Here is a 230,686-nt window from a genome sequence, read left to right as displayed (position 1 = left end):
CTTGCACACTGGCAAAGCAGATATCATGCTAGCGGGTGCAGTATCAGGCGCCGATCCTTTCTTTATCAACATGGGTTTCTCGATTTTTCACGCCTACCCAGACCACGGCATTTCAGCGCCGTTTGATAGTAACAGCAAAGGTTTATTTGCCGGTGAAGGTGCGGGTGTATTAGTACTCAAACGGCTTGACGATGCTCAGCGTGATGGCGACCATATTTATGCCCTCGTTAGCGGTATTGGCTTGTCAAACGATGGAAAAGGTCAGTTTGTACTAAGCCCAAATAGCAAAGGTCAGGTGTTGTCATTTGAGCGCGCTTATCGTGAAGCTGACATAGCGCCTGCCAGCATTGAAGTGATTGAATGCCACGCAACGGGTACGCCTTTGGGTGACAAGGTCGAGCTGACCTCCATGGAGCGCTTTTTTGAAGATAAGCTTAATGGCAGCGCAACCCCATTAATTGGTTCAGCTAAATCTAATCTAGGCCACTTGCTTACCGCAGCAGGTATGCCAGGGATCATGAAAATGATTTTCGCCATGCGCCAAGGTGTGTTGCCGCCAAGTATCAATATCAGCAGCCCTATCGCCTCGCCGAATCAATTGTTTGGTCAGCAAACCTTGCCTAATGAAGTGTTACCTTGGCCAGACAAAGCAGGCAATACAGCGCGTCATGCTGGGGTGTCGGTATTTGGCTTTGGTGGTTGTAACGCGCATTTATTGATTGAATCTTATGATAACAATGCGATTAATCATGATTTAACACATACACCGGCTACCAAACAAGACACGTTAAACGCTGCTAACACGCCGCTTAACATTACCGGTATGGCTGCCCATTTTGGCCAAGCCAGCAACATTAATGCACTGGCAGACAAGATAGCTCAGCAACAACCTTTGATGACAGACTTACCTGCTAAACGCTGGAAAGGGTTAAATAATCATCCCGAGTTATTAGCAAAACACGGCCTGCACTCTGTTCCCCAAGGCGCTTATATTGAACAGTTTGACTTTGATTTTTTGCGCTTTAAAGTGCCGCCAAATGAAGATGACAGATTAATATCACAGCAACTGTTATTAATGAAAGTGGCCGATGAAGCCATTATTGACGCCAAACTAAAACCGGGCAGTAAAGTCGCGGTATTGGTGGCGATGGAAACAGAGCTTGAATTGCATCAGTTCCGTGGCCGCGTTAATTTGCACAGCCAAATTAGCCAGAGCCTTAAAGCCCAAGGTGTTGTGCTAACAGTTGATGAATATCAAGCCCTTGAAACTATCGCCATGGACAGTGTTTTAGATGCCGCTAAGCTAAATCAATATACCAGTTTTATTGGCAATATTATGGCGTCGCGAATTTCATCATTGTGGGACTTTAATGGTCCTGCTTTCACCATTTCAGCAGGCGAGCAATCGGTGAGTCGCTGTATTGATGTGGCACAAAATCTGTTTGCCTTAGGCTCAATTCAAGAGCCACTAGACGCTGTGATCATCGCTGCAGTAGATTTGTCGGGCAGTATTGAAAATATGCTACTTAAAAATGGCTGCTTATCCGCATCAGGTATCCAGAAGGGTGATATGAATGCGCGCCCTTGGGCTATCGGCGAAGGTGCCGGTGCGATTGTCTTGCAGACAAAAACGGCCAATACCAGCTTAACAGACAACAGTTACGCCAGTATCGACAGTTTGCAATTTAGTAGCCACTATTGCGCCAATAATATCAGTGCTAACGTGTTTGCTAAGCCGACTAATTTGATTGAACTTAATCAATCTCCTGAAAGCCGTTTCGATGTTGCTGGCCAAGCATTGTTTAGCCAATTAGCATCAGGCACAACAATGCTAACCCAAGCGCAAGATTTAATGGGACACAGCTTTGCGGCATCCGGCATGGCCAGTATGCTGCACGCTTTGATTAAGATGAGTCAATTTAATGTCAGTGATGGCGTTAATGCGGCTAATACAAGTGCACACCATGCTAGTGCTAAAATCGTCACGGTAAGTGAAAACCAGTGTTCAAACATTGATTTATCTGTATCTCAGACACAGCAACAAGCGCTAACACATCGTTTGACTTCGCCCCTTGCACAGCAGCTATCGCACACAATCGCGACTGGCAGTAAATTAAGTTTAATTAAGCAAGTCAGCCTTGGCGGACGAGATATTTACCAACACATTATCGATACACCAATAGCATCAATTGACAGCATTAAAGCTAAATGTGCCCATATTGCTCCGCAAGCAAAGGCAGCGACATCCGTCACAGTAGTTCCTATGACAAACACGCTATCGACAACAAAAAATGCGCCCTCAACAGAGACGACACACACTATTATGCCTAATCTAAAACCGGCTTCTCCAGCACTAAATTCAGCAAACTCTGCAGACTCTTCAAACGCTGCGCTTACCCAGAGTGTGCCACCAGCCCATTTAAATGCTTTTCAACAAAATCAGTGGCTAGCGCAACAAGCACATTTGGCGTTTTTAAAAAGCCGTGATGCGGGCCTTAAAGTGGCCGATACCTTACTAAAGCAGCAGTTAGCTCAGGCTAATGGCCAGCAAAATGTTTACCCATCAAACCCTGTACTTACTCAACCTTTACAACAGCAAGCTCAAGCGGTTAACGTATTAGCCCAACCTGTGCCACAAACGGCATTAACACCCAATCATGCTAAGGTTCCCGCCTACACAGCCCCAATTCCAGCGGATAAACCGTGCATTTGGAATTACGCAGATTTAGTGGAATATGCCGAAGGGGATATCGCCAAGGTATTTGGTCAAGATTACGCCATTATTGACGGCTATAAACGTCGCGTACGTCTGCCTACCACGGACTATTTATTGGTATCACGCGTCACCAAGCTTAATGCGACCATGAACCAATATAAGCCCTGTTCAATGACCACTGAATATGACATCCCAGTGGATGCCCCTTATTTAGTTGATGGTCAAATCCCTTGGGCGGTTGCGGTGGAATCTGGTCAATGTGACTTGATGCTGATCAGCTATTTAGGCATCGACTTTGAAAATAAAGGCGAGCGTGTTTATCGCTTATTAGATTGCACTCTGACCTTCTTGGCTGATTTACCTCGCGGCGGCGACACTCTGCGTTACGATATTAAAATCAATAACTTTGCTAGCAATGGCGACACGCTACTGTTCTTCTTCTCTTACGAATGTTTCGTTGGCGATAAGATGATCCTCAAAATGGATGGCGGCTGTGCTGGCTTCTTTACTGATAAAGAACTCGCAGACGGAAAAGGCGTAATTCACACTGAAGATGAAATCAAAAACCGTCTTAGCGTGATGAACAATCCTAATAAGCCGCGTTTTGAACCACTGCTACATTGTGCTCAAACAGCGTTTAACTATGGTCAAATTCATCATTTACTCAATGGCGATATCGGTAGCTGTTTTGGCGGCGCCCATGTTAGCCACCAGCTAGAAAATGGATTACAGCCATCGTTATGTTTCGCCTCTGAAAAATTCTTAATGATTGAGCAAGTGAGCAAGTTAGATGTCCGTGGCGGCGCTTGGGGCTTAGGCTTAATTGAAGGCCATAAACAACTGGCACCGGACCACTGGTATTTCCCATGCCACTTCCAAGGCGATCAGGTCATGGCTGGATCATTAATGGCCGAAGGCTGTGGTCAGTTATTACAGTTCTTTATGTTGCATATCGGCATGCACACACAAGTGAGTAATGGTCGTTTCCAACCACTTGAAAATGCTTCACAAAAAGTACGTTGTCGCGGACAAGTATTACCGCAACATGGCGAATTAACTTATCGCATGGAAGTCACTGAAATTGGCACAAGCCCTCGCCCATATGCAAAGGCGAACATTGATATTTTGCTTAATGGCAAAGTAGTGGTCGATTTCCAAAACTTAGGCGTAATGATTAAAGAAGAAAGCGAATGTACTCTTTACCCTCTTTTATCTTCAGCGGCCACGAGTGCGAATATCCTCGTAAATAAAGCGCCATTGATGGCACAAGTGCCGGATTTAAGTGCGCCAACCAATAAAGGGGTTATTCCGCTTAAGCACGTTGAAGCACCTACAGTGGCAGCTGATTCTAAATATGCCAACCGCGTACCTGATACAGTGCCATTTACGCCTTATCATATGTTTGAATTTGCCACCGGTAACATTGAAAAATGTTTCGGCCCAGATTTCAGCATTTACCGCGGCTTAATTCCACCACGTACTCCCTGTGGTGATTTACAGCTAACCACTCGCGTCGTTGAAATTAACGGTAAACGCGGTGAGCTGAAAAAACCTTCTTCTTGTATTGCTGAATATGAAGTGCCTGCAGATGCTTGGTATTTTGCCAAAAACAGTCATCAAGCAGTTATGCCGTATTCGGTACTTATGGAAATTTCATTACAACCAAACGGCTTTATTTCCGGTTATATGGGCACCACCCTTGGATTCCCAGGGCAAGAGCTGTTTTTCCGTAACCTAGATGGCGGCGGCAAATTACTGCGCCATGTGGATTTACGCGGTAAAACTATCGTCAACGATTCAAAGTTGTTATCAACGGTTATTGCTGGTAGCAATATTATTCAAAGCTTTACCTTTGAACTCAGCGTTGATAAAGAGCCGTTTTATACTGGTAGCGCGGTTTTTGGTTACTTTAAAGGTGATGCGCTTAAAAACCAGCTTGGTATCGATAACGGTAGAATTACTCAGCCTTGGCATATCGACAATAATGTTGCTGCTGACATTAGCGTCAATTTACTCGATAAAACTTCACGGGTATTTAATGCGCCAGCCAGTCAGCCGCATTATCGACTAGCGGGCGGCCAACTTAACTTTATCGACAAAGCGGAAATCGTCGAGACGGGCGGCAAGTACGGTAACGGTTATCTTGCAGCGTCACGCACTATTGACCCAAGTGATTGGTTCTTCCAATTCCACTTCCATCAAGATCCGGTAATGCCGGGTTCATTAGGTGTTGAAGCCGTGATTGAGTTAATGCAAACTTACGCCATCAGCACAGACTTAGGTAAAGGTTTCACTAACCCGAAATTTGGCCAAATTCTGTCGGACATTAAATGGAAATATCGTGGTCAAATTAACCCATTAAACAAACAAATGTCACTCGATGTGCATATCAGCGCAGTAAAAGATGAAGACGGCAAACGCATCATCATAGGCGATGCAAATCTTAGCAAAGATGGTCTGCGCATTTATGAAGTCAAAGACATCGCAATCTGTATTGAAGAAGCTTAGGCCAAAAAGGAATAATAATAATGACAACACAAGTGCATAACGAAAAGCTTTCACCATGGCCTTGGATAGTAGATTCAAACGATGCCAATTTTGACCTTGCTACTATTGGCAAAAAACTAAAAGATTTGTCACAGGCATGCTATTTAATTAATCACCCTGAGAAAGGGTTGGGCGTGGCCCAACATGCTCAGGTGATTACTGAGCAAAATGATGCGTTAACGGCAAACAACCAAAACTTACCGGTGAGTGCGTTTGCCCCAGCCCTTGGCACTCAAAGTTTAGGTGACAGTAATTTCCGCCGAGTTCATGGGGTTAAATACGCCTATTATGCTGGTGCTATGGCCAATGGTATTGCCTCTGAAGAGTTAGTCATCGCCTTAGGCCAGGCAGGTATTTTATGCTCATTTGGCGCAGCGGGTCTTATTCCGTCACGGGTAGAGCAAGCTATTAGCCGCATTCAAGCGGCGCTGCCAAACGGCCCGTATATGTTTAACTTAATCCACAGCCCAAGCGAGCCCGCATTAGAGCGCGGCAGTGTGGAGTTATTTTTAAAGCACAAGGTGCGTACCGTTGAGGCATCAGCCTTTTTAGGCTTAACGCCACAAATTGTGTATTACCGCGCCGCCGGATTAAGCCGTGATGCAAATGGTGAGATTAATATCGCCAATAAAGTGATAGCCAAAATTAGCCGCACCGAAGTGGCGATTAAATTTATGCAGCCAGCACCTGAAAAAATACTCCAAAAGCTGGTTGATGAAGGCTTAATTACCCCAGAACAAATGGCACTCGCGCTGCTTGTGCCGATGGCTGATGACATTACTGCAGAAGCCGATTCTGGCGGCCATACCGACAATCGTCCTTTAGTGACCTTATTGCCGACTATTTTGGCACTTAAAGACAAGGTCCAAGCGCAATATCAATATAAAACACCAATTCGTGTCGGTTGTGGTGGCGGTGTGGGTACACCCGATGCTGCGCTTGCTACATTTAACATGGGTGCAGCCTTTATTGTGACCGGTTCAATCAACCAGGCTTGTGTTGAAGCTGGCGCGAGTGAATATACCCGTAAACTTTTAGCTACCACCGAAATGGCCGATGTGACCATGGCGCCAGCGGCAGATATGTTTGAGATGGGCGTTAAGCTGCAAGTGGTAAAACGCGGGACTTTGTTTCCGATGCGTGCCAACAAATTATATGAACTTTATACGCGTTATGATTCTATCGAAGCGATCCCTGTTGATGAGCGTGAAAAGCTTGAAAAACAAGTGTTCCGCTCAAGTTTAGAAGATATTTGGGCCGGTACAGTCGCACATTTTAATGAACGTGACCCTAAGCAAATTGAGCGCGCTAAAGATAATCCAAAACGAAAAATGGCATTGATTTTCCGCTGGTATTTAGGGCTATCTAGCCGCTGGTCTAACACTGGTGAAGTGGGCCGTGAAATGGACTACCAAATTTGGGCAGGTCCTTCACTAGGCGCGTTCAATGAATGGGCGAAAGGCAGTTATTTAGATGATTATACTAAGCGAAATGCGGTAGACTTAGCTAAACACATGATGCATGGCGCCGCATACCAAGCCCGAGTTAACTTACTTACCGCCCAAGGTGTGGCAGTTCCCGTTGAATTACAACGCTGGCGCCCACAGGATCAGGTGAAATAGTTAACCACTTGGATAGCAAGCTGGTATCAATAAAAGTATCAGTAATGTCAGTCTCTTTTAAAAGGAAGCGACTGACAATTAAATTAGGTAATGGCTATGAGTGAAACGCAAAAACTAGATTTCTCAGCGGTAAATGGCACAACATTAGCGTCTTTTAATCAGCATAAAAATTTGATTAAGCGTATGTTAAAGGGCAATAGTGCAACTTGCAGTGAGTGTAATAAACCACTGACATTATTGTTACCGCCAAACACTCATAAAGCTAAGCCCAGCGAAAAAGCACCAGGTATTTATTGCGCGAAAGGTTGCACAGATATCGAACTTGATATGGAAGCGGTATCCTTGATGTAATATGAGTAAAGTGCATTTTTTTAATGATTAAAGGCGCCTTTAGCGCCTTTTTTATTGCCTGAATTGGCACAAGCTTGAGTTACCGTGTTTTAGAATAAATAACATTCATTAAACAATGGTTGAAATAAAATATATCTACCCTCGGTCTACATTTTTAATAACAAACACTATAATATTAAAAGTACATAAACGTTTTGCATATTAATATGCCTTACATAATAAAAACAGAAACTCAAGGTTATCAATGAAGTATCGTTTTATGTTAGCCCTTGCTGCGATAGTTTTTTGCGGCGTAAGTTTTGCTCAAACTGAAGATTATCAGTTTGCCTCTATAGACTCCTTATTTGAACAACAGGTCGGCGCAAAAGTATTGCCGGTCATTTATTCAAAACTGGGATTAACCATTAGCATAGTGCCGATGCCGGGGAAGCGCGCCCAACGTGAAGCAGCGTCAGGCCATAAAGACGGCGAAATAATGCGAATATGGAGTTATGGTAAAGAAAATCCCAACTTGATCCGTATACCCACTCCTTACTATCAATTAGAGACTATGGCATTTGTGCACAAAGATAATCACATTGTATTAACATCTCAGGCTGATTTATCTAAGTATAGTTTACTAAAAGTAAGGGGCGTTAAGCACACTAATATCATTACCGCTGATTTAAGAAACGTATTTGATTACAATAATACTCAAACTATGATGCTTGCTCTGCATGATAGCCCTTCTAGCATTGCACTCACCAATACATCTGACGGTTTATACGCGATTAAGAAATTAAACATCGATTACGTCAAGGCATTACCACCAGCTTTAGCCACACTGGACTTATATCATTACGTTAATCAAAAGCATGCTGCATTAGTGCCCAGGCTCGATGCCGTAATCAAAACCATGAAACAGAGTGGTGAACTTGATAAGTTACTTCGTAATGCAGAAGCTGAGGTGTTAGCAAGTTTAGGTGATTAGAAATATAGTTATTGAGTTAACTTAGACTGTTTTACCTTAAACCATAACTTACGCTGCTATTTAAAATTTACCCTTAGGGTTTAATTTCATCACAATCGCCCAATATCTTAGTTATAACACTTGCGCTATTTCATATACCGAATTGACACTATTTAAGGATTTATCATGACAAATGAATATACCCCTCCAAAAGTATGGACAATGGACAGTGAGAATGGAGGCCAATGGGCTAGTATCAATCGCCCTGATTCCGGTGCCCGTCATGAGCAAGCTTTATCGGTTGGTGAACATGCGTTACAACTTTATTCATTAGCAACGCCTAACGGCCAGAAAGTCACTATTATGCTTGAAGAGTTGCTTGCTGCAGGGATAAATGCGGCTGAGTATGATGCACATATTATTAATATAGGTGAAGGTAATCAGTTTTCTTCTGGATTTGTTAATGTTAACCCCAACTCAAAAATTCCAGCGTTAGTTGATAACTCAGGCACTGAAGCCATAAACGTATTTGAATCAGGTGGAATTTTATTATATTTGGCCGACAAATTTAGTTATCTTATTCCGACCGACATAGCAGCACGCACTAAAGTCATGAACTGGCTATTTTGGTTACAAGGAGCAGCGCCTTATCTTGGCGGTGGTTTTGGACATTTTTATGCTTACGCCCCAGAAAAGTTTGAGTATCCTATTAATCGTTTTTCAATGGAAGTAAAACGCCAATTAGACCTATTAGATAAACAACTTGCCAAGGGTTCATTTATTGCTGGCGAGGAATACTCTATTGCTGACATAGCGATTTGGCCATGGTACGGTAATTTAGTACTAGGGAATATTTATAATGCGGCAGAGTTTTTAGACGTAAACAGCTATAAAAATGTGATGCGTTGGGCAAAAGCTGTTGAGCAACGTCCGGCCGTTCAACGTGGAAGAATAGTTAACCGCAGTTGGGGAGAAGCGTGGGAACAACTTCCTAATCGCCACAGTGCCGCAGATATTGATAAGGTTTTAGCCCTAAAACCATAAAAGATGAACCTTTATAGGCTGAAAGCCTTATAATATTTACCTTGTACATGAGTAATTTTCCAATAATAAATCAGTTAATCAATAATAAATGATATTGTGGTTTAACTGACTTCTTAGTCTATCACATGGGGGCCACAATGGATTTTGACACGTTAAGAGCATACTTGCTTGCCAAACCCGAAGCGGTTGAAACATTTCCCTTTGGGCCAGGCACACATGTATTTAAAGTCAAAAATAAAATGTTTGCCTTAATTGGCTGGAACAACGATGCTTTAATGATAAACCTTAAGTGTGATCCTGATGAAGCCATTGCATTATGTGATATTTTCTCGTCTATCACCCCCGGTTATCATATGGATAAAAAGCATTGGGTGTCGGTTTATTTTAATCAATCAACTGAACAACATATTCCAAATGGTGAAATAAAACGACTGATGGATAACTCATTCATGCTTGTTGTTGATAAGCTACTCAAACACGAACAAACATCCATTTTATTGCACATGTAAATATTCGATACATTTTGAAATTATAAGCATTTACTGATACTTATTTTACATTCAAACTTCATGCTAGCTCATGCTGCATTATGAATTTCAGTTGCATCTCACCTAATCCTTGATATTGAAATTTAACCAAGGTGTCCATAGGGACTTTGATCACGCCACAGTACGACCCTGTAATAATGGCTTGGCCTTTTTTAAGGCTAATGCCCTTAGATGTTAAATAATTAACTAACCAATAAACTGGATTTTGCGGCAGTTCACACGGATGAATCCCGTTAAACGACCGTACTTCATCTTGATGGCTAACGGTGATGTTAACCTTACTAGCTTGATAGGCTAATGCTTTGTCAATTTCAGGCCCTAAATACAGCCCTTGATTACTTAAGCCATCAGCCAGCTTTTCGAAGTAACTTGCTGAGTAGTCGGCACTAAACCGTCCTTGAATTAATTCCAATGCCATATGAGTCGCACGTATGCCACTATCAATTTTTTCAATGCTGTATTCTTGATTGGCATCGAAGTCTTGACCTAAAACAAATGCGATTTCCGGTTCAATTAACCCAACGGCTTCATCACCTTTTTGGCTAGCAATGATTGCACAACAAGCTTGTTGATTAACTGCTGTTGCAATAATAGGGGCAAATATAAGTTGTCCGTTATCTAACGGTACTAAACACTTCCACCCAGTTACAGTATTGCCGGACAATTCAATCATCTGCTGCTGGACAGCAAAAGCGTCATCGATACTTTCTGGTTTAAAAAGCTCAAACTCAGAGGCGGGATCCCTTATCGTACGTTGCGCGAAAAGGTGCTGTGTTAATTGATAGATTTGCTCAAACTTTGACATTGTTGTCCTTAATCACTAATCACTAAATAGCCAGCCACTGCTGGGTTATAAGTGGTACGGAATGACTAATATCATATAATAACTGCTGATCTGAGTGGTACTCAATTCCCTGCCACAGCGTTAACTTAAACACGGTTCCAGCAATTACCTGCCCCACGCCTTTTGGCGTACCTGTCATGACAACATCCCCATCTTCTAAGGTAATAAATGAAGCCAGCTCATTAAAGATTTGTGCGGGTGAATACATCATTAACTGACTATGCCCCAACTGGGCGAGTTGATCATTTATCGTCAAACTAAAACACCATTCTTGGTTACTCGCACTTATCGGCATAAAGTCACTCAATATCGCCGATCCATTAAATGCTTTAGCGCGCTCCCATGGCAACCCTTTGGACTTTAACTGGCTCTGTAATTGACGTTTGGTTAAATCCAGCCCAATGCCTACCGCGCTAAAACGTCCATTTTCGACTAAAAAGCATAACTCAGCTTCATAGTGAATAGTTTCTTGATGAAAACTAATTAACTCAGCACTTATTGCGCTATTGGGTTTTAAAAACACCACCATATCATCGGGGATATCATTGCCTAACTCATAAATATGTTCGACATAATTTCGCCCAATACAGACGATTTTTGAGGGAGTGACAGCGCCTTGCTGCCTAATCAGTATTTGCTGCATATTAATTTGCTAAATAGTGGAAAACATGAAGAATTATCCCGTATACAAAATAAAAGCACTACACTTAATTTAACCTTTGCCGATATAAGTTATCTTCACCGTTCAATATGACCTAAAAGGCTGCTATTAAATCACTTATTTATTTGCCATAAAATGTATTAACCATTGATTATATTGACTACACTGAAACGGATTAATCTTATTTAAAAGCATATAATTATAATGAAAAATTGCTATTGCCATTATTCAGAAAGGGATTCAAATGAACCTGCTTGATCTAACAATCAAACAAAAAATTGCCTTAGGCTTTGCGACAATTGGTGTGTTGCTTCTTGCAGGAAGTAGCTTCTTTTATCGTTCGCTAACACAAATCCAAACAGCTAACACTAACATCGAAATCTTAGCGGTTCCGGTTCAAACCCAAAGTAATGCACTTCAATTAAGCTTACTCAAAATGGCCAAAACAGGTAGTTTAGCCTTTTCACAGACGGGAAATGACAATATTAGTAGCAGCTTTGCTCGATTTAAGCTGTTACAAAATGAATACTCAATAACCTTTAAGGACTTATCAAATAAAGTCACTGATCAACCCAAAATGAAACAGGCTCTAGATAATGTGACGCAACAATACTCACAATACATCAAGCAAAGTGAAACTATGTTCAATGCAAAATTAACCATTGAACAGGCGCGTGCAGATTATAAAAAACAGTATCAAAGGTTTCAAAAAATAAAAGATACCGCCAGTAATAGTATGATCGATTTAGAGATAATAGATGCAGGCGATCAAGACAGTTTATTGGCAGAGGTTATAGGGACAGGCACTCGATTAGACGATACCATTTATAATATGGGCAATATCTTAGGTGAAGTTGCTCGATTTACAGATTTACAGAATGTGAATAATCACCAGCAAGATATCTTAATGATGGTTAATAGTATTGAGACTAATTTTCAATTTTTAAAACAGCAAACTGCAACCCTGCCAGCAGATGATTTGTTAGCTATTTTTGCTGAACAATTCGAGCAAATGAAAGCCTTACTCGATACACCGGGCACGCTATATGAAAGTCAGCGTAAAGTGGTTGAAGTAATCCAACAGGCTGATATGGCATATAGTCAATCAAATCAATATTTCGACTCAAGCTTTGCCGAGCTAAGCAAGTTAATGATTTTAGCAGATCAGCGTTTTAACGACTTTAAAAACGCCGCATCCGATGAAATAAACACGGCGCAAACCTTAGCGATTGCATTAGCGTTAATATTCATCGTACTTGCTATTATCATTTACTATTTTACCTCTAAAGCCATGCTAGGCCCACTTAGAGCGGTTAATCATGCTTTGTCTCGTATTGCTAGTGGAGATTTATCTAAACGTCTCACAAAGCGTAACGATGATGAGTTTGGCGAGTTGATGGACAATATCAACAAGCTATCAGATGATTTAACGTCACTATTACAAGATATTAGCCGCGATGCACATCTATTAGATGAATCGGCAATTAACTCACAAAATCAGGGTCAGAAAATTGCTGATGCAGCCAATAGTCAAATTCATCAAATCAATCAAGCGAAACAACTCGCAGAACACATTCATCAAAGTTCGAATTTAGTGAATAAACAGACTAATGAGTCGGCTAGCCAGATAAGCCTAGCGTCGGAACAAGGCAAGCATGTCAAAGGTATTGCTGATGATAACCGTGATCGAATTGAACGATTATCAACTGGGTTAATTGACTCGGTTAACATCATGAATAGCCTAAGTAAAAACAGCGATAACATTGGTGGAATATTAGTTACTATCAGCGCTATTGCAGACCAAACTAATCTATTGGCCTTAAATGCGGCAATTGAAGCGGCACGAGCGGGAGAACACGGCAGAGGCTTTGCCGTAGTCGCCGATGAAGTAAGATCCCTTGCCTCAAGAACGCAATCATCTACCGCTGAAATTCAAACCATGATAGATGCTCTGCAGCATGAAACCACAAATGCGGTGAAAGCGATTACCCAAGGACAAACCCAAGCTAACCAATGTGTTGAACAAAGCCAGGCACTTCATGATGCCATCGAACATATTGAGTCGGCGCTGTTAACCATAGATAAAATGAGTCAAAGTATTAATCATGCGGCACATGAACAGGTCAGTTTTAGTGAGCAAATTGAGCATACTATGGCTGAAACAGCAGAGTCTGCGGAACATAATGCAGAAGAGTCCTCAGCAATGGCGAAGCGAAGCCAGGAATTAAATCAATTAGCCCATTCATTAACCGCATCTGTTGAACGATTTAAGTTATAGTTTTTTGAAAATTAAAACATTTGAGTGTTATTAAGTGCGCTGGGTTTTTATGCTTAGAGATAGAAGTGAATGCTCAAAGAGATAAGTGAAATGATATTGTGGTAATAATTAGTAGAGACTGTAACTAATTTTGTGTAACTGCTAATCAAAATGTCACTTTAATATTAGATTTTTAAAGTGACATTTTTATTATACTAGCTTAGCTGGGTTAATCCCATAAAAACTCTCTAAAGTGCCTACGGCAAACCGATTCATAGGTTTCATTGCCGCCTATCGCCACTTGCTCACCTTCTTTCATTGGTTTGCCATCACCGTCTAAACGTACCACCATATTAGCTTTGCGACCACAATGGCAAATCGTCTTTAGCTCAACTAATTTGTCAGCCCAAGCTAATAAATATTGGCTACCAGTAAATAGCTCGCCTTGGAAGTCACTTCGCAGCCCATAACACAATACAGGGATATTTAAATTATCCACCACATGAGTCAGCTGCTTAACCTGTGCTTTTGACAAAAATTGGCTCTCATCGACAAGAACACAATGGATATGTTTTTGTTGATGTGATTGACCAATAATATCACTTAAATCATCGCCACTGGCGAACACTTGCGCATCAGTTTGTATACCAATTCGTGATGCAACAATACCAACGCCATAGCGATCGTCAATTGATGCTGTCATAACTAACGTGTGCATGCCGCGCTCGCGATAATTATAAGAAGATTGTAATAATGAGGTCGATTTACCCGCGTTCATCGACGAATAATAAAAATACAGTTGCGCCAAAATAATGTCCAATATTGTTGCTTTACTAAATTCTACTTTGATATGGCCATTAACCACAAATAATAATGCCGCTTAATCTTCATTGAGCGGCATTATTATTCATTTATGAGTAACGGCTAGCGACGTGCATAAAAAGCTAACGCTAACACGCTGATCACAAACACAAGACTACAAGCTAATAATCCACTGATTAATGAGCCAGTAAAGCCAAGCACTGTATAGCCAATAATACTGATAAACGCCACAATTAAGGCATAAGGTAACTGAGTAATCACATGGTCTATATGATGACAACTGGCCCCTGTCGATGACAAAATAGTGGTGTCGGATATAGGTGAACAATGATCACCAAAAACAGCACCTGCAAGCACAGCTGACAGCATAGGTAACATCATATTTGAGTCGCTTCCCATTGCCATATCGGCAGCAATTGGCAACATAATGCCGAAAGTGCCCCAGCTTGTGCCGGTTGAAAAAGCGGTAATACCTGCAAGAATAAATAACACCACAGGTAATAGCTCAAAAGGAATTGAACCTGTGACTAAACTTGCCATATATTTACCGGTTTCTAGCTGACCAATAACTCCAGCAATAGACCAAGCAAACATTAAAATATAGATAGCGGGTAACATTGAACGCGCACCAGCAACCACGCCTTTGACAATTAAATCTATTTCTAACTTTTGAATAAAAACTAAAATTAACGTAATACTAAAACCAATGATTGAGCCATAAAATAATGATTGGCTCACTTGAGTATTTTCAAAAGCGCCTAAAATAGTAAAGGCTTTGCCATCGGCTGCAAGCACATCTGCACCGCTAGTTATCATAAAGTAAACTGTGGCAACGATTAATGTCAAAATGGGTAAAAATAAACCTATTACTTTCCCCGTATCAGCTTCAGGCAGGTCAGCGTTTGCACCAGGGGGAAGGCCTTTAGATTCATCATAAAGCTCACCTTTTTTGGCATTTAATTCATGTTGGCGCATAGGGCCGACATCAAGACCGAACAAGGCAACACATAATAATAATAGTAACGCGAATATGGCATAAAAATTCATCGGGATCATTTGGACAAACACACTCAAATGACCTGACTCAGCAAAACCATGCGCGGTTAAGATGCCCCCTATTAAGGCGATAATATAGGCTCCCCAACTTGAAATAGGTGAAATAACACAAATAGGTGCGGCTGTAGAATCTAATAAATAAGCTAATTTTGCACGCGAGATATGGTATCTGTCGGTAATGGGTTTTGAAATTGAGCCTACCACTAAACTGTTAAAATAATCATCAATAAACACCACACAGCCTAAAAAGATGGTCATTAACTTGGCATCACGTTTACTGCGAATATGCCCTTTAGCCCAATCAGCAAACGCCCTTGCTGCACCACTAACGGTTATTAAAGCGGTTATCATGCCTAGCATGACTAAGAAACCTAAGATTTGTAAATTCCAGCTATTTAGCGCGCCATCACTCCAAACCAACCCTTGAACTGTGTTGAGCAAAAATAGACTACTGTCCCCTAAAGAGAACTGGGTAAGTAATAATGCGCCGACCACAATACCCACGCCAAGGGACAGTAATACTTTACGGGTGATAATAGCCAGAACAATGGCAACAAGAGGTGGAAGTAAAGATAGTGCCGAATCGGCATGACTAAGTACGTTCATTATTTATTCATCGAGTATGTATGAATGGAGGCGACTGAACCGGTGTAAGGCAATGTTATACCTTAGAGACACCTGTCCTATCAGTAGCGCTCCATAGTAATTTATCTTTGTCATCCCGACAAAAAATACTATGGCAGTGCAGCACCTATTTGGCGACAACACCAGCTGTATTGACCGATATCAATAGCAACTTCGGCACTAAATCCTTTCAAGATAAATCACAGGCATCACCCTACTTACCTCTACTATTATTTAATGCACCTCTACTTAAAGGGTAAAAATGCGAGCACATAAAAACATAGCGGCCGTAAGGTTACCACCCTACGGCCGCATATTGTGACACAAATCACATTTACAGCAAATTATTCAATGCTGGAATAGCCACAAATAAGTCAGCTTCTAATCCATAATCCGCTACTTGAAAAATTGGCGCTTCCGGATCTTTGTTGATAGCAACGATCACTTTAGAATCTTTCATGCCCGCAAGGTGTTGAATTGCACCAGAAATACCGACGGCAATATACAGATCAGGCGCAACAATTTTACCTGTTTGGCCAACCTGTAAATCGTTAGGTACAAAACCCGCATCAACTGCGGCGCGTGAAGCCCCAACAGCAGCACCTAACTTGTCTGCAAGTTGCTCAAGAATAGCGAAGTTTTCTCCGCTACCCATTCCACGACCACCGGACACAATAATACCGGCATTACCTAATTCAGGACGAGCTGACTCAGTTAAGCTTTGTGATACAAACTCGGTACGGGCATCAATAGCATCGCCAATACTAGCTAATTCAGCGCTACCAGTTGAAGCAACCGCATCAAATGCACTTGAACGAACCGTCATAACTTTTTTATCATCTAAGCTTTTCACTGTCGCTAATGCATTACCAGCATATATTGGACGAATGAATGTATCTGCACTTTCAACGCCGATCACTTCAGAGATTTGCGCAACATCTAATAACGCGGCAACACGCGGTAAGGTGTCTTTTCCGACGCTAGAAGCTGCAGCAAGAATGTGCGAATAATCTGCAGATAAGCTTAAAACTAACTTAGCTAGGTTTTCAGCTAATTGGTTAGCATATACCACGGAGTCAGCCACAATGACTTTAGTCACTCCAGCCAATGTTTGCGCTACTTTGGCCGCTTCACTACATTGAGATCCAGCGACCAAAATGTGAACATCACCACCAATTGCAGAAGCCGCTGCAACCACTTTGGCTGTGTCGGCTTTTAAATGCACATTATCGTGTTCAGCTAAAACTAAAATGGTCATATTAGATCACCTTCGCTTCGTTTTTTAATTTTTCGACAAGTTCTTCAACAGAAGACACCATGATGCCAGCTTTACGTTCTGCTGGAGGCGTAACTTTCAATACGGTTTGATGTGCTTTCAACGTTACACCTAAGTCGGAAATAGATAATATTTCCAGAGGCTTACGCTTGGCTTTCATAATATTTGGTAATGAAGCATAACGAGGTTCATTTAAACGCAAATCAACTGTCACAACCGCTGGCAATGGCATTTTCAACGTTTGTAAACCGCCATCGACTTCACGGGTTACCACAATAGTCTCGCCATCAATTTTAACTTCTGATGCAAAAGTGGCTTGTGGCATGTCAGCAAGTGCTGCCAACATTTGGCCAGTTTGATTGTTGTCACCATCAATAGATTGCTTACCAAATATCACCAGTTGAGCCTGTTCTTTTAGCTGAACGGCATGCAGTAACTTAGCAATTGAGAGTGATACTAACTCTTCTTCGGTTTCAACATGGACGGCACGATCTGCACCTAAAGCCATTGCCGTTCTTAATTGTTCTTGCACCGTTTTCGGACCAACGCTAACAACAACAACTTCAGTCGCAATTCCAGCTTCTTTGAGGCGAACCGCTTCTTCAACTGCAATTTCACAAAATGGGTTTAATGCCATTTTTAGATTGGCGGTATCAACATTTGAATTATCAGCTTTTACTCTGACCTTTACATTGGCATCAACGACGCGCTTTACAGGCACCAATATTTTCATAGGGTTTCCTTCCTACACCTTGTCTATAGACAACACATTGGCCAATGCCAATGCAAGATAGCTCAACTTTACGACCTGTTAACGTTAACGTCAACCTAAGTTAAACGCTTGTTTGAAAAAATATAGCATACAAATTGGCAAGCTAAAGTAACATTTTTCACTTATATGTACCCTTCATGTCGTTTTTAACAGCCTTTTTAGGCTAATTAATAAAATAAGCTTATTTTTGATAAATTAAATTGATCAAGACTCAATATCTTTCTATTATTACGGTTATTGATAAATACTATTTTATTAATTTGTTATTAACTTATTTGAATGTATTGCTCAAAAATAAAGCTTGATGTTAAAAGTTAACCTCGAAGGAATTTATTTCTAAGGAATGAGATATTTTTGATTATGCTTTTAGTACTGACATGTATCAATCAAGATTAATGGGCATAATATGCGGCATTTATTCATTCAACGTCAGAACTAACAAATAAAAACTATGTAAATTCCAATTCATTAGGACGTTTAATATTATGAGTGATTTTTTAAATATTTTAACCCATGGTCGTCGTTTTAAAGCTGCTGTAAAAGAACTCAGTATTGAAGATCTTACCGATCTTGCTGCTAAACTTGATAAAATTATCGTTGAACGTGAAGAAGAAGCCAAAGCAGATGAAGCGGCAAATGCTGAAAGAAATGCTCTTATTGCTGGTATTTTAGCTCAAATCGAAAACAGTGGTTTATCGATTGAAGATCTTGGCGAAGTCACAGCAAGCAAATCAGCACCTAAAAAACGCGCTCCTCGTCCAGCAAAATATCAAATCACCTTAGACGGTGAGTTAATTCAATGGACTGGCCAAGGCCGTATGCCAACGGTATTTAAAAAAGAAGTTGATGCTGGTAAATCCATGAGTGCCTTTTTAATTCCTGGCATGGAATAATAGTTCAAGCATTAATAATAAACGCTTACTTCGGTAGGCGTTTTTTTTAAACAAATTAAAGTTTGCCTTTACCTCTAATAAAGAGAGAGTAAACTATAATTAAATTGAATTAAGTGAGCACATCTATGTTTTCGCCTATCCTTAAAGTGTTAACCCTTTCATCTTTATCTTTATTATTAACAGCTTGTGCAGGTGACTATGCCTTTAACAGTAATCTTGATCCCAAAGCGATTAATGAATACTTTAAAGTGGGTGATGTCACTGTTTATGAAGAAAACAACCTACCAAAAGGCAATTATGCCATTATTGGTTTAGCTGAGGGTGAGGTTTGTCAGGAGCAATCAAATGATGCACCTGCATCGATTCAAGATGCAAGAACTGAAGCCCGTAAAAAAGCTGCAGATATGGGTGCCAATGGCATTATTATCAAACAATGCTTGATCATTGAAGAACAGGATAAAGCCTGTGTTAGTCGCAGTTTGTGTATTGGACAAGCCATTAAACACGAGCAAGAAAAATAATATTTTATTTTAGTCATTTTATCGCTGCAATATCAGACTTTATTATATTGCAGCTCCTTTTTATACCTAGTTGATAAGCCATCATGTTTACATCTCAAATTAGTGCAGTCGCAATTTGCCGAACCCCTTATAAACAAAAATTTGGTATTCCTCGCCAGCCAGGATTAGTCGATGTAAAAGGTTATATTGAACTTGCTCCAGCGTTAAATACTGTTGATGCAATTAGAGGAATTGAACAATATTCTCATCTATGGCTGTTATTTTGTTTTCATGAAAATTTAGCTCAAGGCTGGAAAACAACCGTTCGTCCACCTCGTTTAGGTGGCAACGAAAAACTGGGTGTATTTGCGACACGTTCAACTTTTAGGCCAAACGGTATTGGACAGTCTGTGGTTAAATTGCACGGCATTGTGAAACGAAAAGGCAAAGTGTGTCTTGAAATATCCGGCATGGATTTATTAGATGGCACGCCTATTATCGATATAAAACCTTATATTCCCTTTTCAGATGCCATTACAGACGCCAAGGGCGGTATAGCACAGGAGGCGCCTGAGTTAATAAAGGTTGTTTTTTCTGATAATGCGAGTATTCAGTTGTCAACACTTGCAGAAATTGAAAAATATGCTCAATTACAGCCGCTAATTAGTGCAGTATTAGCCCAAGACCCCAGGCCTGCTTACAAAAAAGCAAAAGAGGATCCCAAAGTCTATCAAGTCGCCCTATATGACCTTGATGTTTTGTGGCAGGTGATTGATAACCAAATTATCGTATTAATGTTAAAACCCACGTCTGTGGTTTTGCTTGATGAGTAAATGAGGACAGAACGTTGGCATTACTCGATTACCAAGAGCAGCAGAAAAAAAGACTGTCCTGGATGCCCTGGCTTTACTTCACTCTAAAACCCAAATTATTAGAGTGGGTAACGCCCTGGCAGCTGGATATTCAAACTAAATTAACTCAGCTTGAAACCATTAGCATTGGTCAGCAATGTTTTATTGCGCCTGAAGCAGAGTTATTTGCAGAGCCTGGTCGAAATATTACTATCGGCGATAAATGCATGATCGCGGCGGATGTCTTTATGCACGGGCCTATAACGTTAGGCGATGAAGTGGCTATTAATCATAGTTGCAGTTTAGATGGTGGTCAGGCAGGTATTCATATTGGCTCACAAACTCGCATTGCAAATAATGTCACTGTGTATGCTTTTAACCATGGTATGTCACCAGACTCGCCTATTTATCAACAACCAACCTCATCAAAAGGTATCATAATTGGTCAAGATGTGTGGATAGGCGCTCAAGCGGGTTTGGTCGATGGCATCACCATTGGTGACAAAGCCGTTATCGGCATGGGCTGCATTGTGACTAAAGACGCCGCAGCATACGCTATTGTGGCTGGCAATCCGGCTAAAGTAATTGGTGATAGACGTGATAAATAACCCTTATCTACCGCAAAACAATAATTCAATGTCTATATCCCAAGTTGTTAAAGTAACTTTACTCAATGACTAATAATCAGGTGACATAAACGCTTCAAGTGCTAAAATGACCTCCATTGATTTTTACTCATAATGGATACTGGAATGCGAGTTAGTAAGTACCTGCTTTCAACACAAAAAGAAACCCCTGCAAATGCAGAAGTCATTAGCCATCAGTTAATGCTACGTGCGGGTATGATCCGTCGTAATGCGTCAGGTTTATACAGCTGGTTGCCGTCAGGTTTACGAGTTCTTCGTAAAGTCGAAGGTATCGTGCGTGAAGAAATGAACAATGCAGGTGCTATAGAAATTCTTATGCCGTTAGTCCAACCTGCTGACTTATGGATGGAAACTGGACGTTGGGAAAAATTTGGCCCGGAACTACTTCGCTTCCAAGACCGTCATAACCGTGATTTCGTATTAGGCCCAACTCACGAAGAAGTGATTACTGACTTAGTACGTAAAGAATTAAGTTCGTACAAACAGTTACCGATAAACCTTTATCAAATTCAAACCAAATTCCGTGATGAAGTTCGTCCACGCTTTGGTGTTATGCGTGCTCGTGAATTTTTAATGAAAGACGCTTACTCATTCCATTTAGATCAGCAAACCATGGATGAAACTTATCAGTCCATGTATACCGCTTATAGCAATATTTTAAGCCGTATGGGATTAGAGTTCCGCCCTGTTCTTGCTGATACAGGCTCAATTGGTGGCAGTGTTTCGCATGAGTTTCATGTATTAGCGAACAGTGGCGAAGACTTAATCGCTTATTCTACTGGCAGTGATTATGCAGCGAACATAGAGAAAGCTGAATCGCCAATGCCGACGCTAACCCGTCAAGATCCGACTCAAGAGCTAAAGCCAGTCGATACACCTAATGCAAAAACTATTGCTGAGTTAGTTGAACAGTTTACCCTTGATATCACTAAAACGATTAAAACATTAATCGTTAAAGGCGCATCAGAAGACGCACCTTTAGTGGCATTAATTGTTCGAGGCGATCACGAACTCAATGAAATCAAAGCCGATAAACTTGAAGCTGTTGCATCACCTTTAGAGTTTGCCACTGAAGCTGAAATTCGAGCGGCTGTAGGTGCAGGACCAGGTTCTCTTGGCCCTGTAGGATTGAACATGCCAATTATTATCGATCACAGTGTGGCGGTATTAAGCGACTTTGCTGCTGGTGCAAACCAAGATGATAAGCATCTCTTTGGTATCAACTGGGAGCGTGACTTACCTTTAGCGGTAGCTGCCGATATTCGTAATGTGGTCGAAGGTGAAGCAACACCAGATGGTCTGGGCACCTATGCAATGGCACGTGGTATTGAAGTGGGTCATATTTTCCAATTAGGCACTAACTATTCAAAATCAATGAACGCGACTGTACTTGATGAAAACGGTAAAGCCCAAGTATTATTAATGGGATGTTATGGTGTAGGAGTTAGCCGTATAGTGGCTGCCGCTATTGAACAAAACCATGATGACCGCGGGATTATTTGGCCTGAATCAATTGCTCCATTCCAGGTAGGTATTCTACCGATGAATATGCATAAGTCTCATCGTGTTGCAGACATGGCTGAGAAGCTTTACGCTGACTTACAAGCTGCTGGCATAGAAGTTCTGATGGATGACCGTAAAGAGCGCCCTGGGGTTATGTTTGCCGACATGGAGCTTATTGGGTTACCTCATGTTATCGTTATTGGTGATCGTAATATCGATGAAGGGGTATTTGAATATAAAAATCGCCGCACAGGTGAGAAACAAAACATTCCATTCGATCAAATTATGACTTTTTTATCCGCTGTGAAATAGTATTGAACCAACTGATTTAAATAACTTAATATATAAAAACGCACTTTAGAGTGCGTTTTTTATTTTGCCTTGATAAATATTTCAATTTCGAGGCCTTTATTTAACTCTGACACAATATTTATTCGCCCACCTAATTTTTGAGTCACTAAATTATACACAATAGACATGCCTAATCCGGTTCCCCCCAAATGCCTAGCAGTCGTAAAAAAAGGCTCAAACATTCTATCCTTAACTTCTTGACTTAATCCTTTTCCATTATCTTTATAAAACATTTTAATTTCGTCACCGTAAACCTCTGCCCCTAAAATAATGGTTTTGTCACCGATAAAATCATCTGGGTAAGCATGGCGAAAACAATTCGATACTAGATTTGTAAATATTTGAGCAATTGCACCAGGATAAGACTCAACCATGATTTCCTCCGCTAATTGAATATCCAAATTAATATTCTGCTTGCGGGTTAGTGGTCTTAATGGCGTAGAAATTTGCCCTAAATATTCGGTTAAATTAAAGTATTCTTTCTCTAAAGTCAGTTGATCCGCTGCTGTTCGCTTAAAATTATGGACCAATTCTGCTGCACGGGATAAATTACGTTCGATAAGCAATAAACCATCACTCATAGTACTGATAAAATATTCAAACTCTTTCTCATCTAACTCACCAGCAGAAAATAATTTTTTAAGCTTATTCAGCTCATCAATACAATGACTGGTTGAAGTGACTGAAATCCCTAAAGGTGTATTGACCTCATGCGCCACACCGGCAACCAAATTACCAAGTGCTGCCAGTTTTTCACTTTCTATCAAACTGGCTTGAGTCGCTTTTAAGTGTGTTAAGGTTTGCTGCAATTCTTGGGTACGAGACGCGACTATAGTTTCTAATTTTGCGTTAAGTTCTTCTAGCTGCATTTGCTGGCTACGTACTGCATTTGCATTTACTGCCCGACCATATAAATCAGCTAATGCCGCAACAAAAACCTCTTCATCACGGCTCCATGACCTCATTTGGCCACGATGCTCACAGCATATAATCCCAATCATTTTACCTGCGTGGCGAATTGGACAATCTAACATTGACACAATCCCCTGAGGAATTAGATAAATATCGGTAAATTCAGATGTAGCAGAATGCTGAAAAGCATCATCAGCAGCAATCGTTCTTTCAGAATCTAACGCATGGAAGTAGCGAGGCAGTTGAGCGCGAGTTAACGTAATATTCTGTTGCTGTGATTCATTGTCTAATAACAAAAAACACGCGATGGATTGCTTATCTTCCGATAGTAACCAAATACCCGCTCTTTCGACTTTAAGTCCTTGACAAACTGACGAAATAATAAGCTGAGAAGCACTGTTTAAGTCGCCTTTATCAATCAACTCTGATTGGCTTACAGTAAATAACACCTTCTCAAGGGACGCATTCATGTCTTAATCTACTGCTTTTGCGCAATCAGGCATGTCACGCTGAATTGCAATAAACCTATCCATCAACTCAAGGCTTGCATCACACATTTTAGGATCAAACTGCTTACCTGATTGCTCATTTAAATACCCGATAACCTTTTCAACTGGCCAAGCATCCTTATAGCTTCGTTTTGATAACAGTGCATCAATAACATCTACTATAGCCATGATACGTCCCTCTATCGGTGTTTGCTCGCCAACTAACCCTCTTGGATAACCTTGACCATCCCAACGCTCATGGTGAGTGTAAGCAATTCTAGCGCCCATTTTGGCAATAATGCGATTAGAAGCCGCTAATAAGTCATAACCCTTTTCTGCATGGGTTTTCATTATTTGCCATTCTTCGTCAGTTAATTTACCCGGTTTATGTAGAATGCTTTCCGGTATGCCGATTTTACCTACATCGTGCAAAGGTGCTGCGTAGCGAATTGTCTCGATAAAATCATTACTAAGTTTTAAGTGCTCGGCAAGTATTTCACTCATCAATGCGACTCTTCGAACGTGTGCCCCGGTCTCTTTACTGCGCTGTTCGATCGCATCACCAATAATTAAAATAAGCTCTTTTTGAGTTTGTTGTACGTTTTCTTTACCAGCAAGGTTCTCAAAGGTGAGACTAACGTTGGCGGCAAATAACTCTAAAATTCTTACCTGCAAAGGTGACAATGCAGCATTATGCTCTAGATATAATATACTGGTTACATCATTACCAAACTCGTAAAAACCAACATAAATATTATCGTGCACAACCGACGTTTTTAATGCGATAGCCTCAATGATATATTCTTTAACATCACCAGGTAATGACTCAACACTGTCTATTTCACTGTAACTCACCAAACCACCGGTAGCTGCAAGTAAGTTCATTTGAGTGTCTTGATATAAGTCTTGATGATAACTGGTTAAATATAGTGCTGAACTGTCTAAACTAAGTAACTGTAAGGTTTGTTCTAATACCGCGCTACCAAAGTGATGCAGTGTACTACTACGGAGCACTGAGGAGGATGCTGAGATGACTTTCTCCATTCCACGCTGACTTTGCTCAATGGTTTTAATATCACGATATGAACGTAATGAGGTATAAACACACGATTTTAATTTTGCAGCTGTTAACTCGGTTTTCGCTTTATAATCATTAATATCAAAATCTCGAATCACTCTTTCTTCTGGAGCACTTCCTGGTTGGCCGGTTCTTAAAATAATACGGGTTGAATGATTATTTAGTTCACCGCGAATACGCTGAATTAGATCAAGCCCTGCATGGTCGTTTTCCATCACCACATCGACAAACGCTAATGCGATATCATGTTCATCACGAAATAAATTAAACCCTTCTTCACCGCTAAAACAGGAATAAAAAGCCAAGCCACGCCCATCAAGATTAAACTGACTTAACGCAAACTTTGTCACATCGTGTATACCGGGTTCGTCATCAATGATAACGACTTTCCATGGCGGCAATTGGACTTTCGGCTTTAAAGTCGTATCCTCGCCTTTTGGCATATCTGCAGATTTTTTAAACAAAGCCAATGGTGTCTCCTTTAACTTTTTTCTAACTGTGTGTCACAAACACCAGAAAAATGCGTTTTTATTTTTATTATCTATTAAGTTACCTACTAAGGTAATAGCCGATATAACGCCCTCTTGTCAAAGAAAAGTTACTAAAAGGTTAAGTTTTGTTTTGCCAAGGTGAATTTGAAATCAGCCAAAAAAACTTATCCGACTAGTGCAAGAAGTTAAAACAAGACATACTCTTAGTTAATCTTTTCTAACCTAGGTGTAGTGATAAATTGTCAATTGGACTTGTACTTGGTGGTGGCGGTGCCCGCGCGGCATATCAAATTGGTGTATTAAAGGCTTTGGTGCAATTTTATCCTAGAAATAGTCATATCCCCTTTGATGTCATTTGTGGCACGTCTGCAGGTGCTATTAATGCAACATCTTTAGCGACTCACGCCGCGTGCTTTCATTTAGGGGTAAAGAAATTAGATTGGGTATGGCGTCACTTTAAAACACAACAAGTTTATGAGTCTTCAGTAGGTGGCGTTGCTAAGCACTTATTAAAGATGGCAATTAAAGGTTTACAGCACGAAAAAGTGAATACCGATGCAGCAAGCTTGTTAAACAATCAACCATTGCGTGAGTTATTGAATAAACTAATAGACTTTGATCGTATTGAGAGAAATATACATTTAGGTGCATTGAAAGCGATCAGTGTCGATGCTTCTTGCTATAACAATTCGCTGTCATATAGTTTTTACCATGGCCATCATTCAATAGAGAACTGGAAGCGTGCCCGAAGGCAAGGGAAACGGAGCCAGTTAAACACTGATCATCTGCTTGCTAGCTCAGCCATTCCAATGGTGTTTCCTTCTATAAAATTAAACAGAGCTTTTTTCGGTGACGGTTCTGTTCATCAACTTTCGCCCTTGTCGAGCCCCATCCATTTAGGGGCACAGAAATTATTCGTGATTAATTTGGATAGTCCTCATAAACACAAAGATGTCCTACCAAGTCATCACCCAAAAACAGCGACAATTGCAGGACATTTATTAGATACTATATTTTCAGATACGTTAAATAGCGATCTTGAACGTCTACAAAGGGTAAATCACACTCTAGCTCTTATTTCTGATGAAGATAAAAATAAGCTAAATTTACGAAAAATAGACACATTAGTGATTAAACCAAGTGAAGACCTAGGTATGATAGCTGCAAAGTATTACCTAGAAATACCTATCGCAATCCGTTATTTACTCAAACTGTTTGGCATACATCAGCAATCAGATTCAAGTATTGTTTCTTACCTATTATTTGAAAAAGCTTATACAAGCGCACTTATTGATTTAGGTTACCAAGATGCTATGACTCAAATAGATGACATAAAAGCCTTTTTTGACATACCGGGATAATAAATAATACCAAAGGTAAACTTTCACATTGATATGTCTAATTTGATATACCTGGTGTTGTCATATTTTATTCATCTTAATCTGATAATATTTTTTTAGGTTAGATTTATAACCTTAATATAGTCATACAAAATATTTCACCGGGTTGAACTAAAGATTTCGCTTTAGCTTTTAACAGACTTTAGGTAAAAGGGAGACTGTACTAATAGTAGTATAGTTTTATTGGATAGTTGAAAATGGCACACACATTTGAATTTGATGAAGATGATGCACCATGGGGTGACAACATCAAGGGAAAACAGAAATCTAAAAAGGTAAAGCAACGACGAAGAGATAATAAGCGTAGCTACTTTGATGATACTGCAATGGAGTTTGCACCTGCTAAATTAAAGTAATTTAATAAAAATTTAACAGTAATTAACCATCAAGTTTAAAAAGCAAGTTGCTATCAACTTGCTTTTTTATTTACTAGATAGCGTGATATAGATATGCATCAGTAAATCCACCATCTTAGAAATCTGAATGCTTTGTATTTTACCTCTAAATTCAATTTAGAAACCTTGGGGTTTAATCTAACAGGCATAAAAAAGGAGCCGGCGGCTCCTTTAAGTAACTTTTTGTAGACAAATATTAACAGATACTTTACAGATACAAGATTGTCGCTAAACCTAAAAAAGTAAAAAAACCTACAACGTCTGTCACTGTGGTTAAAATGACTGAGCCTGACAATGCCGCATCCTGGTTAAATCGTTGTAAAATCATTGGAACCATAACTCCGGCGATTGCAGCCATAGCCATATTGATTAAAATAGCACAACCTATAATAACGCCCATCATGGGGTCATCAAACCACCACCCAGCAATCAAGCCAATAACAATGGCCCATAAAATACCATTCAAAGCACCAATACCTAGCTCATTCTTGAGCAGTGACACTACGTTACCTGCAGATATTTGCCCCATTGCCATACCACGGATCATTAACGTTAATGACTGGCTACCTGCTATGCCGCCCATAGACGCAACAATAGGCATTAACACAGCTAAAGCAACCACTTGTGATAGTACATTCTCAAACAGGCCAATTGTTGCAGAGGCTAAAAACGCCGTTAATAAATTAATGCCAAGCCATACAGCACGGCGTCTAGCCCCTACAGTAATAGGTGCAAACAAATCGTCATCATCGTCCATACCTGCTGTAGCCATTAACTGTGACTCGTAATGTTCACGTACTAAGGCTGTTGCCGTTCTCAATGTCATACGACCAATTAAAATACCTTCATCATCAACCACAGGCAATTCTAACTCTCGGCTATGCTCAATGGTCTCAGCGGCTTCTAGTAAGGAAGAATCTGCTGATATCACCCGACTATCTTGCCAAATCAAACTAGAAAGTAAAACATCTACATCAGTTTTAAACACGTCATAGCGTCGAACTGTGCCAAGGTACTTATCATTTATATCAACTAGAAATAGATGATCATTACAATCTAAATCAATACGACGGAAAAATCGCTGGCCTTGCGCCACTGTTGAATCAAGATTTAGTACCAACATTTGGTGATCAGCATAACGGCCAATCTCATTTTCATCATACTGGTCATAAAGTTCAAAGTGCTTTCGCTGACGCTCACCCATTTGCGCTAATGCGCGATCTGTAATGCTGTCAGGTAATGAGTCACTCCAATCAATCAGATCTTCTGGGCTTAGCTGCGAAAATATCAAATCCAGCTCTTCGTCTGGCATTTTCTTTAAAATGCCCAGACGAGGATCTGCACGCATTAAGTTTAAAACATCAACACGTTCTTCTGGCTCGACCTGTTGCCAACGGTCATAACGTTCATCTAACGGTAAAGATTCAAGTAAAATAGCGATAGTACCTGCTTCAGCACCATTGAGTATTTCACTAAAAACTTCAGCTTGTTCTTCACCTTCAGCTTCTGTCAGTTGCTGCACAGCTTGACTGACTTCTATTTGTGACTGTGTTGTAATCTCTTGCTCTGCTTCAGATATAAGTTCGTTCTTTACTTCATCCATAAGTCCGCCCCTTATCTTGTTCAGCGAATAATGCGCCGACTATATTCATATTTTTAGTGATAAGCAAATAGATAAATTGAATTGCGCGCAACTAAATTGACCGCTTCAAAATAAATCATTATAGTACAAATTAAACGACAAGGTTTTGAGGTCACTTATTTCAGTTTAACACGTATAACAACCTCATTATTCTCGTTATATTTGGAAAATTATTAACTGGAGCACGATATGAGTAAGGCAATTTATCAGTTTAATATCAAAGATATTCAAGGAACTGACATCAGTATGGACACTTTTAAAAATAAAGTGCTATTGATTGTTAATACAGCGAGTAAATGTGGTTTTACCCCTCAATATAAAGCGTTAGAGCAACTATACCAACAATATAAAGATCAGGGTTTGGTGGTGATGGGGTTTCCGTGTAATCAATTTGGTAAGCAAGAGCAAGGAACTGAGACTGAAATAAGCCAATTTTGTGAGCTTAATTTTGGTGTGACATTTCCATTATTTAGTAAAATAGACGTAAATGGTGATGATGCTGCTCCGCTATACCAACACTTGAAGCAAGCTGCGAAAGGGCTTTTGGGGAGTCAGTCTATTAAATGGAATTTTACCAAGTTTTTAGTTGATACACAGGGTAATGTCATTGAGCGTTATGCACCAACAACAAAACCGGAAGATTTGTCACCAGTAATAGAAAAACTTTTAAAATAACTTTTCAATAACACTATAAATTTCAAATAAATAAATAAATAGTTTGTGATAAAAACTTATATTTTTTAAAAAAATTATACGTATTTTTGAACTTTTACATAAATGATGACTCATACTTAATAACAGTGATATTTACTTTATTGTTCATCATCTCCCTGGGACTTCTAGCGCGGTCCCCTTGATCTCTAAGTAGATCGATAGGCAATCATTTGATTGCCTTTTTTTATGGCTCAAATTTAAATCCAACACAAAATATAAACATAAAAAAACCACCTTGCGGTGGTTTAGTGTGGTATCCCATAGGGGATTCGAACCCCTGTTACCGCCGTGAAAGGGCGGTGTCCTAAACCTCTAGACGAATGGGACGCCGAGATTTACTTATACTCAGTAAATAGAGTGAATACTCATTAATGCCTGTAGGCAAAACATTAATGCTATTTGTTGTTTCCAACAAAACTTGGTGGAGCTACACGGGATCGAACCGTGGACCTCTTCACTGCCAGCGAAGCGCTCTCCCAGCTGAGCTATAGCCCCAAATTTTAGTAAATAGACACCAAAATTTGAAAAATATGGTATCCCATAGGGGATTCGAACCCCTGTTACCGCCGTGAAAGGGCGGTGTCCTAGGCCTCTAGACGAATGGGACACTGTTGATACGTTATACTCTGTATCGAGTGAATACTCATCAATGTCTGTAGGCTAAACATCAATGCTATTTAGATTTCTAAACCTTTCCGAAACAACCGCCTCGAATTATGTTCAACCATCTGAAATATGGTATCCCATAGGGGATTCGAACCCCTGTTACCGCCGTGAAAGGGCGGTGTCCTAGGCCTCTAGACGAATGGGACACTGTTGATACGTTATACTCTGTATCGAGTGAATACTCATCAATGACTGTAGGCTAATCATCAATGCTATTTAGATTTCTAAACCTTTCCGAAACAACCGCTTCGAATTATGTTCAACCATCTGAATATGGTATCCCATAGGGGATTCGAACCCCTGTTACCGCCGTGAAAGGGCGGTGTCCTAGGCCTCTAGACGAATGGGACACTGTTGATACATTAGACTCTGTATCGAGTGAATACTCATCAATGACTGTAGGCTAATCATCAATGCTATTTAGATTTCTAAACTTTTCCGAAACAACCGCTTCGAATTATGTTCAACCATCTGAATATGGTATCCCATAGGGGATTCGAACCCCTGTTACCGCCGTGAAAGGGCGGTGTCCTAAGCCTCTAGACGAATGGGACACTGTTGATACGTTATACTCTGTATCGAGTGAATACTCATCAATGACTGTAGGCTAATCATCAATGCTATTTAGATCATTAAACTTTTCTTTCGAATTATGTTCAACCATCTGAAATATGGTATCCCATAGGGGATTCGAACCCCTGTTACCGCCGTGAAAGGGCGGTGTCCTAAACCTCTAGACGAATGGGACACTGTTAATACGTTAGACTCTGTATCGAGTGAATACTCATCAATGACTGTAGGCTAATCATCAATGCTATTTACCTATATCAAGTGCTAAAACCCTAAGGATTCGAACCTCTGTTACCGCCGACTCTTTATAAACCAAAGTTGACGATGTCCTAAGCTCTATCTCTAGACGAATGGGACACTGTTGATACGTTATACTCTGTATCGAGTGAATACTCATCGATGCCTGTAGGCTAAACACCGGTGCTAACTTCTCATCGAGAATAATTCAAGTAAGTGGTGGAGCTACACGGGATCGAACCGTGGACCTCTTCACTGCCAGCGAAGCGCTCTCCCAGCTGAGCTATAACCCCTCTTACTTAAAAAACAATTAGGTACACTGCCAGAAATTACTGAGCTGTGTCTCAACTGCGAGGCGCATTCTATGCAGCATACCTTAATGTGTCAACTCGTTTTTTAGGAATTTATTCTATCTGCTACAAAATCAATCGCTTTGGATATTCTTTCAACAGATCTGTCTTTTCCAATCAAAAACAAGGTTAAGTCTAAAGCTGGTGACTGCCCTGCCCCAGTTACAGCAACGCGAAGCGGCATACCGACTTTACCCATACCAACATCTAATTCTACCGCTGTCGCCTCAATCACTGCATGTAATGATTCCACAGACCAATCAGTTAAAGCTTCTAACTTTGCTTTAACAAGCGTTAATGGCTCAAGTGCCACCCCACGAAGATGCTTCTTCGCTTGTGTTTCATCAAACTCAGCAAAATCTTCATAAAAATAACGGCTAGATGCTGCAAGTTCTTTTAGAGTTTTAGCACGTTCAGAAAGCGCTATAACTAATTCAGCTAATGCTGGCCCATTACTGGTATCAATTTTTTGATCATCCATATGCCACTCTAAATGAGATGCAACATATTCAGGCGCTAATGATTTAATATAATGTTGATTTAACCAATTCAACTTATCAGTATTAAAGGCTGAAGCCGCTTTATTAATATCATCTAATTTGAAGAAGCTAATCATCTCTTCCATAGAGAACACTTCTTGATCACCGTGCGACCAACCTAAACGAACTAAATAGTTAAGTAGCGCTTCAGGCAAATATCCATCATCACGATATTGCATAACGCCAACGGCACCATGACGTTTAGAGAGTTTGGCACCATCATCACCTAGAATCATCGATACATGGGCATATTCTGGAATAGGCGCGCCAAGCGCTTTTAGGATATTAATTTGGCGTGGGGTATTATTAATATGATCTTCACCGCGCACCACGCAAGTGATCCCCATATCCCAATCATCAACTACTACACAGAAATTATAAGTTGGTACGCCGTCTGTACGCTTAATAATTAAATCATCAAGCATGCTATTTGATATTTCAATGCGACCGCGAACATGGTCATCAAAAACGACACTGCCTTCTACTGGGTTTTTAAAACGAACAACAAATGGCTCGTCAGTGTCACGCGGCGCTAGATCACGACAACAACCATCATATTTTTGTTGTTCGCCATTTGCAGCTTGTTCTTCACGCAATGACTCAATTCTTTCTCTAGAACAGTAACACTTATAAGCGGTGCCACTTTCTAACATTTGCCCGATAATTTCGTTGTAACGGTCAAAACGTTTAGTTTGATAATATGGGCCTTCATTCCAATTTAATCCCAACCAGTTCATACCATCTAAGATTGCATCGCATGCTTCTTGGGTAGAACGTTCAATATCAGTGTCTTCTATACGTAAAACAAATTCACCGTTATTCGCTTTAGCATGTAACCATGAATAAAGTGCAGTACGTGCACCACCAACGTGTAAGAAACCTGTAGGGCTTGGAGCAAAGCGAGTCTTAGTTGTCATAATCGGACACTAACCTATATAAAGAAGTCTGTATAAACTATACCCTGCACCAAGCAGAGTATAAAAATGTGGCCAACATTCTAACAGCCTACGCGTTAGGTTGAAATGCCCGTGCATCGAATCAAGATGCTATTTTACTTAAAAGCCAAAACCAGCTTGCTTAACAAAACGCCAAACGGCACAAAAATAGCACTATCGTGATATTTTTATCGAAAAATCGTTGACAGCTAATCCTTGCTCCCTATAATACCGACCCACACAGCATGAGGTCGCTTAGCTCAGCTGGGAGAGCACCTCCCTTACAAGGAGGGGGTCACTGGTTCGAGCCCAGTAGCGACCACCATAATTTCATTGAAGAAATTATTATCTGTTGTTGATTATATTCCCAGGTCGCTTAGCTCAGCTGGGAGAGCACCTCCCTTACAAGGAGGGGGTCACTGGTTCGAGCCCAGTAGCGACCACCATATAATTAACAAGTGTAGAGTCCCCAGGTCGCTTAGCTCAGCTGGGAGAGCACCTCCCTTACAAGGAGGGGGTCACTGGTTCGAGCCCAGTAGCGACCACCATTTATTTGGACTCACAGTTTTATAATTAGCTACATTATCCCAGGTCGCTTAGCTCAGCTGGGAGAGCACCTCCCTTACAAGGAGGGGGTCACTGGTTCGAGCCCAGTAGCGACCACCATAATGTACTGATGTTGCAAGATATCCCAGGTCGCTTAGCTCAGCTGGGAGAGCACCTCCCTTACAAGGAGGGGGTCACTGGTTCGAGCCCAGTAGCGACCACCATTATCTTCAAAATGTTTTAATTTATCCCAGGTCGCTTAGCTCAGCTGGGAGAGCACCTCCCTTACAAGGAGGGGGTCACTGGTTCGAGCCCAGTAGCGACCACCATAAATCTGCTTTAAAAAACAAACTCATCAATTTCAAACTAGAACTGTTTTAATAAACTCCCTTACCATAAAATAACGTTAAAAATTATAACTTCCTCTTAATAATATTCTTTTTATAGAATCATGTTAATCTCATTCAATTTACTCCAAACCTAAATCATCTTTTTAAAAAATCCCATCTGCTTTTTTGAATATTTATTTCAGTATTTTCATCATCAACGGCTTAATTGTTAACTTTATGATCAAATGCTATCAATGTGTGAAATCCCACCCATTGATACTATTAAGATGTCCCTCATATCACCCCCGTTAAATATTAAAAACATTAAAAAACAAATTTAACCATAAAAAACAATAATATAATCACAACCCCCAAACTGGCACTTCTTTTGCTTACTACCTTATACACCTCTGGGACGCTGGCTATATCCCAACTGCTTTATCTATTGCAGTAAAGAGACAAAACGATAATAAACAAGTAAAGGAAGCCATAACATGTCTAAATCAACTACTAGTAACCCTGTATGGAAGTCAATAAAGTCTGCAGCAAAACTCACTGCAATTGCATCTGTTTTAGCCTCTAGCTTTAATGTATTTGCTGAGCCTATAGAAATTAAGTTTTCTCATGTGGTCGCAGAAAATACTCCTAAGGGCCAAATGGCACTTAAATTTAAAGAGTTAGTTGAGCAACGTTTACCCGGAGAATATACCGTCAGCGTATTTCCAAGTTCGCAGTTATTTGGGGACAACAATGAACTCGCGGCATTATTATTAAACGATGTGCAAATTGTTGCACCATCACTTTCGAAGTTTGAGCGCTACACAAAAAAACTTCAGGTGTTTGATCTTCCATTCTTATTCGAAGATATGGCTGCGGTCGACCGTTTTCAACAATCTGAAGAGGGCCAGAAACTACTTAATTCAATGAACCGCAAAGGTCTTGTCGGTTTAGGGTATTTGCATAATGGTATGAAGCAATTTTCAGCCCATGCGCCACTTTCAACACCGAGTGAAGCCAATGGCAAAAAATTCCGCATTATGGCCTCTGACGTTATTGCGGCACAATTTGATGCCGTAAAAGCAATTCCAGTTAAAAAGCCATTCTCAGAAGTGTTTACCCTTTTACAAACCCGCGCTATTGATGGGCAGGAAAACACTTGGTCAAATATTTACTCAATGAAGTTTTATGAGGTGCAAAGCCACATCACAGAAAGTAATCACGGTGTATTAGATTACATGTTAGTGACATCAAACACCTTTTGGAAAAATTTACCTAAAGACAAACGCGACATTATCAAAAAATCACTCGACGAAGCCATTGTATTAGGCAATCAAATTGCCGCAGCTAAAGAAGGCGAAGATAAACAGGCTATTTTGGATTCAAAACGTTCTGAACTGGTGTCATTAACTGCTGTACAACGCCAACAATGGGTTGATGCCATGAAGCCTGTATGGACTAAGTTTGAGTCTCAAATCGGTAAAGACGTCATTGAAGCTGCTCAGGCCGCAAACAAGCAATAAGGTTCTCTTGGGTTGTTATCTAAAGTTATCACAGGATAACAACCCTCTTTTCATTAACATTTAGGAGAACAAAGTGATTTCAAATTTACTCAATAAATTCGAAGAAGGGTTTTTAAACCTATTGATCTCACTGATGACCTTATTGGTATTTGGCGAAGTTATCGCACGTTTTTTCTTTAATACCGGTTTTCTGTGGATACAAGAACTGACCCTAACCCTGTGTGGATGGTTTGTATTATTTGGCATGTCTTATGGCGTAAAAGTAGGGGCACATATTGGTGTTGATGCTTTTGTCACAACACTTTCGCCAGCACCCAAAAAGCTAGTTGCATTATTAGCCTGTTCATTGTGCGTTATCTATTGTGGTTTATTTCTTAAAGGTAGCTGGGATTATTTGAGCCAAATGTACCAAATTGGACTCCCGATGGAAGATATCGACTTTCCAGCATTCCTGGTTCATCAACTCGATCCTGATTTTGCCTGGGATGTATTAAAAATCGATCTTGAAGATGAGGGTGCGGTACCCGTTTGGATGTCTCAAAGCATTTTAATTATCGGTTTTTTAATGCTGACCTGGCGGTTTGTACAATTATTTATCGCCATGTTAACCGGTAAAGCAGATGGATTTAAATTAGCAGATGAAGCGAAAGACAGCATGCATTTAATTGATGAAGCTGCACTAGCAAGTGCGATTAATTCAACAACATCAACAGAAAAAAATAAGGACGTAAAATAATGACTATCGCGACCTTATTTATCACACTCCTTGTGTGCATGTTAATTGGTATGCCTATCGCTATTGCGTTAGGGTTTTCAAGCGTATTGACTATTTTATTGTTTTCAAATGACTCTTTGGCCTCAATTGCATTGAAGCTTTATGAATCAACCTCTGAGCATTACACCTTACTGGCTATTCCCTTCTTCATATTGTCATCAGCTTTTTTGTCTACTGGCGGGGTGGCACGCAGAATTATTGATTTTGCCATGGACAGTGTCGGCCATATTCGCGGTGGTTTAGCAATGGCCTCAGTAATGGCCTGCATGCTATTTGCAGCAGTATCAGGCTCGTCACCTGCCACCGTTGCAGCAATCGGCTCAATTGTCATTATAGGTATGGTTCGCGCTGGTTATCCCGAAAAATTTGCCGCTGGGGTGATTACGACTTCAGGGACATTAGGCATTTTAATTCCACCCTCGATTGTAATGCTAGTTTATGCCGCAGCAACGGAAGTGTCAGCTGCTAGAATGTTTATGGCGGGTTTAATACCTGGTTTGATGATGGGGTGTATTTTAATGCTGGCAATTTATATTGTCGCCAGAATTAAAAATCTCCCATCTCGCCCTTTTCCAGGCGTTAAAGCCTTATCTATATCAAGCGCAAAAGCCATGGGCGGTTTAGCACTGATTATTATCGTGCTGGGTTCGATTTATGGTGGAGTTGCCAGCCCAACTGAAGCTGCGGCTGTCGCTTGTGTTTATGCCTATTTTATTGCGGTATTTGGATATCGTGATATTGGTCCATTGAAAAATGTGGCCTGGCGTAATCAGCAGGAATCTATTGTCGGCGCTGGCGTACGTAATATTCTGCAAATGTTGCTAGCGGTGATTAAAACCCCAACCGATAAAGATATTCGACATGTGGTTCGCGATGGCGCAAAAGTCAGTATTATGTTGTTGTTTATTATTGCCAATGCCATGTTATTTGCCCATGTACTCACCACTGAGCGTATTCCGCATATTATTGCTGAAACAATTGTCGGGTTTGGGTTACCAGCCTGGGGCTTCTTAATCATAGTTAATTTGTTGTTGCTAGCAGCCGGTAACTTTATGGAGCCTTCAGCAATTTTATTAATTATGGCACCCATTTTGTTCCCAATTGCAACGCAGCTAGGTATCGACCCTATTCACTTAGGGATCATCATGGTAGTCAACATGGAGATTGGTATGCTAACGCCGCCGGTGGGGCTCAATCTATTTGTTACCGCAGGGATTACGGGTAAAAGTATGGGCTGGGTGATCCAATCATGCTTGCCTTGGTTATTGTTGTTGTTAGGGTTTTTAATGCTAATAACCTATGTGCCGCAAATATCACTGTTTCTACCTGAGTATATTGATAAATTGAATGGCTATTAACTTGATTAATTAGCCCAAATAGACCAGCCTTAAGACTCAATATCCGTTGTTAATAACCAGCAACGGATATTTTCTCGTTTATGGTTTTATCGTATTCGTCGTCAGATTAGCCATCTAATTAAGCATTCCTATAAGAGTATTTATGGTTATCACCCGCACACAAATCAAACATAAAATAGGGTTAAGTATCGCCCTTATTATAGGGCTTATTCTGACTCTATATATCAGTCAATGGTATTGGCTAGACAAGGGTGTCAATAATATTGCCCAGCAATCAGAAAAACAAATTAATGAGCTCGTGCTATTTATCGATCAACAATTAGCTCAGTTTGAAATTATTCCAGAAGTGATTGCGACAAACCCAATACTGCAAGAAGGTTTATTAGCCCCAAAAAATCCCAAAAAAATGGCTGAGTTAAATGCTTATCTATCAGAATTACAGAAAGTCACAGAATCATCCGATATTTATCTCACAGATTCTTTGGGTATAGCTATTGCCGCCAGTAATTGGGATCAACCTAGACCATTTATCAATCAAGATTATTCATACCGACCCTATTTTATCACAGCACGCTCTGGACGCGCTGGGCGCTACTATGCTGTAGGGGTATCATCAGACAAACGCGGATTTTATTTCTCTAACCCCGTTTACCACAATGGCCAAGTCCTGGGCGTAATAGTGGTTAAAGTTGATATTGGTGTTATTGAGCAGCAAAGTACTGGCATAGCTATTGCTGGCCAATATGAGTTTATGATTAGTGACCCTGATGACATTGTCTTTTTATCCAGTATTAATCATTGGCGATTTAACTCATTAACCCCTTTATCGCAATCTAAACGATTTGCCCTTAACAATGCCAAACGTTATGCAAACCGTCCAATCAGTGAATTATCTATTTATCCCGACTATAAAGTAAATTCTGCAACTGATTTAAATACCTACAAGATAACTTCCAGTAAGGGGAGTGAAACATTTTTAGAAAAAAAACAGTTAATGCCAAACGCAAATTGGACATTGCACATATTAGCCCCTATGTCCCCTTTATATAAATCACTACCCGCTATTATGTTGCTGGCGGCCAGCCTGTATTTATTAATCGTACTATTTATTTTGTACACCATTGAGAGACGCAAAAACCTACTGCGTATGCACCATGCTCAGAATCAGCTTGAACAAAGGGTCAAAGCACGTACTCTAGAATTAGAAAAAGCCAATACCCAGCTTAAGGACACTCAAGATGAATTAATTCAAGCAGCCAAACTAACGGTTATAGGCAGTTTATCTGCCAGTATTAACCATGAGCTCAATCAACCATTAGCCGCTTTAAGAAGTTATGCTCAAAACACCCAAACCTTCCTAGGTCGAGAGATGTACGATGATGCTAAAAACAATCTAAAAATTATGATTGAGCTCACAGATCGTTTAGCCGATATCATCGCACAATTTAAAAGTTTCACCCGTAAATCCCAAGGCAAAGATAACGCCATCGAAATTCAACAGGCCATTGAACAAGCACTGACTATTGTACAACCTGAAATTGATAAGCAAGGCGTACAATTATCTAAATCATTACCTACTGGGAAATGCCAAATTTGGGGTGATACGATCAGATTACAACAGGTATTAGTTAACATTATCAGCAATGCAATTGTTGCCATGCACCAAAGCAGCCAAAAAAATTTAGCTATTAGTGTTAGCAAGAAAAGTGACAGTAATACACTCATCATTAGTATTCAAGACACGGGACCAGGCGTGAGAGAAAGCCAGATGAGTAAAATATTTGAGCCCTACTTCACCACTAATGAACGCCAAGGATTAGGGTTAGGCCTATCCATTTCTCAGCGAATTATTGAGTCGATGCAAGGTCAAATTACAGTAGAAAATTGCGCTAAGGGCGGTGCTATTTTTAAACTTTCACTACCGATTTATTTACACGAAGGTAACTAAACTTGAGCTCACTAGGTGATATAAACCAACTACAAGTCATTATTGTTGATGATGAGCCTCACATTGGCAGCGTGCTGAGTCAATTATTCAAATTAGAGGGTATCAGTGCCGCATCAACAACGCAGCCAACACAGGTCGCTGAACTCATTCATAATGATTGGCCTGGTGTGGTGTTTTCTGACGTTAATATGCCGCAACTGAACGGATTAAGCCTATTACAGCAATTAATCCACAAAGACCCAGACCTCCCCGTGATACTCATTACAGGTTTCGGCGATATTGCCATGGCAGTTGATGCGGTAAAAAAAGGCGCCTATGACTTTCTTGAAAAACCTTTTAATAATGAACATGTGGTTGATGTTGCCAAGCGCGCGTTAGAAAAACGCCAATTAACCCTTGAAAACCGCAAACTTAAACAAGAGTTAGAGTCACACATAGCGCCTGGGCCGCGGATTTTAGGCCACAGCCCTGGCATTATAAAAATGCGCAACATACTCAACCAAGTGATAAATGTACCTGCTGACATCATGATTGAAGGTGAAACCGGCGCAGGAAAAGAGCTAGTAGCACGTTATCTTCACGACCATAGTCTGCGTAGTAAACACAACTTTGTGGCTATTAACTGTGGTGCAATTCCTGAAAGTCTTATTGAAAGTGAGTTATTTGGCGCTCAAGCAGGTGCTTATACAGGTAACGATAAAACTCGTATCGGCAAGTTTGAATATGCTAATGGTGGCACACTATTTTTAGATGAAATTGAAAGTACCCCACTCAGTTTACAAGTCAAATTACTCAGAGTGCTTGAAGATCGTAAGGTTGAACGTTTAGGCTCTAACCAGTCAATTGAACTGGATATTAGAGTCATTGCTGCCACAAAAGTAAACTTGCAGCAACTCTGTGAAACCGGTGAGTTCCGTCAAGACTTACTTTATCGTTTAAACTTAGTCACAGTGCCAATTCCTGCCTTAAGAGAGCGCAGAGAAGATATCCCTATTCTGTTCCTACATTTTGCTCGAATCGCTTCTACTCGCTACCACAAAGCGCTTATTGCATTGAATCCTGAGCAGCAAGCAATGCTAACCTCGCATGATTGGCCAGGTAACGTGCGAGAGTTACGTAATTTAGCCGAGCGCTACGTGTTATTAGGCGCAGAAGCCGCTTTTGCCGCAGGTAATATAGACAATCACCCCACTATGCATTCGAATATGTCTTTGCAACAGCGAGTCGACTTTTTTGAACGTTTATTAATAGAAGAATCTTTGAGTTATAACAAAGGCAGTATTAAGCTAACAATGGAGCAACTCGAGCTCCCCCGAAAAACGCTTTACGATAAAATGAAAAAATTTGAAATAGACCGTAAGCAATTCACCGATCACTAATAATCTAAACTCTCTGACCTGATAGTCAATTATCTAAGGCCGGCTTATCGAGCGGCCCTCTACTCAGGAATAATATGGCCAGCGCCAACATAGCTAATAAGGTTAACGAACCTACCACAACCCCTGGCCATTCATAATGCTGCCAAAATACCATCAAATAAGGCCCACCTAGTGCTGCACCTAAGTAATAGCAGCATAAATACAAAGAAGTCGCTTTTGCCCTGTGATTGGTAGCTCGGATAGCCACAAACGAATTACAACAACTGTGAGTTAAAAAGAATCCGCTAGCGGTAATTAAAAAACCCATAACAATCGCCCATAGGGTATCGACTAAGGTTAATAGGGTGCCTAGTACCATGAGCAAAAAGGCAGCTTTAAATAATATGATCGATCCAAAGCGTACAATCCACTTAGCCGATAAATATGAAGCAAAGGTGCCACTGAGATAACATAAAAAGATTAACGTAGCATTGAAGCGACTCAGCTCATAAGGTAACGCCATTAAATGCAACTGAATAAAACTAAATTGATTCACCATCATCATGAAAGCAAGACCACCGATGATGAATACCAAACTCATTTTACGGTCGGTGATGTGCCCCCAAAAACCTTGTAAATCCTGGTGTAACTTTGCCAGTTTCGCTTGCTTGGCCGATAAATGAGTTACCTGTGGTTTAATTTCACGCCGGGGCAATAGAAAAGTGACTATTGCAACCCCAATTAAGGTCACAATAAACACCAACCCCATAGATTGCTGCCAAGATAAATGTTGTGACATTAAGCCACCAAATAAGCGGCCAAAGATCCCCCTAAACTGTTAGCAGTAATATAGATTGCCGCTGCTTTTAACATAAATTCAGGTGCGAGTTGCTCTTTAAAATACGCCATCGCAATCGCGGGCACGGCTGCCAGAAGCGCTCCCTGTAATAGCCTTATCCAAACCAATGAGTCAAAGTCTGTTGCAAAAATGAGTAATAAATTTGAGCAGGCTAATAACCATAAACTGATCACAATCGGCATTAACCGCCCGACGCGATCTGAAATCATAGCATAAAACAATAATGAAAAAGCCAGGGTAAAACTGGTCACAGATAGCACTAATGTGGAATGCGCACCGGTAACATTAAAGTGTTCTGCTATCAGCGGCAACATGCCCTGAACAGTATAAAGATTGATATAAATAACCACAGACGCAAGACAAAGCGCCCAAATGAGTCGGCTTTGTTTAGCTGGCTCAGGTGCTAAGGAGTGATTTGAAATTCTTGGCGATTCAGATTGATAAGTCACACTTGCCACGGATTAACTACGACGGAATAACATTATCGTTCGCCACTGTAATTAATCAATGACGAACACGGTAAAATGTGAGCTTTATAGCTTTAACAACAGTAGTTTTCAACTTTACTTAACTTGTTTCATCAACACTTCTGTGGTGAATTTATTATTATTAATTACTTTAAATTTCTCATAGGTTTGAAAAATCACTTTACCCTGATAAGTGATCATCGCTACCACGCCATAATCAATATTCTTATCTATTGTTTCAACAGGAAAAATAAATTTAAACGGCACTGGCGCCCGTGCTATATCAAAGGTTTTTTGCGAAATAATCGAGCCTGGTGTATTAAAATCAATCACCGCGATATTAATTTTACAGCCTTGAGGTAACTTTACTTTCTCTAGATAACCGGCATAGCCATTCACCACAACCGGCTCTTCAGGGGTAACCGTCACACAACCGGTCAACATCAATAATACGCCAACAAGACCCGCTAAAACATATTTACACTTACTCATACCACTCAACCTATTCATCTATTATTGTTGACATTAATACGCCAAACACCCATTACGACTTAGTCATTCTCAACAAACCTTCCTGGGTTGCCGAAGCCACTAGGCGACCTTGCTGATCAAAAAACTGCCCTTTTACAAAGCCACGACCGCCACCAGCATTAGGACTTTCAATACTGTATAAAATCCATTCTCCCATATTAAATGGACGATGGAACCACATAGAATGATCAATCGTTGCCATACGAATACCCGGGGTTAAAAATGACACGCCATGGGGCTGGGCTGCTGTCACTAAAAAGTTAAAGTCAGAGGCATAGGCTAATAGATACTCTTGAATACTATGATCATTGGGGATAATGCCGTTGGCTCTAAGCCACACATAGCGCACAGGCTCACTGGTTGAGGGAGCGAGTGGATTACCGGGATTCACTAAGCGCATTTCAATAGGTGAATCGGCCATAAATTTTTCAAGCATCTTTGCTGGCACTTTATCGCGCATCGTCATGGCAAGTTCTTGCTGATTCATCAATCCTTCTGGTCCCGGTACATCAGGCATAGTCGCTTGATGTTCATATCCTTGCTCGATCGTTTGGAATGAACAGGTCATATAAAAAATCGGACGGCCTTTTTGAATCGCTTTCACCCTACGGGCACTAAAGCTACCGCCATCACGCATGATTTCAACATCATAGACAATCGGTTGTTTTTCATCACCTGCGCGTAAAAAATAAGAATGCAAAGAATGCGCATATCGATCTGCACTCACGGTCTGTTTTGCTGCACTCAATGCTTGCCCCATCACCTGACCGCCAAAGACATGGCCAAAACCTAAATCCTGGCTTTGACCACGAAATAACCCCAGCTCAATTTGTTCAAGGGACAATAATGATAATAAATCGTTTAAAACCTGACTCATTTAACTCTCTCACAAACCACATAATTATAGATAAGCCTACCTTAAACTCTTCAGTAAGAGCTAGTGACTTTTGATTACCATTTTAAATCAGCACTACTTTATATTTTCAAATTCGAAATTAGTGATTTGTCGCAAACAATATCAACAGCAGTCGTTAACAAAATTTGTTAAGCTATTAGGCATTACTAATCTAGTTATTTGATGTTTATGCAACCTTGGATTTTGGCTATTCGCCCAAGAACATTGCCAGCGGCAATCGGACCTTTACTTATCGGTAATATGTTAGCGCTTCAGCTAACACAATTTAGCTGGCTCATTGCCGCTATTTCAATGTTATGTGCCGTATTACTGCAAATATCAGTCAATTTAGCCAACGACTATTTCGACTTTAAAAACGGCATAGATACCGCAGAAAGACTTGGGCCAGTGAGAGTAAGCCAAAGCGGCATGATCGCCCCAGATACGGTACGTAACGCCATGATACTGTGTTTGTTAGCGGCGTTATTAGTGGGCTCGTACCTTATTTGGCACGGTGGCTGGCCAATTGCCATATTGGCGGCGGCATCTATTTTAGCGGCACTTTGCTACAGTGGCGGCCCTTACCCTCTGGCTTCCCATGGATTAGGTGAAGTTGCAGCATTTATCTTTTTTGGCTTAGTTGCTGTTGTAGGTAGCTACTACCTGCAAGCTGGCGAGACCACATTAACGGCTTGGCTTTTAGGCTGTGCACTCGGATTTTTTAACGCCGCCATTATGTTAGTCAATAATACCCGTGATATCACAACCGATACCAAAGCGGGCAAAAACACCCTTGCGGTTCGCATTGGTGAAGCGCAAGCAAAAGTCTTATACCAAAGCTTGTTATATTTGCCTTTTGGAATAATCATTGCCGGATTTTTATTGGGTGCACTTGAGGGCTGGCCGGTATTATTAGCAGGCGTATCATTAGTCTTAGCCAGAAACTTAAGTAAAGATTTTAGAGATAACTCAGGAGAAGCGTTAAATCCTATTCTGGGTAAAACAGCTAAACTGACGATGATTTTCAGCGCACTTTTTAGCGCAGGCTTAGTTATCAATTTCAGCCAAATCTAAGCACTTAAGTTAAGCATAGGTATTTAACTTTCAGCTCCTCAATCTAAAAGCTCAGTGTAAAAATCAAAAAAGGCTTCATTAAGAAGCCTTTTTTATTGGATAACACAAACTAAACTTTACACTTTAGTTAAAGTGCGCTCTTTTGCGCTCCAGTCTAAATGGTATTTTTCGCCAGCCGGTTTATCTGTACGTTCAAAAGTATGGGCGCCAAAAAAGTCGCGTTGACCTTGCAATAAGTTAGCAGGCAATGTCTCGCAGCGATAGCTATCATAATAAGCCACAGCGGAACTAATACACGGTGCAGGAATACCTTGCATCACTGATGCCGCGACTGTTTTACGCCAGTTTAATTGCTTGGTTGCTAAAGTGCTGCTAAAGCTTTCGGCCATTAACAGATTTGGCAACGCAGGATCTTGCTCATAAGCTTGAGTAATGGACTGTAAAAAAGTCGCTCTAATGATACAACCAGCACGCCAGATTTTGGCTATTTCAGCAAAGTTAAGTGGCCAATTTTGCTCTTTAGCTTCCATCGCCATTAGCTGAAAACCTTGCGCATAACAGCATACTTTGGCGCAATATAACGCATCTTCTAATGCATCGATAAAGGCTGTTTTCTCAACATCTGACAAGGTTGTTTTTGCTGGACCAATTAGGGTTTTGCTTAACGACACTCGTAATGTTTTTTGAGTACTTACCGCACGGGCATACACAGCTTCAGCGATTGTTGGCGCTGGACAGCCAATTTGCAAACTACTGACTGCAGTCCACAAACCCGTGCCTTTTTGGCCGGCTTTATCCAAAATCATCTCAACCAGCGGTTTACCCGTTAGCGGATCATCTTGTTGCAATACTTCGGCACTGATTTCCATTAAATAGCTATTTAAACTACCTTGGTTCCAACGCTTGAAGATATCACCAATCTCGTGGGTTGATAAATCTAAACCATCGTGAAGCAATTGATAGGCTTCGCAAATTAACTGCATATCAGCATATTCAATACCATTGTGTACCATTTTAACGTAATGGCCTGAACCTGCGGGGCCAATATAAGTGGTACAAGGTTCGCCTTCAGTAACCGGGTTGCCGGGCTCAAAACGCTCAATAGGCAAACCGGTTTTACTGTCAACTTTAGCAGCGATAGCGTTCCAAATTGGCGCGACATATTGCCATGCAGATTCATCGCCACTGGGCATTAATGACGGACCAAAACGTGCACCCACTTCACCACCAGAAACCGCTGAACTAAAAAACTTAAACTTACCTTTATAATGCGCTTCGCGCTCAACCGTATCAGTCCACAGACTGTTACCGGTATCAATGACAATATCATCACTGGAAATGCCACTTTCAATCAAAGTATTACAAATACCATCAACAATTTTGCCCGCAGGTACGGATAAAACAATTACTTTAGGGGAAATTAATTTTTCGAGCATTTCTGAAAGATTCTTACAAGCTTGCATTCGAGGTGCTAAGCCTTCTTTCCGCTCTTGGTGCTCTTGTTCAAGCGCGCCATTGATTTTAGCCTCATCTAGATCAAAAACAGTCACGTGGTAGCCATTATCAGCTATATTTAACGCAAGATTTTTGCCCATAACACCAAGGCCTATTACGCCGATGTTTGACAATTGAGTGTGGTGAGTCATTAGATTTATATTCCACAAGGTCACAGAGATTTATCGCGATTCGCGAACCCATATGGACAAATATTATAGCGATTTTTGTAACTAAATTACCAGTTAAAACCTAGATTCTATGGGTTACAGTAATCGAAATGTGTTTTTCAATATTTTCGTAAAGCAGTCTTTTTAAGGTTTATTTAATAAAAACGTCAATATTATCAAGTATAAAAATCATTATCTTAGCTAACATTGACGTCTGTATTCATTAAAAAATTTACTTACCTAAGGCTTTAGTTAGTGCATTAGCATAGCCCATTCGCGTTAACGTATTGCGAGCAATGTCTAAAGTTTGTGGATCTTCTATGGTAGCGGGCACAGTATATTCTTGGTTATCGGCAATTTTACGCATAGTGGCGCGTAAAATTTTGCCTGAACGAGTCTTAGGCAATTTAGGCACTGCGCTGACTAATCTAAACGATGCCACTGGGCCTATTTCATGCCTTACTAAGGCTAATAGTTGGCGATGAAGTTCATCATCGGTTAGGTTAACGCCATTTTTAAGCACCACCATACCCAGTGGAACTTGGCCCTTTAATTTATCTTGTACACCAATAACCGCCGCTTCTGCCACCGCAGGATGTTGACACAACACTTCTTCAAAGCGTCCTGTCGATAAACGATGACCGGCCACATTAATAATGTCGTCGATGCGGCTCATAATATACAGATAACCATCTTCATCAATGTAACCAGCATCACCGGTTAAATAGTATCCGGGATACATAGATAAATAACTGTCCACATAGCGATCATCATTTTGCCATAAGGTAGTTAATGTCCCTGGCGGTAACGGTTGCTTAATGACCACGTTACCACTTTCATTGGCGGGCACTTGCTCACCCATAGCGTCAAGCACTTCCACTTGATAACCCGGTACCGGTCTTGCGGGAGATCCGGGTTTAATCGCTATAGGCTCTATTCCCATTAAGTTTGACGCTACTGGCCAACCCGTTTCAGTTTGCCACCAATGATCAATCACAGGTTTACCCAGCATGGCTTGACTCCAGTTTAACGTTTCTGGATCACAACGCTCCCCCGCTAAAAACATTTGTTTTAAACAACTCAGATCAAATGGCTTAATGAGCTCACCTTCGGGATCTTCGCGTTTAATGGCTCGAATAGCCGTTGGGGCGGTAAAAAAACTTTTGACGTTATTGGCAGCAATAATTCGCCAGAATGCCGCGGCATCCGGTGTACCAATGGGTTTTCCTTCATACATAATTGTGGTTGCACCGACTAATAACGGCCCATAAACAATATATGAATGACCAACCACCCAGCCCACATCAGATGCAGCCCAAAACACCTCATCTTGCTCAATATCGTAGATATTCTTCATCGACCAACATAAAGCCACCGCATGACCACCATTATCACGTACAACACCTTTAGGTTTGCCGGTTGTGCCTGAGGTATAAAGCACATATAAAGGATCGGTGGCATTGAGGGATACACAATCTGCATTTGAGGCATTTTGCAGTGCATGCTGCCAGTCAGCATCTCTTGGCTCGGTTAACTCTGCTTGATATTGATGTCTGGCTAAAATAAGGCAATGGTCAACTTTATGACTGGCTTGGTTTAGTGCATCGTCTAATAATGGCTTATAAGGTACAACGCCTGAGGGCTCTATGCCGCAAGATGCTGACAGCACGAGTTTAGGTTTCGCATCATTAATACGAGTCGCCAACTCATTGGCGGCAAAACCACCAAACACCACTGAATGAATTGCACCTATACGAGCACACGCTAACATTGCAAAAGCGGTTTCGGGCACCATTGGCATATAAATCACCACCCTGTCACCCTTTTCAATACCGATAGACTGCATGTAGCCCGCTAAACGGCTCACTTGTGCTAATAATTCGTTATAGGTGATGGTGTATTGATTTTGTGTGACTGGGCTAATGTAATTAATGGCGATACGCTCGCCTTTTCCCGCAGCAACATGACGGTCAACGGCGTTGTAACACGTGTTCATTTTGCCATCGGCAAACCATTGATAAAAAGGTTTATTTGAATCGTCTAAAATGCTCTTAGGCTCTTTGTCCCAAGTAATCATCTTTGCAGCATCAGCCCAAAAGGTCGTTGGATCTTCAATTGATTGCTCATGTAATGACTTTCCTACATCAGTCATGTTAGTTCTCCGTTAGCTCTCCCAAGGTTGATTATGAGCAGAATTAAGCCAATATCCCTATTAGACCAAGGGATTAGTATTGATATTTATGAGCGCTGCGACAATTACACCAACAGGATACAGAAACATAAATAAGAATTAATAAAAACATATTAATTAATAGCTTAAATAAAAAATCCAATCGAAATGGCAAGATGAATTAACAGTTGTAAAATAGATTTTTTACCGCAAACTTTACCTTTACGTAAACTTCATATATCGTGCATCAAAAGAAACCTATTTGGTGAGATGATGAACGCTACAGTCAGCACCCAATCTACATACTCTATCAGTGATTTATCAAAAGAATTTGATATCACCACCCGCAGCATTCGTTTTTACGAAGACCAAGGCTTAATCAAGCCTAAGCGTCGTGGCCAAACACGCATATACACCCTAAAAGATCGCGTCAGACTGAAACTGATTTTACGCGGTAAACGTTTAGGCTTTTCATTGGCTGAAACCCGCCGCCTATTCGAACTTTACGATGCAGATAAATCAAGCACATCACAGCTCAATACCATGCTGGACTTAGTCAATGATAAAAAGGCCGCACTTCAGCAGCAAATGGATGACATTAAAGTGGTGCTGATGGAACTCAATTCTGCCGAGCAGCAATGTAAATCAGCCTTAGAAACCAATAAGGCATCAAAAACATAAAGCGATTTATTTGACTATTATTACAAATATTGTCATTAAAAAATCGAGTGATATTTTAGTAAAAGTGCCAGTAAAAATAGAACCGAATAATCGGTCATTAGCATCATCAATACCATTTAGCTGTTTAACGCAGCCTTTAAAAGACAAGCAAATGACGCCAAAACGCAACATAGCGTGGCGTCTCAAATAATAATTCAACAGGACATAAGCCATGAGCGATTTATACAGCAGCCTTAATTTCGGTTTGGGCGAAGATATTGATATGTTGCGCGACGCAGTTCGCAGTTTTGCCAGCAACGAAATTGCCCCCATTGCCGCACAAGTAGACCATGACAATGAGTTCCCTAATCACGTGTGGACTCAGCTGGGTGATATGGGCTTGCTCGGCGTCACTGTGCCAGAGGAATTTGGTGGTGCAAACATGGGTTACTTAGCCCATGTTGTGGCAATGGAAGAAGTGTCACGGGCATCAGCCTCTATTGGTTTAAGCTATGGCGCGCATTCAAACTTATGTGTAAATCAAATCAACCGTAATGGAAATGCGGTTCAACGCGCTAAATACCTGCCAAAACTCGTTAGCGGCGAACACATAGGTGCGCTAGCAATGAGTGAGCCTAATGCCGGTTCTGACGTAGTTTCAATGAAGCTCAGTGCCCGTAAAGAAGGCGACCGTTATATTCTTAATGGCAATAAAATGTGGATCACCAACGGTCCAGATGCACACACTTATGTGATTTATGCCAAAACTGATTTAGAAAAAGGCGCCCATGGTATAACCGCCTTCATCGTAGAACGTGGCTCTAAAGGTTTCAGCCAAGCGCAGAAATTAGATAAATTAGGCATGCGTGGTTCAAATACCTGTGAGTTAGTGTTTGAAGACTGTGAAGTGCCAGAAGAAAATATTTTAGGCGGACTGAACAATGGCGTAAAAGTACTCATGAGCGGCCTGGATTATGAACGCGTTGTACTGTCTGGCGGCCCACTTGGCATTATGGCAGCGTGTATGGACATCGTGGTGCCTTATATTCACGAGCGCGTCCAGTTTGGTCAATCTATCGGTGAATTCCAGCTTGTGCAGGGCAAAATTGCTGACATGTACACGGGGATGAACGCTGCAAGATCCTATGTTTATAACGTTGCTAAGTCTTGCGACCGTGGCGAAACTACCCGTAAAGATGCTGCTGGCGCGATTCTGTACAGTGCCGAATTAGCCACTAAAATGGCATTAGATGCCATTCAACTGCTTGGTGGCAATGGCTATGTTAACGAATATGCCACAGGCCGTTTATTACGTGATGCCAAACTATATGAAATAGGCGCCGGTACCTCAGAAATTCGCCGTATGCTTATCGGCCGTGAACTGTTTAACGAATCTAAATAATGGTCAATGCGTTAGCCTTATCAACACTTGTTCAAAGTGAATAGGTATGGCTAACACTTTTCCACTTGAGGGGTAAGTTAATCGGCGTAAACGCCCTCCCCCTCAATACCCTATTTGTGCTCAATAAAGGATATTGACATGACGCACCTGAGCAGCAAGATAAATCCTCGTAGTGATGAATTTAAAGCTAAATATGATGATATGGCTTTGTTAGTCGAAGACCTGCAGCAAAAACTGGCAAAAATTGAACAAGGTGGTGGCCCTGTGGCGTGTGAACGTCATCTGTCACGTGGAAAATTATTACCCCGTCACCGAGTTGAAAAACTGCTCGATCCTGGTTCGCCTTTTCTAGAAATAGCCCAATTTGCCGCTTATGAAGTCTATGATGAAGATGTCCCTGCCGCAGGTGTTATTGCCGGTATAGGCCGTGTAAGCGGCGTTGAGTGTATGATCATTGCTAACGACGCCACAGTAAAAGGCGGCACTTACTACCCTATTACAGTGAAAAAGCATTTACGAGCACAGGACATCGCCAAACGCTGTCATTTACCGTGTATTTATCTGGTTGATTCAGGCGGGGCAAACTTGCCACGCCAGGACGAAGTATTTCCAGACCGCGATCATTTCGGGCGTATTTTTTACAATCAAGCACAAATGTCGGCCCTTGGCATTCCGCAAATTGCCGTGGTAATGGGTTTATGTACCGCAGGTGGTGCTTATGTACCTGCAATGGCAGATGAATCGATTATTGTTAAAGATCAAGGCACCATCTTTTTAGCCGGGCCTCCTCTAGTTAAAGCTGCAACTGGCGAAGAAGTATCAGCGGAAGAATTAGGTGGCGCAGAAGTGCATACCAAAATATCCGGTGTTGCCGATCATTTAGCTCAAAACGATGATCATGCATTAGAGCTTGCACGTCGGGCAGTACTGCGCCTAAATCATCAAAAAACGATTTCCAGCATGCTTAGCCCAGTAAAACCGCCTAAGTATGATATTCATGAACTTTACGGCATTGTCGGAACCGATCTTAAAAAGCCATTTGATGTTAAAGAAGTCATTGGTCGTATCGTCGATGATTCAGACTTTGACGAGTTTAAGGCCAATTACGGCGCAACATTGGTCTGTGGCTTTGCCCGCATTCATGGTTACCCTGTTGGTATTGTTGCCAACAATGGCATTTTGTTCTCCGAGTCGGCTCAAAAAGGCGCTCACTTTATTGAGCTATGTTGCCAACGTAAAATTCCATTACTGTTCTTACAGAACATTACCGGTTTTATGGTGGGTAAAAAGTACGAACATGAAGGCATTGCCAAACACGGTGCCAAAATGGTTACCGCAGTATCTTGTGCCAACGTGCCTAAATTTACCGTGATTATTGGCGGCAGTTATGGCGCAGGTAACTACGGCATGTGTGGTCGAGCATTTGAACCCACCATGATGTGGATGTGGCCAAATGCGCGTATTTCCGTTATGGGCGGTGAACAAGCTGCTGGCGTACTTGCCACCGTTCGTCGTGATGGTTTAGCCCGTAAAGGGGTTGAATGGACCAGCGAAGAAGAACAAGCATTCAGAAAGCCTATTGTTGAGCAATATGACAAAGAAGGTCATCCATACCATGCCAGTGCCCGCCTGTGGGACGATGGTATTATCGACCCAGCACAAACCCGTGATGTGGTAGGTTTAGCGTTATCAGCGGCATTAAATGCGCCTATTGAAGACACCAAGTTTGGTGTGTTCCGCATGTAATTGCGTTCAATCAATAGGAGCATTAAAAAATGATTAAAAATGATTTTCAACACATCCAATGTCATCTTAACCAAGGCGTGGGTGAGTTAATATTAAATCGCGCAGAAAAGCATAATGCGTTTGATGAAGTGATGATTAATGAAATGATTATCGCCATCGAACAGTTTGCCGATTCATCTGAATGCCAAATTTTGGTACTGCGTGCCAATGGAAAAAACTTCAGTGCTGGGGCGGATCTTAATTGGATGCGCAAGCAAGCCAAAATGGATTTTGAGCAAAATCTCACTGATGCCCATGAACTTGCCAAACTTATGCATGTGTTGGATAAATTTCCTAAACCGAGTATCGCACTGGTTAATGGCGCAGCCTTTGGTGGCGCATTAGGATTAATTTGTTGCTGCGATATCGCTATTGCCAATCAAGGTGCCAGCTTTTGTTTAAGCGAAGTAAAACTAGGCTTAATTCCTGCGGTTATTAGTCCTTATGTTGTGCGCGCTATGGGTATTCGCCAAGCCAGACGCTATATGTTAACTGCAGAGCGTTTTAGTGCCGACGAAGCCCTTAAACAACAGGTTATTCACGTCATTGATGATGATTTAGATATAGCGGCAGCGCCTTTTATTGCCGCCTTTAAAGCGAACAGTCCACAAGGTATGGCATGGGTTAAAACCTTAGTGGCTCGACTAGAAGACGGCGTAATTAATGATGCAACACTGAGCTACACCAGTGAACAGATTGCCCGTATTCGAGTCTCTGATGAAGGCCAAGAAGGCCTAAATGCCTTTTTCGAAAAACGCTCTCCGGCTTGGCAACATGCCGCCGTCCCTCAAGGAGCCAAATAATGATTACTAAATTACTGATTGCCAACCGTGGTGAAATTGCTTGCCGTATTATTAAAACGGCTAAGGCCATGGGTGTACGTACCATAGCCTTATATTCCGATGCCGATAAAGATGCCCTTCATGTCGCTATGGCGGATGAGTCTTATCATTTGGGTGGCAGTGCCCCTGCGGATTCATACTTAAAAGCCGATTTGATTATTGATATTGCCAAACGTTCTGGTGCAGAGGCCATTCACCCAGGTTATGGCTTTTTGTCTGAAAATGCTGAGTTTGCCCGTAAGTGCGAGCAGAACGGTATTGCTTTTGTCGGCCCAGGCAGTGATGCCATTGATGCCATGGGCAGTAAAAGTGCGGCAAAACAGATTATGGGTAAGGCGAATGTGCCATTAGTGCCAGGTTACCATGGTGACGACCAAACCGATGAAAATTTGGTTTATCAAGCCAAACAAGTCGGTTTTCCGTTACTGATAAAAGCGGCATATGGCGGCGGTGGTAAAGGCATGCGCATCGTTGAAAATGACGGTGAGACCTTGGAAGCTATTCGCTCTGCTCGTCGTGAAGCCACCTCATCATTTGGTAATGATAAATTATTAATGGAGCGTTACTTACGTCAGCCACGCCATGTAGAAGTTCAAGTTTTTGCCGACAGCAAAGGCAACGCAATCTATCTATCAGATCGTGATTGCTCTATTCAACGTCGTCACCAAAAAGTGGTTGAAGAAGCGCCAGCGCCAGGTTTGTCAGACGAGCTACGCATTCAAATGGGTGAAGCCGCGGTTGCCGCTGCCAAAGCCATTGATTATGTTGGCGCAGGTACGGTTGAGTTTCTACTTGATACCGACAACAGCTTCTACTTCATGGAAATGAATACTCGTCTGCAAGTAGAACATCCAGTGACTGAAATGGTTACCGGCCAGGACTTAGTTAAATGGCAGCTTTTAGTCGCCAGTGGTGGAGAGCTACCATTAAAACAAGATGAAGTGCGCATTCATGGTCACTCATTTGAAGTGCGTATTTACGCAGAAGATCCACAAAATGAATTTTTGCCTGCTAGCGGTAAACTAAACTTTTTACGTGAACCAGAGCAAAATCGCCATGTGCGTATTGACTCGGGCATACGTGAAAACGATGTGATCAGTAACTTTTATGATCCAATGATCGCTAAATTGATTGTCTGGGACGAAACTCGTCCACGTGCCTTACATCGCTTAGTCAATGCTCTAGAGTCTTATCAAATCAGTGGGTTAAAACATAATATTGAGTTTTTAGCCAATATAGCTGAACACCCTGCGTTTGCCAAAGCTGATTTTTGCACTGACTTTATCGAACGCTATGGCAATACTTTAATTGGCGATGCGAGCAGTGAATCTGATACTGCGATTGCACTCGCCGGTTTATATCAAGTGTTGTTACGCCAGCAACAAGCAAAAGTGAATGCCGTTAATAGCAACGACCCCTATTCACCCTGGGGGCAAGTAAGCGGCTTTAGATTAAACAGTGCTAGCATTCATCATGTTGCCCTACTTGATGAAAAACATGAACTGCAAAACTTACTGATGACAGACTTAGGCTGCGCATTGCACTTAGGCCTAAATGGCCAGGCGCTAAAACTAGCCGGTCAAATTAAAGATGATGTGTTGTTTGCCGAAATTAATGGTCATAAAAGTAAAGTGCCTGTCAGTTGTGATGGCGACAACTTTACCTTATTCCTCCCTAGCGGCAGTTACCACTTTACCGCAGTGCTTGCACAAGTTGCCGATGAAACCATTAACAGCGCAGATAAGTTAAAAGCGCCAATGAACGGCACAGTGGTGACTCATCTTGTTGAAGTGGGTGCAACCGTTAAAGCGGGACAAGGCTTATTAGTGATGGAAGCCATGAAAATGGAGTACACCATAGAAGCCCCATTTGATGGCGTAGTCACCGAGTTTTACTTCCAAAGCGGTGAGCTAGTAAGCGATGGAGTACAGCTGTTACATGTCGAAGAATCTGTCAAACAAGCGACTACGGAAACCGAAAAGGAAGCTAAAACATGATGCCATCTAAAGTGAGCATTTTTGAAGTTGGCGCCCGTGACGGTTTACAAAATGAAGTACCCGTGCCCACTGCCGCTAAATTGCAACTTATTGCAGACTTAGCCGCAGCGGGCCTAACTCGCATTGAAGCGGGCAGCTTTGTGTCACCTAAATGGGTGCCACAAATGGCTGACTCTGGTGACATATTTAGCCAAATGCCAAGGGTAAAAGGTGTCACTTATAGCGCCTTAACCCCAAATCTGAAAGGTTTTGAGCTAGCGTTAGCCTCTGGCGTCGATGAGGTGGCAATATTTGGCGCCGCTTCAGAGAGCTTCAGCCAGAAAAATATTAACTGCTCAATTGATGAGTCAATTGAGCGCTTTATGCCATTGATGCAACAAGCAAAACAGCACAATATTGCGGTGCGTGGTTATGTCTCTTGCGTACTTGGTTGCCCCTATGAAGGTCACATCGATGTCAATGAAGTCGCCCGAGTGTCTGAAATTCTTTACAAAATGGGCTGTTACGAGATATCACTGGGTGACACCATAGGTATTGGCACGCCATCAAATGCCCGTAAAATGGTAGAAGCGGTAGCGAGTGTCGTACCTGTAAACAAGCTTGCACTACACTTTCACGACACCTACGGACAAGCACTCGCCAATATTTTAGCCTGCTTAGACATGGGGGTAACCAGTTTTGATGCATCTGTCGCGGGGTTGGGCGGATGTCCTTATGCTAAAGGCGCCTCAGGAAACTTAGCGACTGAAGACTTAGTTTACATGCTACACGGCATGGGAATTGAGACAGGTATCGACCTAAACAAGCTTGTTATAGCGGGTAATAATATTAGCCAAGTTATCGGCCGAAAAAGTGCCTCAAAAGTCGCTAATGCATTAGCCTAATGTAGATGGGCTACAACCTGATTTTAAGCTGCTGACTCAAATAATAATCAGCATCTATCAAACATAATAACGAGAAAAGGACAGCACAATGGCAGGTTTTAATAAAGTCGTTCACAGCTATGATGAAGCGCTCGCTGGTCTGACAGATAACATGACCTTAATGGTCGGCGGGTTTGGTTTATGTGGTATTCCTGAAGGTTTAATCAACCATATGGTTAAATTAGGCGTAACCGGACTAACCGCTATTTCAAACAATGCTGGTGTAGATGATTTCGGTTTAGGCTTGTTACTTAAGCAACGTCAAATTGCCACTATGATCGCCTCTTACGTCGGTGAAAATGCCACTTTTGAACAGCAAATGCTGTCGGGTGAATTAAACGTTATTTTAACGCCGCAGGGTACTTTAGCGGAAAAAATTCGCGCCGGTGGCGCTGGTATTCCCGCTTTTTTCACCGCAACAGGTTACGGCACACCTATTGCTGATGGCAAAGAAACCCGCGAAATCAAAGGACGTCATTATGTGTTAGAAGAATCTCTTACCGCAGATTTCGCTTTAGTTCGGGCGTGGAAAGCTGACACTATGGGTAACTTAGTGTTCCGTAAAACTGCGGCTAACTTTAACCCTATGATGGCAACCGCCGGTAAAATTACCGTTGTAGAAGCTGAAGAAATTGTTCAACCAGGCGAGTTAGACCCTAACCACATTCATACCCCAGGAATTTATGTGGATCGCGTCATCAAAGCCAGCTTTGAAAAACGCATTGAACAACGTACAGTCACCCAAACTACGGCTAAATAAAGGAGCAAGCACATGGCTTTATCAAGAGAACAACTTGCTCAACGCGTAGCAAAAGAAATGCAAGACGGCTTTTACGTCAACCTAGGTATTGGTATTCCTACCCTAGTGGCTAACTATATTCCACAGGGTATGCAGGTAATGCTGCAATCTGAAAATGGTTTATTAGGCATGGGACCATTTCCAACCGAAGATGCTATCGACGCTGATTTAATCAACGCCGGTAAACAAACAGTAACCGCTGTTGATGGTGCATCATTTTTCTCATCAGCAGAGAGCTTTGCCATGATCCGCGGTGGGCATGTCGATTTAACGGTACTGGGTGCATTTGAAGTTGATGTTAATGGCTCCATCGCCTCTTGGATGATCCCAGGTAAGCTCATTAAAGGCATGGGCGGTGCAATGGATTTAGTGGCTGGTGCAGATAACATTATCGTCACCATGATGCATGCCGACAAACACGGTAACTCTAAGTTACTGCCGTTATGTGAACTACCGTTAACGGGCTATGGTTGCATTAAACGTGTAATGACCGACCTGGCCTTTATCGAAATCAAAGATGGGGCATTCCACTTACTTGAGCGTGCTCCAGGTGTGTCGGTAGAAGAAATTATCGCTAAAACGGCTGGTAAATTAGTTGTGCCTGAACATGTGCCAGAAATGGTGTTTTAGTCTGTAAGATAAAAATGCAACACACTTAAAAGCGCACTTACAGAGAAGTGCGCTTTTTTATTAGCAACACTAATGAAATCAATTTTTAGAGCATCAGATCAATATGGATTTAGTTTTACCAAGCCTCGAATATCAGCAAAGTTATCATAGTTATATCAAAGAATTAGGTAATGAAGAGCGCTATCCTTTCATTTTAGATTTTGAATATCAGGATTTCACCGCCTATTTGACTAAAATCAAACATTTCTCAGAAGGCATAAACCTGCCCTGCGGCTATGTTGCTAGTAGTACATTCTGGCTAATTCATCACAATGAAATAGTGGGCGTGACTAATTTGCGTCATCACCTAAACCCTCAAATTAAGCATTGTGGTGGCCATATTGGTTTAAGTATTCGGCCATCTAAAAGAGGCGCAGGTTTAGGTATTCTGTTAATGAAACTCTCTATTGAGAAGCTCCATTCAATGGGTAACAGTGAACTACACATTCATTGTTATGAATCCAATTTAGCCTCCGAACGGGCAATTATCTGCAATGGTGGGGTTTTCGACTCTGCTATAAAAAGTGATTCACACATAGTTAAAAGATATATTATTAACCTTGCTTAAAGTCAGAACAATATCAACCCCCTACTTTGACGAGCTTAATTTAATACCATTACATAACCCTATCAGCAGTATTATAGAATGGTTTTAATGGCTTACAAACCGGCTACAATGGCTGTTCTCCTCTATTTATCCAGTCGCGACACAACTCGATTTCGTCCTGATTTTTTAGCAGCATAAAGTGCAATATCACTTTGCTTTAACCATTCCTCTAACGAATCATTAATACGTAATTCAGCCACCCCTATACTGCAGGACACATTCACAGGTACGCCGTCAAAGTCGGTTTGGTTAACCGCTTGCTTTAGCCTTTGAGCCATCTCCAATGCTTTTTGCAAATCACAATGCTCATATTGAACTAAAAACTCTTCTCCACCAAAACGAAACAGCTTAGCCTCGGCGGGAAGCAACTGCTTTATCACCTCACTGAACTGCGTCAGTAGCTTATCGCCCACTAAATGGCCGTAGGTGTCATTAACCGTTTTAAAATGATCGATATCGATTAACAACAGACTCGTATCCGTTCCTGTATGCTTAAACGATTCAATACTGCTACTTAAACTGGTGGCTAAATTTTTTCGATTTAATGCGCCGGTTAACTCGTCTGTGGTAGCCAAATAGATAAGCGCCGCCTTTTGTTTTGCAATGATATAAGCAAATATCGCCGCAAAAATAATACAATCGAAGATTGCCACCCCAAAACGCCATACAAGGGAGTAAGTTTCAATATTAAGCGCGGCGATCAAACAGATTAATACGTAAAAACTACTGATTGAAGAGGCGTTTTTGAAATTAAAGATAAAGAAAAAAATAAAGATTGTTGGAAAAACATAGATTAACGATTTATAGCCTAAAGAATAACAAGATATCGCTATTGTGATACACACTAATATTAAGGTAATTTGTTTGTGTAATATATTCCCACGGTGCTTGATTTCAAGTCCCAAGGAAATCGAAATCGGTACCAAGGCTAACGAAAAAAGGGTAAATAAAAACAAATCATCATGGGTCAAACGATACAAAGCATAGATAAAAAATGTCAACAAAGCGGCCAAATGAAAGGCTATTGAAGCGTTCCTTGGTAACCTTTTCGAATCTTGAAGTGCAGTCATATACTTCATAAAGCATCCTTTATAATTTTTATTGGAGGATTTATGCAACGCAATCTAGAGAACGCTAAAGTAACTAGTGTACAAAGCGAATTAATTTTTAGAGTATAGACTAAAATACTTGCTTCACGGCAACTGAAAAGCAACCATAGAAAATCAACAGAGCATGCAAATATCAGAGTAAAAAATTAGAAGTGGTTTTGAATTCGGTAATCTGTAGCAGTAATTGGAATTAGACTAAATCGATTTTTAAGGTAAGTTGTAATGGTCAAGTAATCTAAATTGAAAATATGATTGCTATCACAAAGGTAAATGCAGCCAACATTTCCTATTTTGACTGCATTTATTGTATGAACCATGACTACAGCTCTTTTGCTGCATTGTCGCTAACACTGGTCACCTGTGGCGTTAAACCTTGTCTATTTTGTGTAAAGGTAATTAACCGCTCCGTCAGCAAGCTCATGCTATATCCCAGTACAGCACCAATAACTAATGGGGGCACTATTGCAGCGATATCAGCGTTCATCGCAAAAGTAATACAGCACCCAATAAATGCACCGGGGATGAAGGCAAGACGTTTATGACTGGCTTGTAAACACATCAGGCTGGTGACAATTCCCGTTAGTGCGTAACTGATAATGGGTGAGACAAAAGAAGTGCTGCCGACGATAATCAGCCACCCCCAGAAAACACCTGACAAGTTAGTACTCATTGCCATTAACATGCCTTTAAAGCCGCTTTCAGTTTGAGCAAAGAAGGTGCTGCAACCTAAAAAACCAATCCAAGTCACTAGCTGGAATACATCTGCAACTCCTGCCCATAAAGCGGCTAATAAGCCCGCAGAAAGTGCAATTTGCCAACGATACTGCATAGTTCACTCCAACTAAATTGTTTTAATAACAGAAATAACTATTCCTAAAAATACCATAATAACAATCGATTTCAATATTTAATTGTGATGTGAAAAAGAAGATACAAAATCTATGAACAACATCAAATATATCGCTTATTTGTGAACATAAAATCCCTTATGACAGGCAACCTCTAAATTTTCTAGTAAGAATTAAGTGACCAAAGATTATCGCCAAAATAAATTTACTAAAAAAAACTATTCAAGCAACCATTGTAAAACGTGATGTACCTCAAGGTTTACCGATAAAAAAAGCTTAATCAATAAATGCAGCTCTTTTCATGCGTGGGGCGATAGTTTCTCTTTATCAGTTAATTTAATCTAACGGTATGAACAGGGTTGATTGTTTTCAGGAATGGGGATTAGCACTATTTTATTACATCTAAAGATTAAGGGCTCACCATGAAAAATTCTTTCTCATCCTTAAGATTGAATCTAGCAACAACCAGCCTTGATTGGGTTATGGAACACACGATAAAGCATTCATTAAGTCTTAAAAATGCTGTCACTCTTGATGAGTTACAGCCACGTAATGTGCCTCAATCCCCAATTGAAACCCTGTACATCCATATTCCTTTTTGCCATACCCTTTGTCGTTTTTGTTCGTTCCATAAAGTCAAATTTAACGAACATATTGCCAGGGAGTATTTTCAAGCCCTAAGGCAAGAAATACGTGTTGTACTCGCCCAAGGTTATCGCTTTAACCGGGTTTATATTGGCGGTGGCACGACAACTATTTTAGAAGATGAACTGATTAACACTATCGAGATGATAAAATCATTAACCTCGGTACGTGAAGTATCGTGTGAGAGCGACCCAATCTATTTTAAAGAGGGCAATCCACACCTATTAAAAGGGCTAGTCGACCGTATGTCGATTGGCATACAAAGCTTTGATGATAAGATTTTAAAAGCCAGCGGACGATTTGAAAAATTTGGCAGTGGTTTGCAGCAAGCTGAGTATGTCAGTCGAGCCATTGAGATTATTCCAACGGTTAATGTAGACATGATGTATGGCTTTAACATACAAACACCTGAAACCATTGCCAACGATTTAGCGCAAACCATTCGCTTACGTCCAGATCAAATTACCACTTATCCACTAACAATCGGTATTGGTAAAAATAGTAAAAAGGCGGCTTGCCTAGCGGGTCAAGCCAAGGAATTATGGCCACAGTTTTTAGCTGTCAAAAAAGCAATGTCTGAGCACTATGTTATGGAGTTTCCTTGGACTTTTAGTCGTAACTTTGGTGAACCGGTAGAAAATAAATATGTATTAGATGGTGAGGACTGTTTTGGCGTAGGTTCGGGTCCTTTGGTCGTTTTGGTGAACAGTTTCGTATTTCAAGCTTTGATATTCCAGATTATATCAGTCGTATCAATGCGCGTCATACTGGCACTTGCTATACCAAACCATTAGAGAAAAAAGCACTATTACAACATCATTTAATGATGATGATGGGACATGGCGTTTTAGATGATAAGCTATTAAAACAACATACTGGCTATAGTTTATGGCAAGCTTTCCCTGTAGAAATGACTTACCTGCTATCTGCCGGTGCGCTTATTAAACAAGGAGACCAATATCATACAAACACACACGGCCAATTCATTGCTTTGAAAATGTTCTCAGGTTTTTTAGCTGGGATGGATTACCTGCGCGAACAAGCAAGGGAATTACCCTTATCAATGCAGAATTCACCAAGCTCATATCTCGATTAGTTATAATCAGTTATGCCATTAGGTGTCGAATTATAAATGGCATTTGCATCTGCCTTAGCATTATTGTGAGTCATCAACCTCCAATAAATACCCAAGGGCTTTTGATAACTGCGGCGAATCAGGATCGGAAATCCGGGTAGTCCACACCACATTGCCGTTTCTATCGATAAATATTGTTGTCGGAGTACCCGTAACGCCGTATTGTTTTGCTACCGCATCACCCTGAATAAGTGTCGTCATACCTATGCCACGGTCAGTTAACGACTGCGCAGGTGTTGCCCCTTCATCCTCATTAAAGCTTATCGCCATCATAACCAAATCAGTCTGTTTATTTTCCAGCCTTAAGCGCTCAAGACCTGGTTGTAACTTTTTACAATAGGGACACCAAGTCGCCCAAAAGTGCAGCACTATAGGTTTTCCTTTATGCTCGCTTAAAGTAAATAGCTGCCCTTTAGCATCTTGTAAGCTGAAATCACTGGCAGGGACAGCTCCAGCACTTGCAAGGGTCGACATCAATATCAGCGGTAGCAAAATGAGTAATTTACCGCGCGTTAACCAATGCGAAATCGCATAAAATGACGAAAACGATGTCACAAATTTATCCATGGTAATGACCTTTTTAAAAAATTGATTTATACAACATATGGCAAGATTTAAATACTAGACCGACAATATGACGTTTTGTATTCAATTAATATTAGTCAGTAAAGAATTTAACAGGGTTTACCACTATAGTAGTTTAGATTAACTTGTGTTCTATGTTAGATGAACGCGGGTACTTTTTGCCTTATGTGATCAAGACCAACCAGCAATAAAGGAAGTCATGCCCAATAACAACATAAACGGATCAAACACTCATAATCAGTGGCCTACAAAATGGCATCAAACAGGTTTTTTCTATCCATTTATCGATGAAAAAGGCATTCAGCGACAGATTTATATCAACCAGTCTAAAAGTGATAAACCTTGTTTATTATTGATCCATGGGTTTCCGACTAGTAGTTACGACTGGCATCAGCTTTGGTTTCACCTAAGTAAACATTTTAATCTGCTCACGTTAGACTTATTAGGTTATGGTTTATCAGATAAACCCTGTGATATTGATTACTCTTTTGCTTTGCAAGCAGACATTATTGAAGCTGTATTGGTTCATCTTGGTATTCAACATTTTCACATTGTTGCCCATGATTACGGCGACACTGTAGCGCAAGAGTTATTAGCCCGTCATGGTGAAGCCGGCATTGATAGCGGTTTTGCCATCGACAGTACAATATTGTTAAATGGAGGATTATTTCCTGAAACAACTCAACCCATCTTAATCCAACGTTTACTTTTGAGTCCATTAGGGTTTGTTATCGCTAAGATGTTTTCATTTAAAAAATTTAAGAAAAATTTTGATTTCATTTGTTACCAACCGCTAGCCGTTGCAGAACTGGCGATACATTGGCAGTTAATAACACAAAACCAGGGGATTAAAGTGATCCATAAGATTATTCAATATATTCGCGAACGCAAACTACACCGAGAGCGCTGGGTGGGTGCATTGCAGCAATATAAAATGCCGCTGCGGTTTATCAATGGGATCTGTGACCCTGTGTCTGGCCAAGATACCCTTATTCGTTTTGAACAGCTTATTGAACAAGCTGACACAGTTGCTTTAGTGGAAACAGGTCATTACCCTCAACTAGAAAAACCAAAAGCCGTTTTGCAGCACTGTATTAGTTTTTGGCTACAGCATAAAATTATTATTGAAAACAATGACAAGCTTGTTACTTAACAGCTGTTTCCAAAGCATTAAACTAAGTTTAAGTTGTGATAGTTTGTTACAAATTATACTGTCAAATACTTACTGAGTTTTTACTCAAATTGGGTTAATGTAGAAAAGATAACCATAATAAATCACTTAGCATTAGCGACTGATGCTGTATTGTTGAAATACGCCAAGCACTAATTAAGTAATAATAAGCACTGACAAGGAACGACCTCATGCCAATTTATCAAGCCCCTATTCGTGACTACCAATTCATTCTTTCTGAGTTACTGAATATTTATCAATATCAAGAATTAGCCGGATTTGACCAGGTCGATCCGGAACTAGTAGATGCCATTTTACAAGGCGTAGCTGATTTCACCACCGATATTATGCTGCCCTTAAATGCAGTGGGCGATCATCAAGGTTGTAAATTAGTTGACGGCAAGGTCATTACCCCTGATGGCTTTAAAGATGCTTATAAGCAGTATGTTGAAAATGGCTGGGCAACATTAACCTGTGACCCCGAATATGGCGGACAAGGCTTACCTGAAGTGGTCGGCACATTTGCTACCGAAATGAAAACAGCTACCAATATGGCATTTGCTATGTATCCAGGCCTCACCCATGGCGCCTATTCAGCAATTCATGTGCATGGTAGTGATGCATTAAAACAAAAATATTTAGCTAAGCTAGTCAGTGGTGAATGGACAGGTACCATGAACCTGACTGAATCCCATGCGGGTACCGATTTAGCCCTATTACGCACAAAAGCCAAGCCTTTAGGCGACGATACATTTGCCATTAGCGGTGAAAAAATCTTTATTTCATCTGGCGATCATGATCTAGCTGAAAACATCATCCACCTTGTATTAGCGCGATTACCTGATGCCCCTGAGGGTGTAAAAGGTATTTCACTTTTTGCAGTGCCTAAATTTTTAGTCAATGCTGATGGTAGCCTAGGCGCAGCGAATACGCTGGCGGCAACGGGTCTTGAGCATAAAATGGGGATTCACGGCAATTCAACTTGCGTGATGCTTTTTGACAACGCAGTAGGTGAGCTTGTGGGCGCTGCTCATCAAGGTTTACGTGCGATGTTCACCATGATGAACCAGGCTCGTTTAGGTGTCGGAATTCAAGGTTTAGGTGTATCAGATATCGCCTATCAAAATGCGTTAGTTTACGCTAAAGATCGTATTCAAGGCCGTGCACTTAGTGGCGTGAAAGAGGCCGATAAAGCTGCAGATTCAATTTTGGTACACGGTGATGTTCGCCGTATGCTGCTGTCGCAAAAATCATTTAATGAAGGAACCCGTGCATTAATGGGTCAACAAGCTTTGTGGCTAGATCAGGCAGAGCGCGAATCAGACCCAGTTAAAGCGAAGCAGGCTTCAGCATTAGCCGCCTTATTTACCCCTATTGTGAAAGGTTTTGTCACTGACCAAGGTTTTAAAGCCTGTGTTGATGCACAGCAAGTCTACGGTGGACATGGTTATATTAACGAATGGGGCATGGAGCAATTTGTTCGAGACATTCGTATTGCAATGATTTATGAAGGAACCAATGGTGTGCAAGCACTGGATTTAGTTGGCCGTAAATTGTTAGCCGATAAAGGCGCAACCTTAAATCTATGGTCTGATATGGTTAAGCAGTTTATTGGTCAACATAATGACAACGAACAAATGAAACCTTTTATTGCCGGTCTAATGGATGCCGCTGGTGATCTTGAGCGTGCAACGGGCTACATTGCTAAAAGTGCAGCAACTAACCCAGATCTTATTGGTGCTGCCTCTATGGCATATATGCAATTATTTGGTATTAGTGCTTTAGCTTGGATGTGGGCTCGAATAGCCGCAACCTCTTTAGCCGCATTAGACAAAGGAACAGATGAGGCTAGTTTTTATCACGCTAAGCTTAAAACCGGTGCATTCTATATGGGGTATTGGGTAAGCCAAACCCGCAGTCTGCGTAAGCAGATTGAAGCTAGCAGTCAACAAATTGTCGATTTTAATGATGCCGACTTTTAATTTATAATAGCTTGATAAAAATCACTTAATATAAATTTTTAGAGACTAAAATGCCGCTGAATTCAGCGGCATTTTTGATTTTAACCAGCAAACTTGTTAAGCATATTCAGCCATAAAATCATCTAAACTATCATTGACGATTTCAATCTCATCACCCTCAAATTGGGCAATATGGAATAAAGCTTCACCTTCATTTGTCACGGGAATATTACTGTTACCAATAATGATGCCATCAGTAGGGGCACGCAGCGCATAAGGCTCACCACCGTGTGGGTTAACAATATAAGCTAAGATATTGCCTTTATTAACCCTTTCACCCAGCTTAAGCTTAATGTTAATCAAACCATCAGCTTCACTTCTTACCCAATAACTGCGACTGGCGTTAACACTATTGCCTTTGATGCGAATACGGCCTTTAACCATTTCTAGGTGGCGCATGACATTTAATACACCATTAAGACCCGACTTAATCGACATTTCACTAAAACGTAAAGCTTCACCTGCCTCGTATAAAATACAAGGTATGCCTTTACCGTTAGCATAGCCCCGCATAGAGCCTGTAACATTTTTAGACGTCATGATCACAGGTGCACCAAAGGCATTTGCCATGCCAAACATCACTTCATCATCGGTATCACAACGGATTTGAGGTAAGTTGTCACGGTGAACGGCACCGGTATGTAAATCTATAATGTGCGTCGCCCGATCAACTAATGTATGTGACACCAAATGGGCTAAACGGCTAGCCAAAGCCCCTTTTGATGAACCAGGAAAACATCGGTTCAAATCGCGGCGATCCGGTAAGTATCTTGATTGCTGAATAAAACCAAACACGTTAACAATAGGCACGACAAGTATGGTGCCGGTTAACGATTTAGCATTTATTTTACTGAGCAAACGTCGGCAAATTTCAATTCCATTTAGTTCATCACCATGAATAGCAGCACACACTAATAAAGTCGGCCCGGCTTTTAGTCCATGGAAAACTTCAACATGTAACTCCATAGGTGTGTCGTTATAAAGCCTTGCAGCAGGAAGCTTAACGCTTTGCTGCGTGCCAGCTTTAACGCTCACTTCACCTAGAGTGAAAGCTTCGCGTTTTTTGACCATTTAGCCAGTTCCTTTGGTTTTAGTGCTGGTTGCTTTTACATTTTTCTCGATAAACTGAATAATCTTGTCAGCAACATCGATACCAGTGGCTTTTTCAATGCCCTCTAAACCAGGTGAAGAGTTTACTTCCATCACTAGTGGACCGTGTTTTGAGCGCAAAATATCCACACCAGCAACGTTAAGACCCATGGTCTTAGCTGCGCGAAGCGCGGTTGAGCGCTCTTCAGGTGTTAACTTAACTATGGTGGCAGAACCGCCGCGGTGTAAGTTAGAACGGAATTCACCTGGCAATGCTTGACGCTTCATCGCCGCGATCACTTTATCGCCAATCACGAAACAGCGAATATCTGCGCCGCCCGCTTCAGCGATATATTCTTGTACCATGATGTTGGCTTTAAGACCCATGAAGGCTTCAATAACTGACTCTGCTGCTTTACGCGTCTCGGCAAGTACTACACCAATACCTTGAGTACCTTCAAGTAACTTAATCACACACGGTGCGCCACCAACCATGTCTAATAAGTCTGGTACATCCGCAGGTTTGTTTGCAAAACCAGTCACAGGTAAGCCAATATTTTTACGAGAAAGTAACTGTAATGAACGCAACTTGTCACGTGAACGGGTAATCGCTACCGACTCATTTAATGGGTGAACTCCCATCATTTCGAATTGACGTAATACTGCTGTTCCGTAAAAGGTTACTGATGCACCAATACGTGGAATGACGGCATCAAACTTAGGCAGCTCTTGGCCTTTCATGTGGATGCTTGGAGAGGTCATGTTGATGTTCATGTAACAACTGATGTGATCGACTATTTTAACGTCATGACCACGGGCAACGGCCGCTTCCTTAAGCCTACGCGTCGAATATAAATTTTTATTCCGTGACATAATTGCAATGTGCATTTTACTCTCCTGTTATATAAGATGCTGCTGAATCCACCAAAAATCGTCCTTCCAGTGCTCTGCGACCTAACAACATACGAAATTTCATGTTATCTCTATTGGTTAAAGTCAGTTCGATATCGAACTGCTTTCCACCCATAATGATAGGGGTTTTGATTACATATCGTTTGGTAACATGTCCACCAGAATCGCTAACATTACGACGATCAAAAATGGGGAACTCACACACAACTTCACGATCAGATTCTTGTTCAGGGTGCAACCATACACGCACCCATTTTTCTTTTTCTTTTTGAAACGGTTTAATTTTAAAAGCATGTAAACAAGAGGTTTTTGCCCCTGTATCTACCTTGATTTTGACTTTTTCATTGCCAATTTCAGGAAATGTGCCCCACTCTCGCCAGCCCACAATATCGAGGGTTTGTTTAGTCATGGTCAGTCCTTACGTTTAAAGGAAATAAGTCTTTCTCGAATAACTTGTTCGATGCTACTCACCAAATGTTTTATCGTCTACTGCAGAGTTGAACAGTGAGAAAGTCATTTAAGCATAGCTAATATCAATCAATTTTGGCGCAATATACACTGCATATTGAATAAAACAACTTTATTTATCTAGAATTTTTACGTTAAAGTTATTTACCATAATCCTTCATAAATACACACCGAAAAGAATACTACTAACCTATTAATAATAATAGAATTAATTATTGAGGCATAATAATGTTTACTCGCTGTAGTTTCCAGTTTTTAACCGAACTAAATCAACATAATGACCGTGATTGGTTTAAAGCTAATCAACCCCGCTATGAAGCCCAAGTGCGCACGCCTGCATTACAATTTATTGAGGCGATGCAAGGGCCTATTTTATCCTTGTCACCACGTTTTAATGCAGTACCCAAAAAAGTCGGCGGTAGCTTAATGCGCCCCCAAAGAGATAGTCGTTTTAGTAAAAATAAAACACCTTATAAAACTAATGTTGGCATTCAATTTAAACATTTTCAGGCTAAAGATGTCCATTCCCCTGGATTTTATGTGCATTTAGCCAATAATGAATGCTTTATCGCTGCGGGTATTTGGCATCCAGAGTCAACAGCCTTAAATGCCATAAGACACTGTATCGATGAAAACCCTAATGGCTATAAAAAAGCGTTACAAGCGATAGAGAGAGCAGGTTTTGTTATGACAGGTCACAGTTTAGTGAGGCCACCAAGGGGATTTGATAAAGATCATCCGCTACTTACTGAACTAAAACGGAAAGACTTTATCGCGCTAAAGACGATAACTGAAGCACAAGTTTGCCAGGCTGATTTTGTCGAGTTCTGTCAAAAGGAATTTCAAAAAACGACTCAATTAATGGCCTATCTGTGTTTTGCGCTTGAGTTAGATTACTAAACTGTTGCCGATAAACCTAATGGCAACTATATATAATCTTTGTACATCCTTAATAATACCAACAGTAATATAGGCATACATTCAATCTAGAAAGAGATGCGTCAGTAGCTTAAAAAGCTACTCTAGAAAAAGAGTTAAAGCAAAGTAATAATGATAAAACAGCTAAGCCGCATTTGCTCGCATGCCATGGGGTACAGGTACCCCATTAGCATTTATGTTAACAAAGACTATTTTATCGACACTGGCTATAGGTGCCTGGGTGACTTTGTTGCGTACTTTACAACGAATAGTCACTGAGCTTTGACCTAAACTTACACTTTCAAAACCAAATTCAAGTATATCGCCAACCAATCCTGGAGTCATAAAGTTGATCTCGGCAATCAGCTTCGCAACATGGCATTGGCTGTTCATTTGGCAACTGGCAAATATCGTTGCTTGTTCATTTATCCAACTCAATAGCTGACCACAGCATAGAGTGTGGCTACTATTTAAATGGACCGGAAGTATTAAGTGGCGGCTGTAGTATTTCATAAAAAACCCTTTAGTTATTAACAAGAAACTCTTGTATCACTAAAGAGGTAGCAATGTTCAAGCCAGTTTTAGTTACATTGATAATCAATTACTTATATGGCTGATTAATAAAACCTGCCCTATAACGGAATTATATTTGCACTATTTAACGCCATTTAAGGCATCACTCATATCACGAATGACGTTTACTCTCAGCGGATAAAAATACGGCCCTAGTTAAGTAGATAACACCTGCTTTAAAGATGTAATAAAAGTAGAAATATCTTTCGCTGTAATATCAGCATGGGTTACTAGGCGCAGTTGCTGACTAGGGCTAACCTTAATGCCTTTTTGCAATAACGCATGTGATAATTGATTGGGATCTATATGACTGGCCAAACGTGCAAATACCATATTGGTTTGTACTGATTTCACATCAATCTCAAATTCGTCAAATTGATATAATGCCTCAGCGAGCAGTTTTGCGTGGTGATGATCTTCAACTAATCGTTCAACTTGATCGGTTAAAGCCAATTTAGCCGCTGCGGCAATAATACCAGCTTGACGCATTCCGCCGCCCAACATTTTACGCCAACGAGTCGCTTTACCAATAAGCCGCTCATCGCCTAACAAAATAGAGCCAATTGGGGCGCATAACCCTTTTGATAGACAAATAGAAACCGAGTCAAAATATTGGGTAATATCGGCAATCGCAAGGTTTTGGGCAACCGCTGCATTGGCTATTCTTGCGCCGTCTAAATGAATTTTTAAACCCCGATTAAAGGCCAAAGTTTGTGCTTGTGCTAAATACTCTTGCGATAAGACCTTACCGCCAATGGTATTTTCTAAGCTCAATAAACGGGTTCTGGCAAAATGAACGTCATCAGGTTTAATTGCAGCATCGATATCTGACAATAAAATACTACCATCTTGCTGATTATTTAACGGCTGTGGCTGAATGCTGCCAAGCACCGCAGCACCACCACCTTCAAATTTATAATTGTGCGCTTGTTGACCACATAAATACTCGTCTCCACGCTCACAATGTGACATCAATGCTAATAAATTAGCTTGAGTACCAGAGCTAACAAATAATGCCGCATCAAAGCCATACATTTCAGCGGCCATATCTTGTAGGTTGTTGACTGTCGGGTCATCGCCATAAACATCATCACCCACAACGGCATTGGCCATTGCTTTGCGCATTGCGGCTGTAGGTTGAGTAACAGTATCGCTTCTAAAATCAATCATAATAAATCGTCATTTATCCAAACCATGGCCGACAGTGTAACGGATTAAGATTTAGCTGCAGCAATTTTTGTTAATGCTGCGATTGCCGCATTATAATCAGGGTGGCTGCCAACTTCTTTAACAAGCTCTTGATACTGTAGCTGGCCATTAGCATCAATAATAAATATTGCGCGAGCCAGTAAACCACGGCTTTCAATCAATAATCCATATTGGTCAGCAAAGTTACGCCACACAGAATCAGACAATACTTTAATTTTATCAACGCTTTCAGTTTGGCAAAAACGCTTTTGAGCAAAAGGTAAATCTGTACTAATAGTCAACATAACAACGTCGGCATCAAAATTAGCAAATTCACTGTTAAATCGTTTTGTTTGCAACGCACACACACCGGTATCTAAGCTCGGTACGGCACTGATTAATACTGTTTTACCTTTAAAATCACTTAAATTAACCGGATTAAACTTATCATCAACCACTTTAAATTCAGGGGCTGGCATATTATTAGCGGGTAAATCACCTTTAAGCACCACCGGATCCCCACCCATGGTAACTTCAGCAGCTTGCGTAAAGTGAATAAATACTGGACTGGCAATTAATACTAAGGATAAACCTATGTTCAATAAAGATTGTTGAAATGTCATTATATTCTCCTGATTAATAATAAAAAACCAGCCTTGTGGCTGGTTGTTGTTATACGCAGTTAATCAAATAACTGATTAACTTGCTGCTAATTCTTTAACATGTAAATCCATTTGTGGAAATGGTATTTCAATCTCAGCTGCATCTAATGCATTTTTGATTTGCTCTAAAATTTGAAAACGCGCTGGCCAGTAATCACCCGTGCTCACCCATGGGCGAACAACGAAGTTAATTGATGAATCAGCTAATTCAGCTAAACCAATAGTGTAAGCAGGATCTTTTAATACGAATGCATTGTTATCTAATACTTCAGCCAATACTTTTTTAGTTTTCGCGATATCAGAGGTATAGCCCACACCGATAACTAAGTCGATACGGCGCTTTTCAAGCGCTGAATAATTGGTAATAGTACCATTCATAATAGCGGAGTTTGGCGCAGTGATAAGTTTATTATCACCCGTACGCAGTTTTGTAGAGAAAATAGTAATCTCATCTACCACACCAGCAACGCCTGCCGCTTCAATAAAATCACCGACACGACATGGACGGAATAACACCATTAACACACCTGAAGCAAAGTTTGATAATGAACCTTGTAATGCTAAACCAACCGCAAGACCTGCCGCACCAATTACAGCGGCGAGTGAAGCGGTTTGCACACCTATTTGACCTAATGTAGCCACAATGGTGAATACAAATACAACTGACCAAGCAAGGTTTGACACAAACGACACAACTGTTTGATCAACTTTGCGACTGGTTAATACTTTATCAGTGAGGCGTTTTGCTACACCAGCAAAGTACTTACCAATAAAAAACATCGCCAAAGCAGCTAATGTTTTAAGCCCATAAGCCATAATAAATTCTGGTGCTTGCTTTATTAACGCTTCTAAACCGTCAAGGTTTTCCATTGTTTTACTCCCTAAAGTGACAGATTATTCTGCCGAAATGATAAATTCTACCCGTCTATTACGTTGTCGCCCTTCAGATGTGGCGTTATCCGCAGCGGGTTGGGTGTTACTCATCCCTTTTACAGAAATGTTGTCAGGATTAAAATTAAAATCGGTGACTAATATTGCTTTTACGCTGTTTGCCCGGGCTAATGAAAGCGCTTGATTTAACTCATCACTTCCCAATAAATCGGCATGTCCAACTAGCTCTAAAGTTACATTATTATCTTGGGCTATGATTTTATTGATACTGTCAAACACAGGTCTTTGCGATAACATTACTTCTGCTTTAGCAAATTCAAAATAAATAGGTTGTACCACTTGCTGTAAACAATTAACTACGCCATCAGCACCCAGTTGCTCGCAGCGATTAACATATTCTATAGTGCTGGTTGGTTGTTCAGCAACCGCTGTTACAGCTTCTTCATCAAAAATAGGAGCTTCATCAATTTTGGATTCAGTTAAAGCAAAAGCTGGATCGTTACAGCCATTAGCCATAACCACCTCACCTTGAGGAGTATCAGCACAGGCATCTTTTTTATCTGGTACGCCATCCATATCTGAATCAATCCATGCCAAAGTTGGGGTGCTGATCAAAAAAAGCCATAGTACTAATACAGGTACGAATATAGTCAGTAATGAACGCATGCAGTCTCCAATCATGTGATTTTAATATAGTAAGACAACATCTTTTGAGGTTTTAACTTTTTTCAACAAGTTTAAATTATACATATTTTAACTTTTAGCGACACATTTGCAATTAAGCAAACATAAATTGCTGCAAACAAGTTAATGCTTTATGTATTTCAGCTCAAAATAGCACCATCTAACACTTATAAAGTGAATTTTTAATTATCGGCAACAAACTCACAAACTTGATAACAGTCGCTTTAACCAGCATCGCAATATTGAAAATAACTCGCACTGTATAATAAGCATACAAGCCAACTAAAAAATGACATATGTTTACAAAAATGTAACCCGCAAAATGCGCCTGACACCCGCACAAACATTGACTTAAGCGTCCTGAAAAGGGTATATAAGGTAGGATTTTTGATGTTTTAAACAAAATAAACATTAAATGAATAATATTTATTATAAGAAATGAACAATAAATCGGCCAAGATTGCCCAGATAAAAAGCACAACATCTTCTTGATGCAATGCTTAATCGCAATACTTTGCCTAAATTTGCAAACAATTATTCTGTGGTGCAACTTGTGCCGCAGCCAATCACAAGCTTTAAGGTGGAAAACTTAATGAGTGAAGTAAAAGCACCAGGAACGATGCTTGGGCATCCAAAAGGATTGTTCCTTCTCTTTACAACTGAATTGTGGGAACGATTCAGTTATTACGCAATGCGTGCCATATTGGTCCTTTATTTGGTTGATAAAGTTCAAACAGATGGTGGTAGTGGTTTAGGTTGGACGCCACAGGATGCATTATCTCTTTACGGAACCTTCACCGGTTTAGTCTATTTAACGCCGCTTATTGGGGGTTGGTTAGCAGATAATTACCTTGGCCAACGTAAATCTATTTATATTGGTGGTGCGTTAATGGCAATAGGGCAATTTACCCTTGCTGCGCCGCACAGCTGGTTTTCTGGTTTAGAAACCACTCTTTTCTATATTGGTTTAGGTACGTTGATATTAGGTAACGGACTGTTTAAACCTAACATTTCTACTATGGTTGGCGACTTGTATGAAGAAGGTGATCACCGTCGAGATGGTGCATTCACTATTTTTTACATGGGCATCAACGTTGGCGCCGCGCTATCGGGTATTATTGTAGCTTGGGCTTACACCACTTTTGGTCATACTGAAGTGGTTGCAGGACAAGAGGTATTTGTTAACAACTGGCAGGCTGGTTTCTTCTGTGCAGGTGTTGGTATGGTTGCATCGTTAATTATTCAATTCTTTTTTGCTCAAAGATTACTTGGCGATATAGGTACTGTTCCAGCGGCAAAACTCGAACGAGACAGGAATGCACTTAAGGGCCAAGTCCGCAGTGAGCCACTGACTAAAATTGAACGTGATCGCATAAAAGTGATCATGATTATGGGTCTATTTACCATTATCTTCTGGGCTGGTTTTGAACAAGCCGGTGGATTAATGAACCTATTCACCAATAACTTTACTGACCGTATGATTGGTAGCTGGGAAGTGCCTACCACTTACTTCCAATCACTGAATGCTATTTTTATCGTCATTTTTGCTCCAGTTATAGCCTCAATTTGGATACGTTTAGGTAAGAACGAACCCAATTCGCCCGTTAAGTTTGCCCTTGGTCTAGTGTTACTTGGCATTGGTTTCTTATTCATGATTGGTGCTGTTTTACAAATGGGCGGCGACGCTTCAATCAAATCAAGCATGTGGTGGTTAGTCGGCGCATATTTCTTCCATACTATGGGTGAACTATGTTTATCACCAATTGGTTTATCTATGGTCACTAAACTGGCTCCACTGCGTATAGCATCACTTATGATGGGCGCATGGTTCCTATTTATTGCTATTGCAAACAAAGTTGGCGGATTAGTTGGTTCACTCATTGGCCACGGTGGCAGCGTTGAAGATCAACTTGCCAATGCAATGTCAATCTTCGCGGGCATCGCAATTACAGCGGCGGTTTCAGGTATAATTTTATACTTCATGGCTGACAAGTTAGTGGATTGGATGCACGGTGCTGAAGGCCATAATGATTCTGAAGAAGAAGCATTAGCGGAAGAAATTGCCGTTACTGCTGAACACGAAGCGATTCAGCGTTAATCACTTGCTAGTGAAGTTACTAAGGTAGCTTAATAGATAAGTAAATCATCATATTAATGATTTAGAAATGGGCCTTAGATGAAAATCTAAGGCCCATTTTATTTGTACAGTCTTGATTGAATAATGATTACGATATAATGGTTAACTAGAATTTATTAACCTTCTCTCACCAACTCAATAGCTTATCTAATTGCACTTGCAGTGATGGGTGATATCCTGCCCTAGCCTTAGCGTATATTTGCTCAACTTCCTGTTTATACCCAGCAACCAATAACTCGCTATAAAGTGGTTTAACAAACTTAGCCCGCCCGACTGAGATGAGAAACGCCGATAAGGGTTCAAGCACGGGATCATAATGATTTCGAATAGCGACCCTAAACCAATCACAAACAATTTCTGCATTTTTACTTTGACTAAATAAAAAGGTGTCATCTAAATCAAGTAACTGTTCTTGGCTGATAACCTGTGGCAACTGATTTAAAAAATATTGCCAATGATGAACCCGCCAATCACTCACATTCAGCATTTTTGCTGGTTTTTTATGTTCAATTTCCATAAGCGCCAAATGTACTTTGTCTAAACTACTCGAAGAAGGAGGTACAAACCAATGAGGCAGTCCTTCACCATATACCCATTCATTTAATTCAACTTCAGATAACTTATCTGGAAAATTGGGTAATACATGTTGCAGCATATAAGCCATAAAAACTTCAGTGGTAATGGCTTTGAAAGCAAAGTGAGTGACATATTGAAACAAAAAAGCATCAAAGGATTCACGGCCAAAACGCTGCTCTAGTTCATGGACAAACATTGATGCTTTATCATAGGTAAAACGATTAAATGCCTGATTTGGATCTCGCGTTTGAACATTTGCAGGCAAGGTTTGATCTATCAAATCAACAGACTGCATTTCAGCTTCTAAACGAGTGTATTCATTCACCCATTCTAAATCAGCTTGCTCTTTGCCATATACAGCTTCAACGATACGATTAGTAAAGTAGGTGGTAAATCCTTCGTTAAGCCACAGATCACGCCATGTTGCATTACTAACCAAGTTTCCAGTCCAAGAATGTGCCAGCTCATGGGCTACCGTAGACACTAAACTTTTATCACCCGCTATCAAGGTAGGGGTCATAAATGCCAGCATAGGATTTTCCATACCGCCAAAGGGGAAACTAGGTGGTAATACAATCATGTCGTACCTTTGCCACGCATAGGGGCCAAGTAATGACTCCGCTACCTTGATCATCGCTTCTGTATCTTCAAACTCTTTAACCGCACTTGCTAGCATTGCTGGTTCGGTATAAATACCACTTCTGGGTCCTGTCGCTTCAAACGCTAAATCCCCTACCGCTAAAGCCAGTAAATGAGTCGGTATGGGCTTATCCATCACAAAATGGAAAATGTCATCTTTAGGCATCTGGGGATTATTAAGTGCACTCATTACCGCACGTAAACCATTATTAACTTTAATGGTGGCGTCGAACGTTACCCGCGCTTTAGGCGTATCTTGCAAGGGGATCCAGCTTCTGGCGTTAATCGGTTGTGATTGACTGAATAAATAGGGCTGTTGCTTACCTAAGGTTTGTTCAGGGGTTAACCACTGTAAGCCTTGGGCGTGTGGGGACGTGGCGTAATGAACGGTGACAGCTCTAATTGATTGATTAATCTGTATCACCAACTTTTGCCCTAAGATATCCCCTACATCTACCAGCGAAAAGTCAAGTTGTTGCCCTTGTAAGTCACTCACACTTATCAAGGTTAAATCACGGCAATCTAAAATAAGTTGTCCATGTTGACTAGATGACTCTTTAGTTAAATCAAAGTATAAGGTGACCTGCCCGATAAGTTGCTTAGCACTAAAATCAACTTCTAGATTAAGTTCTAAATGAGAAACACAAACCGTGTCAGTATTGGCACTTGAATGGTAATCATACTGATGGTCCCATGATGAAGTTAGACTAGTGGCCACTTTAATATCCTTAATTGCAGTTTTAGTTTTGACTGTTAAGTTAAGTCAAATTAATCGCACCAAACATAACATTTAAAAGGCTTCTTTAGTATCGCCCCTCTGAGCTTCGACAGGTTTATAGCCTTAAATTATGAGGGTAATAAAAATAATTAACTTTATTTGGAACTTTTATAAATAACGCCAGTCTGAATATATGAACCGAATTTTGTACACCCCAGTTTATTGAAAGTTTGAGTCTGTAAATGATTTTGTTCATCATCATCTCCCCACTCGATAGTGAGTTATCCTATCAACAGAATTGCACATTGCAGTTACAGCAACCTTAATAGGTTGCTTTTTTTTAACTATTTTTTGAGGTCGAAGCCGTCACCCAGTTTATGGATAATCTTTTTCTTGCACATTGATAAAGCGGATTTTATAACGCTGCGCTCATCAAACGATAGAAAAACATTTCTAACACTAACCTTGAGTCCTTTTCATCAGAACAGAGCTGTCAGATAATACTCGGCACATTTTTGTTACTTTTTTATCTTTATTTGGAACTTTTATAAATAACGCCAGTCTGAATATATGAACCGAATTTTGTACACCCCAATTTATTGAAAGTTTGAGTCTGTAAATGATTTTGTTCATCATCATCTCCCCACTCGATAGTGAGTTATCCTATCAACAGAATTGCACATTGCAGTTACAGCAACCTTAATAGGTTGCTTTTTTTTTGGCTGTTTTTTACCGATTGTCTTTAAAAACACCGTAACGGCTAAGCTGCCACTATGTTTTAGTGCCATCATTTTTAACAGGCGTTTTATAGTAAAGTGCTTTCTAATAAGAAAGCGGCGAGCAATGTTAGTGGGAACAGTACTTAAGATAGTTAATTCAATTTTTTTATCTTTATTTGGAACTTTTATAAATAACGCTAGTCTGAATATATGAACCGAATTTTATATACCTACTTTTACTGAACGTTTGAGCCTGTAAATGATTTTGTTCATCATCATCTCCCCTCTCGATAGTGAGTTATCCTATCAACAGAATTGCACATTGCAGTTACAGCAACCTTAGTAGGTTGCTTTTTTTTGCTTCCAAAATACCGCTAAGCTCGAAGCAAAAAAAAGACCTCACTATGGAGGTCTTTAATCGTGCAACTTAATTTAGTTTAAAGACGGATGCCGGCTTTCTCTAAATCTTTTGCTATTACTGTGCGAGGTAATGGTACATAACCATCTTTTTCAACAACTTGCTGACCTTGCTTAGATAATATGAAGCGAATGAACTCACGATCCATTGGCGATAAATCTTTGTTTGGGTGCTTGTTGATATAAACGTACAAGTAACGAGAAAGTGGGTAAGTCCCATTAGCAGCATTGGCAGCTGATGCGTCGATAAACTTATCACCTTTCTTAGATACAGCTACAGCTTTTACACCCGCTGTTTTATAACCAATACCAGAGTAACCAATTGCGTTAAGACCTTGAGATACAGACTGTACGACAGATGCAGAACCTGGTTGCTCATTCACATTTGGACGGAAATCGCCTTTACATAATGCTTTTTCTTTAAAGTAGCCATAAGTACCAGATACTGAGTTACGGCCGTATAATTGGACATCTTTTGCTGTCCAGTTACCGTCTAGGCCTAAGTCACCCCAACGTTCAACTTGCTTACCACCACACTTGTTTGTTGAAGAGAAAATGCTATCGATTTGCTCGATGCTTAATCCTTTAATTGGGTTATCTTTATGCACAAACACAGCTAAAGCATCAATTGCAACACGAATAGCCGTTGGTTGGTAACCGAAATGCTTTTCAAATGACTCAACTTCATTAGGCTTCATTTTACGGCTCATTGGACCGAACTGTGAAGTTCCTTCAGTTAATGCTGGAGGCGCTGTAGAAGAGCCAGCTGCTTGAATTTGGATATTAACATTAGGATATATATGCTTAAACTCTTCTGCCCATAACGTCATCATATTCGCTAACGTATCAGAACCAACAGAAGACAAGTTACCAGAAACACCACTTGTTTTTTCATACATAGGTAACGTTTCATCAATTGCAGCCATAGATGCTGCCGAGAACACACCAGCGGCTGTTAGGGTAATTGCGCCGACAAGTTTTTTCAGTTTCATTGTATTGCTCCAAATTAAGCGTGCTAAGTTTTTATAACGCAGTCAGTATCAACTCCAATGATGACAAGTCTATGACTATAATGTGACAGTTAGGTGACAGGTGAAATATATTTGCTGATTTAACATCATTATTGAAATAGTTAAGTCACAAAAATGAAAATGCCGTCATTATGACTAACACCATTCAGTTAAGAGTTTCTTCTCTTAACTGGATAGCGGGTTTTGTTAATTCGAACGGTCCTACTTTTGGGCCGTTTTCGTTTTTTGGGCAAGATAAATTGCTTAACGTTTTCCCTCATTGCTTTGAGCTTTTTAGGGATTGTTCCTGGCGAAGCAATTGCACACCACATCAACTCATCCTGTATATAGCGCATCGCCATTACAAAGCTAATCCGTAATGGTGACACTTCTGCCTCTTTAGCGATTTGGCTTATTTCAACTCGGATCAAGTTGTACGCTATCAGTAATCCCCAAATCTCCTGATAAATGCCTTCAACTGTCTGACTTCTTAATAAAATACTCTCATCAAGTTGATATTACTTGATTTCTCCATAGCCATTTTCTATCTCCCAGCGTTCGAAATAGACATCTAATATATCTTGAGAGGAGTATTTGCTTCTATTGGTTAATGAACTCAGCACACCTGTAATATGATTGCCCTGGGATTTTTCTTGATAGGTCACTAGTCTCGCATGCCACTTTTCAGGTAGCTCTGGGTTCTTTTTTCTCGCTTGTGGTGATACTGGCATCTCAACTAGATAATCGTTGTCAGCGTATTGCTCGATGACTTCAAAGCGTGTATTACTTTTGAGTGGTGTAAGCCAATGACTATTCTGGTTGGCTCCCCACCAACTTGTCATAAGATCTGCACTAAAGTAACCACTATCAAAAATAGTGAGAGAATTAGCTGGAACTGATCCAATTAGCTCTCGAGCATAACTAATTTCTCCTTTACTACACGGACCAAATTTTACATTTCTTATCATACGACTTCGTAATGACATGAGTGCGCATAAGCGGGCTACTGGGTATACGGACTGCTTTCTATGCTGATTACTGATATAGCCAAAATGCTCTGAATTCTCGGTATTTTCTGCACATCGAAATGTCGTTCCATCAACAGAAAATAACTGAAGACCATGCCATGTATCTTGGCTGTCTTCCCTATGACACCAGTGTTTAGAAGTGATATCAAAAAGGGCTTTAAGGGGAGCGGCTGTCAGTCGCTGTCTGGCTTGCGGGATAGCACTTGGCGCAACGGTTTCTCCCAACTTATCAACTAACGTTAAGTCGAGCTTGGAGACGACTTCAGCGATGGAACGATTTCGGTAGAGGCCAATTCCAACGATGAGCCAAACGACTAATTCTGCTGGAAGTTTTCTGCGCCTAATACTTGCTTTGTTGGTTAGCTCCAAAGCTTGTTCAATCCATTCCAACGGCAATTCTTTTTGAAAGATAGATAGTTCTTCGGGGGCGACAAGTAATTCAGTATCAATAAGCCAGTTAGACAACATAAAAAATGACTCCGTTCAAAAGAAGGAGCCATTTTCGTAGGATCATTTTTGCTGTCAACCGATCAGTTTCTTAACTGATCGGTGTTAGTCATTATGACGGCATTCTGAATATCAAAAAATTAGTTTTTCCTATCAATTAAATGGGTAGGAACGATAAAGCTAAAAGTACTGCCTTTACCAAGCTCACTCAATACTGTCAATTCACTGTGATGATGACTTAATGCATGCTTCACAATTGCCAAACCTAAGCCACTGCCGCCCGTCTTACTCGAGCGGGCGTTATCTACCCGGTAAAAACGCTCAGTTAAACGATTGATATGTTGAGGAGCGATACCCACTCCGGTATCTGTTACCGAAAACTTTGCACCACTGGCAACACTTTGCCATGTTATAGAGACTTTTCCTCCTGGTGAGGTATAGCGAATCGCATTTGATATTAAATTAGAGCATGCACTTCTAAGCTGCTGTTCTTGGCCATGAATATTTAATCCCGGTTCACAGAAAAACACCAATTCATATTGTTCTGCTGCTAATGCTTGAGCTTCAGTTTTAAGCTGACTAAACATGCTATCCATATTGACAGTGTGAGACAGATCAATGCTGGCTCCCGCTTCAATACGCGACAATGCCAGTAGCTGCTCTACCATAGATTGCATTCGGCTCGTTTGTTGCTGCATCATATTAAGCGGTTTTTGATTTGGTGAGTTATCGTCTTCCATGGTTTGCATTATCTCTAAATACCCCTGTAATACTGTCAGCGGGGTTTTTAGCTCATGGGATACGTTAGCCACAAAGTCTTTACGCATGCTTTCTAATTGATGAATGCGGGTAATATCGCGCGCCATTAATAATAACTGACGATCACCATAGGGCATTAGCCGAATTTCTAGCAGACGTCTTTCTGATACAGGCGATGGGATCTCTAAAGGTTCACTGAAATTATGTTTACGCAAGTAGGCTGAAAAATCAGGGTGACGAATGAGGTTATCAATTCGCTGGCCATTATCTTGTGGCCACACAAAACCTAATATTAATTGAGCCAGTTTGTTACACCATAAAATATTGTGCTCTGAATCTAGCACCACAGCAGCATCGGGCAGTGCTTCAGCACCTTGTCTGAAGCGTCCAAGTAATGATGCTAGCTGACCCACTCGACGGCGGTTTTTTCCTTGAAGCCGATAAATACCATTAAAAATACCCTCCCAGCTCCCCCGCCCCTGCGGTGGCGTAAGCTTTTTATCTTTCCATAACCAATGGCTTAACCTAGACAACTGACGGTAATGCCAGAACAGTAGTGCTGCGGAACCAAGAAGTATTGTTAACATTATATAGTCAACAATCCAGCCCACCAGCACTAATAGCAGTACCATCACCCCAAGGCGAAAAAGCAAGCGAAAGCCAGAATAAGAGTTCAATATACGTTACCTAAATCGCAGTATGGCAGTTAAATTAATCAATAATGATAATTTAACTGCCATACAGTGTGACTTCACATTTGAGTGGCTAGACTAGCACTTTTAGCTACTGCAAACATAGTGATATGAATATTCAAACAGTGAATATCCGCTACATCCTTGTTGAAAATCGGTAACCGGCTCCACGAACCGTTTGGATTAACTTATCGTGTCCGCCTTGCTCTATCGCTTTACGTAAACGTCGAATATGCACATCAACGGTACGATCTTCAACATAAACGTTTGTTCCCCAAACGTTATCAAGCAATTGTTCGCGGCTATAAACACGTTCTGGGTGTGTCATAAAAAAATGTAACAACCTAAATTCAGTAGGTCCCATATCGAGTACCCCATCACCTGCTGAAACACGATGACTAACTGGGTCTAATTGTAAACCTTGTACGTCTATTGTTTCCTCAAGCCTTGTTGGCGCACTGCGTCTTAATACAGCCTTAATACGTGCAACAAGTTCTTTGGGGGAAAAGGGTTTAGTGATGTAATCATCTGCCCCTACTTCTAAGCCTTTAACCTTATCTTCCTCTTCGCCACGGGCGGTAAGCATGATAATAGGGATTTGACGGGTAAACTCATCTTGCTTTAACCGTTTGGCTAATTGAATACCACTGCCTCCAGGGAACATCCAATCCAATAAAATTAAGTCTGGATAAGGTTCCGCTAATAACGCAATGGCGGAATCAAAATCTTCAGCTGCAGCGGTTGTAAACCCGTGTTGGTCCATCACAAATGTCAGCATCTCACGGATGGCTGATTCATCTTCTACAATTAAAATCCTTGCTGTCATATTCGCTTCTATCAGTAATTTGCCACGATGACCATTATTGGTCAGTTTTGTTACAGAATTATGATCTTGAAGATATTTAACCATATTCCTTGATAAACAGCTTCAAAATGCTTGGCTTAATTACATTTCAAAACTGATCCAATAACATTTTATACCACAAAGCAAAAAGGAGCCGCAGCTCCTTTTTTCATCTAAATATTAAGCTTAAAATTTATGCTCTAAACCTAAACCAAAATATGAGTCATCAACATCGCCAGAGTCATACATTGCATTAGTTGTGTAGTAAGCAAATAATTTAGTTGGCTTAGCCAATGTGTAATCTGCACCCACTGACATTGAGTCGCCTTTATTATCCATGTCTTGATACTGTGCTTTTAAGGTCACTGCATCTATGTCGTATGCAGCACTTAATAGATAACCATTATCTGTTACACCAGAGTTAAGCTTTTCTTGTTGCTGATACATACCGCCTAACACTAAACCAGCGACTTTACCTTGTACTGTAGCACGCGCAGTATCATAGCCTTTTACTTCAGAATCATAAGCTATTGCAGCATAAAATGGCGTTGCCTTTAAGCCTGAATCACCATAAGAAGCGGCCATACTCACGCCTGTGTTTTCGCTTTGCTCAGCATCGCCGTCAGCTACATACGTTAAGCCGAACTGGAAATCACTAAACATTGGCGTCATGTATGTCGCGGTTTGTGCCATACGGTTTTCACCTTTAAACACATTTTTGACATCACCAACTAAGTCGTTAAACTGATCAACTTTACCTTGTGATATTTTTAAAACGGTATCATTACGACCCACAGACACAAGACCAAAACCACCTTGTAAACCAACAAATTGGTTACGCGCTTTAAAGTTTTCTTTTACATCATCACCCGTGTCAACTTCATACTCAATAGTATAGAAAGCCTCAAGGTCATTACCTAAGTCAAAATTACCTTTCACGCCAAAACGTGAAGCATTACTCTGAATCGTTGTTTCTGTCTCACCGGCTACATCGTTAGATTGTGCTGATACATTTAACTTACCATAAACTTGTAATGGGTCTGCGGCGTATGCTGTTGATGCTGTTGCAGCTGTTACAGCGCAAGCCAGTAGAGTTTTAGCAAATAAGTTCATCATTTCATCCTTTCAACGTTTCTAATCATATGTGTTTACAGCTTGGGAACGAGCCGAAGTTTGCCTTGCTAATGTTTCAGAAATATTTCAGTCATTCAGAAAAAACTTAAAAACAAGCATAATTCACAAAACAAAAGTAACTTAATCATTGAATTTAAATAATAAAAATTTAATTAATTACTTTGTGACATTTTTATGAATTCAGTCATATGAATCAATAGACTGATTTAAAAGGCCTGTTTACCCAACCAATCAGATGCCGTAAACTGCTTGGCCAACTATTTATTAAATAATGAGTGTCTCTTTATGTGGTTTAAAAATCTCACCTTGTACCGTTTCAATAAACCGTTTTCCACCGACACCGAAGCGTTAGAAAAAGCCTTAGCAGATTTCACCTTTTCACCTTGTGGTAGCCAAGACATCAGTAAATTCGGTTTTTCAAATGCGCTGGGTAAAAAAGGTCAAGCTTTAGTCCATAGCGCAGAAAATCGTCACCTTATTTGCGTCACTAAAGAAGATAAAATATTACCTGGTCAGGTCATTAAAGAAGCACTTGATGAAAAAGTGGCTTTAATTGAAGATGCAGAAAACCGCACTGTGACTAAAAAAGAAAAAGATGCGATGAAGGATGACATCACAACCACATTACTGCCAAGAGCCTTCACTCGTCGTAGCCAAACCCGTGCGCTTATTTTGCCAGAACTGGAAATGATTTTAGTTGATAGCTCAAGTGCAACCAAAGCTGAAGAAATGTTAGCTTTATTGCGTAAAGCTTTAGGCAGTTTACCTATTATTCCACTCAGTTATGTCAAGCCGATTGAGCAAACCTTGACTGAATGGTTACAAGCGGGTGAAGCACCACAACCTTTTGAAATGCAAGATGAAGCTGAGTTAAAATCTGAATCAGACGAAGGTGGCATTGTGCGCTTTAAACAGCAGGTTCTACAAGAAGACGAAGTATTGGCACATTTAGCAACCGGTAAACAAGTGCACAAACTCGCGCTACATTTTGCTCAGTCTGTCGCATTTGTTATGCAGTCTGATACGAGCGTGAAACGGATTAAATTTTCTGAAGAGTTTAGAGCCGGTAACGGCGAAGTCGGTAATGAGGATCCTATGGCGCGTTTGGATGCAGATTTTGCCTTAATGGGCAGTGAACTTATCGCCTTTGTTCAAGCATTACATGGTGCATTTGGCCCAATGGAACAAAGTATTTAAGCTGTCACAATATCAATAAATATCTTACTTTTTTTAATAAGCGAAAGGAGTAGTAATGAAGCTATATGGAAGTTATACCTCACCGTTTGTCCGCCACTGCAGAATTGCATTGATGGAGTCTGGTCAGGATTTCGAATTTATCGAAACGGACCAAGCCAGTAGTGCGTTACTCTCGCCGACTCAACGGGTACCATTCCTACAACATGGTGATACTTTTTTAACCGATTCAAGTGCGATTTTATTTTATATCAGGCAGCAAGCTGGACAGCCATACTTAGGCACTCCAGCTGAACTCGATCTGTTTTGTATGGTCAATACCGCTTTAGACAGCACAGTTAATTTGTTCTTTTTAGAGAAAGATGGCGTTGATATCAACTCAGTCGCATATACCCAACGTCAAGCGGCTAGAATTGACTCAAGTCTTGCACAGTTTGAGCAACTAACATTAAGCGATAGCGCCCCCTATACCGACCCAGAGCTGCGTTTAGCGTGTTACTTAGACTGGGGGTTATTCCGTAATCGTATCAATATAGACAAGTGCTCTAATCTAAAAGGCTTTCTCAGTGGTATAGCAAAACATGCACCTTTTGCTAACACCAAACCACCGCAATAAAGATTAATAAAATGCCCATCAACTTGTTGATGGGCATTTTATTGTCTGGTTAAGCTACTTATCAGCCTTTATAAATTCACCTTTAGTATCAAATGGCCAATCTACGCCTAACCATGCTTTAAAAAAGGCTTTATGCTCGGCAGTCACTTTTTCAACAGGGGATATTGTTAGCTCACCTTTTGGTTGTTCGGCTAAAGTAAGACTGCGTTTTACCAGTTGATCATTATTAAATATCGTCAACTCAATAATGTCGCCAGGGTTAAAATCCGCTAAACGTTTATCCCAACTTGATGCACTCACTTTAAGTCCATTTACCGCAACAATTTGATCCCCTGCATTAATGCCAGCTTGCCATGCAGGGCCCTCTCGGGTCACAAATAAAATCGTTAAATCATCATATAAACCAGTTAGGGTTAAACCTGCATTCACTTCGGTTTTAGCCTCTTTACCGTATCCAAGTTGAAGACCAGCTTGTAATAACATGGCGTCAAAGTCCAAGGTGACGGGTGAGGTAACATTTTTACTCCACCACGCTTGATAATCTTTTCCTGATAAACCTTTGAGAATATTTTTAATGTCGCTGACGTTATAGCCCATCGGCACTTTAAAATCTTGATAAAGCTTTCTGTGCACATCACGAAATGAATGCTTCAACTTAGTTTGTGCAAGTAAATCAAAATCTAATGATAATGATGTCATGTAACCTTCAGCGTATATATTCACACTGTGATTAACGGCATAGTCACCCCAGGTACTGCTCCATTGACCTAAACTGGCTTCAGCAATCGATTGAATTTCACGGCCTGGATTATGTTGATTATTGACAATGCGTTTACTGAGATCATCAAAAAACTCTTCGGCGGTAATAATACCAGCACGCAATAATAACTGATGTTGGAAATAACTGGTTGAACCTTCTGCAATCCACAACAGTTCAGTCATATTTTCCGACTGATAATCGTAAGGCACTAATCCCTGAGGACGATAAGCTTTAACGTTCCAGCTATGAATAAACTCATGTGAAGCGGTACTGATAAAACGTAAGTAATCACTACGTTCTCGAAAACTAAAACGCGGTAATTGAATAACAGTTGAGTTTAAATGCTCAGTTGCCCCACTTACTCCACTGGTGGCGTGTACCATATAAACGTAACGTTCAAACGGATAATCATCCCAAATAACACTCGCCTGATGACTTATTTTTTCTAAATCGGTAATAATTTGTTTAGTGTCATAATTACCCTCGCCCCAAAACACAACCTCATATTCCCGTCCATCGGCTGTAAAACTAAAATGCTGATTAATACCCGTTTCTATTGGAGAATCTACCAACACATCGTAGTTATCAGCGACAAAGGAGTGGGCTTTTTTACCACTTTCCATGCCTGAATAACTGCGCCACTCTTTCGGCACAGACAAATTAACTTTTACCGCCTCGTCACGAAATGCAGGGCTATACATAAAAATACCACTGGCATCTAAATAAGCATGGCTGCGATCAATATGACGTAATCGATCGCCAAGTTCATTAGCATAAATTTGATATTGAACCGTTACACTTGAGGGTTTATGTAACTTTACCTGCCATTCGCCACTGGCAGTTCGATGCCAATCTAATGCTTTCCCTTCACTATCTGTGGCTTTAAATAATCTCACCCCATCGGCAACGGGTAATACTTGATATCGACCGGTACGCCACACTGGCAAATTAATAGTCAGAGAGCTTGTATCTGTTTGCGGAAAAGTCACCGCCACTTTGGCTAAATGATGCTGTGGCTGCGTTAAATCTATTTGATATTCAACATCGGCTAACGCTGGCGTCGTCCAACTGGCGACAAAAATAGCACTACTTAACATTATTGCTAAAGAGGTAGGTTTCACTGTGACATCCTTCTGGTATGATTCTATTATTGTTTTTATATTGATTTAGTTTTGCATTATCTTAAAAATTATAACAACCTATTGCTAGAGTCTCAGCAATAAACAACATCTGTTTACATATTATTACTCATTGTGAGTTTCCGGCGGTTGTCGGCTTATCAAGGAAGGTTTAGATTTTATGCGGCATATCATCATTTGGTGTTCACTGGTATTCATTATTTTGTCTGCATCAGCTAATGCCACTGATCTTGAATTACAGGAAATTACTTTTCGCGAAACACCACAAGAACTTTACCTTGAACTCAGATCCAGTACTCAGTTTCCATTAGAGTTTAGCAATAAGAGTCAATTTGATCTGATTGCCAAAAAGCTTGATATGTCACCCGATGATTTGATCCAACAATTAATATTGCTGGCTAGGCTTAACCTTGAATCAAATGTGAACTCAGATACAAAAAATGAGGATGCTCTCACTCTCATAAAGCAATTAAGAATAGTGGCAACCACACCGTTAGATAAAGCAGTAATTATTATGTTAAACGGGCGGTTAAGCGCGCGAGAAACCCAAGATTACACTTATGCAATAACCCAATATAACGATGCATTGAATAAGGTAAGCTCTGACTTATCACTGCAAGCCACCTTATTTAGATTTTCAATTCATGAGCACTTAAGTGGCTTATATAGAATGGTTTTACAACCATCACCTAACCTAACTCACTTAAACCGTTATCGAGAAATAGCTTATCAACTGCGTAATGACTATTTCATTGCACTAGCAGAATTAGAGCTAGGGCGTTATTACAATAGAAGAAGTGAACCGGCAAAGTCATTACAATATTATACAGAGGCTTTTCGTGTGGGTAACCGCATTAACTACCCAGGGATTAAAGCGCACGCTCAACTTAATTTAGCCCGTACTTATCGCGATTTAGAACAGTGGGATGAAGCGCTCAAACACGCCCATGATGCAACTACAAGTTTCCAGACTTTTGACCAAGGTTCATATACGGCAGAAGCCTTGACCGTGATTGCGATGATTTACGCAGGCAAGAAAGAATGGAGCAAAGCAATTGACTATTATCTTAATGCACAACAAGTTAACGAACGACTTGGTAATGAAATAGGTCAAGGTTTAAACAGCCACAATATTGCTGAGGCCTATTTAAACCTTAACAATGGGCCAGCAGCATTGGCTGCGATAGCCAAAGCTAATAGCATTTTCATCGCTAAAAATGTTACTCATTACTTAGTTTATAATGAAGCCTTGTACACAGAAATTCTGATTAAACTAGCAATGTGGCCAGAAGCCATTGAACATGCAAAGAAGTCACTCGTCTTAGCGACAGAAAAAAACTTAACAGATCAAAAGTTAGAAGCATTAAAATACCTATCAATGTCTTACCGAAAAGTGGGTGACTTAAATGCTGCCATAGACATTGTTGATGAAATTATTGAATTATCCAACGGAATAAACGCAGTAGAAGAAGATAATTCTGAGAGTTCGGGGCTCACTGAGCAAAAATTAAAATTCGATTTAAGCCTATTGCAAACAAAAGTTAACGAACAAAAGACTGCCCTTAATGACAGTCAGTTGATGACTATTTTATTACTCTGCAGCGCTATTGTCATTGTCATTGTATTGTTAGTGACCATAAGCCGTTCTCAGAAAATTATTAGAGCGCAACGAGAATATAAACAACAATACCTATTAGAGCCCATAAGCCAACTAAATGGATTCAGAGCCTGTATTCTACGTTTACAAAATGACAAACAATCTGAGATATCCACTTTTGCTTTACTTAAAATAGAAGCACTGACTCATAGCGATACCCAAATGGGTTTAACTGAATCAGCTAAAATTATTCAGTCGTTTATTAATGAATTAAGCCAGTTATTAACCGCAGATATCTACGTTATCAAGCCGGGACAATTTGCTTGTTGCTTTAATCATGCAATTAACGCGCAGGATTTATTGTCAACGATTGAAGGTTATGTCGCTAAAACCACACTTTTTAACCCCATAATACCCAGCTTTAACAGAGAAAAAAAATTATCGCGAATTTATATCGGTCATATTAATATGCCATTACTGGCCAACCCTGATATATCAGTATCTGCAGAACTGCATTTTGAGACCGCGCAATATGCTATTGCAGCAGCAATGACTCAAAACGAAAATACCTATGTATCAATCAAGACCCTTAACTTCGCTCCAGCTACTATTTTTAGTGTGCCACTCTATCTTAACCTCACACAAGCATTGAAAAGAGGGATAATCAAAGCTGACAGTAATCAGATCATTACTGAAGAATCTTGGCCAAGTTAAATATTGCACAATTATTCAGCGAACATTAGTAATCATCATCTTTTGTGCTGATTTTAGATACCCGTCTACAACGCTTTGTTATAACATTGCTACACTATAGATATAGTCGAGCGTCGTTATGTCAGATATTACCCAATTAATCTAAATTTTAGTTATCTGTGTTTAGTTATCGGTGTAATTGACGATATATAGTCATTATCTTTTTTATTAGTTGAATTTAGCGGAAGCAACAAGGCATTTTATGAAAGATTCTGAGATAGCGGTATCACAAATAGCGCTAATGAAACAAAAACTTCATGCTGCCCGAACAGCTTTAGAGGATATTAATAAAGATCGTAATGATAAGCTTAAAACCTTGATCCAGTTTATTGGCCATTTAAGCTTGGCCTGTAAAGGACAGAATCTGGAACTTGATAATAAATTAGCCAAATTACGTCATCAATTACATGATTACGATCAAATTGACGAGGCACTACCTGAATTAGTTGATATTGAAAGAATTTTGAAAGGTCAATATCACCATACTATGACTCAGCTTGAAGAAAGCAGATTAGGTCTTGCTAGAGTGATAAGGCAGATTCAACGAGTCAATTCAGCACCCGATAAAGTCAAAAAAGAAATCAATTATTTCAAGCAAGATCTCGCGAAACCTTTTCACACCGTATGGGAATACATCCCCAAAGTTGAAAAGCTTATTGGCTTTTACGAAGAAATTTTACAGCAACAATTTACCGGTGCAGACAATTACGACATATTACCGCAGCACATTCAGCTTGCGCGAGAGCTGGCAGTAAAGATATCTGAAATAGAGTTTCGTAAAGATCAACGCGACCAAATCCTGGTAATGAAAGAAGTATTATTGGGCGATATTAGTTTAAATACTCTACTTGAATCGTATCAAACTATCCTAAGCTTATTATTAGATAATATTGCTAGAGAGAAATCAGCTTCCCAGGACTTTCTATACGCATTAAATGATGCTTTAACCGTTGTTCGTGATGTCGTCAATAATTCGCAAAACAACAATGAGCGAAGCCATCAACTTAAGCAGCAGTTAAATAAAGAGATTAATTTAAGGGTTAATAATGCCGACGGTATTATCACTGAAGTCGATGACTTAAGTGATTTAAAGACGCAGCTAACAGTGCAGTTATCATCCCTTCGTGATGTGTTATCACGCAAAGAAGCGCTTGAGCAACGTGAACAAACAATATTACGTAAGTCTATTGAAGCCATGCGTAAAGAGCTTAATAGTATTACCCAAGAAGCAAATTGTTATAAAGAAAAACTATTTGAACACCAAAAACTTAATCTTCTTGACCCACTGACTCAACTGGCAAATAGAACCGCCCTTGAGGACAGAATGGATCAAGAATATCGAAATCATGTTCGATTTAAGACACCTTTGTGGATTGCGGTAACTGATATTGACCATTTTAAATCGGTAAATGATAACTTTGGCCACAGTACGGGTGATAAAACACTGCAAGTAATTGCTATGGCCCTTAAAAACTCATTACGCGACAGTGAATTTGTGGCAAGGTACGGTGGTGAAGAGTTTGTGCTGTTACTGCCTGACGTTACCGAAGAGCATATTTCAGCATTACTTAACCGCGTAAGAGAAAAAGTAAAAAATATTCCATTTAAATTTAAAAATCAGAGAATTACAGTTACATTATCTATCGGTGCTGCGCAAGTGATGGACAATGAAACCATCGAAGAAGCTTTTGAAAGAGCAGATACGGCACTCTATAAAGCGAAAAATAATGGCAGAGACAGAGTCGTAATAGACATATAAGCAGCACCGCAGCTTAAGTGTCTTTACACTTAGGTCTAAAGGAGTTGCTTATGATTATACGGATTAGCCCTCGAGGCAGTTTGGATCAACTTTCACAGTTGGAAGTTGATCGACTAAAACAAGGCGCCAAAAGCGACCTTTATCAATTGTACCGCAGCTGCTCATTAGCGGTGTTATCTTCAGGCCTTGTCAGTGATGACGCTGAAGCGCTTTTCGATAGATTCGACACCTTTAATATCAATGTACTTCAACGTGAACGTGGTATTAAGCTTGAATTGATCAACCCTCCCGAGCAAGCTTTTGTCGACGGCGAAATAATTACCGGTATTCAAGAACACTTATTTGCTGTACTGCGTGACATCATTTACATCACCAATAAATACGATAACCTCAAACACATCAACTTAACCAATGCGAGTCACATTACCAATGTTGTTTTCGATATATTGAGAAATGCGCGCGCGATCTCGCCAATGAAGGACCCCAATGTTGTCGTATGTTGGGGCGGGCACAGTATTAATGCCGTCGAATATCAATATACTCGCGACGTAGGATACCAGTTAGGGCTTAGGCAACTTGATATTTGTACTGGCTGTGGCCCTGGTGCAATGGAAGGTCCGATGAAAGGCGCGGCAATTGGTCATGCAAAACAAAGGGTTAAAAATGCTCGTTATATTGGTTTAACCGAACCCAGTATTATTGCCGCAGAGCCTCCTAATCAAATCGTCAATGAACTGGTCATTTTGCCCGACATAGAAAAACGCCTTGAGGCCTTTGTGCGCATTGGTCATGGTATTATTATATTCCCAGGTGGTGCGGGCACTGCTGAAGAGCTACTGTACTTTTTAGGTATTTTATTGAATATAGAAAACGCTGACACTCCTTTTCCATTAGTGCTTACTGGCCCTAAGCAAAGTGCACAATATTTTGAAGAAATTGATAAATTTATTGGTGCCACCCTTGGCGAAGAAGCCCAGAATAAGTATCAAATTATTATTGATGACCCTATCAAGGTTGCTCAAATAATGAAACAAGGTATGGCGGAAGTGAAAACCTATCGCAAAACAAAAGGCGATGCTTATCAGTATCAGTGGTCTTTAAAAATTGAACCAGAATTTCAATTACCCTTTGATCCCAGCCATGAAGTTATGGCAAATTTAAATCTATACTTTCAAAATAATAAAGCTGAGCTTGCCGCTAATTTACGTAAGGCATTTTCAGGCATTGTGGCTGGCAATGTGAAAGGCGAAACCATCAAGCGCATTAAGGAGCACGGCAAGTTCCATATTAAAGGCGACCCTAAGTTAATGGAGATGATGGACAAGCTACTTAATGCATTTGTAGAACAACAGCGAATGAAACTTCCTGGCAGCGCTTATGAGCCTTGCTATAAAATCATCACATAAAATAATAATATGAATAAATTACTCATTATTGATGGTCTTAACCTGGTTCGGCGTATACATGCGGTGTTACCAGACGAGACTGATATTGACAGTGTTAAGGCGCGCTCTTTGGCAGCTTGTCATAAAATGTTACAACACCATCAACCTTCCCATGTCGTTGCCGTCTGGGATGGCGAACAAGAGTCTTGGCGTAAAAAGCTTTATGCTGATTACAAAAAAGGTCGAAAGCCGATGCCTGAAGCCTTACATAAAGGGTTAAAGGAAATTAAATCGGCACTGGCCGCAGAGCATATCTATTCATTAGATGCAGCATCAGAAGCTGATGATGTTATCGCCACATTAGCCCTTAAAATTACCAATAATCAGGGCCAGGCAATTATTGCCTCTACCGATAAAGGCTTTAGCCAGTTACCGCAAAATCAACTGACATTGTGGGATCACTTTAATCAAAAAGCATTTGATTTAATTGAACATGAACGCAAACTTGGTGTAGTACACAGTCAATTTTTGGACTTTATTGCCCTTGCAGGCGACAGCGGCAATAAAATCCCCGGCATTGCAGGTATCGGTCCTAAATCAGCGGCAGACTTACTGAATAAATTTCGCACTTTAGCTAATATCTATCGTTCACTGGAAAATCTTGGCCCCAAACAGGCACAAAAACTTGCAGAAGGAAAAGACATTGCACGTATTAGTTACAAATTGGCCCAGCTGCAATGTGATATTCCACTCAATATCAACTTAAAACAATTTAGATATCAAGCTGGGATATCGACACCATAAGTTACAAAATTAGCCGTTACAAAAACATTAGAATCCATTAAGTTAAATAATATTATAACTCAACACTAAAATATATTCGGGCCTATAAATGAAAGCTAAAGCTACTTACGTTATCGGTGGGGTTTTTATCGCATACCTCTTTTTTGTCGCTGTTGTGATGTTTGTTTACGAACCACAGCCAGAAGATAGGGAGTGGGATGACAGGCAAGCTTATAATAACCAGAAAATGAGTGAACTCAGCTTTGGACAACCACGGGAAGACATTATAAAGATATTTGGCAGCGCGGATTTTGTTGAGGCTAAAACGGCTATAGATGGTCAATATCAACTGTTATTTTATCGCACCCACCATGTGCAATCAGATGGCATTACCACTCGCGATGAGTGCACACCGCTGTTGTTTAAAAATAATATCTTAATCGCTTGGGGAACCGAAACACTCCAACAATATTTAGCTAGCACTATTTTTGCTGATAACAGTATTCAGGCTCACTAGTTTAATCCTGCACTTATGCCGCGGCTCATCAATATTGAGCGGTGAGCCGCAATCAGTTAAATAATCGATATGTTTCCCGCAAAACTAGGTCTTTAGCGCGATTCTATTTATGAGATTGACTCACTTTTTTGTATCCTTAATATTCAAATCTTATATTAAGTCAAATAAAGGATTACTTACTCAGGATGATAACTGTTGAAGACAGAATGGTTGGTAAGACCAGATGATGTAGTAGTTCCTCTTAAATGTATTATCATTTTTCAATAAGTCACTTTTATCGCCGACCTCAACAGCATTATCGCAGCCAATCAGAGATTCTAGTGTTATGCACTGAGATGAAAATGTTTTCCAATAAAAATGCAGGCCGCTAGTGCCTGCATATTCTAGTCAACTTAGCATCTTATTAGTCTGCCGAATACTCTTGATAAGCTTCACCTTTTTCAAGCCATAATGGCGCTGGCTTACCGAGTAAGTAATGATCAAAGTATTGACGCATTTTTATGGTGTAATCCAGCTTGTTAGGGTACTTCTTCAAATGATGTGGTTCGCCTTCATACTGAAGAAATACCACATCCTTACCTGCACGGCGCATGGCTAAATACATTTCAATACCTTGCTCCCAAGGCACAGCATCGTCAATATCACCAAACATAATCATCATAGGTGTTTGAATGCGTTCAACATAAAATACAGGTGAGTTTTCAATGTATTTCTGTGGCGCTTTATATAAGCTTTCAGCCATTCTACTTTGGCCGGCCTCATACTGAAATTGACGTGCAAGTCCGCTACCATGTCGAATTCCACTGTAGGCGCTGGTCATATTCGATACCGGCGCCCCTGCTACCGCTGCGGCAAACATATTAGTTTGAGTAACAGCATAAGCCGTTTGATAACCGCTCCATGAATGTCCATGCAGGCCGATTTTTTTAGGATCCGCGACACCCATTTCAACTATTTTTTGTACTCCAGAGGTTAATGCTTTTACCGCCGATATACCTGGATAGCCAATTTCAAAACGAATATCTGGTAAAAAAATCGCATAACCATTATCGGTATACCAGGCAAAATTAGGTCTATGGTTTATTTTCATATCAGGAAAAGCATGTAAACGATCGCTCATAAAGCGGTAATAATAGACCATAACAGGATAGGTTTTTCCTTCCTGGTAATTACTTGGTTTAATCAACACGCCATCAATAGACTCACCATCTGCGCCAGTCCATTGCACTAGCTCTGCATGGCCCCAAGAAAACCCTTGGCGCTGCTTGTCTAATTGAGTAAGCGCTTTAGCACTGCTTAGGGAGTCTAGCGTTGCAGTATAAATATCTGGATATAAATCAAAACGCTGGGTTGAAAATAATACCTGTTCGCTCTGCTTAGCTCTGGCTAGCACGGTTAATTTACTTTTACTATTAGTGAGTTTTTTTACCCCTGCTGTACCTATTTTTGCTTGGTAAAACTCATCCTCTTTATTGCGATGACTGTAACCTTGTAATAGCACCACTTGATCTTGCTTAAGCGTAGCAGGCTGTTTATCTTCAACTAACCCTTTAACGCGAAATTCAATACCTTGCTTTCGCCCTTCTCCATTAGATAACATAAAACCATTATGAGACTTGGTATTGAACTGCCATGCATCATATTTATCATAGGCAATAAAGCCTGAACTATCGGCTAACCATGGACCAAAACCATAACCTGGAGCTTGGCTCGGATAATCATGGTCTTCCTCGGAAAATGGCACATCATATTGACCACTCAAGTTATAACTTACCGCTTGAGCAATATCGTAAATATAAATATTTCCCTGCTGATAATAGCGAAGGAATTGAGCATTAGGTGATAATGTCGGAATCGCGTCACTAGGTTGCTGTGCCAACACCAAAATCTTTCGACCCGTGTTCACATCCACCAAATACACATCTTGATAAAAACCGGCCCAGGTAATCATTTTCTGGTAAGGCACATCTGATGTTGCCACTAAATAACGCTGTTGCTCACCATAATTTATCGTTGGCACAGTTTTATCAGCCAATTGAACCATATGATCTGCTTCAATATGATAAACCGCTAAATAAGTACGCTTTAGCTCATCTTGATATTCTTTCACTTCATGGGGCTTAATTTTGGGGTCATCGCCATGCCAAACCCGTAGATTTTTATTGTCAGTAATGACATCTTGATCAAATAATGATTGCCCGTCGGTATATTTTACCCGCGCTGTAGGGGCAATAATTTGCGGTACTCTACCAACAAATAACCGCTCGTTATCACGGGAAAACATCACGCTAGCATGTTGATTCAACGTCCACCCATCACTACTAGGTTGACGTTTTTTACCTGACTTTATATCAATAAGATGTAATTTATATTCACGACTATCACGCTTACTGGCCAGTTTTCCCGCCGTAAATCCAACAAAGCGACCATCGTTGCTTAAAGCGAGCTCGCCCACTTGCTCATCTATCGCGCTATATATATTACGTTGAGTGTGATCTTTTAAGCTCACTAACGTGACATGATGTTGATTATTATCATGATCATTAACCGCCGCGACAAAATGAATTCCTGACTCATCAAATGCGTATTGAGTCACATTAGTGAGTTGAATTTCTTTTTGAGTCGTTAAATGGATTAAGGTTAACGAGGTGCCTTTATCCGCATCATCAAGTTTGGGCTTTTTCTTCGAATCTGATTGCTCTGTATTATCTTCTGCTGGCTTACTGTCTGGGGCAGGTTTTTCTTCTTTGAACCAAATAGCTAAATACTGGCCATTATCATTAAAATGCGCCGACTTAACATTTTCAAATGTCTGTTGTGTGTTTGTCTTAGTGTTAAGTAGCACTATATTCTGGGTTAATTCGGCTTTCTTTTTAGTTTCTTTATCTAGCAAACTTGCTGGAATAGTCGCGATAACAAATTGACCATTAGGTGTCACTTCAGGCTGAGTTCCATTAGTAATTTCAAAACTCTTGCTACCATCAGTCGATTTAATAATAACATCACTCTCACCTCTGTCAGGCTGAGCCTCAACTGCCATTATGCTACCATCATCAGCTAATACTGGTTGCTGTAAGGTTTTAAAATGCATAATGTCGGTCAGAGTTAATGGTTCTGCTGATATCAGGCTCGATGAGAGCGACAAAGCCACCACCGCGTAAATGGACAAATAAGATAATTTCACAATCTTCCTCTTTTATAATTATGGGGTATTAATAACAACTAACACCCAATTCGAAGTATTTACTGTTCAGTGCTCATTTGTAATTAGTCACCAGCTGCCACATAAGTATGGCTACTTTCATTATTCGACTATGGTCGTCTAGTAAATAACCGCAATAAATGAACAATATATCCTGCTTTAATAGTGTTAACTCTTGCTGAAAAAGGCAGGCTGACTTATCGATTTGTTAAGATTTAGTTGAATCGGTCACTTATTGAATTATTTTAATCCAAAATGACTTTAAATGACCTTTAAAATGTCATTTCACTCTCAGTTTTGTGTAAATAAAGATGTTAAATCGTTAAAATAGCTCACCGAAACATTGCGTTTCGATCTTAGTGCCACCGCTTAGTGTAAGCCGTATTTAAATCACCTTGCTTAGGCGGTCAATATTAATGCGCTGTATTCATTGCAGTCACATCTCAGGTGTAAGGACTTCTTATGTCAAAACGTACAATAACTGTAATTCCAGGTGATGGGATTGGCCCAAGCATTATCGATTCTGCATTAAAAATTCTTGATAAGGCTGGTTGTAATTTTGAATATGAATTTGCCGATGCTGGTCTAGCTGCGTTAGAAAAACACGGAGAGCTAATACCGCAACGTACCTTAGACTTAATTGAAAAAAACCGCATTACTTTAAAGGGCCCGTTAACCACTCCTGTTGGTGAAGGTTTTACTTCAATTAATGTTAGTTTACGTAAAAAGTTCAGCTTGTATGCAAATGTTCGCCCAGTAAATTCATTTAAGGGCACTCAAGCACGTTATGAAAATATTGATATTATTACGGTGCGAGAAAATACCGAAGGCATGTACTCAGGTTTTGGCCAAAAAGTATCAGACGACGGTGAAACGGCTGAAGCAACCAGTATTATTACCCGCAAAGGTGCTGAGCAAATCGTGACATTTGCCTATGAATTAGCCCGTAAAGAAAATCGTAAAAAAGTCACTATTGTGCATAAAGCCAATATCATGAAATCAACCTCAGGTTTGTTTTTGAAAGTGGCTAGGGAAGTCAGCTTACGTTATCCTGATTTGATTACTGAAGAAATGATTGTTGATGCCACTTGCATGAAGCTGGTAATGAACCCAGAAAACTTTGATGTAATAGTCACAACCAACTTATTCGGCGATATCTTATCTGATTTGTGTGCAGGCCTTGTCGGTGGTTTAGGCATGGCTCCGGGGGCAAATATTGGTCGCGACGCCGCAATCTTTGAAGCGGTACATGGTAGTGCACCAGATATTGCGGGTAAAAACTTAGCTAATCCAACATCCGTTATTTTAGCCTCAATTCAAATGCTGGAATATTTAGGTATGTCAGATAAAGCGGTAATGATCCGTAATGCGGTAGCAGCAGTGATTGAAGAAGGCGACCGTACTACCCGTGACTTAGGGGGCACTTATGGCACTACTGATTTCACTCAAGCAGTATTAGAACGATTAGATTAGCTTTTGCTGTTGAGCACAAAAACCTACAAAAAGCCCTAATTTCGATTAGGGCTTTTTGTTTTATATAAATCTAACACTGAAAAATGAATAACTTATCTTTCACCCAATACGGCATAATTAACGCCTTTTTCTGGGAATAACCATAAGTGTACCGTCACTTCATCACGGTCATGATAAAGGTGTTTGCATTGCATGCGGTATTCAATGTTATTTTCTTTAAAAATCTCCGCCATAGTGTCTAAAATAACTCGCACTTCTTTGTATCGACTTTTCATTGGTAATTTCAGATTAAAAATAGCTTCTTTAAACCATGCATTAATGGCCCAAGCTTCTATCAACTCTGCCACGCGTGAAGGTTTTTCAACCATGTCACATACTAACCAATAAATATTTTTTCTTGGGGGTTCAAATCGAAAGCCATCGGCACGGTAATGCTTAACTTGGCCTGTTTCCATTAACTTTTCATTCATAGGGCCATTATCAACAGCAGCAACCATCATCCCTCGACGGACTAATTGATAAGTCCAACCACCAGGACATGCGCCCAAATCAACGGCATTTAAGCCACTACGACAGCGCAAATCTTGCTCTTCTCTAGTTAAAAAGGCACTAAAAGCTTCGTCTAGTTTTAAACTAGAGCGACTCGGTGCATCTGCAACCATTTTCAAGCGCGGAATACCCATGAAATGTGGTGAGCTGTTATTGCTAAGAGAATAGCCTACATACGCCTTTCCCGGACCAATAAAACACACATGTACAATTGGACGACTTTGGCTTTCTTTGGCCAATAAAATACCAGCTTTTTTCAACCCCTGGCGTAATGGTACAGTGAACTTACGGCAAAATGCCGACAATTCTTTTGCTTCGTTAGTGTCAGGAGTTTCTACCCGTAATTCGCCACAACGAGATATCTCACCTAAGGCTGCAACAATCGGACTCATTCTGTCTTGCTCTGGCAAGTCAATTAGTAACTCGCCAGCGGCAAACATTTGTCGCGTAAAAATTAACGACTGCAATGCTAGTTGCTCGGCTAACTTATCGGCACCATTGTCTTCAAAACATTGATAAATAACATAAGCGTCATTGTTATTAGTTTTAACGAAGCCGCCTATGTTGAGCTCTGCCGCACGTTGTTGAATTTCTGCTGCGCACTCTTTTTCATATCCAGCGCGGCAAAATAAGAATAGGTTTTTCATGTAAAGCCTTAGCAATAGTCGATCTTGGAGCCAAATTTTGTCGGATTATAGCAAGAATATGACGCTATAGCAGATTTAGATTTGATCAGTATTAATGGGTCTACGCCATGCAGCAATCGCAAATAACGCCCAAGCTATGAGTAAACAAAGCCCTCCCATAGGAGTGATAGGACCAATCCATTTAGCCTGGGTTAAAGCATATAAATACAGTGAACCAGAAAACAAGAGTATGCCTACGATAAAGAAGCCCGCAGACCAATTAAGCCACTTAGCTGACAACCATTGGGCCGCAAAAGCTAAACTCACTAGTGCAAAGGTGTGATAAAACTGATACTCAACCGCTAATTTGAAAATACTAACCATTTCCGCTGAGGCAATATTCTTTAACCCATGGGCGCCAAAGCCCCTAAAGCAACAGCAATAAAACCACTAATAGCAGCAATAAATAACAAACGATGGTTCATAACGCACCTTGAATTGAGTTAGCGGATTTATCATCCTAAAATGAATTAAGTGACAGACTGAGAGAATTTAACGATTTCTGCCACAGCAAGTTTTAGGTTAGCGTCAAACGTGGTACCTGACGACTTTCTTGGTGTAAAACTATGATCGCCATCAGGAATAGTGACAAACTCAATGCTGTCCCTGAACGTCCATGCCGCTATTTGTTCAGGCAAACCAAATTTATCACGCTCTCCCTGTAGCACTAAGGTTGGCATGTTCGAATCATTAAGGGGTGGTAATCTGGGCTCTCCGCCTTTAATAGGAACAAAGGGATAACCCAGACATATTTGACCAACAACCTGGCCTAATATAGTTTGCGCCTCGACATTATCACAGGTGTGTAAATTTGAGGTTAATGTCGCCATCATTCTTGAGCCCATCGACTTACCGATAAACACGACTCGTTTAGCGGTAATAACTCCCTGCTGCTGTTTGTGATAAATATCGTTCAGCACAGATTCAAGATGCGACAGTAGCTTAGGGGCGCGATCCGGTGGGCGCTTCTTGCCATCAAGCATATTGGCCTGCATGTATAAGAAATTAAATCGATATACAGCAAAACCTTGTAATACCAAGAGCTCAGCCAATTGTTGCATGAAAGCATGGTGCATATTAGCGCCTGCGCCATGGGTAAGCACAATTAAAGTATCACTTTGATTGTCGCCTTCAAGTAAGTAATCGCTTGCTAACAAGCTTGCTGGGCGATCAATATTTAAAGGACTGGCAGCTAAGCTATCCTGTGAGTAATTCACTGCGTGACTCCTCTGCAAACATATCCACCATCCATTCACGAAATGCGCTGACTTTGCCTAATTCAGAATGGTTTTGCTGACACACTAAATAGTAAGCATCTTTACTGACTAAGACTTCAGGAAACGGACATACCAGGCGGCCCGCTTTAATATCCGGCCTGGCTAATACGCTGTAGCCTAATGCAACCCCCTGCCCGTGGGCAGCGGCTTGTAACACTAAAGATGAATGACTAAAAATGGGGCCTTGATTAACATTAATATCACTTACCCCGCATTGTCTAAACCAGGCCTGCCAGTCGTGGCGGCTTGAGTCATGTAATAGGGTATGATATTTCAAATCACTTGGGGTACTTAGTGGCTTAGGTCCATTTAATAACAATGGTGAACAAACGGGGATCAATACTTCATTGCGCAGTTTATCCGCTCTAAGCCCTGCCCAATTACCTTGACCATAATAAATTGCCACATCAACATCATCTGTTAACGACCCTGTATCACTGTCTACCGCTTTAATACGCACATCAATATCAGGATTCTTTTCACTAAATTTGGCTAACCGCGGCACCAACCATTGAATAGCAAAACTCGGTGACATACTTACCGTTAACGAGCCCACAGCGCTGCGGGCAAGCAAGCGGTCGGTCGCCTCACCCAACTGAATGAAAATATCCTTGATGTCAAGAAAGTAGCTCTGACCTTCTTCGGTTAACAGTAATGATCGATTTTTACGTCTAAAAAGCTTTAACCCTAGAAAATCTTCTAATGCTTTAATCTGATGGCTAACCGCAGCCTGAGTAACAAACAACTCCTCTGCAGCCCTAGTAAAACTGAGGTTTCTTGCTGCCGCTTCAAATGCTTTAACTGCATTTAAGGGCGGTAATCGTCTGGCCATGATGATTAATCTCTTATTATTTTAATTAGTTTTTCTAATGATTATCTCTATTTTTTACGGTTTGTAAAGAACAGGTTTTTGATTAGATTAACATATTGAAATAACGTTAGCGGGGAGGATTTTCGAGGTGTATCTCAGCTGAATAATGGAGGGGGAAATTCGCGCTCACGAAACGGTATTGATTAGATTTTTACATATCGAAGATTATCACTTAATTGCTATAAACAGTTGCTATAAACAAATGCTATAAACAAATGCTATAAACAAATGCTATAAAAAAGGCTTGCACCGTTGAAGATACAAGCCTTTATTACAATCAGCTTAACGTTTTATGGACGATAAACTTTTACATTCTGATAGCCTTGTTCAATTAAATACAAGGCTTGTAATTTACTCATCACACCGCGGTCACAATATAATAGGTAGGTTTTGCTCTTATCTAAGTCAGCAAATTTTGTTGCCAACTTAAAGAATGGGATTGCTGTAATCTCTACGCCTTCTATTGATAATGGCTTACGCTCTTCTTCTTCAGGTGCACGTACATCAATCACTATTTCGCCAGATGCAATATCTGTTACCGTTTCTGTTTCAGTGATTTGTTGATTCATTTCTGTTTCAATATCTCTAATATCCATCACTTTAGCTGAATAAACGATACGTTCGATAAGATCTTCATCAAACTTTAATTCTTCAGCTTCAATTTTAGATAACACTGCTTTTACCGTCGGTTTTTGAGAGATAACACCGCAGTATTCAGGCATTGTCTTAGCAAAATCCTCTGTGCCAATTAAGCGACTTTGATTGATGATATCCTGTTTGTCCATGGCTATCAGTGGACGCATAATTAACATGTCAGTACAGCGGTCTATCACATTCAAATTGGTCAAGGTTTGGCTAGACACTTGACCTAAACTTTCACCTGTCACCAAACCCTGAATTTTAAATTTCTCGGCAATACGCGCAGCTACACGCATCATCACACGCTTTAAAATAACGCCCATTTGACCACTATCAATTCGTTCTAAAATTTGTTCTACAACTGGCTCAAACGGCACGGTAATAAAACGCACTTTATGTGACTCACCATAGGTTTTCCATAAATGATAGGCTACTTGTTTAACGCCTATTTCATGCTGTGCGCCACCCAAGTTGAAGAAGCAATAATGGGTACGCGAACCCTTTTTAATAAATTGAAAACTTGATACACCAGAGTCAAACCCACCTGAGATAAGTGATAACACATCCTCTTGGGTTGCCATTGGAAAACCACCTAAGCCTTCAATACGACGCTCAACCAAATAAACTTTATTCCCATCAATTTCAAGATTAACGGTAACATCGGGATTGTTCAGTTTTACGCCCAAGGCATCAGCATGTTGATTTAAGCCACCACCGACATAACGCTCAACATCAATAGAATTAAAATCATGGTTTCCGGTACGTTTTACCCGTACACAAAATGTTTTACCGGCAATTTCATCACGGTACCGGGGTAAGGCTAACTGGTAAATGCTGTCAATAGTATCAAACGGATACTCGCTGACTTGCACCACATGGGCAATACCAGGAATACACGCTAAGCGTTGCCCAAATATGTCCTGCAATTCTGGTTTATCTTCAGGTACCTTGACGATGATCCGATCAAATAAACGTAGCACCTTAGCCTCTTCGTCGACTTTTTTAAGTACATTTCGAATATTCGTTTCTAGCATTTTAGTAAACCGTAATCTTACCGATTTACTTTTCATCATGATTTCAGGGTATAACTTTACAATAAACTTCATAGCGGTTCCGGCAACATTAATTACTGGCTAAACACGGCAATGTACTTAGCCAACGTCATAGTTAATGGTTTGAATTAAGAAAATAAGGACTTATTTTTCACGGCAAAAAAATATCGACCCAGCTTACACTGAGTCGAATACATTAATTACCGTACGTAAAAAAGCAGTAATTCTGAGGATTATATCAAATTTTTAGTCGCTTGTAATAACATTATCCGCTTGGGCAAGCATCACGATATATTTATATCACGCTAGATATGGTCCAAAAAAAGCACAATCATTTGATTGCGCTTTAAAGTCAGCCATTTGCGTTTATTAAGGATTTTGGGGCGTCTGCGGATCCTGAGTCACTTTAATCTCATCAGACTCTTTAGGTTTGCCCTGCTCTATGGCTATTTCGACTCGACGATTTCGAGCTCGATTAGTGTTACTGTCATTAGGCACCAGTGGATTATTGGACGCCTCTCCCATCACTTTCATTCGTGTCTCATCAAAGCCAGGTACTTTCATCAACTCATGGGCTACCGCAACAGCCCGCTGACTGGATAAATCCCAATTTGAACTATAAAGCTCATTGCTGATATGGGCGCCATCTGTATGTCCTGACACAGTGATAATGCCTGGGACATCTTTGAGTAACTCACCGATGGATCGCACAATAGGCCTAAACTGGGGCTGAAGAAAGCCTGAACCGGAAGAAAATGAACCCTTTTCTCGAATTCGAATAATAATTTGCTGACCTAAGGATTCTAATTCAATGGCACCATCAACAATTTGTTCATTCAATTGTTCAGCCATTTTTTTAAGCTGTTCATTGATATTATCTTGTGAAGATGCGGCATCTTTTTTAACCGCCTCAGCTTCTTTTTGTGCAGTTGCGCTAGCATTACCCCCACGTTGGGCGCCATTCTGTTTTTGTACTCCGCCAGCACTGTCTTCTTCACCTGCTTGATACTCAATGGTTGGTTGAGTCATTTCATTAGTTTGCTGGTTAATAATTTCAATCGGAGTGGGATCGGGTCGACCAGGACGAAACTCCAGTGCAATAACAGATGTTCCTTTAGGGATGTCTTTGACTTCAACTTTATTTTGTACACCAAAGGCATACTTCATTGAACCTGCAATTTGCTTGAACTTCATTACGTCCATTTCAGAGAACGCTAATAATAATACGAAAAAGCACATCAGCAACGACATGAGATCAGCAAAGGTTGCTAACCACATGGGCGCGCCGGCAGGTGGACATTCACACTTGGCCTTAGCCATGGGTTACTCCCCGTCCGTTGTATCTATTTTACGTTGTTTTTCAGCGATATAGTTTTTCAAAAAGCCTTCAATTACCCGTGGATTTTGTCCATCTTGAATCGCCAATACCGCATCCATAATCAAATTACGATTCAATAGCTCTTCATTCATCCGCAGCGCCAATTTATCCGCCATTGGTATGGCTATCATATTGGCGATTACCGCACCATAAAGTGTGGTTAATAACGCCACCGCCATTGATGGGCCAATTGATTTAGGGTCATCCATATTTGATAACATGGCAACCAAACCAACAAGCGTACCAATCATCCCCATCGCAGGTGCAACATCGCCCATGGCTTTAAAAATATTCACCCCAGACTTATGGCGCTCTTCAGTTAAGGCAATATCCTTCTCTAATGCATTACGTACGACCTCGCCATCATGACCATCAACTAACATATCGACAGCTTTTTGCATAAATGTGTTACTAATTTGCGCTTCTTCTAACGCTAAAAAGCCCCCTTTACGGGCAGCATCGGCCATATTAACTGATTGCTCAATGAGGTCTTCTGGTTTATCAATTTTAAACATAAAGGCTTTTAAGCCAATCTTAATCGCACCTAAAAATTGTTTTAGGTTAAACTTCATCATCACCACAAATAAAGAGCCGGCAACAACAATCAAAATTGACGGTACGTCGATAAATAGGCCAATACCACCACTGGTCACCATAGCGCCAATGATAAATGCAAAAGCACCAATAATTCCTATCAGGGTTGCTAAATCCACAACATCTCCTCAAATGCAGTTAAGTCTGCTTGAACATGCTAATGCTAAAATCGTTAAACTTAAACATCATCTTACTATGTTATCGGTCAAAATCATTTCTAGTTTAGCTCGAATTTCAACTTTCTAAACAAATTTCAGTAACAAAGCGTGCTATTGAGCAAATATCCAGCGTCTGTATTTGACCCAAAAGCTCGGCTGATATACCTTGTCACACGCTGAACAAGAGGAAATATCAACGTGGCAAAAAAACCTGAAAATCTCAGTTTTGAGCAATCTTTAAATGAACTTGAAACTATTGTAGCCAGTTTAGAGCAAGGTGAAGTCTCCCTTGATGATGCATTAAAGCAGTTTGAACGAGGCATCAACCTCGTACGCCAAAGCCAGGCAAAACTTGAACAGGCACAACAGAAAGTATCCATTTTATTAGATGACAAAGACACCTTAACCCCATTAGAAATTGAACAATAAACAGCTTTGACAGCATGTTGAGGTATTACAGTGCTAACTGATGCAATAAAGACTTATCAACAAAGAGTTGATCAAGTATTAAGCCAAAAATTAACTGACCTTGATAACGCTGCACCAAAATTAAAAGCGGCCATGACCCATGGTGCGTTATTAGGTGGTAAGCGTATCAGACCTTTTTTGGTTTACAGTATAGGACAAATGTTAAATGTCCCGCTAAAGGTATTAGATAATTTAGCCGCTGCCATTGAATGTATTCATGCATATTCGCTTATCCATGATGACTTACCAGCAATGGATAATGATAGTCTTCGCCGTGGCCAACCTACTGTTCATATTGCTTTTGATGAAGCCAGCGCAATATTAGCAGGTGACGCATTACAAACTCTGGCATTTGATATTATCAGTGAGCCTATTGAGGGTTTAATGCCCGCTCAGCAACTAGCCATTGTTAAATCATTGGCAAAAGCCTCTGGTTATCAGGGGATGTGTGGTGGTCAGGCAATTGATCTTAGCGCCACAAATCAGCGTATTGAAATGGCGAGATTAACTGAGCTTCATAACAAAAAAACGGGTGCATTAATCTGCTGCGCAGTAGAAATGGCGTTGATTGCAGCCAATGCCACCGATAATGAACATCAAGCCTTAATGGTTTACGCTGGTAAAATAGGTTTAGCCTTTCAAGTGCAAGACGATATATTAGATATCGTTGCTAGCACCGAAGAGTTAGGTAAACCACAAGGCAGTGACGAGCAATCAAATAAAAGTACCTTTCCTAAATTACTCGGTTTAGAAGGTGCCAAGCAGACATCACAGCAACTTGTTGATGATGCTCTATCAGAACTGACTAAATTGCCATACAATAGTCAGTTAATTGCAGACTTTGCCCGGTATATTATCGTGCGAAGAATATAATAAGACAGATATCTCACTATGAGTTTCGATAATTCTCAATATCCTGTGTTAGCAAAAGCTAACACCCCAGAAGAACTTAGACAGCTACCTCAGAGTTTATTGCCGCAGGTATCAGATGAGCTGCGCCAGTTTCTGTTGCAGTCGGTAGGCATGTCTAGCGGTCATTTTGCTTCTGGCTTAGGCACGGTTGAATTAACCGTAGCGCTTCATTATGTGTACGACACGCCTTTTGACCAATTGGTTTGGGATGTTGGCCATCAAGCTTATCCTCACAAAATTTTAACTGACCGCCGTAACCGCATGCACACTATTCGCCAAAAAAACGGTTTGCATCCTTTTCCATGGCGTGAAGAAAGTCATTACGATACCTTTAGTGTCGGTCATTCTGGCACCTCTGTCAGTGCAGCTTTAGGCATGGCAATTGCCGCCGAAAAAGAAAATAAAGGCCGTAAAGTTGTTGCTGTTATTGGTGATGGCGCAATGACAGGTGGTATGGTATTTGAAGCTTTAAATCATGCCGGTGACTTACGCAACGATATGTTAGTCGTGCTGAATGATAATGAAATGTCGATTTCAGAAAATGTTGGCGCACTTAATAATCACCTTGCTCAACTTATGTCTGGCCGCTTTTACACGACTATCCGTGAAAGCAGTAAAAAAGTGCTTAAAGGCATGCCTGCTATTAAGGAAATAGCTAAGAGAACAGAAGAGCACCTAAAAGGCATGGTGGTTCCCGGGACTTTGTTTGAAGAACTAGGCTTTAATTACATCGGCCCTATTGATGGCCATGATGTTGATGCCTTAGTTGAAACCATGCGCAATATGCGTAGCCTAAAAGGGCCACAGATCCTGCACATCATGACTAAAAAAGGTCGTGGATATGAGCCAGCAGAAAAAGATCCTATTGGCTGGCACGCAGTGCCTAAGTTTGATCCTAGCCAGTTCAAAAAACCTGCGACTAAACCAGGTTTGCCGACATTTTCACAGGTGTTTGGTAAATGGCTATGTGATGTTGCTGAGCTTGACGATAAAGTGATGGGAATTACCCCTGCTATGCGTGAAGGTTCAGGCATGGTTGAGTTTTCACAACGTTTCCCTAAACAGTATTTTGATGCTGCTATTGCTGAGCAGCACGCAGTAACCTTAAGTGCTGGTATGGCAACCCAAGGCTTAAAGCCCGTTGTAGCCATATACTCTACCTTCTTACAACGCGGCTATGATCAACTCATTCACGATGTAGCATTACAACGCTTACCTGTGTTATTTGCCATTGACCGTGGTGGTATTGTCGGCGCAGATGGTCCGACCCATCAAGGCGCGTTTGATTTAAGCTTTATGCGTTGTATTCCCAACATGATAATCATGACCCCTTCTGATGAAAATGAATGTCGTCAGATGCTGTACACCGGCTATTGCTATCAGGACGGTCCTACTGCGGTGCGTTACCCAAGAGGTTGTGCAACAGGTGCTGAACAAGTTGAAGAAATGACCCAATTGCCTATCGGCAAAGGCGTAATGAAGCGCCACGGCAAAAAAATTGCTATCGTTAATTTTGGTACAACATTAGAAGCCGCCTTAATTGCTGCTGAAGCATTAGATGCTTCAGTTGCCGATATGCGCTTTGTGAAACCGTTAGATATTGAGCTACTGACAGAACTGGCAAACAACCATGATGTGATTGTCACAGTTGAAGAGAACGCGATAATGGGCGGCGCAGGTAGTGGCGTGATGGAAGCGTTACAACAACTTAAAATCATTATGCCTGTGCTTCAAATAGGTCTACCGGATGAGTTTATTAAACACGGCGCTCCAGATGAAATTATCAGTGAACTGAAATTAGATACCAAAGGTATTGAGCAGCAGATTAGAGACTATTTAGCTTAGTTGATATCACGTAGCTAAAATAACTTCTTAATCTAAACCAACTAAAAAAACGCATAAAAAAAGGGCTGAATTATCAGCCCTTTTTAATCGATTACTTTTGGAAAGGTAGAAGGCTACCGTTCTAAGTGATTATGCTTGAGTATCTACACCTGGACCGCCTTGCGATACCATCACCATAGCTGGACGTAATAAACGGTCATTTAAAATATAACCTTTTTGCATCACTAACATCACGGTGTTCTCTGGATACTCAGCACTTGGCTGCATACCAATAGCTTGGTGATGTGCAGGATTAAACGTCTCGCCTAATGGGCTAAGCTGTACCACGCCAAATTTCTCAACTGTACTTAAGAAACCTTTCATGGTTAATTCAACACCTTCATAAATAGCTTTAGTGGCCTCATCAGCTGGCGAGGTACCTTGTAACGCTCTATCCATGTTGTCGATAACCGGTAAAAGCTCATTAGCAAATTTTTCTAAGGCAAACTTACGCGCTTGTTCTACATCTTTTGCAGTACGTGTACGAATATTTTGTATCTCAGCTGCCGCACGCACTTCAACTTCTTTGCGATCAGCGAGTGCTGCTTCAGACTCTGCTAATAGCTGCTCTAATTCTTCAATGCGGAAGTTAGCCTGGGTTAACTCATCCATTAAGCTTGCTTCACCAGCTTCAATGACGGTACCTTCTTCCACTTGATCTTGGGTATCGATATCTTGTGGATCGTAGTTTGACTCGTTGCTCATTTTCACTCCAGCTAAAAAATGCGATATTTTCGAAAATCTGACAGAAACATGTCAGAAGAAGATTAATTATCATGCTTCTGACACTTTTAATTAGTTTGGGTATATTATGGGGATCAATTTCAGCGTTTCAAGGCTTTTAAGCCCAACAAATATCAATATGAGCAAAAAGTTTAATACTATCGGCCTTATCGGTAAGCCGCATCATCATGGCACAAACTTAACCTTGAAGCGTTTGCATCATTGGTTATCAGTGCAAGGCTACCAAGTTATTGTTGAGTCCCGTGTCTCAGCAGAACTGGGTAATGATATTTCATCCATGGACTTACTCGAGATGGGGGCACATTGTGATCTCGCCATTGTGGTCGGTGGTGATGGAAATATGCTAGGTGCAGCAAGGGTGTTAGCCCGTTTTGATGTTGCTGTCATTGGCGTTAACCGGGGTAATTTAGGGTTTTTAACCGATTTGCCTCCAGATAATTTTGAAGATACCTTGTCTGATGTACTTGATGGTGAATTTGAAACTGAATACCGCTTTTTATTAGAAGCTGAAGTACATCGCCATGGCAAAATAACCTCAAGTAATACTGCGGTTAATGAAGCGGTATTACACCCTGGTAAAATTGCTCACATGATCCAATTCGAAGTCTACATAGACGAGCAGTTTATGTACAGCCAACGCGCGGATGGCATGATTGTATCAACACCAACAGGGTCTACTGCTTATTCATTGTCAGCAGGCGGTGCTATTTTAACGCCTAATTTACAAGCACTCATTCTAGTGCCTATGTTTCCCCACACCCTTTCTTGTCGCCCTATTGTGGTTGATGCTTGTAGCACGATCAAATTAGTCGTGTCACCTGAGAATGGTGAAAATCTTGAAGTCAGTTGTGACGGCCACGTTCACTTAGCCGTGTTGCCTGGTGATGAAATTATTATTCGCCGCTCAAGTGAACAATTAAGACTAATCCATCCTAAAGGCCATAATTACTTCCACGTATTGCGCAATAAACTGGGCTGGGGCAGCAAGCTGTTTTAATCACTTAATGCTCACGCTCGATCTCTTCAACTTCCTATCAAGGTGATATATAGCGTTTTTTATCACCTTGAATGCTCATCTCGTGAGTGAGTTCACATTCATAATCGCTAATATTAAGTAAAATCATCCTTCATTCGCTGAACACTTAAACGGTGATATTAATCACATACTTAAATGAGTGAAATCGATCTATGTCCCAATGTTTGGATGGTTTGTAATAGTTAAGTTTTAAAATGATCTTGATCAAGTATTGAAGTCACAAAATACAGTCTATTACATCTACCTTTTGTTACATCGAAGTAATAGAAATATAACAAACAAAAATAAGACCTAAACTAACAACCTTACAAATAAAGAGGTGTGCATGACTACGTTACAGCTAATCGCGAGCTTAACGCCCATTATCAGCGTTATGGTGTTCCTTGTTTTACTTAAGCTCCCTGCGTCTAAAGCCATGCCCATTTCAATGGTCGCGACAGGATTAGCGGCTATCTTCATTTGGCACATGGACACTAGAATACTCGCAGCTTCGATTGTAGAAGGATTATTATCAGCCCTCACTCCTCTCACCATTATTTTTGGCGCAGTGTTTTTACTCAATACGCTTAAATATTCTGGCGCCATGGACACTATTCGAGCCGGCTTTACCAGTATCAGTGCAGATGCGCGAGTACAGGTTATTATTATCTGTTGGCTATTTGGCTCGTTCATTGAAGGTTCGGCTGGTTTTGGTACACCCGCAGCCATTGGCGCACCATTACTAGTTTTATTAGGTGTGCCGCCTATTGCGGCCGCTGTAGTGGCATTAATTGCCGACTCGACCTCGGTATCATTTGGCGCAATTGGTTTGCCTGTATTATTTGGTATGGAACAAGGTCTAATACAAAATGGCGTGTCCATGGCAACCGAACAAATTACAGCCCATGGCGGTAACTTTGCTAATTATGCTCAGTTTATTGCCATGCACATTATCACTATTGATTTAATCACGGGCTCATTAATTCCCTTAGTGGTTGTCTGTGTGTTAACTGGCTTTTTTGGTAAGAACAAATCATTTAAAGAAGGGTTACAAATCTGGAAATTTGCACTGCTAGCAGGTTTCGCTTTCACCATTCCGGCATGGTTAATTAATTACCTTGCCGGTCCTGAGTTCCCCTCGGTTATTGGTGCGTTAATTGGCATGGCAGTGGTTATTCCGGTCGCTCAAAAAGGCTGGTTACTTCCAATAACGCCCTGGAATGACTTTGCAGACAATGAACAACTATCACAGGATATCACCACTGAAGATAAGCCTGTAGAAACTAGGTTTTCGCAAATTGCAGCCTGGTCGCCATATATTATTATGGCCGCATTGTTAGTGCTTTCCAGAGTTGTTACCCCATTTAAAACTTGGTTAACAGGATTCAATATCAGCTGGACGGGGTTGTTAGGTACCGAGCTAAAAGCCAGCTTTGCCACATTTTATGCGCCGGGGATTTTCTTTATTCTAGTGTGTGTTTTAGGTTTTATATTATTCAGAATGAAACCAAAAGCCATTAAACAATCTATCACGGTATCTTGCGGTTCAATGTTACCCACCATCATCTCACTCGGCGCATCTGTGCCTATGGTCAAAATATTCGTAAACTCAGGTGCAAACTCTGCAGGCCTGCAATCTATGCCGGTAGCATTAGCAGATTTACTTGCCAATACTATGGGCTCAGTTTGGGCTTGGGTATCGCCCATTGTTGGTATATTTGGTGCATTTCTTTCCGGTTCAGCCACTTTCTCCAACATGATGTTTTCAGGCTTACAGTACTCTGTTGCCGATAATATTGGAATGAGCCATGCGCTGGCCTTAGCACTGCAAGGCATTGGTGCTAATGCTGGTAACATGATGTGTGTGATGAACGTTGTTGCAGCGGCAACCGTGGTGGGAATGGCAGGACGTGAGTCTGAAATTATTCGTAAAACAATGCCTATAGCATTAGGTTATGCGCTTGTTGCTGGCACCATTGCTGTCATTTGGGGTGGTTTCTAAGCTTAATGACCTGTTCTCAATGTCGCAAGTCACTGAAGTTTACTGTTGATGGTTTATTACTGTGATTTGCTGCTGAATTAATAAGAGAAATATTATGACGATTGATTATCAAACCATCATGCAAGAGTTAACGCTACAACTAGGCGAAAAAGCGGTCAGCAATGACCCGACTCGTCGCTTTGCGTGGTCTACAGATGCTAGTTATTTTCGTATCGTACCTGAAATCGTTGTTCATGCTAATGAACTTGAGCAAGTTAAAATAACCCTTAAAATTGCACGCAAACATAATGCACCAGTTACCTACAGGGCAGCAGGCACCAGCTTATCAGGCCAAGCAATTGGTGAAGGTATTTTATTAATACTCGGCCATGACGGCTTTCGCACCATTAATATCAGTGCAGATAGAAGTCAAATAACCTTAGGTTGCGCGGTTATAGGTGCAGATGCGAATGCGGTATTAAAACCATTTAACAAAAAAATTGGTCCTGACCCTGCCACTCTTGCGGCGGCTAAAATTGGTGGTATTGTATCCAATAACGCTTCTGGGATGTGTTGTGGAACCGCTCAAAATAGTTATCAAACGATTTCGTCAGTGAAATTATTGTTTGCAGATGGAACCGAATTAGACACGGGTTGTGAACAATCTAAATCTGCATTCGCACTAAGTCATCCAGGTATATTAGAAGCTTTATCATCTTTAGCTAAAATGACCCAAAATAATTCGGCTTTGGCTGCGCGAATTCGTAAAAAGTTCTCGATTAAAAATACCACTGGATACAGCATCAATGCGCTAGTCGACTTTAATGACCCTTTTGATTTAATCAACCACCTCATTGTGGGTGCAGAAGGAACATTAGCCTTTGTCAACGAAGTGACTTATCACACAGTAGACGAAGCCCTTTTTAAAGCTTCTGCTATGGCCGTGTTTTTCAGCATGGAAGATGCTGCAAGTGCCGTTCCACCGATGAAGGGGGACAGCGTAGCTGCGGTTGAATTACTCGACTGGGCATCGATTAAATCTGTTATGGGCAAGCCTGGTATGCCTACCTGGTTAAATCAATTACCTCAAGGCGCGGCGATATTATTAATTGAGTGCCGAGCAAACAATAAAACAACATTAGCCCAATATACCCAAGATGTGATTAACAAAATTGCCCATATTGAAACAGAACGCCCAATTGAATTCAGCAACGATCCTGCTGTATTTGCTCAATACTGGGCTATGCGTTCAGGTTTGTTCCCTATTATTGGTGGCGCACGCCCTAAAGGAACCTCAGTTATTATTGAAGATGTAGCCTTTGAACTTGAGCATCTTGCTGCCGCCGCGGCCGATCTAACCGCTTTATTTCATAAACACGGTTACCCTGAAGGCGTTATTTATGGCCATGCATTAGCGGGCAACTTCCATTTTATTATCACCCCCACCTTTTCATCTGAAACCGACACGCGCAACTTCCATGCATTTATGCAGGATGTCGCGGATATGGTGATCAATAAGTATGATGGTTCAATGAAGGCGGAACATGGTACTGGCCGTGCCGTCGCCCCTTTTGTTGAAATGGAATGGGGCGCTGATGCTTACACCATAATGAAGCAGATTAAACACATTTTTGATCCTCAAGGATTACTCAATCCTGGGGTGATTTTAAATGATGACGCTGAAATCCATGTCAAAAATATCAAACCTTGCCCTGTGGTTGATGATTTTATTGATAAATGTATTGAATGTGGATTTTGTGAAAAAACCTGCCCAACATCAGCGCTTAATTTTTCACCCCGCCAACGTATCGCCGTACTGCGTGAAATAGAAAGATTAACCGAATCCGGTGACAAACAAGCGGCTGATAAAATGCGCGCTAGCGCTAAGTACGATGTAATTGATACCTGTGCTGCTTGTCAGTTATGTACTATTGCCTGCCCTGTTGACAGCAGTATGGGGCAACTGGTGCGTAAACTGCGTACTCCTTATATCAGTACCACTGAACAAAAAGTATTAGATTTTCAAGCCAAACACTATGGCGCTGTGAATACCGTTATCAGCACAGGCTTTAATCTATTAGGCACTATTCATAAACTGACGGGTGATAGTGTTACCAACTCATTGATGAATGTCGGCCGCATGATCAGCAAAGAAGTGCCCTACTGGAATCCTGACTTCCCTAAAGGCGGCAATGTTGCTAAACCGTCAGCCCACATAATTGGTCAGCCAACTGTGGTTTACTTCCCAGCTTGTGGTGGGCGTACATTTGGCCCTACGCCAAAAGATCCTGACAGCCGCACCTTATCGGAAGTGGTTATGACTTTACTTGAACGAGCAGGCTATAACGTTGTTACGCCAAATAACACGCGTGAATTGTGTTGCGGCCAAATGTGGGAATCAAAGGGTGATTTCAAAAATGCTGACACTAAACGAGATGAGTTAATTGACTCCCTCAGCAAGCTTAGTGATAACGGTAAAGTTCCTGTAGTGGTTGATGCATTATCTTGTACATATCGCACGCTCACGGGTAACCCCAAAGTCGATATTTTAGATCTTGTGCAGTTTATGCATGACAATATTTTACCTAAAGTGACTATCACTAAAAAAGCCAGTATTACGCTACACCAGGGCTGTAGTGCGCGTAAAATGAAACTTGAACCTGCCCTTCAGGCAATTGCTGATGCCTGTGCTCAGGATGTGATATTACCGGCTGGCATTGCCTGTTGTGGCTATGCGGGTGAAAAAGGGTTATATAAGCCTGAAATTAACGCCAGTGCATTACGTAATATCAAAAATCTTATTCCTACTGAAGTTAAACAAGGTTACTACGCCAACAGAATGTGTGAAGTGGGGTTAACTCAACACAGCGGTATTTCGTATCGTCATCTAGCGTATTTACTGGAAGAGTGTAGCCGTTAGTTTCTTTAACAGTTGCAATAAACTTTGTACATTCATATAAAATAGGCCTGTCTGGTGACAGGCCTATTTTTAGTAATATGATTGTAAAGTCGAATAATGAAATAGGTACGTTAAATAATTCTGCGCGCCGTAAAAAATAAATAAAGCGACTCAAAATCGTTAACCGCAACAGGCTAATAAACCTAGCTCTAATGCTTGGGCATCTAATGAAGTTGTGGCAATAATCTCTAATCGTGAATCGTTCGCATCATCCAGTTCAGATAAATTCAACTGCGCATCGACCATATTGACCCCAAGAATACCTTCTTCGGTAATCATTACCGCTTTAAGGCGAAGTATTTCAGGTCGTTTAAATGTGTCAATCCAGGCCATTAATAAATCAAAATCAAATATTACGCTTGGGCTAATTAACCAACCCACACTGAAGCACCCTTCACCTTGGTTGATTTTACACACCACTTCACCCTCATTTAAAGCAGGTAAAGCAGTCTCTTCAACTTGATTAAACCATAAAGTTGATTTTGCAGATAAGCCACTGTTTAACAAAGCATGTTGTGGCTTAATCTGTTTAATCGGCTTAATGGTTTTTTTATGGGGCTTATGCAAACTTTTTAGCAAAGTGTCAATAAGTTGAGGTGAGCTAAAATGATCGGCTGCGGTAACAACATTAGGATTAATTTTCAGCTCGTCAAAATAGGCTGTTAACGCTTTAATATCAGATGATTGGTACAGTTCACTTTTACTGGCAACGATGACATCTGCTATTAACAATTGCTGAATATATATTTCATGCTGACGATAACGGTTATCGACAATTTTGCGAGCGTCAACCAAACATAAACAAGCCTGCAGATGAATAACTTGTTGGTAATGTGGCTCACTCAAAGTGTTAATAATTTGCTGCGGGTGACCAATGCCGGTAGGTTCAATTAGCAACCTATCGGGTTTTGCCCGCTGAATAATTTGATTTATTGCCACTTGTATTGGTATGCCAGCGGCGCAACATAAACAGCCACCAGCAACCTCTTTAATCACCACACCATCTGTTGGCGAGCGATTAATTAACCCCGCATCAATACCAATTTCACCGAACTCATTGACCAGTACAGCCCAAACCTCATTAGCTGGTTTATGCTTAAGTAACTGTTTAATTAGGCTGGTTTTACCTACGCCTAGAAAGCCGGTAATCACATTGGTATTGACGGGTTTTATGATCATATTTTGCTTATACTTCAGTTGTTTTTATTAACTCAGTTATTTCTTCTTACTGTATTTTCCATAGCGTTGTGGCTTAGCTGAGTCTTTATCAAATTGGCCTGAACGGTTATTACGATTTGGACGAGCATGCTTTTTAACTTGCTTTGTTTTGGTCGGATCTGACGCTAATTCACGATACCGAGCAGGAAGCGGCGCACCTTGCTCGTAGCCAGCAATGCTTGTTAATAGTAAAGGTTGTTGAATAACCGCCTCAATAGCCTCAAGGCATTCCTGCTCTTGCGGGCTCACTAGCGAAATGGCCTCGCCAGCTAAACCGGCACGACCAGTACGGCCTATTCGGTGAACATAATCTTCAGGCTCTTCAGGTAGTTCAAAGTTAATCACCCGCGGTAAGGCTTGTATGTCTAACCCTCGGGCGGCTAAATCGGTTGCCACTAATACACGTAACTTGCCAGACTTAAACTCTTCAAGGGCTTTATTACGTGCGCCTTGGGATTTGTCACCATGAAACACAGCACTTTTAATGCCGTCTAATGACAATTCTTTTTGAAGATGATCAGCGGTTTCTTTACGGCTGGTAAACACCATCACTTGCTGCCAATTATGCTTGCCGATAAGTTCCGATAATAATTCAGCCTTTCGGCGTTGATCGACTTGATAGGCCAGCTGAGTGACTGTGGCTGCAGTAGTTGTGGTTGCCACATTAATATGCTCAGGTGAAATAAGCATATCATCGGCTAACAATTTAATTTCATCAGAAAAAGTCGCTGAAAACATCATCGTCTGGTGATCGCGATTAATAAGCCGCTTCACTTTTTCAATGTCTTTAACAAAACCTAAGTCAAGCATACGGTCAGCTTCATCAATGACTAAATATTTTACCGATGCAAGCGATAAGTCATGCTGACCGACAATATCAAAAAGACGGCCTGGGGTAGCCACTAAAATATTTACCCCTTGGCTTATTGCTGTGAGCTGCGGGCGAATACTGGCACCACCATAAACAGCGACACTTTTAATTGGCAAAAACTGACTAAATTGTACAATATTCTGTTCAATTTGAATCGCGAGTTCACGCGTTGGCGTCATGATTAATACCGTAAGCGGATTAGCATCTAAGCCATCTTCATTGTCAAAGCTATCATCTGCTGAGGTGATCATTTCAATTAACGGTAATGCAAATGCCGCTGTCTTACCTGTACCTGTTTCAGCATTCGCCAGAATATCTTTACCTGCCTGGATTTTGGGGATCACCGCCAGTTGAATTGGCGTTGGGGTCACATAACCAATAGCGGTCAGTGCTCGTTGAATTTCAGGCTTTAATCCTAGCGATAAAAATGACATAACAGGCTCTATAGAGTAAAAGAATTAGCAATCGCGCATTATATACTGGATTGATCCGAAAACTTATAAAAAAACGGCAATAGCACTAAGGTTTGCCGATCATAATTCAAACACACCGAGTAACATTTTGTATCAACCAGACAATTTTTGGTTGAATCAATGGCCTAAAACAGCAACTATGTCGCAAAACTTATAACAACTTTATAAAGGAATATATGAAAGCTTATTTATTAGCAGCAGCTTTAATCAGTTTAACTGCCTGTGGTGGTTCAGACTCATCACCACAAACGCCAACGCCCCCACCCACTCCGACGCCAGCTCCTTCGCCTGAGTTAGCGATTAATGTGTGTTATTTGGTAGATACCACCATGGGCGAATTCACCTTAGGAATTGATAACACTAACATGCCTATTACTGCTGCTAACTTTAGTCGTTATGTTGACGAAAAATTTTATGATGGCACTCTATTTCATCGTATTGCCAATAACTTTGTAAACCAAGGTGGTGGTTTTACCCCCGGCATGAATGTAAAGTCGACTTATGACCCAATAAAAAATGAATCAAGTGTTGGCCTTAAAAATGATCGCGGCACTATAGCGATGGCACGCACCCAAGTATTAGATTCAGCTACCAGTCAGTTCTTTATTAACATTCATGATAACGATAACTTAAACTACCCTAGCCAGGGCGGTTATGCGGTATTTGGTATGGTAGTTGCTGGCATGGAAGTGGTTGATATTATGAATGCGGTTAATACTCAATCAGTACAAAAAGATGGTGTCACCTTTACCAATGTCCCTGTAGAGGAAATTATCGTTAATTCAATCAGTGAAACAAACTGTCCAGGGTAATACTCAATTCACCTGGCTACTTACTTACTTTCGGTTAATCGTAAAAGTAGCCTCTCCCCTTGGTAATATCGCTATTCAAACTTCAATGAATAGCGATATATTTTGCCTTTTAATCAGTAAACACGGTTAATAAAATAACGAATGTAAATAACAGCCAAGAACACTAAAAAAGGTGTAAGCGCACCTTTTTTAGCATTTCATGATAGAAGTCATATCACATTTTATTCAATACTTTCGTCCTAGTAACAAAACTACTCCTTTTTAAGTATGATTCCGTGAAATATTTGATATCTCTCACAAATATTATCCACTGAGGTTGGTATGTTAACTACAGATAAAATAATCCGTAGAGGTAACACCATGGCGACAAAATTCTTTATTCCTAGTGTCAATATCCTAGGTAAAAACGGCGTTGAAGAAGCAGTAAAAGACATTAAAAGTTTCGGCTTTAAACACGCACTTATCGTTACAGATAAACCATTGGTAGCTATTGGTTTAGTCGCCAAGGTAGCCGATAAATTGCAAACCGAAAAGATTCAAGTGTCAGTTTTTGATGGCGTTCAGCCTAACCCCACTACAGGCAACGTAGAAGCTGGATTGGCTTTGTTAACTAAAAACCAATGTGACTTTATTATCTCGCTTGGTGGTGGTTCACCACATGATTGCGCCAAGGGAATAGCATTAGTTGCCACCAATGGCGGCAGCATTAAAGATTATGAAGGCGTTGATATGTCATCTAAGCCTCAATTTCCTTTAGTCGCTATTAACACTACAGCAGGCACAGCAAGTGAAATGACACGTTTTTGTATTATCACCGATGAAGCACGTCATATCAAAATGGCTATTGTTGACAAAAATACCACTCCTATTTTATCGGTAAATGACCCCGAATTAATGCTCGAAAAACCTGCGGCATTAACCGCAGCAACAGGTATGGATGCATTAACACATGCTATTGAAGCCTATGTCTCTATTGCCGCTAATCCGATTACTGATGCGTGTGCAATTAAAGCAATCGAATTAATTCGAGCAAATTTAATTAATGCAGTAAAAGAGGGTCACAATATTGATGCCCGTGAGCAAATGGCTTACGCCCAGTTTTTAGCCGGTATGGCATTCAACAATGCAAGCTTAGGGTATGTACATGCTATGGCGCACCAATTAGGGGGGTTCTATGACTTACCTCACGGAGTTTGTAATGCCATTTTATTACCCTATGTGCAAATTTATAACGCCAAAGTGGTACCGCAACGCTTAGCCGGCGTGGCCAAAGCGATGGGAGAAGAGATCAGTGGTTTATCAGCTGAAGCAGCCGCCATGCTAGCCATTAGTGCAATTAAGCGCTTATCTGAAGCTGTCAACATTCCAGCGACACTTAGCGAGCTTGGCGTAAAAGCTGAAGATATTCCAACACTAGCAGAAAATGCATTAAAAGATGCCTGTGGTTTTACTAACCCACAACAGGCAAGCTTTGAAGAAATATGTCAAATTTATCAAGCTGCGTTGTAAAAGTTAACCGGTAAAACGATTAGTACCGTTTTCCAAAAATATCATTTCAATAAATAAAAAGCTCGCATATTTTGCGAGCTTTTTATTAGAAAAATTTTGTTTATCAACAGATGGTTAGTCAGTACATTAGTAAAAGCGAACCTAGATCTCAGTTCTGATAATAACGATTGACCACCATAGAATTTACGGTCTATGATAAATTATCTTATAAAGAAAAGGTGCACCTAAAATGACAGCGATAACTCATGTCCACAATTACACCGTTCGTTGCCCTCACTACCAACAAAATGACAAGCAAGCCTCTTGGCAGAATCATATCGAAGTTAACCATTCTTGCGAAATAGCCTTAGACAGAATCACTAAATGGCATAACAATGCTGGCAGTAAATTATTTGAAATAGACGGCATTACTATTCGTAAAGCTGATAAGGAAGAAGCTTACTTTGCGATGCAAAGTAGTCGCTTAAAAAATGATGGTCACGGTTTGGTAACCTTTAAAGTTTATTTAGATAATTGTTGCCAAGATGCTTCGGTAAACGACATTATGACTCATCTGATTAATGACTATATGCAACGCTGTGAAAAAATAAGCTAGTCAAATAACAGCCCACAATACAGTCAACAATAAAGGTTTAGTATCACTACTAAACCTTTTTTATTACTTCAAAACCACAATAAATTTAGGTAATAACTATCCGCAGTTTAGCTGCATAAAGCCGCCTGCATGAGTGCTTTTATCAAAGGTTAAGCCTTTAAAATGATTATTAAGCAACGCTTGCTGATGTTCTTGAAAATGCGTACTAATACACAAATACTCACCAGTCGAAAGGTGACGGTGTTGCACGCTGGGGTTATCCCATAAAACAGAGCCTATTGGCTGACAATCTGGCAATGCTAAAGGCAATAAACCGGTGCTATTTCGCAAATAACATCTTAATCCTGCTCCTGCTCGCGCAATAACAGCATCATAACGCTTCAAGTCGATACTGATATAAACCATATTAGTAAAAATATGTAGCCCGGAACTCATTATCCGTGTGTTGAGGTAATTAAGCATCTCAACGGGGTTAAGTAGCTCGTTACTTGTTCCAGTTCTAAAGCTTTTCAGTTTTTGATTAATAAAACTACGCAATAATACACATCCAAATGCAGCACTGTTATCTTCAGGTTGAAAATGAGCCATATACATCACAAGGTGATCATCACCCACCATAGTCGAATCAATGAAATAAGCACTGACATCGCTGTTTTTAAATAAACTGTAATCTATCGCAGCTTGTGGATATTGAATATGAGAAGCGGGGAAAAGTTGTTGCTGCACATTTTTAGCGGCATGTGAGCTTTGCTCAAGTAACAATAAATTTTCATTTAATTCAAGATACGATAGCTCAGCTAATTGATGCTCAAATACATCTGTGGGATCATATGTATTCTTTGCGGTTTGATTAACGGAGTGGTTTAATGCCTGTTGGATAGCCGCTTCAATAATAAATAAATCCGCCAAGGGTTTAACAAGATAATCGCACGCCCCTATCCGTAATGCTTCGACAACATCTGGCATTTCATCGTTACCAGAAATCACAATTACAGGCACATTTGGATTAATCACCATCATCTGCCTTATCATGGGTAAACCACCCAACTTAGGCATATTTAAATCAGCGATGACAATATCAAATGTTAACTCACTGAACAGCACTAAACCTTGATGCCCATTAGCAGCATATTTAACAACAGCCCCTTTGCTTTGCAAAAAGTCTGTCATTAACTGACTAAAAATAGGATCATCTTCAACAATTAAAACCGATATATCTGTCAGTGCCATGCTACAACTCCACAGATGAAAACCTGCCAGAGTCGTTATCTCTCTGGCTACTTACTCTAACTCATCCATATATTCATCTAACAGTTCATCATCCTGTTGATCTTGAGGCACATTACCATCATAAACTTTATAATCCATGTGCTGAAAATATGCTTCTTTTACAAATGTATAAGGGTCAAGAGCATTGTCTAGCAGTCTTTCTTGATCGATAGCGGATGCACGTGTGTGCAACCCTTTAAATGCCCACTTTAAAGCTGATTGCCATAAAGTAAACTCTGATAAAGGGAAGTATAGACCATCAACCCAGTCTGTCGCGAGTTCACGTGTCACATAAGGGCCTAAAAAGGGCGCCATAAAATACGGACCATTGGGTACACCGTAATATCCGAGCACTTCATTGAAGTCATCATCTTTACGCGCCATGCCCATCATTTCTGCAACATCAACAATGCCCAAAAGTCCTAAGGTGCTATTAATAGTGAATCGCCCACCAGCATTGGCTGACCAACCCCATTTACCTTGCAAGGCGTTGTTGACCATTGAGCTAGGCTCTTCAAAATTACGAACAAAATTATCTAAACCTGACTTTACCGGGTGAGGAACATAATCATTGTAACCATGTGCTACTGGGCGAAATAAATACTTATCGAAGTATAAGTAATTTAAATCCCACATCACGCGGTTAAATCCTTCAAATGGATCTCGGGGATCATTATGGATTACGGTAACTGAAGATACATTGTCGCCGACTTGCATTAAATCGGTATCAGGCTCACTAGCGGCAGCATTACTGACATTCAATAACAGGAAAGGAAGTAATATTCCCTTAGACTTATTCATAATACTCTCTTAAAAACACAGCGGATAAAGCTATAAACAAACTGCTATTTTGTCGTTTTTATTAAAGCAATGATTGTTCAAGTCGATAAATGCTGAGATAGTCAATCCCAGCGAACTACACAGGCTAACGAGTCATTAAAAATTGACTATGTACTCTAAAAAGCCATTAGGCCGCTAAGGATACTTCAGCAGACATTAATCGCAAACTCAAAATTGTAAAAATAAATGAAAATTGCATCTTTAGTTTTATAACAGAAACACCTAAGGCCATAACATGAAGGCGCCACACACAAGATTACAGCCAGCAGTAAGTTCTAGCTCTGATGGTAAAACTGAGCAAATAAATAAAGTCACTGGCTCTGCTAATCAGCATGCACAGGCGCCTGTAAATAAGTCTCAATCTTTGTTAGATGTCCCCTTACGTGCAAGTGTCAATAACTCTGCATATGTTGTTGCAACTACATCAGCCTCAGCAACGACCAATACAGTGCCAACTCAATCGGCTTCGACACAAGGTGTAAGCACTCAACAGACGAGTTCAAGCGGAACCAACAGCCCTATACTTGTCAGTGCAGACAAATCATTTATCTCGACCAATAATATCCAACCGGTGGTGATATCAACAACACAAAATAATAGTACGCCATCTCAAAATATAAACATCACCATTGCAAATCAGCAGTATCAATTTAACTTGACCGCAGAACTGCAAAAAATATTTCAAAACAGTGCTCAAATTGTTATTACTGCTGATGCGGCTAAAGAGGTCAACCAGCAACGAGTAGCGGTCATTAATACATTAATGCAAACAGCCTCGCTAGATGGTGCACCTAAGTTGGCATCTTCATCTACATCTATGCTTGGACCAAATCACCAAGTTCAAACTCAGTTGATATTATTAGCACAAGCCATTCAAATAAAATTACCGACAACTCTGATTGCACTGGCGGTTAAAAATGGCGTATCAACTGAACAACTGTCACAATTAGCATCTCGGCCCCAAGGTTATCCATTACCCAATGCGATAATTAATCAACAACAACTCAGCTTTGTTGATGGGCCAACAATAAAATTAGATCATGCTCATTTGGCAAAGGGGCAATACCTAGTCAATATTATGAACGTTAATCAGCGATTGGTGCTGGCTCTTACCCCTGTGCAAGCCGAAGTAAAGGTGAGTTTAACGCCAATAACTCAAACGCAAGATAGCACAATAACAACCAAGCAAGACTCTATTGTGTTAAGTAAACCCGAACCTTCACAGCTGCTCAATCTACTATTTAAAAAGCTCGAAACCTCATTGTTAACAGAAACGACACTCAGAAATAATCAGCCAACTAACGGACAAGCATCTCCATCTGAAACGGCCATTAAACAAGCTCTATCGCCCGATAGTTTAAGTATACAGAGCAAATCAGCGGCTGTTACAGAGACTATTCCTAGTTCAAAAATAGACATATTATCTGCGCAAAAAATGGCTAAAGACATTGCTGGAGCTTTCAGTCAAAACGCTTTAAACCAGAACACTTTAAACTCAGGTTCAACTAAAACTCAATCACCATTAGAGATAAATAATCCAGCTTCTTCAAATACAGAAAAACCGACTTTAGGTCCCATTGAAGTGTTGCAAAAAGCACTGTCTAAAGCAGGTGCCATGCCAGTAATGACTAAAACCGCCAACCAATCACCTCAAAATTTAGCATTAGAGTTACTAAAGTTACTGCCACAATTAGCGCCTCAACCTATGACAACATTGACAGAACCAAATCAATTACTGGGTGAATTACACAGTATAACCGGATTAAATTTAGCGCAAACAGCACCTCCTTCTTCACAGTCTCAACTTTTTTCAGGTGGTGCTGTGTCAACATTATTTCAGTTATTGCTGGGCGTTAAAGCCCAAAATAGTGGCAAGCAAATCAGCGAAAAGCTACAAAACCACTTGCAGTTACTACAACGTTTAACCTCAGGAAAATCTTCAGCAAGTAGTGGGTTATTGGGCTTACTTGAAAAAGCAGGAACCTTAGATAGCATGAGTCAGCTAGCCAATAGTTTTCAACTTTATCAGCAAGCCAGCAGCAGTGATCAAACCATAAATTGGTATTTTGCTTTACCCTATTCCCTCAATCAACGAAACGAACAATTTGAAGGGCACTTTCAAAAGGAACCTGATAAAGACACTGAAGATAAGGCGGGTTGGCGTTTACAGTTAAAATTTAATTTATCTCAAGGTGCTATTTTAATTATCGCGCACAAAAAAGCTGATGTTCTCAATTTACAATTTAAGGGTAATAACCAACAGCTATTAGATAAAATCTCCAATTTTGATAGCGCATTATCACAAAAGATGTGTCAAATTGGATTTACACTCGGCGAGTTTTCAACTCAAATAGCCAATATTCCAGCAACCCTGTTACCGGGTGATCATTTTTTGGTAAAAACACGCGCTTAATCGATTGGAGTTTGGAGTTTGGAGATAAAACATGCAAGAAAATGATCATAAAAACAAAGTAAAGCATGCTGTGGCCTTAAGTTTTGATGGTAAAAATGCTCCTAAAATAACTGCGTCAGGGAAAGATTTAGTTGCTGAGGAAATTATCTCACTGGCGAAAGAAGCAGGTGTTCATATTCATCAAGACCCTCATTTAAGCGAGTTTCTACAACTACTTGAAATAGGTGAAGAGGTTCCTAAAGAGCTTTATCTTTTAATTGCAGAGCTTATTGCCTTTGTCTATATGTTAGAGGGGAAATTCCCAGAGCAATGGAATAATTTGCATCAGCGTATCCTTACTGAAGTTTAATGACTGCCAGGCACAGAGAGCAGGGATTTTGAAACTTTGTTCGCATGGTCAAATAGCTAAGTGACGTGGTAAACTTTATATTCATTCCCTATTCCAGCAATTGACACAAAAACTCATGACTGACTCTCCATTTACTATCAGCAAAGTGGCCACTTCTAGTGCTGAAAAACGCGCTATAAGTTATGCCAGTACTATTTTCAATTTATTTGACTCTGTACTGACAATTAAGCAACCAGCAGATCGCATCATAGCCAACTATTTTAGAGAACATAAAAAGCATGGTTCAAAAGATCGGCGTGTGATCAGAGAGAGTTTGTTTAGTTTATTTCGTTGGTGGGGCTGGATCCAACAACTTGGCGAATACCAACAACAAGAAACTTTTTTTAGCATGTTAGCGAGTGCGGCACAATTAGAAAACCACTCATGGATTGATATTCGTGACGCTTGGTTAACATTTGGCAAGCATAGTCATTTAGCCTACCCACTACCATCATCAGCATCAGATAATGTTATCGATAAACTTAGCCTATTTAAGCAATTCTCCCAACTAAATGACTGTACACTTGAACAGCTTTTACCCGCTTGGTTTTGGCAGCACTGTATTATAAACTCTGAGATAGAAAAGCAGGCTTTAATCCAAGCCATGAGTTCACGCCCGCCTATCTGGGCAAGAGCACAACAGGCTTCGACTCAAAATGTATTAAACCGGTTGTCCCTGGACAATATTCAAGCTGTAGGTTCTGAGTATTTTAGTGACACAATCAATTTAGGCCATAACAGCGTTAATTTAAATCAAGTAGCCGCATACACCGAAGGCTTGCTTGAGATCCAAGACATTGCTTCACAGGTGATTGGTCAAACTTGCGATCCTAAGCCGGACAGTCAATGGTGGGACGCTTGCTCCGGTGCTGGCGGCAAGAGCCTTCAATTATTATCATTAATGCAACAGGCTGGTATTGAGGGGCATGTAACAGCTTCTGACATCAGATTAAATCCGCTTAATGAGCTACTAAAACGTGCTAAAAGAGCCAACTTTAAGCAAATAAGTATTTCCCCATGGAAAACCGAGCAGCTGCCGGTTAAGTCAGACTTTTTTGATGGTGTGTTAGTCGATGCACCTTGCAGCTGTACAGGGACTTGGCGTAGAAACCCAGACATGCGCTGGATAGATGATGTTAGTAGTATAGAAATGAAGCCTCAGCTGCAATTTGATATTCTTAAGCGCAGTGCTGATGCTGTAAAAGTAGGCGGGGAATTAGTCTACGCAACCTGCTCGCTTGCACAGGCAGAAAATCAACAGGTGGTGAAAGCATTCTTACAAAATAATGTTAACTTTGAACTGGTAATATTGACTCATCCTTTTGATGGCACACAAAGTAATATGATAACGGTTTGGCCACAACAGGCCGATAGTGATGGTATGTTTGTCGCAAAAATGCGTCGAATAAAATAGTCGTTCTTGCTATTAAAACGAAAACACCATTACAGTTGTAATGGTGTTTTTTATTAAAAAAACTATTTTTTATGCAACCGCAGCAGTAATTCAACCTCAGCTTTAGGCAATTCACATTCCTGCATAAGCTCTTCTATCCCAGCGCCAAGTGCAATCATCTTCACTGCGCGCGAGTAAAGTTTAGCCTGCGGATCTTGTTGGCTTGCTTCATCAATAAGATCTGACTGTTTAGTCAATTTCTTCTCAATTTCAGCCACTTTACGCCCCATGCCTATCGTACCACTGCGAAGCTCATTGAGTTCACGCTTGACAGCTTCTCTTTGACGATCGCTTTCTTTTACTAATAAAGTTAATGCTTCCACTTTGCTTTTTAACTTACTTGATTGTTGTTGCAAATAAAGCACTACACCTAAACAGGCAATGACATAGACCAAGGCTGCGATTAAAAATTCATCACCCATGTTTTACTCTCAAAAAACGCTTAAAACAAAAAGCCAGCATACTGAATGAGCTGGCCCTTTGTCACTGAAAAGTTTATTTAAATATCTGTTAACTCTTCCCACTCTTCGTCAGATAACAATTTATCGAGGTCTACTAAAATCAATAGTTCATTGTCGCGATTACTCACACCCTGGATAAACTTAGCACTTTCTTCGGTGCCCACGTTAGGTGCATTATCGATCTCAGAGCGGCGTAGATAAACAACCTCAGCAACACTGTCGACTAAAATACCAATAACTTGTTTTTCCGCTTCGATAATAACAATGCGTGTAGAATCATCTACATCAGCAGGCTGCAAACCAAAACGTGAACGGGTATCAATAACCGTCACTACATTGCCTCGCAGGTTAATAATTCCCAATACGTAATGCGGTGCACCTGGTACTGGAGCAATTTCAGTGTATCGTAATACTTCCTGAACTTGCATTACATTAATGCCATAGGTTTCATTATCTAATTTAAATGTAACCCACTGTAATACTGCATCGTCTGAACCTGCAGCTACAGCTGCTACACTTCTAGAATCACTCATAGTTAACCTCGGTCAATCGAATCCTGACAACCTAAACCTGCATCAAGCATGTCAATCAAAGCTTGTACATGCAATATGCCACACATTTGTTGTTTTACAACTCCGGCAAGCCACGGACGCTTACCCGGTTTCTCACGCCAATTGACGTGTGATTTATTAATCTTGACGGCATTGACTAGCGATTCACAAGCCAGTCCCCATCGACTATCGTCCAGCATCACCAGATACTGATAATCTATCGACTCAGCCATTTCAGGAGAATATTTCTCTGGCATCACCCAGGCACAAGTATCCACCACATTAATTTTTTGTTCTCGATAGGGCTGAACCCCTAAAAACCATTTAGGACGGCCTATTAAATGGTTTATTCGTTCCACTTTTACAATACCACCTAAATTAACTAGGGGTACTGCTAATGTTAAGCCAGCAACATTAAAAAACAGTACTTGAAACTCATCATCAAGCACTTGCTGTAAATCGTGAGTGATACTCGGTGGTATTGCACCTAATTGTGTCTCAGGTACTACATCAAGTTTCTCTTCACTATTTATAATAGCTTCATTTACAGAACTTGGAGTTGTTTCTGTTAAATTTATATCGACTAAAGGCTTGATTTCTTTATTGGCATTTAGTGTTTTTTGTAATGAAAGTGGATCAACTGCAGTTTTTTTAATCGATTCCTCTATTGGCAGTCCTAAATTTTGTCTTACCTTATCTGCACTGGCCTTAATTTCCTGAGCTGTTATTGTCATTTTAGAAGAATCTGGCATAGCTTCAGTTTTGACGTCAGGTTTTACTTCAGGCTTTGAGACTGCCGACAATAACTTTTCAAGTGCTTGCTTATTAATATTCTCACTTGGTTCTGCAAAACTTCTTTCTAGAATCGAATTTAATGGCTGCTGATATTTAACTGCAGCATTTGGTTTATTTAACGCCTCAAAGGAAGTTTTAGAGTATTTATCATCGATTTGATCAACACCTATCGCATCCGCCGTATCCACTCTTTTTGAAATAAACCTCGTCTCAGATAGTTTTTCTGGTTCAGAAAGGCCTTTTGCAAAATGAGAGTCTGGTAAGGTTTTTATCTCTGCTGTGGACTTTTTAGTGATTAAATTTGAAACTAACTTGTCAGAACTTGTTCGACTTATTTTACCTTTTGATATCAGCCCTGTAGAGTCAGAATTCTCAGATGCAACAAATCCCTGCTTTGCATCATTCGATTGCGCAGTTTGTGTATCCTCAGTAGTGTCCGAAGTCGGCTCAGTGAGGAGCATTGTAAAATAATCAAAAACAGTTTCATCAACCGATTTTGACATGTGCTAACTCCCGCGAATCAAGGTAATTTAACAGAAAATTGTAGGCTTTTACTCCACGGCTAGATGGAGAATAATGCGATGCAGGTAAGTGCGCTAAACTGGCATCCCTAAACTTAGTATCTACGGGGATCACATTATCTGGCCATAGGTTTTTATTATATTTCTCTTGCATGTACGACAATGCTATCGGAGAAGCTTTTGTGCGTTTGTCATACATTGTCGGCACGACAGTATAGCTATACCGAGTCTTTTTAGAACGCCCCATTAGCTCCATCGTTTTAATCATTCTGTCTAAACCTTTAATCGCCAAAAATTCAGTTTGAACAGGAATAACAATATGTTGGCTCGCCGCTAATGCATTAACCATCAATACACCTAAAACGGGTGGACAATCAATAATGGCAATATCATATTTATCTTCTAGTAACACGAGTAGATTACGTAACACCAGGCCCATACCTTCTTGATGCCCTAATGCTCGGTCTAATGTTGCTAATGCCATTGTTGCTGGCAGTAAATCAAGCCCCTCAAGTTGAGTTGGCATAATATATTGTTGGATAAATTCTGCGGTAAGCGACTTATGATTTACAAATACATCATAAAGCGAGCCTGGAACCTCTTCAGAATCAATGCCTAAGTAATAACCTAGTGAAGCATGAGGATCTGTATCTATCATTAAAACACGCTGCCCACGCTTAACTATAGCGCCAGCCAAACTTGCCACAGTTGTGGTTTTACCTACCCCACCCTTTTGATTTGCTACGGTCCAGACTTTCAAGTATTCATTCCTCGGCCTGTTATTATGAGTGAGATTCTATCATGCTAGCGTTTTGATTCAGTTTCTTTAGGTAATTCACGTGTAGTTACTCTTATACCACCATGAGGTAAGCGAATAACTTTTACACCATCAGCATTTTCAGACACTAACACATCTGTCGGTAGATTATCGTGAACCATTTGAGTAGCTGAAGGCTCAGTTTTAGAGAACTCTGTTGCTATTTGTGGCCCTAATAACACACTTTGCTGGGGTAAGTTTTCACCGACATTCCCATAAGTGCTGCTCTTATCACGACCTGCAAACTCAATAATTGTTTCAGTTTGATCTGGATGTTGCGCTAACCAATTTGCAATATCAGCAGCTTGCTCATCAGGTACCATCAGTAACACTTGTGAAGCTGCCAACCGTTCTACATCTGCCTTTAAAAGATCATTTTTTTTAAGGGCGTCAAAATATAAACTCGATAGCGCGATTACCGCTAACATTAATAAAAAAAGCATTAAATTGATACCGACGCTGCCACGGTAATATTTAAAACCTTGACTAGCCACGGGAAGTCTCTTTTAAAATTGACTCAGCCATGTTGTCCAAGCTAATAGAGTGACTAGCAATGCCTGCTGAGGCAACAGCTTGTGGCATACCATATACAACACAACTTGCTTCATCTTGCGCCCAAATATTGGCACCAGCAGCTTTCAGCATTCTAGCCCCTTCACGTCCATCTGCGCCCATGCCTGTTAATACTACGGCTAAAATGTCTCCCCCATAGGCTTTAGATGCCGATGCGAAGGTAATATCTACGCAGGGTTTATAGTTCATGTCACTGTTTCCAGGGATAACTTTTAACCGACCTGATATACCCGCTTTTTCTACTAACATTTGCATACCACCCGGCGCTAAATATGCACAGCCAGGCTTAAGCACATCGCCACTTGCCGCTTCTTTTACACTAATCTGGCAAAGGCTATCTAAACGAGTAGCAAAAGCAGGTGTAAACGCCGCTGGCATATGTTGAATAAGTAAAATGGGATGCGGGTAATTTGCAGGGAATTGAGTTAACACCTTTTGCAAGGCTACTGGACCGCCTGTAGAAGTACCAATTAGCAATAATTTATATGATTTACCACTGGCACGAATAGAAGAAGGTAAGTTCGGGACTGTTGATGCATTACCTAATGTTGAGCCTAACGTCGTTCGTGTTGAAGTGTCAGCTGAAGAAGACGATAAGCTCCTACGAGAGGTTAACGAACTTGCCGCATTGGCACTATTTAAATTTGTGTTGGATGAACTTAAGCTGCCAGTAAGTGAACTAGAAGACCTATAAGCTGTAGGAGCAGATGGTGATATACGGCTAACAGGTCTAAACACCCTTCTACGCCCTAACGCTTTTATACGTTGTTGTAGCAGAAGTATCGCATCATCTTTATTTGTAGCAATATCTTCAAAACGTTTAGGTAAAAAATCAAGTGCCCCAGCTTCAAGTGCATCTAAAGTCGATTTAGCACCATCATGAGTTAATGATGAAAACATAAGAATAGGAACAGGGGTACTTGCCATAATCGCGCGAACAGCACTTATACCGTCCATCACTGGCATTTCAATATCCATAGTGATGACATTCGGACTAAGTTCTGCCGCCATTTTAACAGCTTCTTCGCCATTGACAGCCACGCCCACAACTTCGAGTTCAGGATCTTGATTAACAATCTCACTGACTCGACGTCGAAAAAAGCTTGAGTCGTCAACAACTAATACTTTTATAGCCATTTCATTCCTTAAATAATGGAACTTTTATTTTTTATTTTTGGCGTACTGTTTTAATAAACCTGGTACATCTAAAATCAGCGCAATACCACCGTCTGAGGTAATTGTTGCCCCCGCCATACCCGGCGTACCTTGTAGCATACTTCCTAACGGCTTAATAACCACTTCTTCCTGTCCAATTAAACCATCAACCACAAAGCCAATCTGTTTTGTACCTAATTGAACAATAACGACATGGCCGTGCTTTTTATCACCATGTTTAAACTTAGTTTTATGGCTGTGCAACCAATGCTCTAAATAAAATAATGGTACGGCTTTATTACGTACAATAACGGTTAGCTGACCATCTACAACATTGGTTTTGGTTAAATCAAGATGGAAGATCTCATTGACACTTGATAGCGGTAACGCAAACACTTGCTTAGATACATCTACCATTAAGGTCGGCATAATAGCTAACGTTAACGGTACTTTAATTTCTAAAACAGTGCCTTTGCCCTTCAATGAGTCGATATGAACAGTACCGTTTAGCTGAGTAATACGGGTTTTCACCACGTCCATACCCACGCCCCGACCAGAAATATCTGATACTTCCACTTTAGTTGAAAAGCCTGGCGCAAAAATTAAATTATATGCTTCGGAATCTGTCATTCTAGATGCAGTATCCTCATCAAGCACACCACGGGTAATAGCTATCTCTTTCAGCTTTTGTGGGTCCATTCCTGCACCATCATCTTCAATTTTCAGTAAGATGTGATCGCCTTCTTGGCTTGCTGATAATGTAATAGTACCTGTTCTTGACTTGCCATTCGCCTCACGGGTAATAGGCATTTCAATCCCGTGATCAACCGAGTTACGCACTAAATGCACTAACGGGTCGGCTAAAGCTTCGGCGAGGTTTTTGTCTAGATCGGTTTCTTCACCAATCATAACTAAATCAATTTCTTTATTAAGTGTACGCGCTAAGTCACGCACAACCCGCGGAAAGCGACCAAAAACCTTCTTAATTGGCTGCATACGAGTTTTCATTACTGCGCCTTGCAAATCAGCAGTAACTAAATCTAAATTTGCCAGTGCTTTTGACATTTCCTCGTCTTCACGAGTAACGCCTAAACTAACTAACCTATTTCGGACTAATACCAACTCACCGACCATATTCATAATTTGATCAAGTCTAGCGGTATCAACACGAACAGTTGTTTCTCCCTGAGGAACAGATGCAGCCGCTTTTGTTGGCGCCTTATCTTTAATAACCACGTCAACATTTGCTACAGGAGCAGGTGCTTTAGGTTGAGGAACTGGAGCTGCAGCGGCCTTTACTGGCTCAACGTTTTTGGGTGCGGCAGTTTTGAGTGTTGCAGCAGAGCTTGACGAGGAAGTATCTACTTTAGCAGGCGAAGAACCTTTCCCGTGAAGCTCATCAAGTAATTTCTCAAACTCGTCGTCGGTTATATCATCTGAGTCTACCATTTGAACTGGAGGCTCTACAGATTTAGCTGGTGCAGGTTTACTCTCAGCTGCATTTAATTTATTTGAACCATGAAGTTCATCTAACAATGCTTCAAATTCGTCATCAGAAATTTCATCTGAGCCAACAGGAGCTGGAGCTGATTGCTGAGGTGTTTTAGCCGTTGATGAAGTAGTTGCTACAGGGCTATTACCTTGACCATGAAGCGCATCTAATAATGCTTCAAATTCGGACTCATTTATTTCGTCAATATTAGTGTCAGCGCTAACATTGTCTTCAATGAATTCTGGTTGATTGACAGGCGCGATTTCCTCTACGAGTTCTTCTACTGACTCTTGAATCAGCTCTTCACTCTGCCCGCCCATTTCTGATGGCAAAGGTGCACCCGAACTGAGTAGCTTCAATTTATTAAGTAGTTCGACTTCAACAGGATCTTGTTCTTCGCCTTGCTGAGTTTGGGCAAACATAATGTTAATAGCATCAACTGCCTGCAAAATGATATCCATCAATTCTGCATTAACACTCCGTTTGCCGGTTCTCAATAGATCGAAGGTATTTTCCGCTTCATGGCAGACGTCTACCATAGGTTTCAAACTTAAAAAACCAGCTCCACCTTTTACAGTATGGAAACCGCGAAAAATAGCATTCAACAAATTACTGTCATCAGGATTATTTTCAAGCGCAACTAACTGCTCTTGAAGAAGCTCTAAAATCTCACCAGCCTCTACCAAAAAGTCCTGGAGTATCTCTTCATCAACATCAAATGACATTCAACTGACTCCTAATTAGAAACCCAGACTGGATAGCAAATCATCAACTTCATCTTGACCTGCGACCACGTCATCACGCAATTCTGCGTGCATAATTGGGCCCTCTGCCTCTATTTTATTCTCTTTTTTAACAGTTTCCGGTTGCGGCGTATAATCACCAAATACTGTCAACATAGAGACTAGATTATTTTCGACTTCGCGAACTAAGTCGATAACTCGACGGATCATTTGCCCTGTTAAGTCTTGAAAATCCTGCGCCATCAGTATTTCATTTAGTAATTGTCGTAAACGGGTTGTATCGTGTTCACTATGTGACATAAGCTGCTGAACATCATGACAAAGTTTTTTGAACTCACTCAACTCTATGTCTCGACGCATTAACTTATCCCACATAGGGGTAACAGATTTTATATTGGTAATTATTGTATCGGCCAAAGGTAAACATTCTTCAACTGCATCCATGGTTTTATTTGCAGCTTGTTCTGTCATATCAATAACGTAATTTAATCTCTCTTTAGCATCCGGTATTTCAACCTTGGCTAATTCTGATAAACGGTTATCTACCTGAAAATCTTGAAGTGCACTATGAAGTTGACGTGTTAATTTCCCGACTTCTTCAAATAATTCACGCTGTATTGGTGTAGCGAGTTCTCTAACAACGTCGTCAGCTTGATCTTGCTCCCCCGCAGTAAGCAGTTCGACAAGTTGCTGGGCCTGCTCGAGAGTAATTAACCCCGATATTATTGGCTGCATAACTTATCCTTGCTTAAGCGAGACGTTCAAAAATTTTATCTAATTTCTCTTTAAGGGTAGCCGCTGTGAAAGGTTTAACAACATATCCATTCACACCTGCTTGGGCGGCTGCAATAATTTGCTCACGCTTAGCTTCTGCCGTAACCATCAAAACAGGTAAATGTTTTAATGAATCATCGGCACGAATAGCCTTCAGCAAATCAATACCTTGCATACCAGGCATATTCCAATCTGTTACAACAAAGTCAAAATCACCTTTTTGCAACATAGGTAAGGCTGTTGATCCATCATCTGCTTCTTGGGTATTATTGAATCCCAAGTCTCGCAACAAGTTCTTTATGATACGTCGCATTGTTGAAAAGTCGTCAACAATAAGAATCTTCATATTCTTGTCCAAGGTTTCCTCCGGTGAGCTGACACTCTAGTGCTCTAATTAATAATTATTGTTGTGTCCAATGCTTGAGTTTGCCTTTTAATCTAAGCATAGCCTGACTTAATATCTGACTAACCCTAGATTCGCTTACTTCAAGAATTGCACCGATTTCTTTTAAGTTTAACGCTTCGTCATAGTACAGTGAAAGTACTAATGCATCTCTTTCTGGTAAGGTTTTAATTGCTTCCACCAGCGCTGATTTAAATTGCGTTTCAGCTAATGCTTCAAAATTATCATCTGGTATTCCATCATCTGTGACTAACACATCTTGCGAAATACCTAAATCTTCTATGCCTATGATTTTCCCAACAGAAACATCATTTAAAATATGATGGTACTCATTGAGCGACATATCAAGTTTTTCTGCAATTTCTGTGTCACGAGCATCACGTCCCAATCCTTGCTCTAGTTCGTCAATAACCTGCGCAACCCGGCGATTATTGCGATGAACTGAACGAGGAACCCAATCACCACGGCGGATTTCATCAATCATAGCACCGCGTATCCGAATGCCTGCAAAGGTTTCAAACTTAGCCCCTTTGGTGTCATCAAATTTTGATGACGCTTCAAGTAACCCTATCATGCCAGACTGTAGCAAGTCGTCGAGTTGCACTGAAGCAGGTAATCGCGCCAACATATGATGTGCAATTCTTTTTACCAGCGGTGCATACTGTTCAACAACGGATGTTTTATTATCGAACTGAGTATACGCGGCGGCTTTATTCACTCACTCTATCCTCTTGTGTTTCTTTGCGTTGGACTAAACGTTCAACAAAAAACTCTAAGTGTCCACCCGGCTGTTGTGGAACTGGCCAGCTCATAATTTTATTTGCCAGGCCGTGATAAGCAATGGCTGATGGCGACTTTGGATACGCCTCAACAACTAACTTTTGCTTTCGCACAGACTTACGCAAATTCTCATCAAATGGCACGGTTGCAACTAGCTCTAAAGCAACATCTAAAAACCGATCCGTTACTTTACTTAGTTTAGCAAACAATTCCATTCCTTCACGTAAACTGCGTACCATATTAGCCACAATTTTGAAATGAAATACACCGTGTTCACGGCTTAATATTTTTATCAGTGCATAGGCATCTGTAATAGATGTCGGTTCATCGCATACCACAATTAATACATCTTGTGATGCCCTTGAGAAACTCAGTACCATATCTGAAATACCTGCCGCGGTATCGACAATTAATATGTCAAACTGTGTACGCATCTCACTGAAAGCACGAATTAATCCTGCATGTTGAGCCTGGGTTAATTCAACCATAGCTCTGCTTCCAGACGTTGCAGGAACAATACCAATACCTTTAGGGCCTCGAACAATGATATCGTCTAATTCGGCATCGCCAGATAAAACATGAGATAAATTTTTCTCGGCACGAATTCCTAACATCACATCAACGTTAGCTAAACCAAGATCCGCATCTAATACTAAAACACGTTTACCTTTTTCCGCTAGGGCAACGGCAGTGTTTATAGAAACACTGGTTTTTCCTACCCCACCTTTTCCACCGGATACGGCAATTACTTTAACTTTTTCGTTATTTGGTTGATTCATCATACGTAAACCACTTGCTTGATCACGGGTCATATTCTTACTCGAATGCATAAGTCATTTCATTCGACCATGCGCTTGTGTCTTGAGAAATTACTTGTTCTGTTTCATTTAACGCGGCTAAAGCTTGCTTAGCCAGAGCTAAAGTATCTGCTACTTTTATGTCTTCAGGAACACGTTGGCCATCAGTCACATAGCTTAATGGTAACTCATTTTGTATCAGAACGCTCAATGCACCTGCAATTGATACAGATTCATCTAATTTGGTTAAAATTACACCCGCTAATGGAATGCGTTTAAAATGATTAACCGCGTCTTGTAATACCCTGCGTTGCCCTGTTGCCGACATCACTAAATAGCTGCGAATTGGGATCCTACTGTTTGCTGTCAAATTATCAAGTTGTTGATAAAGACGCATATCACGTTGCCCCATACCCGCTGTATCTATAAGTACTAACTTGCGACTTCTAAATTGGTACAAAATCTGTTCTAGCTCGGTGACATCATGTGCTTGCTTTACTGGACAACCCATTATTTTGCCATAAGTTGCTAATTGCTCATAGGCGCCAATACGATAATGATCCGTTGTAATAAGTGCAACTTGATCTGCACCATGTTGTGCTGCAAAACGTGCAGCAATTTTTGCCAGAGATGTCGTTTTACCAACACCAGTTGGTCCAACAAAAGCCACAACGCCTCCGCGCTTTACAATATCATCACCTTGGTTATCAAGTAAGTTAGCCAAACTTTGTGGTAATGAACGCACTAATTCCGCTGGATTATAGTGTTGACTCAAAGATGAAAGTTTAGCTGAAACGGGTGCTGAAAACTCTGCAGCAAGTAGTTTACTTTCAAGCATAGCACCCACAGGATCTTTCCGCTTTTTTTGTTCAGTCATCAATGAAGATACTTGATGAGTCAGTAAGTTACGTAATGAAGCCATTTCTTCACGAAGCGCATCCATTTCGGTCGAACTGACCTTATTATTTTTTGACTGCTTATCAAATCCAGCTTGTTGCTGATATTGGGGTTTAGCTGGCTTCGCCTCAGCTGTCACGCCTTGTAATTGGCGCGCCCATTCAGGTAAATCAGAGTCATCTTTTTTAGGAGGCATTTGCTGACTTAAGCGGCTTTGTTGTTTCTCTAACAACGCTTGTAATGAATCTGCCGCTGGCGGTGGATTAATTTTTGTCTTTGCCTTGATTACAGAGTTAGATGCAAGTGATACGCGATCCTCACTTAGATCCATAAAGCCTGGAGTCGGTGCCGCCATAGCGGCACTCGCCTTAGGCTCATCGTAATCAACGGCGGCGACAATCTCGATCCCGCCTGCCACTTTTTTATTCGACATAATGACAGCGTCAGAGCCAAGGGTCTCTTTTACTTGCGCTAATGCTGCGCGCATATCTTTGGCAAAAAATCGTTTAATTTTCACTTACGCACCTCTTTTATCTGACGTTATCACTATTGGCCAACAGATGAAACAATCCGTATCTGTTTCTCATCTGGAATTTCTTGATACGAAATTACCCTTAAATTTGGAATAGTGTACTTAACAAATCGTGACAGAGTTGAACGTAGCATGCCTGATGTCAATAAAATGGCTGGCTGACCGACCATTTCTTGTTTCTGTGAAGCATCAAGTAATGACTGCTGCATGCGTTCTGCAAGGCCTGGTTCAATATTTGGCCCCTCTCCCCCTGTCGCCTGCATAGACTTATGCAACATTTGTTCCAACTCTGGAGCCAAAGTAATGACGGGGATTTCTAGCTCAGGTCCGGATATTTCTTGCACAATCATACGTTTTAGCGCGATTCGAACTGCAGCGGTAAGTACTTCAGTATCATTACTTTTGGTGCCGTATTCCAGCAAAGTTTGCACTATAGTACGTAAGTCACGCACAGACACGCCTTCATTCAATAGATTTTGCATTACTTTAACCACATTACCTAGCGACATTACATCCGGTATAAAGCCATCAACAAGTTTTGGTGACTGTTTAGAAAGCATGTCCATTAATTGTTGTACTTCTTCATAGCCTAATAACTTAGCAGCATTATTACTGAGTAATTGGCTGATATGAGTTGCTACCACAGTTGCAGTATCTACCACTGTATAGCCTAGTGTTTGCGCATGCTCACGTTGCTCTGGTGCAATCCAAACGGCTTCTAGCCCAAATGCAGGATCGGTAGTTTCTATGCCATCAAGCTTGCCATAAACCTGCCCAGGGTTAATGGCTAACTCACAATCATGCCTCACCTCAGCCTCACCAACCACCACGCCCATTAAATGAATACGATATGAATTTGGCGATAAATCGAGATTGTCACGAATATGCACTGCTGGCACTAGAAAACCTAACTCTTGTGATAGCTTTTTACGCACCCCTTTAATTCTACTTAATAACTCTCCACCTTGACCTTTATCAACTAAGGGGATGAGTCTATATCCGACTTCTAAACCGATAGTGTCAACGTGACGAACATCGTCCCAACTTAAATCTTTTGGTTCTTTATCTTTAATATCTGGCGGGCCTTTTTTGACAAGCTCTAATGCTGCGGATTTTCTATCATTAATACGTTTGTTAACAAAATAAGCCGCACCGGCTGTCAAAAATGCAAAACTGATAAAGGCAACATGTGGCATACCAGGTACAATACCCATAACAAATAACAAACCTGCTGCAATAGCTAACGACTTAGGCTTGTCAAACATCTGACTCATCATCATCTGGCCCATGTCACCAGATTCATTTTGACGAGTAACCATTAGAGCAGCTGCAATTGAAAGTAGTAAACCAGGTATTTGAGCGACTAGACCATCACCAATAGTCAGTAGAGTGTAAACTTCTACTGCACTAGAAAAATCCATTCCATGCTGAACCATACCAATGACGAAGCCGCCCAACATGTTAATCACCAAAATCATAATACCGGCTATGGCATCGCCTTTTACAAATTTTGAGGCACCGTCCATCGCACCATAAAAGTCTGCCTCGCGAGTGACTTCTTCGCGACGAATACGCGCTTGATCTTGATTTAAAATGCCAGCGTTCAAGTCAGCATCAATGGCCATTTGTTTACCGGGCATAGCATCCAAGGTAAACCGCGCACTGACCTCTGAGATACGACCTGCACCTTTAGTAACAACAGCAAAGTTGATAATAATCAAGATTAAAAATACAACTAAGCCAACAGCATAGTTACCACCAATAACCACTGAACCGAAGGCTTCAATGACTTTACCCGCCGCGTCGCCACCATTATGACCTTCTAGTAATACCACTCGAGTTGAAGCCACATTTAAGGCAAGTCTTAGTAAAGTAGCCACTAAAAGTACTGTGGGGAAAGCGGCGAAATCGAGTGGCCTGTCGGTATAAATAGCGACAAGCAGCACGACTAAAGCCAGTGCAATGTTGAATGAAAACAAGATATCTAATAAGAATGGCGGGATCGGTAAAACAATCATCCCTAATGCCGCCAACACTAACAGAGGCGTACCAATTCCTTTAAAGGTTGATGGTCGGATTTGTTTAAATTGCCCGAAAACTGCTTTTACATCCATTCGCGAAAGCCTTTTACTGATGAATTTTTGACGCGTACAGTCAAATAGCAAGAATTAAGCCAACAAAAAAATTCAATCATAATTTGATAATAGAATCTATTTACTAGGATTAAAAAACAATCTAAGAGTGTTATTAATGCTTTAGTTCATCCGGAATGGGTTGTTTTAACGGGACTGGTATAGGACGACGCCCCTTACCTTTTTGGTATTGTTTTAACTGAAATACATATGCAAGCACCTGAGCAACAGCGGTAAATAAGCCTTCTGGCACTTGTTGACCTACTTTTGTTGTATGATAAATAGCCCTTGCTAATGGTGGTGCAGACACAATCGCAACGTTATGCTCACGAGCGATTTCACGAATTTTAAATGCAACATCATCAACTCCTTTAGCAATTAAAAATGGTGCGGAGGAGCGGGCAACATCATATTTAACCGCTACAGCATAGTGTTCAGGGTTGACCACAATAACATCAGCATTGGGCACTTCGGCCATCATCCTTGTTTGCGCCATTTCTCGTTGCAGTTGTCTGACACGGCCTTTAACTTCAGGTTGGCCTTCAGAATCTTTGTACTCGTCTTTAATTTCTTGTTTGGTCATTTTAAGTTGTTTATTGTGATTCCAAATTTGAAACGGTACATCAATAATCACAATGATTAGCATCGAGGAACATAACAGAATAAACATCCATACTAATAAATCTAAAGCATGGTAAACGTTGCCAGGTAAATGGTCGCTAGACAACATTAAAATATCGTAAAAATAGAACTTTAGTAAGAAATACGCAGCAATGGCTACTACCGAAAATTTGGCTATACCCTTAGTTAACTCCACTAACGCCTGCGTTCCAAACATTCGCTTAAATCCACTAACGGGACTCATTTTACTGCCCTTGGGCATAAAAGCTTTTACAGAAAAAGACAAGCCACCTAAAACGATATTGCCCAAAAAAGATACCAAAGCGAGCAAAGCAATAAAACTTACCAAAGGCCAAGCAAGCTCATTGCCCACCACGCCCCAAATTCGATACATCGAATTAGTATCAAAGATTTGATCTCGCTCCATGGTAAAAATTTGTTTCATTATGGTATATAAACTTTTGGCGATAGCAGGCCCAGTCATAGCAAAGCCAACCGATGCAGCAAGTAATACCGCAGCAGTGCCTAACTCTTTAGAGCGAGCAACCTGACCTTTTTCACGCGCCTGTTCAAGACGCTTACTGGTGGGCTCTTCTGTGCGTTCTTGACCACTGTCAGCTTCTGACATTTACTGTGTCCTTAAAAAGCAACATCACCATCAATTTGGCATTGCAGTTGTAAAATATCACACATCAATAATTGGGCTGCTAACCATACTTCATCAAAATGTGCCATGATAGGACCTAATGTTAGCCACAATATCACTAATCCGCTAACCATGGTGACTGGAAAACCTATTGAAAAGATGTTCAACTGTGGTGATGCACGGGTCATTACACCAAAAGATAAATTGATCAATAATAACGCAACAATGGCTGAGATAGACATAGTTAGTGCCGCGCCGAACATATAAGATCCCCATTCAGCAAGATTTTTATAGGTGGTAATATTAATACCTTCTGCCGATACTGGAATAGTTTCAAAACTGGCGACAATCATTCTAAACATTAGTAAGTGACCATCAACAGCTAAAAATATTAACGTAGCAAGAAGCAAGAATATATTACCCACCACAGGGGTTTGCTCACCAGAGCCCGGATCAACCATTGATGCAAAACCTAAACTGGTTTGCATACCAATAATATGTCCTGTCAGCACGAATGTTTGCATCATCATCACACTCACAAAGCCCATTGCAGTACCAATTAAAAGCTGTTGTAAAGTAATAAACACTGAGCTAAGTGCAAATAGCTCTACATTTTCAACAGGGGGAGTACAGGCACAATGGCAAACGTAAATGCCATTGAGAAAAGTAATCTGACGCGAGAGGGCGTTGTATTGGCGCCAAAGACAGTCATGGTCATCAACATGGCTGATATGCGAAAGAGCGGCCATAGATACATGGCAATTGTCTGACTGATTTCATCAAACAATATTTCCATCGGCCTACCCAATCACTACAGGGATAAGGTTAATCATCTCGAAGAAAAAATCCATCATAGTCTGTATAAGCCAGTGTCCTAGAAACATCAATGCAAATAAAGTCACCAATAATCTAGGTAGAAAACTCAATGTTTGCTCATTAATCGATGTTGCTGCTTGAAACACAGCAACCACTAGACCAATTCCTAAACCGGGTAAAATAATCGCTGAGACTATCAATACAATTATTGATAGTGCTTCACGAAAAACATCAATTAAGGACTCGGGAGACATGTCTTCTCCTAAATGCCAAAGCTATTAGCTAGGGTACCCATCACGAGACTCCAGCCATCAACCAGCACAAATAACATAATCTTAAAGGGTAGCGACACAATCATGGGTGACAACATCATCATACCCATTGCCATCAAGATACTGGCGACCACTAAATCTAATACTAAAAATGGCACAAATAACATAAAGCCAATTTGAAAAGCCGTCTTTAACTCACTGGTGATAAAGGCTGGCACAATGACAACCATTGGGGCTTGTTCAGGAGATTGAATGTCTTTGTAACCTGATATTTCAATGAAAGTTTTCAAATCTGTGGTTCTTACCTGTGACAGCATAAAACTTTTAATTGGTTCTTTGCCAACATCATATGCTTGGGAAAGTGTCATCGATTCATTCATATAGGGTTCTACCGCTTCGGCATAAATTTTATCAAAAACGGGTGCCATGATAAAAAATGTCATAAACAAACTGAGGCCAATTAACACCTGGTTTGATGGAGTTTGTTGCAAGCCTAATGCTTGTCGAAGAATAGATAACACAACAATAATGCGGGTAAATGAAGTTAGCATTATCACCATAGCAGGAATAAAGCTCATGGCGGTCATCAGCAATAATATTTGCATGGTAACCGAATATTCTGTCGCGCCATCGGCACCTGTGGTTACGGTTAGCGCTGGCAATACCCCATCTTGTGCGATTGTACCTGAAGACCAAACTGTCGCAGCCAACACCGAGACCCAGAGTATTGCTTGAAACACTTTACTCATGATGTCTTTCCTTAGCTTGTTGTAGGTTTTGGGCAAATGAATGAGTAGAGGCTTCAACGGGGCTTGCAAGTTTATCGATTAAATTAATTTGCTGGGATGTCACGCCGAGTAAGTATTGCTGTTGATTAATTTCAACCACCATCAACTTCTCTTTTTGACCTACAGGTGTCATCGCAATCGTCTTTATAATCCCATTTTGACTCGGAACAAGATTGAGCTTTTTAACGATATAGGCGAGTAATATAATAAGCGCAACTACAACAATAAGACCACCAAGCATATTTGCTAAGGTAGAGACTGTAGAGGTGTTATTTACCGATGTCGCTACATCAGCCACGGGTAACACTTGTGCTGTTGTAATGGCATTGGATAAAGCAACAGTTAGGTATGACACGGTTAATCCTTGAGCCATATGTCACTTAAGTGATTACTAAAAATATCAGCACTTAAGTGACCATTGATGATTAAAGAGCAATATAAAAAGGACTATAAAAAATAAACTAAATACACATAATTAATACTATTTTAGTTTTTTAATACGCTCAGTTTGGCTAATAACATCTGTCAGTCGGATACCAAACTTATCATTGACCACAACCACTTCACCATGGGCAATTAAGGTACCGTTGACCATCACATCTAATGGTTCACCTGCCACCCTATCTAACTCGACAACTGAACCTTGGTTTAGTTGAAGTAAATTACGAATGCTGATAAAACTGCGCCCAACTTCCATTGAAATAGTTACCGGAATATCTAAAATAGAATCCAACTTAGCGGCATCTTCTTTAGAAATCGGCTTTGAATCATCAACTAATTCATCAAGCTCAATTTGTTCAGCTTCTTCAATTGCTTGCTCAGCCATTGCTGCTGCCCAATCATCGCCGGTATCTTCTGTGCTCATTTACATCACCTTATAATTCTGAAATATCACGCGACTTACCTTTGCGTGTTACCAATTGCAACTCAGACTTTACTGTTTCAGGTCGCGGAATTTTTTCACTAATTTTTAACGCTAAGTTATCGCGTGAACGCCCCAATTTACATCGGTAAGTGGGTAAATCTTCGATACGCATCATAATATGTTCAGGTAAATCTATCGGGATAATATCACCCGCTTTAAACCCCATAACATCACGAAGCGTCACTTCGTGTTCAATAATATTGGCGTCAAAACCAACCTTCACGTCCATAATTTCATCACGTAATGCCTGAGACCAACGCATGTCGGTATCTTGTTTATCACTTTGCACACCTGCATCAAGTAATTCGCGTATAGGCTCTATCATCGAATAAGGCAGCGTGATGTGGAAATCACCACCACCGCCGTCCACTTCAATATGGAAAGAGTTAATCACTACCACTTCTGTCGGACTAACAATGTTAGCCATTGCGGGGTTAACTTCAGAGTCCAAATATTCGAACTCGACATCCATCACGGGTGCCCAAGCGTCTTTATAATCTTCAAAAATGATTTTTAATAATAACTGAATAATTCTTCGCTCTGTCGGCGTAAATTCACGGCCCTCAATTTTTGCATGAAAGCGACCATCACCACCAAAAAAGTTATCTACCAGTATAAAGACTAAGCGCGCTTCCATAGTAATTAGCGCAGTTCCCTTTAAAGGGCTGAAACGCACCATATTTAGGCTAGTTGGCACAAATAACGTATGCACGTATTCGCCAAACTTTAACATTTGCACACCGTTGATAGACACTTCTGCCGCTCTGCGCATCATATTAAACATGCTGATCCGTAGATGACGAGCAAATCGTTCATTGACAATTTCCAGTGTCGGCATTCGGCCACGAACGATACGATCTTGAGACGAGAAGTCATAAGATCGCGCATCTTCGCCACCTATATCACCATCATCCTCATCAACATCATCAACACCATGTAATAGTGCGTCAATCTCGTCTTGACTTAATAAATCACTCACATGTTCACCTTAACTCTATCCATCTGGATTATTGCATCACAAAACCAGTAAATAGCACTTTCTCAACAAGAGGCTTTCCAGTAACAGGTTGCAAGGTATTTTGTACACTTAATAACGCCAATTGACGTACTTCATCTTTACCCGCTTGTGTACTTAACTTTTGAACATCTGCACCGCTAAAAGTGGTTAGTAAAGCATCTTCAATTAAGGGAATGTGCTTTCTAACTGCAGTTTCATCATCAGCGCCACGCACCATTAATTGCACTTTAATTTCAACTAAACGAGATCTATCGACCCCAGGCAAATTGAACAAAAATGGTCTTGGCATACCGACATAATTTGCTTCATTAGTTGGTGCTTGAGAAGAGGATTCGGTAACCGCACCAACATCATCACTTTGAGCAGCTGCAGCAGGCTCGTCAGAGCCTAGAAAAAACCATGCTCCCCCCCAATTAATAGTGCTGCAACTAACCCAATTCCACCGAAAAGGATTAATTTTTTTGATTTTTTTGGTTCACTGCTTGCTTCATTAAGCTCTAACTCTTCAGCCATGGAGATCCCTAAACAAATTATGCGTATCAACTATGCGAATATCTAATAAGGGTAACATAAACCGCTTAGTTAGCTTATGAACCTTTAAGATAATAATTATGCTATAGATTACCGACTTAAGCGTAATAATCTATACCTGATTGTAAACTCTCTGGATGATTTTGAAACATTGAATGCTCTACCGCGGAATTTTCATCCATATCTTGCTGTTCAGCATAGCGTTCCGATGAGTCTTGCGGCTGTCCATCCCGTCCTCCGCCACCTTGAGAAACCTGGCTGTCGGTAAGTTGTAATCCTTCTTGCGCTAACATGTCTCTTAATCTAGGGATTGCTTGCTCAATCAATTCACGAGTTTGTGACTGCGTAACATGAAACTGTACTTGAGTTTGATCGCCATTTATCTGAATTTTAACCGTCAAGTGACCTAACTCAGGTGGATCAAGGCGAATTTCCGCCTGTTGAATGCCATTACTCACCATAGTGATCAATTGCTGCTTCATTACAGGTGAAAAACGTTGAATCATCTCCTGCATTTGAACTTGAGATTCACCCTGCTGCTTTAAAGATAATTGAAACTGCGGTACTTCACTTTTATGAATAGGGGTAAAACTACTTTGATTTTGCATCGCCTTTACATCAATCGCTTCATCCGGAGCACCAAAAACGTCAATACGAGCTGATTTGGCTAATTCGCTATCTATATTGGTTAACGCTGCAACAGAAGCTGTTTTAAGCGACTCAGCAGAAGCTGGCGTTTTTGAGTCAACCTGCGCCACAGCCATTGGCTCAACGACGTTAGCTGGACTAGGAGCTTTATCGCCCAAAATATTATCACTATCTTGAGTGCCCACCGAGCTAAATAAAGCATTATTTTTTTGACCCAAAGAGTCATTCGTTAATTTAGTCGCATCACTGTCTTGAATGATATTTTTAGCCATATTGGCACTAGCCATAGCAGACATTGGAGCTTGAAGGGGCACACCTGTAATCGCTGGAGAGACATCATTGAGTGAATTAGCAGCAATAGGATCCAATTTAACCTCTAAATTTTTAGCTGCTAAGTCTAAAATAGATTCATCAAGCACCGGAGCTTGTAAATTAAAGTCAGCTACAAGGTTAACTAAATCATCATGGCTCAGCGCAATTAACTGTTCTGCTGATAAAGTTGAAAAATCACTCAACAATTCTTTTTCTGAATCAGACAATGATGCCAAAAATTCGTCATTAGACTCACCTTCAAGCGGTAATTGAATCATATTACTAAACAGGCTATTTTCTAATAGATCTATGTTAGTAATGTCACTATCAGTGTCATTACTAGCGACTTGATTATCCAAAATGTCAAAATCACTTTCAATGCCATCAATGTTAGATAAAGCCTGCGTTATAGCATCAAGACTGCCATCATCTGTAACATTACTTTCACCCTTAACCTCAAATATCGGCAATATTTGTCCGTCACCCTTTGACTTGTCAAATGACTGCGCCATGTCTAATTGAGCGAAAATAAGCTCAATATCAGTTCCCTCTAGAGGCTCTGATAAGTCAACATCAATAGTGGTGATTGCAGATTGCTCAGACTGTTTACTCGTATTAACAAGTTTAGCCGATTGAAAAGAAGACATTTGGCTTGCTTGATTAAATTCATCTATAAATGATTTACTTTCAGATACTTGAATAGCATCTTTAGCCTGTGAGCCTGTAGACTTACTCGTACCAGTTAAGAGAATATTACTCATCTGTTGCATTATATATGCTCCACAAACTCAATCTAAAAGAAGATAATCAATCATCTTTTGTGTATTTAATCTACCGCCCAATAACACGCTAAATAAAATGTCACAACGCCACTTCAATGACGATTAATTATTACGTAGTAGATACTAAGCAATAAAAGTGCCAACATAATAGTTGCAATTTGATTATCGTCTTATCAAGAAAGCTACTTATTTAAGCGCTGGCGAATATATTGTTGCATTGCAAACTCATCAGACATTTTTTGCTCGCGCTTAGTTTCTGCAACTTGTGCTTTTTCTGCTTTGTTGGCTAACAACATTTCAATGGCTTTACGTTTTTGTTGTTTTTCAAGCCAATGAGTTTGACGATAACTTATCTGGTATTCAGCATCTTGAACAGCTGTTACTTGCTGAGTAATAGCACTATCGACCTGTTTAATAAATTGATGAAATTGATGATATTGATTGGCGCTAATACTTTGCCCTTGTTGGCTTTTCATTTGCTTCATGTAATCGAGACGGTAGTTATTTAGCGCATCTAACTGACCTTGCCGTTTCTGTTTTTCAAATTGCGCCGACTTAAGCTGCATGGCGGCTTGACTTTCAGCTTCAGTCGCTAATTTGAGAACGGTAAATAACGGATCACTTGCCATAGGTTACCTCTTATCAACACACCGAATAAATCAACACACCTGATAAATCAACAGTAGAATAAATATTGCTTTGAATTAATTCTGACATTGACCCGCTATTTGCGTCATCATAATAGCGCTACTGTCAAAACTAATCGCTTCTTTATAACCCTGACGTAAAAAGGCATTCATTGCAGGTTGTAACCTAATCGCATTATCAATCCGCGGATCACTCCCTTGAGAATATGCCCCAATAGAAATCAAATCTCGATTCTGTTGATAAAGAGAGTACATTTGTTTAACGCGGCGCATTGCCTCTAAGTGTTCATCACTGATCACCATAGGCGCTACGCGACTAATGGATTGCTCTATATCAATAGCCGGATAATGGCCTGAATCAGCAAGCCGACGCGATAACACCACGTGGCCATCTAAGATAGCCCGCGATGCATCAGCAATAGGGTCTTGCAAATCATCCCCCTCGGTTAAGACAGTATAAAAAGCCGTGATAGACCCCTGACCTGGGCCACCATTACCCGCACGTTCAACTAATCTAGGCAACTTAGCAAACACGGAAGGTGGATAGCCTTTTGTTGCGGGCGGCTCACCAATCGCTAAAGCCACCTCACGTTGAGCTTGAGCATAACGGGTTAAACTATCCATTAATAACAATACGTTATAACCTAAGTCTCGAAAATATTCTGCTATACGAGTCGATGTTTCGCATGCCCTCAAGCGCATTAATGGAGAGGTATCGGCAGGTGCTGCTACAACAACTGAACGGGCACGTCCTTCATCACCTAATATCTCTTCTATAAACTCTTTAACTTCTCGGCCACGCTCGCCAACGAGCCCAACGACAATAACATCGGCATTTGAACCACGGGTCATCATGCCTAATAAAACACTCTTACCCACACCAGAACCAGCAAATAAGCCCATTCGCTGACCCTTACCCACTGTTAACATGGCATTAATAGCACGAACCCCAACATCTAAAGGCTCGGTAATTGCACGTCGAGATAAGGGATTGATATAAGGAGGATGACGAGAAGCCTGTTCACTTGTGGTTAATGGGCCCAGCCCATCAAGGGGCTGACCGCTGCCATCTAATACGCGGCCCAACAAACTTAAGCCTACTTTTAAGCCTTCTTGCTCACCTAAAGGCTGCACTTTTGCGCCAGGTAATACCCCCCGAAGCTCTTCAACAGGCATTAAATATAATAATTTATCATCAAATCCAACAACTTCAGCCGTCAGCTCACCAGCCATAGTTTCAATTGAACACAAACTGCCCACAGGTGCACGACACCCAGTCGCTTCTAGCGTTAACCCTACAACACGCACTAACTGGCCGCTAGCAATAGGGCGTACAGGAGCAACCTTAAGATGATGGGTTTTAAGTTTATTCAGTAACTGATGTTGGCGGTCTTTCATCAACTTCACCTTGCTCAGTAATTTGCGTATCAGCGTGTTTAGATGAAGCTATGTCAATTGCTTCTACTTCGAGAGATTGTGATTGTGAGTCTGATTGCTCTTTATCTATAGCCGCTTGCGCAGAACCGACTGTATTAGTTGGTGTTTCAGAAATTGACTCTGGCACATTGTCGATTAATGACGCTGTGGCGTCAGGCTCAGATACAGTCGAATGTTCATCGCTTGAATCATCATTGTGATTTTTATCATGATTGTTGTCGTGGGTAGAACTAACATCAACAGATGATAGGTCGGTATCAACTTGTTTTGTGGTATAAACGCTATCTTCATGTTTTGCCAGCTGAACTTGACGAGCTAACTGAGCTGATTGTTCATCAAGGCTGCCAAATACCTGTAAAATACGTTGTGATAAACGTAAGTCAACATTTGAACGTGTACTATCAATAAATACATCACCTACCGATAAACTTGGGTCACTTTCTAGATGCCAATCATTTTGGGTTAATTGTGATTCACCGTATAAAGATATCACTAAAGCAACATCATCAGGATGCAATCTTAATTTTACGCGTTGCTCTTTTATTGGCAGAGCATCTACGCCTTGACGAATAGTGGCTGCAATATGCTCTGGATGCATTTTCAGTTCTTGTTGTACAACGGCTTTGGCTAACGCCAATGTCATTGCTAACACTTCTGACTCAACTTCAGCATCCAAAATAGCTAAAGGCTGTTGAAACTGATTGATTAATGAGGATAATTGCTCTGCCAGTTGATTGGCTTTAACCATTCCAGCTTCATAACCCTGCTCTTGCCCCTGAGTAAAACCTTCTTCATGGCCTTGGGCTAATCCATCTAGTCGACCTTGTTCAAGCCCCTGTTTAAGCCCCTCTTGTTTGCCTTGCTCAAACCCTTCGTTTTCTGCATCTGCTCGAATCTCCTCGATTTGAGCCATAGTCGGCATAGACACGACTTTATCAACCACGGCAACAGAAGACTGATATACACCTTCTTTTTTACCGTATAGGTTTGAGGGTTTAGCTGAAATATCTTCGGTGACATCCGGCAGCTGCCAATGGCTGAACTCATGTTCATCCTCAACATTTAACACTTTCTTGGATATTTTTGAGTCAGTCATAGTTTAGCCAATGTTATATACATTCCTGCTGTGACATGTTGATTTTCGAGATAGATGTCGCTTCGAAAGTTCAATTGCCATTCGTCATGGGCTGAAGTGCTCCTTACAAGAACTCTTCACCGCCGCCACCGCCAAGCATAATCTCGCCACTATCAGATAAACGTCTGGCAATCGATAAAATTTCTTTTTGCGCCACTTCAACTTCACTGATACGAATTGGTCCCATAGCCTCAAGATCATCGCGCAGTAACTCTGCCGCACGCTTGGACATGTTACCTAATATTTTCTCTTTCAATGCATCATCAGCACCTTTGAGCGCTTTCATTAGTACATCTTGTTGTACGTCACGCAGTAATGCTTGAATACCACGGTCATCAACATCAATAAGATTTTCAAACACAAACATCATATCTTGAATTTGTTGTGCCATTTCTTCATCAGATTCACGCATGGTTTCCATAATCTGACTTTCGACACCCGTATCTAAGTAGTTCATGATATTGGCCGCAGCTTTTAAACCGCCCATTTTCGCTGCTTGCGCACCGCCTTGGCCAGCAAACTGTTTCTCCATAATATCGTTTAACTCTTGTAATGCAGCCGGCTGTACTTCTTCAAGGTTAGCAATACGCATCATTAAATCAAGGCGAGTATTTTCGGGGAACTGGCTAAAAATTTCAGCCGCTTGATCCGGTTCTAAATAAGATAAAACAATGGTTTGGATCTGCGGATGCTCATTTTGAATAATGGTCGCCACTTGACGTGCATCCATCCATTTAAGCGAATCTAGGCCTTTAGCACCGCTGCCCATGATAATTTGTTCAATCAAATTACCGGCTTTATCTTCACCTAACGCAGCTGTTAGTGCCTTACGCACGAATTCAGCACTGTTAAAACCAATTGAAGAGAACTTCTGAATTTCATCTAAAAAAAGCTTATGCACACCAATGACTTTTTCTTGACCAAAATCATCCATCGCGGCCATTGCCATACCCACTTTCTGGACCTGTTTAGGCTCAAGGTGCTTTAAAATTGACGCTGCATCGGCTTCGCTTAAACTCAGCAATAGAATCGCCGTTTTTTCAATTCCACTTAAAGAATCAGAATCAAAACCGACTTTCTCAGCTTTTTCTTTTTTATCTGTTTTATTATCAGCCATTGTCTTGTAACCAATTTTTAATTACTTGAGTGGATAATTCCGGCTCATTTGCAACCAGTGCCCTAATCGCCTTAATCATATCATCATCTTTATGTAAATTCGGAATAAGAATTGAACCATCATCAGCATAGCTGTATTCAGCATCTTTGGTATTTAGCATACCTAGCGTATCTGCAGCATATTGATCTTCAATTTCAGCAAGTTCATGCCCCAAACGAACATCATCGGGCATATTAACACCATCAGGGTTAACAAGGCGCTTAAGCATAGGGCGCACTACCGTAAGAATAAGAACTAAGACCACTAATGCACCTAGCACCAGTTTAATTGCACGCCAAAACCAAGGTTCTTCCCACATATCTGGCGCGGGGAGTTCTTCTAATAGCTGATCCATAAACGGCACAGTTACCACTTCAAGCGCATCACCACGTTGGCTACTAAAGCCTACTGCACCTTCCAGCAACCGACGAATGTTAGTTAACTCTTGTTCCGTACGCGCAACCCGGCTAACTTGGCCATCTTCACCCGCCTCTCCTGGTTTAAAGTCGATTGCCACAGACACGCTCACCCGACGAACTTGCCCTACTTGCTGGCGGGTATGACTAATTGTCGTGTCATAGTCAAAGTTACGGGTAGCTTCTCGATGAGTATCCGATGATTTTGATGATGCTGACCCACCGCCCCCAGCTTCAGTAGGAATATCAGACTCCATGGGAGGTTGATTGGTTAATGCACCAGGTATTCCGCCTACACTTCCACCAGATGATTTACTTTCAATAGTCATCTCACTGCTCAATGCAGGTAAATCAGGATCATAGCGTTTTGAGGTTTGCTCTATCGCAGTAAAATCCATACTGACATCAACCTGAGAGGTGTAGTTTTCAGGACCAAGGATAGGCATAAGAATTGAATCTATCTTTTTACGGTATTCTGCTTCTTTTTGTTGCACTAACTCAAGTTCACGACGGGCACGTGCTGATACTCCATCTTGACTGCCCGAATTTAATAAGCGTCCATTAGAATCTGTTACTGTCACGCGCGAAGGTTCAAGACCTTGTACCGCGGAGCCTACGATATCAACAATAGCGTCGACTTCTTCTTGGCCTAGGCCGCCTCGACGCACATTGACTACAACTGTAGCACTTGGCTTAGATGCGTTACGGGCAAAAACATTCTCTTTAGGCAGTGCAAGAATAACTTTGGCACGGCTAATACTTTTTAATTCTTCAATAGCACGGGCAAGATTTAACTCTTGGCTATGCTTTAATCGCGCTTGCTCCATACGTTGACTCACCCCAAAGCCACTATCCTGGCTTAAGTAGTCATCATTTTTGGCACTACTCTCGACTCCAGCACGACTTAACAGCAGTTTAACGTCTTGGTATTGATCTTCAGGAACCTTAACAACATCAACACTGATTTGGTATTTAATATTATTTTTATCAAGTACATCCAGTACCTGGATCATTTCAGCTGTTTCCATTTTACCCAATGGACGATACTCAGGCTCCTGTGCCCACATCATAATAAAAACAGCTAGGGCTAAACACACTGCTAACGCCAAAATCATAGTGATTTGACGCATCATGTCTGCCCCGCCCACATTGCTCAACAAGCCAGACTTATTCTCTTGCTGAATACCGGCATCAACTGCCGCATCTGAACCTACCATTATGTCTGTGCTCACAATATGCCCCTACTTTTATACTGCTTTAATAACGTCTTTGTGATGCAAGTTATACCGGCATACTCATGATTTCTTTATAAGCTTCTACCAGTTTATTTCTGACTTGCACAGTCGCTTCAAATGCTACACCTGATTTTTCGCGCGCAATGACGGTGTCAGATAAGGTCACAGTTGAATCCCCCATATCAAGACGAGTCGCTAAACTTGAAGATGATTTCTGTAAACCACTCACATGACCGACAGCTTGGGATAACAACTGGCCAAAGTCTGAACCTGAGGTGTTATTCACTTGCTGGATTAGGTTAGGGCTAATACCCGACCCCATATTCGAACGGCTGGAAGGTGCAATTTCACCACGAAGTGACTGCATTTCTTGAAGTAATGGATTGGCGTTGATCTGCATGCTGAAACTCCCATTCGTCCGAATATTTGACGATATTTAACTGTCTTAGTAGGGATAAAGCAATTTGAGTGCCAAGATTAACAGTAAAGCAAAAAGCTACGCGTTAATGCGTAGCTTTGGTAAAGAAAGCTATAAAACAAGTACGGAATGCTCGTAAGACAGACAAAAACCAGCTATGCGGGCAATTGAATTCCCGCATCACGCATTTTAGCCATTTTATAACGCAGCGTGCGTGCACTTATACCTAATTTTTCAGCGACAAGTTTTCGACTACCATGACATTGATTTAGGGTCTCAAGAATAATCACATGCTCTTGCGCTTGCAACTCACCGCCAAGACCTTCAACTTCAGCAGGCTTTTCGATACTGTCAATATCTGTGTGTAAAGCCACATCTGCCGAATCAATAATAATATCTTGCCCGCTTATTTCGCCACCATTACTTAAAATAAGCGCCCTTTGAATCACATTATCCAGCTCACGAACATTACCAGGCCAACGATGGGCTAATAACCGTCTGGTGGCTACCTCTCCTAGAGTAGGAACGGGTGTAATATTAAATGCTTTAGCATGTTTAACCAGCAAATGTCTGGCTAACGGTAAAATATCGGCAGGACGCTGATAAAGTGCTGGCCAAGTTAATGGAAATACATTGATCCGATAATATAGATCTTCTCTAAATTCGCCTGAACTGATAATGGCTTTTAAATCACGATTTGATGTAGCTAGTACACGCACATCAAGTTTAATCGTTTTACGACCACCTAATCGCTCCACTTCGCGCTCTTGTAAAACACGCAACAGCTTTGCTTGCAACCCCAGCTCCATTTCAGAGATTTCATCGAGCAGCAAAGTGCCACCTTGGGCCTGCTCAAATTTTCCTGGACATGCTTGGTATGCACCTGTAAATGCCCCCTTCTCATATCCAAATAAGGTCGCTTCAAGCATATTTTCAGGGATAGCAGCACAATTGATGGCAATAAAAGGCGCATCTTTACGACTGCTATGATGATGAATATAGCGCGCTAGCACTTCTTTACCAGAACCGCTGGGACCTAAAATCATCACTGAAGCATCTGATATGGCAACACGTTGGGCTAACCCTAACAACGCGAGACTTTTTTCATCGGCAACAATAGGTTGGTTAGTATTTTGCTTCTGCGGCAAATATCTTGATACCTGATTAAGCAAAACTTCAGGCGCAAAAGGTTTAGCTAGATAGTCTACAGCTCCCAACTTAATGGCACTAACCGCACTATCAATAGTGGCATAAGCTGTCATCAACAATAGTGGTAGTTTAGGCTGAGCTTGCTGCAAATAGGTCAGCAGACCTAAACCACCAATACCTTCCATTTGGACATCGCTGATGACTAAGTCAAAATGTTGTGCTTTTAACGCTATAATGGCATCTTCTGCACAGCTAACATCAACACATTCATAATGCGCCAACAATAATGTATCAAGTAATGCTTCACGTAAATCAGCATCATCTTCAACGAGTAATAGTTTTGCTTCAGACATGATTACCCTCCTGCGACTGACTGTTCAATACCGAATCTTTAGACATCGGAAAACTTAATCGCACCTGACAACCCATTTGCGATTTACATGATAATTGAATGTTACCACCATGGTTACGCACCACAGATTGCACAACAGCTAACCCTAACCCAGTCCCCTGTGCTTTAGTGGTAAAAAAAGGCTCGAGCACTTGTTGCTGCATTTGAGGGTCTAGTCCTTTGCCATTATCAATCACATCAATAATGACACTACCTTCAGCTTCCGTGGCGCAAATTTTAATTTTGGTTGCACCGGCCTCGATACTATTCATCACTAAATTATTCACCGCAGAACTTAACGCATCCCGATTAGCATATAAACTGGCATCGGTTGAGCATTGCTGGAATATCTCGCAGGATTTTTTGTTGGCAATCACTTCACAATTAGCCATAACAATATTAATAATATCAGATACTGCTACGTTATCCGCTTTCGCATCTTGACGCCCTTTGGCCATCAAAAGCATATCGTTTACTTGACGCTCTAACTCATTTAAACGATCAACCAGTTTTGATTGAAAGCGAGTTCTAGAAGGCTCTGCTAGTTTAGTGTTACCTAAATTTGAGGCGTAAAGAAGTGCGGCTGATAGTGGCGTACGAATTTGATGAGCTAACGTTGCTACCATTTTGCCAAGCGCCGATAAACGCTGTAAATGGGATAAGTTTTTTTGTAGTAAACGCGTTTCAGTTAGATCGGTTAATACAATCAACTGACCGGGTTCTGGGGTTAATGGCGTAATAGCCAACTTAACTCGACGTCCATTTTTCAATGACACTTCGTGGCCATCATCATCTTGGGGTGAAAAAGCGCGATTAATAATATCAAACCAACGTAACCCCTGAAGCGGTCGGCCAAGCAGCTCAGCCGCCATAGGGTTAGCGAGTGTCACCACACCATCACCATTAATAATCACCACACCAGACGGAAGTGCCTGAAGAATATGCGCCATTTGATTTGACATATTGGCAGCCTCTTTCACATGGGAAAACTGACTTCGGGTCAATTTACTGTCATGAAGGTATTCTGCTGAGGTGTCCACTCGCAAAGAAGCTACAGCAGATTGTTGCAGCGAATATTGAGTTTGCTGAAAATCTGTTGATTTTTGCTGGGTTACAGCGTGTGCAATTAGCATAGTGACTCCGTCAAAAGAACGACATTTAACGGGTTATTGCATTTAGTATGCCAAAATATAAACAAAAAAATAAAGCATACCTTTGGAGGGTATGCTTTATCAGTTAATATACACAGTGTATAAAGGTTACTATTCTTTACCCATACCGTATTTTCGCATTTTTTCTACCAAGGTAGTGCGACGAATGCCCAACATTTCAGCGGCTCTAGCAACCACATTATCCTGTAATTCTAACGCCTGACGGATCATATCTATTTCAAGCTCTGCCAATAAATCTTTAAGGTTGACGCCTTCAGGCGGTAACTCTGTAGGAAAGCGTGTGTCAGGGAGTTCAATGGGCTCATCATCATTAAAAATAGACGCTAACGCATCACGCTCTAATTGCTCCTCACTTATCTCAACACAGTATTCTGGTACATCAATATAGCGATATTTATTAGGTAAATCGTTTACATCAACTAATCCACCAGGAAATAAAATAGTCAATCGCTCGACTAAATTAGACAATTCGCGAACGTTTCCAGACCAAGTATGTTCTTTTAATGACTCAATAGCACGCTGGGTAAACCTCACTTTACCTCGGCCTTCATTAAAGACTCGACTAACCAATTCTTGCAATAACAATGGCACATCATCACGGCGTTCAGACAATGCAGGCATTTCAATTGGAAAAACGTTCAGGCGATAATATAAATCTTCACGGAATTCATTCTCAGAAATCATCGTCTCTAAATCACGATGCGTTGCCGCGACGACACGCACATCCGTTTTAATTGTTTTGCTGCCGCCAACACGCTCAAAGACTCGCTCTTGCAGGACACGTAATAGTTTCACTTGCATTTGCAGTGGCATGTCACCAATTTCATCAAGAAATAGCGTGCCACCTTCGGCTAACTCAAAACGACCTTTACGGGATGATATTGCCCCGGTAAACGAGCCTTTCTCATGGCCAAATAATTCACTTTCTAATAACTCTGGCGGTATCGCACCGCAGTTAACCGGTATAAACGGTCCGTCACGACGTTCTGATATGTAATGAATATTACGGGCAACCACTTCTTTGCCTGTACCAGATTGGCCAAGCACTAAAACCGTGGCATCAGACCCTGCAACTTGGCTAATTAAGTGTCGCACATTGGCTATACCCTGACTGCGGCCAACAAGACTGCGAAATAATTTAGTTTGATTACCACTGGTAGGAGCTTGCTCTTTTTTAGCTTGACCGAACACCTGACAAAAATGCAGTAATTCAGTTAATTGCGGATAATTAATCGGTTCTTCTATTACACCCAGAATACTGGACGCTTCAATAGCGGTATTGCCCAATAGTAATAGGGGCTGCCAGGGCGCTATTGCTGCAATATTTTTAACACTGTCGAGCCCTACCGCATCGGAGTCTATAACAATGGCGCGGTATCTTGATTCTTCTATCAAAGGCAACAAAGCGTCAATGGCTAAAATGTCACATTGCTCACCTAAGAATTCAAAAATGCAGCACAGGCGAGTTACACGCTCGGAGAGGGTACCGACAATTAAAATTCGTTGTTCAATTTGCATCATTCAGAGGGCCAAAGCTTATTATAAGTATAAAAAATCCTGAGTCATTATTACGCGTTTAATAATAAAACCAAAGGACAAAATGGTCACAGTAAGTGACAAATGTTAAACAAAACATTAATTATAACCATAAAATGTCTATCCGAAGATGATTTTCTCGTTTAGAGGACTAATTGTTTCGCTTATGGGGTTAATTTTTCATTTACAGTACTAAATATGAATTAACCCCGAACCAGAAGCAAGTGCTTCAACGGCTAAATCATTATCTAAACTCATATTAGTGCACAATTGCTGATAATTCATGCAATACAATGTATTTTTTAAAAAAATATAAAAAAACGCCATTGAGATTTGCTCAATGGCGTTGAAATCTGTCACAGCATACCTGAATAAAACTAGCTTGCTTCAGAAGTTAGATGATGATCGCTTTGTGGAATAGCATCCCAACCTTCTTTCAGTGTCCTTAAAACACTGACAGCATCATCGATAGACTGAGTATCGTTTTTCAAATTCGCTTCGGTGACTTTTATTAAAATAAAGTCATATAATTGACTAAGATTGCCAGCAATTTCACCACCAGCTTCCATATTTAAACTATTATTTAAACCGTTAACGATACCAATAGCTTTGCCGATAAACAGACCTTTATTTTCCATATCACCATTTTCAATGGCATAGCGACTTTGAGCAAGTCTTTCCAAGCCACCGGCAAACATCATCTGAATAATACGATGTGGCGAAGCAACTGATATTTCACTGTCAATCGAAACCTTACGGTATGACTGTAAAGAACTTCTCATAATAACCTACCTATTTGCATCAATGTTTTGATAAACTTTAATTTGTCGTTGATGAGTGCTTTTTAAATTTAATAAGTTTTGTCGATGGGACATTATTTTAGAAGCCCTGTTCACAAAGTCATTAGTGACTAGTAGCTGTTCTGTTAAATAAGCAGCAAATGTGTCATCGACAGCATCATTAATCATTGAGTCAATATATAATTGACGCTCTCCTATACACTCAAGCAATAATGATACCAACTTATCAGACTGTTCATCTTCAGCAGGAATATTATCAATTTGATTTAACGTATCTTCAATAGTGTCGTTAATCAGTTTAAGTTTAGAGTGCAATCAATCATTCCTTTTATGTTCGAATGACGCCAGGTAGCGAATTAAGCCTATCTGACAAACCAGAACTTTGTTGATTTAATTGTGCAACAATCAAATCCATGGCATTAAATTGTTTAAGCAGTCGAGCTTGTAATTGTTCCATTTTCAAGCTAAACGTAGCTCTTTGATCTGTTAACCGACTTGATTGCTCTGTATAGGAGTTCTTTCGACCATCAATCACACCGCCGGCTTTAGTATATGTCTGAACCAAATTATCAAATTTATGTGCTAAACCTGTATCTTCAGTAGAAAAAACCCCCTCAACTAACGACATATTGTTATTAATAGCGTCGGTTAAACGGGTATTATCAATACTGAGTTTACCTTTATTATCTGTCGATATTCCTAACTCGTATAAAGCAGATTCTATACCATCAACACTGACTCTTTCACTCACCGTCTTTCTAAGCTGGGACTCTAATGAACGGATCATAGAATCACCTTGTAAAGCTGATGCAGTCTTTGTTTCAGCATTATATGAAGACAACTTATCAATAGATGATATAAGAGTATTATAAGCACTAACAAACTCTTCAATATTCTTCTTTACTGAATCGGTATCTTGTTTAATCGAAAGTGTTGAGGTAGAGGCGATGTCTGCCTTAGTTAGGTCAAGTGTGACACCAGTAATAGCATTATCAATAGTATTACTTTGGGAGGTTAATTTTTGACCGTCGATGTAAATAATAGAATTGGCTGCGGTTTGAAGTTCTTCAAGGTTGGCGCCATTAAACATATCGCTTAACCCTGTGCCACTGGTATCTGTTGCAGACATGGTAATTTGATTATCGGTGCCAGAGTCATTGGCGGTAAAAACAAGGCGGCTACCAGCATCACTTTTAACCACGGTCGCGGTAATACCTGCATTATCTGAAGCATTATTAATTTTTGATGCTATAGCGGAAAGCGTATCCGCTGGATCGACAGTAACCGAGAAATTTGCACCATTTACAGATAAATCTAAACTTCCTTGACCAACAGCCTGACTTGGATCGGCTATATTGGCACCAGCAACTTTATGAGAAGCGGCAAGCTGCTCAACTTTGATAGAATACTTACCGGGTTGGGCATATTGATCAGCCTTGGCGGTAAAAAATGCACTGTCTCCAGTCGATACTGTACGCAAATTTAACAGTGCACCACTTTGTAGTTTTTTAGCTGCATCTTGAAAATTTGACAAGCCACTTTTCAACGTTCCTATGGCAGAAACTTTTGCATTAATTTGGGTTTCTTGTCGGGTAAAGAGCGCTTCTTTAGGGCCTTTTTCAGCACCTACTAGTACGCTGACAATATTTGAAATATCTAACCCAGAACCAATACCCGTCGCAGTTAATGCCATAACAGCCTCCGTTGAGCCGATTAATTACCTAAAATGCTTATTGCCAAAAAATACCTACACAATTTAGTATACAAATTTTTGGAAAAAATTAAACTTCAATTGGCATCAATACCCCTGATACCTCACTGAGTTTTTGTGCTAACTGTAATGCTTCTTCACTTGGGATCTGTCTGATAATATCACCAGACTCAATATCTTGTACTTTAATAACTTGCTTACCTGAATCAACATCAACAGAAAACTTTAACCCTTTTTGCATCATTGCGACCATATCAGTCAATTCTTTTGCAACAAGTTCTAAAGACTCATCTGATTTTTTGCTATCAGTTGATGTTTCTTCTTGCTGTTTTACTGCTTGAATAGATGACTCCCGATCGAGCTCTACCTGGCTAACATCAATTTTTTTAGCGCTCAAAGGTACACTATTTAAATCAGATTTTGTCGATTCTGCCCTGGCAATAAAACTCGCACTGCTATTTGTTTGAATTTCCATGTTCCACCTCAACTAAGACTCTTTTACCAGTTAATTAAACGCTTTAAATAGATATCTTTGAAACAACAAAGGGAGATCCGCCAGCGAATCTCCCTATCAATGCTTACCGTACTAACTTACATTATAGTAAAGATAATGCGATTTGCGGTAACTGGTTCGCCTGAGCTAACATTGCTGAACCCGTTTGTTGAAGTACTTGGTTCTTAGTCATCGTTGAGGTTTCTTTAGCGAAATCCACATCTACAATACGAGACTTAGCATCTGCAACGTTTGCTTGAGTGTTAGCACTGTTACTGATGTTATGGCTTAGACGGTTTTGAATCGCACCTAAGTCTGCACGTTGGGTGTCAATACTCTTAATTGCAGCATCAATTTTACCTAATGCAGATGCACGGCCCGCTGATGTAGTTACATTTATACTATTAACAGATAAAGAACCGGCATTGGTTGTTTTAACTTGAATCTTAACATCTTCACCTTCTTGATGACCTACCTGGAAAGTCTTACCACCAGCAGAGAAGGTACCTGTCATTAGTTTTGTATTACCGAACGCGGTAGTATTACCAATCGCGGTAATTTCTAATGCAAGTTGATCCATCTCTGCATCCAATGCTGTTAAATCCGCTGAACTGTTTGCACCGTTTTCAGACTGAATTGCCAAGTCACGCATACGTTGAAGCATGTTAGTCTGTTCTTGCATGGCGCCTTCTGCAATTTGTGCAATTGAAATTGCATCATTCGCATTACGCATACCAACATCAAGACCACGAACCTGTGAATTTAGACGGTTCGAAATTGCTAGACCTGCGGCATCATCTTTTGCGCTGTTAATACGCATACCACTAGACAAACGTTCCATAGAAGTCGCAAGTCCACTAGAAGATGAATTCAAATTTTTCTGTGCTTTTAATGATGTAACATTAGTGTTTACTGTGATAGCCATGATTGCTTCCTCATATTATTTCTGACTTGAGATACGCCTGTTTGCTTTAGCTCAAGTCAGACAGGTCTTGCTCGTTACAATATATGTAACGGCAATTACTTTTTTTCTTTAGATTTTTTTTGATTTATTTTTGTTCTTAATCAGTTTAAAAAATAAATTTCAGAAAAAACAATATTTAACAGAAAAATAAAGTTCTAGAAGTTAGAAAGCAATTGGGTCATAGATACCCTATAAACAAAATCAGCCTCTATATATAGAAGCTGATAGAGGCTGACTTAATTGACGCTTCAGATTATCCCAATAGAGATAGTGCAACTTGAGGTAACTGATTTGCTTGCGCAAGCATTGCAGAGCCTGTTTGTTGAAGTACCTGGTTTTTAGTCATAACGGATGTCTCTTTAGCAAAATCGGCGTCAACGATACGGCTCTTAGCATCTGCAACGTTTGCTTGAGTGTTAGCACTGTTAGCAATGTTATGACTTAAACGGTTTTGAACAGCACCTAAGTCAGCACGTTGAGTATCAATTTTATTAATCGCAGCATCAATTCTACCTAATGCAGAGTTACGCCCTGCTGAGGTGGCTACTGTTATAGCATTAACAGATAATGACGCAGCATTATTAGTCTTGACGGTAACTTTAACATCTTCGCCTTCTTGGTGACCTACCTGGAAAATTTTCCCACCGGAAAAACCACCCGTCATTAATTTAGTATTACCAAATGCGGTACTATTACCAATAGCGGTAATTTCTGTAGCAAGCTGATCCATCTCTGCTTTTAGTGCCGTTAAATCCGCTGTGCTGTTTGCACCGTTTTCAGATTGTATTGCCAAGTCACGCATACGTTGCAGCATGTTAGTTTGTTCTTGCATCGCGCCTTCAGCAATTTGAGCAATCGAAATCGCATCATTCGCATTACGCATGCCAACATCTAACCCACGTACTTGTGAGTTCAAGCGGTTAGAAATAGCCAAACCAGCAGCATCATCCTTAGCACTGTTAATTCTTAATCCACTTGAAAGACGTTCCATTGACGTATTTAACTGTCCAGTGGAGATGGTTAAGTTCTTCTGCGCTTTCATAGAAGTAACGTTGGTATTAACTGTAATAGCCATAAATAATTCCTCATTCCTAGTTTTGTTGCCAAGACTGTGGAGCTTGGCTAAATTTTACAATTTAACGTGATTGCTTTTTTGTTATATATAATCAAACAATGAAAGCGAACCCACTTTACTAAACACACTCGATACAGCATTAAGTGCAAGTTGTTGTTTTTCAAACTCTGTTATCGCTTCTGCATAATCTAAATCTTCCAGAATTGATAACGCACTACTATTAATAATTTTCTCGTCTGAATGATTTGTTGAAATGCTCTCCAAACCCTTCAAATTATTACCAGCTATACCTCGTGCTGTACTGACTTGATTTTGACCACTATCTATACCATTCAATAGTTGTGCCAACTGTGACAACCCTTGCGCACTATTTGTTGAGTTTGGGCTTTCTAATAACGCTAATGCCTTATTAAATGTATCAAATACGCTTACTGTCTCTACCGGTTCAATGGTAAAAGAGTCCCCTGCAACTGGCGTTCCATCCAATTTAACGTCAATGCCATTAAAAGATACTGGGGTTGTTGAGTTGAAATTGGTTACAGTTGCAACGGTTACACCGCCGGAATCTAATACCTGAAGATCGACATTGGAACCATTCGGTGTAAAATTAAAAGTATAAGTATCAGCTACATGAGATGCTTGATTGGTTATTTTTGCACTTGAAACAGTAAAGTCACCTTGTTGTGATGACAAATAATTGGCGCCGTAGTCGCCAAGTGGATTAACAGCATTCATAAATGCCGTATCTCCTGGTATATTTGTCGCCATAACGATTCCAGATGCCACCACACTTCTTCTGACACCAGAGTCACCGCTGTAAACAATTTCACCATTAGCGTCAAAAGAAAAAGGTTTAGAGTTTGTTTTATTGCCCGCAAACAAGTAATTACCTGATTCATCCTTACTATTAGCAATAGAAAGTAACTCATCTAAACTTGATCTCATTTCATCGGCAACCATTTGCCGCTCGACTGAACTAAGACTGCCGTTAGCGCCTCGTAGTACTTGTTCGCGCATAGATGAAATTAATGTTTCTGCACTGCCAATTTTGCTTTCGCTAATGGATAAGTGATTTGTCGCATAGTCAATATTTTTGGCGTATTGATCGACTAAGGCATTTTTTTGCTTTAGGTTATCAATCACTATTGCTGCAACAGGATCTTCTCCCGCGGTATTCACTTTTTTTCCGCTAGAAAGTTGTTCCATAATTTTGTTTGTCGCAGTTTGCTTTTGTAAAATACTGCTGGTGTTTTGATTAAACATTTGTCCGGTAGAAATTCTCATGATTTATCCCCTAACGAACCGAGCTTAATAAAGTATCGAAAATGGTTTGTGCTGTTGTCATAATTCTGGCGGATGCTTGATAGGCTTGTTGAAAACGCATTAAATTTGCAGCTTCTTCGTCAAGGTTGACACCTGATTCACTTTGCACTCGGTTATAAGCTTGCTGAAAAATAGCATCAGCTGAACCCGCTCTCACTTCAGCAGCTTTGGTTTTACTGCCAATATCTAATTTAGTGTTTTCAAACACACCGACGAGCGTGGTTGTTCCACCGTTCATTAATTTGGCGTCAGCCATTTCTGCCATGGCAACCGCGTTGCTGTTATCACCTTCTGCAAACGATAAATCGAAAGTAAAACTGTCAGTGACGCCTGCTGTAGAGGTGTCATCAATTTCGATGCTAAAACCAAAACCTGTATTTATTTGTGGAGGTGTAAAAGCGCTTGGCCCGGCTAAAGAAGTGCCTGATGCATCAAACACTTCAAAAGTATTAGGATTAATGGTGCTATCAACAATGACAGTAAGCTCACTGCCGGTAAGCGGAAACCCTGCTGTAGTACGGCTAACAGCACTAACCTTCACTTCCATTTCACCTGAGTTTGTTGTACTAGCTATAATCTTAGGTGCCGCGGCGGCAATACCTTTAGGGTCAGTCATTATCATGGTTAACCCAGCAGCTGCACCCGAGGTTGGACGAATTTCAAACTTGTCGCCATCATTCATTGCACCAGTGCTGATATTGATGGTAAAGCCGTCACCACCGACTAACTCTCCAGGTGGATTTAATGTCAATGGGCTAACTTTACCTGTTTGGGTATCAGTTAATTTATAAGTCGCCGGCGCGGTGAAAGATAAGTCATAGCCACCACCACTTAACTTGCCAACATCATCAACATTGACGCTAATTTTTGCATTACCTGTATTAGTAGAGAACTCACCAACCCTTCCAGATGACATTAATGGATCATTAATGTCGCGAAATAGGTTTTTGCCAACATTGCCATTTAAGTCGAACCCTTTTGACTGCATTTCATTAAATGCATCAGCAATACCTAAAGCCAGCTGGCCTAGCTCTTGGCTGGCAGGCACTAAGGTTTCTGAACGAAAATCAAATAAAGCACCTAACTGTCCACCTAACTTAGAGGGATTAATAATCAGTGACTGATTGCCTGTGCTTGCGGTGATACGAGGCTCATTTGGATAAGGGTCGCCAGTCGTTACGCCAACTGACATCGACACTTCGCCCGATACCAACATCACAGACCCGCCTAACATAATAGACTTAGCACCGGTGTCTAATGGAATGACGTTCACCTGAGCATACTGGCTAAGCTCTTGAATTAGTGCATCTTGTTTATCTAACAATTGACTGTCATCACCACTAGACTTCATTAGTTCTAAGTTGAGGTTGCCCAACTCTTTACTAATTTCGTTAATGCGCACCGTCATTGACTCAATCTGGCTATTGGTTTGTTTAGTTTGATTATCTAAATGCGATTGCATTTGATTCATCGTTTTGGCCAATTGTTCGGCTGAACTTAATGCACTGCTGCGGATCCCTATGTCTGTAGGTAAATCAGCTACGCTATTAATACTGCCAAAAAAATTATTGAGTCCTGCAGGTACCATATTGCCGATTTGTGAATAAAGTTGATCCAATTCACTCATCTTTGAATAAGTCGCCTCAGCACCACTTAAGCTAGTTTGACCAATGCGTAACTCACGGGCAGCGAATTCGTTGTACACTCTTTTAACATCAGTGACATAAGTGCCTGTACCATAAAAGCTATTGCCTAATCGTTGAGACTCTGTACTTGCTTGGTTCGCCACCTGACGGTGATAGCCTTGGGTATTAGCGTTGGCAATATTATTACTGGTAACCGCCAATTGTGATTGCGATGCCTGTACACCTGTACGAGCAATATTCAGTAGATCGATAGCCATTATTTAGTCTCCACAGGTATTACGGACTTAAGTCCTTCAGTTACAGACTGCATTACGCTGATCACTTTTTTGGCATAGTGTGGATCGGTGGCATAACCCGCTTTTTGCAAAGCATGAATAAATTGACGCGGCTCACTGGCCACTTTGCGCGCATCTTGATAGCGATCGTTTTGAGAAATAAACGACACAAAATCATTGAAACTTTGCTCTAAGCTTTCATACATTCGAAAATCAGCACGTTGTTGAACAGGAATACCTTTTTCAAACTCAAGTGTATTCACTGTGGTTTTATCACCTTGCCAACGTTTATCGGCTTTAATATTGAATAGGTTGTTGCTCATACTGCCATCTTGTTTACGAATAACTTTTTGACCCCAACCCGTTTCAAGTGCCGATTGAGCGATTAACACTTCTGGTGTTGTGCCTAATTGCTTAGCCGCTTTTTCGGCATGGGGATACAACACTGATATGAAGTGTTGTGGATCATTAAATTTATTGATTACCTCAGTTATTGAAGGTGTAGATGCTGTGTTAAGGATTGGTTTACTTATACGCTTTGAACTTACTACAGACTTTTCTTCCGCAGTAGATGCGACCGCTGTAGGCAATACTTTGCCGTTAAGATGATCTGTGCCACTTGGCGATACCTTTCCGGCTAAGATTGAATCCATGGTTTGTTTATCTGAAATTGACGACACAGGTGTTGCCATTAAAATGTCGCTTTTACCTGCTAAAGTCTGCGAACTGCCTAGATTATTGTTCGCAGTCCAAGACGGAGATAAAGAAGAGGTGTTGAGCTCATTTGCGCCATTCACAACCATAGCTGGAATGATATTCCCATCAATATTGCCACGCAATACTGATGCAGGTGTCATCGGGCTATCCTCAGGAGAAAGCTGCTGGACCATTAGCTCTGCTAGGCCCAGCATGCCTTTGTTTGATAAATCCATCGACATTTGTTGGTCACGCATTTGCTCATAAAAAGCTGTGGCGTCACTATTAAAAGGGCTATCTGACTTAAATGCTTCGTTGGCATCTCGCATGCTTTTCATCAGCATTTGAATAAAAATACCTTCGAACTGTTTAGCCACTTCTTTAAGCGCGCCCTTCTCGTCTTTCTGGGCTTGAGCACGAAGTGAATCCAGTCCCCCTAGATCCAGAAAGTGCGAAGAATTTGACAGCTTTTCCATAGTAGTCCCGTAACAGAAGTCGGTCTTATTTAAATAATCACTTTAAAAAAGTGCCAATATTTAAATGATGATAAGTTCACCATGCAAAGCGCCTGCCACCTTTAATGCTTCAAGAATAGCCAGAACGTCTGAAGGAGCTGCGCCGACTAAATTCACTGCGCGCACTAATTCATCTAAGGTGGTTCCGGGGTTAAACATAAACATACGTCTATCATCTTGTTGTACGTCAATAGTCGTGTTGGTGGTAACAACGGTTTCTCCCCCAGCCAAAGCATTAGGTTGAGACACTTGTGTTGCTTCAGCTATAGTGACTGTGAGTCCACCATGGGTAACCGCTGCGGGTAGCAATTGCACATTTTGGCCCACAACTATGGTGCCGGTTCTAGAATTCACTATCACTTTGGCTGACTCGTCAGCTGGTTCAACCTCTACATTTTCTAAGGTCGCTAAAAATGACACCCGTTGTGAGGCATCTCTTGGGGCACTGACTTGAATTGAACTGGCATCTAAAGCTCTCGCCATGCCTGGCCCTAATAAATCATTGATGGCATCTGCGGTTCTCTTAGCGGTAGAAAAATCAGCCCGGCGTAGGTTAAAGGTTAAGTGATCACCACTTGCAAACGGTGATAACACACTGCGTTCAACAATTGCACCGCTCGGAATACGTCCAACCGTTGGGGTATTTTGAATAACCTGTGAACCATCGAGACCATCGGCACTAAAGCCACTTACCACTAAACTACCCTGTGCAATGGCATACACATTGCCATCAACTCCTTTCATAAAGGTTTGAATCAAGGTTCCGCCACGTAAACTTTTGGCTTCACCTATACTTGATACGGTGACATCCAATGTTTGACCCGGTTTAATAAAGGCGGGCATGTCAGCATGAACCGCCACAACAGCAATATTTTTCACTTTAGGTCTAACTGAAGCAGGTAAATTAATACCAAAATTTTTTAACATAGTTTTAAAGGTTTGTTCGGTGTACTGGGTTTTCTCGCCAGTACCAGGCAGACCAACAACAAGTCCGTAGCCGATGAGTTGGTTGCTCCGAACACCTTGCACATTGGCAATATCTTTAAGACGCTGTGCTTCCGTGGGTGTGGTAATGACCATACATGCAGTGAAAAGCATGGCTACAATAGGTTTAATGTTCATGTTATACCCCTTAAAAAGGCCACCACTCACCCATAAAAAACGAGCTTAACCAGCCTACTTTTTGGGTGTCGGCAAAGGTGCCGGTTCCGCTATATTGGATACGAGCATTAGCTACTCGTGTTGATTCGACTGTGTTATCTGGTGTGATATCTTGGCTGCGCACAATACCCGTCACGCGAATAAATTCATCGCCATTATTGATAGAGATCCATTTCTCGCCTCGAATAACCAGGTTACCGTTACTCAGTACTTGCATTACATTGGCAGAAATACTGCCATCTAAACTGTTCGATTGATCAGCATCAGCTTCACGTTTGGTATTCATGCTGTCTGAATAGCGTAAATCTAACGGCACCCCTTTAATAGAGACATTACCGCCACCCGCATAAAGTGGTTCAACACTCAGGCCGGTATTCTTCTTCATTTCATTGTTGGCACTTTTGGTCGCCTGGGTAGACTCTTTCAATACAACGGTAATGATGTCACCTACTTTGTGGGCACGAAGATCCGAGTACAAACTTGAAGCTTGTGAATCTAAAAATATAGATCCCGTCGCCACCACTTGAGTCGAAGGTTCTTCTGGATAAACAGGCGCATAAAATGGATCATCAGGGATCGGCTTTTTCTGAGTAGAACTGCAACCGACTAACAGCATGGCTGTTGTAGCTATAACAAGAAGTTTACTCATCACTGCCCCCTAAAGATTCTGATTAACATAAGACAGCATTTGATCTACCGCTGAAATAACCTTCGAGTTCATTTCATAGATCCGCTGACTTTGAATTAAGTTAACCAATTCTTCTGTCACATTAACATTCGATGTTTCTAACGCACCTTGACGAATTGCCCCTAAACCATTTTGTGAAGCAGTACCTTGAATAGGTGTGCCACTGGCACCGGTTTCGGTATAAAGGTTCTGACCCAGTGGATCAAGTCCAGACGGGTTGATAAAGTCTGTCATGGTAAGCTGACCGATTGTCTGATTATCTGTTGCACCAGCCAATTTAACTGACACTTCACCCTCAGCAGAGACAGTAATACTCATAGCATCTTCAGGAATAGTAATTGGAGGTTGTAATACGTAGCCTGAACCTGGGGTAACAATTTGCCCGGTATCATCTAAGCTAAATTGACCATTACGGGTATAGGCTGCTGTGCCATCAGGCATTTGGACTTCAAAGAAACCTGGACCTTCAATCATTAAATCTAGTGAATTGTCGGTTGTGAGCATGTTGCCCTGGGTAAACACTTTTTGCGTAGCAACAACTTTGGTACCCGCACCTAGATTTAAACCATTAGGTAACTTGGTATTGTCGGCACTGATCCCACCGGCTTGGTTAATTGTTTGATAGAGCAAATCTTCAAATACCGCACGGCCTTTTTTGTAACCTATGGTGCTAGCATTCGCTACATTATTTGAAATAACCGCAATATCTGTTTGTTGGGCGTCTAAACCCGTTTTACTAATCCACAGAGCTGGATGCATAATAAATACTCCTAACCAATTCTTAGTAACGATGAAGATGAGCGATCTGCTTCTTCTGCATTTTTCATCATCTTCACTTGCATTTCGTACTGACGCTGAATATCTATCATCGCCACCATTTCATGTACAGGGTTAACATTACTGCCTTCAACAGCACCACTTTCAACTTGCACCATGGGATCTTTGGGTGCAGGCAAACCAGACATTAAGCGAAATAAGCCATCTTCACCGCGCATCATTTGATCATTGCCCGGATTAACAAATTTAATTCTGGCTACTTCCTCAATCACTTCAGCTGTCGCTCCCTGAGGGCGAATTGAAATGATGCCATCTTGTGAAATATGAACTTTATCGATTGGCAGTGGCAAAACAATAGGGCCTGCATCGCCCATAATTGGCGTATTACGACTATTAACCAGCAGTCCAGTACTATCGAACTTCAAATGTCCTGCACGGGTATAAGCTTCTGACCCATCAGCCGCTTGCACTGCAATCCAGCCATCACCTTTAATGGCAATGTCTAAGTCATTACCCGTCTCTTTGATAGGACCTGGAGAAAAATTAGACCCGGGGCTTTCAATCATTGAAAATACTCGCGTAGGCAAACCTTCGCCAAACGCCTGCATTGACCTTGCTTGGGTCATATCCGATTTGAAGCCATCGGTGTTGGCATTGGCTAAGTTGTTCGCACGAACGGCAAGAGCATTCATGCCTTGCTTTGCACCGCTCATTGCAACATACAAAAATTTGTCCATTTGCCGCTCCGTCAATAATGCTTTAAATAAAGATACTAACTAGACAAAGCAAAGGGCATGCCAACAATCACGGTCAATATAAGTAACTGATTTAATTAGGTGGGGATACGATTTAAAACATAGTATTGTGAATGAAGTGTCAAAAAAACACCGATAAGAGAAAGTGAAAAAAAATAATGGAAATAAAAGGCAAGGTGTTGCCGCTATGGGCAACACCTTATTAAAACTAATATTATAAAAACCAATGAAACGAGAGCTGTCAGGAAGCGTATTATCTGATCTGCAATATCGTTTGGTTCAAGGTATTGTTAACTTCAAGCGTACGGGAATTGGCTTGGAAGTTACGTTGGGCAGAGATTAAATCAACTAATTCTGTAGTTAAGTCGACATTCGATTGTTCAAGTGATGAGGAACGAATACTGCCGAAAGTACCGCTATTTGCTTCGCCCGCTAACGCAGGGCCAGAATCTAAACTCGCCTTCCAGGCAGTATTCCCTACCTGAGTTAAACCTTGCTCATTTGCAAAGCGAACTAAAGCGACTCGCGATAAAGGCACAGTAGAACCATTACTATAGCTTGCTGTGACTAAACCATCAGCACCTATACCTACGTTAGTTAATCGACCTACTGTTGTACCATCTTGAGTTAACTCAGTGACTTCAAATGGTGAGGCATATTGTGTCGGATTATTAAAATCAATCGTAACAGTCTGTGAGCCATCAGCTCCTGGCCCTAATACATTGGCACCAGTAACACCCAGTGGCAGAGTTTTTAGCACTGTAGGATTGCTACCAGTATAAGTACCAGAGTCATTAAACTTTATGACAGATCCTCTCCAACCACCTGCAGTTTGTGCATCACGAGGTGCACCATCAACTAAACCATCACCCGTAGTATCAACACTATATTGGCCAGCTGCACCGTCTAAACTTACTGGTTTACCATCAATGGCATAAAATGCAACCCAGTTACTTTCACCTGTGTAGGAACCGTTTTCAGGCTTAATAAAGTAGCTGGTCATGATATGCGATTCACCCAGAGAGTCATAGATAGTCACTGAAGTAGAATTATTAAATGTATCTGCATTGTCAGGATCAAATGCAGCAGGGTCTAAAGGTGACTCACCGACATTTAGATTCATCTGTAGGCCGACTTTACTAGACATAATAGGACTTCCTGCTGTATCTGGTACTTTAATTGCCTGAGTAGTGGTTAAACTCACAGAAGTCGAGTTACCGTCCTTGTCCACAGGGAAGCCCTGTAAAAAGTTGCCTGCTGAGTCAACCATATAATTATTTGAATCAACCTTAAAAGCGCCTGCTCGGGTAAATGATTGGTCACGTGTGCCAATCCCTGATGAGGTCACAAAAAAACCCCCACCACTTATCGCCATATCCAAAGAGTTACTGGTAAGTTGCAAACTACCTTGGTGAAACTGTTGTGCTACTTGAGTTGTAGCAACACCGCCACCGACTGCAGTTTTGCTGTTAGAAAAAATTGAGTTAGCATACACATCGGCAAACTCCGCACGAGACTCCTTAAAGCCTATGGTATTTACGTTTGCAATGTTATTGGCTGTGGTATTTAGATCTTTCTGAGCGGCTGCAATACCACTTAATGCGATGTTAAAAGACATATTTCACCTCGAGTAATCAGGTTTTCTTTAATGACAATTTCTTGTCACAAGCGTTATTAAATTTATGATTCGGACACCGCAAGTACATCGGTCAATTTAATGCCACCAATGCCACGAAGATTAAGAATCGCCCCAGTTGCTGCAGTACCTAGTGAAACGCTCGTCACATGTGCATAAGTAGAAACGGCTAAGTCTTGAGATTGTCCATCGACTTTACCGCTAGCTTTAATGACGTAAGCACCTTCAACCACAGGTTTACCATTTTTATCTAGACCGTCCCATGTCACATCGACGTTTCCGCCTGCACTGCCATCAATATCAAAGGTCTTAATTAACTGACCTGATTCATCTTCAATACGAATGCTTATTTTATCTATAGCTGCAGGTGTGCTTACCACACCTTTAAGTTCAGGGCTTGCCGGCGAAATAGATCCAGTGTCTGATGGGATCAACACTTTGCGCCCAACTAAACTAGAAGCTTGTAATGCCTGGCTTGAACTCATGACACCATTCAAATTGAGAATTTCTTTATTTAAATTTGAAATACCATCAACTGTTGAGAATGAAGCCATTTGAGCAATCATTTGATCATTATCAACTGGCTTAAACGGATCTTGCATCGAAAGTTGCTGACTAAGCAGTGCAAAAAAATCTTCCTGCTTAAGCATTTGATCTTTCGCTGCAGGAGTTTCAGGCGCATCAGGTAAACGAATACCATCTAGAAATGGATTACCTGTTGTCGTACTCGCCGTGTTCGATTGGACGGTATTTTTACTGACCGTACCGGTATTAGACAATGCAGATGCCTGTTGTGGCAAAGATTGGCTACTATATGGATTAACGAGGCTCATCATTTACCTCCTACAATAATCATGTTATTTACCCATTCTAAGTGTTTGTTGCAGCATTGTTTTAGCTGCATCTGCGACTTGAACATTCATTTGATAAGAGCGAGAAGCTGAAATCATATCAGCCATTTCTTCCATTACATTTACATTAGGCTTATAAATGAAACCGTCACCATCGGCCATAGGGTGATCTGGTGAATATTCTTTAACCAATGGCTTATCACTTTCAACAATGCCACTGACATTAACGCGATGAGAACCTGATTGCTGATGACTAGCTTTAGACATTTCAGCTTCAAATACAGGATGCCTAGCACGATAAGTTTGATCAATACTACTGGAAACAGAGTCAGCATTAGCAATGTTACTTGCGGTGGTATTTAAGCGGACAGACTGTGCTGTCATACCTGAACCGGCGACATTGAATATATTAAATAAGCTCATGATTAATCACCTCGTAATGCTTTACGCATACCTGAAAACTTACTTTCTAGGAATCCCAATGACATTTGGTATTCAATAGAGTTTTGCATAAAGGCTGATTGTTCTTGTTGCATATCAACCGTATTACCATCGCCAGTATCAGGTTGGTTAGGGACTCGGAATTTGACATGTTGCTGACTGAGAGCAGTTAAATCAAAATGCTTTTCATTAGTGGCACTCATCGTTAAACCTTTCTGACGAGAACTAGCAGCTTGCATTGCTGAGGCAAAATCGACATCGCGTGCCTTATACCCTGGGGTATTCGCATTCGCTATGTTACTTGATAGCACTTCAGCGCGCTGTGCCCTGACACCAAGGGAGTATTGATGTACCCCAAGTGCATTATCAAAATTAATCGCCATAAAATTGCCTCCATCAGCTAACTGATAGATATGAAGCAAAGGTTATGCCAATTATTTAATCAATGGGAGGATATATAGAAAGGAAAGCATGTGAAAAAAGTAACACATGCTTTTCAATAGGTTAAACTAGGTTTTCTTTTGGTAATATATACCAGGGTTACAGCGGACCATGTCAAATTCTTCTGTTAATCCGGAAATAGATTCTGATGCCCCAAGAAATAAAATACCTTTTGGGTTTAAAGCGGCAGCAAATTGCCGCAAAATTTTAGCCTTTGCCTCAGGCGCAAAATAAATCAATACATTACGACAAAAAATAATGTCGTATTTTCCTAAAAGCGTATAACTTTCAAGTAAATTATGCGCTCTAAAATTCACTAACCGCTTAACATTATCTTTGACTTTCATATTGCCATTAGGCAAAGCATCAAAAAACTGACGTTTACGTTCTTCTGATAATCCACGCGCCAATGCCAAGCCATCATATTCAGCATTTTTACAACGTTCAAGCATCGAAGGTGACAAATCAGTCGCTTGAATAGTCACACCACCAGGCAGTGCACCCGGCTTGCGTTGTTGATACTCTAAAGCGGTCATTGCTAATGAGTAAGGCTCTTGCCCTGAAGAACAAGCCGCAGACCAAATACGCAATGAACGACCTAACTTAGAATATTCAGGTAATAAAGTATTATGTAATAAATCAAATGGATAGCGGTCACGAAACCACAATGTTTCATTGGTTGTCATCGCGTCAATCACTTCCGCACGTAATTGACGTTCGGTGGGCTTCATTGAATGCTTAACCACTTCAGAGAGCGAGGGTAAACTGTATTTTCCCATCAATGGTGCTAAACGGCTTCGTACTAGGTATTGTTTATTTTCACCTAAAACGATGCCGCTGTGTTGTTCTAAAAACAATCTAAATTGATTATATTCTGCTTCTGCGAGTGATTTATCTGTCACATTCACATCCTAATATAATGAGTAATATTTGCCCTATCATTAGAGCTTTTACGCATAACTAACATTCATGAATTTTCATGCTGCCTACTGCGTTCAATAGACAGAAAAGATTACAAACTTAAATGTTTGTTTACCGCTGCGGCTAATTCATCAGGATTAAACTTAGCAATAAAGTCATTTGCGCCAACTTTTTGTACCATTGCCTGATTAAATACGCCACTTAAAGAAGTGTGTAACACAACCTTAATATTTTTTAACTTAGGGTCATCTCTAATTTCAGCTGTAAGGGTATATCCATCCATTTCAGGCATTTCAATATCGGAAATAATCAACGGGATCTCTAACGATACATCATCCATCTCTTTAGCTATAGCCTTGAGTTTGTTCAGTGCTTCTCTACCATCTTTGGCGGTATCAATTTGTAAATTTAAAGACTCAAGAGAACGAATAATTTGCTTACGTGCTACAGCAGAATCATCTATCACCATGACATGATAATGTTGTTCTCTGTCTATGGTTAATGTCTTATCAACTTCTTCACTGATTGCCGTTTTAACAGGAGAAATTTCATCAAGAATTTTTTCCACGTCTAAAATTTCAACCAACTCACCTTCAATTTCAGTAACAGCAGTCAAGTAAGAATAACGCCCAGCACCTTTTGGCGGAGGCATAATGGCAGCCCAATTCATGTTGATAATACGTTCGACAGAACTGACTAAGAAACCTTGAACACTGCGATTGTATTCAGAAATGATAATGAAGCAATTCTCAGTAGAAGTGAGTGGACGTCCACCTGTTGCAGCGCTTAAGTCAATGACTGAAATAGTGGCACCACGAATGTGTGCAACCCCTTTAACAAAAGGGCTCAGTTTAGGTAACTTAGTTAACGGAGGACATTGAAGCACTTCTTTCACTTTAAACACGTTAATGCCAAAGCGTTGACGGCCATTAAGCTTAAACAACAGTAACTCTAATCGGTTTTGGCCAACTAATTGAGTACGTTTGTTGACTGATTCCATGATACTCGACATAACACTGCCTTTTTTTATTAAAATATCCGAATAAATAGATACTAGCTTGTTTTACTTAAAAACATAAATCGAATCATGATTTGTCTTGCTTAGGAGGATTAAATTTGTCCTTCCTGCTGCTCATGATTCGACTATGCACTGGGTCAAGCCAATAACTTACTACCGGCATGATTATTGCTTTTAAATTATATTAATTGCATTAGCAGAATAAATAACGAGATAAGTCAATATATTGTCGCTACAGCTTAGCAAACTATGCCGTATTTGATATCAAATAAGCACATACACAAGCGGCATCAATATTTTCAAAAGACTCTAGATCAATTTATTCTTTTTATCTTTATAGAATTTAAGTATAGGTGCATTCTGGCTAAACAAGCTAGTATCTTCATTATGAAAATATATTTTTTGTTATTTTTTTATTTATTGTTCAATTCATTAGCTGCTTTTGCTGATGAAGAAGCTAGCATACCCTCTGTATCGACCATAAGTGAGATGGCTGAAGAGGCTGTTAGAAAAAAAATCCAATTAACACCTGATGCTAAGTTGATAATTACCCCTCAAAATTTAGAAGGTCGCTTAACGCCTCCGCGCTGTTATAAGCCATTAACAATCGAACTTGCAAGTGATCGGGACATAGCTAGGAATAATACGGTTAAAATAAGTTGCAACAGTCCTGACTATGATTATCCTTGGCAAATATTTTTATCGGTGAGAGTCGAAATCATGTATCCCGTTGTGGTCGCAAGTGAAATTATCTCGCCGGGCATATCACTATCAACACAACAACTGCACATAGAATATATTGATCAGTTCAGCCTTAGAGGTCAATTTTATTCTGACATCAAAGCCGTTTTAGGCAGTAAAACTAAAAGACGTATTAGTAAAGACGCGCCGATTTTAAATAGTCATTTATGCTTTGTGTGCAAAGGTGATGCTGTATCAATATACGCCAGGAGCGAAAACCTCCAAATTAAAACATTAGGTGAAGCGATGCATGACGGTAGTATCGGTGAATCGATTAGAGTTAGGAATGCAAATTCAAGCAGAGAAATAGAAGCTAGGGTAATTGGTGTTGGTGAAGTAGAAGTAAGAATGTAAAATAGATTAAAGTTTTTTTCTGCTAGGTCGATAGCCTATTTGGAAAACCAAAATTAACGCTGGAGCCACTCATGGCAATTGACATTAATAAACTTAAAGCTGCAACTTCGACACCAATGCAAACGGCACGAGATGCTAAAACGACAGGTAATACCGCTCAAGCAGCTCCCAAAGCTGCCACTGTTACAGTAAAGACCGACTCTGTTAGCATTACGCCTCAGGCGCAAGAGTTGCAAAGTGTGCAGTCAAAAATGGCTAGCCTACCTGAAATCGATCAAAAGAAAGTAGCCGAAATTAAACAGGCTATTTCGGAAGGCCGTTATAAAATTGACCCTGAAAAACTTGCTGCAAATATTGCAAGCTTTGAATCAGAGCTAAGCGGGCTTAAGTTCCAAGAAGAGTAGTAAAGCACTCAATATTGCTGTGTGCATGAATGTTTGCTGTAGTCTATTCTTCTGAGCTGAAATAAATCAGAATACCGGTGCCTAATGGCATCATAGACAAGTGTTTTTCAAGCAAAACAATTCGAGTAATAGCATGGCTGAACTATCTACACTGCTCTCCCACCAGCACGGCATATTGACGTCGCTGAAGTCACTTATATCTGCAGAAAAGCAAGCGCTGCAAGACCAAAATGCCGACAAGCTGTTGAAACTTGCCCAAGAAAAGCAGCAATGTTTAATAGCACTGCAAACTAATGACCAGTCGATGGCTAATCACCCTGAGCATGCAAGACTGACATCAGACCCCGAGCTTATTGAAAAAGTCACTTTATCGAAAAGTCTTCTTGCTGAATGCAAAGATATTAATCAGCAAAACTCTAGCTTAATAGAACTGAATATCGCTAGTTTAAATAGATTTTCTCAGGCACTGCAAGCCAGTCGAAATGCATCAAGTTTAACCTATAATGATAAGGGTAAAACCTCGACGATTTCGACTCTGGGTAATGATTTCAAAGCATAAACGTAAACTAGGTTTATGTGTAAAGCGTCACAGAACCAGCGTTTAATGAATTATCTATTGCCCTAACATATCTTGTTTTAAGCTTTTTTGAGCAGGCTTATCCCCTAACCAAATTTTAATAAGCGCTTGACGAAATAACTCACCAGGGATTTCCCCCTGTGGCTGATCATTTTTAAAACTTGCAACCCCTTTATCCCTTGTTAATACAAAAGTAAATTGGTCACCATCGTTAATTTCAGCGCTAAATAATGCCATAAACTGGTCTATTTCAGTTTGTAAGTGCACACTATTTCCATCAGTAGCTTCATCAAACCCATCTTTAATGGCATCGGTCATCTTATCTGATGTGATCATCCCTGAAGTGATACGTAAACGGATAACTGCAACTGGCTGTTCAATTACTTTTCCCAGCTCAGATTGAACAGATGTAAGGTATAAACTACCAATATACAAATCCATAAAAAACTTACTGCGAACCCCTGCACCATTAAGAACAAGAGGCTGCTGATTAACGACGATGGAATCGGGCACGTTTATGCCAGATATCATTTTAGCTTGCAGAATTGGACTAACGAATAAAGCGACGGCTAAACCTAAATAGGATAATAATTTCATACTAAATATTCTTGTAGGATAAATATTTGAATTAAACTGAGCACAACTTAGCTAAGCTAAAATTACGGAAATAAAGGGTAGTTAGCCGCGTGTGCCTAATTTATATTGTCCGTTTTGCTCAAACATAAGCGCTTGTTTTTGGGTAGGAGAAACCAATAAAGGGCCATCATCAAAAAACAGAAAACATTTCCAATTACGGACAAACACATCCCAGCGAGTTTCGATAACCTGGTACTTTTCATAACAAAAATAAACAGTTGTATCATCACTCCATTGAATATGCTCAATGATAGCTTCAGGTAGCACATTATCACTAGCATCCCAGGCCGCTTGCCAGTGTTCAGTCGCGCTCCATGCGTCCTGTTTCACTGGCCAATCACCTTTAGTGAATTGTTCTGCTCTGCTACTTTTATTACTTATCCATTTGTTCCAGACTTCCATTGCGCTTTTATCAGATAAAGGCTTAATCATCACTTTATCCGTTTCGCTAACTGGTAAATCTTTATGGTTAAAAATCCATTTACGTTTATAGTTCTCAAATGAAATATAAGTATGTCCCACACGACCCCACTATTGAAATGTATAATTTATTCGCCTGCCATTATACGGTTTGACTGACAACAAAGGAAATTATGGTTATCGATAACTAACTGTACAGCCTTGATTGTGTTTATTAACCACCAATCTGCTGCAGATAACGCATTGCAGCTTGATTTTTGACATCTAAGTTCAATACATTTTGAAAACATGATTTAGCGCTATCAATTTGGTTCATTTCAGCGAGAAAAATACCGAGTTTTAGCAATACAAGAATATCCTCAGGGTACTTATTTAAATAGTCGAGATAAATATTTAACGCTTCCTGCGGTTTATCACTCAATCTTAAAGCATGAGCATATTGTGGTAAGTATTCATCGCTATAGTGGATTATTTTTGCAAGGTATTCGGTTGCCAGCTCTAGCAGATTTAGTTTTAGAGAAAGCTTAATAATCTGTTTAAACTCAGCTTCATGACAAAGGTTTCTCGGTATTTTTAATATTATGTCTAACGCTACCTCAGTATTTTCCTCCAACATTAACTGATAACTTAGCGCTAAATGGTAAAGTCGAGAAACCTCTGAGTCTGTTGCTATAAAGGGGAAAGTGTATTCGACAATCTTAGAGATACCGAGCAGATGCTTATTATGCAATAGTATTTGCAGTTTTTTAAAAGCATTATCTATAAATGGTACGATAGACTCACCTGTATCATCTATAAACTCTTTGACGATAAATTGGTCATAAAACTTTTTTTGAGTCTTTTTAATCTGTTCCAGTTCGATTGTTGCTAAGTTTGCGTATTGCTGAGGCTGCTTGGCCTGCCAGAGAACAGATCTTCCCCATTGTTTATCGTTATTCCACTGTTTGCATAAAGCGGTGACATCACTTATTGATTGATATTCATTAATCCGAGAATCAACACGTTGTACAGCAGAGGCTATTAACGCTGATATTTCAGCAGAGATGGCTTTAAATGCTTGGTAGTAAATGCGAGTGTGGTTAACAACATCTTGCTGTGACCACTCTTCCTTTTTCTTTGTCGACAAAAAGTGCGAGAACTCATAATAACCATAAAATTTAATAAGATGGGCAAGTGAAATAAATTTTTTATTAATACTCTGCTCTATCTTATCGATTTTATCTGCCAACGCTGGAATAGCTTGAGGCTTTTTCTGACTTTTTTCTATTTTGTTATTAAGTACTAATGCTTCTGACACTAAGACGTTAAGTTGTAACAGTTTATTTTGAGTTGTAGTGAGAGCATCTAAGGTATCAATTAGGCACTTAAGTTTTTCTTGTGTAGATATCTGATAAGTTTCAGGCTTTAACATTTGCCGCTGTTTATCCGTTATTGGCTTAAGCTTAATATCGTGACAAGCTTGATATCGCACACCTTTTACTTTAGCAGCATCTTGAGATAAGTTAATGTAAGTGGTATTTTTTTGACATGCCACAGAAGCCTGTAATGACTCTATTGCATGCATTAACTGAATTGGGGTTTCGGCCATCTCACCAGAATAGGTTTCCACCCATTCAAGCATCACACCAATGTTAGGGCCTAAACTTGCACCATAGGTCCCCTGAGTGTGTGTTACGCCTTTTTGAGAATGACAAAAATCGACACCACACAGCAAAACTTGCTTAAAACCCATTTCAGTTGCAATTTCAATGGCACTGTTGGTTACGGTCGGACCAACTGATTTGATATTGTCTTCGCTGCTATCGTTGTTCCAGGGTAAACGCTGACCGGTATAGAGTGCTGCCCCCCTCCATTGACCCATTATTTGAGGTGCAACATGATAGGAATTAATCAGTAAAGCATCATGTTCTAGCTGCATAAACTCTTTATTGACATCAAAACTGTGAGATTGCGGATCTACTGATACCACAATATCAGCTTTGATATTAACTTTAGTTAGCTTGCCAACAACTCTAGAAGCAGCTATGACGACTAAATTGTCTGCGTTGTCTCTAATCCAATTAATAGAATTATCTAAAGATGGCCCTCCGCCCAGTACAATACAGCTTTTACCGACAAACTTTTTCTTTAAAATTTTAGCTGGGATAAGATTTTCGGCTAAGTTATCCAGCTGAGCCCTTACAAAGACTTTCTGATTAAACCCAATGCTTTGTTCGAAATACTCATGATCAAGTGCGGTTTCAACCTGAGCGTTAAGTTCGCAGTACGACTCCAGATAATTCCCAGCTACGGCTATTGCACGATGGATTTTAAATTTTTGCTTCACAATATAAATATTGTTTTCACGCTCTTTGATGAGGGCAGAAAAACGCACTGATGAAGTAACACACAAGTCGTCCTGCAGAGCTTGGGGGATATCTATTGTCAGCAGAGCCAAAACTTCAGGCAATTCAACGAAAATATATTTACTCCCCTTAGCGAGTGGCCGTTCCATGATGTAATTAGCTAATAGGCCAGAGTCTAAACCTATGATGACATGTAATGTGTCAACTGCGCTAAAGGCGTCCTTAAACTTTTCGTCATACAAAGAAACTGAGTCAATTTTTTCGAAGGTATGTCGATTAACGCTGGGTAAATAACCTTCGTTAAATTGACTTATGGCAAATGTTTTGGCTATTTCTGATGGTGTATTAAGCATGGTGCCCTCAGCGATTAATTATCCACAGTTTCTGTCAATTAATTGTCATGTTAATCGACTAATCAATCCAATTTAAACAGTTTATCTAAAATTCCCTTTTTAAGTGCGATATTTATGCCACAAGGAGAGACAAAACTGAATTTATAGTCATTTTTTTAGAAATTGAACCAAATAACTAATTTTCATACCCCATAAGAAAAATAAGGTTAGACAATTAGAATTAAGTTACTAAGATTACAAATGTTTATATAAGTTTAATTGCTAAAATTGCACTATAGATATGAATAGATTAATGAGTAACTGTTTTAATTAAACCCATTATGGTGCAGAAATTGCTTCAACGGTATGTTGGGTTAACAAGAAAAAGTTGTCTTTTGCCAGCTTAATATCGACATAAAAAGAAAGCTGGGCAACGAAGACAACAATTTGGAGAGTACATGTTTGATAATAAATCGATTCTAATAACAGGTGGTACGGGCTCATTTGGTCAGAAATATACTAAGACAATTTTAGAGCGATACAAGCCTAAGAGGTTGATTATTTTATCGCGCGATGAACTCAAACAGTATGAGATGCAGCAGGTCTATAATGCCCCCTGTATGCGATACTTTCTTGGCGACGTCCGTGATGGCGATCGCATGATGCAGGCCTTTAAGGATGTGGATTATGTCATTCATGCCGCGGCGATCAAGCATGTACCTGCAGCTGAATATAACCCGATGGAATGCATTAAAACCAATATTCATGGCGCCGAAAATGTCATTAAAGCGGCTATTGCTAACAAGGTGAAGCGAGTCATTGCGCTTTCTACCGATAAAGCTGCTAATCCGATAAACCTTTACGGTGCGACCAAGTTAGTTTCCGATAAATTGTTTGTCGCCGGTAATAATATTGTTGGTGAAGGCGAAACACGATTTTCAGCGGTTAGATACGGTAATGTGGTTGGCTCGCGCGGTTCGGTTGTGCCCTTTTTTCAGCAATTAATCCGAAATGGCGCAACATCACTACCGATAACTCACCCAGATATGACACGTTTTTGGATCACCCTACAAGATGGGGTTGATTTTGTACTAAAGAATTTCCAGCGTATGCAAGGCGGAGAAATCTTCGTACCTAAAATACCATCGGTGCATATTACTGATTTAGCTGAAGCTTACGGCCCAGGTCTTAAGCATGATATTGTTGGTATTCGCCCAGGTGAGAAAATGCATGAAATTATGTGCCCTGCTGATGATTCACATCACACCATCGAATTTGATGATCACTTCGTGATAACGCCAAGTATTTCCTTCTTCGACCGTGAGCATGATTACTCAATTAATCAACTCGGCGAAAATGGCTCCCTGGTTAAACCGGGGTTTGAATATCACTCTGGTAATAACCACCATTTTTTATCTACCGCTGAAATAAAAAACTTGGATGAGGAGAGTGTTTAATGATCCCCTACGGACGACAAGATATAAATGCAGCAGATATCGAAGCTGTCATTAGCGTCTTAAATAGTGATTATTTAACCCAAGGCCCTCAAGCACCTCTATTTGAAGCTAATATTTGTCGCGAAACTCAGGCCAATTTTGCCGTGGCCGGAAATAGCGCAACATCGATGCTGCACGCAGCCTGTCTAGCATTAGGGGTTGGTAAGGGAGATATTGTTTGGACGAGCCCTATCACTTTTGTCGCCTCGGCCAATTGTGCGCTCTATTGCGGCGCGGACGTCGATTTTGTTGATGTGGATCCCTCAACAGCCAATATGTGCCCCGTTGCATTAGAGAAAAAACTTCTTGAGGCCGCTAGGTTAGGAATATTACCCAAGGTTATTATTCCTGTGCACATGGCTGGCCATAGTTGTGATATGCAGGCCGTATCTAAGCTAGTAAAGCCTTATGGTATAAAAATCATTGAAGATGCCGCGCATGCTATTGGTGGACACTATGCTGATATGCCTATTGGTAGTTGTCAATTTAGTGATATTACCGTTTTCAGTTTTCATCCCGTTAAAATCATCACCACAGCCGAAGGAGGCGTTGCGACCACAAATTGTCTGCAACTTTCTCAAGCAATGCAATCGTACCGCAGTCATGGCATAACTAAATCCGCAGATGAGATGCTAAGACCTGATGAAGGTGATTGGTACTATGAGCAACATAATCTTGGGTTTAATTATCGGATGACAGATTTACAAGCAGGATTAGGTAATAGTCAAATTACACGCTTGAGTGAGTTTGTTGATAAACGTAATCAATTGGCTAAACGTTATGAGTTACTACTTAACAAGTTAGATATTAAATTTATTCAACCTCTTAATCACTGTCACAGCGCCTATCATCTGTTTATTGTGCGCTTGCCTGCAAATATCGACCGTAAGTCTGTCTTCAACCTAATGCGCTTAGCTGGGATTTGCGTTCACGTACATTATTTCCCTGTTTATCTTCAACCTTTTTATCTACAAAAAGGCTTCTTGCCTGGTCATTGCCCTGGAGCGGAAGCTTATTATAGTCACTGTTTAACGTTGCCTCTTTACACAGAGTTAACAGAAAGTGAACAGGATTTTATTGTCAGTAATCTTACTGACATTTTAAGCCTTATCAAATAGCCATTATTTCACTTACCCAGAAGTAACGGCAAGTGAGCAGAATTTTATTGTTGCCACGTTCATTCAAAATCTGAATAAGGATCGATGATTTGAGCGTGCCAATTTTGAGACAGTTTTGTCATTCTTTCTCTAGTCGGCGCATAAATTGGCACAATATAGACAGTATTAGCCACCAGTTCTAATCCAGTGCTAGATAAAATCTCTTGTCCCGCAAAGGTGTGACCTGCAAGCTCATAATCATAAAGCATTATTTGTTGATTCTCTATTGCCTTGAGTATTGAAGGATACGATTGTATTAATAAATAAAAATCTCCACCGATACCCCATAACCCGACTTTTTCTTGCTGCGTTAGCTCCTGCTGGATCCGATTAAATAGAGCACTCAAGTAACTATTATATTGAGAAAAACGCTGTTCAACAGCAAGTTTAGCCGAGTGTTTTATAGCGCTATGGTGACTTATTTGTGCCGTGGTCACTTTTTTTAATAGCAACAATAATCTGGGAATATTACCTGTGGTTAGCTGCTGTTGATTGATAATTTTCAGACCCGCTTTTTCAGCAATCAACTTGAGAGAGTCTTTAGTGTAATAATGAATATGTTGGCCATGAACTATATTGGTCACTCCCAATTTATCTGTAAAAGCATCTGGACTGCAATCTGGCACTTCGATAAAAATAATACCGTCCTCAACTAAACATTCGCTCATTTGCGTTAAATAACGCACAGGTTCGACTATGTGCTCAAGAACATGTGTGCTGATTGCGATGTTGATTGGATATTTAGCAAAATGAGGCAGGATTGTATCCAGTTGATTTAAGTTAGCAGTAATATGTTCGACTGTATTCGATTGTATGTGGTCGTGAAAATCTACACTAGAAAGCTTGATTGAAAACTCTTTAAATTGACTATCAATATGCTTCAGCGTCGCACCACCACCCGCGCCAAAGTCAACAATATGCGCGCCCATTTTTATATAGGATGCGAAAAACGCTGACATCTCCTCATAGGGAGACTTCTCTCCTTCAGGAGTATCACACCACATATCAGGCTCTAACGTATTGGAAAAATAAAGTGCACCAAATATTGCGTCAGTATAAGGGATGGTTACTTGAACATGGCTGCAATGCTGGCACTGTCCAATGGGGAAACGGAGCACTTGTCTTTTGAGTGCTTTAGCCAGCTTATCCCAAATACCGGAAGTCAGTGTATCTATATTTTGCCATGCGGTGTGACCGCATACTTTACATGATGTTTGCGTCGCAACTATCGTGCTCATCTTAATCATTCCCGGTATAAAAAGGGTCTACAACATTATGCCAATCTTGGCTAAGTGATTTCATCTTTATCCTTGTTTCTGCAAGTTGAGGGCTCATAAAAACGGTATACTTGGCCGAAGGAATTTGACTACTGCATAAGATGGGTTGCTGCTGGAGTATTCTGTCTTTTAGTGCGAAATCAAACAGCACAATATTGCCTTGCTTAATCAAGTCATTTATATCTACGTGCTCAGTCATCAAATTATAAAAATCAGCCCCTACTCCCCAAATACCAACCTTACCATCTCGGCTTATACTCTCACGCAATGCATCGGCTAGATTAGCCCGTAGTTGACGACATTGTGCTTGATAATGTTTGATCACATTCGCGGCATCAAATAAAGAAGATGATGGATGAGATTGGACTATTTCATCTGGGGTTAGTAATACCTGTAATCTGGGTATATAGCCTGTTGTTATGCGACTAATTTTGACCACTTTAAATCCAGCACGTTTAGCTGCAAAAGTTATAGAGTCTGCCGTATAGTAATGAATATGTTGTAAATTAACTAAATTACTCATACCAATGGATTGAAGGGTATGGTGTTGTGAAAAGTCAGGGACTTCAATAAACACTGCCCCATTTGGGCTCAGTTGTTGTTTGATATGCTGTAAGAAGTTAACTGGATTAATTACATGCTCTAATACATGCGAAGCCATCGCTAAATCAATACCCTCTGGCCAATGTTGGTTTGGCAACTGAGCGAGATTATTTAAATCGAACGAGAGATAGTGAATATTATCTTCAGAAAAACGGTCATTAAAATCGATACCGACTAGTGTACTATCTGGCAGTCGTTTATTGGCAGCAGCTAATAGTTTTCCTTCGCCACAACCAAAATCGACGACAGTCTTAGGTGTCGAATCATTTAATGCAAAGTCTATCATCTCTTCGTATGGACTATTATCACCCACTAGAGTTTCATGCCACATGACGGCTTCTTGGGTAGAGTGAAAATACAACTTTTCAAATAAAGCTGGTGTATATTCATGACTAATCTGCACGTGTCCACAATGTTTACATTTTGATAGAGGATAAACTGAGTTTTGACGGAAAAGTATTGTGCTACTTTCCTCCCATATCCCAAATGAAATATCTGAAAATGTTTGCCATTGCTGGCGGTTACAAAGCTGACATGAAGCTATAGCCATAGGTGAAGTCCTAGTTGGTAATACCGCCGTCAATCGTCAGCGTCTGCCCAGTAATAAATGCCGCGTCATCGGATAACAAGAAACTGATTGCAGGGGTTATATCTGCAACAGTGCCTAAACGATGCATAGGTGTACGGCGGATAATTTGGTCGCGTTTTTTATCTGAAAGTGTCGACGACATCTCAGTGTCGAGATAACCAGGAGCAATCGAATTAACGGTAATATTTCGGCGGCCATTCTCTCTAGCAAGTGCACGGGTTAAACCATCTAACCCCGCCTTTGATGCAGAATAGGCAGCAAGACCAGTATAACCTCGACTACCAATGATTGAGCTTATATTGATAATTCGCCCCGCACTATTCTGCCTTAAGAATACCCTAAGCACTTCACGGGCAAAGTATAAAGCACCGTTTAAATTCACTTGCAATAACGCATCAGATTCTACATTAGGAAAGGTGGCTAACACCCCCTCTTTTGCAATACCGGCATTATTGATGAGCCCCCAAAGTGGTACTTCTGCCCATTCACAGGCAGATTTTACAAATGTAGCGGTTTGTTCTGCATTACCGACTTCACATTGAAACCACTTAACATGCTCGTTGTTATTTACTAGGTCGTCGATCGCCGCCGTTTTATTGCGACTACAGGTAGAGACCTTATAACCTTGATTAAGTAAGTGAATAACTGTGCCTAAACCCAGTCCACGACTACCGCCTGTGACCATAATGTGTTTCATTGAATCAACCTCTGTTTTTTACCCGTCGCAGAAAGACTAATTTGCTCACTAAAGGTGATAATTCTGGGGCGTGCCCCTGGTTCTAATTGTTCAGCAAGTTCTTTAAGTGCTTCTTTAGCAATCTGTTGATCATCAGCACATAACTCAACACAGATAAGTGCCCCTGTAATAGGGTTAGCTTTGGCGTAGACTCTTGCGTCAGTTATTCCAACCAATGCAATAATTTTTTGTTCTAAGGTTTCAAGATTAACCTTAACACCACCTACATTCACTAAACTATCTTCTCGACCGGTAAATAATACTCTGTCATCAGTGAGTGCAATACAGTCGCCGGTGTCGATAGACTCGTTAAGCCTGTTTAATTGTAATGCATGCGTAGCGGTTAATTGCCAGCCATTAAACTTTTGTTTTAGCCAAGTTCGAGGAAAGCCCGCTAATCCATCTTTAACTGAAAATATGACACCAGCTTCAGTGGTTGCGTAGATATGACGCACCTTAGCCCTAGGACATTGTAACTTGATAGCATCTAAGGTGTCCTGGTCTGCTATTTCTCCGCCCAGAGTAATAACGGCCAATGGTGGTGATTTTGTATGCCAGCTCATTAATAACGCCCGCATCATTGAAGGAGTCGCACTAATGGCATTAACACTATGCTTTATCGCAAGCTCGGCTTTGTGTTGAAGATTGGCATCAACATCGGCAATCAACGTATCTTTACTAACAATAGCCTGCAAAATGACTTGTAAACCAGCAAAGCTCATTGGGTGATAACAAAGTAGCCATCTGCTAGCCACTTTCTCGGTATTGTTAGCGTTTTTAGGCATCAATTTGTTTAGCCGATGAAAAACCAACTTAGGTTGCCCGGTCGTACCCGATGTTAATAGTCCAATAGCGAAACCTGTTGGAAGATTGCTGTCATCAATATCTTGATTAGTTCGATTAAAAATAACTGGAATATCAGCTTGTTGTGCATCAACCATCGCCTGGATCATTTTCGACACCAGCGGGCTAGTTGCGTTGTCAGCAGCGCCATTAAGCTCGATGAACGATTTGCTTTTACAGTCAGCACTGGGAGTAAAATCAATTCCACAGCACTGTAAGCCCGGCTCAATTAATAAGAATTGCTCATCGATAACAAACATTAAACTGCTGCACCTTCATAAAGCGCTATCAGTTCGGCAATGCTGTGAAACGTCTTAAATCCATCACGAAAGGGATCAATTCCGGTTGTTAATTCTAAAGTCACAATCAATGTTGCTAAGTCCAAAGAGTCCATTGGTAAGTCGACTAAAAACTCTGACTCGACAGTTATTTCAGGACAAACCTCGGCCTTATTTTCAATAATTTGACGGGTCTCATTGAGGATGATATCGGCTAAGTTACTCATATATTATTCCAATCATTAAAAGCGGCTGATATTTTATCTAAGCTAAAATGTTGCTTTTGGGTTAGCCAATCTTCTTTTAGCTGCTCAAAAATGTGCACATCCAGTAGCTGGCCATTTTTACAAATATGTTGCTTTAGGTGACCGACTAAACGCGTTTTATGCAATGTCTGTAGCTTGACCACTTTTTCATTTGCATCAAGTACATAGTTTACAATTTTGTTGAGCTTTAGCTGGTAAAAAACATAGTTACAAATATAAGTATGCATTGTTACACCATATTTGAGTCTCGCTTGACGCTCATAAATATAAGAACCTGTACTGCAGCGTTGGTGTTGTCTATCTATATCGGTAAAACACAAAAAGCCAATTGAAACACCATCATCTTGGATCATATAACCACGATAGTTGTCATTTTTTTCAAGTGACCGTATCCAGTTTTTTTGTTTGTCTAATGATGGATCTTCAAGATCACTGAACATGTGTTTAGTGATCTCTGGATCGGTACGCCACTTGAGCAATAACTCTGCATCACTGACATCTACACGTTTAAAATTTAACGCCATTATCTACTTCTTAATTTGCTAAATAGCCGCCTTCAACTGGCAGTGTGACAGCGTTTATCCACTTAGCAGCGTCGCTAAGTAAAAAGGCTACCGCATTGGCCACATCTTCTGGCTGCCCAAATCCCATAGGGTGTTGGTTAAGCATATGCTGATATTGTGCTTCGGTCATACTGTCTTGGGTGCGTTGTGCCATCTCTGTTTCAACGAGTGCAGGAGCAACACAATTAACCCTAATATTATCCCGCAGCAACTCCATCGATAACCCTCGAGTTAGCGACATTAAACCAGCTTTGCTTGCGCCATAAACAGTATTACCTGTTTGGCCTATAAGCCCCGCAATTGAGGACACAAAAACAATCGCACCTTGCTTAGAGCGATCACGCTTGAGCCTGAAACCTTTAGCGATAGCCATAGCGCTAGCTAAATTGACATGCATAGTTTCATTAAAAAATGCTTGGTCAAATACCCGTATAGGTTTGGTTATTTGAATGCCCGCACAATGAACAAACCCATCAATATAACCGTATTCTTTAACTAATGACTTTACCCAGTCAGAGAGTTTATCTGTATCAGCCATATCAAATGGCGCACAAACATGACCACTACCTTCAAGGCTTGATGCTGTCTTTTCAAGAGCGACTTGGTCGCGACCATTGAGTATCAAGGTTGCGCCCAATTTAGCGAGTAACACGGCGCATGCGCGGCCAATGCCTGCCGATGCGCCAGTAATCAATACTCGTTTACCGCTGAAATCCATAGGATTAAAGATCATCTCGGTACCGACTAGTTAATTATGCAGTTAAATGTTCTTCAACCAGTGCAATAAGATCCGCTACTGTGTTGATCTCTTCTAATTTGTCACCTTGAATGATGATGTCAAAATTCTCATCAGCCATCGCAATCACGCTCAGAAAAGCTAATGAATCCCACTGCTCAAGCTCCATCAATACTTCATCACCTTTTAAGGTGTTGTCATCAAGTTCTAATATCTCTTCTAAGTTGTTTAAAAATTCTTGTCTGTTCATCTTATTCACCTCTAATTTATCGTGTTTTTTATTTACAGTGCCGCTAATAGTGTATCGGCAAAAATAGGTATTTGTTTATGTTAATGTGCTGTGCGTTGTGCCACATGGGCATTTATCTTTGCAAGCTGCGGATTATTAAGCAGCAAAGTGCAAATTTTGTCAGGACTCGCCTCAAGCCAGTCATTGCCTAAATGCTCAATTAGTTGTTCAACAAGATGAAGGTCATCTTGTTCATCAACGCAAAGCCTAAACTGCCCCCAGGCTAATTGTCCGGTTTCTATCGGTACAATATGTGCATCCGGTTTGCTGTAAAGGTAAAGGGTCACATGTTCTCGTTGTGGCTGAGTCGTCTGCCTCTTTATAGGCGTTTGACAGGCTTGCCATGCTAAATACTTCCACATCAAACCCCCTGGGGAAATACGCGAGGCTAATGTGTGTGTACTGTGATATGTCCCCTTGACGATGTTGTTTCACTGCCTCATCAATAAGGCTGGGGCAAATAAGCGGGCAATCCCCCGTGAGACGGATAATAATATCCTCATCGGTTGCCTCTGCCATTAATGCTGCGTGATAGAAGCGATCGAGTACATCATGTTCGTCACCACAAAAATATGGCTGCTGATTGGCTTCACAATAGTCAACAATGGGTTGATCTGTCGACTCAGTAGTGGTGGCGATAATATGAATATCAACCAGTGTTGACTGCTTAACTCTGCCAATGTGATATTCCAACATAGGGCGGCCATTTATTGGCGCTAACACTTTGCCAGGCAATCGACTCGATCCCATGCGAGCTTGCGTAATGCAAATGACGCGCATTTATTTCTCCTTTTTAAGTAAAGGAAAAGACAGATAAGCTTCTTTCATCGGCTCGCCAAAGGCGATATCTTGGGTAGCGATTTGGCCAATTATTTGAGGTAAATAGCGCGTGTGTAGCCCATGAGCGGGTCTCACTGATCGCACATTTTCAGCGGTAAACTTCTGGCCTTTTTTAATCGCCTGCGCAATATACAAGGAACGCCTGAAATCTCTTCCACCTGCTTCACTGGGTTTTACTTCATAGCCAGCAACGCCCAGTGCACTGTGCACTTTATCCGCTTGTTGTTTTAGTTGAACAAATTCATCAGGTTCTAATGAAAATGCCGCATCTACTGAACCATCACTTTTATCGAGTGTAAAATGCTTCTCAATAACACTTGCACCAAGCGCTACCGCGGTAATAGATGCGGTATTTTCAATGGTGTGATCACTCAATCCGATAGGAAAATCAAACCGCTGGCACAGATCGGTAATAGTGCGTAAATTACAATCTTCAATCGGCGTTGGGTAACCGCTAATACAATGCAGTAATGCCAACTGCGTGCCACCAGCGAAGGCAACAGCTTCAACAGCCTCTTGAATCTCTTCCAGTGTAGCAAGACCGGTTGACATAATGATTGGCTTGCCGGTTTTTGCTGCAGCGCTAATCAATCCGATATCGTTAATTTCAAAAGAAGCAATTTTATAAGCTGGGCAACCAAGGGATTCAAGCAGTTCAATTGCGCTAAGGTCAAAGGGAGATGAAAATAACGTAATATTATTTTGTTTTGCTCGTTCAAATAGCGCTTTATGCCACGCCCATGGGGTGTGAGCCTCTTGATAAAGATCATATAGCGTACGACCAGCCCAAAGGCCACCTTCAATACTAAACTCTGGGCCATTATGGTTAAGCGTTATGGTATCAGCGCTATAGGTTTGAATTTTGATAGCTTCAACGCCTGTTGCCGCTGCGGCATCAATCATCGCCAAGGCTTGATCCAAATTACCTTTATGATTACCTGATAATTCTGCAATAACATACGGTTTATGCAGTGGGCCTATTTCTCGGCCATCGATATTAATTGTGGAAGCAAACATACTTATTCTCCCGAACTTAACTGCGGTTTAATATCGCTACGCCAAGCGTCATGAAAATGTCGGATCCTGTCTTCACATTTACCCAATATGCCTGGTGTATTAACAGCAGGCATATTCGCTTGGCAAGATTCAGCCACTAATCGGTCCTCTTCCAAAATGGTATGGTTAAACTCAGTAAAGTTAGCTTTAATGACCGCTTTTACAGCATCACTTGTGGCACTGCCATCCAGTCTTTTTATCATTCGTAGCTGAAAGTTCAGTTGCGATTGGGTGGATGTTAACGGATCATAGGTTTGTAGCGACATTAATGAGCCATTGGTTAATCCAATTGCCAAATTAGGGTAAATAAAGAAGTGATTATATTCAGTAAACTCGCTGCTTTGCTCAAGTTTTAGGTGCTTTCTCGCCCCTGCCCACCATTTTTTGGGAGTATCTTGTAGCGGAGTGTTACCTGTTGTGTGCCCATTAAAAAACTCAATATCACATTCTGCTTTGGCAAATTTTGCAAACGTTTCCGGGTGGACACCGGCGACATGATAAACTTCTAGTACCGTTTCACAGGCGATTTTCCAATTGGTATTCCACTGATAATGACCTTGTTGAACAGGATCGGTAAACTCAGCTGAAATACGGCTTAAAATGGCATAATACGGCCCAAGATAATCTTCAAGTGACGGGCCTGCTTTCGCGACGCGAACAAAGAGCAACTCTCCGCAACTTTCTAAAGCAAACTCTTTCAGTGATAACGCCTTTTTAGCAGCCTCATCTAAACCAAAATCAGTACGATTTTGTGGAACGCCAGCCAATGCGCCATCGCTTTTATAACTCCAACAATGATAAGGACATACTAGTGGCCTATTGCCCTGGGTTTGCGTTTGAAGCTGTGCTCTTCTGTGACTACAAATATTAAGCAATGCACTAACTTGACCATTAAAATTTTGCACCACAACTGGGGTATTACCCACTTTAAGGGTAATAAAATCATGATTTTTAGCCACTTGATCTTTAAAGCCAACAAATATCCAGTTTTTCTCAAACACTTCTACGCGCTCAAGTTCAAAGGTGGCTTGGTCATAATAATGGGTCGGGTGAATGGCTTGTATCGCTATCATTAAAGTTCCGATTTTTGTTGTATGCTGACAATCAACTGTTTAATTATTCGTTGACAGCCTTGGCTGTCAATCAGTTGACGAGCAATGTCACTCATGTCTTGTCTCAAGCATTTATCATGCCAGAGGTTTACAGCATCGACTTTGATTTTACTCAATAAATCGTTATTAATCTGAGTATCAGCTTGGTTACAGTCAAAAGCACGCGTATCGATAGCATAATACCAGCTGTTATTCAGCGGTGAGCCAAGTGCGGGCAATTGATTATCAACCGTCACTAACGCTAACGTAGGGACACCTTGGCTTGCTAACTCCCCCAATGTGCCACCCGCAGCAGATATGGCTAACCCTGATTGCATCATTATTTGAGCAACTGATGGTGGGTTACAAATAATCGAGAAGTTTGAATGCTGTTTAGCCAGCAGCTCTAAAGTGCGCTGTTGCTGATGAACTTGACCAATCAACAAGCAGACATGCGCTTCAGGTAGTGCATCAATAATGGCTCTTGAAAGCGGCAGTGCCAAAGATTTTGGGTCTGTACCCCCTAAGGCGATGAGCAAATCTGGGCGCTCAGCTATTGGGATATAATCTTGAGCAGCAAACTCTTTACGTAAATAGGTGTATTGAGGCCCTAAGCAAAAAGTCGCATTAGGCGCTCGTTGTCGGTACTCTTCAAGGCTGACATTGGGGGCCGGATTAATGACAAAGTCCGCCAAAATAGGCTGATGGTCTAAGGCATCATCTAGCTTAACGATAAAAATAGTAAGTTGATTGAGTTGTAACCACTCATCTGTTGTCAGATCATAATCATCAACAATAATGGCGGTAAACGCATGCGGTAAAAGTTCATCTGTCGATAATGGGGCTGCTATTTGTTGCGTGTCGAAATTAGCCTGATGCAGTTTATTGAGTAAAGGCAAACTACAGGTTTTATAAATAAAAGTGATATCAAAAAAAACCTGCGCTGCCTGTGCAAGCGCATATAGACGCATAATATGTCCAGCGCCTATACCATGGGAGTTGTTTCCGTAAAATGCGACCCGTGGTTTAACCGGCAAGAAAACCACCATCAACGGCTAAGGTAATACCTGTTGTATTAGCACTTAAGCCACTCAGCAGAAAATAAACACTATTAGCCACATCCTGTGGCGAACTTAACCCTAATGGATGGGCATCGATTAATAGTTGGCTTTGCTGTTCGCCTAAAGTCGAAAATTGAAGTTCAGCTTTTGCACCACTTACCACAGCTGGCGCAACACAATTAACTCTAATTTTTTTACTGGCTAGCTCCAAGGCGGCGGATTGCACCATAGATGATAGTGCCGCCTTCGATGCTGCATATAGTGTTCTAGCCTTTAGGCCTCTTTGACCTGCTGCTGAACCTATAAATACAAAGCTGGCTCCAGAGTTAAAATGTTTTGCCTTAGAAAAAGCCGCTGTTAACATCACTGCAGCAGAAAAATTAACATCAAAATATTGGCTAATCTGTTTAGGTGAAATAGTTCTTAGTGGGCTATAGCCTTGATAGCTGGCACTATGCACTAAACCGTCTATTGCACCATATTGGTTGATAAGCGATTTAACCCAAGATTGAATATCTTCAAGGTGACTCAAATCAAAAGGGGCTATTTGATGATGTTGTTGAGTTAATTGACGTTTTGTGTCAATAAGCGCCACTTCTCGCCGGCCCACTAAAATGAGCTTTGCGCCACATTCATCCAGCTTTTTGCAAATAGCGAGTCCAATGTCTGAATCCGCCGCCGCACCTGTAACAACATATAACTTATTGGTTAAATTCATTATAGTTATTGCACCAAGGTTAATGGCTCAAAATCATCACTTATTTCTATAATTTGTGGCGCCAGTATTGGGCCCATATCGGTAATAATGGCTCCCCAGGACCAACCAACACCAAAACCACCTAGCATCACTTTTTTTGTATCAGTTTCGAAAAAATCACCTAATTTATGGCAAATGGCTAGCGGCACAGAGGCGCTGGATGTGTTGCCAAAGTCGGCCATGTCGATGAGATATTTATCTTGTGGAATTTTGGCTTTTTTACGCAAATGTTCAAGAATAAACTGATTAGCCTGATGCATAACGACCATATCTAAACTGTCTGCTTCAATATTAGCTAAAGCCAACGACTCTCTGATTAACTTGGGCACCACTTTCAACGTAAAGGAGAATACCGCAGCGCCATTTAAATAAAGTCGAGACTCTTTATATAGCTTTTGTTCTTCTTCACTGCTTCTGGCTTCAAGTTCTGGCATGGTGGGGTTTCGTCGCCCACCCGCTTTTACTGCAATATGCTGCCCGCCAGTGCCGTCGGTGCCAAAAACAGCGTAAGAGTCAGTCCAATTCTCATCAAATTGTAATGCTGTTGCTACGCCCGCATCGCCAAAAAGAGGAAGAGTACCGCGATCATCAGGCAAAAGATGACGACTAGAAGTGTCGCCACATAGCACTAACGCCCGTTGACCATCAGAGCCATTAAGCATTTGACTCGCCAACCAGGTACCATAGACAAAACCCGAACAGCCTAAACTCACATCAAGACATGCAGCATCCTGAGACAAACCAAGTCTGTGTTGCATTAAACATGCTGTGGCTGGGAGTGCATAATCAGAATCCTGTGAGACATAAATCAATACATCAACAGACTCTGGTGCCCAATTAAGGCGCTTTAATAAGGTTTCAGCAGCGGCAATACACATGTCCGATGCACATAGATGTTTTGGCAGGATTCGGCGACTATGTATGCCTGTGCTGGCATAAATTTTATCCGCCTCCTCCTGAGTGAAAATATCTGGTGTTTCAACATATGAATGTCTATGGGGAGGAACAGCGGCTTGCATACCTGCAATTTTGACTGACTTTATCACAGCTTTCATAGATAACCCTGTTGAAATAAACGAATAATGTTGGTTTTAACTATAACATTGAATAATATAGCTTGAAAGTGTCATGCTTGCGTCAAATTTGCACTAACCTTTTCTATATAGTGAAAAAATCAGGGATAAGAAATGACCATTACTACTGTTAACAAGATTTCAATTGCTGGCATTGTCTGTGTCTTACCTGAATTCGTGTGTGAAAATATTGATAAGTCTTCTGAGGTTGCTAGCCAAGAAATGGCACGAATTGTTGCCTCTACAGGCATTCAATCAAGACGGGTAACACCACCAGAACAGACGGTATTAGATCTAGGGCTAATCGCATGCGAATCGTTATTAAGCGAGTTAGCTTGGGATCGCGATGAAATATCGCTGATTATTTTTGTGACTCAAACTCCCGACTACCCATTACCTGGCAATGCGATACAGCTACAACATCAACTGGGGTTAAATAAAGGCACTATCGCTTTTGATGTTAATTTAGGTTGCTCAGGTTTTATCTATGGATTGTGGCAAACATCGCAATTACTCAGCGGCCTACCAACAGGTAAAGCGTTATTAATTGTAGGTGATACTACCAGTCATCAGTACAGCGAAAGTAACCGTGCCGTATCATCATTATTTGGTGACGCAGTCAGTGCTATCGCTATTGAGAAGCGTGACAACTGCGATGAGATGGTCTTTTCACTAGGCTCAGACGGTGCAGGCGCACCTTATCTTATTCAACCAAATGGGGGGGCTAGAACGCCAAATCGCACACCAGAATTATTTATGGATGGTATGCAGGTATTTGTATTCACCCTAAGAGAAATCCCCGCCTCAGTTAATGCTTGTTTAACCCATAAAGGCTGGCAAGTAGACGATATAGACTACTGTGTAATGCACCAAGCAAATGAAATGATGCTAAAACGCTTAGGTGACAAATTAGGCATAACTCAGCAGCAATTGATTATCTCAATGGGGGACATAGGCAACACTAGCTCGGCATCAATACCCTTAGCGTTGTGCTTAAGTCTGCAAGATGAATTGCTGCGACAACCGACTAAATTACTCTTGTCGGGGTTTGGAGTAGGTTGGTCTTGGGGAACAGTTGCCTTTACATTACAACCGCTCAAAGTATGTAAAGTGATTGATTTAAAAACATCAAGTTAACGATTTTCTATCACATCTACACTGTAAGCAATGCTGGAAGTTCGTGTTCTAAGTAATCGGCTAAACCTAGCCAGTCATGACGTTCTTGAGCAGCCAACATACTTGGAATAAGCGCGAGTATTTGGTTTGCGCATGGCAGTGAAGTAAGCATAGGTTCTAAGTGATTTAAACATTCCCGCAGGCGCTGCGCCCCTTCTGCCTCATGACCGAGTCTTAAAGCATGTGCCGTGGCAATAAGTTTCTCTGCCAAGGTATTTGGACTACATAATGTCATAATGATAAATCCTTATACTGAGCACCATGTATACGTGCTCCATCTAGGCTAGATTGATAAAATCTCACATGCTGCTTAGCGCTGATATAGTGCTCAAAACTGCGTAAATATCCCCTAAAATTCAGATCCGTTGCCACGCGTTCGCCATGTCCATTAATGACCCAATGGTGATTTTGATTATTTATGGAAGGCCCTAGGGCACCATCATGCCAAAATGCATGTGTTTTATTGCCAGGGTAGCTAAAATCACAGCCAAAAAGTGTTATCTCCTTAATTTTAAGATATACCGCTAGATCAATCGCAGGATGAATAACACTGCCATTGGTAAATAGTCTTAGCTTCGGATACTGCTTATCTAGCTTGTCATAAATAGGATTTTTGGAATAAGCAATAAACTTTGGCCCTGGCCATTGCCCGTGTATTGATGATGACAAGGTGGGGAAATAAACCAGCGTAATCGACGACGGAATTGTGTCAGGAAAATGCGCAGGGGTAATTTTATTGTCTATTGACACCACAATATCAGGAATAATATTTTCATGAATGAGTGCCTTCAGTGCAGTATCCACTGCAATCATTAGTGATCGCTGGCCAATTGGCAGCTTACGCTGTGCGCGTAAATAATCGTAATGATTCTCTAAAGTGGGGCCTGAACCAATCAAATGCGCTTTGTATTGCCCGTGGGGAAGAATTAATGTCGATGCGTCAGGGTCATTTGCTATCGCCTGTGCATTTTCATTTAGACGCTTCTGTACTTCAGGGTTAGCGGGTTGATGCTGACGATTCACATAAGCACGATTATTTTCCAGCACTAAGTGATCGCGTAAGATGGCATTTTCATTATTAGCGAGTAACAAATCAGCCGTGATAGCTATATTTGGCAGGTTTATTTTATGCTGATGAGCTTGATAAGCAACCTTAACTCGAGGGTCGCTTAACCACTCACTTTGGTCAGTAAAGCTCAACAGCAATGCTAGCAGTGACAAATTGAGTGGTACCACTTCGATTGATTGTAATTGTTTGTTATCAATCAACAAACTCATCACATCTCCCATCCCAACACCGTAAACAGTCACATTGTCGCAAACTAAAGGCAATGGGTTAATCAATAACTTAGCTTCAGCTATTCGGTTATGGCGGCTACTAAGCTGAATACCGTCAACACTAATAGTTTGATTATTCCCCTCCACAAGCTGAGCATCAAAATGATCGATAGATTCAAATTTAAGTGCCGACGCAAGGATCGGCCAACGCTGGCTGATGATATCAACATTCTTAGCAAAAAGATCAGTCATTGACACTGCCCTCGATGTATTACTTTAAAGTGAAAGTCACTAACAAATCAGATACTTGAAGTTAGCCTATTACAAGATTAATCAAAGTTAGCTAGATACTATTTCTCAAAACAGTAACTCGCAAGTCTTGTTTATAAAATTATCAGACGGGTGTCAAAATAGTCCGGCGATAACAATACAACCACAGCATAATTTTAACGCTAAGTAATTATGACATAACAAATTACTTTAACCAAACAAGGGTGTGAGCCACGAACATAGACGCTAATATAAGCTATAAATTTAGAGGTTATACTGCTCGATAAAATAGATTGTCAATTTTAACTTAATTTTATCTACAGTGAAGAGTATGGTCTGGCAGAGCAATTTAATGAATTGATAATAAGTCGCAGCGTTAAAAGGCAGCTTGATCGCGGCAGATATTGCTGTAAATGTTAATCTTAATACAAGCCGAAGAAGCATCCATATTTAATGGTAAAACCTTAATCGTGACGGTAAGGTTTATAACTGTACTCAAACACTAACATACAATTCGGTTCTATTTCTGCCAAGTGTTTTAGCTTGATACATAGCATTATCAGCCTGAGTAAATAAACCTGTAAATGATATATCTTTTGCGCTAATACTCACCCCTATACTGACGGTTAATGCATTGTCACCCACTTTAATTTGAGCAATTAACTTATGCAGCCGCTGGCAAAATAATTCAGTATCACTTTTATTGGTATCCGGTAACATGATCAAAAACTCTTCTCCGCCAAATCGAGAGACGAAATCTGTTTGACGACAAAACCCCTTCAATAATCCGCCTAGCTCCTTCAACACTCGGTCGCCTTCTAAATGGCCAAAGGTATCATTAATTTTTTTAAAATGGTCAATATCGAGTACTAACAAAGCTACCGATTGCTTAGACCTTGCAGCTTGTTCAAGGGCTAAAGTGCTTCGATATTTCATTTCTCTTCGATTGAGTAAACCGGTTAACTCGTCTGTAGACGCCAGCAACTTCAACTTTTCAGCCTGTTCTTCTAATGTTTCTCTCGTTTTGATTAACTCTTCATAGAGCTGATCTCGTTTAGATGCATTGAAAAAACTCCAATATATACAGCCATCCTCACTTAAACGTGCGTTCACCGTTATCGGAATACGTACTCCAGAGGCATTGAATATAATCAGCTGCATTTCTTCGCAAATCTTTTCATGTAATAGTGTTGGAATTAAATAACTCTGAAAAAATATTCGAGAAGATTGAGTAAATATAACATCAGCACTTTTACCTATAAGATCACCGGGCGGCCACATTAGCTCACTGGTAAAATATGAATTTACATAGGTAATCATTCTTGAGGGGTCAGTCACTAGCACCCCACAAGGGAAACTATCCGGAGAGAAACCCATCGAGGTATCCCCCTCCAACTTAAGTGTTTTCAAGGTAGTTAATTCGCATATTCTATTATCGATTTAATAATAGCATCAGGATGCGTCATGTGCAGGCAGTGGCCATCGGCTGCAATAACTTTAAGCTGGCTATGGGTTATTTCACTGGCAATAAACTCACCAATTGAGGTTGATGCCAGCGCGTCGTTCTCACTTTGTAAAATTAATGACGGCTGCTTAATCTCTTTCAAAAGATAACGATAATCAGATAAAAAAGTCGCTTCAGCAAAGTTTTTGGCAATAACAGGATCAGTAGAACAAAAACTGCCAGATAACTCGCCAATCAGATCATCAGAGTTATTGGTTCCCATGACTAATGGTGCTAAATAGTTAGCCCAACCAATATAGTTTTTATCCATTAGGTTCAATAATTCTTCAAGATCTTCTTTTTCAAAGCCACCGAGGTATTCTGGAGGAAAATTTAAAAAACACGGTGAAGGGCAAACCATGATCAAGTTCGAAAACAACGACGGTTTCTCAATTGCAGCTATTGCACCAATAATACTACTGACCGAATGACCAACAAAAATAGCATCAGTGAGCTTTAACGCTTCACAAATTTCAATAATATCTTCAGCATATCCTTCAAGTTGGCTATAGCGTTTTTTGCTGTATTGAGAAATATCAGAAGCACCCGAACCAACATAATCAAATAATACAATTTTGAAATGCTTTGCCAGTTCAGGGATTAAAAAGCGCCACATGTTTTGGTCACATCCAAAACCATGAGCAAGAAACAGCGTTTTACTGCCCTTACCGATTAACTTAACATTATTTCTAATCAATACATCATCTGCATTTAGCATACTTTGTCGTCCTTTTTATCAGGTCACCAATAATGAGCGCCTGCTGACTTTGCCATGGTCAATCTAATTTAGCCATAGCTAAGTTAAGCAGAGCATTCAAAATTATCCATTTCATGTTCTGCATAGCCGATATTTTCCGCTGATGTAAGTCAGTCAGATCACGTTATCAGCAATGTAAATAGCACTTTAAAATACAATAAAGACCAGTCGCTATACACCTTGAAGTATTAAAGGTTTTGGGCTGAGAGGTATTACGACAACACATTTACCTAGTAAATTATCACATAATTTTAAATAGGCAGGTTTGGCAGAAAATAGCAGAGATTATGACAGAAAAGGACAGCTTGAATTTTTATATGGTCTCCCCACAGGGACTCGAACCCCGATCGGCCGCTTAGGAGGCGGCTGCTCTATCCTGTTGAGCTATAGGAAGACGAAACTGATTATACTGGTTTTCAGCCTGATGAAAAGAGCTTATAGGCGATTAAAATCGTTAGGATTTAATTGCTTAATTATTAAACTGATTTAAATAAGACAAAAGTTGCTCACCTTTTGTCTTATTTACCCTAAACACTTAGAGTTTAATGGCTATATCGTGAACCTGAATGTTATCGGCGGCATCAACGTTTTCAATCATCGCGGTGGCTGTGCCTTCACTCACTTGATCTATCACTATTTCAGTGCGGTTTTTAGTCACAACTGCGCGCATGATATTAAGACGGTCGGGAATATTTTTTTGCAAAACCAACTGAAATTTGTCACCCAGTTTAACGCCATTTTTACGGCCTAAATTGATAATAACTCGATCCCCTTGCCTAGCGATAATTTGCCCTAGCAACGGGCGACACTTGAGTGCGTTATCAAGTGACATAACACTTAATTGCAGCTGGCTTGTGATTGCTTGACCATAGGATGAAGACCAAAAACGCTGGCTGTTTGGCATTACGGTTTCTTGACGTTCAAACTCCCAGGGGGCTGTGGTAGCAAATGTTTGTGACCACACCTCTTCACCGCTGATGCCATGATATAGGGTTAGTTCATAGCTAAATTGACGTGAGGGGACTTCATCAACAAAGCCCATAAAACTGCTGGTGTAAGGCTCTGTCGACATGTCAGTAATGTAAGATTTCAATATATATTGGCTATCGGTGATTTCACCAAGCCAACTAGGGATGCTATAGCCTTTGAAATTAACCAGTTCATTGGCGGTATCTAAGCGTTCATCAGCATGTACCTTAGCGAAACTAGCGCTTGATTGTTGATTAATGGCTTTACCAAATTGAAGCGTAAAAGCTTTATTAAAATCGGATAAATGACCATAACTTAGCTGAGTTCTGTCCGCTATATCTGCCTGCGGTAACATAATAGCCGCTTTTAAGGACTGTGCCTGACACTGCTCTGTTTCACTTTCATCATCAATATTAAGCGACAAAATAACCGTCATAATATCATTGCTGACTAACTCGCTGAGCAATTCAATATTATTGGCCGCGCCCATTCGTTGCATTGAAAAGGTATCCTGGGTGAGCGAGCCTTGAGTAATTTGCTGCTGGCTAGAGAAATTAACCCCGCCCCTCAGACTGGCGTAATTCAATGCTTGGTTAATGGCGTCTTCGCGCGCTTTATCTATATTGCCATTCACAATCTTGGCAGTACCTGTCACTTCAATTTGCTCTGCAATTGAATAAGGACTCAATAAAACAGGCAATAGCATCAAGGCCCGACACCATTTAGGCCACGAGTATTGTGTAAACTTATTATTCAATGCATGTACCATATTTCACCCTGCGTCAGATATCTGTCACTTGTAGCACAAAACAACACGTTACATCGCTGAGATAGCGCTGTCGTGAGTTACTAACAACTTATCAAGCAAAAACTGTGCCCAATCTATCTTTACTTTCGCTAACGACACTATGAATAACGACACTATGATTAGCGCTACTATGAATAACGCCGTTACAATTAATGAAACTCTATCTAGTTTAAGTCTACCTAAAATAGTCTGAGGTTTATTGACTTCAGTTTTATAAGTAAACAGCGCTTTATAAAGATAAAGAATATTTATCTGATGCCGATATATCAGTATCAATTGAATAATATTGTTTTTTAGACAGACGCGAAGGACTCAATCATGCAGCACAAGCTTTCTATTCTCGCTCTGATGCTAGTCACCATAGGGCTTGCTGGGTGCGGTAATACACTTAACCCCGCAGCAAACTTGGACTATGCACAAAATGGCCAACTAGTGGGTTATCAAGACGCTGATGACGTGCACCAGGAAAAACTGGTTTATGATATTAATGCGTCGGGTTTAGCGCCCAAGGGACAAATTAATATTTGGGCTGAAAAATTAGTCAATGAGTTGGTGTTACAAAATGATGCCCTGCGTCCTGATCAACCCTTATTAATTGTTACCCCAGTAATGAGTAGCGACTTTAATCAAACTAATGAGTTAGCACTTCAGCTGCAACAGAGTTTACTGAGCGCATTTCACGCCCATGAATTCAATTTAGTTGACCTTAATGTGTCAACGTCACTGCGCGCGACAGAAAAAGGCGAATTAATATTAAGCCGAAACTGGGAACAACTTCCCGCTGACATGCCTGTATCTCATGTATTAGTGTCAACATTAAATCTCACCAATGAAGGGGTGAATTTTAATGGCCGTGTGGTGGATATAACCAATAATCGCGTAGTGTCGGCGGTGCAGTCTTTTGTCGCAGGTCAAAGTTTATCCGGCTATGTTTTGCCAGCCAATAAAATACAAACCCGTGACGGATTAATTTATCGAACCGAAAATGTTAAACAGAGTCGCTACACTGTGATAGGAGACAAGCAATGAAAAATCTAATACTAATTACAGTGCTAAGCTTTTTAATGCTGGGTTGCACAAGTAATGATAAGTATGTGCAATGGGAAACCGAGGCTCCAAGCCACTTTCCGAAAATTTCAGCCATTGGTTATGCCCCACTCGCTACCCAACCAAGTAATATTGAGGCACATAAAGTATTGATGGCAATGCAAGCATCAAAAGTGGCCGCTTATCGTGAATTAGCAGAACAAGTATATGGGCAGAAGATTGATGCGGTTAGCAATGTCAGTGAGTGGCTACTGACTAACGATAGCGTTAAATCCTCTGTTAGCGGTATTATTCGTGGTGCAAAAGTGGTTAAAACCTACCCTTCTGGAGACTTTTATGTCACGGAACTTGAATTAGATTTTGAACAGGTTTGGCATTTATACGAGCAACAAAACCGCGCAAAACGAATAAAAGAAGTGACTTACTTTTAACCCGAACGCACTTAAGTTATTTTAACAAAACAAAACGCCGCGTATTATCGCGGCGTTTTGTTTTGAGTAACTGCATTTATAACAACTAAATGATTATCGTCAAAAATTAAAATTTCACTTTAAATGCCAACGCCGCTGCGACTTGATTACTGAGCTCTTCAGTTGTTTGTGGCTCACTTAACTCCATCTCGCCACCAAAATAGTAACCAGTATAAGCATTCAAGCTAACGCTTTGGCTAATTTTCCAACCTGCGCGTAAAAAGCCAACCCACTCTTCAATTTCAATGGTGGTATCATCATTTTCAATTAAAAAGCGTTCTGTACGACGAGAGCTACCGACACCAAAATCCCAGTCTTTTGAAAGCTGATACGTTAACTCTAAACCCGCGGGACCACTGAATCCGGCTTGAAACGGGTTAGCAAGTACCCACTTATCATTAATTTGCCAACGTACAGCAAGATAGGGAACGGTTCGCACCTCAGATATATCATTAAGATAAGCCACACCAAGACCTAGCATATTGCCAGATTCAAAACGGTACATACCTGAAGCAACTACGCCATAACTTTGAGCATTTGAAGATGATGCGGTATTGGCATAGGCATATTGCACTTTAGGTGCAAACATGAACATCCACTGATTATCAGGGCGATAAATCAAAGATAGCCCAGCGCTGTACTGATCAATAGAAGACCAGGGCACAGTGTTAGTTCTTAAGGGAGTTTGCTGGTTAATACGCCAGCCATAGTCAAGATTATCATAACCAATGTTAGCGCCTATCATCCATTGTTTGTTTAATGGCATGGCCGCGGATAATTTGGCATTCCATACATCACGCTTTAATTCATTACCATTATTACCCACAGTGGCGGCTTGCGAGCTAGTCCTGGCAACATTGAGCTCAAAAGGCGCACGATCTGGTGCTGATGTCGATGCTAAAGCACTCATACTTGTTAAGCTTAAACCTGCAACAACGCCTGTCACTAATAAAGGTAGCAAGCTCATTTTGGATAAATAATCTGGGTTAGATTTATTTGGCTTAAATTGATTTAGCTGTAAGTTAATGTGAAGTGCAGTTGTCATTAAAAGCATCCTTTCTAGGGTAACAAGTCGATTGATACTGCCTCAGGACAGTGTGGTATTTAAACTAGTACGAATTGTGCTACAAAGTGGTTCAATATCATCCTATTTTTATAAAATACGATGATATTATTTTATCCTTCACAACATTTTTTACAGGCTCTTATTTATAGGCTCAACTGATTATAGCTTGTGCGCTTTTAAAAACATCATCGCTGTTTCAGTTAAGTACGCTTGCCTTTTAGACAATAAATCCGCTGTTGGCAGGCCTAATTCTAAACGCATTCTTAACTCACCAAATAACATTAAACTTAATCGTACTGCACTGTCATGGGGGTTATTAAAATGATATTGGCCATGTTGATTAACCTTTTTAAGGTAACCACTGACTAAATTTAAAATATGTTTTGGGCCAGCATCATAAAAAAGTGCTGCCACTTCAGGATGAGTATCAACTTGTGCAACACAGGTAGTAAAGACGGTTATGGCTTCTTCTGACGCTATCATGGCACCAAAATGTTGAGCAAATGAAGTTAATACACCCTCAGGATCGGTAGCATCCACTAACAAATTTTCAGTCAATTGATGCACTACGCACTTAGATTCTATTGAGGCAACAAAAAGATCATCCTTCGAACCAAAATGAGCATATACAGTCTGCTTTGACACGCCTGCGTGTTTAGCCACTTCATCCATGCTCGTATTCGGAAAGCCCTGATGGCAAAATAAATCAATAGCCGATTGCAAAATTTGCACCCGCTTCTGTTCACTTTTAGATAATGTCATTTGATTATTCTGGGTCAATGTTTGTTCTTCTGTCATCTTTTCCCCGTATGTTGTCACATCAGCTAAACAGTTAACACTATTTAATCACAAAATGGACTGGACAGTCTAGTTCCTTAAAACTAGACTAGGCAGTCTAGTTAACACTAACATTACATCATCAACCTAAACATAGACTTGTTTTATTAACGTGTAATACACGCTCGATAGCATTGGAGAATACAATCATGGAACATAAATCGACCCGCTCAATGCATCGATATATGGTAGGCCTATTAAGCATATTGCTCGTCAGTAGCTGTGGCTCAGAGGTTAAGCAACATTCAGAGTCTGTTAATTATCAAACGGTAGCAGTCTCAAACATTGTCGCATCCAATTATTATCCACATGAACAAACCTATACCGGTACTATTCGCTCTGCAAACACCACAGGTATTGGTTTTGAGCTAGCGGGAAAACTCAATGGCATAAATGTCGATAGTGGTAATAGCGTTATTAAGGGGCAAACACTTGCCACACTTGATACAAATTTACTTCAGGCTGAAAAACAACAACTTGAAGCAAGCCTGCAACAAACAAAAGCTGACCTAGACCTTGCCCAAAGCACCCTAAAACGCACCTTGGCCTTAAAAGATAAAAATTACGTCTCTGAACAACAATTAGATGAGACCAAGCAACAAGTTACCGGCTTGCAGGCTAACCGCCAAAGATTAAACGCCAGCTTATATGCCACTAATCTTAAAATTGAAAAATCCACCTTAACCGCCCCTTTTAACGGCAAAATCAGTAAAAGACATCATAATGTGGGTGAGGTTATTGGCTTAGGCAGTCCGGTTTTCACCTTAATTGGTAACGATCAACAACAGGCATATATTGGTGTCCCCATTACTGTGGCACAAGGGTTAGCTAATCAACAACAAGTGCTTGTGCGTGTTGGTGATCAAAGCCTCAGTGGCAACATTGCGGGGATCAGTGCTGAAGTTGATAGCATTACGCGTACAGTGCAGTTACGGATAAGTTTACCCAATGATGCCACTGTGCTTAATGGTGAAATAGCCTACCTTGAATACAATCAAAATATCCAAGTTACTGGCTATTGGGTGCCTATTTCGGCATTAACTGATGGCGTTAGGGGGTTGTGGAATATATTTGTATTAAGTAAAACCTCTGATGCTAGCGGCAGTAATCACTATGCGATTGAACGCCGTGACGTTGAAATTATCTATACCAATCAAGATCAAGCCTACATTCAGGGGGCAATAAGCGCTGACGACACCATTATTGTGGAAGGTTTACATAAGTTAGTGGTAGGTCAGGTTGTGACACCTGTTAAAACCGTGATGGCGGAGGCATTATGATTAAAGCCTTTTTAGAAAACGGTCGACTTACCAGTTTATTTATCGCCCTGCTTCTTGTGGCAGGTCTTGGTGCTATTTCTAGTCTACCGCGAACAGAAGATCCGCATATCACCAATCGCTTTGCATCCGTTATAACCCACTACCCGGGCGCTTCAGCTGAACGCGTAGAAGCTCTGGTCACGGAAGAGTTAGAAACTCAGTTACGTCGCTTAGAAGAGTTAAAGCTGGTTCAGTCTACTTCTCGCCCAGGGATTTCGGTGATTCAACTGGAACTTAAAGACACCATTACAGAAACCGATCCTGTATGGTCAAGGGCGCGAGACTTAGTTGCAGACGCCAAACGTTACTTACCCTCACAAGCACAAAACAGCACATTAGATGATCAATTTGGTTATGCCAGTACGGCTATTTTAGGTGTTGTGTGGGATGACGACTCACCAGTAAGAAGTGATATTTTAAATCGCTATGCCAAAGAGTTAGAAAGCCGAATTAGATTATTATCAGGTACTGATTTTGCCAGACTTTATGGCGCACCAGAAGAAGAGATATTGGTGGAGTTAGATGGCAATAAAATCAGCCAACTTAAACTAACGCCCGGCACGATTGCACAAATTCTGACTAATGCCGACAGCAAAATTTCAGCGGGCGAAATCAATAACGATCAATTTCGTGCTTTGGTTGAAGTGTCTGGAGAGCTCGATTCACAAAGCCGCATTCGCCAAGTACCATTAAAAGTCGACGATGATGGCCAAATCATTCGCTTGGGTGATGTGGCAACCATTAGCAGGCAGTCTAAAACCCCAGCCAGCAGCATTGCATTAATAGATAGTCAGCAAGGCGTACTGATTGGCGCAACCATGTTAAATAGTCACCGAGTGGATGTGTGGCAACAGCATGTTGCTGACACTATTGAGACTTTTTCAAAAAATTTACCAGCAAACATAAAAGTACAATGGTTATTTGACCAGCAAGGTTACACCAGCGTCCGTTTAGGTGATTTGGTGATTAATCTGCTGCAAGGTTTTGTCATTATTGTCGCAGTGCTAATGCTCACGCTCGGTCTGCGTAATGCACTTATTGTCGCGTTATCTCTGCCATTAACCGCGCTATTTACCTTAGCCTGTATGAAATACACTGGCTTACCTATTCACCAAATGTCAGTTACAGGCTTAGTGGTTGCATTGGGGATCATGGTTGATAACGCCATTGTGATTGTTGATGCCATAGCACAACGACGCCAACAGGGGATGAGTAAACTAGAAGCCGTATCGAAAACTCTGCATCATTTATGGCTACCGTTAGCAGGGTCAACCATTACCACCATGCTTGCCTTCGCTCCTATTATGCTAATGCCAGGTGCTGCGGGTGAATTTGTTGGCGGCATTGCTATTTCAGTGATGTTCGCACTTTTAGGCTCATACATTATTTCTCATACGCTTATTGCTGGCCTTGCTGGACGCTTTAGTCGAAGTGAGCCTGCTACGGCATGGTATCAACAAGGGATGGCCTTTCCACGGTTGGGGTATGCTTTTAAAGCCAGTTTAGAATTTGCGCTAAAGCGACCACTGTTAACCGCATTGGTGGTAGGTATTTTACCGATAAGTGGTTTTATGGCTGTAGGACAAATGACTGAGCAGTTTTTTCCGCCGTCTGACAGGGATATGTTTCAAATTGAAGTCCATCTTGCCCCGCAGGTGAGTATTGAAAACACCCGTCAGCAAGTGGATTTAATTGATAAAAAGCTACAACAGATAACTGATATTAGTGAAGTAACCTGGGTTGTGGGCGGCAATACGCCTTCTTTTTACTACAACCTCACTCAACGTCAACAAGGGGCGACTAATTATGCTCAGGCAATGGTTAAAGCTGCAGACTTTGAAACCGCTAATCAATTGATACCACGGCTGCAAAATGAGCTAGATATTGCCTTTCCCCAGGCACAAATTTTGGTGCGCAAGCTAGAACAAGGTCCACCTTTTAACGCGCCCGTGGAACTATTAGTCTTTGGACCTAATCTTGACACATTAAAAGAAATTGGCGATCAGGTCCGCGCCCTGCTTATTGCTACGCCAGATGTTATTCATACCCGTGGCACCCTATCACCCGGAGCGCCAAAGTTATGGTTACAGGTCAACGAAGACGCCAGCTTGATGAGCGGCCTTAGCTTGACCGATATTGCCAATCAAGTGCAAATGGCCACAACGGGCATTATTGGTGGCAGTATTTTAGAACAAACTGAATCTTTACCTATTAGAGTCAGACTTGGCGATAACAGCCGCGAGCAAGCAACCCGCCTAGCCGAGCTTAATCTGGTATCACCTACAGGCACAGGCATTCCACTGTCTGCATTATCTTATAACGAGATCAGTGTCAGTCGTGGTGCAATACCCCGCCGAAACGGTGAGCGGGTCAATACCATTGAAGCCTATATCACCAGTGGTGTATTACCTGCTCAGGTGTTAAATGACGTGAAGCAAAAGTTAGCTGAGATTAATTTACCTTCGGGCTACCGCATTGAAGTAGGCGGCGAAAGCGCCAAACGAAATGAAGCTGTGGGGAACTTATTATCAAATGTGGTTGTAGTGGTCACCTTACTGCTCACTACTGTGGTGCTATCGTTTAACTCATTTAGACTGACCGGTATTATTTTACTCAGCGCCATCCAATCGGCCGGACTGGGCTTATTAGTGGTGTTTGTGTTTGGCTACCCATTTGGTTTTACTGTGATTATTGGTTTATTGGGTTTAATGGGATTAGCCATTAATGCCGCCATTGTGATTCTGGCTGAACTTGAGGACTTACCCGAGGCAAGACAAGGCAATATGGCATTAATTGTTGATACCGTTAGCAGTTGTGGCCGCCATATTGGATCGACAACCATCACCACTATCGGCGGTTTTTTACCGTTAATTATTGCGGGCGGTGGATTTTGGCCTCCCTTTGCTATTGCTATAGCGGGCGGAACCTTGCTAACGACCATGCTGTCTTTGGTTTGGGTACCGGTAATGTATCGACTATTGATGAAACCGAAAAGATCGTCATTACAGTCAATAGCGATACACACATAATAAAGAACATACTTTTGTTTTCAAAAGAGTGGCATTGACACATGCCACGCTTATTTTTGTTTAATAATGCAATCTATTCGCATGACCTATTAATACTAATAACAGTCGACAATGGCCCATAAAAAAACCCGCTATATTTAGCGGGTTTTTAACGTAATACCAATTAACCGTTAGCTTTCATCGTTTTCTTTACGGTCCATATTTTCAGTGTTTTCAAGCCAAAGAGCATTAATAATGCCAAAAGAACAAGCCAGTAATACCCCTAAAATCCACGCAAAATACCACATAGATGATTGCTCCTATTAATAAAGTGATGACTTGTTGTCTTCAATAAAGTTGCGATTTAAGCGGCCATACATCTTGTAGTAAGTCCAAATGGTATAACTTAATACGGTTGGAACAAAAATAATCGCTGCAAAAGTCATGACTTTTAAAGTCATTTGACTTGCCGTTGCATCCCACATCGTTAAGCTGACATTAGGTTCAAGTGACGATGGCATAACAAATGGGAACATTGCTGCACCACAGGTTAAAATGACACTCGCTATTGCTAACGCACTAAAAAAGAACGCAAATCCACTGCGGTTAAATCTGCTAGCCAAAATAGCTAACAACGGCATTAATAACCCTAAAGCAGGGAATAACATGGTAACTGGATACTTGTCATAATTAGCTAACCAGGCACCCGCTTCAATCGCAACCGTTTTAGTGGTTGGGTTTGAAGGCCCAGCTAAGTCAAGTGTTGAGGTAATCACGTAGCCATCAATGCCATTGGCTAGCCACAGACCGGCAGCAGCAAATAATACAACCAACAAACCACCAAAAATTTGGGTCATGTTAGCCGCACGAACACGTAACTCGCCTTCTGTTTTCATTTGTAACCAGGCAGAGCCATGCATAATGATCATGCTGACACACACAAGGCCTGTTAATAGTCCAAATGGATTTAATAACCCAAAAAATCCACCGTGGTATTTAGCCCGTAAAAACTCATCAAAGTTAAATGGTACGCCTTGTAACAAGTTACCAAAGGCAACGCCAATAATCAGTGGAGGTACAAAACCGCCAATAAACAATGCCCAATCCCATGACTTACGCCATTTTGGATCTTCGATTTTTGAACGATAATCAAACCCAACAGGACGCAAGAATAAGGCAAACAATACCAACATCATCGCGACATAAAAGCCTGAAAATGAGACGGCGTAAACCATTGGCCAAGCAGCGAATAACGCACCACCAGCGGTAATTAACCACACCTGGTTACCGTCCCAATGGGGCGCGATGGTGTTAATCATAATACGGCGTTCAGTGTCATCTTTACCAATAATGGGTAACAAGGCACCGACTCCCATATCAAATCCGTCTGTTACAGCAAAGCCAATAAACAGCACACCAATTAATGCCCACCAAATAAATCTTAATACTTCATACTCAAACATAATTAGGTCCTCTGATTAAGCATCTTGGTTTTCAAAATGATAGCGGCCGGTCTTCATGCTACTAGGGCCAAGACGGGCATACTTAAACATTAAGAACATTTCTATTACCAGTAATATTGCGTAGAACAAGGTAATTGAAATAATACTGAACCACAGGTCTGCCGTCGTTAGACTTGAGGCTGACATAAAGGTCGGTAACACTTCAGAAATGGTCCAAGGTTGACGGCCATACTCAGCCACAAACCAACCACATTCAATGGCAATCCAAGGTAATGGTAAACCGTATAATGCTGCTTTAAGTACCCATTTTTTCTCTGCGATTTGATGACGCGTACTTTGCCAGAATGCAGCAGCAAAGATAAACAGCATTAATACTCCAGAACCAACCATGATACGGAATGACCAAAATATCGGTGCTACGTTAGGAATAGAATCTTTGGCAGCAGCTTTAATTTGCTCTTCTGTTGCATCAACCACATTTTCGGTATAGCGCTTTAACAAAAAGCCATAACCTAAATCATGTTTGGTGGCTTCAAAATTATCACGCAGCTCTTGGCTTTGATCACCAGCACGTAATTGGGTTAAGAAGGAATAAGCAATCATGCCATTACGAATACGTATTTCGTGCTCATCGATTAAATCAATAATCCCAGTAACTTGCTCATCTAATGAACGGGTCGCAATGATACCCATCGCGTAAGGAATTTTTATCGCGTAGTCTGTATTCATTGTTTCCTGGTTAGGAAAACCGACAACAGTAAAGGCAGCAGGAGCAGGCTCAGTGTGCCACTCAGCCTCAATTGCAGCTAACTTTACACGCTGTGCTTCACCAACTTTATAGCCAGACTCATCACCTAACACGATAACAGATAAAATAGAGGCCATACCAAAGCTTGCTGCAATCGCAAATGAGCGACGCGCAAAAGGTAAGTCACGGCCTTTTAGAATGTAGTATGAGCTGATTGCCAGAACGAACATGGCACCAGCGGCGTAGCCCGATGCAACTGTGTGAACAAACTTAACCTGTGCAACTGGGTTGAAAATAACCTCAGCAAAGCTGGTCATTTCCATACGCATGGTTTCGTAGTTAAACACTGACCCTACAGGGTTTTGCATCCAACCATTGGCAACCAAAATCCACAACGCAGACATGTTAGAGCCAAGCGCAACCAACCAAGTAACAGCTAAATGCTGACGCTTACTGAATCTGTCCCAGCCAAAAAAGAACATTCCCACTAGGGTTGATTCCAGGAAGAATGCCATTAAGCCTTCAATAGCTAATGGCGCCCCAAAAATGTCACCTACATAATGTGAGAAATAGGACCAGTTAGTACCAAACTGGAATTCCATTGCCAAACCGGTAGTGACACCTAAGGCAAAGTTAATTCCGAATAATTTACCCCAAAATTTAGTCATGTCTTTATATATCTGTTTATCAGTCATCACATAAAGTGACTCCATGATCGCCAGAATAAAAGCTAAACCTAATGTGAGGGGAACAAACAGAAAGTGATACATGGCTGTCAGCGCAAATTGTAAACGCGATAGCTCAACAACCTCTTCGATAATCATTGGCGACTCCTTACTTCAGTACAACCAAATACTGCATAGCAACATAATTGCTATAATGACGTTATACCTGAAAACAGTCATATTGACGCAATGAACAACTCACCAATGTATATAAAATGATAAATTAATCTGTTTGCCTGCGTTTTCAAGTCCAATTCTAAACGGTATATATATTAAGGTATAATTAAGCAAAAGGTCATGTTTTTTAATCAAAAATGTGATAAACATTAGATTTTTTGAATGAATCTAATTTTAATATAAATAATCATCTACTTAGCTCAAAACCGACTCTTACTAACTTTGAATTTAATGTCAGACAGCTCACAATTTAATCATAAAAAATCATCCACCCGACTATCACATATATCACCCCCAACTTTTAGGTATTGACAAAAACATGCCACTTGCTAGGAAACAAAAAACGCATCGACCTTAATCAACAATAAAAGTCACAACTTACGCCAATTGTTAATAGAAAGTATAAAATGGTAAGGGTAACCAATAAAGGATTAATTATATAAATATTATAAAATTAAAAATTATATATAAAAACCTTAAAAATCAATTGCAAAATAAAAAACACAACAAATTAAAACAATAATAACACAAGTCAACCATTAGATTATCTAATGTCTAATAATCATTTTTACTCGTTTGAACCCAAACTTCAATCTCAGTATGATATACGTATTAAGAAAACGAGCAGCATATATGCCAGGGAGTCGTTATCTTAAGCCCAAGGTGTTTTTTATCGTTCAATTACTGAACTTATTGATCTAAGAGATGTTGCTATGACTAAATTATTTGAAAACGTTGTCAGCTTATACAAGCGTGCTTTTGTTGAGATGTACAACGCAAAAGAAATGAAATAATTCGTTTTATCCTATTTGATATTTTGTTAGCGCAAAATAGCCAATCATTGTCTTTTTAAACAATACGATGATTGAGACAAAAAAGCCCATTCATCACTGAATGGGCTTTTTTACGCCTAACAATTCTATCGCTAGTCGTAAAGGAATGTTTTAGCGATAAAAATAAAAAAGGCGACTATAAATAGTCACCTTTTTATTAGTTCAATTTACAGCGCTAAGCTTAAGACTAACTAGCCAATCTTAACTCGAGCATTGCGGAACATACGCATCCATGGGCTATCTTCGCCCCACTCTTCTGGGTGCCAAGAGTTGGCTACGGTTCTAAATACACGCTCAGGGTGCGGCATCATAATCGTTACACGACCATCAGTCGTACACACACCCGTTAAACCATTTGGTGAACCATTTGGATTTAAAGGGTATTGAGTAGCAACTTGGCCATGGCCATCAACATAACGCAATGCAATAGTGCCTGACGCCTCAGCTTTTGCTAATGCTTGTGCATTGGCAAATTCCGCTAAACCTTCGCCATGTGAAACAGCGATAGGCATACGCGAACCTACCATGCCTTCAAAAAAGACCGATGGCGTTTGTTGCACTTCAACTAGACTGAAACGTGCTTCAAAACGTTCTGAACGGTTACGGACAAAGTGTGGCCAATGTTCACTACCTGGAATGATTTCTTTCAAGTTAGATAACATCTGACAACCATTACATACACCTAAAGCAATGCTAGCGTCACGCTCAAAAAATCGGCTAAATTCATCACGGGCACGACTGTTGAACAGAATTGACTTAGCCCAACCTTCACCAGCACCTAATACATCACCGTAAGAGAAACCACCACACGCCACTAAGCCTTGGAATTCTTCCAAGCTAATACGTCCTGATAGAATATCTGACATATGAACATCGCGGCTTTCAAAGCCAGCACGGTCAAATGCCGCAGCCATTTCAATGTGAGAGTTAACCCCTTGCTCACGTAAAATAGCCATCTTAGGCGCTAAACCTTTTAAGATATAAGGCGCTGCAACGTCAGTGCTTGGATCAAAAGCTAACTTAACGGTTAAGCCCGGTGCATCAGCTTGTTGCTTAAGCGCGAACTCTTCTTTAGCACACTCAGGGTTATCACGTAGCGCTTGAATGCGATAAGTGGTTTCAGACCATAACGTCCGTAATGCGGTGCGAGTATCGGCAAAAATAATGCGCTGACCATCAGTGATGCTAATCATATCAGCGGCTTGTAGGCCACCAATGTTATGACAAGTTACCCCTTTAGCTTCAAACAGAGCAACTATATTAACAACGTCAGCTTGGCTAACTTGAATAACAGCACCTAATTCTTCGTTAAATAAACGCTCTAAATCAGTACCGTTCAAGCTGGCTAAATCGATGTTTAAGCCAGTATTACCGGCAAAAGCCATTTCCACTAATGTGGTAAATAAGCCACCGTCACTGCGATCGTGATAAGCGATAACAGCTTGGTCAGCTACTAATTTTTGCATCACTTCAAAGAAGCCTGCTAGGTTAGCAGTTTTATCCAATGTTGGCGCAACATCGCCTAATTCACTGTAAACCTGCGCTAAACAAGAGCCACCTAAACGGTTTTGACCATTGCTTAAATCGAGCATTAATAAAGCGGTATCGCCTTTATCGGTGCGAAGTTCTGGCGTGACTGTTTTACGAATGTCTTGTACTACACCAAATGCGGTGATCACTAACGACATAGGTGAAGTTACGGTTTTTTGCACGCCGTTATCTTCCCAGGCCGTCTTCATTGACATTGAGTCCTTACCGACAGGAATGGTAATACCAAGTTCAGGACAAAGGTCCTCACCAATGGCTTTCACAGCTTGATACAAACCGGCATCTTCACCAGGGTGACCTGCTGGAGACATCCAGTTTGCTGACAACTTAATGCGTTTAAATGTGCCAATATCTGTGCCCGCAATGTTCATGATTGATTCAGCCACCGCCATACGGGCAGATGCATCAAAATCAAGCAAAGCTAACGGAGTACGTTCGCCCATAGACATAGCTTCACCGCAGTAGCTGTCATAGCTTGATGCCGTTACCGCACAGTCGGCAACTGGCACCTGCCAAGGGCCAACCATTTGGTCACGGTTAACTAAACCGGTAACTGAACGGTCACCAATGGTGATCAAGAAACTTTTATCAGCCACTGTAGGCAAGGTTAAAATACGCTTAACCGCTTCTTTAACATCAATTTTAGCTTGGTCTAACGCGGGTGAAACCGCTTTAGCAGATACCACATCACGGCTCATTTTAGGCGCTTTGCCTAATAAGACTTCAAGCGGTAAGTCGATTGGCTTGTTGTTAAAGTGACTGTCTGCAAGCGTTAGATGCATTTCTTCAGTCGCTTCACCAACAACGGCAAAAGGTGCACGTTCACGGGCACAAATATCTGCAAATTGCTGTAGATTCTCAGGCGCAACAGACAATACATAACGTTCTTGTGACTCGTTACACCAAATTTCAAGCGGACTCATGCCTGGCTCATCTGACGGCACGTTACGTAAATTAAACACCCCGCCACGATCTGCATCGTTTACTAACTCAGGGAAGGCATTTGATAATCCACCCGCACCCACATCGTGAATAAACTGAATTGGGTTCGCATCACCCAACTGCCAGCAACGGTCGATTACTTCCTGACAACGACGTTCCATTTCTGGGTTTTCACGTTGCACTGAAGCAAAATCTAAATCTTCACTTGATTGGCCTGATGCCATAGAAGATGCTGCACCGCCGCCAAGTCCGATGTTCATTGCTGGGCCACCTAATACAATTAGCTTAGCGCCAACGGTAATCTCGCCTTTTTGCACATGCTCATCACGAATATTACCTAAACCACCCGCTATCATGATTGGCTTATGGTATCCACGCACTTCCACACCGTTATGGCTAGACACTTGCTGCTCATAGGTACGGAAATAACCTGTAATAGCAGGACGGCCAAACTCGTTGTTAAATGCCGCGCCACCTAATGGGCCTTCAAGCATAATTTCAAGTGGTGTGACGATACGGTCAGGCTTGCCATAATTATCTTCCCATGGGTGAACAAAACCCGGAATTTTCAAGTTCGAAACCGTAAAACCGGTTAAACCTGCTTTAGGCTTAGAACCGCGCCCCGTTGCACCTTCATCACGAATTTCACCGCCAGAACCTGTAGCAGCTCCTGGATATGGGCTAATTGCGGTTGGATGATTGTGGGTTTCCACTTTCATCAAGATATGCATAGGTTCTGTGTGGTAGTTATAAACGCCATCAGGATCAGGGAAGAAGCGACCCGCAACAGGCCCAGTCATTACCGCTGCATTGTCTTTATACGCTGACAGCACGAAATCTGGAGTCACTTCAAAAGTGTTTTTGATCATTTTGAACAATGATTTTGGCTGAACTTCACCATCAATTGTCCAATCAGCATTAAAGATTTTATGGCGACAATGCTCAGAGTTTGCTTGAGCAAACATCATGAGCTCGATGTCGTTTGGATTACGCTTCAAACGCACAAAGTTCTCGACTAGGTAGTCAATCTCATCTTCAGCCAGGGCCAGACCTAATTTTACGTTAGCCACTTCTAATGCACGGCGGCCTTCGGCAAGAATATTAATACTTTTGAATTTTGCAGGCTCAGTGCGGGCAAACAACACATCTGCAGCGGAGAAATCGTTAAGTACAACTTCCATCATGCGATCGTGTAACAAGCTCACTAACTGGGCATATTGCTCAGTCGTTAACGCTTGTGATTCAACATAGTAGGCAATACCACGTTCTAAACGCTTTACTTTACTTAAGCCACAGTTACGGGCTATGTCAGTAGCTTTAGAAGACCAAGGCGAAATAGTACCAGGACGAGGCGCGATAAAAATTAACTGCCCTTGTGGGGCGTGGGACTCAATGGCTGGACCGTAGGTAAGAATTCGTTCAAGCTGAACACGCTCATTATCATCTAATTGTTCAGTTAAATCAGCTAAATGCGTATATTCAGCGTAGATACTTTTCACAGGAAGATCTGCGCTGTCGCAGGCCTCGATGAGTTTTTGAACTCTAAATGCAGAAAGTGCTGGGGCTCCGCGAATGATTTCCATCACGTCTATTCACCTTATAAATTATATAGGAGGGTCAGAATTGGCGCTATTATAGGGAATTGCACAGTACAAATCACCTACCATGCTGTTTGAAAACAGTGTTTCCTAATAGACAAAATATCGAACCAACAAAGCAAAGCAAAACCCAAAAAGTCAATCTAACATCTATACTAAAGGTTATCGACAATTAGCCTTGTTAAGCACCTTAATCGTAACATTGGCATAACATTGACAATGCAATTTCATCATTTAGCTCAGCATAACCGCTGCTATTTTAACCAACACTATGCGATTTTAATAACTCCTGCTAAAGTGGGCGGCATAAAATACCCAACAGCTTAGCGATACACTTTTTCTGCATGAGCTTACAATAGCCATTTATTTTGATTCCCAACAACTATTTTATTAAATAATCTATTGAAAAATATGATAAAAAAAATAACCACTATTTTGTTTGTTATTTTCATTTCGGCCTGTCAACCAGCCGAAAAACAACAAATAGAAGACATTATATCTTCAGCACCAAAGCAAACTGAACTTCGTGTCGGCACGCTTTATGGTCCACAAATTTATCTTAACTCGGAAGAGTTGGGAGAGTCAGGCTTTGATTTTGAAATGGCAAGCAAGTTTGCTGATTATTTAGGTGTGCCATTACAGATGGTACCTTTTACTGATCGTAAACAATTATTTAGTGCACTTAAGCAAGGTAAAATTGACATTATTGCTGCCGGTATCGCGAAAACCCCCAACCGCATAAAGCAATTTAAACTTGGCCCAACCATGTACAAGGTTAATCAAGTACTGGTTTATAAAGAAGGCACCCCAGAACCTAAGGATATTGCCAATCTTGCGGGTGAAATCACGGTTGCGTCTAATTCATCTTCTATACACACGTTAACCCAGTTGCAAAAAAATCATCCCGATTTAATGTGGAATCAGGTAAATGATAAAGACTACGAAGATTTATTCGCTTTAGTGGCCAATGGCGACATCAACTACACAATTGCAGATTCAAACAGCTTGTTAATCAACCAACGTTTCTTACCCGAGTTACGTGAAGGTATGATTTTAGAAGAGAAGCTTGAAGTCGTGTGGCTTTTACCACCTGATGAAAGTGATCGCTTAATGAGTAAATTACTGGCTTTTTGGCATAATGAAAAGCGCGCAGGCACCTTAGAGCATTTAAACGAAAAGTATTTTGGTCACGTTAAACGGTTTGATTATGTCGATACCCGCGCTTTTATCCGGGCTATCGATAATGTGTTACCTGAATACCGTAGTATGTTTGAACAATATTCTGGCGACTTTGATTGGCGTAAATTAGCCGCTGCCAGTTATCAAGAATCCCATTGGAATCCTTCAGCTCGCTCACCAACTGGTGTTAGGGGCATGATGATGTTAACGCTTCCAACAGCGGCTTATGTGGGAGTCGATAACCGGCTTGATCCAGAGCAAAGTATTCGAGGCGGTGCATTTTATTTAAAAGATATGATGGAGCGCTTACCTGAAACTATTCCTGAGAATCAACGCATTTGGTTTGCTCTAGCCTCATATAATATTGGTTTAGGACATGTGGAAGACGCCCGTAGACTAACAGAATCGATGGGAATGGACCCCGATGCTTGGCGAGATGTTAAAAAGGTATTGCCTTTATTACAGCAATCTAAATATTATAAACAAACGCGCTATGGTTATGCTCGTGGAAGTGAAGCTGTCCATTACGTTGATAGTATTCGTCGTTATTATGACACGCTAGTCTGGATTGATGATCAAACTAAGCAAATAGACATTATCGACTCAGAGCCAACGCCTGAAGCCATTGCCGACAATATAGAACCACTAGCAGACTCAACAACAGTCCCTAAGGGCTAGTATTGATGTTACAATATCAGTCGAAAATGTATATGGAGTCATTATGAAAAGACCACTAGCAAGTAATTTTATGTCTCGCAGGCGGGTGATGTTAAAACTGCAAAAAAGACGTATCAAGAATAGACAGCATATTTTCTTCTCTTTCCAAACTCCGGATGCCTAGGCATCCGTTTTTTTATTCCTTTTGAGCGTTTTTAAAACAAATCCGATTAAATATGTGATCTTTAGCGGGAGTTTAAAGTGTAATTAATGAGTGGCCCCAAAATACAATCCCTGCCACTCTGGTACAAGCATCTCTTATAAATACAATTTTGTCATTTTAGTCACCCTCTATAAAGTCACACTTTGTTCCAATCGCCGTACTGAATATTTCAACGATGAGAATCAACTCCTGTCGCTATCAATACCAAGCTAAAATCAAACAATTGCCTGTAGTAAATAGCTTGCTAGTAACCCACTAGAAAGGACAATTTTGTAAGCTAGGGAAAAATCGGCAATAGCGGCTAGCATGCCACTCTCATGTGGCAGTAATTTTTTAATGGGTTGAATCTCTATTTATCAGTATTTAAAATTTTGTTCTTCATATTCTGAGTTCACACCTTACAAATGACAAGCTGAAGGCTTAGTAATAGTAGGATAAATAAGTAAAACCGTGAATGCTCTAGAACAAGTAAATTGAACTGATTTGATGAGGAGTCTGAGTAATTATTAGATGCCTAAGGACATTTGGTCTAAGCAATTGTAGAGGCGATAAACAGAATAGATGTTATATGCCTCTTCAATCTCTTGGTTAATGATGGCTATAATCCAAAATAAAACCTGTTATATAACAATCTTAGCCATTATTTGCCGTCAACAATAATCTCTTTAAACAGGGTTCTAGAAATATCTTCTTGTTTCGGACTTGTCATGGTAATTTTTAAATATCGTGCATCGGGACCATAAAGAGCATTATCTCTATCAAATGTACATTTCATGCTGCCAGAAGAAGGACCCATCTTAAATTGAGAACACTGGATTACTCCCGGTTGATTCATCATGGTCCAGGTCTTAGTCCAGTTAATTTTATCTGTTGATACTTCAATAGTATAAAAATTCGATTCCCAAATAAGCGGCTCAGCAAAAAGCTCAATTGAAGAGACATGGCTTATCTGCCCAAAATCTATTACGAAGAAGTCTCCACTGACATTAGGAGACCAATATGCACTTGAAAGAATATCATTATCAATTAATAGCTTAGCATTTTGAGCATCATAAGATGCTTCTATTGTTGCGCCATTGTCTTTTGATGCTAAGTTTCTTTGGAGTGTAGGTTGTTCTGCTTCAGGTATAGAAGATTCTTCACTGCCGCCACACCCAGCTAAAACCATCAAAAATAATCCTAGTGTTGTTTTTTTCAATTCCATATAAAATTTGCTTCATTTCCGATTTATTAAAGAAGCGGCATTATATGTTAACACATTGAAATTAAGTAGACTATTTAGAATGAATTGTAAAAACTGTGATATTTAACAAATGATTTTTTGCTAAAACAATATGCTTAACGGCCTTTGATGCCATCGGGCTCGATAGCTAACTGCCGTGCTTGTTTTAGGGCTTTTTTCTCAGCTCGGCGGCGGGAGAAAAAAGCGCTTAACTGATTACCACATTCTGGCGCTAGTACACCAGAAGTCACTTCGAGCTGATGATTAAATGCCGGATGTTGCAGTATATTCATCACACTCCCCGCGGCACCTGTTTTTAAATCATCTGCACCATAAACCACCCGCTTAATACGGCTGTGGATCATGGCTCCCGCGCACATAGTGCAAGGCTCTAAGGTGACATATAAGGTGGTATCTAACATACGATAGTTAGCTAATATTTTACCCGCCTGGCGAATACATTCCATTTCGGCATGTGCGGTAGGGTCGTGATTTAAAATACTTAAATTAAAGCCACTGGCAATCATCACATCATCTTTGACTAATACAGCACCCACAGGTACTTCGCCCTTTTGCTCTGCTAGCTCAGCAAGTTGCATGGCAACACGCATCCACTTAATGTCGATAGCTTCTTGAGTGTCTTTTTCTGGGGTGTTTATCACTTTATTAACCTAGGCAATGATTGTACGGCGCTATTCTAGCAAATAAAAAAGACGCCGAAGCGTCTTTTTTATGAATAAGCAGGCTTAATGCTGACGCATTATTCCCATTCAATCGTTGCTGGAGGCTTACCTGATATATCGTAAACTACTCGTGAAATACCATCTACTTCATTGATAATCCGGTTAGATACACGCCCTAAGAAATCATAAGGTAAGTGTGCCCAATGCGCAGTCATAAAGTCGATTGTTTCCACTGCACGCAATGATACAACCCAATCATATTTACGGCCATCACCCATCACGCCAACAGAACGTACAGGTAAAAACACGGTAAACGCTTGGCTGACTTTGTTGTATAAATCTGCTTTGTGTAATTCTTCAATGAAGATAGCATCAGCGCGGCGCAGTAAGTCACAATACTCTTTCTTCACTTCGCCTAATACGCGTACCCCAAGACCAGGCCCAGGGAATGGGTGACGGTAAAGCATATTGTATGGTAAGCCTAATTCAAGACCAATTTTACGCACTTCATCTTTAAATAACTCACGTAATGGCTCAACTAAGCCCATTTTCATATCGGCAGGTAATCCGCCAACATTGTGGTGTGATTTAATTACATGCGCTTTACCTGTAGCACTACCTGCTGATTCAATCACATCAGGATAGATAGTACCTTGGGCTAACCATTTAGCATTGGCGCATTTTTTTGATTCTTCATCAAAAATTTCAACAAATACGCGGCCAATAATTTTACGTTTAGCTTCTGGTTCTGCTTCTGATGCTAATGCATCTAAAAAGCGATTCTCAGCATCGACATGGACAATTTTGAGTCCAAAGTGATCGCCAAACATCTCTAATACTTGATCAGCTTCGTTTAAGCGTAATAAGCCATTATCAACGAACACACAGGTTAATTTGTCACCAATAGCACGATGCAGCAGCATGGCCACAACCGATGAATCTACTCCGCCAGATAACCCTAAAATAACTTCATCATCACCGATTTGTTGCTTTAAACGCTCAACCGCGTCTTCAATAATCGATGACGGTTTCCAGTTGGCTGGACAACCACAAATTTCAAGGGCGAAATGCTCAAGCATACGCTGACCTTGACGAGTGTGGGTTACTTCTGGATGAAATTGTACGCCGTAGAATCTTTTGTCTTCATTGGCCATTGCCGCAAAAGGACAGGTATCGGTTTTAGCGACAGCAACAAAACCTTCTGGAATGGCTGACACTTTATCACCGTGGCTCATCCACACATCAAGAAGAGGCTTACCTTCGGCGCTAACAGCATCTTCAATGCTTTTGAATAATGCAGAAGTAGTTTGTAACTCTATTTGAGCATAGCCAAACTCACCTTCACCTATGCCTTGAATGACTTTACCACCAAGCTGCTCAGACATAGTTTGCATGCCGTAACAAATACCTAAAACAGGTACGCCAGCGTTGAACACGTATTCTGGAGCGCGTGGAGAATTAGCAGCAGTCACACTTTCTGGACCACCCGCTAAAATAATACCATTTGGGGCAAAACCGCGGATTTGCTCTTCGCTTACATCCCAAGCCCAAAGTTCACAATAAACGCCAATTTCACGAATACGGCGGGCGATAAGTTGGGTGTACTGAGAACCAAAATCAAGGATCAGTATCTTATGCTCATGGATATTACTCATGGATTACCTTCAAATATTGATTAATGCATAACCTAAACACAGTGTTTAAGCCATTTGAAATAGTGTCAAACAGAGCGACTTTGTGTCACTCTGTTATCGGAAACTAATCGATTAAGAGCCTGAACGGTAGTTCGGTGCTTCTTTAGTAATGGTCACATCATGAACATGTGATTCACCCATACCAGCTGAAGTCACTCTAACAAACTGCGCTTTTTCATTTAAATCTTTAATGGTCGCACAACCAGTTAGGCCCATACATGAACGTAAGCCACCCATATGTTGATGGATAATTTCTTTCAGCTTACCTTTATAAGGTACGCGGCCTTCAACACCTTCAGGAACTAGCTTGTCTGCAGCGTTGTCGCTTTGAAAATAACGATCTGATGAGCCTTGAGTCTGACCCATTGCGCCAAGTGAGCCCATACCACGATATGACTTATAAGCACGGCCTTGGTAAAGCTCGGTTTCACCCGGAGCTTCATCAGTACCAGCAAACATAGAACCCGCCATGATACATGATGCACCAGCAGCTAATGCTTTGGCTAAGTCACCAGAGAAACGAATACCACCATCAGCGATAACCGGAATACCCAGTGCAAGCACAGCTTCGGCCGCATCAGATACCGCAGTAATTTGTGGCACGCCGGCGCCAGTTACAATACGCGTAGTGCAAATTGAGCCAGGGCCAATACCGACTTTAACCGCGTTTACGCCAGCTTCCACTAACGCTAATGCGCCAGAAGCCGTTGCCACGTTGCCGCCAACAATTTGTAAATCAGGGTATTTAGCGCGGGTGTCACGAATGCGCTGTAATACGCCTTCTGAATGTCCGTGTGATGAGTCAATCAATAACACGTCAACACCGGCTTTTACGAGGGCATCAACACGTTCTTCATTGCCAGGGCCTGCACCAACCGCAGCACCGACACGTAAACGACCTAATTCGTCTTTACATGCGTTCGGCTTACGCTCAGCTTTTTCGAAATCTTTAACTGTGATTAGGCCTTTAAGTTTAAAGTTACCATCAACCACAAGGACTTTTTCAATACGATGAGAGTGCATTAATTTTTGCACTTCATCTAACTTAGTGCCTTCAGCGACAGTCACCAAGCGATCTTTTGGCGTCATCATGTCAGCAACAGTTTTGCTCCAGTCAGTCACAAAACGTACGTCACGGCCGGTAATAATACCCACAAGTTCATGGGCATCATTCACCACAGGGTAACCGGCAAAACCATTGCGCTCTGTTAACTCACGTAGGTCAGTCAAGGTTGTTGCTGGGGTTACGGTAACCGGGTCTTGAACGATACCAGCCTCATAACTTTTAACTTTACGAACTTCTTCGGCTTGTTGCTCAATACTCATATTTTTATGAATAAAACCTAAACCGCCCTCTTGCGCCATCGCGATAGCAAGGCGAGATTCAGTCACAGTGTCCATAGCAGCAGACACAAGTGGAATGTTTAGTTCGATTTTATTGGTTAAACGAGTTTTAAGCACAGCGGTATTAGGGAGTACGGTCGAGTGGGCAGGAACCAACAACACATCATCAAAGGTTAGTGCATCTTTCAGTAAACGTAGCATGGCAACATCTCCCTAGTAAGTAGGATTTGAGGTGAAATATTGCGGCGAGATTATACCTTGCATATTGCAGTTGGTAAATGGAAAATAGCTTTTTATTACCCTTAGAATAAGAACAGTCATGAGTGCCACAAAAAACAATGTTTATACCGTCTCCAAATTAAACGGCGAAGTCAGGCAAATTCTTGAAGGTCAATTGGGTAAAATTTGGCTTAATGGCGAAATTTCAAACTTTTCATCGCCCTCCTCTGGCCATTGGTATCTGACGCTTAAAGATAATTTCTCTCAAATCCGCTGTGCCATGTTTAAGGGCCGTAACCAAGCAGTGCGTTTTCGCCCTGTTAATGGCCAGCAAGTATTAGTCAAAGGCGCGATAAGCGTTTATGAGCCCCGTGGAGATTATCAATTATTAATTGAATCTATGTTGCCTGCAGGTGATGGTTTATTAGCGCAAGAATATGAAGCGCTAAAAATGAAATTGGCAGCAGAAGGATTATTTGCCGCAGATACTAAACGCCCACTGCCTGATAATATCCAGCGTATTGGGGTAATAACCTCTGCAACGGGTGCAGCCCTTCGCGATGTACTGCATGTACTCGCAAGGCGAGACCCCTCTATTGAAGTTATTGTTTATCCAACACAAGTACAAGGTGGTCCGGCAAGTCAGTTGATTTGTAATGCGATTCAAATAGCCAATCGGCGCCTTGAAGTGGATGTATTACTATTAACCCGTGGTGGTGGCTCACTAGAGGACTTGTGGTGCTTTAATAGTGAATTACTCGCCCATGCTATTTATAACAGCTCAATTCCCGTTGTCAGCGCTGTGGGGCATGAGATAGACACTACCATCAGCGACTATGTAGCCGATGTGCGTGCGCCAACACCTTCTGCTGGGGCTGAACTCTTATCAAAAGACAAAGGCAATAAAGCCGAAAAGCTGGCATTGATGTTGTCGCGTTTACAACAAAGTATTCGTCATTACCAATTACATCAATCAAGTCGGTTAAATCAACTACAACATCAACTACAACGTCATGATCCCGCCAGACGCTTACAGCAATTTGAACAACGTTTTGATGAAATGCAAATGCGTTTACAACATGCCTTACAACATCGTTTAAACCGTTTGGCTATGCAACAGCAACAATTACACAGCAGACTACAACAATGCTCACCTGTGAATAGTTTAAAAGTTGAAGCTAATCGCTTGCAGTTTTTAGAGACGCGCTTTAATGACGCAGCCAAAAAGTATTTTAACCATGCGGAATTACGCCTTAAACAAGCGGTGCACCACTTAGAGACTGTGAGCCCATTATCAACATTAACCAGGGGATACTCGATAACTAAACACAATGATAATGTGTTAATTGATGCCACCAAGGTGAACTCAGGAGACCTACTTAAAACCCAGTTGAAAAACGGGGAAGTGACATCTAAAGTAATTTAAGTGTCATTATTGCTAAACTAATAGAAAAATATTATTTACAGGTGTTAACTGCAATAAAAAACCACCGCTAGGTGGTTTTTTATTAGCTGTATTTGTATAAAAATTTGCTAACGATAAGCTAAGTCTTTATTACTTACCCATCGGAGTAAGCACAATTTCAACACGACGGTTTTGCGCACGACCTTGCTCAGAATCATTGCTGGCTATAGGGCTTGATTCGCCCATACCAGTAGAAGATACACGTGAACCACTCACTTTTTGGCTAGTAATATATTGAGCAACTTCGCTGGCTCGCACTTGCGATAAACGTAAGTTATAAGAATCAGAACCTGAACTGTCGGTATAGCCAATGACATTTAAGCGGGTGTCATCATATTCTTTGGCAACTAATACCACACTGTTTAATACTGATTTAGCGCGTGTACTCAGTACAGTTTGATCAACCGCAAAGGTCACATCATTAGGCATATTAAGGATAATATTATCACCATTACGGGTGACACTTACGCCAGTCGATTTTAACTGCTTGCGTAATTCAGCTTCTTGCACGTCCATGTAATAGCCAATACCACCACCTAACGCAGCACCCGATGCGGCGCCAATGGCTGCACCTTTAGCACGATCTTTTTTACTTGATGATGCCACGCCAATAACGGCTCCACCTATTGCACCAATAATGGC

195 protein-coding genes, 15 tRNA genes, 4 pseudogenes and 1 riboswitch (2 of these 215 cut by a window edge) are annotated in these 230,686 nt (G+C 40.8%); of the genes and pseudogenes, 74 read left to right on the top strand and 140 right to left on the bottom strand.

The window, feature by feature from the left end:
- From ACRWQN_RS08670 to ACRWQN_RS08645, 6 genes are all read left to right on the top strand, one after another.
- A protein-coding gene (locus ACRWQN_RS08670; RefSeq protein ID WP_434940622.1) for a beta-ketoacyl synthase N-terminal-like domain-containing protein crosses the window boundary here: on the top strand, positions 1 to 5,224 show its 3' portion. It extends 713 nt beyond the left edge of the window; only the last 5,224 of its 5,937 coding nucleotides appear in the window; the start codon falls outside the window, past its left edge; the stop codon is at positions 5,222 to 5,224.
- A 20-nt stretch (positions 5,225 to 5,244) separates the two neighbouring features.
- Positions 5,245 to 6,885 (top strand): eicosapentaenoate synthase subunit PfaD, encoded by a 1,641-nt coding sequence (gene pfaD, locus ACRWQN_RS08665; protein ID WP_434940469.1) that lies wholly within the window; start codon positions 5,245 to 5,247, stop codon positions 6,883 to 6,885.
- Positions 6,886 to 6,981: 96 nt separating this feature from the next.
- Positions 6,982 to 7,236 (top strand): hypothetical protein, encoded by a 255-nt coding sequence (locus ACRWQN_RS08660; protein WP_434928829.1) that lies wholly within the window; start codon positions 6,982 to 6,984, stop codon positions 7,234 to 7,236.
- Between the two features lie 244 nt (positions 7,237 to 7,480).
- Positions 7,481 to 8,206 (top strand): substrate-binding periplasmic protein, encoded by a 726-nt coding sequence (locus ACRWQN_RS08655; protein WP_434940468.1) that lies wholly within the window; start codon positions 7,481 to 7,483, stop codon positions 8,204 to 8,206.
- Between the two features lie 165 nt (positions 8,207 to 8,371).
- Positions 8,372 to 9,229, top strand: a complete 858-nt coding sequence (gene yghU / locus ACRWQN_RS08650) for a glutathione-dependent disulfide-bond oxidoreductase (RefSeq protein ID WP_434928827.1) — start codon at positions 8,372 to 8,374, stop codon at positions 9,227 to 9,229.
- Positions 9,230 to 9,366: 137 nt separating this feature from the next.
- Positions 9,367 to 9,738, top strand: coding sequence for an MmcQ/YjbR family DNA-binding protein (locus ACRWQN_RS08645; protein WP_434928826.1), 372 nt, complete (start codon positions 9,367 to 9,369; stop codon positions 9,736 to 9,738).
- Positions 9,739 to 9,796: 58 nt separating this feature from the next.
- Here the strand turns inward: ACRWQN_RS08645 and ACRWQN_RS08640 are convergent, their stop codons facing one another.
- Both ACRWQN_RS08640 and ACRWQN_RS08635 read right to left on the bottom strand, forming a co-directional pair.
- Positions 9,797 to 10,582, bottom strand: a complete 786-nt coding sequence (locus tag ACRWQN_RS08640; RefSeq protein WP_434940467.1) for a hypothetical protein — start codon at positions 10,580 to 10,582, stop codon at positions 9,797 to 9,799.
- 22 nt (positions 10,583 to 10,604) lie between these two features.
- The gene (locus ACRWQN_RS08635; protein ID WP_434928824.1) at positions 10,605 to 11,264 is read right to left on the bottom strand and encodes a fumarylacetoacetate hydrolase family protein; all 660 of its coding nucleotides are present in this window, start codon (positions 11,262 to 11,264) and stop codon (positions 10,605 to 10,607) included.
- A gap of 262 nt (positions 11,265 to 11,526) precedes the next feature.
- Between ACRWQN_RS08635 and ACRWQN_RS08630 the strand changes: the two genes are divergently transcribed.
- Complete coding sequence (locus ACRWQN_RS08630; protein WP_434940466.1) at positions 11,527 to 13,560, top strand: methyl-accepting chemotaxis protein; 2,034 nt, start codon at positions 11,527 to 11,529, stop codon at positions 13,558 to 13,560.
- 208 nt (positions 13,561 to 13,768) lie between these two features.
- Here the strand turns inward: ACRWQN_RS08630 and ACRWQN_RS08625 are convergent, their stop codons facing one another.
- The 4 genes from ACRWQN_RS08625 to ACRWQN_RS08610 form a co-directional block, all read right to left on the bottom strand.
- Complete coding sequence (locus ACRWQN_RS08625) at positions 13,769 to 14,347, bottom strand: thymidine kinase (protein ID WP_434940621.1); 579 nt, start codon at positions 14,345 to 14,347, stop codon at positions 13,769 to 13,771.
- A gap of 116 nt (positions 14,348 to 14,463) precedes the next feature.
- Entirely contained in the window at positions 14,464 to 16,023 is a 1,560-nt protein-coding gene (locus ACRWQN_RS08620) for a Na+/H+ antiporter NhaC family protein (protein WP_434940465.1), read from the bottom strand.
- Positions 16,024 to 16,099: 76 nt separating this feature from the next.
- A riboswitch (Lysine riboswitch) is annotated at positions 16,100 to 16,297 on the bottom strand.
- A 78-nt stretch (positions 16,298 to 16,375) separates the two neighbouring features.
- The gene (locus tag ACRWQN_RS08615) at positions 16,376 to 17,299 is read right to left on the bottom strand and encodes an electron transfer flavoprotein subunit alpha/FixB family protein (RefSeq protein WP_434940464.1); all 924 of its coding nucleotides are present in this window, start codon (positions 17,297 to 17,299) and stop codon (positions 16,376 to 16,378) included.
- A gap of 1 nt (position 17,300) precedes the next feature.
- A complete protein-coding gene (locus tag ACRWQN_RS08610) occupies positions 17,301 to 18,050 on the bottom strand; it encodes an electron transfer flavoprotein subunit beta/FixA family protein (protein WP_434928820.1) in 750 nt (249 codons plus the stop codon).
- Positions 18,051 to 18,574: 524 nt separating this feature from the next.
- Here ACRWQN_RS08610 and ACRWQN_RS08605 point away from each other — a divergent pair.
- The 5 genes from ACRWQN_RS08605 (at position 18,575) to ACRWQN_RS08585 (ending at position 22,795) form a co-directional block, all read left to right on the top strand.
- Complete coding sequence (locus ACRWQN_RS08605; protein WP_434940463.1) at positions 18,575 to 18,982, top strand: H-NS family histone-like protein; 408 nt, start codon at positions 18,575 to 18,577, stop codon at positions 18,980 to 18,982.
- Positions 18,983 to 19,107: 125 nt separating this feature from the next.
- Entirely contained in the window at positions 19,108 to 19,503 is a 396-nt protein-coding gene (gene rcsF, locus ACRWQN_RS08600; protein WP_434940462.1) for an Rcs stress response system protein RcsF, read from the top strand.
- 80 nt (positions 19,504 to 19,583) lie between these two features.
- Positions 19,584 to 20,315 (top strand): tRNA (N6-threonylcarbamoyladenosine(37)-N6)-methyltransferase TrmO, encoded by a 732-nt coding sequence (gene tsaA, locus ACRWQN_RS08595; protein WP_434940620.1) that lies wholly within the window; start codon positions 19,584 to 19,586, stop codon positions 20,313 to 20,315.
- A gap of 62 nt (positions 20,316 to 20,377) precedes the next feature.
- Complete coding sequence (locus tag ACRWQN_RS08590) at positions 20,378 to 20,941, top strand: acyltransferase (protein ID WP_434940619.1); 564 nt, start codon at positions 20,378 to 20,380, stop codon at positions 20,939 to 20,941.
- A gap of 144 nt (positions 20,942 to 21,085) precedes the next feature.
- Positions 21,086 to 22,795 (top strand): proline--tRNA ligase, encoded by a 1,710-nt coding sequence (locus tag ACRWQN_RS08585; RefSeq protein ID WP_434940461.1) that lies wholly within the window; start codon positions 21,086 to 21,088, stop codon positions 22,793 to 22,795.
- 59 nt (positions 22,796 to 22,854) lie between these two features.
- Here the strand turns inward: ACRWQN_RS08585 and ACRWQN_RS08580 are convergent, their stop codons facing one another.
- Together ACRWQN_RS08580 and ACRWQN_RS08575 are read right to left on the bottom strand one after the other, a co-directional pair.
- Complete coding sequence (locus ACRWQN_RS08580) at positions 22,855 to 24,216, bottom strand: sensor histidine kinase (RefSeq protein ID WP_434940460.1); 1,362 nt, start codon at positions 24,214 to 24,216, stop codon at positions 22,855 to 22,857.
- A gap of 3 nt (positions 24,217 to 24,219) precedes the next feature.
- Positions 24,220 to 25,782 (bottom strand): DUF3369 domain-containing protein, encoded by a 1,563-nt coding sequence (locus ACRWQN_RS08575; RefSeq protein WP_434940459.1) that lies wholly within the window; start codon positions 25,780 to 25,782, stop codon positions 24,220 to 24,222.
- 260 nt (positions 25,783 to 26,042) lie between these two features.
- On the opposite strand from ACRWQN_RS08575, the gene ACRWQN_RS08570 reads away from it, so the two are divergent.
- The gene (locus ACRWQN_RS08570; RefSeq protein ID WP_434940458.1) at positions 26,043 to 27,164 is read left to right on the top strand and encodes a patatin-like phospholipase family protein; all 1,122 of its coding nucleotides are present in this window, start codon (positions 26,043 to 26,045) and stop codon (positions 27,162 to 27,164) included.
- Positions 27,165 to 27,400: 236 nt separating this feature from the next.
- Positions 27,401 to 27,559, top strand: coding sequence for a small highly charged protein (locus ACRWQN_RS08565; protein ID WP_226410363.1), 159 nt, complete (start codon positions 27,401 to 27,403; stop codon positions 27,557 to 27,559).
- 247 nt (positions 27,560 to 27,806) lie between these two features.
- Here the strand turns inward: ACRWQN_RS08565 and ACRWQN_RS08560 are convergent, their stop codons facing one another.
- Positions 27,807 to 29,201 (bottom strand): magnesium transporter, encoded by a 1,395-nt coding sequence (locus tag ACRWQN_RS08560; protein WP_434928813.1) that lies wholly within the window; start codon positions 29,199 to 29,201, stop codon positions 27,807 to 27,809.
- A gap of 228 nt (positions 29,202 to 29,429) precedes the next feature.
- On the opposite strand from ACRWQN_RS08560, the gene ACRWQN_RS08555 reads away from it, so the two are divergent.
- The gene (locus ACRWQN_RS08555; protein ID WP_434928812.1) at positions 29,430 to 29,915 is read left to right on the top strand and encodes a glutathione peroxidase; all 486 of its coding nucleotides are present in this window, start codon (positions 29,430 to 29,432) and stop codon (positions 29,913 to 29,915) included.
- A 290-nt stretch (positions 29,916 to 30,205) separates the two neighbouring features.
- On the opposite strand, the gene ACRWQN_RS08550 is transcribed toward ACRWQN_RS08555, so the two are convergent.
- The 9 genes from ACRWQN_RS08550 to gltX all read right to left on the bottom strand — a co-directional run bounded on the left by ACRWQN_RS08550 (position 30,206) and on the right by gltX (position 33,233).
- Positions 30,206 to 30,281: transfer RNA gene (locus ACRWQN_RS08550), tRNA-Glu, on the bottom strand.
- A gap of 92 nt (positions 30,282 to 30,373) precedes the next feature.
- Positions 30,374 to 30,449: transfer RNA gene (locus ACRWQN_RS08545), tRNA-Ala, on the bottom strand.
- Positions 30,450 to 30,485: 36 nt separating this feature from the next.
- Positions 30,486 to 30,561 (bottom strand) — tRNA-Glu (locus ACRWQN_RS08540).
- A 129-nt stretch (positions 30,562 to 30,690) separates the two neighbouring features.
- Positions 30,691 to 30,766 (bottom strand) — tRNA-Glu (locus tag ACRWQN_RS08535).
- Positions 30,767 to 30,894: 128 nt separating this feature from the next.
- Positions 30,895 to 30,970 (bottom strand) — tRNA-Glu (locus ACRWQN_RS08530).
- A gap of 128 nt (positions 30,971 to 31,098) precedes the next feature.
- Positions 31,099 to 31,174 (bottom strand) — tRNA-Glu (locus ACRWQN_RS08525).
- Between the two features lie 118 nt (positions 31,175 to 31,292).
- Positions 31,293 to 31,368 (bottom strand) — tRNA-Glu (locus ACRWQN_RS08520).
- A gap of 276 nt (positions 31,369 to 31,644) precedes the next feature.
- Positions 31,645 to 31,720 (bottom strand) — tRNA-Ala (locus ACRWQN_RS08515).
- 103 nt (positions 31,721 to 31,823) lie between these two features.
- Positions 31,824 to 33,233, bottom strand: coding sequence for a glutamate--tRNA ligase (gene gltX / locus ACRWQN_RS08510; RefSeq protein ID WP_434940457.1), 1,410 nt, complete (start codon positions 33,231 to 33,233; stop codon positions 31,824 to 31,826).
- A 267-nt stretch (positions 33,234 to 33,500) separates the two neighbouring features.
- On the opposite strand from gltX, the gene ACRWQN_RS08505 reads away from it, so the two are divergent.
- From ACRWQN_RS08505 to ACRWQN_RS08455, 11 genes are all read left to right on the top strand, one after another.
- Positions 33,501 to 33,576 (top strand) — tRNA-Val (locus ACRWQN_RS08505).
- 45 nt (positions 33,577 to 33,621) lie between these two features.
- Positions 33,622 to 33,697, top strand: a tRNA-Val gene (locus tag ACRWQN_RS08500).
- Between the two features lie 26 nt (positions 33,698 to 33,723).
- Positions 33,724 to 33,799: transfer RNA gene (locus tag ACRWQN_RS08495), tRNA-Val, on the top strand.
- A 42-nt stretch (positions 33,800 to 33,841) separates the two neighbouring features.
- Positions 33,842 to 33,917, top strand: a tRNA-Val gene (locus tag ACRWQN_RS08490).
- 28 nt (positions 33,918 to 33,945) lie between these two features.
- A tRNA-Val gene (locus ACRWQN_RS08485) sits at positions 33,946 to 34,021 on the top strand.
- 29 nt (positions 34,022 to 34,050) lie between these two features.
- Positions 34,051 to 34,126 (top strand) — tRNA-Val (locus ACRWQN_RS08480).
- 494 nt (positions 34,127 to 34,620) lie between these two features.
- Positions 34,621 to 35,646, top strand: a complete 1,026-nt coding sequence (locus ACRWQN_RS08475; protein WP_434940456.1) for a TRAP transporter substrate-binding protein — start codon at positions 34,621 to 34,623, stop codon at positions 35,644 to 35,646.
- Positions 35,647 to 35,719: 73 nt separating this feature from the next.
- Complete coding sequence (locus tag ACRWQN_RS08470) at positions 35,720 to 36,382, top strand: TRAP transporter small permease (RefSeq protein ID WP_434940455.1); 663 nt, start codon at positions 35,720 to 35,722, stop codon at positions 36,380 to 36,382.
- A complete protein-coding gene (locus ACRWQN_RS08465; RefSeq protein ID WP_434928808.1) occupies positions 36,382 to 37,779 on the top strand; it encodes a TRAP transporter large permease in 1,398 nt (465 codons plus the stop codon). The genes ACRWQN_RS08470 and ACRWQN_RS08465 overlap by 1 nt, the downstream gene beginning before the upstream one ends.
- A 142-nt stretch (positions 37,780 to 37,921) precedes the next feature.
- A complete protein-coding gene (locus ACRWQN_RS08460) occupies positions 37,922 to 39,727 on the top strand; it encodes a sensor histidine kinase (protein ID WP_434940454.1) in 1,806 nt (601 codons plus the stop codon).
- Between the two features lie 2 nt (positions 39,728 to 39,729).
- Complete coding sequence (locus ACRWQN_RS08455) at positions 39,730 to 41,106, top strand: sigma-54-dependent transcriptional regulator (protein ID WP_226410369.1); 1,377 nt, start codon at positions 39,730 to 39,732, stop codon at positions 41,104 to 41,106.
- Positions 41,107 to 41,131: 25 nt separating this feature from the next.
- Here the strand turns inward: ACRWQN_RS08455 and ACRWQN_RS08450 are convergent.
- The 3 genes and pseudogenes from ACRWQN_RS08450 to tesB all read right to left on the bottom strand — a co-directional run bounded on the left by ACRWQN_RS08450 (position 41,132) and on the right by tesB (position 43,819).
- Positions 41,132 to 42,366: pseudogene (locus ACRWQN_RS08450) on the bottom strand (MFS transporter).
- A gap of 141 nt (positions 42,367 to 42,507) precedes the next feature.
- The gene (locus ACRWQN_RS08445; RefSeq protein ID WP_434940453.1) at positions 42,508 to 42,903 is read right to left on the bottom strand and encodes a YbaY family lipoprotein; all 396 of its coding nucleotides are present in this window, start codon (positions 42,901 to 42,903) and stop codon (positions 42,508 to 42,510) included.
- A 52-nt stretch (positions 42,904 to 42,955) separates the two neighbouring features.
- Entirely contained in the window at positions 42,956 to 43,819 is an 864-nt protein-coding gene (gene tesB / locus ACRWQN_RS08440) for an acyl-CoA thioesterase II (RefSeq protein ID WP_226410371.1), read from the bottom strand.
- Positions 43,820 to 44,026: 207 nt separating this feature from the next.
- On the opposite strand from tesB, the gene ACRWQN_RS08435 reads away from it, so the two are divergent.
- Positions 44,027 to 44,911 carry a 1,4-dihydroxy-2-naphthoate polyprenyltransferase gene (locus ACRWQN_RS08435; RefSeq protein WP_434940452.1) on the top strand — a complete coding sequence of 295 codons (885 nt, stop codon included), beginning with the start codon at positions 44,027 to 44,029 and terminating at the stop codon, positions 44,909 to 44,911.
- Between the two features lie 116 nt (positions 44,912 to 45,027).
- Here the strand turns inward: ACRWQN_RS08435 and gndA are convergent, their stop codons facing one another.
- Both gndA and ACRWQN_RS08425 read right to left on the bottom strand, forming a co-directional pair.
- On the bottom strand, positions 45,028 to 46,557 hold the full coding sequence (gene gndA / locus ACRWQN_RS08430) for an NADP-dependent phosphogluconate dehydrogenase (protein ID WP_434930083.1): 1,530 nt from the start codon (positions 46,555 to 46,557) through the stop codon (positions 45,028 to 45,030).
- Positions 46,558 to 46,807: 250 nt separating this feature from the next.
- The gene (locus tag ACRWQN_RS08425) at positions 46,808 to 48,727 is read right to left on the bottom strand and encodes a propionyl-CoA synthetase (RefSeq protein WP_434940451.1); all 1,920 of its coding nucleotides are present in this window, start codon (positions 48,725 to 48,727) and stop codon (positions 46,808 to 46,810) included.
- Between the two features lie 291 nt (positions 48,728 to 49,018).
- Here ACRWQN_RS08425 and ACRWQN_RS08420 point away from each other — a divergent pair, with 291 nt between their 5' ends.
- The 9 genes from ACRWQN_RS08420 to ACRWQN_RS08380 all read left to right on the top strand — a co-directional run bounded on the left by ACRWQN_RS08420 (position 49,019) and on the right by ACRWQN_RS08380 (position 58,390).
- Positions 49,019 to 49,426, top strand: coding sequence for a MerR family transcriptional regulator (locus ACRWQN_RS08420; protein WP_226410375.1), 408 nt, complete (start codon positions 49,019 to 49,021; stop codon positions 49,424 to 49,426).
- A 211-nt stretch (positions 49,427 to 49,637) separates the two neighbouring features.
- Positions 49,638 to 50,807 (top strand): isovaleryl-CoA dehydrogenase, encoded by a 1,170-nt coding sequence (locus ACRWQN_RS08415; protein ID WP_434940450.1) that lies wholly within the window; start codon positions 49,638 to 49,640, stop codon positions 50,805 to 50,807.
- Between the two features lie 138 nt (positions 50,808 to 50,945).
- Positions 50,946 to 52,553, top strand: coding sequence for a carboxyl transferase domain-containing protein (locus tag ACRWQN_RS08410; RefSeq protein WP_434928799.1), 1,608 nt, complete (start codon positions 50,946 to 50,948; stop codon positions 52,551 to 52,553).
- 29 nt (positions 52,554 to 52,582) lie between these two features.
- Complete coding sequence (locus ACRWQN_RS08405; protein WP_434940449.1) at positions 52,583 to 53,395, top strand: enoyl-CoA hydratase-related protein; 813 nt, start codon at positions 52,583 to 52,585, stop codon at positions 53,393 to 53,395.
- Positions 53,395 to 55,431, top strand: a complete 2,037-nt coding sequence (locus ACRWQN_RS08400; RefSeq protein ID WP_434928797.1) for an acetyl/propionyl/methylcrotonyl-CoA carboxylase subunit alpha — start codon at positions 53,395 to 53,397, stop codon at positions 55,429 to 55,431. Before ACRWQN_RS08405 ends, ACRWQN_RS08400 begins: the two co-directional genes overlap by 1 nt.
- Positions 55,428 to 56,315: a hydroxymethylglutaryl-CoA lyase gene (locus ACRWQN_RS08395; RefSeq protein WP_434940448.1), complete on the top strand. Its 888-nt coding sequence runs from the start codon at positions 55,428 to 55,430 to the stop codon at positions 56,313 to 56,315. Before ACRWQN_RS08400 ends, ACRWQN_RS08395 begins: the two co-directional genes overlap by 4 nt.
- An 88-nt stretch (positions 56,316 to 56,403) precedes the next feature.
- The gene (locus tag ACRWQN_RS08390; protein ID WP_434940447.1) at positions 56,404 to 57,114 is read left to right on the top strand and encodes a CoA transferase subunit A; all 711 of its coding nucleotides are present in this window, start codon (positions 56,404 to 56,406) and stop codon (positions 57,112 to 57,114) included.
- Positions 57,115 to 57,126: 12 nt separating this feature from the next.
- Complete coding sequence (locus ACRWQN_RS08385; RefSeq protein WP_434940446.1) at positions 57,127 to 57,783, top strand: 3-oxoacid CoA-transferase subunit B; 657 nt, start codon at positions 57,127 to 57,129, stop codon at positions 57,781 to 57,783.
- Positions 57,784 to 57,886: 103 nt separating this feature from the next.
- A complete protein-coding gene (locus ACRWQN_RS08380; protein WP_434940445.1) occupies positions 57,887 to 58,390 on the top strand; it encodes a GNAT family N-acetyltransferase in 504 nt (167 codons plus the stop codon).
- 122 nt (positions 58,391 to 58,512) lie between these two features.
- On the opposite strand, the gene ACRWQN_RS08375 is transcribed toward ACRWQN_RS08380, so the two are convergent.
- Positions 58,513 to 59,508, bottom strand: coding sequence for a GGDEF domain-containing protein (locus ACRWQN_RS08375; protein WP_434940444.1), 996 nt, complete (start codon positions 59,506 to 59,508; stop codon positions 58,513 to 58,515).
- 349 nt (positions 59,509 to 59,857) lie between these two features.
- Positions 59,858 to 60,367, bottom strand: a complete 510-nt coding sequence (locus ACRWQN_RS08370) for a DUF1097 domain-containing protein (RefSeq protein WP_434940443.1) — start codon at positions 60,365 to 60,367, stop codon at positions 59,858 to 59,860.
- Between the two features lie 441 nt (positions 60,368 to 60,808).
- Between ACRWQN_RS08370 and ACRWQN_RS08365 the strand changes: the two genes are divergently transcribed.
- Positions 60,809 to 61,825: a radical SAM protein gene (locus tag ACRWQN_RS08365; RefSeq protein WP_434940442.1), complete on the top strand. Its 1,017-nt coding sequence runs from the start codon at positions 60,809 to 60,811 to the stop codon at positions 61,823 to 61,825.
- Between the two features lie 29 nt (positions 61,826 to 61,854).
- Positions 61,855 to 62,127 carry a hypothetical protein gene (locus tag ACRWQN_RS08360; protein ID WP_434940441.1) on the top strand — a complete coding sequence of 91 codons (273 nt, stop codon included), beginning with the start codon at positions 61,855 to 61,857 and terminating at the stop codon, positions 62,125 to 62,127.
- Positions 62,128 to 62,187: 60 nt separating this feature from the next.
- On the opposite strand, the gene ACRWQN_RS08355 is transcribed toward ACRWQN_RS08360, so the two are convergent.
- The gene (locus ACRWQN_RS08355; RefSeq protein WP_434940440.1) at positions 62,188 to 62,733 is read right to left on the bottom strand and encodes a TlpA family protein disulfide reductase; all 546 of its coding nucleotides are present in this window, start codon (positions 62,731 to 62,733) and stop codon (positions 62,188 to 62,190) included.
- 217 nt (positions 62,734 to 62,950) lie between these two features.
- Between ACRWQN_RS08355 and ACRWQN_RS08350 the strand changes: the two genes are divergently transcribed.
- Both ACRWQN_RS08350 and ACRWQN_RS08345 read left to right on the top strand, forming a co-directional pair.
- Positions 62,951 to 63,904, top strand: a complete 954-nt coding sequence (locus ACRWQN_RS08350) for an alpha/beta fold hydrolase (protein WP_434940439.1) — start codon at positions 62,951 to 62,953, stop codon at positions 63,902 to 63,904.
- 209 nt (positions 63,905 to 64,113) lie between these two features.
- Complete coding sequence (locus ACRWQN_RS08345; RefSeq protein ID WP_434940438.1) at positions 64,114 to 65,904, top strand: acyl-CoA dehydrogenase C-terminal domain-containing protein; 1,791 nt, start codon at positions 64,114 to 64,116, stop codon at positions 65,902 to 65,904.
- Positions 65,905 to 66,000: 96 nt separating this feature from the next.
- Here ACRWQN_RS08345 and ACRWQN_RS08340 read toward each other — a convergent pair whose 3' ends face one another.
- From ACRWQN_RS08340 to ACRWQN_RS08330, 3 genes are read right to left on the bottom strand one after another with little or no spacing between them, the layout of a single operon-like run.
- The gene (locus tag ACRWQN_RS08340) at positions 66,001 to 67,014 is read right to left on the bottom strand and encodes a succinylglutamate desuccinylase/aspartoacylase family protein (protein WP_226410390.1); all 1,014 of its coding nucleotides are present in this window, start codon (positions 67,012 to 67,014) and stop codon (positions 66,001 to 66,003) included.
- Positions 67,015 to 67,920: a 30S ribosomal protein S6--L-glutamate ligase gene (gene rimK, locus ACRWQN_RS08335; RefSeq protein ID WP_434930096.1), complete on the bottom strand. Its 906-nt coding sequence runs from the start codon at positions 67,918 to 67,920 to the stop codon at positions 67,015 to 67,017.
- Position 67,921: 1 nt separating this feature from the next.
- A complete protein-coding gene (locus ACRWQN_RS08330; protein ID WP_434930097.1) occupies positions 67,922 to 68,353 on the bottom strand; it encodes an ATP-dependent zinc protease family protein in 432 nt (143 codons plus the stop codon).
- A gap of 287 nt (positions 68,354 to 68,640) precedes the next feature.
- On the opposite strand from ACRWQN_RS08330, the gene ACRWQN_RS08325 reads away from it, so the two are divergent.
- Positions 68,641 to 69,312 carry a DUF2461 domain-containing protein gene (locus tag ACRWQN_RS08325; protein ID WP_434940437.1) on the top strand — a complete coding sequence of 224 codons (672 nt, stop codon included), beginning with the start codon at positions 68,641 to 68,643 and terminating at the stop codon, positions 69,310 to 69,312.
- 162 nt (positions 69,313 to 69,474) lie between these two features.
- On the opposite strand, the gene ACRWQN_RS08320 is transcribed toward ACRWQN_RS08325, so the two are convergent.
- From ACRWQN_RS08320 to ACRWQN_RS08300, 5 genes are all read right to left on the bottom strand, one after another.
- Complete coding sequence (locus tag ACRWQN_RS08320) at positions 69,475 to 69,843, bottom strand: acyl-CoA thioesterase (RefSeq protein WP_434930099.1); 369 nt, start codon at positions 69,841 to 69,843, stop codon at positions 69,475 to 69,477.
- Between the two features lie 216 nt (positions 69,844 to 70,059).
- Positions 70,060 to 71,073, bottom strand: coding sequence for a low-specificity L-threonine aldolase (gene ltaE / locus ACRWQN_RS08315; RefSeq protein WP_434940436.1), 1,014 nt, complete (start codon positions 71,071 to 71,073; stop codon positions 70,060 to 70,062).
- Positions 71,074 to 71,117: 44 nt separating this feature from the next.
- On the bottom strand, positions 71,118 to 71,714 hold the full coding sequence (tpx, locus tag ACRWQN_RS08310; RefSeq protein ID WP_434940435.1) for a thiol peroxidase: 597 nt from the start codon (positions 71,712 to 71,714) through the stop codon (positions 71,118 to 71,120).
- Between the two features lie 75 nt (positions 71,715 to 71,789).
- Positions 71,790 to 72,623 carry a mechanosensitive ion channel family protein gene (locus ACRWQN_RS08305; RefSeq protein WP_434940434.1) on the bottom strand — a complete coding sequence of 278 codons (834 nt, stop codon included), beginning with the start codon at positions 72,621 to 72,623 and terminating at the stop codon, positions 71,790 to 71,792.
- A gap of 24 nt (positions 72,624 to 72,647) precedes the next feature.
- A complete protein-coding gene (locus ACRWQN_RS08300) occupies positions 72,648 to 73,310 on the bottom strand; it encodes an OmpA family protein (protein WP_434940433.1) in 663 nt (220 codons plus the stop codon).
- A gap of 610 nt (positions 73,311 to 73,920) precedes the next feature.
- Between ACRWQN_RS08300 and ACRWQN_RS08295 the strand changes: the two genes are divergently transcribed.
- Positions 73,921 to 75,426 carry a peptide MFS transporter gene (locus tag ACRWQN_RS08295; protein ID WP_434928784.1) on the top strand — a complete coding sequence of 502 codons (1,506 nt, stop codon included), beginning with the start codon at positions 73,921 to 73,923 and terminating at the stop codon, positions 75,424 to 75,426.
- Positions 75,427 to 75,592: 166 nt separating this feature from the next.
- On the opposite strand, the gene ACRWQN_RS08290 is transcribed toward ACRWQN_RS08295, so the two are convergent.
- From ACRWQN_RS08290 to ACRWQN_RS08265, 6 genes and pseudogenes are all read right to left on the bottom strand, one after another.
- Complete coding sequence (locus ACRWQN_RS08290; RefSeq protein ID WP_434940432.1) at positions 75,593 to 77,398, bottom strand: M1 family metallopeptidase; 1,806 nt, start codon at positions 77,396 to 77,398, stop codon at positions 75,593 to 75,595.
- Positions 77,399 to 78,554: 1,156 nt separating this feature from the next.
- Entirely contained in the window at positions 78,555 to 79,526 is a 972-nt protein-coding gene (locus tag ACRWQN_RS08285) for a PstS family phosphate ABC transporter substrate-binding protein (RefSeq protein ID WP_434928782.1), read from the bottom strand.
- A 188-nt stretch (positions 79,527 to 79,714) separates the two neighbouring features.
- Positions 79,715 to 81,040: pseudogene (locus tag ACRWQN_RS08280) on the bottom strand (IS4 family transposase).
- Between the two features lie 119 nt (positions 81,041 to 81,159).
- Complete coding sequence (gene phoR, locus ACRWQN_RS08275; protein WP_434940618.1) at positions 81,160 to 82,458, bottom strand: phosphate regulon sensor histidine kinase PhoR; 1,299 nt, start codon at positions 82,456 to 82,458, stop codon at positions 81,160 to 81,162.
- A gap of 148 nt (positions 82,459 to 82,606) precedes the next feature.
- Entirely contained in the window at positions 82,607 to 83,296 is a 690-nt protein-coding gene (gene phoB, locus ACRWQN_RS08270; protein WP_226415983.1) for a phosphate regulon transcriptional regulator PhoB, read from the bottom strand.
- Positions 83,297 to 83,500: 204 nt separating this feature from the next.
- A complete protein-coding gene (locus tag ACRWQN_RS08265; protein ID WP_434940431.1) occupies positions 83,501 to 84,430 on the bottom strand; it encodes a porin in 930 nt (309 codons plus the stop codon).
- Positions 84,431 to 84,733: 303 nt separating this feature from the next.
- On the opposite strand from ACRWQN_RS08265, the gene rdgC reads away from it, so the two are divergent.
- Both rdgC and ACRWQN_RS08255 read left to right on the top strand, forming a co-directional pair.
- Complete coding sequence (rdgC, locus tag ACRWQN_RS08260; protein ID WP_434940430.1) at positions 84,734 to 85,645, top strand: recombination-associated protein RdgC; 912 nt, start codon at positions 84,734 to 84,736, stop codon at positions 85,643 to 85,645.
- Positions 85,646 to 85,700: 55 nt separating this feature from the next.
- Positions 85,701 to 86,258 carry a glutathione S-transferase family protein gene (locus ACRWQN_RS08255; RefSeq protein ID WP_434940429.1) on the top strand — a complete coding sequence of 186 codons (558 nt, stop codon included), beginning with the start codon at positions 85,701 to 85,703 and terminating at the stop codon, positions 86,256 to 86,258.
- Between the two features lie 54 nt (positions 86,259 to 86,312).
- Here the strand turns inward: ACRWQN_RS08255 and ACRWQN_RS08250 are convergent, their stop codons facing one another.
- Positions 86,313 to 88,139 (bottom strand): M61 family metallopeptidase, encoded by a 1,827-nt coding sequence (locus ACRWQN_RS08250; RefSeq protein WP_434940428.1) that lies wholly within the window; start codon positions 88,137 to 88,139, stop codon positions 86,313 to 86,315.
- Between the two features lie 178 nt (positions 88,140 to 88,317).
- Here ACRWQN_RS08250 and ACRWQN_RS08245 point away from each other — a divergent pair, with 178 nt between their 5' ends.
- From ACRWQN_RS08245 to ACRWQN_RS08225, 5 genes are all read left to right on the top strand, one after another.
- Complete coding sequence (locus ACRWQN_RS08245; RefSeq protein WP_434940427.1) at positions 88,318 to 90,468, top strand: tetratricopeptide repeat protein; 2,151 nt, start codon at positions 88,318 to 88,320, stop codon at positions 90,466 to 90,468.
- Between the two features lie 241 nt (positions 90,469 to 90,709).
- Positions 90,710 to 92,266, top strand: a complete 1,557-nt coding sequence (locus ACRWQN_RS08240; protein WP_434940426.1) for a GGDEF domain-containing protein — start codon at positions 90,710 to 90,712, stop codon at positions 92,264 to 92,266.
- Positions 92,267 to 92,316: 50 nt separating this feature from the next.
- Positions 92,317 to 93,672 carry a nucleotide 5'-monophosphate nucleosidase PpnN gene (gene ppnN / locus ACRWQN_RS08235; protein ID WP_434940425.1) on the top strand — a complete coding sequence of 452 codons (1,356 nt, stop codon included), beginning with the start codon at positions 92,317 to 92,319 and terminating at the stop codon, positions 93,670 to 93,672.
- A gap of 9 nt (positions 93,673 to 93,681) precedes the next feature.
- A complete protein-coding gene (xni, locus tag ACRWQN_RS08230; protein WP_434928774.1) occupies positions 93,682 to 94,455 on the top strand; it encodes a flap endonuclease Xni in 774 nt (257 codons plus the stop codon).
- Positions 94,456 to 94,543: 88 nt separating this feature from the next.
- Positions 94,544 to 94,951, top strand: coding sequence for a DUF3192 domain-containing protein (locus ACRWQN_RS08225; protein ID WP_434928773.1), 408 nt, complete (start codon positions 94,544 to 94,546; stop codon positions 94,949 to 94,951).
- Between the two features lie 403 nt (positions 94,952 to 95,354).
- On the opposite strand, the gene ACRWQN_RS08220 is transcribed toward ACRWQN_RS08225, so the two are convergent.
- Entirely contained in the window at positions 95,355 to 98,135 is a 2,781-nt protein-coding gene (locus ACRWQN_RS08220; RefSeq protein WP_434940424.1) for an alpha/beta hydrolase family protein, read from the bottom strand.
- 480 nt (positions 98,136 to 98,615) lie between these two features.
- On the opposite strand from ACRWQN_RS08220, the gene ACRWQN_RS08215 reads away from it, so the two are divergent.
- Positions 98,616 to 99,626: an isocitrate dehydrogenase gene (locus ACRWQN_RS08215; RefSeq protein WP_434940423.1), complete on the top strand. Its 1,011-nt coding sequence runs from the start codon at positions 98,616 to 98,618 to the stop codon at positions 99,624 to 99,626.
- A 92-nt stretch (positions 99,627 to 99,718) separates the two neighbouring features.
- On the opposite strand, the gene rlmM is transcribed toward ACRWQN_RS08215, so the two are convergent.
- The 7 genes and pseudogenes from rlmM to pomA all read right to left on the bottom strand — a co-directional run bounded on the left by rlmM (position 99,719) and on the right by pomA (position 106,791).
- Positions 99,719 to 100,822 carry a 23S rRNA (cytidine(2498)-2'-O)-methyltransferase RlmM gene (rlmM, locus tag ACRWQN_RS08210; protein ID WP_434928771.1) on the bottom strand — a complete coding sequence of 368 codons (1,104 nt, stop codon included), beginning with the start codon at positions 100,820 to 100,822 and terminating at the stop codon, positions 99,719 to 99,721.
- Positions 100,823 to 100,897: 75 nt separating this feature from the next.
- Positions 100,898 to 101,286 (bottom strand): annotated as a pseudogene (locus ACRWQN_RS08205) (DUF423 domain-containing protein).
- 45 nt (positions 101,287 to 101,331) lie between these two features.
- Positions 101,332 to 102,036 carry an alpha/beta family hydrolase gene (locus tag ACRWQN_RS08200; RefSeq protein ID WP_434940617.1) on the bottom strand — a complete coding sequence of 235 codons (705 nt, stop codon included), beginning with the start codon at positions 102,034 to 102,036 and terminating at the stop codon, positions 101,332 to 101,334.
- A 22-nt stretch (positions 102,037 to 102,058) separates the two neighbouring features.
- Positions 102,059 to 102,970 carry a transcriptional regulator GcvA gene (locus ACRWQN_RS08195; protein ID WP_434928769.1) on the bottom strand — a complete coding sequence of 304 codons (912 nt, stop codon included), beginning with the start codon at positions 102,968 to 102,970 and terminating at the stop codon, positions 102,059 to 102,061.
- A gap of 329 nt (positions 102,971 to 103,299) precedes the next feature.
- The gene (gene thiI / locus ACRWQN_RS08190; protein ID WP_434930122.1) at positions 103,300 to 104,754 is read right to left on the bottom strand and encodes a tRNA uracil 4-sulfurtransferase ThiI; all 1,455 of its coding nucleotides are present in this window, start codon (positions 104,752 to 104,754) and stop codon (positions 103,300 to 103,302) included.
- 315 nt (positions 104,755 to 105,069) lie between these two features.
- Positions 105,070 to 106,020 (bottom strand): flagellar motor protein MotB, encoded by a 951-nt coding sequence (locus ACRWQN_RS08185; RefSeq protein ID WP_434928767.1) that lies wholly within the window; start codon positions 106,018 to 106,020, stop codon positions 105,070 to 105,072.
- Positions 106,021 to 106,023: 3 nt separating this feature from the next.
- Positions 106,024 to 106,791, bottom strand: a complete 768-nt coding sequence (gene pomA, locus ACRWQN_RS08180; RefSeq protein WP_434928766.1) for a flagellar motor protein PomA — start codon at positions 106,789 to 106,791, stop codon at positions 106,024 to 106,026.
- 237 nt (positions 106,792 to 107,028) lie between these two features.
- Between pomA and xseB the strand changes: the two genes are divergently transcribed.
- The 3 genes from xseB to dxs are packed head-to-tail and all read left to right on the top strand — an operon-like array spanning position 107,029 to position 110,055.
- Positions 107,029 to 107,259 carry an exodeoxyribonuclease VII small subunit gene (gene xseB, locus ACRWQN_RS08175; protein WP_226410419.1) on the top strand — a complete coding sequence of 77 codons (231 nt, stop codon included), beginning with the start codon at positions 107,029 to 107,031 and terminating at the stop codon, positions 107,257 to 107,259.
- Positions 107,260 to 107,289: 30 nt separating this feature from the next.
- Positions 107,290 to 108,171: a (2E,6E)-farnesyl diphosphate synthase gene (gene ispA, locus ACRWQN_RS08170; RefSeq protein ID WP_434940422.1), complete on the top strand. Its 882-nt coding sequence runs from the start codon at positions 107,290 to 107,292 to the stop codon at positions 108,169 to 108,171.
- Positions 108,172 to 108,189: 18 nt separating this feature from the next.
- Complete coding sequence (gene dxs / locus ACRWQN_RS08165; RefSeq protein WP_434940421.1) at positions 108,190 to 110,055, top strand: 1-deoxy-D-xylulose-5-phosphate synthase; 1,866 nt, start codon at positions 108,190 to 108,192, stop codon at positions 110,053 to 110,055.
- A gap of 129 nt (positions 110,056 to 110,184) precedes the next feature.
- On the opposite strand, the gene grpE is transcribed toward dxs, so the two are convergent.
- Positions 110,185 to 110,799 carry a nucleotide exchange factor GrpE gene (gene grpE, locus ACRWQN_RS08160; RefSeq protein ID WP_226410422.1) on the bottom strand — a complete coding sequence of 205 codons (615 nt, stop codon included), beginning with the start codon at positions 110,797 to 110,799 and terminating at the stop codon, positions 110,185 to 110,187.
- A gap of 157 nt (positions 110,800 to 110,956) precedes the next feature.
- Here grpE and nadK point away from each other — a divergent pair, with 157 nt between their 5' ends.
- The 3 genes from nadK (at position 110,957) to ACRWQN_RS08145 (ending at position 116,754) form a co-directional block, all read left to right on the top strand.
- Positions 110,957 to 111,835: an NAD(+) kinase gene (nadK, locus tag ACRWQN_RS08155; protein ID WP_434928763.1), complete on the top strand. Its 879-nt coding sequence runs from the start codon at positions 110,957 to 110,959 to the stop codon at positions 111,833 to 111,835.
- 364 nt (positions 111,836 to 112,199) lie between these two features.
- Positions 112,200 to 113,855 carry an L-lactate permease gene (locus ACRWQN_RS08150; protein WP_434940420.1) on the top strand — a complete coding sequence of 552 codons (1,656 nt, stop codon included), beginning with the start codon at positions 112,200 to 112,202 and terminating at the stop codon, positions 113,853 to 113,855.
- Positions 113,856 to 113,949: 94 nt separating this feature from the next.
- On the top strand, positions 113,950 to 116,754 hold the full coding sequence (locus tag ACRWQN_RS08145; protein ID WP_434940419.1) for an FAD-binding and (Fe-S)-binding domain-containing protein: 2,805 nt from the start codon (positions 113,950 to 113,952) through the stop codon (positions 116,752 to 116,754).
- A gap of 159 nt (positions 116,755 to 116,913) precedes the next feature.
- Here the strand turns inward: ACRWQN_RS08145 and ACRWQN_RS08140 are convergent, their stop codons facing one another.
- Both ACRWQN_RS08140 and ACRWQN_RS08135 read right to left on the bottom strand, forming a co-directional pair.
- On the bottom strand, positions 116,914 to 117,972 hold the full coding sequence (locus ACRWQN_RS08140; protein WP_434940418.1) for a CobW family GTP-binding protein: 1,059 nt from the start codon (positions 117,970 to 117,972) through the stop codon (positions 116,914 to 116,916).
- Between the two features lie 36 nt (positions 117,973 to 118,008).
- On the bottom strand, positions 118,009 to 119,316 hold the full coding sequence (locus ACRWQN_RS08135) for a DEAD/DEAH box helicase (protein WP_434940417.1): 1,308 nt from the start codon (positions 119,314 to 119,316) through the stop codon (positions 118,009 to 118,011).
- Positions 119,317 to 119,531: 215 nt separating this feature from the next.
- Between ACRWQN_RS08135 and ACRWQN_RS08130 the strand changes: the two genes are divergently transcribed.
- The 3 genes from ACRWQN_RS08130 to ACRWQN_RS08120 all read left to right on the top strand — a co-directional run bounded on the left by ACRWQN_RS08130 (position 119,532) and on the right by ACRWQN_RS08120 (position 122,271).
- Positions 119,532 to 120,167, top strand: a complete 636-nt coding sequence (locus ACRWQN_RS08130; RefSeq protein ID WP_434940416.1) for a peptidylprolyl isomerase — start codon at positions 119,532 to 119,534, stop codon at positions 120,165 to 120,167.
- A 360-nt stretch (positions 120,168 to 120,527) separates the two neighbouring features.
- Positions 120,528 to 121,676: an L-threonine dehydrogenase gene (yiaY, locus tag ACRWQN_RS08125; protein WP_434940415.1), complete on the top strand. Its 1,149-nt coding sequence runs from the start codon at positions 120,528 to 120,530 to the stop codon at positions 121,674 to 121,676.
- Between the two features lie 229 nt (positions 121,677 to 121,905).
- Positions 121,906 to 122,271 carry a cytoplasmic protein gene (locus ACRWQN_RS08120; RefSeq protein WP_434928756.1) on the top strand — a complete coding sequence of 122 codons (366 nt, stop codon included), beginning with the start codon at positions 121,906 to 121,908 and terminating at the stop codon, positions 122,269 to 122,271.
- Between the two features lie 96 nt (positions 122,272 to 122,367).
- Here ACRWQN_RS08120 and ACRWQN_RS08115 read toward each other — a convergent pair whose 3' ends face one another.
- Both ACRWQN_RS08115 and ACRWQN_RS08110 read right to left on the bottom strand, forming a co-directional pair.
- Positions 122,368 to 123,501 carry a response regulator gene (locus tag ACRWQN_RS08115; protein ID WP_434940414.1) on the bottom strand — a complete coding sequence of 378 codons (1,134 nt, stop codon included), beginning with the start codon at positions 123,499 to 123,501 and terminating at the stop codon, positions 122,368 to 122,370.
- A 51-nt stretch (positions 123,502 to 123,552) separates the two neighbouring features.
- Positions 123,553 to 124,257: an MlaA family lipoprotein gene (locus ACRWQN_RS08110; RefSeq protein WP_404830057.1), complete on the bottom strand. Its 705-nt coding sequence runs from the start codon at positions 124,255 to 124,257 to the stop codon at positions 123,553 to 123,555.
- A 358-nt stretch (positions 124,258 to 124,615) separates the two neighbouring features.
- On the opposite strand from ACRWQN_RS08110, the gene ACRWQN_RS08105 reads away from it, so the two are divergent.
- The 3 genes from ACRWQN_RS08105 to ACRWQN_RS08095 all read left to right on the top strand — a co-directional run bounded on the left by ACRWQN_RS08105 (position 124,616) and on the right by ACRWQN_RS08095 (position 128,595).
- Positions 124,616 to 126,793, top strand: coding sequence for a hypothetical protein (locus ACRWQN_RS08105; RefSeq protein WP_434940413.1), 2,178 nt, complete (start codon positions 124,616 to 124,618; stop codon positions 126,791 to 126,793).
- A gap of 31 nt (positions 126,794 to 126,824) precedes the next feature.
- Positions 126,825 to 127,142 carry an EscU/YscU/HrcU family type III secretion system export apparatus switch protein gene (locus ACRWQN_RS08100; protein ID WP_226410434.1) on the top strand — a complete coding sequence of 106 codons (318 nt, stop codon included), beginning with the start codon at positions 126,825 to 126,827 and terminating at the stop codon, positions 127,140 to 127,142.
- A gap of 115 nt (positions 127,143 to 127,257) precedes the next feature.
- Positions 127,258 to 128,595, top strand: coding sequence for an RsmB/NOP family class I SAM-dependent RNA methyltransferase (locus tag ACRWQN_RS08095; RefSeq protein ID WP_434940412.1), 1,338 nt, complete (start codon positions 127,258 to 127,260; stop codon positions 128,593 to 128,595).
- A gap of 62 nt (positions 128,596 to 128,657) precedes the next feature.
- On the opposite strand, the gene ACRWQN_RS08090 is transcribed toward ACRWQN_RS08095, so the two are convergent.
- From ACRWQN_RS08090 to ACRWQN_RS07835, 52 genes and pseudogenes are all read right to left on the bottom strand, one after another.
- Positions 128,658 to 129,056, bottom strand: coding sequence for a DUF2802 domain-containing protein (locus ACRWQN_RS08090; RefSeq protein WP_434930135.1), 399 nt, complete (start codon positions 129,054 to 129,056; stop codon positions 128,658 to 128,660).
- 77 nt (positions 129,057 to 129,133) lie between these two features.
- A complete protein-coding gene (locus ACRWQN_RS08085; RefSeq protein ID WP_226410437.1) occupies positions 129,134 to 129,628 on the bottom strand; it encodes a chemotaxis protein CheW in 495 nt (164 codons plus the stop codon).
- Between the two features lie 2 nt (positions 129,629 to 129,630).
- Entirely contained in the window at positions 129,631 to 130,944 is a 1,314-nt protein-coding gene (locus tag ACRWQN_RS08080) for a chemotaxis protein CheW (protein ID WP_434930136.1), read from the bottom strand.
- A complete protein-coding gene (locus ACRWQN_RS08075) occupies positions 130,928 to 131,722 on the bottom strand; it encodes a ParA family protein (RefSeq protein ID WP_434940411.1) in 795 nt (264 codons plus the stop codon). Before ACRWQN_RS08075 ends, ACRWQN_RS08080 begins: the two co-directional genes overlap by 17 nt.
- A 44-nt stretch (positions 131,723 to 131,766) precedes the next feature.
- Positions 131,767 to 132,273 carry a membrane anchored protein in chemotaxis locus gene (locus tag ACRWQN_RS08070; RefSeq protein WP_434940410.1) on the bottom strand — a complete coding sequence of 169 codons (507 nt, stop codon included), beginning with the start codon at positions 132,271 to 132,273 and terminating at the stop codon, positions 131,767 to 131,769.
- A complete protein-coding gene (locus tag ACRWQN_RS08065) occupies positions 132,266 to 133,489 on the bottom strand; it encodes a protein-glutamate methylesterase/protein-glutamine glutaminase (RefSeq protein WP_434940409.1) in 1,224 nt (407 codons plus the stop codon). Before ACRWQN_RS08065 ends, ACRWQN_RS08070 begins: the two co-directional genes overlap by 8 nt.
- 24 nt (positions 133,490 to 133,513) lie before the next feature.
- Positions 133,514 to 135,724, bottom strand: coding sequence for a chemotaxis protein CheA (locus tag ACRWQN_RS08060; protein ID WP_434940408.1), 2,211 nt, complete (start codon positions 135,722 to 135,724; stop codon positions 133,514 to 133,516).
- 15 nt (positions 135,725 to 135,739) lie between these two features.
- Positions 135,740 to 136,477: a protein phosphatase CheZ gene (locus tag ACRWQN_RS08055; protein ID WP_434928747.1), complete on the bottom strand. Its 738-nt coding sequence runs from the start codon at positions 136,475 to 136,477 to the stop codon at positions 135,740 to 135,742.
- Positions 136,478 to 136,490: 13 nt separating this feature from the next.
- A complete protein-coding gene (gene cheY, locus ACRWQN_RS08050; RefSeq protein WP_007649667.1) occupies positions 136,491 to 136,874 on the bottom strand; it encodes a chemotaxis response regulator CheY in 384 nt (127 codons plus the stop codon).
- A 43-nt stretch (positions 136,875 to 136,917) separates the two neighbouring features.
- Entirely contained in the window at positions 136,918 to 137,637 is a 720-nt protein-coding gene (locus ACRWQN_RS08045) for an RNA polymerase sigma factor FliA (protein WP_226410444.1), read from the bottom strand.
- On the bottom strand, positions 137,630 to 138,511 hold the full coding sequence (locus ACRWQN_RS08040) for a MinD/ParA family protein (protein ID WP_226415986.1): 882 nt from the start codon (positions 138,509 to 138,511) through the stop codon (positions 137,630 to 137,632). Before ACRWQN_RS08040 ends, ACRWQN_RS08045 begins: the two co-directional genes overlap by 8 nt.
- A 4-nt stretch (positions 138,512 to 138,515) precedes the next feature.
- The gene (gene flhF / locus ACRWQN_RS08035; protein WP_434940407.1) at positions 138,516 to 139,910 is read right to left on the bottom strand and encodes a flagellar biosynthesis protein FlhF; all 1,395 of its coding nucleotides are present in this window, start codon (positions 139,908 to 139,910) and stop codon (positions 138,516 to 138,518) included.
- Positions 139,911 to 139,939: 29 nt separating this feature from the next.
- Complete coding sequence (flhA, locus tag ACRWQN_RS08030; RefSeq protein WP_434940406.1) at positions 139,940 to 142,039, bottom strand: flagellar biosynthesis protein FlhA; 2,100 nt, start codon at positions 142,037 to 142,039, stop codon at positions 139,940 to 139,942.
- 133 nt (positions 142,040 to 142,172) lie between these two features.
- A complete protein-coding gene (gene flhB / locus ACRWQN_RS08025) occupies positions 142,173 to 143,306 on the bottom strand; it encodes a flagellar biosynthesis protein FlhB (RefSeq protein WP_434940405.1) in 1,134 nt (377 codons plus the stop codon).
- A gap of 11 nt (positions 143,307 to 143,317) precedes the next feature.
- Positions 143,318 to 144,120 (bottom strand): annotated as a pseudogene (gene fliR, locus ACRWQN_RS08020) (flagellar biosynthetic protein FliR).
- Between the two features lie 4 nt (positions 144,121 to 144,124).
- Entirely contained in the window at positions 144,125 to 144,394 is a 270-nt protein-coding gene (fliQ, locus tag ACRWQN_RS08015) for a flagellar biosynthesis protein FliQ (protein WP_434928742.1), read from the bottom strand.
- 8 nt (positions 144,395 to 144,402) lie between these two features.
- Entirely contained in the window at positions 144,403 to 145,161 is a 759-nt protein-coding gene (gene fliP / locus ACRWQN_RS08010; RefSeq protein WP_226410450.1) for a flagellar type III secretion system pore protein FliP, read from the bottom strand.
- Positions 145,154 to 145,555 (bottom strand): flagellar biosynthetic protein FliO, encoded by a 402-nt coding sequence (fliO, locus tag ACRWQN_RS08005; RefSeq protein ID WP_434940404.1) that lies wholly within the window; start codon positions 145,553 to 145,555, stop codon positions 145,154 to 145,156. Before fliO ends, fliP begins: the two co-directional genes overlap by 8 nt.
- Positions 145,556 to 145,681: 126 nt before the next feature.
- Positions 145,682 to 146,065, bottom strand: a complete 384-nt coding sequence (gene fliN, locus ACRWQN_RS08000) for a flagellar motor switch protein FliN (protein ID WP_226410451.1) — start codon at positions 146,063 to 146,065, stop codon at positions 145,682 to 145,684.
- 10 nt (positions 146,066 to 146,075) lie between these two features.
- On the bottom strand, positions 146,076 to 147,104 hold the full coding sequence (gene fliM, locus ACRWQN_RS07995) for a flagellar motor switch protein FliM (protein WP_226410452.1): 1,029 nt from the start codon (positions 147,102 to 147,104) through the stop codon (positions 146,076 to 146,078).
- A gap of 28 nt (positions 147,105 to 147,132) precedes the next feature.
- Positions 147,133 to 147,561, bottom strand: coding sequence for a flagellar basal body-associated protein FliL (gene fliL / locus ACRWQN_RS07990; protein ID WP_434940616.1), 429 nt, complete (start codon positions 147,559 to 147,561; stop codon positions 147,133 to 147,135).
- Positions 147,531 to 147,656, bottom strand: a complete 126-nt coding sequence (locus tag ACRWQN_RS07985; protein ID WP_434940403.1) for a hypothetical protein — start codon at positions 147,654 to 147,656, stop codon at positions 147,531 to 147,533. Before ACRWQN_RS07985 ends, fliL begins: the two co-directional genes overlap by 31 nt.
- Positions 147,657 to 147,772: 116 nt before the next feature.
- Complete coding sequence (locus ACRWQN_RS07980; protein ID WP_434940402.1) at positions 147,773 to 149,404, bottom strand: flagellar hook-length control protein FliK; 1,632 nt, start codon at positions 149,402 to 149,404, stop codon at positions 147,773 to 147,775.
- Positions 149,405 to 149,598: 194 nt separating this feature from the next.
- Positions 149,599 to 150,045 carry a flagellar export protein FliJ gene (gene fliJ, locus ACRWQN_RS07975; protein WP_434930143.1) on the bottom strand — a complete coding sequence of 149 codons (447 nt, stop codon included), beginning with the start codon at positions 150,043 to 150,045 and terminating at the stop codon, positions 149,599 to 149,601.
- Between the two features lie 75 nt (positions 150,046 to 150,120).
- The gene (gene fliI / locus ACRWQN_RS07970) at positions 150,121 to 151,461 is read right to left on the bottom strand and encodes a flagellar protein export ATPase FliI (RefSeq protein ID WP_434928737.1); all 1,341 of its coding nucleotides are present in this window, start codon (positions 151,459 to 151,461) and stop codon (positions 150,121 to 150,123) included.
- Positions 151,430 to 152,596, bottom strand: coding sequence for a flagellar assembly protein FliH (gene fliH, locus ACRWQN_RS07965; RefSeq protein WP_434940401.1), 1,167 nt, complete (start codon positions 152,594 to 152,596; stop codon positions 151,430 to 151,432). Before fliH ends, fliI begins: the two co-directional genes overlap by 32 nt.
- Positions 152,597 to 152,699: 103 nt before the next feature.
- Positions 152,700 to 153,752, bottom strand: coding sequence for a flagellar motor switch protein FliG (fliG, locus tag ACRWQN_RS07960; RefSeq protein ID WP_434928735.1), 1,053 nt, complete (start codon positions 153,750 to 153,752; stop codon positions 152,700 to 152,702).
- Positions 153,745 to 155,424 carry a flagellar basal-body MS-ring/collar protein FliF gene (fliF, locus tag ACRWQN_RS07955; RefSeq protein WP_434928976.1) on the bottom strand — a complete coding sequence of 560 codons (1,680 nt, stop codon included), beginning with the start codon at positions 155,422 to 155,424 and terminating at the stop codon, positions 153,745 to 153,747. Before fliF ends, fliG begins: the two co-directional genes overlap by 8 nt.
- Positions 155,425 to 155,488: 64 nt before the next feature.
- Positions 155,489 to 155,842, bottom strand: coding sequence for a flagellar hook-basal body complex protein FliE (gene fliE / locus ACRWQN_RS07950; protein ID WP_226410458.1), 354 nt, complete (start codon positions 155,840 to 155,842; stop codon positions 155,489 to 155,491).
- A 173-nt stretch (positions 155,843 to 156,015) separates the two neighbouring features.
- The gene (locus ACRWQN_RS07945) at positions 156,016 to 157,362 is read right to left on the bottom strand and encodes a sigma-54-dependent transcriptional regulator (RefSeq protein ID WP_434928734.1); all 1,347 of its coding nucleotides are present in this window, start codon (positions 157,360 to 157,362) and stop codon (positions 156,016 to 156,018) included.
- Entirely contained in the window at positions 157,355 to 158,533 is a 1,179-nt protein-coding gene (locus tag ACRWQN_RS07940; RefSeq protein WP_434940400.1) for a sensor histidine kinase, read from the bottom strand. The genes ACRWQN_RS07945 and ACRWQN_RS07940 overlap by 8 nt, the downstream gene beginning before the upstream one ends.
- Positions 158,534 to 158,662: 129 nt before the next feature.
- Positions 158,663 to 160,093, bottom strand: a complete 1,431-nt coding sequence (locus ACRWQN_RS07935; protein ID WP_434940399.1) for a sigma-54 dependent transcriptional regulator — start codon at positions 160,091 to 160,093, stop codon at positions 158,663 to 158,665.
- Between the two features lie 207 nt (positions 160,094 to 160,300).
- Positions 160,301 to 160,468 carry a hypothetical protein gene (locus ACRWQN_RS07930; RefSeq protein ID WP_434928731.1) on the bottom strand — a complete coding sequence of 56 codons (168 nt, stop codon included), beginning with the start codon at positions 160,466 to 160,468 and terminating at the stop codon, positions 160,301 to 160,303.
- A gap of 17 nt (positions 160,469 to 160,485) precedes the next feature.
- Positions 160,486 to 160,890 carry a flagellar export chaperone FliS gene (fliS, locus tag ACRWQN_RS07925; protein WP_226410463.1) on the bottom strand — a complete coding sequence of 135 codons (405 nt, stop codon included), beginning with the start codon at positions 160,888 to 160,890 and terminating at the stop codon, positions 160,486 to 160,488.
- A gap of 6 nt (positions 160,891 to 160,896) precedes the next feature.
- Positions 160,897 to 161,223: a flagella biosynthesis chaperone for FliD, FliT gene (locus tag ACRWQN_RS07920; RefSeq protein WP_434940398.1), complete on the bottom strand. Its 327-nt coding sequence runs from the start codon at positions 161,221 to 161,223 to the stop codon at positions 160,897 to 160,899.
- A gap of 13 nt (positions 161,224 to 161,236) precedes the next feature.
- Entirely contained in the window at positions 161,237 to 162,601 is a 1,365-nt protein-coding gene (fliD, locus tag ACRWQN_RS07915) for a flagellar filament capping protein FliD (RefSeq protein ID WP_434928729.1), read from the bottom strand.
- 88 nt (positions 162,602 to 162,689) lie between these two features.
- Positions 162,690 to 163,094, bottom strand: coding sequence for a flagellar protein FlaG (locus ACRWQN_RS07910; protein WP_434928728.1), 405 nt, complete (start codon positions 163,092 to 163,094; stop codon positions 162,690 to 162,692).
- Positions 163,095 to 163,215: 121 nt separating this feature from the next.
- The gene (locus tag ACRWQN_RS07905; RefSeq protein ID WP_434928727.1) at positions 163,216 to 164,037 is read right to left on the bottom strand and encodes a flagellin; all 822 of its coding nucleotides are present in this window, start codon (positions 164,035 to 164,037) and stop codon (positions 163,216 to 163,218) included.
- Positions 164,038 to 164,329: 292 nt separating this feature from the next.
- A complete protein-coding gene (locus ACRWQN_RS07900) occupies positions 164,330 to 165,151 on the bottom strand; it encodes a flagellin (RefSeq protein ID WP_434940397.1) in 822 nt (273 codons plus the stop codon).
- Positions 165,152 to 165,232: 81 nt separating this feature from the next.
- Positions 165,233 to 166,435, bottom strand: a complete 1,203-nt coding sequence (flgL, locus tag ACRWQN_RS07895) for a flagellar hook-associated protein FlgL (RefSeq protein ID WP_434940396.1) — start codon at positions 166,433 to 166,435, stop codon at positions 165,233 to 165,235.
- Positions 166,436 to 166,445: 10 nt separating this feature from the next.
- A complete protein-coding gene (gene flgK, locus ACRWQN_RS07890; RefSeq protein ID WP_434940395.1) occupies positions 166,446 to 168,377 on the bottom strand; it encodes a flagellar hook-associated protein FlgK in 1,932 nt (643 codons plus the stop codon).
- Positions 168,377 to 169,567, bottom strand: coding sequence for a flagellar assembly peptidoglycan hydrolase FlgJ (gene flgJ / locus ACRWQN_RS07885; protein ID WP_434940394.1), 1,191 nt, complete (start codon positions 169,565 to 169,567; stop codon positions 168,377 to 168,379). Before flgJ ends, flgK begins: the two co-directional genes overlap by 1 nt.
- Before the next feature lie 60 nt (positions 169,568 to 169,627).
- Positions 169,628 to 170,728: a flagellar basal body P-ring protein FlgI gene (locus tag ACRWQN_RS07880; RefSeq protein WP_434940393.1), complete on the bottom strand. Its 1,101-nt coding sequence runs from the start codon at positions 170,726 to 170,728 to the stop codon at positions 169,628 to 169,630.
- 10 nt (positions 170,729 to 170,738) lie between these two features.
- Positions 170,739 to 171,416: a flagellar basal body L-ring protein FlgH gene (gene flgH, locus ACRWQN_RS07875; protein ID WP_434940392.1), complete on the bottom strand. Its 678-nt coding sequence runs from the start codon at positions 171,414 to 171,416 to the stop codon at positions 170,739 to 170,741.
- A gap of 9 nt (positions 171,417 to 171,425) precedes the next feature.
- Complete coding sequence (gene flgG, locus ACRWQN_RS07870; protein WP_226410474.1) at positions 171,426 to 172,214, bottom strand: flagellar basal-body rod protein FlgG; 789 nt, start codon at positions 172,212 to 172,214, stop codon at positions 171,426 to 171,428.
- Between the two features lie 11 nt (positions 172,215 to 172,225).
- A complete protein-coding gene (flgF, locus tag ACRWQN_RS07865; protein ID WP_434940391.1) occupies positions 172,226 to 172,969 on the bottom strand; it encodes a flagellar basal-body rod protein FlgF in 744 nt (247 codons plus the stop codon).
- A 271-nt stretch (positions 172,970 to 173,240) separates the two neighbouring features.
- On the bottom strand, positions 173,241 to 174,605 hold the full coding sequence (gene flgE, locus ACRWQN_RS07860; protein WP_434940390.1) for a flagellar hook protein FlgE: 1,365 nt from the start codon (positions 174,603 to 174,605) through the stop codon (positions 173,241 to 173,243).
- 62 nt (positions 174,606 to 174,667) lie between these two features.
- The gene (gene flgD / locus ACRWQN_RS07855) at positions 174,668 to 175,456 is read right to left on the bottom strand and encodes a flagellar hook assembly protein FlgD (protein WP_434940615.1); all 789 of its coding nucleotides are present in this window, start codon (positions 175,454 to 175,456) and stop codon (positions 174,668 to 174,670) included.
- 24 nt (positions 175,457 to 175,480) lie between these two features.
- Positions 175,481 to 175,897: a flagellar basal body rod protein FlgC gene (gene flgC, locus ACRWQN_RS07850; RefSeq protein WP_434928718.1), complete on the bottom strand. Its 417-nt coding sequence runs from the start codon at positions 175,895 to 175,897 to the stop codon at positions 175,481 to 175,483.
- A 2-nt stretch (positions 175,898 to 175,899) separates the two neighbouring features.
- Positions 175,900 to 176,298: a flagellar basal body rod protein FlgB gene (flgB, locus tag ACRWQN_RS07845; RefSeq protein ID WP_434928717.1), complete on the bottom strand. Its 399-nt coding sequence runs from the start codon at positions 176,296 to 176,298 to the stop codon at positions 175,900 to 175,902.
- 126 nt (positions 176,299 to 176,424) lie between these two features.
- Positions 176,425 to 177,264 carry a CheR family methyltransferase gene (locus tag ACRWQN_RS07840; RefSeq protein ID WP_434928716.1) on the bottom strand — a complete coding sequence of 280 codons (840 nt, stop codon included), beginning with the start codon at positions 177,262 to 177,264 and terminating at the stop codon, positions 176,425 to 176,427.
- A 104-nt stretch (positions 177,265 to 177,368) separates the two neighbouring features.
- Positions 177,369 to 178,289 carry a chemotaxis protein CheV gene (locus ACRWQN_RS07835; protein WP_434940389.1) on the bottom strand — a complete coding sequence of 307 codons (921 nt, stop codon included), beginning with the start codon at positions 178,287 to 178,289 and terminating at the stop codon, positions 177,369 to 177,371.
- A 393-nt stretch (positions 178,290 to 178,682) separates the two neighbouring features.
- Between ACRWQN_RS07835 and flgA the strand changes: the two genes are divergently transcribed.
- The 3 genes from flgA (at position 178,683) to ACRWQN_RS07820 (ending at position 180,353) form a co-directional block, all read left to right on the top strand.
- Positions 178,683 to 179,390 carry a flagellar basal body P-ring formation chaperone FlgA gene (gene flgA / locus ACRWQN_RS07830; RefSeq protein WP_434928714.1) on the top strand — a complete coding sequence of 236 codons (708 nt, stop codon included), beginning with the start codon at positions 178,683 to 178,685 and terminating at the stop codon, positions 179,388 to 179,390.
- A 71-nt stretch (positions 179,391 to 179,461) separates the two neighbouring features.
- Positions 179,462 to 179,794, top strand: a complete 333-nt coding sequence (flgM, locus tag ACRWQN_RS07825; protein WP_226410483.1) for a flagellar biosynthesis anti-sigma factor FlgM — start codon at positions 179,462 to 179,464, stop codon at positions 179,792 to 179,794.
- Between the two features lie 133 nt (positions 179,795 to 179,927).
- Positions 179,928 to 180,353: a flagella synthesis protein FlgN gene (locus ACRWQN_RS07820; protein WP_434928713.1), complete on the top strand. Its 426-nt coding sequence runs from the start codon at positions 179,928 to 179,930 to the stop codon at positions 180,351 to 180,353.
- 54 nt (positions 180,354 to 180,407) lie between these two features.
- On the opposite strand, the gene ACRWQN_RS07815 is transcribed toward ACRWQN_RS07820, so the two are convergent.
- The 3 genes from ACRWQN_RS07815 to ACRWQN_RS07805 form a co-directional block, all read right to left on the bottom strand.
- Positions 180,408 to 180,968 carry a chalcone isomerase family protein gene (locus tag ACRWQN_RS07815; RefSeq protein WP_434940388.1) on the bottom strand — a complete coding sequence of 187 codons (561 nt, stop codon included), beginning with the start codon at positions 180,966 to 180,968 and terminating at the stop codon, positions 180,408 to 180,410.
- Between the two features lie 81 nt (positions 180,969 to 181,049).
- Positions 181,050 to 181,529 carry a DUF2947 domain-containing protein gene (locus ACRWQN_RS07810; protein ID WP_434928711.1) on the bottom strand — a complete coding sequence of 160 codons (480 nt, stop codon included), beginning with the start codon at positions 181,527 to 181,529 and terminating at the stop codon, positions 181,050 to 181,052.
- Positions 181,530 to 181,641: 112 nt separating this feature from the next.
- Positions 181,642 to 184,125 (bottom strand): 6-hydroxymethylpterin diphosphokinase MptE-like protein, encoded by a 2,484-nt coding sequence (locus ACRWQN_RS07805; protein WP_434940387.1) that lies wholly within the window; start codon positions 184,123 to 184,125, stop codon positions 181,642 to 181,644.
- Positions 184,126 to 184,562: 437 nt separating this feature from the next.
- Here ACRWQN_RS07805 and pseB point away from each other — a divergent pair, with 437 nt between their 5' ends.
- Positions 184,563 to 185,561 (top strand): UDP-N-acetylglucosamine 4,6-dehydratase (inverting), encoded by a 999-nt coding sequence (gene pseB / locus ACRWQN_RS07800; protein ID WP_226410488.1) that lies wholly within the window; start codon positions 184,563 to 184,565, stop codon positions 185,559 to 185,561.
- Complete coding sequence (gene pseC / locus ACRWQN_RS07795; RefSeq protein ID WP_434940386.1) at positions 185,561 to 186,718, top strand: UDP-4-amino-4,6-dideoxy-N-acetyl-beta-L-altrosamine transaminase; 1,158 nt, start codon at positions 185,561 to 185,563, stop codon at positions 186,716 to 186,718. Before pseB ends, pseC begins: the two co-directional genes overlap by 1 nt.
- 59 nt (positions 186,719 to 186,777) lie before the next feature.
- On the opposite strand, the gene ACRWQN_RS07790 is transcribed toward pseC, so the two are convergent.
- From ACRWQN_RS07790 to ACRWQN_RS07725, 14 genes are all read right to left on the bottom strand, one after another.
- Complete coding sequence (locus ACRWQN_RS07790; protein ID WP_434940385.1) at positions 186,778 to 187,995, bottom strand: class I SAM-dependent methyltransferase; 1,218 nt, start codon at positions 187,993 to 187,995, stop codon at positions 186,778 to 186,780.
- 1 nt (position 187,996) lies between these two features.
- Positions 187,997 to 189,187: a class I SAM-dependent methyltransferase gene (locus ACRWQN_RS07785; RefSeq protein WP_434940384.1), complete on the bottom strand. Its 1,191-nt coding sequence runs from the start codon at positions 189,185 to 189,187 to the stop codon at positions 187,997 to 187,999.
- A gap of 10 nt (positions 189,188 to 189,197) precedes the next feature.
- Positions 189,198 to 189,923: an SDR family NAD(P)-dependent oxidoreductase gene (locus ACRWQN_RS07780; RefSeq protein WP_434940383.1), complete on the bottom strand. Its 726-nt coding sequence runs from the start codon at positions 189,921 to 189,923 to the stop codon at positions 189,198 to 189,200.
- Positions 189,920 to 191,065 (bottom strand): AMP-binding protein, encoded by a 1,146-nt coding sequence (locus tag ACRWQN_RS07775; protein ID WP_434940382.1) that lies wholly within the window; start codon positions 191,063 to 191,065, stop codon positions 189,920 to 189,922. Before ACRWQN_RS07775 ends, ACRWQN_RS07780 begins: the two co-directional genes overlap by 4 nt.
- Positions 191,065 to 191,310, bottom strand: a complete 246-nt coding sequence (locus tag ACRWQN_RS07770) for a phosphopantetheine-binding protein (RefSeq protein ID WP_188923647.1) — start codon at positions 191,308 to 191,310, stop codon at positions 191,065 to 191,067. Before ACRWQN_RS07770 ends, ACRWQN_RS07775 begins: the two co-directional genes overlap by 1 nt.
- A complete protein-coding gene (gene pseH, locus ACRWQN_RS07765; protein WP_434928704.1) occupies positions 191,307 to 191,873 on the bottom strand; it encodes a UDP-4-amino-4,6-dideoxy-N-acetyl-beta-L-altrosamine N-acetyltransferase in 567 nt (188 codons plus the stop codon). Before pseH ends, ACRWQN_RS07770 begins: the two co-directional genes overlap by 4 nt.
- Positions 191,874 to 191,883: 10 nt before the next feature.
- On the bottom strand, positions 191,884 to 192,645 hold the full coding sequence (locus ACRWQN_RS07760; protein WP_434940381.1) for an SDR family NAD(P)-dependent oxidoreductase: 762 nt from the start codon (positions 192,643 to 192,645) through the stop codon (positions 191,884 to 191,886).
- 19 nt (positions 192,646 to 192,664) lie between these two features.
- A complete protein-coding gene (locus ACRWQN_RS07755; RefSeq protein WP_226410496.1) occupies positions 192,665 to 192,898 on the bottom strand; it encodes an acyl carrier protein in 234 nt (77 codons plus the stop codon).
- A gap of 246 nt (positions 192,899 to 193,144) precedes the next feature.
- Positions 193,145 to 193,717 (bottom strand): cytidylyltransferase domain-containing protein, encoded by a 573-nt coding sequence (locus ACRWQN_RS07750; protein WP_434940380.1) that lies wholly within the window; start codon positions 193,715 to 193,717, stop codon positions 193,145 to 193,147.
- Complete coding sequence (pseI, locus tag ACRWQN_RS07745) at positions 193,718 to 194,794, bottom strand: pseudaminic acid synthase (RefSeq protein ID WP_434940379.1); 1,077 nt, start codon at positions 194,792 to 194,794, stop codon at positions 193,718 to 193,720.
- 2 nt (positions 194,795 to 194,796) lie between these two features.
- Positions 194,797 to 195,906 (bottom strand): aromatic ring-hydroxylating oxygenase subunit alpha, encoded by a 1,110-nt coding sequence (locus ACRWQN_RS07740; RefSeq protein WP_434940378.1) that lies wholly within the window; start codon positions 195,904 to 195,906, stop codon positions 194,797 to 194,799.
- Positions 195,906 to 196,961: a PseG/SpsG family protein gene (locus ACRWQN_RS07735; protein ID WP_434940377.1), complete on the bottom strand. Its 1,056-nt coding sequence runs from the start codon at positions 196,959 to 196,961 to the stop codon at positions 195,906 to 195,908. The genes ACRWQN_RS07740 and ACRWQN_RS07735 overlap by 1 nt, the downstream gene beginning before the upstream one ends.
- Positions 196,951 to 197,703, bottom strand: coding sequence for an SDR family NAD(P)-dependent oxidoreductase (locus ACRWQN_RS07730; protein ID WP_434940376.1), 753 nt, complete (start codon positions 197,701 to 197,703; stop codon positions 196,951 to 196,953). The genes ACRWQN_RS07735 and ACRWQN_RS07730 overlap by 11 nt, the downstream gene beginning before the upstream one ends.
- 5 nt (positions 197,704 to 197,708) lie before the next feature.
- Positions 197,709 to 198,797: a 3-oxoacyl-ACP synthase III family protein gene (locus ACRWQN_RS07725; protein ID WP_434940375.1), complete on the bottom strand. Its 1,089-nt coding sequence runs from the start codon at positions 198,795 to 198,797 to the stop codon at positions 197,709 to 197,711.
- A gap of 132 nt (positions 198,798 to 198,929) precedes the next feature.
- Here ACRWQN_RS07725 and ACRWQN_RS07720 point away from each other — a divergent pair, with 132 nt between their 5' ends.
- On the top strand, positions 198,930 to 199,952 hold the full coding sequence (locus tag ACRWQN_RS07720; RefSeq protein ID WP_434940374.1) for a ketoacyl-ACP synthase III: 1,023 nt from the start codon (positions 198,930 to 198,932) through the stop codon (positions 199,950 to 199,952).
- 16 nt (positions 199,953 to 199,968) lie between these two features.
- Here ACRWQN_RS07720 and ACRWQN_RS07715 read toward each other — a convergent pair whose 3' ends face one another.
- The 6 genes from ACRWQN_RS07715 to ACRWQN_RS07690 form a co-directional block, all read right to left on the bottom strand.
- Positions 199,969 to 200,226, bottom strand: a complete 258-nt coding sequence (locus ACRWQN_RS07715) for a hypothetical protein (protein WP_434940373.1) — start codon at positions 200,224 to 200,226, stop codon at positions 199,969 to 199,971.
- Positions 200,223 to 201,521 carry a motility associated factor glycosyltransferase family protein gene (locus tag ACRWQN_RS07710; RefSeq protein WP_434940372.1) on the bottom strand — a complete coding sequence of 433 codons (1,299 nt, stop codon included), beginning with the start codon at positions 201,519 to 201,521 and terminating at the stop codon, positions 200,223 to 200,225. Before ACRWQN_RS07710 ends, ACRWQN_RS07715 begins: the two co-directional genes overlap by 4 nt.
- A 513-nt stretch (positions 201,522 to 202,034) precedes the next feature.
- Positions 202,035 to 202,916, bottom strand: a complete 882-nt coding sequence (locus tag ACRWQN_RS07705; RefSeq protein WP_434940371.1) for a sensor domain-containing diguanylate cyclase — start codon at positions 202,914 to 202,916, stop codon at positions 202,035 to 202,037.
- A gap of 38 nt (positions 202,917 to 202,954) precedes the next feature.
- A complete protein-coding gene (locus tag ACRWQN_RS07700; protein ID WP_434940370.1) occupies positions 202,955 to 203,761 on the bottom strand; it encodes an alpha/beta fold hydrolase in 807 nt (268 codons plus the stop codon).
- A 357-nt stretch (positions 203,762 to 204,118) separates the two neighbouring features.
- Positions 204,119 to 204,194 (bottom strand) — tRNA-Arg (locus tag ACRWQN_RS07695).
- Between the two features lie 141 nt (positions 204,195 to 204,335).
- Entirely contained in the window at positions 204,336 to 205,475 is a 1,140-nt protein-coding gene (locus ACRWQN_RS07690) for a flagellar assembly protein FlgT (protein ID WP_434930192.1), read from the bottom strand.
- A gap of 420 nt (positions 205,476 to 205,895) precedes the next feature.
- Between ACRWQN_RS07690 and ACRWQN_RS07685 the strand changes: the two genes are divergently transcribed.
- Both ACRWQN_RS07685 and ACRWQN_RS07680 read left to right on the top strand, forming a co-directional pair.
- Complete coding sequence (locus tag ACRWQN_RS07685; protein WP_226410512.1) at positions 205,896 to 206,606, top strand: FlgO family outer membrane protein; 711 nt, start codon at positions 205,896 to 205,898, stop codon at positions 206,604 to 206,606.
- The gene (locus ACRWQN_RS07680) at positions 206,603 to 207,055 is read left to right on the top strand and encodes an LPP20 family lipoprotein (protein WP_434930194.1); all 453 of its coding nucleotides are present in this window, start codon (positions 206,603 to 206,605) and stop codon (positions 207,053 to 207,055) included. The genes ACRWQN_RS07685 and ACRWQN_RS07680 overlap by 4 nt, the downstream gene beginning before the upstream one ends.
- Before the next feature lie 106 nt (positions 207,056 to 207,161).
- Here ACRWQN_RS07680 and ACRWQN_RS07675 read toward each other — a convergent pair whose 3' ends face one another.
- Positions 207,162 to 208,139, bottom strand: a complete 978-nt coding sequence (locus ACRWQN_RS07675; RefSeq protein WP_434940369.1) for a DUF6268 family outer membrane beta-barrel protein — start codon at positions 208,137 to 208,139, stop codon at positions 207,162 to 207,164.
- Positions 208,140 to 208,319: 180 nt separating this feature from the next.
- On the bottom strand, positions 208,320 to 208,958 hold the full coding sequence (locus ACRWQN_RS07670; RefSeq protein ID WP_434940368.1) for a TetR/AcrR family transcriptional regulator: 639 nt from the start codon (positions 208,956 to 208,958) through the stop codon (positions 208,320 to 208,322).
- A gap of 188 nt (positions 208,959 to 209,146) precedes the next feature.
- Here ACRWQN_RS07670 and ACRWQN_RS07665 point away from each other — a divergent pair, with 188 nt between their 5' ends.
- Both ACRWQN_RS07665 and ACRWQN_RS07660 read left to right on the top strand, forming a co-directional pair.
- The gene (locus ACRWQN_RS07665) at positions 209,147 to 210,277 is read left to right on the top strand and encodes an efflux RND transporter periplasmic adaptor subunit (protein ID WP_434940367.1); all 1,131 of its coding nucleotides are present in this window, start codon (positions 209,147 to 209,149) and stop codon (positions 210,275 to 210,277) included.
- Positions 210,274 to 213,345, top strand: a complete 3,072-nt coding sequence (locus ACRWQN_RS07660; protein ID WP_434940366.1) for an efflux RND transporter permease subunit — start codon at positions 210,274 to 210,276, stop codon at positions 213,343 to 213,345. The genes ACRWQN_RS07665 and ACRWQN_RS07660 overlap by 4 nt, the downstream gene beginning before the upstream one ends.
- A gap of 170 nt (positions 213,346 to 213,515) precedes the next feature.
- Here ACRWQN_RS07660 and cydX read toward each other — a convergent pair whose 3' ends face one another.
- The 4 genes from cydX to purL form a co-directional block, all read right to left on the bottom strand.
- Positions 213,516 to 213,632 carry a cytochrome bd-I oxidase subunit CydX gene (gene cydX / locus ACRWQN_RS07655; protein ID WP_434940365.1) on the bottom strand — a complete coding sequence of 39 codons (117 nt, stop codon included), beginning with the start codon at positions 213,630 to 213,632 and terminating at the stop codon, positions 213,516 to 213,518.
- Between the two features lie 15 nt (positions 213,633 to 213,647).
- Entirely contained in the window at positions 213,648 to 214,787 is a 1,140-nt protein-coding gene (gene cydB / locus ACRWQN_RS07650; protein ID WP_434940364.1) for a cytochrome d ubiquinol oxidase subunit II, read from the bottom strand.
- 15 nt (positions 214,788 to 214,802) lie between these two features.
- The gene (locus tag ACRWQN_RS07645; protein WP_434940363.1) at positions 214,803 to 216,359 is read right to left on the bottom strand and encodes a cytochrome ubiquinol oxidase subunit I; all 1,557 of its coding nucleotides are present in this window, start codon (positions 216,357 to 216,359) and stop codon (positions 214,803 to 214,805) included.
- Between the two features lie 1,102 nt (positions 216,360 to 217,461).
- Positions 217,462 to 221,343, bottom strand: coding sequence for a phosphoribosylformylglycinamidine synthase (gene purL, locus ACRWQN_RS07640; protein ID WP_434940614.1), 3,882 nt, complete (start codon positions 221,341 to 221,343; stop codon positions 217,462 to 217,464).
- Between the two features lie 438 nt (positions 221,344 to 221,781).
- Between purL and mltF the strand changes: the two genes are divergently transcribed.
- On the top strand, positions 221,782 to 223,215 hold the full coding sequence (gene mltF, locus ACRWQN_RS07635) for a membrane-bound lytic murein transglycosylase MltF (protein WP_434940613.1): 1,434 nt from the start codon (positions 221,782 to 221,784) through the stop codon (positions 223,213 to 223,215).
- An 842-nt stretch (positions 223,216 to 224,057) separates the two neighbouring features.
- Here the strand turns inward: mltF and ACRWQN_RS07630 are convergent.
- The 4 genes from ACRWQN_RS07630 to guaB all read right to left on the bottom strand — a co-directional run bounded on the left by ACRWQN_RS07630 (position 224,058) and on the right by guaB (position 228,561).
- A complete protein-coding gene (locus tag ACRWQN_RS07630) occupies positions 224,058 to 224,621 on the bottom strand; it encodes a discoidin domain-containing protein (RefSeq protein WP_434940362.1) in 564 nt (187 codons plus the stop codon).
- Positions 224,622 to 224,755: 134 nt separating this feature from the next.
- Positions 224,756 to 225,298: a tRNA adenosine(34) deaminase TadA gene (tadA, locus tag ACRWQN_RS07625; protein WP_434940612.1), complete on the bottom strand. Its 543-nt coding sequence runs from the start codon at positions 225,296 to 225,298 to the stop codon at positions 224,756 to 224,758.
- Between the two features lie 101 nt (positions 225,299 to 225,399).
- Complete coding sequence (guaA, locus tag ACRWQN_RS07620) at positions 225,400 to 226,977, bottom strand: glutamine-hydrolyzing GMP synthase (RefSeq protein WP_434930202.1); 1,578 nt, start codon at positions 226,975 to 226,977, stop codon at positions 225,400 to 225,402.
- Between the two features lie 111 nt (positions 226,978 to 227,088).
- Complete coding sequence (gene guaB / locus ACRWQN_RS07615) at positions 227,089 to 228,561, bottom strand: IMP dehydrogenase (RefSeq protein WP_434940361.1); 1,473 nt, start codon at positions 228,559 to 228,561, stop codon at positions 227,089 to 227,091.
- Positions 228,562 to 228,679: 118 nt separating this feature from the next.
- On the opposite strand from guaB, the gene xseA reads away from it, so the two are divergent.
- On the top strand, positions 228,680 to 230,005 hold the full coding sequence (gene xseA, locus ACRWQN_RS07610) for an exodeoxyribonuclease VII large subunit (RefSeq protein WP_434940360.1): 1,326 nt from the start codon (positions 228,680 to 228,682) through the stop codon (positions 230,003 to 230,005).
- Positions 230,006 to 230,134: 129 nt separating this feature from the next.
- Here xseA and ACRWQN_RS07605 read toward each other — a convergent pair whose 3' ends face one another.
- Positions 230,135 to 230,686, bottom strand: partial view of an OmpA family protein gene (locus tag ACRWQN_RS07605; RefSeq protein WP_434928677.1) — the 3' portion only. The gene runs 126 nt beyond the window's last position; the window shows 552 of its 678 coding nt (coding positions 127-678); its start codon lies beyond the right edge, outside the window — the gene reads right to left on this strand; it ends in the stop codon at positions 230,135 to 230,137.

The sequence above is a fragment of the Shewanella sp. HL-SH8 genome (genome assembly GCF_051165765.1).
GTDB lineage: Bacteria > Pseudomonadota > Gammaproteobacteria > Enterobacterales > Shewanellaceae > Shewanella > Shewanella glacialimarina.
This window is presented reverse-complemented; position numbering and strand designations above follow the sequence as displayed.

What these genes read in the sequence shown, in the direction of transcription:
- pfaD (WP_434940469.1), top strand. Translation starts at nt 5,245, where the DNA reads ATGACAACACAAGTGCATAACGAAAAGCTTTCACCATGGCCTTGGATA.
- ACRWQN_RS08660 (WP_434928829.1), top strand. Translation starts at nt 6,982, where the DNA reads ATGAGTGAAACGCAAAAACTAGATTTCTCAGCGGTAAATGGCACAACA.
- ACRWQN_RS08655 (WP_434940468.1), top strand. Translation starts at nt 7,481, where the DNA reads ATGAAGTATCGTTTTATGTTAGCCCTTGCTGCGATAGTTTTTTGCGGC.
- yghU (WP_434928827.1), top strand. Translation starts at nt 8,372, where the DNA reads ATGACAAATGAATATACCCCTCCAAAAGTATGGACAATGGACAGTGAG.
- ACRWQN_RS08645 (WP_434928826.1), top strand. Translation starts at nt 9,367, where the DNA reads ATGGATTTTGACACGTTAAGAGCATACTTGCTTGCCAAACCCGAAGCG.
- ACRWQN_RS08640 (WP_434940467.1), bottom strand. Translation starts at nt 10,582, where the DNA reads ATGTCAAAGTTTGAGCAAATCTATCAATTAACACAGCACCTTTTCGCG.
- ACRWQN_RS08635 (WP_434928824.1), bottom strand. Translation starts at nt 11,264, where the DNA reads ATGCAGCAAATACTGATTAGGCAGCAAGGCGCTGTCACTCCCTCAAAA.
- ACRWQN_RS08630 (WP_434940466.1), top strand. Translation starts at nt 11,527, where the DNA reads ATGAACCTGCTTGATCTAACAATCAAACAAAAAATTGCCTTAGGCTTT.
- ACRWQN_RS08620 (WP_434940465.1), bottom strand. Translation starts at nt 16,023, where the DNA reads ATGAACGTACTTAGTCATGCCGATTCGGCACTATCTTTACTTCCACCT.
- ACRWQN_RS08615 (WP_434940464.1), bottom strand. Translation starts at nt 17,299, where the DNA reads ATGACCATTTTAGTTTTAGCTGAACACGATAATGTGCATTTAAAAGCC.
- ACRWQN_RS08610 (WP_434928820.1), bottom strand. Translation starts at nt 18,050, where the DNA reads ATGAAAATATTGGTGCCTGTAAAGCGCGTCGTTGATGCCAATGTAAAG.
- ACRWQN_RS08605 (WP_434940463.1), top strand. Translation starts at nt 18,575, where the DNA reads ATGAGTGATTTTTTAAATATTTTAACCCATGGTCGTCGTTTTAAAGCT.
- rcsF (WP_434940462.1), top strand. Translation starts at nt 19,108, where the DNA reads ATGTTTTCGCCTATCCTTAAAGTGTTAACCCTTTCATCTTTATCTTTA.
- ACRWQN_RS08590 (WP_434940619.1), top strand. Translation starts at nt 20,378, where the DNA reads ATGCCCTGGCTTTACTTCACTCTAAAACCCAAATTATTAGAGTGGGTA.
- ACRWQN_RS08585 (WP_434940461.1), top strand. Translation starts at nt 21,086, where the DNA reads ATGCGAGTTAGTAAGTACCTGCTTTCAACACAAAAAGAAACCCCTGCA.
- ACRWQN_RS08580 (WP_434940460.1), bottom strand. Translation starts at nt 24,216, where the DNA reads ATGAATGCGTCCCTTGAGAAGGTGTTATTTACTGTAAGCCAATCAGAG.
- ACRWQN_RS08565 (WP_226410363.1), top strand. Translation starts at nt 27,401, where the DNA reads ATGGCACACACATTTGAATTTGATGAAGATGATGCACCATGGGGTGAC.
- ACRWQN_RS08560 (WP_434928813.1), bottom strand. Translation starts at nt 29,201, where the DNA reads ATGGATGAAGTAAAGAACGAACTTATATCTGAAGCAGAGCAAGAGATT.
- ACRWQN_RS08555 (WP_434928812.1), top strand. Translation starts at nt 29,430, where the DNA reads ATGAGTAAGGCAATTTATCAGTTTAATATCAAAGATATTCAAGGAACT.
- gltX (WP_434940457.1), bottom strand. Translation starts at nt 33,233, where the DNA reads ATGACAACTAAGACTCGCTTTGCTCCAAGCCCTACAGGTTTCTTACAC.
- ACRWQN_RS08475 (WP_434940456.1), top strand. Translation starts at nt 34,621, where the DNA reads ATGTCTAAATCAACTACTAGTAACCCTGTATGGAAGTCAATAAAGTCT.
- ACRWQN_RS08465 (WP_434928808.1), top strand. Translation starts at nt 36,382, where the DNA reads ATGACTATCGCGACCTTATTTATCACACTCCTTGTGTGCATGTTAATT.
- ACRWQN_RS08460 (WP_434940454.1), top strand. Translation starts at nt 37,922, where the DNA reads ATGGTTATCACCCGCACACAAATCAAACATAAAATAGGGTTAAGTATC.
- ACRWQN_RS08445 (WP_434940453.1), bottom strand. Translation starts at nt 42,903, where the DNA reads ATGAGTAAGTGTAAATATGTTTTAGCGGGTCTTGTTGGCGTATTATTG.
- tesB (WP_226410371.1), bottom strand. Translation starts at nt 43,819, where the DNA reads ATGAGTCAGGTTTTAAACGATTTATTATCATTATTGTCCCTTGAACAA.
- ACRWQN_RS08435 (WP_434940452.1), top strand. Translation starts at nt 44,027, where the DNA reads ATGCAACCTTGGATTTTGGCTATTCGCCCAAGAACATTGCCAGCGGCA.
- gndA (WP_434930083.1), bottom strand. Translation starts at nt 46,557, where the DNA reads ATGACTCACCACACTCAATTGTCAAACATCGGCGTAATAGGCCTTGGT.
- ACRWQN_RS08425 (WP_434940451.1), bottom strand. Translation starts at nt 48,727, where the DNA reads ATGACTGATGTAGGAAAGTCATTACATGAGCAATCAATTGAAGATCCA.
- ACRWQN_RS08420 (WP_226410375.1), top strand. Translation starts at nt 49,019, where the DNA reads ATGAACGCTACAGTCAGCACCCAATCTACATACTCTATCAGTGATTTA.
- ACRWQN_RS08415 (WP_434940450.1), top strand. Translation starts at nt 49,638, where the DNA reads ATGAGCGATTTATACAGCAGCCTTAATTTCGGTTTGGGCGAAGATATT.
- ACRWQN_RS08410 (WP_434928799.1), top strand. Translation starts at nt 50,946, where the DNA reads ATGACGCACCTGAGCAGCAAGATAAATCCTCGTAGTGATGAATTTAAA.
- ACRWQN_RS08405 (WP_434940449.1), top strand. Translation starts at nt 52,583, where the DNA reads ATGATTAAAAATGATTTTCAACACATCCAATGTCATCTTAACCAAGGC.
- ACRWQN_RS08400 (WP_434928797.1), top strand. Translation starts at nt 53,395, where the DNA reads ATGATTACTAAATTACTGATTGCCAACCGTGGTGAAATTGCTTGCCGT.
- ACRWQN_RS08395 (WP_434940448.1), top strand. Translation starts at nt 55,428, where the DNA reads ATGATGCCATCTAAAGTGAGCATTTTTGAAGTTGGCGCCCGTGACGGT.
- ACRWQN_RS08390 (WP_434940447.1), top strand. Translation starts at nt 56,404, where the DNA reads ATGGCAGGTTTTAATAAAGTCGTTCACAGCTATGATGAAGCGCTCGCT.
- ACRWQN_RS08385 (WP_434940446.1), top strand. Translation starts at nt 57,127, where the DNA reads ATGGCTTTATCAAGAGAACAACTTGCTCAACGCGTAGCAAAAGAAATG.
- ACRWQN_RS08380 (WP_434940445.1), top strand. Translation starts at nt 57,887, where the DNA reads ATGGATTTAGTTTTACCAAGCCTCGAATATCAGCAAAGTTATCATAGT.
- ACRWQN_RS08375 (WP_434940444.1), bottom strand. Translation starts at nt 59,508, where the DNA reads ATGAAGTATATGACTGCACTTCAAGATTCGAAAAGGTTACCAAGGAAC.
- ACRWQN_RS08370 (WP_434940443.1), bottom strand. Translation starts at nt 60,367, where the DNA reads ATGCAGTATCGTTGGCAAATTGCACTTTCTGCGGGCTTATTAGCCGCT.
- ACRWQN_RS08365 (WP_434940442.1), top strand. Translation starts at nt 60,809, where the DNA reads ATGAAAAATTCTTTCTCATCCTTAAGATTGAATCTAGCAACAACCAGC.
- ACRWQN_RS08360 (WP_434940441.1), top strand. Translation starts at nt 61,855, where the DNA reads ATGATGATGATGGGACATGGCGTTTTAGATGATAAGCTATTAAAACAA.
- ACRWQN_RS08355 (WP_434940440.1), bottom strand. Translation starts at nt 62,733, where the DNA reads ATGGATAAATTTGTGACATCGTTTTCGTCATTTTATGCGATTTCGCAT.
- ACRWQN_RS08350 (WP_434940439.1), top strand. Translation starts at nt 62,951, where the DNA reads ATGCCCAATAACAACATAAACGGATCAAACACTCATAATCAGTGGCCT.
- ACRWQN_RS08345 (WP_434940438.1), top strand. Translation starts at nt 64,114, where the DNA reads ATGCCAATTTATCAAGCCCCTATTCGTGACTACCAATTCATTCTTTCT.
- ACRWQN_RS08340 (WP_226410390.1), bottom strand. Translation starts at nt 67,014, where the DNA reads ATGGTCAAAAAACGCGAAGCTTTCACTCTAGGTGAAGTGAGCGTTAAA.
- rimK (WP_434930096.1), bottom strand. Translation starts at nt 67,920, where the DNA reads ATGCACATTGCAATTATGTCACGGAATAAAAATTTATATTCGACGCGT.
- ACRWQN_RS08330 (WP_434930097.1), bottom strand. Translation starts at nt 68,353, where the DNA reads ATGACTAAACAAACCCTCGATATTGTGGGCTGGCGAGAGTGGGGCACA.
- ACRWQN_RS08325 (WP_434940437.1), top strand. Translation starts at nt 68,641, where the DNA reads ATGTTTACTCGCTGTAGTTTCCAGTTTTTAACCGAACTAAATCAACAT.
- ACRWQN_RS08320 (WP_434930099.1), bottom strand. Translation starts at nt 69,843, where the DNA reads ATGAAATACTACAGCCGCCACTTAATACTTCCGGTCCATTTAAATAGT.
- ltaE (WP_434940436.1), bottom strand. Translation starts at nt 71,073, where the DNA reads ATGATTGATTTTAGAAGCGATACTGTTACTCAACCTACAGCCGCAATG.
- tpx (WP_434940435.1), bottom strand. Translation starts at nt 71,714, where the DNA reads ATGACATTTCAACAATCTTTATTGAACATAGGTTTATCCTTAGTATTA.
- ACRWQN_RS08305 (WP_434940434.1), bottom strand. Translation starts at nt 72,623, where the DNA reads ATGGAAAACCTTGACGGTTTAGAAGCGTTAATAAAGCAAGCACCAGAA.
- ACRWQN_RS08300 (WP_434940433.1), bottom strand. Translation starts at nt 73,310, where the DNA reads ATGCGTTCATTACTGACTATATTCGTACCTGTATTAGTACTATGGCTT.
- ACRWQN_RS08295 (WP_434928784.1), top strand. Translation starts at nt 73,921, where the DNA reads ATGAGTGAAGTAAAAGCACCAGGAACGATGCTTGGGCATCCAAAAGGA.
- ACRWQN_RS08285 (WP_434928782.1), bottom strand. Translation starts at nt 79,526, where the DNA reads ATGAAACTGAAAAAACTTGTCGGCGCAATTACCCTAACAGCCGCTGGT.
- phoB (WP_226415983.1), bottom strand. Translation starts at nt 83,296, where the DNA reads ATGACAGCAAGGATTTTAATTGTAGAAGATGAATCAGCCATCCGTGAG.
- ACRWQN_RS08265 (WP_434940431.1), bottom strand. Translation starts at nt 84,430, where the DNA reads ATGATGAACTTATTTGCTAAAACTCTACTGGCTTGCGCTGTAACAGCT.
- rdgC (WP_434940430.1), top strand. Translation starts at nt 84,734, where the DNA reads ATGTGGTTTAAAAATCTCACCTTGTACCGTTTCAATAAACCGTTTTCC.
- ACRWQN_RS08255 (WP_434940429.1), top strand. Translation starts at nt 85,701, where the DNA reads ATGAAGCTATATGGAAGTTATACCTCACCGTTTGTCCGCCACTGCAGA.
- ACRWQN_RS08245 (WP_434940427.1), top strand. Translation starts at nt 88,318, where the DNA reads ATGCGGCATATCATCATTTGGTGTTCACTGGTATTCATTATTTTGTCT.
- ACRWQN_RS08240 (WP_434940426.1), top strand. Translation starts at nt 90,710, where the DNA reads ATGAAAGATTCTGAGATAGCGGTATCACAAATAGCGCTAATGAAACAA.
- ppnN (WP_434940425.1), top strand. Translation starts at nt 92,317, where the DNA reads ATGATTATACGGATTAGCCCTCGAGGCAGTTTGGATCAACTTTCACAG.
- xni (WP_434928774.1), top strand. Translation starts at nt 93,682, where the DNA reads ATGAATAAATTACTCATTATTGATGGTCTTAACCTGGTTCGGCGTATA.
- ACRWQN_RS08225 (WP_434928773.1), top strand. Translation starts at nt 94,544, where the DNA reads ATGAAAGCTAAAGCTACTTACGTTATCGGTGGGGTTTTTATCGCATAC.
- ACRWQN_RS08215 (WP_434940423.1), top strand. Translation starts at nt 98,616, where the DNA reads ATGTCAAAACGTACAATAACTGTAATTCCAGGTGATGGGATTGGCCCA.
- rlmM (WP_434928771.1), bottom strand. Translation starts at nt 100,822, where the DNA reads ATGAAAAACCTATTCTTATTTTGCCGCGCTGGATATGAAAAAGAGTGC.
- ACRWQN_RS08195 (WP_434928769.1), bottom strand. Translation starts at nt 102,970, where the DNA reads ATGGCCAGACGATTACCGCCCTTAAATGCAGTTAAAGCATTTGAAGCG.
- thiI (WP_434930122.1), bottom strand. Translation starts at nt 104,754, where the DNA reads ATGAAGTTTATTGTAAAGTTATACCCTGAAATCATGATGAAAAGTAAA.
- ACRWQN_RS08185 (WP_434928767.1), bottom strand. Translation starts at nt 106,020, where the DNA reads ATGGCTAAGGCCAAGTGTGAATGTCCACCTGCCGGCGCGCCCATGTGG.
- dxs (WP_434940421.1), top strand. Translation starts at nt 108,190, where the DNA reads ATGAGTTTCGATAATTCTCAATATCCTGTGTTAGCAAAAGCTAACACC.
- grpE (WP_226410422.1), bottom strand. Translation starts at nt 110,799, where the DNA reads ATGAGCAACGAGTCAAACTACGATCCACAAGATATCGATACCCAAGAT.
- nadK (WP_434928763.1), top strand. Translation starts at nt 110,957, where the DNA reads ATGAGCAAAAAGTTTAATACTATCGGCCTTATCGGTAAGCCGCATCAT.
- ACRWQN_RS08150 (WP_434940420.1), top strand. Translation starts at nt 112,200, where the DNA reads ATGACTACGTTACAGCTAATCGCGAGCTTAACGCCCATTATCAGCGTT.
- ACRWQN_RS08145 (WP_434940419.1), top strand. Translation starts at nt 113,950, where the DNA reads ATGACGATTGATTATCAAACCATCATGCAAGAGTTAACGCTACAACTA.
- ACRWQN_RS08140 (WP_434940418.1), bottom strand. Translation starts at nt 117,972, where the DNA reads ATGATCATAAAACCCGTCAATACCAATGTGATTACCGGCTTTCTAGGC.
- ACRWQN_RS08135 (WP_434940417.1), bottom strand. Translation starts at nt 119,316, where the DNA reads ATGTCATTTTTATCGCTAGGATTAAAGCCTGAAATTCAACGAGCACTG.
- ACRWQN_RS08130 (WP_434940416.1), top strand. Translation starts at nt 119,532, where the DNA reads ATGAAAGCTTATTTATTAGCAGCAGCTTTAATCAGTTTAACTGCCTGT.
- yiaY (WP_434940415.1), top strand. Translation starts at nt 120,528, where the DNA reads ATGGCGACAAAATTCTTTATTCCTAGTGTCAATATCCTAGGTAAAAAC.
- ACRWQN_RS08120 (WP_434928756.1), top strand. Translation starts at nt 121,906, where the DNA reads ATGACAGCGATAACTCATGTCCACAATTACACCGTTCGTTGCCCTCAC.
- ACRWQN_RS08115 (WP_434940414.1), bottom strand. Translation starts at nt 123,501, where the DNA reads ATGGCACTGACAGATATATCGGTTTTAATTGTTGAAGATGATCCTATT.
- ACRWQN_RS08110 (WP_404830057.1), bottom strand. Translation starts at nt 124,257, where the DNA reads ATGCAAGTCGGCGACAATGTATCTTCAGTTACCGTAATCCATAATGAT.
- ACRWQN_RS08105 (WP_434940413.1), top strand. Translation starts at nt 124,616, where the DNA reads ATGAAGGCGCCACACACAAGATTACAGCCAGCAGTAAGTTCTAGCTCT.
- ACRWQN_RS08100 (WP_226410434.1), top strand. Translation starts at nt 126,825, where the DNA reads ATGCAAGAAAATGATCATAAAAACAAAGTAAAGCATGCTGTGGCCTTA.
- ACRWQN_RS08095 (WP_434940412.1), top strand. Translation starts at nt 127,258, where the DNA reads ATGACTGACTCTCCATTTACTATCAGCAAAGTGGCCACTTCTAGTGCT.
- ACRWQN_RS08090 (WP_434930135.1), bottom strand. Translation starts at nt 129,056, where the DNA reads ATGGGTGATGAATTTTTAATCGCAGCCTTGGTCTATGTCATTGCCTGT.
- ACRWQN_RS08085 (WP_226410437.1), bottom strand. Translation starts at nt 129,628, where the DNA reads ATGAGTGATTCTAGAAGTGTAGCAGCTGTAGCTGCAGGTTCAGACGAT.
- ACRWQN_RS08080 (WP_434930136.1), bottom strand. Translation starts at nt 130,944, where the DNA reads ATGTCAAAATCGGTTGATGAAACTGTTTTTGATTATTTTACAATGCTC.
- ACRWQN_RS08065 (WP_434940409.1), bottom strand. Translation starts at nt 133,489, where the DNA reads ATGGCTATAAAAGTATTAGTTGTTGACGACTCAAGCTTTTTTCGACGT.
- ACRWQN_RS08060 (WP_434940408.1), bottom strand. Translation starts at nt 135,724, where the DNA reads ATGTCATTTGATGTTGATGAAGAGATACTCCAGGACTTTTTGGTAGAG.
- ACRWQN_RS08055 (WP_434928747.1), bottom strand. Translation starts at nt 136,477, where the DNA reads ATGCAGCCAATAATATCGGGGTTAATTACTCTCGAGCAGGCCCAGCAA.
- ACRWQN_RS08040 (WP_226415986.1), bottom strand. Translation starts at nt 138,511, where the DNA reads ATGACCCGTGATCAAGCAAGTGGTTTACGTATGATGAATCAACCAAAT.
- flhA (WP_434940406.1), bottom strand. Translation starts at nt 142,039, where the DNA reads ATGGATGTAAAAGCAGTTTTCGGGCAATTTAAACAAATCCGACCATCA.
- flhB (WP_434940405.1), bottom strand. Translation starts at nt 143,306, where the DNA reads ATGTCAGAAGCTGACAGTGGTCAAGAACGCACAGAAGAGCCCACCAGT.
- fliQ (WP_434928742.1), bottom strand. Translation starts at nt 144,394, where the DNA reads ATGTCTCCCGAGTCCTTAATTGATGTTTTTCGTGAAGCACTATCAATA.
- fliP (WP_226410450.1), bottom strand. Translation starts at nt 145,161, where the DNA reads ATGAGTAAAGTGTTTCAAGCAATACTCTGGGTCTCGGTGTTGGCTGCG.
- fliN (WP_226410451.1), bottom strand. Translation starts at nt 146,065, where the DNA reads ATGAGCACAGAAGATACCGGCGATGATTGGGCAGCAGCAATGGCTGAG.
- ACRWQN_RS07985 (WP_434940403.1), bottom strand. Translation starts at nt 147,656, where the DNA reads ATGGCTGAAGAGTTAGAGCTTAATGAAGCAAGCAGTGAACCAAAAAAA.
- ACRWQN_RS07980 (WP_434940402.1), bottom strand. Translation starts at nt 149,404, where the DNA reads ATGCAACAGATGAGTAATATTCTCTTAACTGGTACGAGTAAGTCTACA.
- fliJ (WP_434930143.1), bottom strand. Translation starts at nt 150,045, where the DNA reads ATGGCAAGTGATCCGTTATTTACCGTTCTCAAATTAGCGACTGAAGCT.
- fliI (WP_434928737.1), bottom strand. Translation starts at nt 151,461, where the DNA reads ATGAAAGACCGCCAACATCAGTTACTGAATAAACTTAAAACCCATCAT.
- fliH (WP_434940401.1), bottom strand. Translation starts at nt 152,596, where the DNA reads ATGACTGACTCAAAAATATCCAAGAAAGTGTTAAATGTTGAGGATGAA.
- fliG (WP_434928735.1), bottom strand. Translation starts at nt 153,752, where the DNA reads ATGGCTGATAATAAAACAGATAAAAAAGAAAAAGCTGAGAAAGTCGGT.
- fliF (WP_434928976.1), bottom strand. Translation starts at nt 155,424, where the DNA reads ATGGTAGGTTCAGATGCGGCAGTTGATGCCGGTATTCAGCAAGAGAAT.
- fliE (WP_226410458.1), bottom strand. Translation starts at nt 155,842, where the DNA reads ATGCAGATCAACGCCAATCCATTACTTCAAGAAATGCAGTCACTTCGT.
- ACRWQN_RS07945 (WP_434928734.1), bottom strand. Translation starts at nt 157,362, where the DNA reads ATGTCTGAAGCAAAACTATTACTCGTTGAAGATGATGCTGATTTACGT.
- ACRWQN_RS07940 (WP_434940400.1), bottom strand. Translation starts at nt 158,533, where the DNA reads ATGCTAATTGCACACGCTGTAACCCAGCAAAAATCAACAGATTTTCAG.
- ACRWQN_RS07935 (WP_434940399.1), bottom strand. Translation starts at nt 160,093, where the DNA reads ATGATGCAAATTGAACAACGAATTTTAATTGTCGGTACCCTCTCCGAG.
- fliS (WP_226410463.1), bottom strand. Translation starts at nt 160,890, where the DNA reads ATGAGAAGTTCTTTACAGTCATACCGTAAGGTTTCGATTGACAGTGAA.
- fliD (WP_434928729.1), bottom strand. Translation starts at nt 162,601, where the DNA reads ATGGCATTAACTGCGACGGGTATTGGTTCTGGGTTAGATATTTCAAAT.
- ACRWQN_RS07910 (WP_434928728.1), bottom strand. Translation starts at nt 163,094, where the DNA reads ATGGAAATTCAAACAAATAGCAGTGCGAGTTTTATTGCCAGGGCAGAA.
- ACRWQN_RS07905 (WP_434928727.1), bottom strand. Translation starts at nt 164,037, where the DNA reads ATGGCTATCACAGTAAACACTAATGTTACATCATTAAAAGCACAGAAA.
- ACRWQN_RS07900 (WP_434940397.1), bottom strand. Translation starts at nt 165,151, where the DNA reads ATGGCTATTACAGTTAATACCAACGTTACTTCTATGAAAGCGCAGAAG.
- flgL (WP_434940396.1), bottom strand. Translation starts at nt 166,435, where the DNA reads ATGAGAATTTCTACCGGACAAATGTTTAATCAAAACACCAGCAGTATT.
- flgK (WP_434940395.1), bottom strand. Translation starts at nt 168,377, where the DNA reads ATGGCTATCGATCTACTGAATATTGCTCGTACAGGTGTACAGGCATCG.
- flgJ (WP_434940394.1), bottom strand. Translation starts at nt 169,567, where the DNA reads ATGGAAAAGCTGTCAAATTCTTCGCACTTTCTGGATCTAGGGGGACTG.
- ACRWQN_RS07880 (WP_434940393.1), bottom strand. Translation starts at nt 170,728, where the DNA reads ATGAACATTAAACCTATTGTAGCCATGCTTTTCACTGCATGTATGGTC.
- flgH (WP_434940392.1), bottom strand. Translation starts at nt 171,416, where the DNA reads ATGAGTAAACTTCTTGTTATAGCTACAACAGCCATGCTGTTAGTCGGT.
- flgG (WP_226410474.1), bottom strand. Translation starts at nt 172,214, where the DNA reads ATGCATCCAGCTCTGTGGATTAGTAAAACGGGTTTAGACGCCCAACAA.
- flgF (WP_434940391.1), bottom strand. Translation starts at nt 172,969, where the DNA reads ATGGACAAATTTTTGTATGTTGCAATGAGCGGTGCAAAGCAAGGCATG.
- flgE (WP_434940390.1), bottom strand. Translation starts at nt 174,605, where the DNA reads ATGTCTTTTAACATCGCATTAAGTGGTATTGCAGCCGCTCAGAAAGAT.
- flgD (WP_434940615.1), bottom strand. Translation starts at nt 175,456, where the DNA reads ATGAGCCTCGTTAATCCATATAGTAGCCAATCTTTGCCACAACAGGCA.
- flgC (WP_434928718.1), bottom strand. Translation starts at nt 175,897, where the DNA reads ATGAGCTTATTTAATATATTCAATGTCGCCGGTTCAGGTATGACAGCA.
- flgB (WP_434928717.1), bottom strand. Translation starts at nt 176,298, where the DNA reads ATGGCGATTAATTTTGATAATGCACTTGGGGTACATCAATACTCCCTT.
- ACRWQN_RS07835 (WP_434940389.1), bottom strand. Translation starts at nt 178,289, where the DNA reads ATGTCGAGTATCATGGAATCAGTCAACAAACGTACTCAATTAGTTGGC.
- flgA (WP_434928714.1), top strand. Translation starts at nt 178,683, where the DNA reads ATGAAAATATATTTTTTGTTATTTTTTTATTTATTGTTCAATTCATTA.
- flgM (WP_226410483.1), top strand. Translation starts at nt 179,462, where the DNA reads ATGGCAATTGACATTAATAAACTTAAAGCTGCAACTTCGACACCAATG.
- ACRWQN_RS07820 (WP_434928713.1), top strand. Translation starts at nt 179,928, where the DNA reads ATGGCTGAACTATCTACACTGCTCTCCCACCAGCACGGCATATTGACG.
- ACRWQN_RS07815 (WP_434940388.1), bottom strand. Translation starts at nt 180,968, where the DNA reads ATGAAATTATTATCCTATTTAGGTTTAGCCGTCGCTTTATTCGTTAGT.
- ACRWQN_RS07805 (WP_434940387.1), bottom strand. Translation starts at nt 184,125, where the DNA reads ATGCTTAATACACCATCAGAAATAGCCAAAACATTTGCCATAAGTCAA.
- pseB (WP_226410488.1), top strand. Translation starts at nt 184,563, where the DNA reads ATGTTTGATAATAAATCGATTCTAATAACAGGTGGTACGGGCTCATTT.
- pseC (WP_434940386.1), top strand. Translation starts at nt 185,561, where the DNA reads ATGATCCCCTACGGACGACAAGATATAAATGCAGCAGATATCGAAGCT.
- ACRWQN_RS07790 (WP_434940385.1), bottom strand. Translation starts at nt 187,995, where the DNA reads ATGAGCACGATAGTTGCGACGCAAACATCATGTAAAGTATGCGGTCAC.
- ACRWQN_RS07785 (WP_434940384.1), bottom strand. Translation starts at nt 189,187, where the DNA reads ATGGCTATAGCTTCATGTCAGCTTTGTAACCGCCAGCAATGGCAAACA.
- ACRWQN_RS07780 (WP_434940383.1), bottom strand. Translation starts at nt 189,923, where the DNA reads ATGAAACACATTATGGTCACAGGCGGTAGTCGTGGACTGGGTTTAGGC.
- ACRWQN_RS07775 (WP_434940382.1), bottom strand. Translation starts at nt 191,065, where the DNA reads ATGTTTGTTATCGATGAGCAATTCTTATTAATTGAGCCGGGCTTACAG.
- ACRWQN_RS07770 (WP_188923647.1), bottom strand. Translation starts at nt 191,310, where the DNA reads ATGAGTAACTTAGCCGATATCATCCTCAATGAGACCCGTCAAATTATT.
- pseH (WP_434928704.1), bottom strand. Translation starts at nt 191,873, where the DNA reads ATGGCGTTAAATTTTAAACGTGTAGATGTCAGTGATGCAGAGTTATTG.
- ACRWQN_RS07760 (WP_434940381.1), bottom strand. Translation starts at nt 192,645, where the DNA reads ATGATCTTTAATCCTATGGATTTCAGCGGTAAACGAGTATTGATTACT.
- ACRWQN_RS07755 (WP_226410496.1), bottom strand. Translation starts at nt 192,898, where the DNA reads ATGAACAGACAAGAATTTTTAAACAACTTAGAAGAGATATTAGAACTT.
- ACRWQN_RS07750 (WP_434940380.1), bottom strand. Translation starts at nt 193,717, where the DNA reads ATGCGCGTCATTTGCATTACGCAAGCTCGCATGGGATCGAGTCGATTG.
- pseI (WP_434940379.1), bottom strand. Translation starts at nt 194,794, where the DNA reads ATGTTTGCTTCCACAATTAATATCGATGGCCGAGAAATAGGCCCACTG.
- ACRWQN_RS07740 (WP_434940378.1), bottom strand. Translation starts at nt 195,906, where the DNA reads ATGATAGCGATACAAGCCATTCACCCGACCCATTATTATGACCAAGCC.
- ACRWQN_RS07730 (WP_434940376.1), bottom strand. Translation starts at nt 197,703, where the DNA reads ATGAATTTAACCAATAAGTTATATGTTGTTACAGGTGCGGCGGCGGAT.
- ACRWQN_RS07725 (WP_434940375.1), bottom strand. Translation starts at nt 198,797, where the DNA reads ATGAAAGCTGTGATAAAGTCAGTCAAAATTGCAGGTATGCAAGCCGCT.
- ACRWQN_RS07720 (WP_434940374.1), top strand. Translation starts at nt 198,930, where the DNA reads ATGACCATTACTACTGTTAACAAGATTTCAATTGCTGGCATTGTCTGT.
- ACRWQN_RS07715 (WP_434940373.1), bottom strand. Translation starts at nt 200,226, where the DNA reads ATGACATTATGTAGTCCAAATACCTTGGCAGAGAAACTTATTGCCACG.
- ACRWQN_RS07710 (WP_434940372.1), bottom strand. Translation starts at nt 201,521, where the DNA reads ATGACTGATCTTTTTGCTAAGAATGTTGATATCATCAGCCAGCGTTGG.
- ACRWQN_RS07705 (WP_434940371.1), bottom strand. Translation starts at nt 202,916, where the DNA reads ATGGGTTTCTCTCCGGATAGTTTCCCTTGTGGGGTGCTAGTGACTGAC.
- ACRWQN_RS07700 (WP_434940370.1), bottom strand. Translation starts at nt 203,761, where the DNA reads ATGCTAAATGCAGATGATGTATTGATTAGAAATAATGTTAAGTTAATC.
- ACRWQN_RS07690 (WP_434930192.1), bottom strand. Translation starts at nt 205,475, where the DNA reads ATGCTATTGCCTGTTTTATTGAGTCCTTATTCAATTGCAGAGCAAATT.
- ACRWQN_RS07685 (WP_226410512.1), top strand. Translation starts at nt 205,896, where the DNA reads ATGCAGCACAAGCTTTCTATTCTCGCTCTGATGCTAGTCACCATAGGG.
- ACRWQN_RS07680 (WP_434930194.1), top strand. Translation starts at nt 206,603, where the DNA reads ATGAAAAATCTAATACTAATTACAGTGCTAAGCTTTTTAATGCTGGGT.
- ACRWQN_RS07675 (WP_434940369.1), bottom strand. Translation starts at nt 208,139, where the DNA reads ATGACAACTGCACTTCACATTAACTTACAGCTAAATCAATTTAAGCCA.
- ACRWQN_RS07670 (WP_434940368.1), bottom strand. Translation starts at nt 208,958, where the DNA reads ATGACAGAAGAACAAACATTGACCCAGAATAATCAAATGACATTATCT.
- ACRWQN_RS07665 (WP_434940367.1), top strand. Translation starts at nt 209,147, where the DNA reads ATGGAACATAAATCGACCCGCTCAATGCATCGATATATGGTAGGCCTA.
- ACRWQN_RS07660 (WP_434940366.1), top strand. Translation starts at nt 210,274, where the DNA reads ATGATTAAAGCCTTTTTAGAAAACGGTCGACTTACCAGTTTATTTATC.
- cydX (WP_434940365.1), bottom strand. Translation starts at nt 213,632, where the DNA reads ATGTGGTATTTTGCGTGGATTTTAGGGGTATTACTGGCTTGTTCTTTT.
- cydB (WP_434940364.1), bottom strand. Translation starts at nt 214,787, where the DNA reads ATGTTTGAGTATGAAGTATTAAGATTTATTTGGTGGGCATTAATTGGT.
- ACRWQN_RS07645 (WP_434940363.1), bottom strand. Translation starts at nt 216,359, where the DNA reads ATGATTATCGAAGAGGTTGTTGAGCTATCGCGTTTACAATTTGCGCTG.
- purL (WP_434940614.1), bottom strand. Translation starts at nt 221,343, where the DNA reads ATGGAAATCATTCGCGGAGCCCCAGCACTTTCTGCATTTAGAGTTCAA.
- ACRWQN_RS07630 (WP_434940362.1), bottom strand. Translation starts at nt 224,621, where the DNA reads ATGGAATTGAAAAAAACAACACTAGGATTATTTTTGATGGTTTTAGCT.
- guaA (WP_434930202.1), bottom strand. Translation starts at nt 226,977, where the DNA reads ATGAGTAATATCCATGAGCATAAGATACTGATCCTTGATTTTGGTTCT.
- guaB (WP_434940361.1), bottom strand. Translation starts at nt 228,561, where the DNA reads ATGCTACGTTTACTGAAAGATGCACTAACCTTTGATGATGTGTTGTTG.
- xseA (WP_434940360.1), top strand. Translation starts at nt 228,680, where the DNA reads ATGAGTGCCACAAAAAACAATGTTTATACCGTCTCCAAATTAAACGGC.